The sequence below is a fragment of the Roseibium sediminis genome (genome assembly GCF_008711325.1).
GTDB lineage: Bacteria > Pseudomonadota > Alphaproteobacteria > Rhizobiales > Stappiaceae > Roseibium > Roseibium sediminis.
In genome coordinates this window covers 1-226,878 of record NZ_VXDB01000007.1, presented here as the reverse complement: position 1 = coordinate 226,878, position 226,878 = coordinate 1, and the positions used below count along the sequence as shown (strand labels likewise).

223 protein-coding genes and 2 tRNA genes (1 of these 225 only partly in view) are annotated in these 226,878 nt (G+C 57.8%); 118 read left to right on the top strand and 107 right to left on the bottom strand.

Annotated elements, in window-relative coordinates; all coding sequences use genetic code 11:
- The 9 genes from F0155_RS09475 to F0155_RS09435 form a co-directional block, all read left to right on the top strand.
- On the top strand, positions 1–825 hold the 3' portion of the coding sequence (locus F0155_RS09475) for an ankyrin repeat domain-containing protein (RefSeq protein ID WP_150524244.1). The gene continues 417 nt to the left of window position 1, outside the view; the window shows 825 of its 1,242 coding nt (coding positions 418–1,242); its start codon lies beyond the left edge, outside the window; it ends in the stop codon at positions 823–825.
- A gap of 144 nt (positions 826–969) precedes the next feature.
- Positions 970–1,182, top strand: coding sequence for an antitoxin Xre/MbcA/ParS toxin-binding domain-containing protein (locus F0155_RS09470; RefSeq protein ID WP_150524243.1), 213 nt, complete (start codon positions 970–972; stop codon positions 1,180–1,182).
- Between the two features lie 17 nt (positions 1,183–1,199).
- Complete coding sequence (locus tag F0155_RS09465) at positions 1,200–1,625, top strand: hypothetical protein (RefSeq protein ID WP_150524242.1); 426 nt, start codon at positions 1,200–1,202, stop codon at positions 1,623–1,625.
- Between the two features lie 71 nt (positions 1,626–1,696).
- Entirely contained in the window at positions 1,697–1,891 is a 195-nt protein-coding gene (locus F0155_RS09460) for a hypothetical protein (protein ID WP_150524241.1), read from the top strand.
- Between the two features lie 10 nt (positions 1,892–1,901).
- Positions 1,902–2,123 (top strand): hypothetical protein, encoded by a 222-nt coding sequence (locus tag F0155_RS09455; protein WP_150524240.1) that lies wholly within the window; start codon positions 1,902–1,904, stop codon positions 2,121–2,123.
- Entirely contained in the window at positions 2,107–2,622 is a 516-nt protein-coding gene (locus F0155_RS09450) for a hypothetical protein (protein WP_150524239.1), read from the top strand. The genes F0155_RS09455 and F0155_RS09450 overlap by 17 nt, the downstream gene beginning before the upstream one ends.
- Before the next feature lie 11 nt (positions 2,623–2,633).
- Positions 2,634–3,191 (top strand): cupredoxin domain-containing protein, encoded by a 558-nt coding sequence (locus F0155_RS09445; RefSeq protein ID WP_150524238.1) that lies wholly within the window; start codon positions 2,634–2,636, stop codon positions 3,189–3,191.
- Between the two features lie 35 nt (positions 3,192–3,226).
- On the top strand, positions 3,227–3,472 hold the full coding sequence (locus F0155_RS09440) for a hypothetical protein (protein ID WP_150524237.1): 246 nt from the start codon (positions 3,227–3,229) through the stop codon (positions 3,470–3,472).
- Positions 3,473–3,497: 25 nt separating this feature from the next.
- On the top strand, positions 3,498–3,959 hold the full coding sequence (locus F0155_RS09435) for an immunity 22 family protein (protein ID WP_150524236.1): 462 nt from the start codon (positions 3,498–3,500) through the stop codon (positions 3,957–3,959).
- 382 nt (positions 3,960–4,341) lie between these two features.
- Here F0155_RS09435 and F0155_RS09430 read toward each other — a convergent pair whose 3' ends face one another.
- Positions 4,342–4,572 carry a hypothetical protein gene (locus F0155_RS09430; protein WP_150524235.1) on the bottom strand — a complete coding sequence of 77 codons (231 nt, stop codon included), beginning with the start codon at positions 4,570–4,572 and terminating at the stop codon, positions 4,342–4,344.
- Positions 4,573–5,073: 501 nt separating this feature from the next.
- On the opposite strand from F0155_RS09430, the gene F0155_RS09425 reads away from it, so the two are divergent.
- From F0155_RS09425 to F0155_RS09405, 5 genes are read left to right on the top strand one after another with little or no spacing between them, the layout of a single operon-like run.
- Complete coding sequence (locus tag F0155_RS09425) at positions 5,074–7,371, top strand: putative bifunctional diguanylate cyclase/phosphodiesterase (RefSeq protein ID WP_150524234.1); 2,298 nt, start codon at positions 5,074–5,076, stop codon at positions 7,369–7,371.
- A gap of 51 nt (positions 7,372–7,422) precedes the next feature.
- Positions 7,423–8,001, top strand: coding sequence for a YqaA family protein (locus tag F0155_RS09420; RefSeq protein WP_150524233.1), 579 nt, complete (start codon positions 7,423–7,425; stop codon positions 7,999–8,001).
- A gap of 16 nt (positions 8,002–8,017) precedes the next feature.
- A complete protein-coding gene (locus F0155_RS09415; RefSeq protein ID WP_150524232.1) occupies positions 8,018–8,548 on the top strand; it encodes a disulfide bond formation protein B in 531 nt (176 codons plus the stop codon).
- A complete protein-coding gene (locus F0155_RS09410) occupies positions 8,545–8,799 on the top strand; it encodes a hypothetical protein (RefSeq protein WP_150524231.1) in 255 nt (84 codons plus the stop codon). The genes F0155_RS09415 and F0155_RS09410 overlap by 4 nt, the downstream gene beginning before the upstream one ends.
- Positions 8,800–8,845: 46 nt before the next feature.
- Complete coding sequence (locus tag F0155_RS09405; protein ID WP_150524230.1) at positions 8,846–9,286, top strand: metallopeptidase family protein; 441 nt, start codon at positions 8,846–8,848, stop codon at positions 9,284–9,286.
- Positions 9,287–9,366: 80 nt separating this feature from the next.
- Here F0155_RS09405 and ppa read toward each other — a convergent pair whose 3' ends face one another.
- The gene (ppa, locus tag F0155_RS09400; RefSeq protein WP_150524229.1) at positions 9,367–9,906 is read right to left on the bottom strand and encodes an inorganic diphosphatase; all 540 of its coding nucleotides are present in this window, start codon (positions 9,904–9,906) and stop codon (positions 9,367–9,369) included.
- Positions 9,907–10,038: 132 nt separating this feature from the next.
- Between ppa and F0155_RS09395 the strand changes: the two genes are divergently transcribed.
- Positions 10,039–10,620 (top strand): hypothetical protein, encoded by a 582-nt coding sequence (locus F0155_RS09395; protein ID WP_150524228.1) that lies wholly within the window; start codon positions 10,039–10,041, stop codon positions 10,618–10,620.
- A 15-nt stretch (positions 10,621–10,635) separates the two neighbouring features.
- Here the strand turns inward: F0155_RS09395 and F0155_RS09390 are convergent, their stop codons facing one another.
- Positions 10,636–11,148 carry a GNAT family N-acetyltransferase gene (locus tag F0155_RS09390; protein WP_150524227.1) on the bottom strand — a complete coding sequence of 171 codons (513 nt, stop codon included), beginning with the start codon at positions 11,146–11,148 and terminating at the stop codon, positions 10,636–10,638.
- 452 nt (positions 11,149–11,600) lie between these two features.
- Between F0155_RS09390 and F0155_RS09385 the strand changes: the two genes are divergently transcribed.
- The gene (locus F0155_RS09385) at positions 11,601–11,993 is read left to right on the top strand and encodes a DUF2794 domain-containing protein (protein WP_150524226.1); all 393 of its coding nucleotides are present in this window, start codon (positions 11,601–11,603) and stop codon (positions 11,991–11,993) included.
- A 176-nt stretch (positions 11,994–12,169) separates the two neighbouring features.
- Here the strand turns inward: F0155_RS09385 and F0155_RS09380 are convergent, their stop codons facing one another.
- The 3 genes from F0155_RS09380 to F0155_RS09370 all read right to left on the bottom strand — a co-directional run bounded on the left by F0155_RS09380 (position 12,170) and on the right by F0155_RS09370 (position 16,431).
- The gene (locus F0155_RS09380) at positions 12,170–12,952 is read right to left on the bottom strand and encodes a Bax inhibitor-1/YccA family protein (protein WP_150524225.1); all 783 of its coding nucleotides are present in this window, start codon (positions 12,950–12,952) and stop codon (positions 12,170–12,172) included.
- 180 nt (positions 12,953–13,132) lie between these two features.
- Positions 13,133–15,718 carry an ABC transporter permease gene (locus tag F0155_RS09375; protein ID WP_150524224.1) on the bottom strand — a complete coding sequence of 862 codons (2,586 nt, stop codon included), beginning with the start codon at positions 15,716–15,718 and terminating at the stop codon, positions 13,133–13,135.
- A complete protein-coding gene (locus tag F0155_RS09370; protein WP_150524223.1) occupies positions 15,715–16,431 on the bottom strand; it encodes an ABC transporter ATP-binding protein in 717 nt (238 codons plus the stop codon). The genes F0155_RS09375 and F0155_RS09370 overlap by 4 nt, the downstream gene beginning before the upstream one ends.
- A 97-nt stretch (positions 16,432–16,528) precedes the next feature.
- Here F0155_RS09370 and F0155_RS09365 point away from each other — a divergent pair, with 97 nt between their 5' ends.
- The 4 genes from F0155_RS09365 to F0155_RS09350 all read left to right on the top strand — a co-directional run bounded on the left by F0155_RS09365 (position 16,529) and on the right by F0155_RS09350 (position 21,320).
- Positions 16,529–17,170, top strand: a complete 642-nt coding sequence (locus tag F0155_RS09365; RefSeq protein ID WP_150524222.1) for an arylesterase — start codon at positions 16,529–16,531, stop codon at positions 17,168–17,170.
- Positions 17,171–17,226: 56 nt separating this feature from the next.
- Positions 17,227–18,279 (top strand): aldo/keto reductase, encoded by a 1,053-nt coding sequence (locus F0155_RS09360; protein ID WP_150524221.1) that lies wholly within the window; start codon positions 17,227–17,229, stop codon positions 18,277–18,279.
- Positions 18,280–18,473: 194 nt separating this feature from the next.
- On the top strand, positions 18,474–19,010 hold the full coding sequence (gene thpR / locus F0155_RS09355) for an RNA 2',3'-cyclic phosphodiesterase (protein ID WP_150524220.1): 537 nt from the start codon (positions 18,474–18,476) through the stop codon (positions 19,008–19,010).
- Positions 19,011–19,346: 336 nt separating this feature from the next.
- The gene (locus F0155_RS09350; RefSeq protein WP_150524219.1) at positions 19,347–21,320 is read left to right on the top strand and encodes a methyl-accepting chemotaxis protein; all 1,974 of its coding nucleotides are present in this window, start codon (positions 19,347–19,349) and stop codon (positions 21,318–21,320) included.
- Between the two features lie 3 nt (positions 21,321–21,323).
- Here F0155_RS09350 and F0155_RS09345 read toward each other — a convergent pair whose 3' ends face one another.
- Positions 21,324–22,541, bottom strand: a complete 1,218-nt coding sequence (locus F0155_RS09345; RefSeq protein ID WP_204934420.1) for a glycosyltransferase family 4 protein — start codon at positions 22,539–22,541, stop codon at positions 21,324–21,326.
- Between the two features lie 80 nt (positions 22,542–22,621).
- Here F0155_RS09345 and F0155_RS09340 point away from each other — a divergent pair, with 80 nt between their 5' ends.
- A complete protein-coding gene (locus tag F0155_RS09340; protein ID WP_150524218.1) occupies positions 22,622–23,404 on the top strand; it encodes an alpha/beta hydrolase in 783 nt (260 codons plus the stop codon).
- Here the strand turns inward: F0155_RS09340 and F0155_RS09335 are convergent.
- Complete coding sequence (locus F0155_RS09335; protein ID WP_150524217.1) at positions 23,401–24,042, bottom strand: DNA-3-methyladenine glycosylase family protein; 642 nt, start codon at positions 24,040–24,042, stop codon at positions 23,401–23,403. The genes F0155_RS09340 and F0155_RS09335 overlap by 4 nt on opposite strands.
- 71 nt (positions 24,043–24,113) lie before the next feature.
- Between F0155_RS09335 and gluQRS the strand changes: the two genes are divergently transcribed.
- Entirely contained in the window at positions 24,114–25,010 is an 897-nt protein-coding gene (gene gluQRS, locus F0155_RS09330) for a tRNA glutamyl-Q(34) synthetase GluQRS (RefSeq protein WP_150524216.1), read from the top strand.
- Between the two features lie 13 nt (positions 25,011–25,023).
- Here the strand turns inward: gluQRS and F0155_RS09325 are convergent, their stop codons facing one another.
- Entirely contained in the window at positions 25,024–25,992 is a 969-nt protein-coding gene (locus F0155_RS09325; RefSeq protein ID WP_150524215.1) for an AEC family transporter, read from the bottom strand.
- Between the two features lie 199 nt (positions 25,993–26,191).
- Here F0155_RS09325 and F0155_RS09320 point away from each other — a divergent pair, with 199 nt between their 5' ends.
- Positions 26,192–27,346, top strand: coding sequence for an ATP-binding response regulator (locus F0155_RS09320; RefSeq protein ID WP_150524214.1), 1,155 nt, complete (start codon positions 26,192–26,194; stop codon positions 27,344–27,346).
- Between the two features lie 49 nt (positions 27,347–27,395).
- On the top strand, positions 27,396–28,244 hold the full coding sequence (locus F0155_RS09315; protein ID WP_150524213.1) for a phosphatase PAP2 family protein: 849 nt from the start codon (positions 27,396–27,398) through the stop codon (positions 28,242–28,244).
- Positions 28,245–28,256: 12 nt separating this feature from the next.
- Here the strand turns inward: F0155_RS09315 and F0155_RS09310 are convergent, their stop codons facing one another.
- Positions 28,257–28,706, bottom strand: a complete 450-nt coding sequence (locus tag F0155_RS09310; protein ID WP_244303494.1) for a low molecular weight protein-tyrosine-phosphatase — start codon at positions 28,704–28,706, stop codon at positions 28,257–28,259.
- Between the two features lie 109 nt (positions 28,707–28,815).
- On the opposite strand from F0155_RS09310, the gene F0155_RS09305 reads away from it, so the two are divergent.
- Positions 28,816–29,118 carry a 4a-hydroxytetrahydrobiopterin dehydratase gene (locus tag F0155_RS09305; protein WP_150524211.1) on the top strand — a complete coding sequence of 101 codons (303 nt, stop codon included), beginning with the start codon at positions 28,816–28,818 and terminating at the stop codon, positions 29,116–29,118.
- A gap of 5 nt (positions 29,119–29,123) precedes the next feature.
- On the opposite strand, the gene F0155_RS23910 is transcribed toward F0155_RS09305, so the two are convergent.
- Complete coding sequence (locus F0155_RS23910) at positions 29,124–29,357, bottom strand: sulfurtransferase TusA family protein (protein WP_244303493.1); 234 nt, start codon at positions 29,355–29,357, stop codon at positions 29,124–29,126.
- A 95-nt stretch (positions 29,358–29,452) separates the two neighbouring features.
- On the opposite strand from F0155_RS23910, the gene F0155_RS09295 reads away from it, so the two are divergent.
- The 5 genes from F0155_RS09295 (at position 29,453) to F0155_RS09275 (ending at position 34,841) form a co-directional block, all read left to right on the top strand.
- Positions 29,453–30,004 carry a DUF924 family protein gene (locus F0155_RS09295; RefSeq protein ID WP_150524209.1) on the top strand — a complete coding sequence of 184 codons (552 nt, stop codon included), beginning with the start codon at positions 29,453–29,455 and terminating at the stop codon, positions 30,002–30,004.
- Positions 30,005–30,290: 286 nt separating this feature from the next.
- Positions 30,291–30,629 carry a P-II family nitrogen regulator gene (locus F0155_RS09290; protein ID WP_192913792.1) on the top strand — a complete coding sequence of 113 codons (339 nt, stop codon included), beginning with the start codon at positions 30,291–30,293 and terminating at the stop codon, positions 30,627–30,629.
- Between the two features lie 19 nt (positions 30,630–30,648).
- On the top strand, positions 30,649–31,971 hold the full coding sequence (locus F0155_RS09285) for an ammonium transporter (RefSeq protein ID WP_150524207.1): 1,323 nt from the start codon (positions 30,649–30,651) through the stop codon (positions 31,969–31,971).
- Between the two features lie 364 nt (positions 31,972–32,335).
- A complete protein-coding gene (locus tag F0155_RS09280) occupies positions 32,336–33,559 on the top strand; it encodes an ammonium transporter (RefSeq protein ID WP_150524206.1) in 1,224 nt (407 codons plus the stop codon).
- A 247-nt stretch (positions 33,560–33,806) separates the two neighbouring features.
- On the top strand, positions 33,807–34,841 hold the full coding sequence (locus F0155_RS09275; protein WP_150524205.1) for a fatty acid desaturase: 1,035 nt from the start codon (positions 33,807–33,809) through the stop codon (positions 34,839–34,841).
- A gap of 84 nt (positions 34,842–34,925) precedes the next feature.
- Here the strand turns inward: F0155_RS09275 and F0155_RS09270 are convergent, their stop codons facing one another.
- The 9 genes from F0155_RS09270 to ccmA form a co-directional block, all read right to left on the bottom strand.
- Complete coding sequence (locus tag F0155_RS09270) at positions 34,926–35,609, bottom strand: HAD family hydrolase (protein WP_150524204.1); 684 nt, start codon at positions 35,607–35,609, stop codon at positions 34,926–34,928.
- Positions 35,596–36,414: a carbohydrate ABC transporter permease gene (locus F0155_RS09265; RefSeq protein WP_208999205.1), complete on the bottom strand. Its 819-nt coding sequence runs from the start codon at positions 36,412–36,414 to the stop codon at positions 35,596–35,598. Before F0155_RS09265 ends, F0155_RS09270 begins: the two co-directional genes overlap by 14 nt.
- Positions 36,415–36,425: 11 nt before the next feature.
- Positions 36,426–37,313, bottom strand: coding sequence for a cation diffusion facilitator family transporter (locus tag F0155_RS09260; protein WP_150524202.1), 888 nt, complete (start codon positions 37,311–37,313; stop codon positions 36,426–36,428).
- 103 nt (positions 37,314–37,416) lie between these two features.
- Positions 37,417–38,187 carry a DUF1223 domain-containing protein gene (locus tag F0155_RS09255; protein WP_150524201.1) on the bottom strand — a complete coding sequence of 257 codons (771 nt, stop codon included), beginning with the start codon at positions 38,185–38,187 and terminating at the stop codon, positions 37,417–37,419.
- A gap of 124 nt (positions 38,188–38,311) precedes the next feature.
- Positions 38,312–38,929, bottom strand: a complete 618-nt coding sequence (locus tag F0155_RS09250) for a DsbE family thiol:disulfide interchange protein (RefSeq protein WP_150524200.1) — start codon at positions 38,927–38,929, stop codon at positions 38,312–38,314.
- Complete coding sequence (gene ccmD / locus F0155_RS09245) at positions 38,926–39,108, bottom strand: heme exporter protein CcmD (protein WP_150524199.1); 183 nt, start codon at positions 39,106–39,108, stop codon at positions 38,926–38,928. Before ccmD ends, F0155_RS09250 begins: the two co-directional genes overlap by 4 nt.
- Before the next feature lie 3 nt (positions 39,109–39,111).
- Positions 39,112–39,879, bottom strand: coding sequence for a heme ABC transporter permease (locus F0155_RS09240; RefSeq protein ID WP_150524198.1), 768 nt, complete (start codon positions 39,877–39,879; stop codon positions 39,112–39,114).
- Positions 39,880–39,983: 104 nt separating this feature from the next.
- Entirely contained in the window at positions 39,984–40,643 is a 660-nt protein-coding gene (gene ccmB, locus F0155_RS09235) for a heme exporter protein CcmB (RefSeq protein ID WP_208999212.1), read from the bottom strand.
- A gap of 8 nt (positions 40,644–40,651) precedes the next feature.
- Complete coding sequence (gene ccmA, locus F0155_RS09230; protein ID WP_150524196.1) at positions 40,652–41,302, bottom strand: heme ABC exporter ATP-binding protein CcmA; 651 nt, start codon at positions 41,300–41,302, stop codon at positions 40,652–40,654.
- 225 nt (positions 41,303–41,527) lie between these two features.
- Between ccmA and queC the strand changes: the two genes are divergently transcribed.
- The 4 genes from queC to queF are packed head-to-tail and all read left to right on the top strand — an operon-like array spanning position 41,528 to position 43,791.
- Positions 41,528–42,217 (top strand): 7-cyano-7-deazaguanine synthase QueC, encoded by a 690-nt coding sequence (gene queC / locus F0155_RS09225; protein ID WP_192913791.1) that lies wholly within the window; start codon positions 41,528–41,530, stop codon positions 42,215–42,217.
- Complete coding sequence (locus F0155_RS09220) at positions 42,210–42,584, top strand: 6-pyruvoyl trahydropterin synthase family protein (RefSeq protein WP_150524195.1); 375 nt, start codon at positions 42,210–42,212, stop codon at positions 42,582–42,584. The genes queC and F0155_RS09220 overlap by 8 nt, the downstream gene beginning before the upstream one ends.
- Positions 42,577–43,320, top strand: coding sequence for a 7-carboxy-7-deazaguanine synthase QueE (gene queE, locus F0155_RS09215; protein WP_150524194.1), 744 nt, complete (start codon positions 42,577–42,579; stop codon positions 43,318–43,320). Before F0155_RS09220 ends, queE begins: the two co-directional genes overlap by 8 nt.
- Before the next feature lie 3 nt (positions 43,321–43,323).
- A complete protein-coding gene (gene queF, locus F0155_RS09210) occupies positions 43,324–43,791 on the top strand; it encodes a preQ(1) synthase (protein WP_150524193.1) in 468 nt (155 codons plus the stop codon).
- Between the two features lie 841 nt (positions 43,792–44,632).
- Here queF and F0155_RS09205 read toward each other — a convergent pair.
- From F0155_RS09205 to acnA, 3 genes are all read right to left on the bottom strand, one after another.
- A complete protein-coding gene (locus tag F0155_RS09205; protein WP_150524192.1) occupies positions 44,633–44,920 on the bottom strand; it encodes a GIY-YIG nuclease family protein in 288 nt (95 codons plus the stop codon).
- Between the two features lie 517 nt (positions 44,921–45,437).
- Positions 45,438–47,429, bottom strand: a complete 1,992-nt coding sequence (locus tag F0155_RS09200) for an autotransporter domain-containing protein (RefSeq protein WP_161599783.1) — start codon at positions 47,427–47,429, stop codon at positions 45,438–45,440.
- Positions 47,430–47,725: 296 nt separating this feature from the next.
- A complete protein-coding gene (gene acnA / locus F0155_RS09195) occupies positions 47,726–50,401 on the bottom strand; it encodes an aconitate hydratase AcnA (protein ID WP_150524190.1) in 2,676 nt (891 codons plus the stop codon).
- 480 nt (positions 50,402–50,881) lie between these two features.
- Here acnA and F0155_RS09190 point away from each other — a divergent pair, with 480 nt between their 5' ends.
- Together F0155_RS09190 and F0155_RS09185 are read left to right on the top strand one after the other, a co-directional pair.
- Positions 50,882–53,674 (top strand): bifunctional aconitate hydratase 2/2-methylisocitrate dehydratase, encoded by a 2,793-nt coding sequence (locus F0155_RS09190; protein ID WP_150524189.1) that lies wholly within the window; start codon positions 50,882–50,884, stop codon positions 53,672–53,674.
- A gap of 219 nt (positions 53,675–53,893) precedes the next feature.
- Positions 53,894–55,549, top strand: a complete 1,656-nt coding sequence (locus F0155_RS09185) for an AMP-binding protein (RefSeq protein ID WP_425299918.1) — start codon at positions 53,894–53,896, stop codon at positions 55,547–55,549.
- A gap of 97 nt (positions 55,550–55,646) precedes the next feature.
- On the opposite strand, the gene F0155_RS09180 is transcribed toward F0155_RS09185, so the two are convergent.
- A complete protein-coding gene (locus tag F0155_RS09180) occupies positions 55,647–56,789 on the bottom strand; it encodes a GNAT family N-acetyltransferase (RefSeq protein WP_150524188.1) in 1,143 nt (380 codons plus the stop codon).
- Positions 56,786–58,201 carry a lipopolysaccharide biosynthesis protein gene (locus F0155_RS09175; RefSeq protein ID WP_150524187.1) on the bottom strand — a complete coding sequence of 472 codons (1,416 nt, stop codon included), beginning with the start codon at positions 58,199–58,201 and terminating at the stop codon, positions 56,786–56,788. Before F0155_RS09175 ends, F0155_RS09180 begins: the two co-directional genes overlap by 4 nt.
- A 245-nt stretch (positions 58,202–58,446) precedes the next feature.
- Here F0155_RS09175 and F0155_RS09170 point away from each other — a divergent pair, with 245 nt between their 5' ends.
- From F0155_RS09170 to F0155_RS09160, 3 genes are read left to right on the top strand one after another with little or no spacing between them, the layout of a single operon-like run.
- Positions 58,447–59,379, top strand: a complete 933-nt coding sequence (locus F0155_RS09170; protein ID WP_150524186.1) for an ImuA family protein — start codon at positions 58,447–58,449, stop codon at positions 59,377–59,379.
- Positions 59,339–60,949 (top strand): Y-family DNA polymerase, encoded by a 1,611-nt coding sequence (locus F0155_RS09165; RefSeq protein ID WP_150524269.1) that lies wholly within the window; start codon positions 59,339–59,341, stop codon positions 60,947–60,949. Before F0155_RS09170 ends, F0155_RS09165 begins: the two co-directional genes overlap by 41 nt.
- On the top strand, positions 60,946–64,311 hold the full coding sequence (locus F0155_RS09160; protein ID WP_192913790.1) for an error-prone DNA polymerase: 3,366 nt from the start codon (positions 60,946–60,948) through the stop codon (positions 64,309–64,311). Before F0155_RS09165 ends, F0155_RS09160 begins: the two co-directional genes overlap by 4 nt.
- A 52-nt stretch (positions 64,312–64,363) precedes the next feature.
- On the opposite strand, the gene F0155_RS09155 is transcribed toward F0155_RS09160, so the two are convergent.
- Both F0155_RS09155 and F0155_RS09150 read right to left on the bottom strand, forming a co-directional pair.
- Positions 64,364–64,765, bottom strand: a complete 402-nt coding sequence (locus F0155_RS09155; protein WP_150524185.1) for a YchJ family protein — start codon at positions 64,763–64,765, stop codon at positions 64,364–64,366.
- A gap of 82 nt (positions 64,766–64,847) precedes the next feature.
- Positions 64,848–65,180: a c-type cytochrome gene (locus F0155_RS09150; protein WP_244303491.1), complete on the bottom strand. Its 333-nt coding sequence runs from the start codon at positions 65,178–65,180 to the stop codon at positions 64,848–64,850.
- Positions 65,181–65,392: 212 nt separating this feature from the next.
- Here F0155_RS09150 and ggt point away from each other — a divergent pair, with 212 nt between their 5' ends.
- Complete coding sequence (gene ggt, locus F0155_RS09145; protein WP_150524184.1) at positions 65,393–67,135, top strand: gamma-glutamyltransferase; 1,743 nt, start codon at positions 65,393–65,395, stop codon at positions 67,133–67,135.
- A gap of 19 nt (positions 67,136–67,154) precedes the next feature.
- Here the strand turns inward: ggt and F0155_RS09140 are convergent, their stop codons facing one another.
- Complete coding sequence (locus tag F0155_RS09140) at positions 67,155–67,718, bottom strand: TetR/AcrR family transcriptional regulator (protein ID WP_150524183.1); 564 nt, start codon at positions 67,716–67,718, stop codon at positions 67,155–67,157.
- 1 nt (position 67,719) lies between these two features.
- Positions 67,720–68,091, bottom strand: a complete 372-nt coding sequence (locus F0155_RS09135) for a hypothetical protein (protein WP_150524182.1) — start codon at positions 68,089–68,091, stop codon at positions 67,720–67,722.
- Between the two features lie 260 nt (positions 68,092–68,351).
- Here F0155_RS09135 and F0155_RS09130 point away from each other — a divergent pair, with 260 nt between their 5' ends.
- Together F0155_RS09130 and F0155_RS09125 are read left to right on the top strand one after the other, a co-directional pair.
- Positions 68,352–69,137, top strand: a complete 786-nt coding sequence (locus F0155_RS09130; RefSeq protein ID WP_150524181.1) for a ThuA domain-containing protein — start codon at positions 68,352–68,354, stop codon at positions 69,135–69,137.
- A gap of 59 nt (positions 69,138–69,196) precedes the next feature.
- On the top strand, positions 69,197–70,267 hold the full coding sequence (locus F0155_RS09125; protein WP_150524180.1) for a Gfo/Idh/MocA family protein: 1,071 nt from the start codon (positions 69,197–69,199) through the stop codon (positions 70,265–70,267).
- A 232-nt stretch (positions 70,268–70,499) separates the two neighbouring features.
- Here F0155_RS09125 and F0155_RS09120 read toward each other — a convergent pair.
- Positions 70,500–70,574 (bottom strand) — tRNA-Gly (locus F0155_RS09120).
- Between the two features lie 251 nt (positions 70,575–70,825).
- On the opposite strand from F0155_RS09120, the gene F0155_RS09115 reads away from it, so the two are divergent.
- The 4 genes from F0155_RS09115 to F0155_RS09100 all read left to right on the top strand — a co-directional run bounded on the left by F0155_RS09115 (position 70,826) and on the right by F0155_RS09100 (position 73,446).
- Positions 70,826–71,359, top strand: a complete 534-nt coding sequence (locus F0155_RS09115; RefSeq protein WP_150524179.1) for a prolyl-tRNA synthetase associated domain-containing protein — start codon at positions 70,826–70,828, stop codon at positions 71,357–71,359.
- A 101-nt stretch (positions 71,360–71,460) separates the two neighbouring features.
- Positions 71,461–72,444: a thioredoxin gene (trxA, locus tag F0155_RS09110; protein ID WP_150524178.1), complete on the top strand. Its 984-nt coding sequence runs from the start codon at positions 71,461–71,463 to the stop codon at positions 72,442–72,444.
- Positions 72,445–72,542: 98 nt separating this feature from the next.
- Positions 72,543–73,223: an LON peptidase substrate-binding domain-containing protein gene (locus F0155_RS09105; RefSeq protein ID WP_150524177.1), complete on the top strand. Its 681-nt coding sequence runs from the start codon at positions 72,543–72,545 to the stop codon at positions 73,221–73,223.
- Positions 73,224–73,236: 13 nt separating this feature from the next.
- On the top strand, positions 73,237–73,446 hold the full coding sequence (locus F0155_RS09100; protein ID WP_150524176.1) for a Trm112 family protein: 210 nt from the start codon (positions 73,237–73,239) through the stop codon (positions 73,444–73,446).
- Between the two features lie 45 nt (positions 73,447–73,491).
- Here the strand turns inward: F0155_RS09100 and F0155_RS09095 are convergent, their stop codons facing one another.
- Positions 73,492–73,782, bottom strand: coding sequence for a YggT family protein (locus F0155_RS09095; protein WP_150524175.1), 291 nt, complete (start codon positions 73,780–73,782; stop codon positions 73,492–73,494).
- A 247-nt stretch (positions 73,783–74,029) separates the two neighbouring features.
- Here F0155_RS09095 and F0155_RS09090 point away from each other — a divergent pair, with 247 nt between their 5' ends.
- A complete protein-coding gene (locus F0155_RS09090; protein ID WP_208999203.1) occupies positions 74,030–74,821 on the top strand; it encodes a MipA/OmpV family protein in 792 nt (263 codons plus the stop codon).
- Between the two features lie 72 nt (positions 74,822–74,893).
- Here F0155_RS09090 and F0155_RS09085 read toward each other — a convergent pair whose 3' ends face one another.
- From F0155_RS09085 to F0155_RS09070, 4 genes are all read right to left on the bottom strand, one after another.
- The gene (locus tag F0155_RS09085; RefSeq protein WP_208999202.1) at positions 74,894–75,721 is read right to left on the bottom strand and encodes a pentapeptide repeat-containing protein; all 828 of its coding nucleotides are present in this window, start codon (positions 75,719–75,721) and stop codon (positions 74,894–74,896) included.
- Positions 75,722–76,097: 376 nt separating this feature from the next.
- A complete protein-coding gene (locus F0155_RS09080; protein ID WP_150524172.1) occupies positions 76,098–77,114 on the bottom strand; it encodes a patatin-like phospholipase family protein in 1,017 nt (338 codons plus the stop codon).
- A 45-nt stretch (positions 77,115–77,159) separates the two neighbouring features.
- Positions 77,160–77,942 (bottom strand): 3-hydroxybutyrate dehydrogenase, encoded by a 783-nt coding sequence (locus F0155_RS09075; protein WP_150524171.1) that lies wholly within the window; start codon positions 77,940–77,942, stop codon positions 77,160–77,162.
- 103 nt (positions 77,943–78,045) lie between these two features.
- A complete protein-coding gene (locus F0155_RS09070; RefSeq protein ID WP_150524170.1) occupies positions 78,046–78,933 on the bottom strand; it encodes a 4-hydroxy-3-methylbut-2-en-1-yl diphosphate synthase in 888 nt (295 codons plus the stop codon).
- Positions 78,934–79,154: 221 nt separating this feature from the next.
- Here F0155_RS09070 and ispG point away from each other — a divergent pair, with 221 nt between their 5' ends.
- The 4 genes from ispG to F0155_RS09050 are packed head-to-tail and all read left to right on the top strand — an operon-like array spanning position 79,155 to position 82,808.
- Positions 79,155–80,417, top strand: coding sequence for a flavodoxin-dependent (E)-4-hydroxy-3-methylbut-2-enyl-diphosphate synthase (gene ispG, locus F0155_RS09065; protein ID WP_150524169.1), 1,263 nt, complete (start codon positions 79,155–79,157; stop codon positions 80,415–80,417).
- A gap of 11 nt (positions 80,418–80,428) precedes the next feature.
- Entirely contained in the window at positions 80,429–81,313 is an 885-nt protein-coding gene (gene pdxY, locus F0155_RS09060) for a pyridoxal kinase (protein ID WP_150524168.1), read from the top strand.
- Positions 81,306–82,055 (top strand): DUF429 domain-containing protein, encoded by a 750-nt coding sequence (locus F0155_RS09055; RefSeq protein WP_150524167.1) that lies wholly within the window; start codon positions 81,306–81,308, stop codon positions 82,053–82,055. The genes pdxY and F0155_RS09055 overlap by 8 nt, the downstream gene beginning before the upstream one ends.
- A 6-nt stretch (positions 82,056–82,061) precedes the next feature.
- Positions 82,062–82,808, top strand: a complete 747-nt coding sequence (locus F0155_RS09050) for a hypothetical protein (protein ID WP_150524166.1) — start codon at positions 82,062–82,064, stop codon at positions 82,806–82,808.
- Between the two features lie 6 nt (positions 82,809–82,814).
- Here F0155_RS09050 and xerD read toward each other — a convergent pair whose 3' ends face one another.
- Entirely contained in the window at positions 82,815–83,738 is a 924-nt protein-coding gene (gene xerD, locus F0155_RS09045) for a site-specific tyrosine recombinase XerD (RefSeq protein WP_150524165.1), read from the bottom strand.
- A 21-nt stretch (positions 83,739–83,759) separates the two neighbouring features.
- Complete coding sequence (locus F0155_RS23585; RefSeq protein WP_192913788.1) at positions 83,760–83,903, bottom strand: hypothetical protein; 144 nt, start codon at positions 83,901–83,903, stop codon at positions 83,760–83,762.
- 135 nt (positions 83,904–84,038) lie between these two features.
- On the opposite strand from F0155_RS23585, the gene F0155_RS09040 reads away from it, so the two are divergent.
- The 3 genes from F0155_RS09040 to F0155_RS09030 are packed head-to-tail and all read left to right on the top strand — an operon-like array spanning position 84,039 to position 87,156.
- Positions 84,039–84,653: a shikimate kinase gene (locus tag F0155_RS09040; protein WP_150524164.1), complete on the top strand. Its 615-nt coding sequence runs from the start codon at positions 84,039–84,041 to the stop codon at positions 84,651–84,653.
- A gap of 23 nt (positions 84,654–84,676) precedes the next feature.
- Positions 84,677–85,825 (top strand): 3-dehydroquinate synthase, encoded by a 1,149-nt coding sequence (gene aroB, locus F0155_RS09035; protein WP_244303490.1) that lies wholly within the window; start codon positions 84,677–84,679, stop codon positions 85,823–85,825.
- Positions 85,822–87,156, top strand: a complete 1,335-nt coding sequence (locus F0155_RS09030) for an HlyC/CorC family transporter (protein WP_204934418.1) — start codon at positions 85,822–85,824, stop codon at positions 87,154–87,156. The genes aroB and F0155_RS09030 overlap by 4 nt, the downstream gene beginning before the upstream one ends.
- A gap of 12 nt (positions 87,157–87,168) precedes the next feature.
- Here F0155_RS09030 and F0155_RS09025 read toward each other — a convergent pair whose 3' ends face one another.
- Positions 87,169–87,465: a BolA family protein gene (locus F0155_RS09025; RefSeq protein ID WP_150524163.1), complete on the bottom strand. Its 297-nt coding sequence runs from the start codon at positions 87,463–87,465 to the stop codon at positions 87,169–87,171.
- A gap of 186 nt (positions 87,466–87,651) precedes the next feature.
- Between F0155_RS09025 and F0155_RS09020 the strand changes: the two genes are divergently transcribed.
- The 5 genes from F0155_RS09020 (at position 87,652) to F0155_RS09000 (ending at position 92,916) form a co-directional block, all read left to right on the top strand.
- Positions 87,652–88,242, top strand: coding sequence for a J domain-containing protein (locus tag F0155_RS09020; RefSeq protein WP_150524162.1), 591 nt, complete (start codon positions 87,652–87,654; stop codon positions 88,240–88,242).
- Positions 88,243–88,311: 69 nt separating this feature from the next.
- Positions 88,312–89,298, top strand: coding sequence for a cobaltochelatase subunit CobS (gene cobS, locus F0155_RS09015; protein WP_150524161.1), 987 nt, complete (start codon positions 88,312–88,314; stop codon positions 89,296–89,298).
- A gap of 7 nt (positions 89,299–89,305) precedes the next feature.
- A complete protein-coding gene (gene cobT / locus F0155_RS09010; RefSeq protein WP_150524160.1) occupies positions 89,306–91,219 on the top strand; it encodes a cobaltochelatase subunit CobT in 1,914 nt (637 codons plus the stop codon).
- A gap of 2 nt (positions 91,220–91,221) precedes the next feature.
- Complete coding sequence (locus F0155_RS09005) at positions 91,222–92,256, top strand: esterase-like activity of phytase family protein (protein ID WP_208999201.1); 1,035 nt, start codon at positions 91,222–91,224, stop codon at positions 92,254–92,256.
- A 30-nt stretch (positions 92,257–92,286) separates the two neighbouring features.
- Positions 92,287–92,916, top strand: a complete 630-nt coding sequence (locus F0155_RS09000) for a LysE family translocator (protein WP_150524159.1) — start codon at positions 92,287–92,289, stop codon at positions 92,914–92,916.
- Between the two features lie 62 nt (positions 92,917–92,978).
- On the opposite strand, the gene F0155_RS08995 is transcribed toward F0155_RS09000, so the two are convergent.
- Complete coding sequence (locus F0155_RS08995; protein ID WP_150524158.1) at positions 92,979–93,638, bottom strand: VUT family protein; 660 nt, start codon at positions 93,636–93,638, stop codon at positions 92,979–92,981.
- A gap of 18 nt (positions 93,639–93,656) precedes the next feature.
- On the bottom strand, positions 93,657–93,953 hold the full coding sequence (gene rpmB / locus F0155_RS08990; RefSeq protein WP_150524157.1) for a 50S ribosomal protein L28: 297 nt from the start codon (positions 93,951–93,953) through the stop codon (positions 93,657–93,659).
- Positions 93,954–94,285: 332 nt separating this feature from the next.
- Here rpmB and F0155_RS08985 point away from each other — a divergent pair, with 332 nt between their 5' ends.
- From F0155_RS08985 to F0155_RS08975, 3 genes are all read left to right on the top strand, one after another.
- Positions 94,286–95,119, top strand: coding sequence for a DUF3108 domain-containing protein (locus F0155_RS08985; protein ID WP_208999200.1), 834 nt, complete (start codon positions 94,286–94,288; stop codon positions 95,117–95,119).
- 229 nt (positions 95,120–95,348) lie between these two features.
- Entirely contained in the window at positions 95,349–96,305 is a 957-nt protein-coding gene (locus F0155_RS08980; RefSeq protein ID WP_150524156.1) for an acetyl-CoA carboxylase carboxyltransferase subunit alpha, read from the top strand.
- Positions 96,306–96,584: 279 nt separating this feature from the next.
- Positions 96,585–97,811, top strand: a complete 1,227-nt coding sequence (locus F0155_RS08975) for a L,D-transpeptidase family protein (RefSeq protein ID WP_208999199.1) — start codon at positions 96,585–96,587, stop codon at positions 97,809–97,811.
- A 27-nt stretch (positions 97,812–97,838) separates the two neighbouring features.
- On the opposite strand, the gene F0155_RS08970 is transcribed toward F0155_RS08975, so the two are convergent.
- From F0155_RS08970 to F0155_RS08950, 5 genes are all read right to left on the bottom strand, one after another.
- Positions 97,839–98,444 (bottom strand): HD domain-containing protein, encoded by a 606-nt coding sequence (locus tag F0155_RS08970; protein ID WP_192913787.1) that lies wholly within the window; start codon positions 98,442–98,444, stop codon positions 97,839–97,841.
- A 110-nt stretch (positions 98,445–98,554) separates the two neighbouring features.
- Positions 98,555–100,006 carry an indoleacetamide hydrolase gene (gene iaaH, locus F0155_RS08965; RefSeq protein WP_192913786.1) on the bottom strand — a complete coding sequence of 484 codons (1,452 nt, stop codon included), beginning with the start codon at positions 100,004–100,006 and terminating at the stop codon, positions 98,555–98,557.
- A 99-nt stretch (positions 100,007–100,105) separates the two neighbouring features.
- Positions 100,106–100,879, bottom strand: a complete 774-nt coding sequence (locus F0155_RS08960) for a helix-turn-helix transcriptional regulator (RefSeq protein WP_150524154.1) — start codon at positions 100,877–100,879, stop codon at positions 100,106–100,108.
- Between the two features lie 79 nt (positions 100,880–100,958).
- On the bottom strand, positions 100,959–102,011 hold the full coding sequence (locus F0155_RS08955) for a MaoC family dehydratase (protein ID WP_150524153.1): 1,053 nt from the start codon (positions 102,009–102,011) through the stop codon (positions 100,959–100,961).
- Between the two features lie 99 nt (positions 102,012–102,110).
- The gene (locus F0155_RS08950) at positions 102,111–103,430 is read right to left on the bottom strand and encodes a serine hydroxymethyltransferase (RefSeq protein ID WP_150524152.1); all 1,320 of its coding nucleotides are present in this window, start codon (positions 103,428–103,430) and stop codon (positions 102,111–102,113) included.
- A gap of 101 nt (positions 103,431–103,531) precedes the next feature.
- Between F0155_RS08950 and F0155_RS08945 the strand changes: the two genes are divergently transcribed.
- Positions 103,532–104,431: a LysR family transcriptional regulator gene (locus F0155_RS08945; protein ID WP_150524151.1), complete on the top strand. Its 900-nt coding sequence runs from the start codon at positions 103,532–103,534 to the stop codon at positions 104,429–104,431.
- Here F0155_RS08945 and F0155_RS08940 read toward each other — a convergent pair whose 3' ends face one another.
- Positions 104,432–106,423, bottom strand: coding sequence for a protein meaA (locus F0155_RS08940; protein WP_150524150.1), 1,992 nt, complete (start codon positions 106,421–106,423; stop codon positions 104,432–104,434). It lies immediately after the preceding gene.
- Between the two features lie 303 nt (positions 106,424–106,726).
- Between F0155_RS08940 and ccrA the strand changes: the two genes are divergently transcribed.
- The 3 genes from ccrA (at position 106,727) to F0155_RS08925 (ending at position 109,279) form a co-directional block, all read left to right on the top strand.
- Entirely contained in the window at positions 106,727–108,022 is a 1,296-nt protein-coding gene (gene ccrA, locus F0155_RS08935; protein ID WP_150524149.1) for a crotonyl-CoA carboxylase/reductase, read from the top strand.
- Between the two features lie 171 nt (positions 108,023–108,193).
- On the top strand, positions 108,194–108,727 hold the full coding sequence (locus F0155_RS08930) for a CAP domain-containing protein (protein WP_244303489.1): 534 nt from the start codon (positions 108,194–108,196) through the stop codon (positions 108,725–108,727).
- A gap of 78 nt (positions 108,728–108,805) precedes the next feature.
- Entirely contained in the window at positions 108,806–109,279 is a 474-nt protein-coding gene (locus tag F0155_RS08925; RefSeq protein WP_192913785.1) for a hypothetical protein, read from the top strand.
- Positions 109,280–109,456: 177 nt separating this feature from the next.
- Here the strand turns inward: F0155_RS08925 and F0155_RS08920 are convergent, their stop codons facing one another.
- The gene (locus F0155_RS08920) at positions 109,457–110,179 is read right to left on the bottom strand and encodes a glycoside hydrolase family 25 protein (RefSeq protein ID WP_150524259.1); all 723 of its coding nucleotides are present in this window, start codon (positions 110,177–110,179) and stop codon (positions 109,457–109,459) included.
- 220 nt (positions 110,180–110,399) lie between these two features.
- Between F0155_RS08920 and xth the strand changes: the two genes are divergently transcribed.
- Positions 110,400–111,209, top strand: a complete 810-nt coding sequence (gene xth, locus F0155_RS08915; RefSeq protein ID WP_150524148.1) for an exodeoxyribonuclease III — start codon at positions 110,400–110,402, stop codon at positions 111,207–111,209.
- A gap of 45 nt (positions 111,210–111,254) precedes the next feature.
- On the opposite strand, the gene F0155_RS08910 is transcribed toward xth, so the two are convergent.
- Entirely contained in the window at positions 111,255–112,229 is a 975-nt protein-coding gene (locus F0155_RS08910; RefSeq protein WP_150524147.1) for an NADPH:quinone oxidoreductase family protein, read from the bottom strand.
- 147 nt (positions 112,230–112,376) lie between these two features.
- Here F0155_RS08910 and F0155_RS08905 point away from each other — a divergent pair, with 147 nt between their 5' ends.
- Positions 112,377–112,922, top strand: coding sequence for an RNA methyltransferase (locus F0155_RS08905; protein ID WP_150524146.1), 546 nt, complete (start codon positions 112,377–112,379; stop codon positions 112,920–112,922).
- 21 nt (positions 112,923–112,943) lie between these two features.
- Here the strand turns inward: F0155_RS08905 and F0155_RS08900 are convergent, their stop codons facing one another.
- Entirely contained in the window at positions 112,944–113,510 is a 567-nt protein-coding gene (locus tag F0155_RS08900; protein WP_150524145.1) for a sigma-70 family RNA polymerase sigma factor, read from the bottom strand.
- A 271-nt stretch (positions 113,511–113,781) separates the two neighbouring features.
- Here F0155_RS08900 and F0155_RS08895 point away from each other — a divergent pair, with 271 nt between their 5' ends.
- Both F0155_RS08895 and rlmN read left to right on the top strand, forming a co-directional pair.
- Positions 113,782–114,288 (top strand): invasion associated locus B family protein, encoded by a 507-nt coding sequence (locus tag F0155_RS08895; RefSeq protein ID WP_204934424.1) that lies wholly within the window; start codon positions 113,782–113,784, stop codon positions 114,286–114,288.
- A 240-nt stretch (positions 114,289–114,528) separates the two neighbouring features.
- The gene (gene rlmN, locus F0155_RS08890; protein ID WP_150524144.1) at positions 114,529–115,755 is read left to right on the top strand and encodes a dual-specificity RNA methyltransferase RlmN; all 1,227 of its coding nucleotides are present in this window, start codon (positions 114,529–114,531) and stop codon (positions 115,753–115,755) included.
- Positions 115,756–115,834: 79 nt separating this feature from the next.
- Here rlmN and F0155_RS08885 read toward each other — a convergent pair whose 3' ends face one another.
- The 3 genes from F0155_RS08885 to F0155_RS08875 form a co-directional block, all read right to left on the bottom strand.
- Positions 115,835–117,976 carry a methyl-accepting chemotaxis protein gene (locus F0155_RS08885; protein ID WP_150524143.1) on the bottom strand — a complete coding sequence of 714 codons (2,142 nt, stop codon included), beginning with the start codon at positions 117,974–117,976 and terminating at the stop codon, positions 115,835–115,837.
- Positions 117,977–118,203: 227 nt separating this feature from the next.
- Entirely contained in the window at positions 118,204–120,390 is a 2,187-nt protein-coding gene (locus F0155_RS08880) for a xanthine dehydrogenase family protein molybdopterin-binding subunit (protein ID WP_150524142.1), read from the bottom strand.
- 4 nt (positions 120,391–120,394) lie between these two features.
- Positions 120,395–120,856 carry a (2Fe-2S)-binding protein gene (locus tag F0155_RS08875; protein ID WP_150524141.1) on the bottom strand — a complete coding sequence of 154 codons (462 nt, stop codon included), beginning with the start codon at positions 120,854–120,856 and terminating at the stop codon, positions 120,395–120,397.
- 149 nt (positions 120,857–121,005) lie between these two features.
- On the opposite strand from F0155_RS08875, the gene F0155_RS08870 reads away from it, so the two are divergent.
- The 5 genes from F0155_RS08870 to F0155_RS08850 all read left to right on the top strand — a co-directional run bounded on the left by F0155_RS08870 (position 121,006) and on the right by F0155_RS08850 (position 124,883).
- A complete protein-coding gene (locus F0155_RS08870) occupies positions 121,006–121,596 on the top strand; it encodes a TetR/AcrR family transcriptional regulator (protein WP_150524140.1) in 591 nt (196 codons plus the stop codon).
- 18 nt (positions 121,597–121,614) lie between these two features.
- Positions 121,615–122,289, top strand: a complete 675-nt coding sequence (locus F0155_RS08865; RefSeq protein ID WP_150524139.1) for a hypothetical protein — start codon at positions 121,615–121,617, stop codon at positions 122,287–122,289.
- Positions 122,290–122,484: 195 nt separating this feature from the next.
- The gene (locus F0155_RS08860; protein ID WP_150524138.1) at positions 122,485–123,705 is read left to right on the top strand and encodes an argininosuccinate synthase; all 1,221 of its coding nucleotides are present in this window, start codon (positions 122,485–122,487) and stop codon (positions 123,703–123,705) included.
- Between the two features lie 5 nt (positions 123,706–123,710).
- Entirely contained in the window at positions 123,711–124,409 is a 699-nt protein-coding gene (locus F0155_RS08855; RefSeq protein ID WP_150524137.1) for a hypothetical protein, read from the top strand.
- Positions 124,410–124,421: 12 nt separating this feature from the next.
- Entirely contained in the window at positions 124,422–124,883 is a 462-nt protein-coding gene (locus F0155_RS08850; RefSeq protein ID WP_150524136.1) for a TspO/MBR family protein, read from the top strand.
- 12 nt (positions 124,884–124,895) lie between these two features.
- Here the strand turns inward: F0155_RS08850 and F0155_RS08845 are convergent, their stop codons facing one another.
- From F0155_RS08845 to folP, 3 genes are all read right to left on the bottom strand, one after another.
- Entirely contained in the window at positions 124,896–126,128 is a 1,233-nt protein-coding gene (locus F0155_RS08845; protein WP_150524135.1) for a glycosyltransferase family 87 protein, read from the bottom strand.
- A 111-nt stretch (positions 126,129–126,239) separates the two neighbouring features.
- Positions 126,240–126,749, bottom strand: a complete 510-nt coding sequence (folK, locus tag F0155_RS08840) for a 2-amino-4-hydroxy-6-hydroxymethyldihydropteridine diphosphokinase (protein WP_208999197.1) — start codon at positions 126,747–126,749, stop codon at positions 126,240–126,242.
- A 6-nt stretch (positions 126,750–126,755) separates the two neighbouring features.
- Positions 126,756–127,604, bottom strand: coding sequence for a dihydropteroate synthase (gene folP / locus F0155_RS08835; protein ID WP_208999196.1), 849 nt, complete (start codon positions 127,602–127,604; stop codon positions 126,756–126,758).
- A 169-nt stretch (positions 127,605–127,773) separates the two neighbouring features.
- On the opposite strand from folP, the gene F0155_RS08830 reads away from it, so the two are divergent.
- Complete coding sequence (locus F0155_RS08830; RefSeq protein WP_150524132.1) at positions 127,774–129,348, top strand: alkaline phosphatase D family protein; 1,575 nt, start codon at positions 127,774–127,776, stop codon at positions 129,346–129,348.
- A gap of 73 nt (positions 129,349–129,421) precedes the next feature.
- Here the strand turns inward: F0155_RS08830 and F0155_RS08825 are convergent, their stop codons facing one another.
- Complete coding sequence (locus F0155_RS08825; RefSeq protein WP_150524131.1) at positions 129,422–130,636, bottom strand: multidrug effflux MFS transporter; 1,215 nt, start codon at positions 130,634–130,636, stop codon at positions 129,422–129,424.
- Positions 130,637–130,885: 249 nt separating this feature from the next.
- On the opposite strand from F0155_RS08825, the gene F0155_RS08820 reads away from it, so the two are divergent.
- The 8 genes from F0155_RS08820 to F0155_RS08785 all read left to right on the top strand — a co-directional run bounded on the left by F0155_RS08820 (position 130,886) and on the right by F0155_RS08785 (position 138,861).
- On the top strand, positions 130,886–132,142 hold the full coding sequence (locus F0155_RS08820) for a hypothetical protein (RefSeq protein WP_150524130.1): 1,257 nt from the start codon (positions 130,886–130,888) through the stop codon (positions 132,140–132,142).
- Positions 132,143–132,410: 268 nt separating this feature from the next.
- On the top strand, positions 132,411–134,237 hold the full coding sequence (typA, locus tag F0155_RS08815) for a translational GTPase TypA (RefSeq protein WP_150524129.1): 1,827 nt from the start codon (positions 132,411–132,413) through the stop codon (positions 134,235–134,237).
- Between the two features lie 486 nt (positions 134,238–134,723).
- A complete protein-coding gene (locus F0155_RS08810; RefSeq protein WP_150524128.1) occupies positions 134,724–135,116 on the top strand; it encodes a hypothetical protein in 393 nt (130 codons plus the stop codon).
- 179 nt (positions 135,117–135,295) lie between these two features.
- Positions 135,296–136,285, top strand: coding sequence for a sodium-dependent bicarbonate transport family permease (locus tag F0155_RS08805; protein WP_244303488.1), 990 nt, complete (start codon positions 135,296–135,298; stop codon positions 136,283–136,285).
- 4 nt (positions 136,286–136,289) lie between these two features.
- The gene (locus F0155_RS08800; protein ID WP_150524127.1) at positions 136,290–136,601 is read left to right on the top strand and encodes a DUF3240 family protein; all 312 of its coding nucleotides are present in this window, start codon (positions 136,290–136,292) and stop codon (positions 136,599–136,601) included.
- Between the two features lie 121 nt (positions 136,602–136,722).
- A complete protein-coding gene (locus F0155_RS08795; protein WP_150524126.1) occupies positions 136,723–137,382 on the top strand; it encodes a carbonic anhydrase in 660 nt (219 codons plus the stop codon).
- A gap of 68 nt (positions 137,383–137,450) precedes the next feature.
- The gene (locus F0155_RS08790; RefSeq protein WP_150524125.1) at positions 137,451–137,960 is read left to right on the top strand and encodes a DinB family protein; all 510 of its coding nucleotides are present in this window, start codon (positions 137,451–137,453) and stop codon (positions 137,958–137,960) included.
- Positions 137,961–138,069: 109 nt separating this feature from the next.
- Positions 138,070–138,861, top strand: coding sequence for a TSUP family transporter (locus F0155_RS08785; RefSeq protein WP_204934416.1), 792 nt, complete (start codon positions 138,070–138,072; stop codon positions 138,859–138,861).
- A gap of 9 nt (positions 138,862–138,870) precedes the next feature.
- Here F0155_RS08785 and F0155_RS08780 read toward each other — a convergent pair whose 3' ends face one another.
- From F0155_RS08780 to tsaD, 17 genes are all read right to left on the bottom strand, one after another.
- Positions 138,871–139,764, bottom strand: a complete 894-nt coding sequence (locus F0155_RS08780; RefSeq protein WP_150524123.1) for a DMT family transporter — start codon at positions 139,762–139,764, stop codon at positions 138,871–138,873.
- A 220-nt stretch (positions 139,765–139,984) separates the two neighbouring features.
- Entirely contained in the window at positions 139,985–141,019 is a 1,035-nt protein-coding gene (locus F0155_RS08775) for an aspartate-semialdehyde dehydrogenase (protein WP_150524122.1), read from the bottom strand.
- Positions 141,020–141,127: 108 nt separating this feature from the next.
- Positions 141,128–141,271: a hypothetical protein gene (locus F0155_RS23400; protein WP_161599782.1), complete on the bottom strand. Its 144-nt coding sequence runs from the start codon at positions 141,269–141,271 to the stop codon at positions 141,128–141,130.
- A gap of 128 nt (positions 141,272–141,399) precedes the next feature.
- Entirely contained in the window at positions 141,400–142,143 is a 744-nt protein-coding gene (locus tag F0155_RS08770) for a maleate cis-trans isomerase family protein (RefSeq protein ID WP_150524121.1), read from the bottom strand.
- 42 nt (positions 142,144–142,185) lie between these two features.
- Positions 142,186–143,322 carry a M24 family metallopeptidase gene (locus F0155_RS08765; protein ID WP_150524120.1) on the bottom strand — a complete coding sequence of 379 codons (1,137 nt, stop codon included), beginning with the start codon at positions 143,320–143,322 and terminating at the stop codon, positions 142,186–142,188.
- A complete protein-coding gene (locus F0155_RS08760) occupies positions 143,315–144,397 on the bottom strand; it encodes a pyridoxal-phosphate dependent enzyme (RefSeq protein ID WP_150524119.1) in 1,083 nt (360 codons plus the stop codon). Before F0155_RS08760 ends, F0155_RS08765 begins: the two co-directional genes overlap by 8 nt.
- Before the next feature lie 365 nt (positions 144,398–144,762).
- Positions 144,763–145,158, bottom strand: a complete 396-nt coding sequence (locus F0155_RS08755; protein WP_150524118.1) for a VOC family protein — start codon at positions 145,156–145,158, stop codon at positions 144,763–144,765.
- Between the two features lie 3 nt (positions 145,159–145,161).
- Positions 145,162–145,578 (bottom strand): hypothetical protein, encoded by a 417-nt coding sequence (locus F0155_RS08750; RefSeq protein ID WP_150524117.1) that lies wholly within the window; start codon positions 145,576–145,578, stop codon positions 145,162–145,164.
- A gap of 73 nt (positions 145,579–145,651) precedes the next feature.
- Positions 145,652–146,764 (bottom strand): 3-isopropylmalate dehydrogenase, encoded by a 1,113-nt coding sequence (gene leuB, locus F0155_RS08745; RefSeq protein WP_150524116.1) that lies wholly within the window; start codon positions 146,762–146,764, stop codon positions 145,652–145,654.
- Between the two features lie 138 nt (positions 146,765–146,902).
- On the bottom strand, positions 146,903–147,658 hold the full coding sequence (locus tag F0155_RS08740; protein WP_150524115.1) for a sulfite exporter TauE/SafE family protein: 756 nt from the start codon (positions 147,656–147,658) through the stop codon (positions 146,903–146,905).
- Positions 147,659–147,708: 50 nt separating this feature from the next.
- Positions 147,709–148,881, bottom strand: a complete 1,173-nt coding sequence (locus F0155_RS08735) for a M20 aminoacylase family protein (RefSeq protein ID WP_150524114.1) — start codon at positions 148,879–148,881, stop codon at positions 147,709–147,711.
- 109 nt (positions 148,882–148,990) lie between these two features.
- On the bottom strand, positions 148,991–149,659 hold the full coding sequence (locus tag F0155_RS08730) for a class I SAM-dependent methyltransferase (RefSeq protein WP_150524113.1): 669 nt from the start codon (positions 149,657–149,659) through the stop codon (positions 148,991–148,993).
- A 6-nt stretch (positions 149,660–149,665) separates the two neighbouring features.
- Positions 149,666–150,091, bottom strand: a complete 426-nt coding sequence (locus F0155_RS08725) for an EVE domain-containing protein (RefSeq protein ID WP_150524112.1) — start codon at positions 150,089–150,091, stop codon at positions 149,666–149,668.
- The gene (locus tag F0155_RS08720; RefSeq protein ID WP_150524111.1) at positions 150,092–150,382 is read right to left on the bottom strand and encodes a YciI-like protein; all 291 of its coding nucleotides are present in this window, start codon (positions 150,380–150,382) and stop codon (positions 150,092–150,094) included.
- A gap of 33 nt (positions 150,383–150,415) precedes the next feature.
- Entirely contained in the window at positions 150,416–151,411 is a 996-nt protein-coding gene (locus tag F0155_RS08715; protein WP_150524110.1) for an NAD(P)H-dependent glycerol-3-phosphate dehydrogenase, read from the bottom strand.
- Entirely contained in the window at positions 151,411–151,893 is a 483-nt protein-coding gene (locus F0155_RS08710; protein WP_150524109.1) for an NUDIX hydrolase, read from the bottom strand. The genes F0155_RS08715 and F0155_RS08710 overlap by 1 nt, the downstream gene beginning before the upstream one ends.
- 75 nt (positions 151,894–151,968) lie before the next feature.
- Positions 151,969–153,072, bottom strand: a complete 1,104-nt coding sequence (tsaD, locus tag F0155_RS08705) for a tRNA (adenosine(37)-N6)-threonylcarbamoyltransferase complex transferase subunit TsaD (protein ID WP_150524108.1) — start codon at positions 153,070–153,072, stop codon at positions 151,969–151,971.
- Positions 153,073–153,181: 109 nt separating this feature from the next.
- On the opposite strand from tsaD, the gene hemC reads away from it, so the two are divergent.
- The 5 genes from hemC to F0155_RS08680 all read left to right on the top strand — a co-directional run bounded on the left by hemC (position 153,182) and on the right by F0155_RS08680 (position 159,022).
- Positions 153,182–154,105, top strand: a complete 924-nt coding sequence (gene hemC, locus F0155_RS08700) for a hydroxymethylbilane synthase (RefSeq protein WP_150524107.1) — start codon at positions 153,182–153,184, stop codon at positions 154,103–154,105.
- An 8-nt stretch (positions 154,106–154,113) separates the two neighbouring features.
- A complete protein-coding gene (locus tag F0155_RS08695; RefSeq protein ID WP_161599781.1) occupies positions 154,114–154,821 on the top strand; it encodes a uroporphyrinogen-III synthase in 708 nt (235 codons plus the stop codon).
- 113 nt (positions 154,822–154,934) lie between these two features.
- Positions 154,935–156,785: a hypothetical protein gene (locus tag F0155_RS08690; RefSeq protein ID WP_208999195.1), complete on the top strand. Its 1,851-nt coding sequence runs from the start codon at positions 154,935–154,937 to the stop codon at positions 156,783–156,785.
- Between the two features lie 91 nt (positions 156,786–156,876).
- Positions 156,877–158,781, top strand: coding sequence for a heme biosynthesis protein HemY (locus F0155_RS08685; RefSeq protein ID WP_150524105.1), 1,905 nt, complete (start codon positions 156,877–156,879; stop codon positions 158,779–158,781).
- A 165-nt stretch (positions 158,782–158,946) separates the two neighbouring features.
- Positions 158,947–159,022: transfer RNA gene (locus F0155_RS08680), tRNA-Thr, on the top strand.
- Between the two features lie 158 nt (positions 159,023–159,180).
- Here F0155_RS08680 and F0155_RS08675 read toward each other — a convergent pair.
- Entirely contained in the window at positions 159,181–160,182 is a 1,002-nt protein-coding gene (locus F0155_RS08675; protein ID WP_150524104.1) for a PQQ-dependent catabolism-associated beta-propeller protein, read from the bottom strand.
- A 9-nt stretch (positions 160,183–160,191) separates the two neighbouring features.
- Positions 160,192–161,412: an ABC transporter substrate-binding protein gene (locus F0155_RS08670; RefSeq protein ID WP_150524103.1), complete on the bottom strand. Its 1,221-nt coding sequence runs from the start codon at positions 161,410–161,412 to the stop codon at positions 160,192–160,194.
- A gap of 113 nt (positions 161,413–161,525) precedes the next feature.
- Between F0155_RS08670 and F0155_RS08665 the strand changes: the two genes are divergently transcribed.
- The 4 genes from F0155_RS08665 to F0155_RS08650 are packed head-to-tail and all read left to right on the top strand — an operon-like array spanning position 161,526 to position 164,358.
- On the top strand, positions 161,526–162,032 hold the full coding sequence (locus F0155_RS08665; RefSeq protein ID WP_150524102.1) for a DUF3280 domain-containing protein: 507 nt from the start codon (positions 161,526–161,528) through the stop codon (positions 162,030–162,032).
- Between the two features lies 1 nt (position 162,033).
- A complete protein-coding gene (locus F0155_RS08660; RefSeq protein ID WP_150524101.1) occupies positions 162,034–162,579 on the top strand; it encodes an SRPBCC family protein in 546 nt (181 codons plus the stop codon).
- Positions 162,548–163,543, top strand: coding sequence for a YncE family protein (locus tag F0155_RS08655; protein ID WP_150524100.1), 996 nt, complete (start codon positions 162,548–162,550; stop codon positions 163,541–163,543). The genes F0155_RS08660 and F0155_RS08655 overlap by 32 nt, the downstream gene beginning before the upstream one ends.
- Positions 163,528–164,358 carry a quinoprotein dehydrogenase-associated SoxYZ-like carrier gene (locus tag F0155_RS08650; protein ID WP_208999194.1) on the top strand — a complete coding sequence of 277 codons (831 nt, stop codon included), beginning with the start codon at positions 163,528–163,530 and terminating at the stop codon, positions 164,356–164,358. Before F0155_RS08655 ends, F0155_RS08650 begins: the two co-directional genes overlap by 16 nt.
- A gap of 3 nt (positions 164,359–164,361) precedes the next feature.
- On the opposite strand, the gene F0155_RS08645 is transcribed toward F0155_RS08650, so the two are convergent.
- The 6 genes from F0155_RS08645 to F0155_RS08620 all read right to left on the bottom strand — a co-directional run bounded on the left by F0155_RS08645 (position 164,362) and on the right by F0155_RS08620 (position 170,402).
- Positions 164,362–164,943: a PQQ-dependent catabolism-associated CXXCW motif protein gene (locus tag F0155_RS08645; RefSeq protein WP_150524099.1), complete on the bottom strand. Its 582-nt coding sequence runs from the start codon at positions 164,941–164,943 to the stop codon at positions 164,362–164,364.
- Between the two features lie 4 nt (positions 164,944–164,947).
- A complete protein-coding gene (locus tag F0155_RS08640; RefSeq protein ID WP_244303497.1) occupies positions 164,948–165,775 on the bottom strand; it encodes a substrate-binding domain-containing protein in 828 nt (275 codons plus the stop codon).
- A 16-nt stretch (positions 165,776–165,791) separates the two neighbouring features.
- Positions 165,792–166,325 carry a c-type cytochrome, methanol metabolism-related gene (locus tag F0155_RS08635; protein WP_150524098.1) on the bottom strand — a complete coding sequence of 178 codons (534 nt, stop codon included), beginning with the start codon at positions 166,323–166,325 and terminating at the stop codon, positions 165,792–165,794.
- Positions 166,326–166,423: 98 nt separating this feature from the next.
- The gene (xoxF5, locus tag F0155_RS08630; protein WP_150524097.1) at positions 166,424–168,223 is read right to left on the bottom strand and encodes a lanthanide-dependent methanol dehydrogenase XoxF5; all 1,800 of its coding nucleotides are present in this window, start codon (positions 168,221–168,223) and stop codon (positions 166,424–166,426) included.
- 197 nt (positions 168,224–168,420) lie between these two features.
- Positions 168,421–169,278, bottom strand: coding sequence for an S-formylglutathione hydrolase (fghA, locus tag F0155_RS08625; RefSeq protein WP_150524096.1), 858 nt, complete (start codon positions 169,276–169,278; stop codon positions 168,421–168,423).
- Positions 169,279–169,289: 11 nt separating this feature from the next.
- Positions 169,290–170,402: an S-(hydroxymethyl)glutathione dehydrogenase/class III alcohol dehydrogenase gene (locus F0155_RS08620; protein ID WP_150524095.1), complete on the bottom strand. Its 1,113-nt coding sequence runs from the start codon at positions 170,400–170,402 to the stop codon at positions 169,290–169,292.
- Positions 170,403–170,573: 171 nt separating this feature from the next.
- Here F0155_RS08620 and F0155_RS08615 point away from each other — a divergent pair, with 171 nt between their 5' ends.
- Positions 170,574–171,209 (top strand): hypothetical protein, encoded by a 636-nt coding sequence (locus tag F0155_RS08615; RefSeq protein WP_150524094.1) that lies wholly within the window; start codon positions 170,574–170,576, stop codon positions 171,207–171,209.
- A gap of 1 nt (position 171,210) precedes the next feature.
- On the opposite strand, the gene F0155_RS08610 is transcribed toward F0155_RS08615, so the two are convergent.
- Positions 171,211–172,254 carry a quinoprotein relay system zinc metallohydrolase 2 gene (locus F0155_RS08610; protein WP_150524093.1) on the bottom strand — a complete coding sequence of 348 codons (1,044 nt, stop codon included), beginning with the start codon at positions 172,252–172,254 and terminating at the stop codon, positions 171,211–171,213.
- A 379-nt stretch (positions 172,255–172,633) separates the two neighbouring features.
- Here F0155_RS08610 and F0155_RS08605 point away from each other — a divergent pair, with 379 nt between their 5' ends.
- Positions 172,634–173,410, top strand: a complete 777-nt coding sequence (locus tag F0155_RS08605) for a quinoprotein dehydrogenase-associated SoxYZ-like carrier (RefSeq protein WP_150524092.1) — start codon at positions 172,634–172,636, stop codon at positions 173,408–173,410.
- 113 nt (positions 173,411–173,523) lie between these two features.
- Here F0155_RS08605 and F0155_RS08600 read toward each other — a convergent pair whose 3' ends face one another.
- Both F0155_RS08600 and F0155_RS08595 read right to left on the bottom strand, forming a co-directional pair.
- Positions 173,524–173,910 (bottom strand): hypothetical protein, encoded by a 387-nt coding sequence (locus tag F0155_RS08600; protein WP_244303486.1) that lies wholly within the window; start codon positions 173,908–173,910, stop codon positions 173,524–173,526.
- Positions 173,911–174,576 (bottom strand): hypothetical protein, encoded by a 666-nt coding sequence (locus tag F0155_RS08595; RefSeq protein ID WP_208999192.1) that lies wholly within the window; start codon positions 174,574–174,576, stop codon positions 173,911–173,913.
- Between the two features lie 299 nt (positions 174,577–174,875).
- Here F0155_RS08595 and F0155_RS08590 point away from each other — a divergent pair, with 299 nt between their 5' ends.
- Positions 174,876–175,676: a hypothetical protein gene (locus tag F0155_RS08590; protein ID WP_192913783.1), complete on the top strand. Its 801-nt coding sequence runs from the start codon at positions 174,876–174,878 to the stop codon at positions 175,674–175,676.
- Positions 175,677–175,688: 12 nt separating this feature from the next.
- Here F0155_RS08590 and F0155_RS08585 read toward each other — a convergent pair whose 3' ends face one another.
- The 7 genes from F0155_RS08585 to F0155_RS08555 are packed head-to-tail and all read right to left on the bottom strand — an operon-like array spanning position 175,689 to position 183,624.
- Complete coding sequence (locus F0155_RS08585) at positions 175,689–176,474, bottom strand: crotonase/enoyl-CoA hydratase family protein (protein ID WP_150524091.1); 786 nt, start codon at positions 176,472–176,474, stop codon at positions 175,689–175,691.
- Positions 176,471–177,331: a hydroxymethylglutaryl-CoA lyase gene (locus F0155_RS08580; RefSeq protein ID WP_150524090.1), complete on the bottom strand. Its 861-nt coding sequence runs from the start codon at positions 177,329–177,331 to the stop codon at positions 176,471–176,473. The genes F0155_RS08585 and F0155_RS08580 overlap by 4 nt, the downstream gene beginning before the upstream one ends.
- A gap of 2 nt (positions 177,332–177,333) precedes the next feature.
- Positions 177,334–178,977 (bottom strand): acyl-CoA synthetase, encoded by a 1,644-nt coding sequence (locus F0155_RS08575; RefSeq protein WP_204934414.1) that lies wholly within the window; start codon positions 178,975–178,977, stop codon positions 177,334–177,336.
- A complete protein-coding gene (locus F0155_RS08570; protein WP_150524089.1) occupies positions 178,961–180,955 on the bottom strand; it encodes an acetyl-CoA carboxylase biotin carboxylase subunit in 1,995 nt (664 codons plus the stop codon). The genes F0155_RS08575 and F0155_RS08570 overlap by 17 nt, the downstream gene beginning before the upstream one ends.
- The gene (locus tag F0155_RS08565; RefSeq protein ID WP_150524088.1) at positions 180,955–181,377 is read right to left on the bottom strand and encodes an ASCH domain-containing protein; all 423 of its coding nucleotides are present in this window, start codon (positions 181,375–181,377) and stop codon (positions 180,955–180,957) included. The genes F0155_RS08570 and F0155_RS08565 overlap by 1 nt, the downstream gene beginning before the upstream one ends.
- Positions 181,378–181,381: 4 nt before the next feature.
- Complete coding sequence (locus tag F0155_RS08560; RefSeq protein WP_150524087.1) at positions 181,382–182,989, bottom strand: carboxyl transferase domain-containing protein; 1,608 nt, start codon at positions 182,987–182,989, stop codon at positions 181,382–181,384.
- Positions 182,986–183,624 (bottom strand): TetR/AcrR family transcriptional regulator, encoded by a 639-nt coding sequence (locus F0155_RS08555; RefSeq protein ID WP_150524086.1) that lies wholly within the window; start codon positions 183,622–183,624, stop codon positions 182,986–182,988. The genes F0155_RS08560 and F0155_RS08555 overlap by 4 nt, the downstream gene beginning before the upstream one ends.
- A 179-nt stretch (positions 183,625–183,803) precedes the next feature.
- On the opposite strand from F0155_RS08555, the gene ppk2 reads away from it, so the two are divergent.
- A complete protein-coding gene (ppk2, locus tag F0155_RS08550; protein ID WP_150524085.1) occupies positions 183,804–184,712 on the top strand; it encodes a polyphosphate kinase 2 in 909 nt (302 codons plus the stop codon).
- Between the two features lie 43 nt (positions 184,713–184,755).
- A complete protein-coding gene (locus tag F0155_RS08545; RefSeq protein ID WP_150524084.1) occupies positions 184,756–185,763 on the top strand; it encodes a Gfo/Idh/MocA family protein in 1,008 nt (335 codons plus the stop codon).
- Positions 185,764–185,815: 52 nt separating this feature from the next.
- Here F0155_RS08545 and infC read toward each other — a convergent pair whose 3' ends face one another.
- Complete coding sequence (infC, locus tag F0155_RS08540) at positions 185,816–186,355, bottom strand: translation initiation factor IF-3 (RefSeq protein ID WP_150524083.1); 540 nt, start codon at positions 186,353–186,355, stop codon at positions 185,816–185,818.
- 302 nt (positions 186,356–186,657) lie between these two features.
- Between infC and F0155_RS08535 the strand changes: the two genes are divergently transcribed.
- Complete coding sequence (locus tag F0155_RS08535) at positions 186,658–187,149, top strand: translation initiation factor IF-3 (RefSeq protein WP_150524082.1); 492 nt, start codon at positions 186,658–186,660, stop codon at positions 187,147–187,149.
- Here the strand turns inward: F0155_RS08535 and F0155_RS08530 are convergent.
- Together F0155_RS08530 and F0155_RS08525 are read right to left on the bottom strand one after the other, a co-directional pair.
- Complete coding sequence (locus F0155_RS08530) at positions 187,146–187,538, bottom strand: YkvA family protein (protein ID WP_150524081.1); 393 nt, start codon at positions 187,536–187,538, stop codon at positions 187,146–187,148. The two genes, F0155_RS08535 and F0155_RS08530, sit on opposite strands and share 4 nt — an antisense overlap.
- Positions 187,539–187,785: 247 nt before the next feature.
- Entirely contained in the window at positions 187,786–189,474 is a 1,689-nt protein-coding gene (locus F0155_RS08525; protein WP_192913782.1) for an acyl-CoA dehydrogenase family protein, read from the bottom strand.
- A gap of 166 nt (positions 189,475–189,640) precedes the next feature.
- Here F0155_RS08525 and F0155_RS08520 point away from each other — a divergent pair, with 166 nt between their 5' ends.
- Complete coding sequence (locus F0155_RS08520) at positions 189,641–190,492, top strand: YihY/virulence factor BrkB family protein (protein WP_150524080.1); 852 nt, start codon at positions 189,641–189,643, stop codon at positions 190,490–190,492.
- A gap of 13 nt (positions 190,493–190,505) precedes the next feature.
- Here the strand turns inward: F0155_RS08520 and F0155_RS08515 are convergent, their stop codons facing one another.
- Positions 190,506–191,372 (bottom strand): DMT family transporter, encoded by an 867-nt coding sequence (locus F0155_RS08515; protein WP_208999191.1) that lies wholly within the window; start codon positions 191,370–191,372, stop codon positions 190,506–190,508.
- A gap of 51 nt (positions 191,373–191,423) precedes the next feature.
- On the opposite strand from F0155_RS08515, the gene F0155_RS08510 reads away from it, so the two are divergent.
- Positions 191,424–193,532, top strand: a complete 2,109-nt coding sequence (locus F0155_RS08510; RefSeq protein ID WP_208999190.1) for a methyl-accepting chemotaxis protein — start codon at positions 191,424–191,426, stop codon at positions 193,530–193,532.
- Positions 193,533–193,685: 153 nt separating this feature from the next.
- Entirely contained in the window at positions 193,686–194,870 is a 1,185-nt protein-coding gene (locus F0155_RS08505; RefSeq protein WP_150524079.1) for an NAD(P)/FAD-dependent oxidoreductase, read from the top strand.
- A 61-nt stretch (positions 194,871–194,931) separates the two neighbouring features.
- On the opposite strand, the gene F0155_RS08500 is transcribed toward F0155_RS08505, so the two are convergent.
- Together F0155_RS08500 and F0155_RS08495 are read right to left on the bottom strand one after the other, a co-directional pair.
- Positions 194,932–196,347, bottom strand: a complete 1,416-nt coding sequence (locus F0155_RS08500; protein WP_150524078.1) for a uracil-xanthine permease family protein — start codon at positions 196,345–196,347, stop codon at positions 194,932–194,934.
- 170 nt (positions 196,348–196,517) lie between these two features.
- The gene (locus F0155_RS08495) at positions 196,518–197,315 is read right to left on the bottom strand and encodes an alpha/beta fold hydrolase (RefSeq protein ID WP_150524077.1); all 798 of its coding nucleotides are present in this window, start codon (positions 197,313–197,315) and stop codon (positions 196,518–196,520) included.
- A 217-nt stretch (positions 197,316–197,532) separates the two neighbouring features.
- On the opposite strand from F0155_RS08495, the gene F0155_RS08490 reads away from it, so the two are divergent.
- A complete protein-coding gene (locus tag F0155_RS08490) occupies positions 197,533–198,135 on the top strand; it encodes a L,D-transpeptidase (protein ID WP_150524076.1) in 603 nt (200 codons plus the stop codon).
- A 2-nt stretch (positions 198,136–198,137) separates the two neighbouring features.
- Here the strand turns inward: F0155_RS08490 and F0155_RS08485 are convergent, their stop codons facing one another.
- The 5 genes from F0155_RS08485 to secA form a co-directional block, all read right to left on the bottom strand.
- Positions 198,138–199,325: an adenylate/guanylate cyclase domain-containing protein gene (locus F0155_RS08485; RefSeq protein WP_150524075.1), complete on the bottom strand. Its 1,188-nt coding sequence runs from the start codon at positions 199,323–199,325 to the stop codon at positions 198,138–198,140.
- Between the two features lie 40 nt (positions 199,326–199,365).
- A complete protein-coding gene (locus F0155_RS08480) occupies positions 199,366–200,883 on the bottom strand; it encodes a glycosyltransferase family 39 protein (RefSeq protein ID WP_150524074.1) in 1,518 nt (505 codons plus the stop codon).
- Positions 200,884–200,890: 7 nt separating this feature from the next.
- Positions 200,891–201,331, bottom strand: coding sequence for a GtrA family protein (locus F0155_RS08475; protein WP_150524073.1), 441 nt, complete (start codon positions 201,329–201,331; stop codon positions 200,891–200,893).
- Entirely contained in the window at positions 201,324–202,346 is a 1,023-nt protein-coding gene (locus F0155_RS08470; protein ID WP_150524072.1) for a glycosyltransferase family 2 protein, read from the bottom strand. The genes F0155_RS08475 and F0155_RS08470 overlap by 8 nt, the downstream gene beginning before the upstream one ends.
- 105 nt (positions 202,347–202,451) lie before the next feature.
- The gene (gene secA / locus F0155_RS08465) at positions 202,452–205,199 is read right to left on the bottom strand and encodes a preprotein translocase subunit SecA (protein ID WP_150524071.1); all 2,748 of its coding nucleotides are present in this window, start codon (positions 205,197–205,199) and stop codon (positions 202,452–202,454) included.
- A gap of 260 nt (positions 205,200–205,459) precedes the next feature.
- Between secA and F0155_RS08460 the strand changes: the two genes are divergently transcribed.
- The 5 genes from F0155_RS08460 to F0155_RS08440 all read left to right on the top strand — a co-directional run bounded on the left by F0155_RS08460 (position 205,460) and on the right by F0155_RS08440 (position 208,878).
- The gene (locus F0155_RS08460) at positions 205,460–206,320 is read left to right on the top strand and encodes a peptidylprolyl isomerase (RefSeq protein WP_150524070.1); all 861 of its coding nucleotides are present in this window, start codon (positions 205,460–205,462) and stop codon (positions 206,318–206,320) included.
- Between the two features lie 175 nt (positions 206,321–206,495).
- On the top strand, positions 206,496–207,734 hold the full coding sequence (gene argJ, locus F0155_RS08455; protein ID WP_150524069.1) for a bifunctional glutamate N-acetyltransferase/amino-acid acetyltransferase ArgJ: 1,239 nt from the start codon (positions 206,496–206,498) through the stop codon (positions 207,732–207,734).
- Positions 207,735–207,789: 55 nt separating this feature from the next.
- Complete coding sequence (locus F0155_RS08450; protein ID WP_150524068.1) at positions 207,790–208,191, top strand: (deoxy)nucleoside triphosphate pyrophosphohydrolase; 402 nt, start codon at positions 207,790–207,792, stop codon at positions 208,189–208,191.
- 65 nt (positions 208,192–208,256) lie between these two features.
- Positions 208,257–208,427, top strand: a complete 171-nt coding sequence (locus F0155_RS08445) for a Flp family type IVb pilin (RefSeq protein ID WP_150524067.1) — start codon at positions 208,257–208,259, stop codon at positions 208,425–208,427.
- 229 nt (positions 208,428–208,656) lie between these two features.
- Positions 208,657–208,878 (top strand): Flp family type IVb pilin, encoded by a 222-nt coding sequence (locus F0155_RS08440; protein ID WP_150524066.1) that lies wholly within the window; start codon positions 208,657–208,659, stop codon positions 208,876–208,878.
- Positions 208,879–208,881: 3 nt separating this feature from the next.
- Here the strand turns inward: F0155_RS08440 and F0155_RS08435 are convergent, their stop codons facing one another.
- A complete protein-coding gene (locus tag F0155_RS08435; RefSeq protein WP_150524065.1) occupies positions 208,882–209,763 on the bottom strand; it encodes a class I SAM-dependent methyltransferase in 882 nt (293 codons plus the stop codon).
- 104 nt (positions 209,764–209,867) lie between these two features.
- On the opposite strand from F0155_RS08435, the gene F0155_RS08430 reads away from it, so the two are divergent.
- From F0155_RS08430 to F0155_RS08415, 4 genes are all read left to right on the top strand, one after another.
- Entirely contained in the window at positions 209,868–210,659 is a 792-nt protein-coding gene (locus F0155_RS08430; RefSeq protein ID WP_425299917.1) for a ComF family protein, read from the top strand.
- Between the two features lie 106 nt (positions 210,660–210,765).
- A complete protein-coding gene (gene grxC / locus F0155_RS08425) occupies positions 210,766–211,023 on the top strand; it encodes a glutaredoxin 3 (protein WP_150524063.1) in 258 nt (85 codons plus the stop codon).
- Positions 211,024–211,064: 41 nt separating this feature from the next.
- The gene (locus tag F0155_RS08420; RefSeq protein WP_150524248.1) at positions 211,065–211,922 is read left to right on the top strand and encodes a carbon-nitrogen hydrolase family protein; all 858 of its coding nucleotides are present in this window, start codon (positions 211,065–211,067) and stop codon (positions 211,920–211,922) included.
- Positions 211,923–211,924: 2 nt separating this feature from the next.
- Positions 211,925–212,455, top strand: coding sequence for a DUF1178 family protein (locus tag F0155_RS08415; protein ID WP_150524062.1), 531 nt, complete (start codon positions 211,925–211,927; stop codon positions 212,453–212,455).
- A 79-nt stretch (positions 212,456–212,534) separates the two neighbouring features.
- On the opposite strand, the gene F0155_RS08410 is transcribed toward F0155_RS08415, so the two are convergent.
- The 3 genes from F0155_RS08410 to ubiG form a co-directional block, all read right to left on the bottom strand.
- Positions 212,535–212,957 carry a phasin family protein gene (locus tag F0155_RS08410; protein ID WP_161599780.1) on the bottom strand — a complete coding sequence of 141 codons (423 nt, stop codon included), beginning with the start codon at positions 212,955–212,957 and terminating at the stop codon, positions 212,535–212,537.
- A 113-nt stretch (positions 212,958–213,070) separates the two neighbouring features.
- A complete protein-coding gene (locus F0155_RS08405) occupies positions 213,071–213,763 on the bottom strand; it encodes an alpha/beta fold hydrolase (protein ID WP_150524060.1) in 693 nt (230 codons plus the stop codon).
- An 8-nt stretch (positions 213,764–213,771) separates the two neighbouring features.
- Positions 213,772–214,530, bottom strand: coding sequence for a bifunctional 2-polyprenyl-6-hydroxyphenol methylase/3-demethylubiquinol 3-O-methyltransferase UbiG (gene ubiG / locus F0155_RS08400; RefSeq protein ID WP_150524059.1), 759 nt, complete (start codon positions 214,528–214,530; stop codon positions 213,772–213,774).
- Between the two features lie 192 nt (positions 214,531–214,722).
- On the opposite strand from ubiG, the gene F0155_RS08395 reads away from it, so the two are divergent.
- The 6 genes from F0155_RS08395 (at position 214,723) to clpB (ending at position 224,196) form a co-directional block, all read left to right on the top strand.
- On the top strand, positions 214,723–215,973 hold the full coding sequence (locus tag F0155_RS08395) for an aspartate kinase (protein ID WP_150524058.1): 1,251 nt from the start codon (positions 214,723–214,725) through the stop codon (positions 215,971–215,973).
- A gap of 73 nt (positions 215,974–216,046) precedes the next feature.
- Positions 216,047–218,314, top strand: coding sequence for a phosphoenolpyruvate--protein phosphotransferase (gene ptsP, locus F0155_RS08390; protein ID WP_150524057.1), 2,268 nt, complete (start codon positions 216,047–216,049; stop codon positions 218,312–218,314).
- A gap of 47 nt (positions 218,315–218,361) precedes the next feature.
- Complete coding sequence (gene prfA / locus F0155_RS08385; RefSeq protein ID WP_150524056.1) at positions 218,362–219,441, top strand: peptide chain release factor 1; 1,080 nt, start codon at positions 218,362–218,364, stop codon at positions 219,439–219,441.
- A complete protein-coding gene (prmC, locus tag F0155_RS08380) occupies positions 219,438–220,280 on the top strand; it encodes a peptide chain release factor N(5)-glutamine methyltransferase (protein WP_150524055.1) in 843 nt (280 codons plus the stop codon). The genes prfA and prmC overlap by 4 nt, the downstream gene beginning before the upstream one ends.
- A 392-nt stretch (positions 220,281–220,672) precedes the next feature.
- The gene (locus tag F0155_RS08375) at positions 220,673–221,350 is read left to right on the top strand and encodes a DUF4167 domain-containing protein (protein ID WP_204934413.1); all 678 of its coding nucleotides are present in this window, start codon (positions 220,673–220,675) and stop codon (positions 221,348–221,350) included.
- Between the two features lie 248 nt (positions 221,351–221,598).
- Positions 221,599–224,196, top strand: a complete 2,598-nt coding sequence (clpB, locus tag F0155_RS08370; RefSeq protein ID WP_150524053.1) for an ATP-dependent chaperone ClpB — start codon at positions 221,599–221,601, stop codon at positions 224,194–224,196.
- 55 nt (positions 224,197–224,251) lie between these two features.
- Here clpB and F0155_RS08365 read toward each other — a convergent pair whose 3' ends face one another.
- Complete coding sequence (locus F0155_RS08365) at positions 224,252–226,234, bottom strand: M23 family metallopeptidase (protein WP_208999189.1); 1,983 nt, start codon at positions 226,232–226,234, stop codon at positions 224,252–224,254.
- Between the last annotated feature and the right edge of the window lie 644 nt (positions 226,235–226,878).

The following is a 226,878-nucleotide window of genomic DNA, read 5'->3' as shown; positions in this document are numbered from 1 at the left end:
GATGGGTTCACTGCCTTGCTGGCGGTGATGGATGGCAAGCAATCAATCGGCGTTGTGAATGCCCTGTTAGTCGCGGGGGCAGATCCCAACATCAAATTTGGGGCAAATGCATTCACGCCTCTATCCTATGCCATCATTTACGACAACGTAGAGGTTGCGTCGGCCCTGATCCGAGCGGGGGCAGATGTGAACATGCGTGGAAGTTATGGAGAACCACTACTCTCATTGGCAATAGGCAATGCTGGGCTGAAGTTGATCTCAATGCTAGTAGAGGCTGGTGCAGATCTGGAAGCCAAAGAGCCCGACAGAAAAGAAACCGCGCTCTTTGAAGCGGCTTTTGCCGACCGAGGGGATATCATTTCTTTGCTATTGAAGGCAGGAGCTGAGGTGAATGCCCTAAACGACTTCAATGCAACCCCGCTGATGCAAGCCGCGTCTTGGTCGTCGACTGCGACCCTTTCGATTCTGCTCGAAGCTGGCGCAAAACTCGAAGTCAGAGACGGCAATGGTCTCACCGCAATGGCTCATGCGGCATTCGACGGTAAAACTAAAAACGTTGAACGCCTTGCTCAAGCGGGAGCCAAACTTGATCCCAGGGACGAGTTTGGCCGCACGCCCTTCTATCTCGCAGCAACAATGGGGTATCTCGAAACCGCGATCTTGCTACGCGATTTAGGCGCCGATGTTACGGCCCGTAATAATGATGGCAAAAATTCCCTCGAAGCAGCAATCGCGCTTGGAAACGACGATTATGTAGACGCGTTCGATCTAGGGGATTCTGAGGCGCTACAAACGCTTCGAGAAATTGTTGAGAGCAATCAATGATGGTCTGTAATTCATAGGGAGCGCCGGGAATGTGTGACTGCAAGAACGGAGGTTAATTGATGCCTTGATGCGACAAGCCTTTATCGAAGGTGCGGTTTGGGCAGTTGATGTCATAAATGAAAATTGAAATTAGGGGAGCGGATCATGCAGGAAAAACCTACTGAAAGCTTCTGGAAGGACGTGCGGGAAGTAGATGCTCGGCTAGAGCCATACTACTCCACCGCAGAGCGTTTCCGCTGGCTGTCTTCTCCGCATCCTCAGCTTGAAGGCGCGACTGCCTGCGATGCTTTGCTTGATGGCAGCAGAGACAAGGTTCATGCGATCATCGACCGACTCGATGCAGATGGTTACGTGTGACTCGAAAGGAGCGGAACTTGGATATTTTGAGGGTGGTTGCCGGGTTCCTATTAACATGCTGCTTCGTTGCCGCGTATATGATGTTATATGCCTTAGTTATTGCCCGTTCAGGGTTAAATTTCGAGATAAGCTCGAGCGGTATTATGTATATGTTTATTCTCTCAATAATAATTATGGGATTTTCGATTGTTCCCGCAATTTTTGTTTTAGCATTGTCCGAAGCTAAGGGAATTAGAAGTGTTTATTATTATTCGGCATCAGGGCTTTTGGTCAGTCTGGTGGTTCTTGAAATTGTAAGTGACCTTGCAACAACGGACGGCTCCACATTGCTCTACTTTGTAACGTCCGGTGTGTTCGGCGGAGTATTTTATTGGCTGATTGCCGGTAAACATGCGGGTAGTGCAAAACAGAGAGCTAGCAAATTCAGTGGTCCGCGAGGATAAGGCATTGCCGAAGGATTGGGTTTCCCGGTCGCCACTGTCTCAAAGTAAACTGTGACTCGATAGGAGCGGGCATGCACACCATGACGCCAGAGGAAAAAGCTTGTGCGGACCACGCTCTTGACGTGTGGGATAGATCGCAGAGCCGCAAAGACTTGACGGACCGTGACAGGGTGCTCGGCGCTTTACAGGCATACCAGCGCAAGGCTACTGCCATCGAAATGGCGAAGGAGCGCGGGTTGTCGTTGGATATGTTTTTGGCGGAATAGGGGAGCGGATATGACCGAAGCTGACCGCATAGCCAAAGCTGCTGAGTGGCGTAAAGCCGCTGCCGCTCGACGTGACTTTGCTCAATCCGCATTGGACGCGGAGCCGAATGATAAGCCGGAAGCTTGGTGGGATGCCCAACAATCAACAATCGATAGCTGCTGGGATCGGATACACCTCATTGATGCGCTATTCCCTGAGCTGGGTGGCGTTGTTGATGGAAAGCACACGTAAAATAGGGGAGCGTGCATTGGTTGACGACACAATTCTGACTGTTACCAAGGACCGTTGTGGCAACGAAAAATTGTTGAGAGAGCTCGAGCGAAAAGGGCTTTTAAAGCTCTATGTGTCCGATATGGAGCTCCCGGCGACCGGATCGAAGATCAAAGGTCGTAACTCTTTGCCATTAACACTTGTGTGCGCTGATCCTGATTGCCGGTGTAAAAAAGAAGGAGCTGGAGGGTTTGGAAATGGCTCAGATGAGGCCCCGCACTCCTACTTAATGACAGATGAGCACAAAGCGCTTTTCAGTAAAATTTTGTCTGTGGCGGGTGATTGTGGTCGTGCAGATTGTAAGCAGTTGTTTCACCACCTCATCAACAAGCGAGATATATTCTCTACGGAAGATAAAAAAATTTTGAATTTCGCTGAAAAGCTTGCATCTAAGTTAGGAATTCGCGTGGTTCATCCAGAAGAATTGTACAAACAACTTCAGTCACAGATTGAAAACTGAGGAGCGGGTAGATGACAACAGTAGATTTGGGTAGAAAGTTGGTCATCGCTACCTATGCCTTTTGCATTGTGGCGACTTCGACAGAATTGGTTTCGGCGGGCGATCAAGAAACAAAAAAAGACTTCGTTTCGGAGACGTCACCCGTGGGATCAGCCTCAGATCTCTTAAGTATTGTCGACCAGATTTCGCAATCAATACCCGGAAGCAACGCTGCGTTGGAACTATTGAAATCTCCTGTAATAACAGAAAGAGCCGATATTCAGGTCCGGGGACATGTTAAAAAGGGTATTTGGAACATCGCCGTTGGTGGTAATCCACCCACTGCCATGTCCGAGATCATTCTCCCAGTTGGAAATACCGTAGAATTCATTATGACGTCAGATGACGATATCTATGAGGTTGAAGCTCCCGAGCTCGGCTTGTCCTTTGATCTTATACCGGGGCGCATCACTAGTCATTTTGTCACATTTCTTCGCGAAGGCCGCTTCCCTTTGAGTTGTCGTAAAACATGTGTGCCGGAGAGCGCAAAAATCGCTTTCGTTATTCAACACCCCCCAGAGCCTGAATGACACAAGGCTGTGTAGACGAATTTTAGGAGCGGATGATGGTCGACATGCCAAAGGGTACAGGTAAAATCCGACAAGGGTGGCCCGAAAATGTTCAAATAATATCTTTAGAACAAATGGATTTGATAGGCATCGATCCGAAAACCCGCGAGCTTTATTGGGATGGCCAAAAACTCAAAATAGCATCCAAGCTGGCTTGGCCAGAGCGGATGTTGGCGGCAATCGCAACAGCGTCAAGTTTCATCATAGCGTTGATGGCCATTCTGAATTTCGTTTACAAGTGACCTGATTAGGTAGGAGCGGCTTTGAATGTCATTTTCAGGGAACGGCAAAAAGACGATTATTGCCCAATTTTGGGTTGGTAAGTTTTCTGATGAAGCGCTTTTCCATGACTTTACAGGAGAGGACCCTGAACACTACGCCATCGAAAACGAAGATGGGGACTATCCACTATCTAAGTTTGCAGCCTCACAAGGCGAGACATTCTATGATCACGACTTCATGGAAGTGGCGTTTTCGGATGTGGCGGTACATTCTGGCAAAGAGTTCATGGCGTCGTGGTCCGACAAATGGGCTGATGAGTTGGATCGTCGGATCAACGAGCTTGATGTTTCCGATTTGAACGTCCTCGTGATGATGGTGGTCGAGCAGCATTCGAGCGGTAAACTGTATCGTCAGATTAGCAATCCTGTTTCCGCTTCCGGTGAGGGATTTAACCTGACCTATTTGGGTGAAATAGAGTTTGACGACTACTCGAAGGAAAAAGCCTGATTTGTGATCAAATAGGAGCGGTTTCAGCGCGCCGCACGGGCACTGCCCAAGCGGATAACCGAAAGGGAAAGGTCTTCGACGTGAAGGCTCGCGCTGTACTCATTTACAAGGGCAATATGCAGAAAATGCATAGTGCTAAACAGGGGAGCGGGCAGTGAGCTTAAAACAGGCTTGGTATAACATCAGGGACTTCGAAGAGCACGAGATGCCTTGGCCGATCATGTTTCTTGTATTTCTGATCGTCGCAATGGCGACCCTGTCTGCTGCAGCGTGATCAAATAGGAGCCTTGCATGGAACCTGTGCCGCTTGCTGACATTGTTCCAAAGGTGATGACCGAAGACGAACTGCGGAAGTTAGCCGTCATTTCGCCGGACGTCCGGTTCAAGTTCCCTGTGCCTGCGGATAGCGCGGGCGGGTCTGTATCTCGGTTGAGCCGCAACGCGGGCAGCGGTAAGTCCGGCTCTTAGGCAGGTCGGGGATCGTTTCGCTGTCCCCATACCCATCAAACCCCACAATCTCCATGTAGGCGCATTTCATGCAGTGGATCTCGATTCCGGTGCAGTGATCTTTTGCCCAGGTGATTGTGACCGGTTCGTATTTCTGTGGCTGCATTTGTCTTGCGTTCCATTCCAATCGGTTCCCTTTACGTTCCCGTACAAAGATTGACGGAACGTGTCCAGAACGCGGCTTGCTGTTAAAGTCTGATGGCACTAAGTTGTGCTTGGTTGGGTGCGTATCTTGCCGTACATATTGCCGTACATATTGCCGTACATTTGCATAGTTGAATTCATATAAGTAATTGAAATAACAATACATAAGCTTTCGCATGGGTCCGGCGGGGGGCACCACTTTCTTGTTGCCGAGGTCGTTGAACGGCGGGACGCGACAGCTGGCGCAGATATTTCACCTCCCCCATTTCATGATTTTATGCGCAATCCGAAGGGGTCTTCCTTTGGTTCAGGTTGACCGTCGAGTGTCTGCTTGGTGTTTCCGCAGGGTATTTGTTAACCAGGCATTTACCGAATGGCGAAAGTTTTTATTTTCCAAGATGCAACTATAAGTATTGCTTAGATCTTTTGTGCGACCTCTACGGCAAGTAGGTAGGTGGAACGCATGCTGAGTATTCAAGGCAAGCTCACATTCATTCTTGTATCCTTGATCGCGCCGCTCGTCGTGGTTTCGGTTCTCAGTGTCGAGATGATCGACGCTGAGCGTGAGCGTGTTATGTCGGCTCTTCAAGGGGCAGAGTTCATCTCCAAGGTCTGGAACGCCGGTCTGGATGAGGGGGCTGCGAAACAGGCCCTTGCGCTTCAGGAAGACTTGCAGCCGGATTTTCGTGCACTTGTCGGGGATCTTTCCAAACCGCTGACCACAATCTCGGATCCCGATGCACCACGGCATATGCGCCTCCGGGCGGCTTATGACATCACAGTGGATGTGGCCGGGAAGTCCAAGCTGATCAATCTTCTGTCGGAGGAAACGCCGACCCTTGCTGCGGTCCTGTTCGACAAGGCGCCCGAACTTGCGTTTCGGGTTGAATACCTTTTGTCGATCGTCAAGAAACTTCAGACCAAGGACGAATTCAACCGCTACGACGCGATGTCGATCCAGATTGCGGCCGGTCAGTTCAAGACACTGGCCGACAGCGTCAGCATGATTTCGAACGCAGTTCCGTTACAGCTGGACGGCGAGGCCAAGGGCTGGCTGACGGATTTGGGCGCAAGTTATCGAGCAGACAATAGCAAGCTGCAGTCGGAAATGGCGAAAATCGTTCTTGGCTCAGGCGATTATGTTCGTGGCAGCGACATCAAAATCGACACGCTGTTGCCGGTCGGTGATGCGTTCGGAGCCCGCCTGCTTGCCTTCTGGAAAGGAGGCATGACGGTCGCCACTCGCCGGATCAACGAAGAACGGGAACGGCTCAATCTGCTCTATGCCTTTGAAGTTGGCAGCCTCGGTGTGCTTGTTGTTTTTGGCGTTGGCGCATCGGTTTTGATGCGGCGCTCGATCATTCAGCAAACCCGGAAGCTGCAGGAAGCCTACAGCAAGGCTGACCAACAGAACCGGGCGCTTGAGGAAATGCGTCAGCATGCCGAACACGAATCCATGCATGACGCATTGACCGGGCTGGCCAATCGCCGGTTCATGGAACGGGAAATCCGAAAGTGCCTCAAGACGGCGAAGGAAAAGAATATCGGATTGGCGGTCCTTCACATTGATCTGGACCGGTTCAAGCAGATCAATGACACGCTTGGTCATGCTGCTGGCGACCATGTGCTTCAGCATGTGGCGAAGGTGCTGAACAGGGAGACAAGGGAAGACGATGTCGTTGCACGCGTCGGTGGCGATGAATTTCTGGTGCTCAGTTTCTCCAATGGGCAGCAGGAGCCATTGGGGAAGATGGCCAAGCGGATCATCGATAGCCTGTCGCGCCCCATTCACTATATGGACAATCTGTGTCAGTTCGGCGCGAGCGTCGGAATCAACATCGTCTTTGGCGATGATCTGAATGAATTTGACTCCGACCTCTTCCTGTCGAATGCAGATATTGCGCTCTACCGGGCCAAGGAAACTGGCCGGGGCCGGTTTGTGTTCTTCAGCCACGCGCTCCGCTCCGAAGTCGAAATCAGTAAATCTCTGTCTGATGATCTGATCCTCGGTCTGCAGAAACGGGAGTTTTTTCCTGTCTATCAGCCTCAGGTCGACGCTCGCACGGGCGAATGTATCGGGGTAGAGGCGCTTGCCCGGTGGAACCATCCACACAAGGGATCTCTCAGCCCGGCCGTTTTCATTCCCATGGCGCGCAGGCTCGGGCTGTTGGGCAAGCTTGACGAATGCATCATGGAGCAGGCGCTGGTGGACCTGCGCAGCTGGGATTCCATCGGGCTTCATGTTCCTCGCCTGTCACTCAACCTGTCAGAGCACCGATTGGCGGATTCCGAGTTCCTGACCTGGTTGGAAACGCATGATCTGCCGGATGGCAGACTGTCATTCGAAGTGCTGGAAACGGTTTTCTCCGATGACTTTGATGATGTGCGCAGATATGCGGTCGACCGGCTTCAGGAGTTGAATATCGGTCTGGAAATGGATGATTTCGGCACGGGCCATGCCTCGCTTGCCGGTCTTCTGTCCTTTTCACCTTGCCGGTTGAAGATCGCGCGCGAGATTGCAGGGCCTGTCGATACCTCCGCGCGGCATGCAAAACTGGTGTCCGGCATCATCGATGTGGCCGAGGCGCTTGATATCGAGGTGCTGGCTGAAGGGGTCGAACGGGAGAAGCAGGCGCAAATCCTGCGTGATCTTGGATGTGATGCGCTGCAAGGGTATCTCTTCGCAGTGCCGATGCCTGCCAGCGAGCTTCCCAAATGGTGGCATCTGCATTCGGCCACGGGGCAACGAAAGAGCGGATAGGTCACCCGATTTAAGGTGACATTGGCCCGCCCTGCTTGTATTGACCCGGTCATGTTGCGCCGACTTTACGACTGGACCTTGTCCCTTGCTGCCGGACCGCGTGCGCCTGCCGCGCTCGGAAGCGTATCCTTTGTTGAGAGTTCTTTCTTTCCGATCCCGCCGGACATCCTGCTTATCCCGATGGTGATTGCCAAGCGGGAGAAGGCCTGGTGGTACGCTGCGCTTTGCACGGTGACCTCGGTCCTCGGCGGAGTGCTTGGCTATCTGATCGGCATGTTCTTGTTCCAGCAGGTCGCGGAACCGATCCTGAGCTTTTATGGCAAGATGGATTACTTCAATGAATTCAGTGCCATCTTTCACGAATGGGGTTGGTGGTTCGTCTTCATAGCCGGGGTTACGCCCTTCCCGTACAAGGTCATCACAATCGCGTCCGGGGCTGCGGGCCTCAGCCTGCCAATCTTCATTCTGGCGAGCATAGTGTCGCGGGGGCTGCGCTTCTTCATCGTTGCTGCGCTGCTCTACTTCTTCGGGCCGCCGATCCGCGACTTTATCGAAAAGCGGCTGGGTCTCATGTTCACCATATTCGTGGTGCTTTTGGTTGGTGGATTTGCCATTTTGAAATTTGTCTAGGCCGGAGACCCTTAACATGCTGACTTCCCGAACGATTGCCCGTGACACCGTGCTGCTGCTGCTTGTCGGCGGGCTAGCCGTGATCGGGGCCGCATGGGGATTTCAGCTGATCGGCGGCTATATTCCGTGCAAGCTGTGTCTTGAGCAGCGCGTTCCCTACTATGTTGGGTTGCCACTGGCTCTTGTCGCTCTCTTTCTCATGCAGATGAGGCGCCATGGTCTGGCTGCGGGTCTCCTGTGCATTGTTGCCATCGTCTTTGCTTATGGGGCGGGTCTCGGTGCCTATCAGGCAGGGGCGGAGTGGGCCTTCTGGGACGGTCCCAATGATTGTGGCGGAGGGGCATCGACGCCAACCTCTGCTGCGGACATGCTGTCCGCCTTGCAAAGCGTGAAGGTGGTCAGCTGCACCGAGGCAAGCTGGCGCATGTTTGGCCTGTCCTTTGCCGGCTGGAATGCCGTTGCTTCATCCGGCCTGACACTCCTCGCTGCTTTGGCCGCATTTCTTTCCCTTCGTTCTGTCCGCAAGCAGGAGGCGAGCCACGCATGAACAAGAAGCTGGAAGAGCAGGAAAAAAAGCAGCAGGAAGCCCTGCGGGCGATTGACCGTGTTCAGGCGGAAAGCGAAACGATTGTTGGCTCGACCTTTGTGCGAATGGCCGACCGGGCGCAGAAACACATGTCTGCGGCCGACAAGAATTCCGACGATCCCGTGGAAATCTGGGGCACCCGTATCGGCCGTGCCGCCGGACTGATTTTTGCAGTCGGGCTCGTTATTTACCTTTTCAAGTCATATCTATAGCGAAAGTACCGGGAGTTTGCCCGGGTTAGGGCAGAGGGACTTCCGGTTGGCTACGCAACATCCATATCGCAGAAGCAGCTGGGCGCACGCCAAGGCGCCGGATCTGGACGCGTTCGAGGCTCTGGCAAGCGAAACGCTCGCCCAGTTGCCGAACGAGATCCTTGCCCTGTGCGGACATGTGCAGATCAGCCTTGCCGACTACGCCGAAGATGACATCCTGAACGCCATGGGGATCGAAGATCCGCATGAATTGCTCGGGCTGTTTGAGGGTGTCGGACTGGCGCAAGTTGGCGACGAACCGTTTACCGGGCAAATGCCGAACCGCATCTGGCTCTATCGGCGCGCCATTCTGGATTATTGGGCCTCTGGCGATGAGACACTCGGCGACATCGTCTCGCATGTCCTCATCCACGAAATCGGGCATCATTTCGGGCTGTCCGACGAGGATATGGAGCGGATTGAAGAAGCTGCTGACCTGACAATGTGACAGGGTGTTCCGCGAAAAAAAGGCGCTGCAGAGAAAGTCTGCAGCGCCTTTTTTGTGGATCGGAATGATCGGCTGTCCGCTTATTCAGCGGCCTGCTTGGTGGCACGCTCAATGGATTCAACGATCAGGCGCTTGGCGGTTTCGACACCTTCAATGCCGGTAACCTTGACCCACTTGCCCGGTTCCAGATCCTTGTAATGCTCGAAGAAGTGCTTGACCTGAGCCACGGTGATTTGCGGCAGATCGGACACATCGTTGATGTTGTCATAGCGCTTGGAGAGCTTGTGGGTCGGAACGGCGAGGATCTTTTCGTCGATGCCGGACTCGTCTTCCATGATCAGAACGCCGATCGGGCGGCAGTTCATGATGGCGCCGGGAACGATCGGGCGCTGGTTGACGACAATAACGTCGATCGGATCACCGTCACCACACAGGGTGTGCGGCACGAAACCGTAGTTGCCCGGATACCGCATCGGAGTGTAGAGGAAGCGGTCGACGTACATGGCGCCTGCTTCCTTGTCCATTTCGTATTTGATCGGCTCGCCGCCAACGGACACTTCAATGATCACATTGATGTCTTCCGGCGGGTTCTTGCCAATCGGCACGGCGTCGATACGCATTTTATGGCTCCTGTTGAACTGTTGCGCCGTCTATCGCAATCCCTCGCCCCAAGTTCAAGCCCCTTCATGCTGCATTGCGTCTAATTGATGAAGCTGGTTGACTGATGCGTGTTCAAACGATGGAGATTTTGGATGATCCGGACCAGATTTTTGGTGCATGCCCTGTCACTTCTTGCCGGTATCGGCTTATTCGCGACAGGCTCGACAAGCGAGGCGGCGTCCATCACCAGCGTCTACACCAAGATCAATCTGGAAACCTGTCCGGTGCTGGAAGGGCCCTCGGATGAGAGTACATTTGGCGGGTCATGGCTCTGCCGGGGTTATGAGGGCATTCCGGTCTATGTTGCTGAAGGGGATCTGAGGATGTTCGTGTCGTTCGGGCCTGCCGCCGCGAACGAACCGGCAGCGCGTCAGACCCTGCCGCAGTTCAACACGATCAACGAGACGCTGGAATGGCGATTGCGTGATGGAAAGCCCTTTGCGACGATCCTGCGCTGGTTCCCGAGCAATGCGGACGGAAACGGCTCAGGGAGCGTGCTGATTGTCAGCCAGTATCTGCCCGGCGGCGGGACCTGCCAGATTGCGCGGATCGATGCAAAGGCCAACAAGAACGCGAATGTGATGGCGCGGCAGGCAGCCGATACATTGGCAGGTCGTGTGAGCTGTGAAGACGATCCTCAGGTCATCGGCAAGCCGGGAATTTTGAGCTGGTAGGATCGTGCCGGAAAGTCAGACCGCTGACCACGTGAAGACAGAGAGCCCGAGAGGCCTTCCGCCGTTGTGATAGGTTGAGGTTTCAGTCAGTTGTCCACCAAGCGCAGTGTAAAAGCCGACCGCAGGCTCGTTGTCGGTCAGCACTTGAACGGCTAGACCTTGCAGGCAATGCGCGTTCAGGTCCGCTCGCACGGCCTCGAACAGTTGTCGGCCAAACCCGAGACCCTGATATTCCGGCCTGAGGTAAAGCTCGTAGATCTCACCTTCACTGGGCACTGAACGCAAGCGGGAGGTTCCATAGGTGGCATATCCAGCGGGCGTATCGGAAATCTCCAGCAGCTTGATCTGGACGCCACGTTGAAGGGCACCCTTCCACCAGGCCGGGTTTCGTCTGGCAATCAGGCGCTGCAATTCAATCCCGTCAAGCAGTCCGCGATAGGCCCCAAGCCATGCTTCGCCATGAATGGCGGCAAGCGCGTCGCAGTCCGGGAGGGTTGCAGCCCTGAGGTCGATCATCCGGGTGGCCATGGGCGGAGTCTACATCAGCCGGAGTGATAAGAAAGCTGGAAAATCAACGAGGGGAGCGGGATATCGGCGGCTTTGCCAATGAAAAGGGCCGGTTAAAACCGGCCCTTCAGTTGCCCTGATGTTTGATACTTAACTCTGGCACTTCACGGTCAAGCAGCGGGGGGCTGGGGGGCTAATGCGGTCCGCTGTTCGTCCATGTCGTACCCATCAGGGTATGATCTTAATATGGTGGGTCATTTGGACATGCCAAGGGCCGGAATGAGGCAAAACAGTGATTTTTTAGGCTCAAAATTTGGACCTTCATCACATTGAATTCATGAAGCTTTTCTTGACGATATTGGTTATTCGTCGTGCTTTTTTAACCGCTTACTCTTGCCATGCCCCAAGGGGAGGGCGCATGATCTTCAAATAGCGCGAACGTAGCCACGCATCACCTGACCCAAGGAGGCGGAATGAGCGACACCGAAGACAGCGCAGGGCAGCAGGCAGCCGGGGCCACTGCGGGATTGGCCTACGGCAATGCGAATACCCAACGATCTTCTGTAATTTCCTTCCACCGACGAGAACTGGATACGATCCTCCGCCTGTATGGCAGGATGGTTGCCGATGGAGAATGGCGCGACTATGCCATTGATCTCCTGAAAGACAGGGCGGTGTTTTCCGTCTTTCGCCGCAGTTCCGAAATGCCACTTTTCCGTATTGAAAAGGACCCGAAACTTGCCCGGCGGCAAGGGACTTATTCCGTCGTTGCGGCCGGTGGCATGATTCTGAAACGCGGGCATGACCTGTCGCAGGTCCTGAAAGTTCTGGAGAAGAAGCGGCACTTGCGGTTGGTAGACGCCTAGAGCCTTTCCAGGCGAAGTGGATACCGGTTCGCCGTCCGGAAATGCACCAAATCAAATGCTTAGAGCACGTCGCGTGATTCAGTGAATGCGAGACGTGCTCTGAAAATCAGCTCTACGAGCGCAACAAAAAAGCCCGGCAGTTTGCCGGGCTTTCTTGTTTGTGTCTGAGCTGCCGCTTATTCGCGGTTGCCGAAGAGCTGCAACAGCATCAGGAACATGTTGATGAAGTCGAGGTAGAGGCGCAGCGCACCCATTACGGACTTCTTCATGGCTGCTTCGTCGCCGTCGCCTTCGTAGTACATTTCCTTGATCTGCTGCGTGTCATACGCGGTCAGGCCGGCAAACACGAGAACACCGATCACGGAAATCGCGAACTGCAGGGCAGAGGATTCCATGAAAATGTTCACGATCGAGGCAATGATGATGCCGATCAGGCCCATGAACAGGAACGAGCCCCACGCGGACAGGTCCTTCTTGGTGGTGTAGCCGAAGAGGCTAAGCGCACCGAAAGCTGCAGAGGTGATGAAGAACACGCGAGCAATCGAGCCACCGGTATAGACCAGGAAGATCGAGGACAGCGACACACCCATGACGGCTGCATAGGCCAGGAACATGGTCCGGGCTGCGGAAGCACTCATGGACTGGACGCGGAAGGAAAGCCACATCACCATTCCAAGCGGGGCCAGCATGACCACCCACTTCAGCGGGCTGCCGTAAAGGGTTGCGCCGAGCTGGGTCAGCATCTTGCCGTTCCCCAATTGGGCGACAGCCATGCTCGGGTCGGATGTTGTTGCCAGCATCGCGGTACCCAGCGCAAACAGGCCAGTCAGCGCCAGACCAAAGGTCATGTAATTGTAGACGCCCAGCATATAGGCGCGGAGGCCCTGATCGATGCCGGCCTCGGCATGGCTGCCGGCAACCGAATACGGAGCCTGTGTGTTCCGGTCGAAGGTCGACATATTCTGTGTTTTCCCCTTGTTCACGTTGCAAAAGCCAAGTCGGCTCTTGATGGATTTATACGACAATATGGGACTTGTCGGCGGCCACAACAAGCGCAAAAGGTGAAAAAAATCATTACAGAAATTTCATGTTGCACGCGGTGCGCGTGCAAACTTTTCATTTACCAATTCCGGCCGCCTTCAGAGGTTCCTGAGAACGGGAGCCGGTTTTTTGCCCAAGACCTTCCATGTGCCCACCAGTCCGAAGCCGACGGTAAGAACAAGGGCAGCAAATGCTGCTGCTGCGGCTGTGCCGGGAAGAAGAGTGAATTCCCCTCCCATGATCCGCGAGATCACGAACCAGGCTGCCAGTCCTCCGGCCACGAGGGCAAAGATCGCCGTCGAGATCCCGAGGATCGCATATTCCAGCCCGTAGGCGAGGATCAGGCGTCTCCGCGTGGCCCCGATGGTTTTCAGGATCACCGCGTCATAGATGCGGCTGCGGTGTCCGGCCGCAAGGGCTCCGGCGAGAACCAGAATGCTCGAGATCAGCGTCACCGACGAGGCCCCGCGCATGGCCCATGCCAATTGCTCGATCAGGTTATTGACCTGCGTGATCGCGTCTTTCACGCGAATGGTGGTCACGGTCGGGAAGGCATTGGCGACGGAGCGCATGACGTCCAGTTCACGGTCAAGTCCGGGATCCTTCTCCCAGCCAAGGGTCATGAGGTGGGAATGCGGGGCGCCTGCGAAGGTGTTCGGCGAAAAAACCAGCACGAAATTGATCGACATGGACTGCCATTCGATGTTGCGCGTGTTGGCGATTTCCGCCGTGATCTCGCGGCCCAGAACATTGACGGTCACTTCATCACCAAGCGCAAGACCCAGCTCCCGAAAGGCTTCGTCTTCGATGGAGACAAGCGGTTTGCCGCTATAGTTTTCCGGCCACCATTCACCCTGAATGATCTTGGAGTTTTCCGGCGGTGTTGCCTGATAGGTGATGCCGCGGTCGCCGCGCAGGACCCAGCCTGATCCGCCCGATGTATCGTAGTCCTCAGAGGCAATGCCTTTCAGGCGGGTGACACGCCCGCGCAGCATAGGCACGCTTTCGATGGTTCCGCCCGCAGCTTCTTTCGCAAGATGCGTCTGGAAAGCTTCGCGTTCATGGTTCTGGATGTCGAGGAAGAAGAAGCTTGGCGCTTCACCTGCAACGTTGGAACTCAGTTCACGGCGCAGGTTTCCATCGATCAGGGCCAGCGCCACGAGTAGGGAAAGCCCGAGGCCTAGAGACAGCACCACGGATGTTGTGAGGGCTCCGGGGCGATGAATGTTCGCAATTGCCAGACGCAGTTCAGTCGAGCGCACCTGTGGTGCCCGCCGGGCGAGGAACATGATTGCACGGGCAACCAGCGTCAGCAGCAGGAACGCACCGGCCGAGGCTGTGATATAGACCCAGGCGATGTTGCGATCATGGGAGAGCAACAGCGCGATCGATCCAAGTGCAACAATCATTGCAGCAGTTGCAACCAGATAGCGTTTGCGAGGCCGGGTGCGCTGACCGGACACTTGATCGCGGAAAAGCGCGGTTGGCGGGATGTCGTGAGCGCGGCCCAATGGCCATAGCGCGAAGGCAAGAGCCGTCAGAATTCCATAAAGAAGGCCAAGGAGAAGTTCTGTCGGGTAAATGCCAACAGCCAGTTCCACCGGCAGGACCCCGGAAAGGATGGTGCCAGCGACGAATGGAATGAGGGCGCCAAGGACCAGTCCGATAGTGATGCCAATGGACGCCAGAAGCATCATCTGTACGAGATAGACCTGAAACACGAAGCCGCCAGTGGCGCCAAGGCATTTGAAACTCGCGATCACTTCCCGTTTCGTTTCAAGATAGGCGCGTATGGCATTGGCAACCCCCACGCCACCAACGACCAGCGCAGTCAGGCCGACAAGAGTGAGAAACTGGGCGAACCGGGAAATGTTGCGTTGAAGGCCGGGGGACGCATTGGCGCGGGATTGTACGCGCCAACCGGACGTGGATTCCGTCTTTTCCGCCTCTTTCGCAATTTCCTCGAATTGTGAGACGCTGGTGCCGTCCGGCAATTTGATGCGATAGTGCCAGCGGACGAGGCTCCCCGGCTGGATCAGTCCGGTTGCATCAAGGGCGGCATCCGACACCATGAAGCGCGGGCCGAATTCCAGACCGCTTGCAAGTTTGTCGGGTTCATTGTCAATCACACCGGTGATCTTGAAGTCACCCTTGCCGAGCTTGATCATGTCGCCGACTGAGATGTTCAGCCGCGCAAGCAATGCGACATCGACGACAGCGCCCCACACCGCATCCTTTCGGGAAAGGGCATCTGCAAGATTGGCATCGCCCTGCAATGTCAATGTGCCGTAGAGCGGGTAGGCCTGATCCACCGCCTTCAGTTCCACAAGGGCCTGATCCACGCCATTGGGCAAGCGCGCCATGGCCCGAAGACTGGCAATCCGGGATATGTCCCCGAGGCTCTCCAGATAGGAAAGTTCAGCCTCATCTGCCTGTCTGTGAACCAGGGAAACGGACAGATCGCCGCCCAGAATAGATTGGCCTTCCGCCGAAATGCCCTCGGTGAGGGATCGCGACAGGGACGTGACCCCGGATATGGCCGCAACGCCAAGTGCGATGCAGGCAATGAAAATGTAGAAACCGCGCAGGCCGCCGCGGAGTTCGCGAAGAGCAAAGCGTGCGGCAAGGCGGAAACCGGTAGCCGAAGTGTTTTGGGGTTCTGCCCTTCGGACAAGACCGGTCATGCGCTCAGGCTCTCTTTTACCTGCAGATCGCCAGAGCCTTCTTCCTCAATTTCGCCCGATCGTACCCGGATCACACGATCACATTTTTCGGCAAGGGCCGGGTCATGTGTCACCAGAACGAGGGTCGTCTTGCGGTCCCGCTGGACGGAGAACATCAGGTCGACAATCTGAGCGCCGGTGGCTTCATCGAGATTTCCGGTCGGTTCATCGGCTATGAGGATTGCCGGTTCCACCACCAGAGCGCGCGCCACCGCCACTCGCTGTTGTTCGCCACCGGACATTTGCGCCGGATAATGATGCAGCCGGTGACCAAGCCCTACAGCCTCCAGTTCGGCGCGTGCCTTGTCGAAAGCGTCCTTTCGTCCCGCCAGTTCCAGCGGTACGGCCACATTTTCGAGGGCCGTCATATTCGGGATGAGATGGAAGGACTGGAAGATGATGCCGACATTTTGGCCCCGAAAGCGGGCAAGGGCATCTTCGGAAAGCGGGCCAAGGTTTTCGCCGGCCACTTCAACCGAGCCACTGTCGGAGCGTTCCAGACCGGCCATCACCATCAGCAAGGTTGACTTGCCTGAGCCCGATGGGCCAACAAGGCCAACAGACTGCCCCGCCGCGATATCGAGTGTGATGCCCTTGAGAATGTGGACCCGGCCAGCGCCGTCTCCGAGTGTCAAGTGCACATCCTTGAGCGCAATCGCTGGTCCGTCTGCCATATTCCAACCTATATAATTCCGAAAGGTGTTGCCGTGAGCCTGTGCTGGCCCCAATTGTCAGCATATGGTGTCATGATCGAGGCTTTCCAGACGGAAGATGAGCAATAAAGTGTATCGTTTTGTAATTATGGGCTTTGCATTGTTTCTTTCTGCCGCATTTGGCGCCGCGAAAGCCGAGACCATTCAACTCGTTGTCCTGGGCGACAGTTTGTCAGCCGGCTATCAGCTGGCTCCGGGCGAAGCCTTTCCCGCCCAGCTGGAAAAGGCGTTGAAGGAACGGGGGCATGACGTAACCGTGGTCAATGCGGGTGTGTCCGGGGACACCAGCTCCGGCGGACTTTCAAGGCTTGACTGGTCCGCAGGTCCTGAGACCGACGCGGTCATTCTGGAGCTCGGTGCCAATGACGCCTTGCGCGGTATTGCGCCTCAAGTCACGCGCAAGAACATCGAAGAGATGGTTCGGCGCCTGCGCGAGCGTGACGTGGAAGTCCTCGTTGCCGGGATGCTGGCTCCGCGCAATCTGGGTGAAGAATATGCCGCCGGGTTCGATCCGATTTACGCAGAAGTGGCTGCCGAGCACGGCGCGCTTCATTATCCGTTCTTTCTGGAAGGCGTTGCGCTGAACCCGGAGCTGAACCTTGCGGACGGAATGCATCCCAATGGACAGGGTGTCTCGGTGATTGTCTCGAATATCATGCCCCATGTCGAAGAGCTTCTGGCGCGTGTCGCCAACAAATGATTGAGGGCCTTGCCCGACTTCTCCTGACCCTAGCAAAACTCTCCGAGGATTGATCGATGGACTACCGACGGCTGGGCCGAACCGAACTTGATGTGAGTGCTGTCTGTCTGGGCACCATGACTTATGGGGAACAGAATACCGAGCGCGAAGGTCATGCGCAGATGGACGTTGCGCTGGAACATGGCGTCAATTTTTTCGATACGGCCGAGCTTTATCCGATCCCGCCCAATCGCGAGACGCAAGGCCGGACGGAACGCATCATCGGGACCTGGTTCAAGGCAAGGCGGACCCGCGATAAGGTTATTCTCGCCACCAAGGTGGTGGGTCGCACGGACATGGACTGGTTTCGCAAGGACGGCTCCCTCGGGCGTTTGACACGGCAGCAGATCGAGGAAGCCGTCAATCGAAGCCTGAAGAACCTGCAGACCGATTACATCGACCTGTATCAGGTGCACTGGTCTGACCGGAACATTTCCGGTTTTGGCGGCAATCCCACACGTTGGGTCGACGTCGAGCCGGTCGAGGATGAAAACTCGATCGAGAGCACGCTGGAAGTGATGCAGGATCTTGTGAAGGCGGGCAAGATCCGACATGTGGGCATTTCCAACGAAAGCTCCTGGGGCACGATGCGCTACATCACGGCGGCCGAGCGATATGGCTTGCCACGGGTTGCCTCCATCCAGAATGCGTATTCGCTGATCAACCGAACCTTTGAAGTGAACCTTGCCGAAGTGGCGCTGCGCGAGAATGTCGGTCTTCTGGCCTATTCGTCACTCGCCCAAGGCTATCTGACCGGAAAGTACCAAAATGGCGCGCTTCCTGCCGGAGCGCGCAAGACCCTGTTTAACCGGCTCCAGCGCTACGAAAAGCCTGGTGCTGCAGAAGCGGTTGCAGATTACGTGAAGGTGGCTGCAGATGCCGGGCTGGATCCTGCGCAGATGGCCATTGCCTTCGCGTTGTCGCGCAGCTTCATGACATCGGTGATCATCGGGGCGACGACCCTGCAACAGCTTGCCAACAATCTGGCGGCGGCTGATGTTCAGCTTGGCAAGGAGGTTCTGGACGCGATCGACGCTGTTCATCAGTTGCGTGGCAATACCTCACCTTGATCGCCGTGTTCAGTGCAAGGGTGCCGGGAATCATTCTTTCCTGATAGGGCAGTCTGATTGACATTTCTCCCACAGGTCGGTGGATCTGCTGGGGGAAAATGTCCATTTGAATGAACTTGTTACGTTTTTGGGTTGCGCTTTGGGCGCTCTTGTTTCCTGATGAATGTATCAGCGACAGGCAGAGGGGGTGTCCCATGCCGAGATTGTTCACAGGTCTTGAGATCCCGGCGCAAACCGGTCTCATGCTTTCCATGCTCCGGGGCGGTCTCAGGGGCGCTCGCTGGATTGATCCTGAATACTATCACATCACCTTGCGCTTCATTGGCGACATAGATGATCGCACGGCCGATGAAGTGGCCGAAGCGCTCGACAAGATCCGGCGATCCGCTATCACCATTCATCTCGATGGGCTCGGTTCTTTCGGAAACGGAAAGCCGCATGCGGTCTGGGCGCGGGTCGAGCCGAATGCCGAGCTCAGGGAACTTCAGGCGGAGCAGGAACGCATCTTCCAGCGCCTGCACTTGCCGCCGGATCGCCGAAAGTACATCCCGCATGTCACCCTTGCCCGCTGTCGAACGTCGACCAATGAGGATGTGGCCAAATGGCTGGCGGAGCGCGGCGGCTTCGAAGCAGCCCCGTTCGTGGCGGGACGTTTTGTCCTCTTTTCGGCGAAAGCAAGTGTCGGCGGTGGCCCATATCTCGTAGAGGAAGCCTACCCGCTTGCTGCGTGAAGCTCAGAGAATTGTTTCTTTTTGCAAACTGCCGTTCCTGTGAGGCTGGTCAACTTACCGACATGCTTTTCGTCGCGCGTTGAATTTGTCGGCCCGTCCAATCATTTTGCTTGAAAATATGTATAAGAGAGCTTCAACTACTATATATTCAATTATATATTGTAATTATTAAATTGTTTTCTATCTAAGGTTGTATTTTTTATTTGTTGCTTTCGAATTGTTAGAAGTAACAATCCCTGAAATCGATGTATCTATTAATTTTAAATTATCGAATTTCTTTCAGTTTTACGGGAAATATTCTTGTTCTCCCTCTCGCGGGGCAAATCGGAGGCACTCATGGCGCTAAGCAAGATCTTTTCCAGTTCGCCAATTTCCGTCCGGGTTGGGGCCATCTCGGTACTCTCTCTGTTGGCCATTCTTATTCTGGGTGGCACGTACTACTACAATTCGCGCGCTATCGATCATGAAATGGCTCGTCAGACCATCTACACCACAATCAACGAGCAGGTCGCAGACATACATGCGCACGCGCTGGAAATGCGTCGCACGAGCAAGGCCTTCCTGCTTACGAGCGACATGGATATCGCGGCCGCCTACGACCAGCACTATGCAGGTGCTCTGGACAAGCTGGAAAAACTGGCTACCTCGTCCGATGTGGCTGCAATCGAAACAGAAATTACCGAAGTCCGTGCAGGTTTGAAGGCTCACATGGCGGCCTTTTCTGTCCTTCGTGATCTCAATATCAAGATGGGTGTAACCGAGAAGGTAGGCCTTCGCGGCGACTTGCGGGCCGCAGTTCACGCAGTTGAGGAACAGTTGAAACTGGCGGATCTCGATGAGCTGACCATCAAAATGTTAATGATGCGCCGGCATGAGAAGGACTTCATGTTGCGCGGCGATGTGAAATACGTCGCTCGCATCGATGACCGTCGCAAGGAGTTCGATGCCCTGCTTGCCGAGGTGTCTCTTGCCGATAGCGAAAAGCGTGCAATCACGGAGCTCATGGACAAGTATCGGTCTGACTTCCATGCCTTTGCTGCTGCCTCAACAGACATTGCGGCGGAAATTACAGTCCTCAACGAGAAATTCCAGATCATCGAGCCGAGCTTTCAACGGATGAGCGATGTAGCGTTTGCCGGTAAGCGGAGAGCTCAAAAGAATGTAGAGGACACGCAGGAATTTGCCGGTACTGTATTCTTTGCGGTCGCTCTTGTAGCTGCGGTGATTTCCCTCCTGTCGGCCTGGCTTATCGGTCGAAGCATCACGCGCCCGGTCCGATCCCTTACGAATACCATGGGCGATCTAACAAGCGGAACGCTGGACATCACCGTGCCCTATACGGACAACACCAGTGAGATCGGCGATATCGCCCGTGCAATCGAGATCTTCCAGCAAAATGCCGTGCGCACGCGCCAACTGGAAGAAGAGCAGAAGCTTCAGGAAGAGCGGTCTGCGACTGAGAAACGGGAAATGATGGCACGGATTGCCAGCCAGTTCGAGGAAAGCGTCGGGGCCATTGTTGCCAATGTTTCCGGATCGACTGCCAAGCTGTCCGAAAGCGCCCGGTCCATGGCGTCTGCAACGGATATCACCACGCAGCGAGCTGAAACCGCATCCGTTGCCTCTGTATCGACCAGCGACAATGTTCAGCTCTTGGCTGCTGCTGCCGAAGAGATGAGCGCATCGATCAACCAGATCGGAGAGCAGGTCGGGCGGGCTTCAACGTCCTCCAAACAGGTTGCCGAAGAGGTGAATGTTGCCGACCAGCAGATGCAGAGCCTTGCGGAAATCGTCGATACGATCGGTGAGGTGGTCTCGATGATCTCGGATATTGCAGAACAGACCAACCTTCTGGCCCTGAATGCGACGATTGAATCGGCGCGCGCGGGCGAGGCGGGCAAGGGGTTTGCGGTCGTTGCCGCCGAAGTGAAGGCTCTGGCGAGCGAAACAGCCAAGGCGACCGAGAATATATCCGGCCTCATCAACCAGATTCAGGCGGAAACAAAGCTAGCGGTTGGCTCCATCGACAAGATCGGAAAGGTTGTTAGTGACCTTGAGGTGACCTCCAACGTGATCGCGGACCAGATGCGGGAGCAGGAGGAAACCACCCGCTCTGTTGCCCGCAATGTGGTTGAAGCCGCAGACGGGACAAAGAGCCTCTCTGACAGCGTCAGCGATGTGCAGTCGGCGACCCATGAGGCCCGCTCGGCGTCCGACGAAGTCATGGCCACAGCGGAAGAGCTCTCCCGTCAGTCCGCGCTGATGAAAGAGGAAGTCAATCGGTTCCTCGAACAGATCAAGGCCGCCTGATGATCAGTCGGTTGTGCCGGGCGTCTGGTTGAAGGCTTTGCCGGGGAGGAGGCGCTCGTAGATATCGAGCGTTGCCCCGGTCATGGCCTCAACCGAGAAAATTTTCTGAACATGGGAAAGGGCGCGAGCGGTCAAAGCTTCGCGCTCTTGTCCATTAAGGCTCAGCACGCTTTCAATGGCAGAGGCCAGCGCTTTCGCATCTCCCGGTGGGACATGCCAGCCGGTGCGGTCTGCGTCTGGCACGACCGGCGGGGCAAGAACGGTCTCGGGAACGGCTCCAAGTTTCGAGACGATGACCGGAACGCCGGCTGCTTGCGCTTCAACCGCAGCCCGGCCAAAGGCCTCCGGCTCGGTTGAGGCAATGACCGACAAGGTGCCAAGGGCGAGCGCTGCAGGAACATCCGAGCAGTGACCGACAATACGAACCTGATCTGCGAGATCCAGCTGGGCAATTTGGCTCTTCAGGCTTGCAAGATAGTCATTTCGCCCTTGTGCATCTCCGGCCAAAACGGCAACCGGTGCGGTCAATCCCTTGGCCTTTAGTTCTCCCATTGCCTCGATCAATACCCTTTGACCCTTCCAGCCGGTGAGCCGTGCAAGGTTGATGATAAGCGGACGATCCCTCGGCAAGTCCCATTGCGCGCGCAAAGCCTCTCTCCGGTCCTCGCTGACCGACGTGGGGTGGAGTTCGCGCATGTCGGAGCCTCTATAGACGGTGACAATGCGCCCCTTTGCGACGGGGTGACGGGCCTCGATCAGGTCAGCCGTGTATCGGGAGTTGGCGATGACGACGTCTCCGCGTGCCATCACTGAATTATAAAATGCCTTTGGTGCAGATTTCTGTCCGTAGATGCCGTGATAGGTTGTGACGAAGGGAATGCGGGCCTTGCGCGCGGCCCAGAGGGAGGACCATGCCGGGGCGCGGCTTCTGGCATGGATAAGGTCGACGCGATTGTCATCAATCACCTGTCGCAGACGTGCCGCGTTCCGCCATATCGTCCATGGGTTCTTGGACTTGACCGGTAGCACGATATGCCGCGCACCAAGGGTCTCCAGTTCGCTGACCATCCGCCCGCCCTGGCTGACGACAAGGGCTGTTCCTCCGCGCTCGATCACAGCTTTTGCCACATCAACTGTGGTGCGTTCCGCACCGCCGGTTTCCAGGTCCGGAATGACCTGAAGGATGACGGGAGCTGGTCCGGGTTTTGGTGATGAGGTCAAATCGAGGCTTCTTTTTCAAACTGGGCTGTGCCATTCGGAGAGCAGGGTAGAAGAGGCCTGCAGCTCCAAAGAGGCATAATATGATGCAAGAGGAACCGCAATTCCTGACTGTCGGAAACGGCGCGAGAGCGCGCGAGATTGCCTATCTGCACGAACCGGCAAGGGCGCGCGGCCCGGCAGAGGCTGGCGTGATGTGGTTGTCCGGATTCAAGTCCGACATGGCCGGTTCCAAGGCGGTTGCTGTTGCAGAATGGGCCGCGGAGAGGGGTGTTTCCTGCACGCGCCATGATTATTCGGGGCACGGTCGCAGCGCTGGCGACTTTGAAGATGCGTGTTTGTCCGACTGGCTTGAGGAAACCCTTGCTGTCTTCGATGCATGTTGCAAGGGGCCGACGATCATTATCGGATCTTCCATGGGGGGCTGGCTGGCCATGCTCTTGACCCTTGCCCGCCGCGAAACCGGATTGATCAAGGGACTTGTCCTGATTGCTCCTGCGGCCGACTTCACCGAAGAGCTGATGTGGAAGCATCGGTTCAGCGATGACATCCGGCAAACGATCATGGAAACCGGACGTTTCGAGCAACCGTCAGCCTATTCCGAAGATCCCTATGTCATCACACGCAAGCTGATCGAGGATGGCCGCAAGCATCTCATCTTGGACCGCCAGTTGAAGACAGGCTGCCCGGTCGCGATCCTTCAAGGAGTTCAGGACCCCGACGTTCCCTGGCAGCACGCCCAGCGACTGGCTGAAGCTCTGCCGCTGGATGATGTTTCTCTGACCCTGATCCCGGATGGCGACCACCGTCTGTCCCGCCCGCAGGACATTGAGCTGCTGTTGAAGACAGTTGAGGGGCTTATCTAGAGAGGAGTGGTTTCGCGGCCCTGTTTTTGTACCCGGTACCAGGCCCATAAGAGGCGTGCTGCAATGGAGCGCCATGGGGCCCATTTCTCCGCAATGGCATCAAGGTCGCGGATTTCAGGCCGGTCCGGCAGATTGAGTGCGGTTTGGGTTGCGACCCGTAACGCAAGGTCTCCGCTTGGAAAAATGTCGGTGTGACCGGCACAAAACACGAGGAACACGTCAGCTGACCAGCGACCGATCCCCTTGATCTTGCAAAGCGACTTGTGGGCTTCGCTTGCCGGGGCTAACGCCAGTTGTTCCAGATTGAGGCCCTTAGCAGTCGCCTCTGCGACTGCGCGCAAGGTGGCGACCTTGGCGCGCGATAGTCCCGCCTTTAAGAGGTCACTCTCGTCAGTCCGCAACAGCGTCTCCGCATCAAGCGGCTGAACGGTTTCCTCAAGTCTTTTGAAAATCGCGGCCGCGGCTGAGGTGGAAAGAAGCTGTCCGGTCACGATATGCGCAAGGCTGGCAAAATTGGCGGGATGACGCCGTAGTGGAACGTCATCGACGGCGTCAATAATCCGCGCAAGGCGATCATCCAGCTCGGCAAGAGCGGTCAATCCATCCGAGACATCCTGCAGGGAATTGATGATTTGCATGAGGGCTCGCCCGCCTGGATCTTCAGCCCCTGCAGTTGCAGAAAGCCACGTTCTTGCGTATCCGGTTTCAGATGAGCTCGACATCCCACCGCGTTTTCCGGTTTGCCCCCTCTCCTAACGGCCATCTGCATTTGGGTCACGCGCTTTCTGCGCTGTTGAACGTGGAGGCCGCCGAGCGGTTGGGTGGCACCGCGTTTTTGCGGGTGGAAAATATCGACGAAGCCAGATGCACGGCAAATCTGGAGCAGGACCTGTATGAGGACCTTGAGTGGATCGGCTATCCGCTTGTGGCGCCGATCTTGCGCCAGTCGGAAAGGTTCGAGGCTTACCGGTCAGCCTTGGTGCGGCTGGAAGAGATGGGGCTGGTCTATCGCGCCTACCTGACGCGAGCCGAAATCAAGCGCGCTGTCGGTGAGGCGGAAGCAAGGGGAATTGTGTGGCCGCGAGACCCGGATGGTGCGCCGCTCTATCCGAGGGACACAGCCGTCCTGACAGACGAGGAAATCCGCCGTCGCCGAGACAAGGATGCCCCTTATGCCTTGCGGTTGGACATGGCTGGGGCAGTCGCGCGGGCGGGTGCTGACCTGTCGTGGCAGGAGGCGGGTTCGGAAGGAACTGCTTTGGAAGATGCGCCGGAACGGATTATGGCAGAGCCCGCTCAATGGGGCGATGTCATTCTGGCTCGCAAGGACACGCCCACCAGCTATCACTTATCCGTTGTCGTGGATGATGCGGAGCAGGGCATTACCGATGTGCTTCGCGGCACGGACCTTTATGCTGCGACTTCCGTGCATCGTCTGTTACAGCGGCTTCTCGACCTTCCAGAACCCATTTACAGGCACCATCGGCTTATTCTTGGAGAGGATGGACGCAAACTCTCCAAATCTGCCCGGGACACGAGCCTCAGGATGTTGCGCGCCGAAGGCGTCTGTGTGTCCGATATCCGACGGTTGGTCGGTCTTGGCTGAAACAACTGGCAAGTCAGAGACCGGCGCGCCAGAATTCCACCAGATAGACCCAGATACCACAGGTCAGGACAGCTGCCGCCGTTGTCACCGTGATTGCGTTGGTTGACATCGCATGGCCCGTGCCGAAGCGGTTGGCGAAGATATAGGCATTGACTCCTGTCGGACAGGCGGCAGTCAAGGTTGCAACGCAGGTCCAAAGCGGCGGTAGGTGGATGACATAGGCGCCCATGACGAAGACCACCGCTGGCATCAGCAACATCTTGATCAGGCTGAGGGACAGGCCGGGAAGAATGTTTCCGCGCAGACCATAAAGCACCATGCTCATGCCGAGCGAAAGCAGCGCCACAGGTAGGGCTGTTGCCGCAATCCTGTTCAGCACGTCTTCCATAATGCCGGTCACAGGAAATCCGGTTGACCGCCACACAAGCGAACAGACAATCGCGATTGCGATCGGATTGGTGGCAAGGCTTTTGCCGATCTTCTTGAGCTGTGCAGCGATCGGTGCGGGTTTGCTCTGGTTGTCAATGGCTGCTGCCCGCTCCATCAGAACTGATGCAATGATGGTCATCATCGGTAGGTGGATGGAAATGATCACGAGGATGGCAATGAGGCCGTCGTCCCCATAGACCTGAGTGACAAGCGGAATGCCGACCATGACGGTGTTGGCAAAACCTGCGGAGATGCCGCCGATGACACCGGCACGTGCCTCGCGGCCAAAGCCATGGCGAATGACAAGTGTCCCGGCGGTCCAGGCCACCAGAATGCCGGAGAAATAGGTTGCCCACAGCGCCCAGGGTGACTGGCCGCCCAGATCCACGCCAGAGAGAGTGCGGAAAATCAGCACCGGAATTGCAATCACGTAGACATATTGTCCGAGTGCTTCGCCCACTTGTTCCGATAGCAGTTTGAAACGGGCCGTCAGGTACCCGACGCCTATCAGTACAAATACCGGTAGTGTTATGGACAAAATGGAGTTCAACATGGGACCGGTTGGCTGGAGGGGGCGAAATGCGTGGAATTAGGAGAAGTTAGCGCCCAAATCACCTTAGCAGAATTGTTTTTTTCGTTACGGTATGAGGAGATGAACTCAACCGGTTTGACCTTGCTGGCAGAAGGGAGGCCAAAAGCGTTGTCTTTTGGCGGGCCTTTGACCGGCATCTTGGAACGGATGCTTGCGCCTCATGTCTGATCTCAGGGATATCGATCAAAAACTTGCCCTGCTTGCGCATGACTTGCGCACACCGCTGTCTGCCATGCGCCTGACGGCGGATCTGATCGGTATTGGGACACTTTCTGACGACCAGCGGGATTATCTGCGCGTGCTCGTGAGTTCCATTGACAGTCTTTCCGTTATGACCACCGAGCTGGTGAATGCGGCTTCGAAGGCGAGTCATGAGGCCGCAGCAACTCGCGTGGAGGTGTTGCGTATTCTCAAGGATCAGACGGATCTTTTTCGCGTTTCCGCCGAGCAGAAGGGTCTCGAGCTGGCAGTGGATCTTGATCCGGCCTGTGTTGGCTGGAGTGTGGACCGGTCCGGTAACCTGACACGTGCGGTCGCCGCTCTTCTGCACAATGCAATCAAATATACTGAAAGCGGCAGGATTGTTCTGCGGGCATCTCCCTGTGTCAGTGGCTCGAATGTCAGCCACACACTCTTGCAGATTTCTGTCGAGGATTCCGGCCCCGGACTTGAGGCAGGGGAAGCCGAGCGCCTCTTTCGTCCCTTTGTCCGTGGCAGCGCCGGGCAGGACGATACGCCCGGTACCGGGCTGGGCCTATGGGGCGCATCGGAGTTGCTGAAGGAACTTGGCGGCGAATTACAGGTGTTTCCCGGCAAGGAACGCGGCAGCCGTTTTGTCATCACCTTGCCTGCGCGTCGTGATCTTGAGATTGACGAAGACCCGATGGACGAGGATTTCCAGCCTGAGCGACCCGCGCCGGAGGGGCCGCTTGATGCACGAATTCTGGTCGTTGATGATAACTCCACCAATCGGCGCCTGCTTCTGGCGTTGCTGGAATCCTTTGGGGCTGAATGTGTTGATGTGGCCAGTGGTGCGGAGGCCCGTGAAGCGCTTTCAAGGGAGCGGTTTGATCTGATCCTTCTTGATCTGAACATGCCGGGAATGAGCGGTCAGGAATGCGCCCGCGCCTGGGTGGCGGAGTTTGGCGATAGCCTTGCGCCCATCATTGCCGTAACGGCTGCAGTTGAGACAAATGACCTTGCAAGCCTTAGGGCTGACGGCATCCGTCAACTTGTTTCCAAGCCAATCTCCCCAGCGAGCTTCTACCGGGTGTTGGCTGATGCCTTGTCGGGAGCCAATGACCTTGTCGTATAGGGCATTGTTTCGCATGGCATCGGTTGATCCTTTGCGCTAAACAGCGCCCATGGCAGATACATCCAACCCAACCGGCAAGTTGCGCGGAACATTCAGCGTTCTCTGGAAAGCAGCGCGCGCGCATCCGTTTCTTGCCCTTTGCATCTACATTGCCGTCGTCTCGGCCTTCTTTCTGGTTTTCCCGAAAGTTGACCTTTGGGGCAGCGGACTTTTCTATGTCGATGGTGCGGGATTTGTCGCCGAGCAGAACGCCTTCCTTCAAAAGGTGCGCCACCTTGGTCCCTATCTGGTGAAGTGGGTGGCAATTGGTGCAGTGGGCGTACTGCTGCTCAAGCTCCTCTTGCCAAGTCGGCCAGCCATCCTGCCGCTGCGCATACCCACATTTCTCGTGACCACGCTGATCCTTGGGCCGGGCGTTCTGGTGAACTCGATCCTGAAGGACAATTGGGGACGGCCACGGCCTCGTTCTGTGGAGGAATTTGGCGGTGACCTGCCGCATCAGCTGGTCTGGATACCGACCGATTATTGCGACAGTAACTGCTCGTTTGTTTCCGGTGAGGCATCGGCTGCGATCTGGCTGGTTGGAATTGCCCTCATTGTGCCTGTTGCATGGCGCTTGGCCGTGCTGGCCTTTACCCTGCCGCTTTGCCTGATCCTGTCGGTCAACCGGGTCGCCTTCGGCGGGCACTTCCTGTCAGATACGCTCTTGTCCTGGGGTGTGACGCTCTTGCTGATGCTGAGTGTTAACTGGTTGCTTTACAAGGCGCCTTTCCACCCGACTGACAAGGGTATGGACACCGCCATGACACGCATGGGCGAAAAGCTGCATGACTGGGCTGGTCGTCTGTGGCGTGCCGGTCGACGCAAATTTGCCTCGGCTCGTGGATCGGACGGATAAGGTTCGAACGGGTCAGGGATAGTGTCGCAGAAGGTCCGTGCAGCCTTCCAGGACGAGCTGGTACACAAGCTCAAAACCGTCGGGGCCACCATAATAGGGGTCGGGCACGTTTCTCTGCGGGGATTCCAGCAGCATCCGCAATTTGGCCTTTGCGTCGGACGGTTTTTGTCCCCGCAAGGTGCGCAGGTTGTCTGCGTCCATGGCGACCATCAGGTCAAACGTGTCAAAGTCTGAGGCACGGATCTGACGCGCTCGCTGGGCGGAAATGTCTATTCCATGCTTGCGTGCAATGTCGATCGACCGCGGATCGGGAGGGTCTCCCTGATGCCAGCCGCCGGTCCCTGCAGACTCGATGACAAAGTCCGCCTCTCTTCCGGCAGCCTGGACCACATGGCGAAAAATGCCCTCCGCCAAGGGTGAGCGGCAGATGTTGCCAAGGCAGACGAATAATACTGAGGGCACGGATCCGATCCCCTTCCCAATCCAGCCGCTTGAATAGACCGTTTCCCCTAGGTCAGAATAACAGCGATACCCTATAATAATGGAATTGCAGAGGCAGGAGGCAAGGATCATGGACCAATTGATGAGGCAGGAAGCCGCAGCCCGTCTCGAAGAACTTCCGGGCTGGGCACTCGCTGACAACCGCGATGCGCTTGTCCGGCGATTTGTTTTTGCCGACTTCGTTCAAGCCTTTGCCTTCATGAGCCGTGTTGCGGAGGTTGCCGAAGCACTGAACCATCACCCGGAATGGACCAATGTCTATCGCATGGTGGATGTGGCCCTGACCACGCATGACGTGGGCGGTCTGAGCGAGCTTGATTTCAGACTTGCTGCACGCATGAGCGAGATCGAGGCTCAGACCAGGGCCGGTTAGGCACTTTAATCCGTGCCCTTGCGAATAAGGAAGCTGCCGCTCTCGCCGTCTGTTTGCTTGTCTTCGAGGGTGTGGCCAGCTTCGTTGCAGAAATGCGGAATGTCGATGGCTGCCATCGGGTCTGTGGTCAGGACCATTAACCGGTCTCCGGGCTTCAGGCTGGCCAGAGCCTTTCTGGTCTTCAGAACCGGGAGCGGGCATTTGAGGCCCTTCAAGTCGAGAGAAGTGGGTTCGCTCACGGCGGTTTTGCCCCTGTTGCAATTGATGTTGGCCAAAGAAGTCCTTACCTCATTGGGACATTTGATTGTTCCCTCCAATAGGTCAAGGTCCGGATATGGCTCATTCACTTTCTTCTGCGGTTGATGTTCTCGAGTTCTGGTGGGATGCGGGGCCATCCAAGTGGTTTGCCAAGAACGACAAGTTTGATCACGAGTGCAAGACGCGCTTTGTGCATCTGATCGAAGCGGGTCAGGAGGGGGAGCTTGACCACTGGGCGGAGACACCAGTTGGCATGCTGGCGCTGATCATCGTCCTCGATCAATTCTCCCGAAATGTGTTCCGCGCCTCGCCAAGGGCCTTTGAAAGTGATGCAAAGGCTCTGGAGCTTGCCCGGCAAGCCGTTGCCAAAGGTTATGACAAGGCTTTTCCAAAGGACGTGCGCTCGTTTTTCTATCTGCCGTTTGAGCACGCGGAAGATATGGATGCGCAAGAGACTTCGGTTGATCTGTTCCGGGTGCTGGGAAATCAGGAGGCCTATCTTTATGCCTTGATCCACATGGATGTGATCCGGCGGTTTGGGCGCTTTCCGCATCGAAACAAGGTGCTTGGCCGGGAGTCCACGCAAGCGGAGAGGGACTATATGGAAAATGGCGGTTTTTCCGCCTGATCCGGAACCAAGTGTCATGATTAAAAAGTAATCATCATATAATTTGTGATCGAAAATTAGGCAAAGCGCGCATCCGTCTTGGCTGCTGTGCGCCTGTATTTCCCGCATCGAAAAGAAGAAAACCCGCGGATTTCCGCGGGTTTTTTCGTTCCTCTCTGCAATTGGCACAGTGTTTGAAAAGAGAAGCCTGAGCCGGACCGCTTGTTCAAGTGCGTTCGGGCCCCTCACGGGGATGAAAGCGGGTTCGGCCCAACGGGCTGGTCTTTGGAAAGGAATGGAACGAGCAATGAAAATCGTGATGGCAATCATAAAGCCGTTCAAGCTCGACGAAGTGCGGGATGCCTTGACCGGCATCGGCGTCCAGGGCCTGACAGTTACAGAAGTGAAAGGGTACGGTCGCCAGAAAGGCCATACCGAGATTTATCGCGGGACCGAATATGCGGTCAGCTTTCTTCCCAAACTGAAAATCGAAGTCGTCGTGGCTGCAGATGTTGCCGACAAGGTCGTCGAGGTCATCTCGGGCGCCGCCAAGACCGGCCAGATCGGCGACGGCAAGATCTTCGTTCACTCCATTGATCAGGTTGTCCGGATCCGTACCGGCGAAACCGACGCTGAAGCCCTCTAGAAAAGCGGGAACTACCCTCATGTACACACGTGTCTCAAAAGGTGCAGCGTTGCTCACCGCTCTCTTCATCGGTGCTACGCCGGCATTTGCTCAGGATGCTGCGCCCGCCGTGTCACCTGAAGTCCAGTATATCTTCAACACCCTGTTGTTCCTGATCGGTGGCTTTCTGGTCATGTGGATGGCGGCAGGTTTTGCCATGCTGGAGGCCGGTCTCGTACGCACCAAGAACGTTTCCATGCAGTGCCTGAAGAACATTGCGCTCTATTCCATCGCAGGCCTGATGTTCTGGATCACCGGTTACAACCTCATGTATACCGGCGTTGACGGTGGCTTTATCGGCTCCTTCGGGCCCTACAGCTTCGACCCGGTTGGCGGCAATGCGCTGGATACCGGCTATTCCACGGCATCCGACTGGTTCTTCCAGATGGTGTTCTGTGCAACGACTGCGTCCATCGTGTCCGGCACGCTTGCCGAGCGCATCAAGCTGTGGCCGTTCCTCATCTTCACGGTGGTCCTGACCGGCTTCATCTATCCGATCGCAGGGTCCTGGCAGTGGGGTGCCGGCTGGTTGTCCGAAATGGGCTTTGCTGACTTTGCCGGATCCACACTGGTTCACTCTGTCGGTGGCTGGGCGGCTCTCTCCGGTGCGCTGATTCTCGGTGCGCGGACCGGAAAGTACGGAGCAAATGGTCAGGTGACACCGCTGCCGGGTTCCTCCATGCCGCTCGCGACGCTCGGAACCTTCATCCTCTGGCTCGGTTGGTTCGGCTTCAACGGCGCTTCCCAGCTTGCCATGGGAACAATCGGTGATGTGTCCGACATTTCCCGCATCTTTGCGAACACCAACATGGCAGCAGCTGCCGGTGTGGTCGTGACCATTGTCCTGACCCAGATCATGTACAAGAAGGTCGACGTGACGATGGCGCTCAATGGCGCATTGGCTGGCCTTGTCTCCATTACGGCAGAGCCGCTTGCCCCAAGCGTCTTCCAGGCTGTCCTTATCGGTGGTGTTGGTGGTGCAATCGTCGTCTTCGTGGTGCCGCTTCTCGACAAACTCAAGATCGATGATGTTGTCGGTGCCATCCCGGTCCACCTTGTCGCCGGTGTCTGGGGAACCCTCATCGTGCCGCTGTCCAACTCGGATGCGTCCTATGGCACCCAGCTGACCGGCATCGTTGCCTATGGTGCCTTCACCCTGGCAGCCAGCACGGCCTTCTGGTTCCTTCTCAAGGCGACCATGGGCATCCGTGTCACCAAGGAAGAAGAGGCCCTCGGTTTGGACAAGGTCGAAATCGGTATCGAGGCTTACCCGGAATTCGGGACCGGTTCGCAGCGGTTCTAAGCTGCGATCCTTGCCAAGACTCTCGGTGTCAAGGAGCCGACACCGCACCTCACGCCCAGGGCGCTTGCCCTGGGTATTTTTTAGGCATTTGTCCATGTGGTTGAAAAATAGAGGCTATTGCTGGTTTGAAGGTTGCTGTCAGGCAGTCTTTTATCGGAAATAGGCCTGTCTGATCATTTCATAGGCAGTTTTGACAGGCAAATGCGTCAAAAACCGCCTTTTTCTTCGCATCTACATGTTCTCCACTTTGTCGTTCTCGGAAAAGCCTTTTGCAAACAATGCTCTGCCGATTTGGCATGCAGTTTGATTAGTGGCGTCCCACGGGTGCCCGAAAATCGGGCAGAGTGCGTAGGGAGAGGTGCAAATGTCTGACGCTTCGGTGGGCGGCGACGTCTTTTTTGTCCTGATGGGCGCCATTTTGGTTTTTGCCATGCATGGAGGATTTGCGTTTCTGGAGGTGGGAACGGTCCGGCAAAAGAACCAGGTCAATGCGCTGGTCAAGATCCTCGTGGACTTCGCCCTTTCTACTGTGGCGTATTTCTTCGTTGGTTATGCGGTGGCCTATGGCACGACGTTCTTCGTCAATGCAGCGACCTTGTCCGGTGGCGGTGAGGGCTTCGAGTTGCAGGGCCTCACGCTTGTGAAGTTCTTCTTCCTGACGACCTTTGCAGCGGCCATTCCGGCCATCATTTCCGGCGGGATTGCCGAACGCATGAAGTTCTTGCCGCAATGTCTTGCCACTGTGGTTCTGGTGGGGATTGCCTATCCGCTCTTTGAAGGAATGATCTGGAACGGCAATTTCGGTTTTCAGGCAGCACTTGAGGCGACGTTCGGGGCGGCCTTCCACGATTTTGCGGGATCTGTGGTTGTCCACGCCGTCGGTGGCTGGATTGCGCTGGGGGCTGTTCTTCTGCTCGGTGCGCGCAAGGGACGGTACACGAAGCAAGGGCAGCCGATCGGCATTCCGCCGTCGTCCCTGCCGTGGCTCGCGATGGGCTCCTGGATGCTGTGCGTCGGCTGGTTTGGCTTCAATGTCATGACGGCAGGTTCGCTGAACGCGGCCTCCGGTCTTGTTGCCATCAATTCGCTCATGGCGATGGTGGGCGGCATTTTGACAAGTCTGATCGTCGGTCGAAATGATCCGGGCTTCGTCCACAATGGCGCACTTGCCGGGCTCGTTGCCGTGTGCGCCGGATCGGACCTGATGCACCCGATCGGCAGCCTGATCGTCGGGGGCGTTGCCGGTGCTGTCTTTGTGAAAGGCTTTGAAATCTGCCAGAACAAGCTGAAGATCGATGACGTTCTCGGCGTCTGGCCGCTTCACGGCATTTGTGGTGCCTGGGGCGGCATTGCTGCCGGTATCTTCGGGCTGGAGGCTCTTGGGGGGCTTGGCGGGGTTTCGCTCATGTCGCAGATCGTCGGCACTGTCATCGGTGCAGCCTACGCGTTCGGGGTTGGATATGTGGTCTACGGTGTCCTCAAGAGCGTGATGGGCCTTCGGCTTTCCGAAGAAGAAGAGTACATGGGCGCGGATCTGGCCATCCACAAGATCGGCTCCCATCCGGAGCAGGACCTCGTCGGCCGATAGTCATTCGATCGCCCGTGCCCCATTTCTGGTCACGGGCGATCCTGCACAATTTTTCGTCAATAGTTACGCTTGGTAAGTTATATGCGATCAATTTTGCTGTATCGACGCGAAAAACGGCGGATTAAGCACATTTGTTACGTGCGGCATCCGGAAGCATTTGCTAAATCATTTCTAACGGGTATGCGTTAGAGACTGCGGCGTGAGCATTTTATATGCAAGGTCCGCTGATGAATGGCGGTGCATCAAGATGCTGAATCTTCCTGAAACGACCAAAATCGAGCGAGAGACACGCGATGCGCGTGACTGGGTGAGAGTCCTGGCCGCCTATCGCGAGCCGAGTTCCTGGCGCAGTTCCTTTGAACTGGCCGTTACAATAGGCCCCTTCCTTGCTCTTTGGATTTTGGCCTGGTGGTCGCTTGGTGTCAGTTATTGGCTGACATTCGGCATTTCCCTTGTGAACGGCGCTTTCCTGCTGCGCCTTTTTGCGATCCAGCATGATTGCGGGCACGGTGCGTTCTTCAAGAACAAGAATGTCAGTGATTGGCTTGGCCGGGTGATCGGTATTCTTACCCTGACACCTTATGACGTCTGGCGGCGTGCCCACGCAATCCACCACGGGTCAGCCGGAAATCTCGGGCGGCGCGGGCTGGGAGATATCAATACCCTCACTGTGGAGGAATATCGCGCGCTCAAGCCGCTGAACCGAATTCTCTATCGGCTTTATCGCAATCCGATCGTGTTGTTTGGCCTTGGTCCGGGGTACATGTTCCTACTGGAATACAGGTTGCCGCTGGGCCTGACCGAGCATGCGCGCTACTGGATCAGCGCAATGGCCACAAATGCGGGCATCTTCCTCGCATTGGGCACGATTTTCTATTTTGGCGGGCTGATGCCAATCCTGCTGATTTTCCTGCCATCCACGCTGCTGGCTGCTACGGCCGGTGTGTGGCTATTCTACGTCCAGCACCAGTTCGAAACAACGCAATGGGAGCAGGAAGAGGACTGGCAGCTGCATGATGCCGCGTTGCATGGCAGTTCATACTACGTTCTGCCTCCGGTGCTGCAGTGGCTGACGGCGAATATCGGCATCCACCATGTGCATCATCTTTACAGCCGAATACCGTTCTATCGACTGCCGGAAGTCCTGCGCGACCATTGCGAGTTGGCGAAAATCAACCGCATGACGATCATAGAAAGCCTCAAGACCGTACGCTTGAGTCTATGGGATGCAAAGGCCCGGCGGCTCATTGCCTTCTCGGATCTGAAGGCTTTGCCTACCTGATACGCGTTGGTTTCACGACTTGCTGAAACGGGGGCTTTGAGCCCCCGTTTTTCGTTTGATCTAGTTGCTGTGCGCCGAACCGGTTCAGGCCAAAGCCGCTGCCATGGCGTGGTGACTGTCAAACACGCGGCTGGCTCCGGCAGCCTTCAGGTGATGGCCAAGGGCCTCGTCAGCATGGCCACCTCCGGTAAAGCCCCAGACGTCCATTCCTGCGGCAATACCGGCGAGAACACCGTTCACGCTGTCCTCGATCACGAGGCATCCGGCGGGGGCAACGCCGAGTTTTTCAGCAGAATAGAGAAACAGGTCAGGAGCCGGTTTGCCGTTTTCGACAAAGTCACCGGAATAGACGTGCCCGCCGAAATAGGAAGTGAGGTTTGTCAGCTCCAGTTTTCTGAACAGGCGCGGCGCGCTGGAAGAGGACGCGACCGCCTTGGGGCTGTCCGGTAGTCTGTCCAGCAGGGCATGTATTCCGTCAATGGCTTGAAGGTCGGCTTCTATACGGGCGTAAGCTTCGCTTGCCAGATCCGGTCCGAAGTTTTCCGGAAGGGGACCCTTGCCAAGTTTTTCATATGCCGTGGCCACTTCAATAATGAAATCCTGCGGGCGCAGACCGTTGAAAGTTTGCTGATACTCATGCCTGGAAAAATGCAGCCCGATCTCGGCAAGATGGTGCATCTCGACTTCAAGATAGATCCGTTCAGAATCCACCATTACGCCGTCGCAGTCAAAAATTACGGCGGAAAATGGAGGGTTAGTGGCTACCATCAAAAAGACCTTTCATAACCTGTCGCTGGAACAGGAGAACCAACAGAGCGGGAGGCAGAATGGATAAACAGGCGAGCATCTTGCCGGTGAGGCTGGCTTGTCCGAAATATTGCAGGCCACGCACAAGGGTGTAGCTGCTCTCATCCGAGGCCACGAGCACGGGCCACAAATACTGGTTCCAGCCGTTCACGAACATGACGATGAACAGGGCGCTTATCATCGGAACGGACATGGGCAGCAGGATGTCGACCAGGAATTTGACCGGCCCTGCACCATCAATCCGCGCGGCCTCTATGAGCGTGTCCGGGACGGATTTCAGATACTGGATGAAAAAGAAGGTGCCGATCCCGGTTGCCGCCAGAGGCACAATCATTCCCGCAGGACTGTTGACCCAGCCGAGGCTCGCGACAATGTCATAGGTCGGCAGGAAACGGGATTCCAACGGCAGCATGATCGAGAGAAGCAACAGGCTGAAGATCGGTGTGGCAAAGGGAATTCTGAAATAGGTGAGCGCGTAGGCGGCAAGCAGCGAGCACGTGACCTTGAGAACGGCGAAACCTGTGCCGAGAATGAAGGAATTGAACGCCAACACCATGATTGTCGCGTCACCGCTTGCACCGAGCGAAGCGTTCATCAACTGCCCATAGTTGGTCAGGGCCTCAAGACCGGGAACAAACGTCAGACCACTTGGGGGCAGGCTGCCGGGCGCATGGGTGGTCGAGATTGCAAGGGCAGCGAGCGGGGCGCACATGAACACGGCGCCGGTTATCAGGATCAGGTGATCGACGAGGCTCCGGACGGTCAACGTGCGCCTCGTCACAATACGACAATCCCTGAAAGCTTGGCCTTGTGATCCGGCTCCACATGGATCGTGATCCGTGCGCCGGGAATATCTTCGCGAATGGCCGCTTCAATGCGGTCGCATATGTCATGGGCCTGATCGACGGTGAGATCACCCGGCACGACCAGGTGAAATTCGACAAAGGTCAGACGGCCGGCGATCCGCGTCTTGAGGTCATGTGCTTCCAGGGCCCCTTCACCGTGTTCGGAAATGAGGCCCCGGATTGTTTCAAGGACGTCTGAGGAGGCCGATTCATCCATCAAGCCGCTGACAGATTCCTTTGTCAGTTCCCAGCCCGACCACAGGACTGCCAGTCCGACGCAGGCCGCCAAGATGGAATCAAGCATTTGCCATCCGGTCAGGATCACGAGAATCACGCCTGCCAACACGCCAAGCGATGTCACAACGTCGGTGAAGAGATGCTTGCCATCCGCCACAAGGGCAGGTGACTGGTGGCTTTTGCCATAGTTTATCAGGAACCGGGCCCAGGCCCCGTTGACCAAGGCGGCAAATGCGTTGACGCCCACCCCTACGGGTGACCAGACAACTTCCTTTTGCTCGACAAAGCCGTGCCATGCGGCAACGAAGATCGACAGGGCTGCGAGCACAATCATCACGCCGACAAGAACGGCGGCAAAATACTCCGCCTTGTCATGGCCGTAGGGATGGTTGGAATCTGCCGGTTTGGCTGCAAACCAGACCGCAAAGACGGTCGCGACCGAGGAGGCCACATTGACGATGGTTTCAAAGGCATCGGAATAAAGCGCGACAGAGCCGGTCAGCCAATAGGCGGTGAACTTGAGACCCAGCACCAGCAAACCGACGCCAATACTGGCAAGGGCGATCCGCAGTCTGACTGTCATCAAGCGTGCTCCGTGCGTCGGCGTTCCGATATGCGCACAGGCCTAGCAGGTTTGGCGATGCAGGCAAAGGCCTGCACGCAGAAAGCGATAAGGTTTCAGCAGCTCAATTGCTTGCCATTGAAACGCTCATGATATTGGCGCCGATGATGTTGCCCGGACCGTTCGGATCGTCAACCTGCACCAGAATGGCGCACAGGTTGTTCTTGTCCTTGGTCATCTCCGATTTCGGCATTTTGAAAACCGTCTTTTCGCCGGTCCACACGCCGATGGGCTGAATGCTTTTCACCACATTGTGGTAGGTGACTTCCCGGCCCGCATTCTCTCCGCGCTGAATGGAAACCGTTTCGTGATCGCTGACCCGCAGGAGATAAATCGTTGCGCTTTCCGCACGTGACGGGAGAGTGCCGTCAACGGTCACTTCAAGGGCCATGTCGGAGTAGGTCATGTCGACATTTGCTGAAAAGCGATCCGCCTGTTTCAGCGCCCGGTCAACATCTTTCCGGCGACTTCCAACGACGTGCGTTTCCCCGTTCACGACGAGTTGCGGCGTGTAGACAGATCGATCTCCCCGCTTTGCGGCATAGGCCCGCTGGCGGTCTGAGTGTGTGCGGCTTCCAAGCGTGTCCTTCCAGCCCAGATAGTCCCAATAGTCGACGGAAAGCGTCAACGGGAGGACCGAGCTGTCCTTTGACAGCTCCTGCAGGATGCGGTCTGCCGGTGGACAGGAGGAACACCCCTGACTGGTGAAAAGTTCAGCTACGACTTTCGGGTTGGCCGCGGCGGAAACGGGGGAACCGACCACAAGGCCGAATGCCACTACACTTGTCAGCAGGGCGCCGATCAGCGTTTCGTATTTGAAAGATGTCGTGCTCATTGCTTCATATAGTCCCGAGTTTCTGTCATCAAACTGTAGTTAACGGGGACTTCAATAGCGAGTCACGAGCAGGTGAAACGGGGCCGATCACCAACTCGTAATCGAGCCTGTTCGCATGCACGGCCTAGTCTCCGTTTGGAGACGCCAGCACCTTGTCGAGCTGGGGAAGGAATTCTTCTTCATACGATTTGGGAGACAGCGGGCCGATATATTTGTACCGGATCGTTCCGGTTGCATCGACGATGAAGGTCTCGGGAATACCGTAGACGCCCCATTCGATTGCGGCACGGCCCTTCGGGTCGGAGCCGACCCGGTTATATGGGTTGCCAAGTGTGCCGAGAAATCGTCGGGCGTTTTCCGGCTTGTCCTTGTAGTTGACGCCGAACATCTGGAAGCCGTCGCGTTTGGCAAGGTCTTCCAGAAGCGGGTGCTCCTGACGGCAGGGCGCGCACCAGGATGCGAAGACGTTGACGATGGTGACCTTGCCCATCATGTCCGCCTTGCTGAAGCCGGGCAGCTGGGTTCCGTCCTGGACAAGATCCTCGACAGGCGGCAGCGTGGTATCCGGGGCAGGGCGACCGATCAGGGCAGAGGGGATCTTGCTCGGATCATTGCCCATGGTCAGCTGAAACAGGAACAGGGCCGCCAGCGCGGCGAATATGATTACCGGAAGCAGGACGAGAACCGGAATACGGCGCTTTGGTTCAGCTGCCTGTGCGGGAGTAGGTGCCTGATCGCTCATGATGCGTTCTGTTTGTTGCTTGCGCGGGTAATGCCCTGATCCTCAAGTTCCTTGAGGGCTGCATTCAGCTGGGCACGGTCGATCAGGACCCAGCCGATCACGGCAGCCACCACGGAAAAGGTGATGATGTAACAGGCTACGATGAAACCGGCATGCGGTCCGAGGTCAAAGGGATCCATGAATTACTCCGCAGCCTGCGTCGATGCTGTTGCGGCTGCCGGGCGGGCACTTGCCGCAGCCTTCTGGCGCATGGACCGCACACGCCTGCGCAGGATTTCATTGCGCATGGCCATCAGGTGAAGGGTGAAGAACAGAAGCGTGAAAGCCAGCGCCATCACCAGCAGCGGGATCAGCATGTCCGGATGGATTGTCGGGCCATCGAGCCGCATCACGCTGGCAGGCTGATGCAGCGTGTTCCACCAGTCGACGGAGAATTTGATGATCGGCAGGTTGAGCGCGCCAACCAGTGTCAGCACGGCTGCTGCCTTTCCTGCCTTGATCGGGTCTTCCATCGTGCGCCAGAGCGCCATCAGGCCCAGATACATGATGAAGAGCACCAGAACAGAGGTCAGTCTGGCGTCCCACACCCAGTAGGTGCCCCACATGGGCTTGCCCCAGAGCGATCCGGTGATCAGCGAGATGAAGGTGAAGGCGGCACCCAGCGGGGCGGCAGACTTGGCGGAGACATCTGCCAGCGGATGTTTCCAGACCAGAGTACCGATCGACGACAGGGTCATGACCGAATAGCACATCATCGCAAGCCAGGCCGCCGGAACATGGATGAACATGATCCGGACCGTATCGCCCTGCTGATAGTCCTCGGGGGCCATGAAGAAGCTCTTGTAGAGCCCGATTGCAAACGCGATTGCGCACGCGCCGATGAGCCACGGCAAAACGCGGTCGGTCAGGCGCATGAAGCGCGTCGGATTAGCGAAGTCCCAAAATGCCATAGAACCGTTCTAAGCTAGCGGAGAGTTTCATTCAATGGACACGGCGCCGCATCCTTTTCATTGCGCCTAATCAATCGCTAAACACGATCACTTGCAATTCACAATCAATCGCTTGCAAAGCGCAGGGCCGTTGCGGATGCGAAGGGACCGATGACTGCAGCGATCAGCGACAGGGCGCAGAGGATCAGGAACGGGGTCAGGAACGGGACCGGATCATGGATGGCGGCATCCGCCGAGCTCACGCCGAAAATCAGCACCGGGATCGCGAGGGGTATGACCAGAACTGCCATCAGCAATCCGCCACGCCTGAGCGTGACCGTCAAGGATGCCCCGATTGCGCCGATCAGGGTGAGCGCAGGCGTGCCGACCAGCAGGGTCAGGGTGACCGCGCCGATGGCAACCGGATCAAGGTTCAGGAAGATGGCAAACACGGGCGCGGCCAGCACAAGAGGCAAGCCGGTTGCCATCCAGTGGGCGAGGCATTTCACCAGAACCACCAGTTCCATTGAGCGGCCGGACATCAGGATGAGGTCCAGAGCGCCATCATCTCGGTCGGCCTGAAACAGCCGGTCCAACCCGAGAAGCGTGGCGAGCAGCGCGCCGATCCACAAGATGGCCGGGCCGATGCGGGCCAAAAGGTTCAGGTCCGGACCAACGCCAAAGGGGATGACAGTGACCACGGCAAGGAAGAACAGGACGCCGACGACGCCGCTGCCGCCCACGCGGACGGCCAAACGGAGTTCCCGGAGAAAGAGTGCTGACACCCACCCGTTCATGCTGTTTCCTCCGGCTCTGAGGGGGCCGTATCCAGATGCAGCTTTTGCATCGGCGTCAGGGCGAGGGGGGTGTGTGTTGCTGTCACGATCATGCCGCCATGGGCAAGATGCGAGTTCATCAGTCCCAACAAGGTGGCTTCCGACTTGGTGTCGAGAGCGGAGGTCGGTTCATCCATCAGCCATATGGGGCGCGGCGTCACCAACAGGCGGGCCAGTGAAAGGCGGCGTTTTTGTCCTGCCGAAAGATAAGCGGCGGGCAAGCGGGCTGTGTGACCAATGCCCAACAAATCCAGTGCTTCCAATGGCCGAATGGTTCCGGCTGCAAAGCTCTCCGGTGTCGCTGGTGCAGAAAAATCACGCCAGAAGGCAAGGTTTTCCTGAACGGAGAGGGCCGGTTTGACCGCATCCTGATGGCCGAAATAGTGGGTGTGTTCGAAGGGTGTCAGATCGGTCTCACCGCCCTCCAGACGCAAGGTGCCTTCCATCAACGAGACGAGGCCTGCCAGCGTGCGCAGGAGAGAGGATTTTCCAACCCCGTTTGGTCCGGTCACCACAAGCGCGGTACCACCGGACAAGGTGAAGGACAGTCCTTCAAAGACCCTACGGTCCCCGCGATCGACGGCCAAATTTTCAGCGATGAGTTCCAGAACAGCCCCCGGGCACTTGTATGGTTCAGCCTTGTTAGTTCGTGAAGCGCTTGATTGGCAAGGGGCTATTCACCTGCCTTGATGCGGGGGGCGTTCAACTTTGCCTGTTCATCATGGACAGTGTTTGCAATTGCATTTTGGTCCCTGATCGCTAAAAAGGCCCGTCCGCATCTGCGGAAGCCGGTCGCAGCCTACCCGGTTCTAGCGAAAACAAGGGTCAAAAACTTGAAAACACTCGTTGTCTGTTCCGGCGGAATGGATTCCGTCACCCTTGCGCACAAGGTGCACAAGGAAAATGAGCTCCTTGCGCTCCTCTCCTTTGACTATGGCCAACGCCACCGGAAGGAACTGGACTGCGCAAAACACTGCGCTGACGGTCTCGGCGTTGAACATATCCTCATCGATATTTCCGGCATTGGCGCCAAGCTGACAGGATCGGCCCTGACCGATGATGTTGCAGTGCCTGACGGGCATTATGCCGAGGAGACCATGAAGATCACGGTGGTTCCCAATCGCAACGCCATCATGCTGACGATTGCGTTTGGCATTGCGGCGGCTCGTGGTGCCGATGCAGTTGCCGCTGCGGTTCATGGCGGGGATCACTTCATCTATCCCGATTGCCGCCCCGGCTTTGTCGAGGCTTTCGAGACCATGCAGCGCCATGCGCTGGAGGGCATGAACGACATTCGGCTCTATACGCCGTTCGTTGGCTCCTCCAAGGGAGACATCGCTGCGGAAAGTGCTCGCCTTGGTGTCGATCACTCCCGGAGCTGGTCCTGCTACAAGGGCGGCGAGATCCATTGCGGACGTTGCGGTACCTGCGTGGAGCGGCGCGAGGCCTTTCATCTGGCTGGTGCGCCCGACCCGACCGAATACGCGGATCCGGATTTCTGGAAGGCGGCCTGCAATGTTTAGGATCTGGAAGGAGTTTCACTTCTCCGCCTCCCATCAGCTCTTTGGCCTTGCCGAAGATCACCCATGTGCTCGCCTGCACGGTCATAACTATGTTGTCGAGGTGGAGCTTGCATCCGAAGAGCTCGACAATGTCGGCTTCGTGCGGGACTACCGCGAGCTTGGGGCCTTCAAGACATATATCGACGACACGTTGGACCATCGTCACCTGAACGACATTCTCGGCGATGATGGCGTGACCGCAGAGCGCATGGCCAAGCATTTTCACGACTGGTGCAAGGCGCGCTGGCCGGAAGTTGTGGCTGTTCGTGTGCGCGAAACCCCGAAGACCTGTGCGGAATATCGTCCGAGACGGTGCCGCCATGGCTGACTCTTCCGTTCTGGAGCGTGCAATCCGCATCAGCGAGATCTTTGGGCCGACCATTCAGGGTGAAGGGGCTCTGGTCGGCAAGCCGACCGTCTTTGTTCGCACGGGCGGCTGCGACTACCGCTGCTCCTGGTGCGATACGCTGCATGCCGTCGACACCGAATATCGCCATGACTGGAAGCCGATGACGGCTGCCGAGATTTTTGCGCAAGTTGAAGAGCTGTCCAGGGGAGTGCCACTGACCATCTCCCTGTCCGGCGGCAATCCGGCCATTCAGCCGCTCGGGGGCCTGATCGCGCTTGGCAAGGCGAAGGGCTATGAATTCGCGCTGGAAACGCAGGGTAGCGTGGTCAAGGACTGGTTTGCCGAGCTGGATGTTTTGACCCTTAGCCCCAAGCCGCCGTCGAGCGCCATGGAGACCGATCTTGCGCTTCTGGATGCGTGCGTTGCGGCGGCTGGTCCTTCCACCCGAACGGCCTTGAAGTTTCCTGTCATGGACGAGGCGGACTATGCCTTTGCACGGGAGATTTCTGCCCGCTATCCGCAGCTTCCGGTCTATCTGCAGCCGGTCAACCACACACCGCCGCCGCCCGATGCGGAAGATGCGGCGATCGATCTTTCCGGCATCATGGACCGCATGCGCTGGCTGATTGACCGCGCCATGTCCGATCGCTGGTATTCTGCAACCATTCTGCCCCAGCTGCATGTGCTGATCTGGGGCAACTTGAGGGGAGTTTGACCCGTGAGTGATCAATCGATCTATCAGAACCTGACCCAGCTGGGCGCATCCACCGAGTTGCCGCAGCGCCCGGAAGATGCGGTGCTGGAGAAGGTGCCGAACCCGCAGGCCGGAACCGGTTACATGGTGCGCTTCGTTGCGCCGGAATTTACCTCGCTGTGCCCGATCACCGGTGCGCCGGATTTTGCGCATCTGGTGATTGACTATGTTCCGCGCGACTTTCTGGTGGAGAGTAAGTCGCTGAAGCTGTTTCTCGGGTCTTTCCGCAATCACGGGGCCTTTCACGAGGACTGCACGGTCTCCATCGGCAAGCGGCTGGTGGAACTCCTCGATCCCCAGTGGTTTCGCATCGGCGGTTACTGGTATCCGCGCGGCGGCATTCCGATCGATGTCTTCTACCAGACCGGCCCGGCCCCGGAAGGCGTCTGGATCCCCGAACAGGGTGTTGCGCCTTATCGCGGGCGCGGGTGATTTTTCTTTTGGGCAAACACACGTAGCGCCGCGAGGAAATCCTGCGGCGGTACGACATTTGGCCCCTTGAAAAGCCAAGGGAGTGGCAAGACGCGAAGGCGTTGCCCGCGCGTTGTGTCAAAAACAATTTTCGGCTCGGCCTTCACGCCTTGCCCGGGTTATTTCTCATGGTACCCTGACCCGATCCATTGAACAGACATTTGGGTTTTGTCCAAACCCCCGCAACATGCCCTTCATGGTCGCGCTCGCCACGCGAGACTGCGGTTCCCGCGATAAGCACCAGCGGACCTGCCAGAAGAGCTTCGTTACCTCTCTTCCCCAGCCCCACCCGTCCTGCCCCGCCTCAACGGTCGGTCCTTCAAGTGCCCTTGCGAGCAGGCACGCCCCTCATATGGGACTGAATTCCTATCTGCGCATAAGTTTATTTGTGGTGCGGAAAGATGATTGTTTTCAGGAGGATAGGAAAGTGTGGTGGAGGATAAGGAGGGGAGCGGGGGTGGGAACCATGGCTCTTGATCGATTTGGAATAATGGCAACATCTCGCCACACGCTCTTTCGGTCACCCCGGCCCCCGAGCCGGGGTCTATTGAAACCGCTGAACGTGGGATGGGGGAGGTCGCTTGCCGCGGGACAGGTGACTGACCGGGCGCTTGTGCCATGCGGACGGCCATATTGGATCCCCGCTCGCAGGCGGGGATGACGGTTTGAACTTGTCGCAAAAATTTAACTGAAACCTGCTCTATCGAGTGTCCGAGCACGTTCTTTCGGTACACTCAAATTGTCATCCCCGACTTGGTCGGGGATCCATTGAATTCCAGAGACCTTACGACCCAAATACGATCTATCTGTTCAGGTCTTCGTAGAGGTCTTCCCAGTCCGGATTGAATGCTTCAATGGCCTGTATTTTCCAGGCGCGGTTCCAGCGTTTCAGACGTTTCTCGCGCGCAATGGCCTCTTCAGGACTGCCGAATGTTTCGTAATAAACAAGCCTCGTTACGCCATGTTGTCGAGTGAAGCCGTCAGCCTGCTTCTCTCGATGCTCGTGCACACGCCGCGCCAGATCATTGGTCACGCCGACATACAGCGTACCACGCTGGCGGCTGGCGAGAATGTAAATGTAATACGCCATAATTCCACTGTTAGTGGCAATGGATCCCCGGTCAAGCCGGGGATGACAAGCAGAGCAAGTGGTCGGTGGTACGCTTTGTCCGGAAACGAAGTGGAGCACTGCCTTGCCGCTCCCCCATACCGTCACCCCGGCCTCCGAGCCGGGGTCCATTGAAACCGTTCGGCGTGAGGTGGGGCACGGAGTTTGCCGCCGGGATGTCTATTCAGGCGCTTGTGCCATGCGGACGGGCATATTGGATCCCCGGTCAAGCCGGGGATGACGCTCAGTGCGTGTGGTTGGTGGTGTGCTTTGTCCGGGAATTGAAGTGGAGCACTGCCTTCCCACTCCCCCATACAGTCACCCCGGCCCCCGAGCCGGGGTCTATTGAAAACGTTAAGCTTGGGATAGGGCAGGGAGTGTGCCGCCGGCTTTTATGTATTCCAGTTCGACCTCGGTATCGGTGCGGCAGAGGCATTTGATGGTTTTGCTCGAGCCGTCCGCAAGGGTCGGCGATAAGCCGACCCTTCTGGGTACTTCTTCAGAACGGCAGCTTGAACGAGGCTTCGGCGGCGATGCCTTCAAAGCCGTTGCTGTTGATCGTGGTGTTGGCCGCCAGCGAGAGGATGCCCTTGCCGGTTGTGCGGGACGCGGAAAGGCCCAGTGTGCCCCAGGTCTGGATCGGGCGTTCCACTTCCCAGATGCCAAGGCTGCTGGCCGATGAGCCGAGGCCGATTTCCAGATCATCCGTGTTGAAGTCATGCTCCAGCGTCGCCGAGGCGAGGAAGGACCAATCCGGCAGCGACTTTGGCGCGAATGCGACGCCAAATCCGGCGCTGATGCGATTGGACGTGTAGTCTGTGTCGCCAAAGGCAAGGCTCGCCGCACCGGTCTTTTCCGCATAACCTTCAACCGTCAGCTGTTCCGTGGTGAACGCCAGCGACGGCAGAACGGAAATTTCGGTGGTCACAGGCACATTCGCGCCAATGCCAGCCCGGAAGAAATAGCCATAGCCTTCCGTGCTGCCGGTGAATTTCTCGGCCCGGGGGCCAAGATTGAACTCGCGGGTGATTTCCCGATAATCGGTCAGGTTCGCGCCGCCGGCAACCGACAGGTAGATCGTGTCGGTCAGAGACTGGACGCCATAAACTGCGCCGGAGAAGGTCCAGCTGTCGAACTCGCCATGGCCGCTATCGAATTCCTTCTGGCTGCCGCCGGAGCCGACCGACGCCCCAACCAGCGTGCTGTTGGTCAGCATGACATCGACACCGGCCTGAACTTCTTCGGACGGACCGGTGACATCAGGCGCCAGATTATCGGACGAATAGTTTTGGTAGCTCAGCCGGGTTGTTCCATAGACCCGGTAAGAGCCTTCCTGACGACGTTCCAGCGCGCCTTCGCTGTTTTGCTCGAAGAACGCAGTGCTGTTCAGCCGGTTTTCCATGAAGCTGCGGTGCTGGCGGATGGTTGCCTGCGTCGAAAGGGCCATAGCAGCATTTTGATAGGCAGCCGTGATCGTGCCCATCAGCGCCTGCGAGAGGATCTGGTGAGCGGTGGCTGTTGGGTGGATGTCGTCGGCAAAGATGTACTGGCTGGTATCGCCGACCGTGTTGACGCCTTGAAGGCAGGTCAGGCTGGACCCGGTGCAGGCCTTGGCGGTCGCCGCGTTCGGGGCATTGAAGCCATAGGCGGTCGGGTTGGCGATGATTGCCCCGAGAAGGCGGGAGGAATCGAACACAATCGCCCGGCTGGATGACAATCCGCTGGAGAGCGTGGTGTTGAAGGCTGACTGCAGGGAGCGCAGCAGCAGGCCTGCGGAAGAGCTGGCGCCACCAAGCGAGGCGCCATAGGGCGTTGCCGTCACATCGGGAATGGTCAGCACGATGATGTTCTTTGCGCCAGCTGCTGTCAGGCGATCAATCCCCGCCTTCAGCTGGGTGGCTGCGGTTGCCATGTTTGCTGCTGCTGCGTCCGGGGTAATCGTCCCGCCGCTGACCAGCGTTGCCTGGGTCAGGAGGTCGTTTGCCCCGCCCCAGAGCATGACCAGATCATTTTCTGCAAACGAGCTGGTGCTGGCCAGCATCCGGTCGATCTGGGTCAGGATCGGCGTGGTGGTGATGCCGTTGGTGGGATTATAGGTCGCGCCGAGTTCGGCCACCCGTGAACCGCCTTCGGCATAATTCGTTCCGCCAAGAATTTGCTGTGGCAGTCCGGGAACCGAGTAGGCGTTGTTGGAGATGGTGAAGCCGAAGGACTTGGCCAGATATTCCGCATAGGTCAGCGCGGAGCCGTCGGCGGCATTGGCGGTGAAGCGATAATTCGTGGTAGAGGGAAATACCCCTCCGGATGCGGCAATGGCAGCCTGTGTGTAGGTGCCGCCGTCACTCAGGCTATCCCCGACCACAAAGATCCGGCCAACGGCCTGTTCTGCCTGTGCCGCGGTTCCGCCTGCTGCTGCCAATACTGTTCCGGCCAGCAAGACAGCCTTCTGCAGTCGCCCGAACCGACGACCTGCTCCCAACTTTTTACGCATTCCACCCCATCCCGTTGAACTTTTGTTCTTCTTGTCCGCCATGCCCGTAATCCCTTCGTGGGCGTGACCTTTACGTAAGAAGGAGGTTGGTCCGTAAACTGACGTAGAGTCAATAAGCCCGGACGTGTGGTCGCATTTTCGCTTTTTGGCGTCTGCATTCGGGGCTGAAATGGGAGCATTGCGGGGGATTCCCGATCAAGTCGGGAATGGCGTGCGGAGCGAGTGATTTGCCGAACGAACAAAAAACGGGCGCCTTTCGGCACCCGCTCTTGTTCTTCCGAAACTTTCAGAAAACCTCACCCGGCCACGAGGTTCCTGAGAACATAGTGCAGGATGCCGCCGGCTTTGATGTATTCCAGTTCGTCTTCGGTATCGACGCGGCAGAGGCATTCGATGACCTTGGTTGAACCGTCCGCATAGGTGACCTCGACATTCATCATCTGGCGCGGCTGGATGTCGGCAATGCCCTTGATGGTGACGCGTTCGGTGCCCTCGATGCCGTGGGACTGCCAGCTTTCGCCGTCCTTGAAGGTGAGCGGGATGACGCCCATACCGACGAGGTTGGAGCGGTGGATGCGTTCAAAGGACTGGGCGATGACGGCACGCACGCCCAGAAGCTTCGTGCCCTTGGCCGCCCAGTCGCGCGAGGAACCGGTGCCGTATTCCTTGCCGGCAAAGACGACCAGCGGCGTGCCTGCGGCCTGATACTCCATGCAGGCGTCATGGATCCATTTCTTTTCGCCGTCCTTCATGGTGACGCCGCCTTCAACGCCCGGAACCATCTGGTTTTTGATGCGGATATTGGCGAAGGTGCCGCGCATCATGACCTGATGGTTGCCGCGCCGCGCGCCGTAGGAGTTGAAGTCCTTTTGCGCCACCTGATGTTCGGCAAGATAGGTGCCAGCCGGACTGTCGGCCTTGATGTTGCCTGCCGGGGAAATGTGGTCGGTGGTGATGCTGTCCAGAAACAGGCCCATGACCGCAGCATTTTCAATGTCGGTGAGCGGTTTCGGCTCCATGGTCATGCCCTCGAAATAGGGCGGGTTCTGAACGTAAGTTGACGAGACCGGCCAATTGTAGGTCAGGCCGCCTTCAACCTTGATCTGTTGCCATTTTTCGTCGCCCTTGAAGACGTCGCCATAACGCGAGCGGAACATTTCCTCTGTGATGGAGGAACGGATGAGGCCGGTTATTTCTTCAGTGGTTGGCCAGATGTCTTTCAGATAGACGGGATTGCCATCCCTGTCCGTTCCAAGTGCGTCCTTGGCAATGTTGATGTTGAGGTTTCCGGCGAGCGCATAGGCGACGACCAGCGGCGGAGAGGCGAGGTAATTGGCGCGCACGTCCGGATTGACGCGGCCCTCGAAATTCCGGTTGCCTGACAGGACAGAGCAGGCGATCAGATCGTTGTCGTTGATCGCTTTTGAAATTGCCGGGTCGAGCGGACCGGAATTGCCGATGCAGGTGGTGCAGCCATAGCCTGCCAACGTGAAGCCGAGCGCGTCGAGATCGTCCTGAACGCCCGCCTTTTTCAGATAATCGGTGACGACCTGCGAGCCTGGAGCCAGTGAGGTTTTGACCCACGGCTTGACGGACAGGCCCTTGGCCAGCGCGTTGCGGGCAAGAAGGCCTGCACCGATCAGAACCGACGGGTTGGAGGTGTTGGTGCAGGAGGTAATCGCGGCAATCACCACATCGCCATTGCCCAGATCATGGTCCTTGCCGTCAACAGAGACCCGCTTTGCAAGTTCACCCGCCTTCTTGAACTCGGTTTCCATGGTCTTGGCGAAACCTGTGGCCGCATCGGCCAGATTGATGCGGTCTTGCGGGCGCTTGGGGCCGGAAATGGACGGAACGACGGTGGAGATGTCGAGTTCCAGCGTGTCGGTAAATTCCGGTTCCTCGCCACCTGCGCGGTACATGCCCTGCGCCTTGGCATAGGCTTCGACAAGGGCAACACGAGCCGTGTCACGGCCGGTGGCCTGCAGATATTTCAATGTGTCGCTGTCAACGGGGAAGAAGCCGCAGGTCGCGCCATATTCGGGGGCCATGTTGGCGATGGTGGCTGCGTCTTCAAGGCTGAGATTGTCGAGGCCGGGTCCGTAGAACTCGACGAACTTTCCAACAACACCCTTCTTGCGCAGCATTTCAACAACGCGCAGCACAAGGTCGGTCGCGGTAATGCCTTCGTTCAGTTTGCCCGTCAGCTTGAAGCCGATGACTTCGGGGATCAGCATGGAGATCGGCTGGCCGAGCATGGCGGCTTCCGCCTCGATGCCGCCCACGCCCCAGCCCAGAACCGCAAGGCCGTTGACCATGGTGGTGTGACTGTCGGTGCCGACCAGCGTGTCCGGATAGGCAACGGTTTCGCCGTTTTCGTCCTTCGTCCACACTGTCTGGGCGAGGTATTCGAGGTTCACCTGATGGCAGATGCCTGTGCCCGGTGGCACGGCGCGGAAATTGTCAAAAGCCGATTGGCCCCAGCGCAGGAACTCGTAACGCTCCTGATTGCGCTCGTACTCCAGATCAACGTTCTTCTTGAACGCGTCCTGCGTGCCGAAATAGTCGATCATCACCGAGTGGTCGATGACGAGGTCGACAGGAACCAACGGGTTCACCTTTTTCGGATCACCGCCGAGTTTCACGGCTGCATCGCGCATCGCGGCCAGATCGACAACAGCGGGAACGCCGGTGAAGTCCTGCATCAACACGCGGGCAGGACGATAGGCGATCTCGTGAGTTGAGGTCCGTGTCTTCAGCCACTCGGCGCAGGCAACGATGTCTTCGCGTTTAACTGTGCGCCCGTCTTCAAAACGCAGCAGGTTTTCCAGCACGACTTTCAGTGAAAACGGGAGTTTGGAGACGCCCTCAAGACCGTTCTTCTCAGCTTCCGGAATGGAGAAATAGGTATAGGTCTTGTCACCGACGGTGAGAGTTTTCTTGCACTTGAAGCTGTCGAGAGACTGGGTCACGGGGGTGATCTCCTGCGGGTTCCTTGGGGGTCGGCATCTTGCAATGCCGATTGCCTGGGTCTTCAAAATCTCTGGTGCACCGGGGAAGGTGCAAAAACATGCGGCGCTGCGTTTGAACAGTTGGCTCTTGTGTGCCAGGCAACGCTTTAATGCTGCCTCGATGGTCATACAGCAGTTCGGTCCATGCCTCTAGGTAGGGAGTGGGCGGTGCGGGGTCAATTTCCCGTAATGCTTTTCCCTGTTTGTGGCTGTGGGTGTGACGGTTTATTCATCTATTTGGGTTTGTTTTCCCAAGGGCAGGCGGGGTACAACCCCTGTGAGCGGCCATCGGCGAAAAACGCCGATCAAAATGGTCACAGAGATATTGCATACAGTTGTATACTGTTCTAAAACGCGCGCAGCCAGCTGACTTCCGGCCCGCCAGACCCTGACAGCGATCCGGACGTCACGCCCAACCCAACATCAGGACGCCAGATCATCATGAGCTTGTACACTGACTATCTGAAAGAGATCGAGACTCGCAAAGGCGAGGGCCTGCATCCGAAGCCGATCGATGATGCTGCCCTGCTGGCGGAGATCATTGCCCAGATCAAGGACGCCGGGAACGAGCACCGCGCCGACTCCCTGAAGTTCTTCATCTACAACACCCTGCCGGGCACAACGAGCGCGGCTGGTGAAAAGGCGAAGTTCCTGAAAGAGATCATCCTCGGTCAGTCTGTTGTCGCGGAAATCACCCCGGATTTTGCCTTCGAACTGCTGTCCCATATGAAGGGTGGCCCGTCCATCGAGGTTCTGCTGGATCTTGCCCTTGGCGAAGATGCCGCGATTGCCATGCAGGCCGGTGACGTGCTCAAGACCCAGGTGTTCCTCTATGAGGCAGACACCGATCGCCTCAAGGCCGCTTTTGCAGCTGGCAATGCAGTGGCTCGGGATGTCCTGGAAAGCTACGCGAAGGCCGAATTCTTCACAAAGCTCCCGCAGATCGAGGAAGAGATCAAGGTCGTCAGCTATGTGGCTGCCGAAGGCGACATTTCCACCGACCTGTTGTCGCCGGGCAACCAGGCGCACTCACGGTCCGACCGTGAACTGCATGGCAAGTGCATGATTTCCGAAGCGGCACAGAAGGAAATCGAGGCCCTGAAGCTGCAGCATCCGGACAAGCGCGTGATGCTGGTTGCCGAAAAGGGCACGATGGGCGTTGGGTCCTCGCGCATGTCCGGCGTCAACAACGTGGCGCTTTGGACCGGCAAGAAGGCCAGCCCCTATGTGCCGTTCGTCAACATCGCCCCGGTTGTTGCGGGCACCAACGGCATTTCGCCGATCTTTCTGACCACCGTTGGCGTGACCGGCGGCATTGGCATTGACCTGAAGAACTGGGTCAAGAAGCTGGATGCGGATGGCAAGCCGATCCTGAACAATGATGACAGCCCGGTTCTGGAGCAGAAATACTCCGTCGAAACCGGAACGGTCTTCAAGGTAAACACCAAGACCAAGAAGCTGCTCAGCGAAGACGGCAGCGAAGAGCTTGCCGATGTGGCTTCGTCCTTCACACCGCAGAAGGTCGAGTTCATGCGCGCCGGTGGCTCCTATGCCATCGTCTTCGGCAAGAAGCTGCAGACATTTGCCGCTGAAACCCTCGGCGTCGACATGCCGGTCGTGTTTGCCCCGTCCAAGGTTGTTTCCCATCCGGGGCAGGGCCTGACTGCCGTTGAAAAGATCTTCAACCGCAATGCGGCAGGCGTTGCCAAGGGCACTGTTCTTCATGCCGGTTCCGATGTGCGCGTGAAGGTCAACATCGTCGGGTCGCAGGACACGACAGGTCTGATGACCGCGCAGGAACTGGAAGCGATGGCAGCCACCGTCATTTCCCCAACGGTTGACGGGGCCTACCAGTCCGGCTGTCACACGGCATCGGTCTGGGACCTGAAGGCACAGGCCAACATCCCGAAGCTCATGAGCTTCATGAACAAGTTCGGCCTGATCACCGCGCGTGACCCGAAGAACGTCTATCACTCCATGACGGACGTCATTCACAAGGTGCTGAACGACATCACCGTGGATGACTGGGACATCATCATTGGTGGTGACAGTCACACCCGTATGTCGAAGGGCGTTGCCTTTGGTGCGGACTCCGGTACCGTGGCGCTGGCATTGGCCACCGGTGAAGCCACCATGCCGATCCCGGAATCCGTCAAGGTCACCTTCAAGGGTGCCATGAAGGACTACATGGATTTCCGCGACGTGGTTCATGCCACGCAGGCGCAGATGCTCAAGCAGCATGGCGACAACGTCTTCCAGGGCCGCGTGATCGAGGTTCACATCGGCACGTTGCTGGCCGATCAGGCCTTCACCTTCACCGACTGGACGGCGGAAATGAAGGCCAAGGCGTCGATCTGCATTTCCAATGACGAGACCCTGATCGGCTCGCTGGAATTGGCCAAGGGCCGTATCCAGGTGATGATCGACAAGGGCATGGACAATGCCAACAAGGTTCTTCAGGGCCTGATCGACAAGGCTGACAAGCGCATTGCCGAAATCCGCTCCGGCGAGAAGCCGGCCCTGACCCCGGACGAAAACGCCAAGTATTTCGCCGAGGTCGTTGTGGATCTCGACGAGATCGACGAGCCGATGATCGCTGATCCGGACGTCAACAACGCCGATGTCTCCAAGCGCTACACCCACGACACCATCCGCCCGGTTTCGTTCTATCGCGGCGAGAAAAAGGTGGATCTGGGCTTCGTCGGATCGTGCATGGTGCACAAGGGCGACATGAAAATCGTTGCCCAGATGTTGAAGAACCTGGAAAAGACCAACGGCAAGGTGGAGTTCAAGGCTCCTCTGGTCGTTGCCGCTCCGACCTACAACATCATCGACGAGCTGAAGGCCGAGGGTGACTGGGACGTTCTGCAGAAATACTCCGGCTTTGAGTTCGACGACAACGCGCCGAAGAGCAAGGCCCGTACCGAGTACGAGAACATTCTCTATCTGGAGCGTCCGGGCTGTAACCTTTGCATGGGCAACCAGGAAAAGGCCGCCAAGGGCGATACGGTTCTGGCAACCTCCACACGCCTGTTCCAGGGCCGCGTGGTGGAAGATTCAGCCGAGAAGAAGGGCGAATCCCTGTTGGCCTCGACCCCGGTCGTGGTTCTCTCTGCGATCCTCGGCCGCACGCCGAATATCGACGAGTACAAGCAGGCGGTTGAAGGCATCGACCTGACCAAGTTCGCCCCGCCGCGCGACAAGCTGGCTTCCGGCCGGTCGGTTCACTTCTAGGAACCTGCGCATTCAAGACTGTTGACGACGGCCGCTCCTATCCATCCTAACCGGGATGGATAGGGGTGGCCGTTGGCATTTTTGAGCGCATATATATATAAGGTCGGAATGCGCCTTGAGGATGCGAACTTCCAACAGTGCCCATTCGTTCTATTGCGCTGCAGCAATCCGGGCGCTAGGGTCTCCGCGGTTTAAGCGTTGGAGATCGCAGTCTTGAAACTGCAGCTTGCTGATAACATTGCGGAAATCCGGTCCGGATTTTCCTGGAACCTGCCTGTGCGTTACAACATGGCGGACAGTGTCAGTGACCGCTGGGCGGTGGAAGATCCGCAGCGTCTGGCGATCCGCCACGTTCGTGAAGATGGTACTCTCGAAGATTGGTCCCACCTTGCGCTGAACCGGGCAGCGAACCGCTTTGCCAATGTTCTGGTGGCGCACGGCGTTGTTCGTGGTGACCGGGTGGCGCTCTTGCTGCCGCAGGGTCCCAAGGTCGCGATTTCCCATGTCGGAATTTACAAGTGCGGCGGCGTTGCTGTGCCTCTCGCCAGCCTGTTTGGTCTGGAGGCCCTGAAATATCGCCTGTCGAATGCCGGTGTGAAGGTGCTGGTCACCGACGAAGCGGGGCTGGAAAAGCTGGCCGTGATCCGGGATGAACTGCCGGGTCTTGAGATCGTGATCTCGGTCGATGGGGTTACCGATCAGGCAATGGGCTTCGATGACCTGATGGGCGCTGCCTCCGACAGGTTTGAAACGGCTGGCTCCACACCTGATGATCCGGCGCTGATGATCTATACGTCGGGAACGACCGGCCAGCCCAAGGGAGTGCTGCATGGGCACCGGGTGCTGTTGGGGCACCTGCCGGGCATCCAGTTGTCCCAGAATTTTCTCGGGCAGGACGGTGATCGTCTGTGGACCCCGGCTGACTGGGCATGGGCGGGAGGGCTTTTGAATGCCCTTTTCCCGGCGCTTCATTTCGGTGTGCCGGTGGTGTCTTTTGCCTTCCGCAAATTTGATCCGGAGCGGGCCTTCCGGTTGATGGAAGCACAAGGCGTGCGCAATGCCTTCATTCCTCCAACGGCCCTGAAGATGTTGCGTTCCGTTGCCTCGCCCGCCTCGCGATTTGACCTTGCCCTTCGCTCTGTCGGGTCGGCCGGAGAGTCTCTCGGGCGGGAGACCTATGACTGGTTTGCTGACGAATTCGGCTTTGCGGTCAACGAGTTTTACGGCCAGACGGAGTGTAACGCGGTGCTGGGGTCCTGTGCTGCAGCTGGCGTGTCACGCTCGGGGGCCATCGGGCAGGCAATCCCCGGGCACGAGGTCGCCATTGTCGATGAAAAGGGAAATGTGCTGCCGCCCGAAACACAGGGGCAGATTGCCATCCGTCGCCCGGACCCTGTGATGTTCCTTGAATATTGGGGACGGCCCGAAGCGACGGCGGAGAAATTTGTCGGTGACTGGATGATGACCGGCGATCAGGGTGTTCAGGACGAGGACGGCTATGTGTTCTTCGTTGGTCGGGATGATGACATCATCACCTCCGCCAGCTACCGGATCGGCCCCGGCGAAATCGAGGATTGTCTGTTGATGCATCCGGCGGTGGCCTTGTCGGCGGCGATCGGCAAGCCCGATCCCTTGAGAACGGAGATCGTGAAGGCCTATGTGGTTCTTAAAGAGGGGCATCAGCCGGGAGACGAACTGGAAGCCGATATCCGTGATTTCGTGAAGGGGCGTTTGTCTGCACACGAATATCCGCGCGAGATCGAGTTTGTGGACGAGTTGCCGATGACGACAACCGGCAAGGTGATCCGCCGTCAGCTGCGCGAAAAGGCGCGTGAGGAAGTCCGGCTGGCCAAAGGCGCCATAGTTTCACTCTAGAGCGTCTCGCATTCACTGAATCACTCGACGTGCTCTAAATATTTGATTTGGCGCATTTCCTGACGGCGAACCGGTATCCACTTCGCCTGTAAATGCTTTAACGGCTTTTGCGGAAGAGCTTTCGGGCGATGGATTTTGCCGTTTGTTCAAGATCCGTATCCGCCTGTCCCGCCGACATGAGCAGGCGGCCTGTCGAGGACTTTGCCAGGAGCAGCGTGGCGATACGCAGCTTGCCGCGCCACAGCGGCTCGATCATGGCGTGCCCTGGAATGGCAAGGGAATCCGCGCTCCAGATGTCCGGGTTCTTCAGGTTTTCTTCCATCGCATAAAGGGCGATCTGACTGCCCGGTGAGTAGCGCGCATAGGCTTCGTCATAGGCGATTTTCCAGGAATAGACCTGATGGCCCTCCTGCAGGAGCACCAGCATGGCAAGCGGCTTGCCGCCCACGCTGAGGCTGTCGATGCGCACGCCGTTGGATGCGGAACGGCGGGCGACCATCTCCCTTGAAAAGGCCAGTGTCCGCGGATTGGACTTCAGGGCCGTGCCGGACTTTCCCTTCCAGCCGCGTGTTTCCAGCTCCAGAAACGTATCGAAGGCTGCCACAGCCGCTTCGCCGGTGACGCTGGTGAACTCCACGTCGCCTTCCTCTGCAAGGCGTCGGATCAGGCGTTTGAACTCCTTGCGCCGCTTGCCGGTATAGGCTTCGGAGAACTGGATTTCACCCTTGGCACCGTGTGCATGTGCGGCTCGTTCCGCTTCATGAGCCAGCTTCCATGACCAGTCGGATCCAAGTGTCAATAACTGCGCTGCAATGGCGGTGTCGAGCGGGAGATAGGGTATTGCGGCAAGGGGAGTGCCGGTTTCCCGCGTCATGGTGTCCAGAAACAGCCCCACTGCCTCCTTCGGCGTGCAGCCGGTCATCAAGGGCGTGCCAAGCGGAGCGTATTCGGTGCTCCAGACGGTTGCGGCGGGAACGGCCAGTCCCAGTCGGCGCTTGCCAACCGGGGCGGCAATCAGCCATTCGCCGTTTTGTCCATGGCGCACGACAATGAGCCTTACCTGTCCGCTGTCCATGTTTTTCAGGAAGGGGATCAGAAAGTCGGGTCCGAAGAACGGGTTCGGGTCGCTGGCCTTTTCGGCAAGGCGTTGCCAGGCCGCAAGATCTATGTCCGGCGACAGGGGGTCCAGCGCGAAGGCCTCAATTGGCGGGCTGGTCGGTTTTTGGGTTTCCCCGATCATGTTTTCCGTCTTCCGGACAGGAGAATGGGTAAAATGAATGTATGCACTTTAAACCGTTGATGGACTGAAATGGCCAGATAGGTTGCTTCAAAAGAAATTGCCAGACTTGTGGCAAGCGCTGCGCCAGCGAGGCCCATTTGCGGGATCAGGATAATATTCAGGCAGATATTCAAGATGAAGGTGGTGCCGTAGATCAAGGCAGACCTTTTCTGGTAGCCGGACATGCTGAGGAGGGCATCTGCAGGTCCAACTGAGGCTCTGGCGAGAACCCCGAGCGATAGCAGGGCAATGAGGCTGTACCCGTCGCTGAAACCGGGGCCGAACAATGACAGCACGAAGGGGGCGATCAGCAACAGGCCGCAGGCCGCTGCAACGGACGGCCAGAAGGTCCACATGGTCGCCTGTCTGATATAGGCGGACAGGCCTTCCGTGTCTCCTGAGTGAACGAAGCCGGAGAAGCGATGCGCCGAGGCGGCCCGTACGGCAAAATAGACAAAATGCACCAGTGCCAGCGTCTTGGAGGCGGCGAAATAGACAGCCACTTCATCAGGAGTGTGCCAGAAGCTGACCATGATGGTATCGGCGCTGGTGATGAGCTGGATGAACCCTTCAACCAGCAGCATGGGCATGGACACCAGCACCCAGGTTGGCAGGTCTGTTTCCCGCGCTCCGGCAGGGACGACGGATTTGAGCCTGCCTGCAAGTTTCAGATACTGGGCAAGGGCGATCACGGTCGTGGCAACAAGCGCAGTGATCACGGCAGTCTGGGCCGTGACGGTCTCGCCAAGCAGGATCAGGGCGGCCAGCAGAAGGAGAATGGTCAAGGGGCGCCAGATATAGGTCGGCTGCATCGCCAACATGGTCCAGTCGTAGCTGCGGGCAATTCCGTCCTGCACGGCGCCGACGGCAAACATCGGGATCGCCAGCAGGACGATCAGCATCGGCTGGACGTAATAGCTTTCAAGTGCGCCCTGAAAGGTCAGCACTCCGCTGATGCCAACAGCGGTGACGAGGCTGGCAAGGAGAAAGGCGACCAGGCGGCTGGTGGTCAGGAAGCCGCGCAGATGAGCCCAGTCCTCCGATTGGCGATATTGGGGGATGAACCGGCTGGCGGAGGTCGCAAACCCGCCGCAGGCCATGACGCCCAGCATGATGACCCAGGTCCAGGCGAGGGAGAAGATGCCGTATTCATGCGCGCCCATCCAGCGGGCGAGAAGGATCTGCGAGGCAAAGGCGAGGCCCGCGCCGGCAATGCGAATCAGGAAGGTCTTCACGGCCATGCGTCCGGCGGCGGACGCTTCCCGGTCCTGACCGCCCAATAGCCGTTTTGCCCCTTTCACGAAGGGGGCAAGCAGGGGGGCTGCCAGCACATTCTGGAGGCGCTGAGCCCAAAAGCCGTCAATTGAACGCACGCGAGGTTCCTGAAACCTTTGTTTTTCACTGCGTATTTATGACACGGCTCTCTTAAGATTTTACCTGTGCGTGTCTTTTTCGGAGCTTGCGTGATCAAAGCTGTGTGAAGGCTAAGGAGGTGCTGGCGAAATCAAACGCGGGGAGCAAGCATTTGAAACACGGGATCAGAAGGCGCTTGACTCGCAGGCAAAGTTCCGGAATCAATTAGAACAAATAGAGAACATTTGTGCTGACTGGAACTGACGTGCACCAGGGTTTCCAAAAACGGGCAGATCAGCGCGACCGCCTTTGTGAACTGCGCCGCCGCATTGCGGATCTGGAGGGTCGCCTCCCCTCCGAGGCGCGGTTTGATCCGGCCCCTGTCTCCGCCGCCATGAAGCAGGGGCCGGTCTTTTCTCAAGGGGCAGATGCGGAAGCCTTGCGTCTCAGGTTTGGCATCGAGGCCCTTGATGCGGTGTTTCGCGACTATGCCCTGCGCCTTGACACGCTGCATGAGGTGGTGGGCGAACAGAGTCGGGATTGCGGGGCTGTCTCCGGCTTTGCCCTTGCGCTTCTGGCAAGGATCATGCGGCAGCGAAAAGGCATGGTCCTTTGGGTTGCTGGCCCCGAGGTTCTTCGCGAGGAAGGACGGTTTCACGGTCCGGGGCTTCTGCAGTTCGGACTCGATCCGCGCCGCGTTGTGGCCGTGTTTCCACGCCGGATGGAGGATGTCCTCTGGGGGCTGGAGGAAGGGGCGCGATGTTCGTCGCTGGCCGCCGTTCTGGGCGAGGTGCAGGGCATGAACCGGATCCTTGATCTCACAGCAACCCGCCGTTTGCTGTTGCGGGCGCAGACCAGCAACGTGCCGGTGCTGTTGCTGCGCCACGGGGTTGCGCAGGAGCCGACAGCAGCCCTGACGCGCTGGTGCATCTCGCCGCGCGCGTCGCAGGGACCAGATCTCTTGCGGCATGGCCCGCATGAGGCGGTCGGCAGGCCGGGGTGGATGGTGAGTTTGACACGCAATCGGGAAGGCCGATCCGGTAACTTAGATCTGGAGTGGAACCATGAGACGGGACAATTTGCTGCGCCAGCGCGTGCTCTCGCTCTGGTTTCCGGACCTGCCGGTCAACAGGATCCTGAGACGCCTCAATTCGGCGATGCGGCCTCCGGCCGGGCAGGCTTCGGCGGAAGCGGTTGAGCCACCCTTTGCCGTTGCCGACAAGACTGGCAACGTTCAGCGCCTCGTCTCCGTCAACCGCATGGCGCGGGCGCTGGGCCTGAAACCGGGCGAGAATCTCGCCGATGCGCGCGCGCGCGTTCCCCATCTGCTTGTCGAACCGGCCGCACCCGAGCAGGACCGGATGCTGCTGGAGCGGCTGGCCGACTGGTGTGATCGCTACACGCCGCTTGTGGCGCTGGATGGCGAGGATGGCCTCATTCTGGACATTACCGGTTGCGCGCATCTCTTTGACGGGGAAGAGGCGCTTCTTGCTGACGTGCAGGATCGTCTGACCCGTCAGGGTTTTGCAGTTTGCGGGGCCGTTGCGGACACACCGGGGGCAGCCTGGGCGATAACCCGGTTCGGCATGGGAGGCTGTGTTCCTTCGGGAGAAGAGCGTGCTGCCCTTGTAAACCTGCCGGTTCGCGCGCTGCGCATTGCCGAGGCAGCAGCGGAAGGGTTGGAACGGGTCGGACTTGCAACAATCGGGGCAATCTGCGACCGGCCGCGTGCGCCCCTTGCAAACCGGTTCGGGCTGGAGCTCGTGCAGCGTCTGGATCAGGCTTTGGGTCGGGAGAAACAACCGATCTCACCGCGGTTCGCCGCGCCCTTTGTGGTGGCGGAACGGCGTTTTTTCGAACCGATTGGCCGCATGGAAGATGTGCAGGCGGTGCTCTTGTCCCTTGCGGGTCAGGTGGCCGGGGCGCTGGAGCGGCGCTGCGAGGGCGGACGGGTGTTCGAGCTGGCGCTCTTTCGGGTGGACGGCGCCGTACAGCGTGTCGTGGTCGGCACCAGCCGCCCCTTGCGTGATCCCAGGCGCGTTCTCGCCCTTTTTGCCGAAAAACTCAAAACGGACGAGAGCGTGCTCGATGCCGGCTATGGTTATGACCTGATCCGGCTCGCCATTATCGAGGCCGAGACGGCAAGTGCTGAACAGTTGACCCTGTCGACAGGCAGCGAGCAGGGCAGCGAGGCAGACCTTGCCGGTCTGATTGATCGCCTTGGGGCGCGGCTTGGCATCGACCGGGTGACCCGGTTCCTGCCCGTGAACCGTCATTTGCCGGAAAGCCAGACAGGTTTTGTTCCCGCAGCCCTTGCGCGTGAGGACGCCTTGTCCTGGGTAGGGTTTGGCGGGGATGATTTCGGCCTTGGCAAGGAAGGGACGGAAAACCTTGTTTCCGGTGCTGACCCGGTTGTCGAGGCGCATTGGCAGGAATTGCCGCTGGAGCTTCCCCTTGAGAGGCCCTTGCGCCTGATCGACCCTGCCGAACCTGTCGAAGCGGTGGCGATGGTGCCGGAAGGCCCTCCCTTGCGGTTTCGCTGGCGGCGGGTGCTCTACAAGGTGGTGCGGTCCGAGGGGCCGGAGCGCATTGCTCCGCCCTGGTGGATGGGTGCGCCGGATGCGCCTGACCCGCAGCGACAGGCGGTCACGCGAGACTATTTCCGGATCGAGGATGAGGACGGTCGGCGCTTCTGGCTCTACCGCGAAGGGCTTTATGCCCGCGAGACGACGGCGCCGTGCTGGTATCTTCAGGGGATCTTCGCATGATCGGGGAGACCCGCTTTGCCGAACTGTGCACGGCCAGCAATTTCTCCTTCCTGCATGGGGCCTCCCACCCCGAAGAGCTGGCGATGACGGCATCTGCCCTCGGGCTGGAAGCACTTGGCCTGTGCGACCGAAACTCCATGGCCGGGGTGGTGCGGGCCCATATGGCGGCCAAGGAGGTTGGCCTTGCCTTTGTGCCCGGCTGCCGCCTTGCCTTTCTGGACGGGACACCGGACCTTCTGGTCTGGCCGAAACACAGGGAGGGGTACGGTCGGCTGACCCGCCTTTTGACCGTTGGCAACCGGCGAGCGGAAAAGGGCAGCTGCCATCTCGTGCAGGAGGATCTGGAGCTGCTGGGCAAGGGCTGTGCCGCTGCCCTCGTCCTGCCTGCAGGTCTGCCCCGACCTGACACGGTCAAGGCCATGTTGTTGTCCTTGAAAGACCGGTTGGGGTCTGATCTGCGCCTTGCCGTTTCCCTGCCGCGTGGCGGCGCTGACCGGCGGCGACTGGATCTGGCACGTATGCTTGCCGGGAAGGCGGGCGTGCCGCTGCTGGCTACCAATGATGTTCTTTATCATGTTGCCGAACGTCGCCCCTTGCAGGATGTCCTGACCTGTATTCGTCTGCATGAGCGACTGGAAACGGCGGGACGCAGCCTTGAAGCCAATGCGGAGCGCTATCTGAAGGGGGCGGAGGAAATGGACCGCCTGTTCGATTGCCTCCCCCAAGCCTTGCGGGAAAGCCTGACCCTGCTGGAGGAGCTTCGGTTTTCCCTTGATGACCTGGCCTATGAATATCCCGAGGAACCCTGTGGGGAGAGCGCGACACCACAGGCGGAACTGGAACGGTTGACAGCGGAAGGCGTGCGCCAGCGTTATCCGGGCGGGGCGCCGGACAAGGTGAAAAAGGCCATTGCGCACGAGCTTCACCTTGTCGCAGAGCTTGAGTACGCGCCGTATTTCCTGACCGTTTATGACATTGTCCGCTTTGCCCGCAGCCGGGGTATCCTGTGTCAGGGACGGGGATCGGCGGCCAATTCCGCCGTCTGTTTCTGTCTCGGCATCACGGAGGTCGATCCGGAGAGGGCCGACCTTCTTTTCGAGCGCTTCATCTCGCCGGAACGACGCGAACCTCCTGATATCGATGTTGATTTCGAACATGAGCGGCGGGAGGAGGTGATCCAGTACATCTACGAGAAATATGGCCGGGAACGGGCAGGGCTTGCGGCCACCGTGATTACCTACCGGACCCGCTCGGCCCTGCGGGAGGTCGGCAAGGTTTTTGGTCTGTCGGAGGATGCCATCGGGGCTTTGTCCGGCACCGTCTGGGGGCACTCCAGTTCCGCCGCCAGTGACGCTCAGGTGCGCGAGGCCGGGCTTGATCCGTCAGATCCCATGCTGGTGCAGATGATGGATCTGGTCAAAACCCTGATCGGGTTTCCCCGGCACCTCTCCCAGCATGTCGGCGGCTTTGTGATTACCAAAGGGCGGCTCGATGAAGTGGTGCCGATCCAGAATGCGGCCATGGAAGACCGGACGGTCATCGAATGGGACAAGGATGACCTTGATTCCCTTGGAATTTTGAAGATCGACGTGCTGGCCCTCGGCATGTTGTCGGCCATCCGCAAGGCGCTCGACATGCTGTCGGTCGACTATGGGCTGGATTTGACGGTCTCCAGCATCCCGGCCGAGGAGGAGGCTGTATACGACATGATTTGCAGGGCGGATACGGTTGGCGTCTTTCAGATCGAAAGCCGGGCCCAGATGACCATGCTGCCGCGCCTGAGGCCGCGCGCGTTCTATGACCTTGTGATCGAGGTGGCGATTGTGCGCCCCGGCCCCATTCAGGGCGACATGGTGCATCCCTATCTGCGCCGCAGGCAGGGGTTGGAGAAGGTCACCTATCCAAGCCGCGAGCTGGAAGAGGTTCTCGGCAAGACCATGGGGGTGCCGCTCTTTCAGGAGCAGGCGATGAAGATCGCCATCGTGGCAGCGGGTTTCACGCCCGGCGAGGCAGACCGGTTGCGGCGGGCCATGGCCACCTTCCGGCGGGTGGGCACCATCGGCACCTTCCAGACCAAGATGATCGAGGGTATGGCGAAAAACGGCTATGACCGGGACTTTGCCGAGCGGTGCTTTCGCCAGATCGAGGGCTTCGGCGAATATGGCTTTCCCGAAAGCCACGCGGCAAGCTTTGCGCTTCTGGTCTATGCCTCGTCCTGGATCAAGGCGCGCTACCCGGATGTCTTTTGTGCTGCGCTTTTGAACTCCCAGCCCATGGGGTTTTATGCCCCTGCCCAGCTGGTGCGCGATGCGCGCGAGCATGGGGTGGATGTGCGCGAGGTGGATATCAACCTGTCGGGCTGGGATGCGATCCTTGAACCGGGAAGCCCGGCGGCGGGTCGTCTGCATCCAAGACATTGCGACATGCGGCACACCATCCGTTCCGACAAGGCAGTGCGCCTTGGTTTCCGCTCCATCAAGGGCGTGCGGCAGGACGACATGGAACAGTTGGTCGCCCTTCGGGGAAGGGGGTATGATTCTGTTCGTGATCTCTGGCTGCGCACGGGGCTTGGGCGTCCGGTGATCCTGAAACTGGCGGAAGCGGACGCCTTTCGATCGCTCGGGCTGGACCGACGGGCTGCAGTCTGGGCAGCGCAGGGGCTGGAGCGTGGCAAGCTTCAGGATCGCCTTCCCCTGTTCGATACGGCTGAGGCGGGTGACTTGCGGCCCGAGCCGGACGCAGATCTGCCGGCCATGCCTCCGGGCGCGCATGTCATGGCGGATTACCAGACGCTCAGCCTCTCCCTGAAGGCGCATCCGGTTGCCTTTGTGCGGCCTGGCCTTCGCCAGCAGGGGGTTCTGCCTTGCCTGCAGCTGGACCGGGTGCCATCGGGACGGATCGTCACCGTTGCCGGGCTTGTGCTGGTGCGCCAGCGGCCCGGCTCAGCCAAGGGCGTGATCTTTGTCACTTTGGAAGATGAAGGCGGTATCGCCAATGTGATTGTCTGGCCAAAGGTTTTTGAAAGATACCGCCCGCTGGTGCTTGGCTGCCGCTTCCTGAAGGTGCGGGGCCGCCTGCAATCGGAAGCCGGGGTCATTCATGTGGTTGCCGATCATGTGGAGGATGCCACCCCGCTCATGGCCAATCTGTCGGATATGTCGCTTGCCGCAGCCGGGATGCCTCAGGCGGGACTTGCCCATGCTGACGAGGTCAGGCGCCCGGTGATCGAACTGTCTGAAAAGATCAAGCCGGCCAGTCGTCTGGCGCAGCTGGTGCGCGAGGTGCCGGAACTGCGTCAGGACGTTGCCCGGTTAAAGCCGGAGAAGCTCAAGGCCTTGCCCGGCGGGCGGAACTTTCATTGATGCAAGACAGGTAGGGATGCCAGACAGGTTGGGCCGTCACGCGGGGCGGAGTTCAGGCCTCCGGAAGCGCCTCGACATAGTACCAGCGACCGGATTTCCGGCGAAACCGGCTAAGCTCCCGATGGGTCTTGAGAGTGCCGCCTGTCAGGTATTTCGCCTCAAAAAGGACCGTTCCCTCACGATCCCCGGCATCACCCTTTTCCACCCTGAGAATATCCAGCCCGGACCAGTGGTTTTCCGCCGCCCAGTTGGCGGTTGCCGCAAAGTCGAACTCGGGCTGGTATTTCGGCCAGAGTGTTTCCTTCAGATAGGAAATCTTGCCCGTTGCAAAGGCGCTATAGCGCGAGCGCATCAGCTGCTGGGCCGTATCCGGCAGCCGCTCTGCTTCCAGAAACGGCGAGCAGCACTCGGCAAAAGGGCGACCGGATTTGCAGGGACACGAGGGTATCGTCATTGCGGGAAAAACCTTCCTTTGCCGACCCGTTATCACGTCCGACGCAAGTGATCCATCCTCGAATATTCTCAAGAGCTGAGGCTCAATCTTCCTTCAGGGAGAGGATGTAGCGGGCGAGATCGGCGATTTCGAAATTGGTCAGCGCCATGTCGGGCATCTTTGGATGCGGGTCGGCCAGAAAGGTCTTGAGGCTTTCTTCGGTGTAAGCACCGCCATTGGCAACATCGAAGAAGCTTGGCAGGCTGGCGCCGGAGACGATGTCCTGATCCTCGGCAACCACATGGCAGGCCGCGCACCATTTGAGGGCAAGCGCCTTGCCGTTGGCTTCATCTGCGGCGTGCGCGGGAAGGGAAAGGCCGGTGCCCATCAAACAGAGAGCTGCCCCGATGGTCAGGACTGATCGGACCTTGTTCATGTCATCTCTCCCAGATGCGGCGTCGATTCGCGATTTGCCAATGATGTACTGAACCAGCTTATCGACTGGTTGTGCCAAGGGAAATCCGCAATTCAACAGATAAACGACATGGGTTCGATTGCCATCTGCATATTGTAACAGGCTGCCGCATGGGCCACATTGGACCTGCACCATTTTTACAATGCCAATTCATCACAAGAACCGGGGAAGCCATGTATACAAGGCGCAGTTTTTCTCTTCGCGCGATGTGTCTTGCCGGGGCCCTGACAATTGCCCTGCCTGTCACGACATTTGCCCAGACCGCCATCATATCCGGAGCGGACAGGTTTCACCCGGTTGTCGCCGAAAACGGAATGGTGGCAAGTCAGGAAGCGCTGGCGACCGAAGTCGGTGTCGAAATCCTGAAAAAGGGCGGTAATGCCATTGATGCGGCCATTGCGACCGGGTTTGCCCTTGCAGTGACCCTGCCACGTGCCGGAAACCTCGGCGGCGGCGGTTTCATGATGATCCATCGCAGTGAAAGCAATGAAACCGAAGCTCTCGATTACCGCGAGAAGGCCCCGGCTGCTGCGTTCCGCGACATGTTCCTTGGCGCTGACGGCAATGCAGACAAGGAAAAGTCACGCTATTCGGGTCTCGCCGTTGGCGTTCCGGGAACGGTTGCCGGTTTTGAGGCGGCTTTCAAGAAACATGGCAGCGGCAAGGTCAGCTGGGCGGACCTGGTGGAACCGGCCATCCGGCTGGCTGAGGACGGGATCGTCTTGACGCCGGACCTTGCCTCCTCCCTTGTTGCCCGTCTGGAAAGGCTGGGGCAGGACGAGGCGACGGCCAAAATCTTCTACAAACCTGGGCTTGTGCCCTATCAGGCGGGGGAAGTCCTGAAACAACCCGATCTTGCCGCCACCTTGCGCAAGATTGCGGAAAACGGAGCCGACGGTTTCTACAAGGGGGATGTTGCGGAAAAGATTGCTGCCAAGGTTCAGGCGACCGGCGGTGGCATGACGAGTGAAGACCTTGCTTCCTACAACGCTATCTGGCGGAAACCGGTCACGGGGTCCTATCGCGGGCACGAAGTTGCCTCCATGCCGCCTCCCTCTTCTGGCGGCACGCATATCGTGCAGATCCTCAATATTCTGGAAGGGTTTCCCATCCGCGAAACCGGCGCAAATTCCGCCGACACGATCCACGTGATGGCCGAGGCCATGCGCCGGGCCTATGCTGACCGGTCCGAGTATCTGGGAGATCCTGATTTTGTGGACGTTCCGGTCGCCGGTCTGACCAGCAAGGCCTATGCAGACACCTTGCGGGAGCTGATTTCGCTCGACAAGGCAACGCCGTCTGAAGAGGTACGGCCCGCCGATCCCCTGCCCTATGAGAGCAATCAGACGACACACTATTCCGTCGTCGACAAGGATGGCAACGCGGTCTCCAACACCTATACGCTGAACTTCTCCTATGGCGTCGGCATGACGGCCGATGGGACAGGTGTCTTGCTGAACAACGAGCTGGACGACTTTTCGGCCAAGCCCGGCGTGCCGAATGCCTACGGCCTGATCGGCGGGGACGCCAATGCGGTGGAGCCAAACAAGCGGCCGCTGTCCTCCATGAGCCCGACCCTTGTCTTCAAGGACGGCAAGGTTCTGATGGTCACCGGATCACCGGGCGGTAGCCGGATCATCACCACGACACTGCAGGTCATCATGAACGTGATCGATCACGAGATGAATATTGCCGAGGCGACCAACGCCCCTCGCATTCATCATCAATGGTTCCCGGATGAAATCCGCGTCGAGGAGGGGCTTTCGCCGGATACGATCCGTCTGCTCGAAGAGCGGGGTCACAAGGTGGCGCTGAAGAACGTCATGGGATCAACCCAGTCGATCATGAAGGTGGACGGTGTGCTGGCGGGGGCGTCCGATCCGCGCCGGGAAGGGGCCTTGACCCTCGGATACTGATCCCACGCACTGTTGCCAGTCAGGAAATCGGGCTGTCGCCCTTGGCGGCAGCCAGTTCAACCATCTTGTTGAACCGGCGAACCAACCTCAATATCTCCTGCTGTGACAAGTCCGGCCACACAAGTTGTGTTCCGACAAAAGCGGCATATTCAATCCGCGCAATGTCGATTGCAGAGGCGGGGTCATACCCCTGAGCCTTGTAAATTCGGGCGATGAACCCTGTTCTGAGCTCATCCACCTCCCGCAAAACCTTCCGGGCGGTTTCATTGGATTGGGCAAACTGGCGGACCGCTCGTTCCAGATCCTGATCCAGCGCGGTGGCCAGAACGGTGAGCCGCTCTCCTTGATCTTCGGGTGGTTCCTTGAGGGCAGAGTCTGCGACTTCCAGCGTGTTCTTTCGTTTCCACTCTTCCATGAGGTCGAGGATGAAGGCCGAGTGGTCGGGAAAGTGGTGGTAAAACGACCCCCGCGTTTTCCCCGAGGCCTCGCACAGGGCTTCAAGGCTAAGGCCCCGGCTTCCAATGGCGGCCAGCTGTTTCAAGCCAAGGGCCAGCCAGTCCGCTTTTCCAAACCGTTTGCTCACCTCAAGAAAAACCTCCGGCAATTCCAAGCACGACGATGGGCAGGAACAGCCAGCCCTGCGGCATATGCTTGTAGCTCTGGCGATGCCAGATGGGCAAGACAAGCCCGAACAGGCAGAACGTGCCCGTCAGAAGTGTAGCGATCCAGGCAACATCTAGGCTTTCCGCACGCAGGGTTGCCAGAAGGAACATCCCGGAGATGACCGCCAGCACGATGGTGACAAGGTGCCAGCAGTAATAGGTGGTTAGTTTCGGAACCTGATGTAGGTCCTTCGCTTTCATTAAGGGTGTGGCGATTGCACGTCCACCTGCAAAGGTGTGGACCAGAAAGACCACAAAGGACAGGAATGCAGCTGCTGCAAAATAGGTGTTCATCAAACTCTCCAAACATACCAAACAGTATGGTTTGTATTCCTGATGTGTAGCTCAGGAAAGGCGACATTTGAGCGCAGCGCATTTGCAAATTGTCGGGCGTGAGGAGGCAGATGCTGAGACTTCCAGCGCTCCAAAGGTAATCCGGACCACTTTCCCCTTGGTCATTGACAGCTGTAAAAATCGCATGATAGCGCTATTCAAAGCGCTTTGAATTTCGGGTGCAGAGCGTGTGTGTATTTAGCTATTCCGTGGGAGCCATCATGCCAATCAGAGCAGTCGTCTGGGGCGAAAACGTCCATGAACAGAAGAACAGGGTCGTTGCAGATCTTTATCCGAAAGGCATGCACCAGTGCATCGCCGATGCCTTGAATCTGGATCAGGGCATTCAGGCGACGACGGCTACCCTTCAGGAACCCGAGCACGGATTGAGCGAAGCGCGTCTTGCCGAAACGGATGTGCTCTTGTGGTGGGGACACGCGGCCCACGGGCATGTCAGCGATGAGGTTGTCGAGCGCGTATGCAATGCGGTCTGGTCGGGCATGGGCATGGTCTTTTTGCATTCAGCCCATTTTGCAAAACCCTTCAAGCGCCTGATGGGGGCACCGTGCAATCTCACATGGCGCGAAGCTGGCGAAAAGGAACGGCTGTGGGTGACCAGCCGAAATCACCCGATCACGGCTGGCCTGCCGGACAGTTTTGAACTCGAGATGGAGGAAATGTATGGCGAGCCTTTCGGCGTGCCGGAGCCTCTGGAAACTGTTTTCATCAGCTGGTTCGAAGGCGGGGAGGTATTCCGCTCCGGTCTTACTTACAAGCGAGGCGCTGGCAACATCTTCTATTTTCGACCCGGCCACGAAACCTACCCGACCTACCACAACAAGGACGTTCAGACCGTGATCCGCAATGGTGTCAAATGGGCTTTCAATCCCATGGCCAGGATCGCAGATCCGAATGCCGCACCGAATGTCCCGGTTGATCAGGCGCCGGAGAAAATCGTCGAAAAAGGGCCGAAACTGCATGCCGAAGGCGAAGACGGATACCGCTAGGCGGTATCCGCACCCGGTGTGTTCCCGCTCCAAGATTGATCGTTTTCAAGGAAACCAAGATGGCATCGTCCGCTCAACCTGTTCGCATTTTGATTCTGGGCACCGGAAACATGGCCAAGGCCCATGCCGAGGCGTATCGCAAGATCCCCGGTGTGGAGCTCGTGGCTGCTGTCGACCAGCGTCCGGCCGTTCTGGAAGCCTTTTGCGACGACTTCGCCATCGCCAATCGATTCGCCTCGCTGGAGGAAGCCATCGCCTGGGAGGGGTTTGATGCTGCCTCCAATGTGACACCGGATGGCGCGCACCATCCAACGACCCTGCCATTGCTTGCGGCTGGCAAGCATGTCCTGTGCGAAAAGCCGCTGGCGACGAATGCTCGTGATGCCAGGGACATGGCTGAGGCTGCGCGCAAGAGCGGGAAGGTCGCGATGGTGAACCTGAGCTACCGCAATGTTGCGGTACTGCAAAAGGCGGCCGAACTGGTTGCTGATGGAGCAATCGGATCCCTTCGGCATTTTGAGGCCTCCTATCTCCAGAGCTGGCTGACCCAACCTGCCTGGGGTGACTGGAAGAGCGAAAGCCAATGGCTGTGGCGCTTGTCGACCCGCCATGGCTCCAAGGGGGTTCTTGGCGATGTCGGTATCCACATTCTGGACTTTGCGACATTTGCTGCAGGGTCTGCGGTCGATAGCCTTTCCTGCCGCCTGAAAACCTTCGACAAGGCTCCGGGTGGGCAGATCGGAGACTATGTCCTTGATGCCAATGACAGTTTCACCTTGCAGGCAGAGCTTGAAAACGGGGCGCTCGGAACTATCTCGGCCAGCCGCTTTGCTTCCGGCCATCTCAACGACCTGCGCCTGCGCCTTTACGGTGACAAGGGCGGTCTGGAGGTGCTGTTTGAAAAGGGCGTTGAGTCCTTGCGCATTTGCAAGGAGGGGGATTTGAGCTCAGGGAGCTGGGCAACAATTGAGGTGTCACCAGTCCCGACAGTCTATCAGCGCTTTATTGCCGCCATTCGCGGTGAAGTCGCACCGGAGCCCGATTTTGATCATGGCGCCAGGCTTCAGGTTGCCCTTGATCTGGCGGAGCAATCGAATGCAGAGGGCGGGCGCTTTCTGGCTGTTTGCTAGAGCAGGTCTCGCATTCACTGCATCACTCGACGTGCACTGAATATTTGATTTGGCGCATTTCCTGACGGCCAACCGGTATCCACTTCGCCTAGACTGCTCTAACGCCGCATGACGCATTTGCAAGGGCCGGGCTCGTCGCTCGGCCTTTTGTTTTGCAAGGGTCAAATCAGGGGCCAAAAACCAAAAAACCGACGATCTTTCGATCGTCGGTCTGAGGCTCTTTCGAGCGAATTGGAGCGGGCGATGGGATTCGAACCCACGACCCCAACCTTGGCAAGGTTGTGCTCTACCCCTGAGCTACACCCGCATAATGTTCCGGGGAGTTGGTTTGTGACCGCCTCCGTCGGTGAGGTGGGCAGTATATGCACCGAGCCGAAAAATTTTGCAACAGGCAAAATGCAAGATTTTGATTATGCCTAATTTTGGGGATTCCCTGTGGATGAACTGGCCCTTCCCTTGTTCTGTTTTTGGCCGCTAAAGCCTGAAAATTCCTTGAGAAATCGACCCCGCTTACGGTACAGCTCTTTTGACGGAAAAGCGAATTTTGGAGAGAAGCGCATGCCTGCGAACCGTGCAGACTTGATGAAATTTCTTGAGGCGCAGGGGATCGAGGTTTCCACGATAGACCATGAACCGGTCTTCACTGTGGCTGAGTCCAGCGCTCTTCATGAGCAGATTCCGGGCGGGCATACCAAGAACCTCTTCGTGAAAGACAAGAAGGGGCGACTGTTTCTGATCGTCGCCCTGCATGATGCGACGATCGATCTCAAAAAGGCGCATCAGGTCATTGGCGGACAGGGGCGGGTTTCGTTTGGCAATGGAGATCTTCTGATGGAAGTGCTCGGCGTGACGCCAGGCTCTGTCACCCCGTTCTCCCTGATCAATGACCGCGAGGCGCAGCGCGTCACGCCGATCTTCGACGCGGCCATGATGCAGCATGACATCCTGAACTTTCATCCCCTGCTCAATGACGCCTCCACCGCAATCAAGGCTGGAGATCTACTGAAATTTGCAAAAGCCTGTGGCCACGAGCCTCAAGTTCTGGCAGTCAGCGAAGAGGCAAGAGAGCAGGTTGAAACGGCGGATTTGTAAAATCCGCTTCACAACTCCATGTTAGGGGCAACGGTCGGCCAGAGTGCATGAGGCATGTGGCCGAACAGATGTCTTCAGCCCGATATGACGAGGCAATGAGAATGAGCGCAGGCAACTTTTCCATGGGCGGCCAGATTGGCGGCGGATTCGGTGGCGGTTTCGGCGGTGGCGACGGCTACGGCGGAGGCGGCTCATCCGGCGGGGCAGGTGGAGACAGCGACCTGATCTTCGACGTCACGACCCAGTCTTTCCTCAAAGACGTCATGGAAGCGTCCCGCGACCAGCCGATCCTCGTGGATTTCTGGGCGCCATGGTGCGGCCCGTGCAAGCAGCTCACCCCGATCATCGAGGGCGCGGTGAAGGCGGCAGGCGGGGCGGTGAAGCTTGCAAAGATGAATATTGACGAGAACCCGGAAATCGCCGGTCAACTCGGCATTCAGTCCATTCCGGCGGTAATTGCCTTCAAGAACGGGCAGCCGGTGGACGGGTTCATGGGCGCGCAGCCGGAGAGCCAAGTCAAGGCTTTCATTGAAAAGCTGGGCGGGGTGCCGGCTGTCAGTCAGGCAGACCAGTTCATCGAGCAGGGCGAGGAGCTTCTGGCCGCCGAGAACTATCAGGAAGCTGCCCAGTTGTTCGGCGCTGCCATGCAGATGGAGCCGGACAACGTGAAGGCGCTATCCGGACTGGCCCAGTGCATGCTCGGGGTTGGCGAGACCGATCGTGCCAAGCAGGTTTTGGCGATGGTGCCGGAAGACAAGCACTCCGATCCGGCCTACGTTGCCGCCAAGACAGCGCTTGATCTCGTCGAACAGGCTGCAGATCTCGGGGATCTGGCAGAGTTTCAGGACCGTGTCGAGAAGGATCCGATGGATCATCAGGCCCGGCTCGATCTGGCCATCGGTCTCAATGCACGCGGTGACAAGGAAGGGGCTGTCGACCAGCTCATCGAAATCGTCCGCCGGGATCGCGAGTGGAACGAGGACGGCGGGCGCAAGCAGCTTCTGCAGTTCTTCGAAGCCTGGGGCTTCAAGGATCCGGCCAGTGCCTATGGTCGCCGCAAACTGTCTTCTGTGCTGTTTTCTTGACCCGGCTCTTTCCCGCCACAGATAGTTGGACGGTATCGGAAACGCGGTGATGGTGTAGACTGACCGTCCGACAGGTGATTTGTGGGAGTTGCGCTGACATGCAGGCTGGAAACGCAATCTATGAAACCATCGCGGATTTGCCGCCTCTCATACCTGTGTTTCCCCTATCCGGCGCACTCCTGTTGCCTCGGACCCAGCTGCCGCTGAATATCTTCGAACCACGCTATATCGACATGATCGATCATGCGCTGGCGGGAAACAGGCTTATCGGCATGGTGCAGCCATCCCCCGATCTGGAACGCAATGATCCGGACCTGCCCGTTCTGGCGAATGTCGGCTGTGTCGGGCGACTGATCTCGTTTCAGGAAAGCGGCGATGGCCGCTACCTGATCACGTTGCAGGGTGTTTCCCGATTCGCGGTTGGGCGTGAACTCGATACATTCACGGCCTTTCGGCAGGTGGAATGCGATTTTGCGCCCTTTGCCTCCGACCTGCGCTCAGGCACAGGCGAAGAGGATGTTGACCGGGACGGGCTTCTGAGAACCTTGCGGGCCTATCTTGATGCAAACGACCTTGAAGCGGATTGGGAGAGCGTTTCCGAGGCCGAGACAGAAGTTCTGGTCAATGCGCTGTGCATGATGAGCCCCTATGGTCCGGCGGAAAAGCAGGCGCTTCTGGAAGCGCGTGACCTTCGCATTCGGGCGGAAACCTTGATTGCGATCACGGAAATGGATATTGCCCGCTCTCATCATGGCGAGGGTGGAACCACTCTCCAGTAATCAGGAGCAGAACATGACATCTTCCGACACGCAGCCTGTTGCGGAGCCCAGAAAGCTCGACCGCAAGCTGCTTGAGCTGCTTGTGTGTCCGGTGACCAAGACCACCCTGGAATATGACGCTGAGGGGCAGGAGCTGATCTCGCGCGCGGCCAAGCTGGCCTACCCGATTCGCAACGGCATTCCGATCATGCTCCCCGAGGAAGCAAGGCTTCTGGACGAATAACCGCGAATGCTCGCGCTGACGGGATCGGCGCGGCTTTCTTCAGCCTTAAAACACGTTCGGATAGACGTAACGGACGATGACGTTCTGAAGGAAGAAAATGCCGAGCAGCAATGCAATCGGCGAGAGGTCAATGCCCCCGAAATTCGGCAGGATACGGCGGATCGGTCGCAAGGCGGGCTCTGTCAGATTGTAGAGCATCTGCCCGATCGTGGCGATGATCTGGTTGCTGGAGTTCACGATGTTGAACGCATAAAGCCACGAGAAAATGGCACTTGCGATGATTACGTAAACATAGAGGTTGAGCGCCAGCATGATGACGTCAAGAAGAGCAAGCATGGAGCATCATCCGATTCAGTAGGACCCGATACCTTTTGATGTAGCGATCCTGTGCCGCCGCCGCAAGGTGGAGATTGCGTATGGTGCCGGTTGAACCCGGGGTTTCCCCACATGTGGCAGTGCGCAAATACAACAGTTCACCAATTTGTGCCGCTCTGGCACGGCGTTAACACAACTTTTCACATGGTCATGTGCTAGGGTCCGCCAAATTCGATTGTTCGAAAGCGAGTCTGTGATGAAGTTGACCGTGAAAAAAGCAGTGCTGGGTATCGCATTGTGCGGTTTTGCCGGAAGTGCGCTTGCGCAGGAAGCAGCCCTTGAGCCGCCGACCTCCACGCGCCAGTTCGACATTGAGGTCGGTATCGGTGGCTCCTTGCAGTCCCGCTACCCGGGATCTGACGAATATCTGTTTTCGCCCTTTCCGATCTTCAGTGTTGGCCGGTTCTATGTTCCAGGTCTTGGACAGGTTCTGGACGGTCGCCGCAAGAACGGTATCTTCTTTTTCCCGTCTCTGGATTTTCACGGCGAGCGCAAGGCGTCCGATGACAAGGACCTGACGGGTACCCGCGACGTCGACTGGGCGTTTGAAGCTGGTCTCGGTGCGGGGTACCGAACAGAGCATTGGCGCGCTTTCGTCGAAATTCGTCAGGGTTTCAACGGTCATACCGGTCAGGTAGGTCAGCTTGGAGCTGATGCGATCCTGTATCCGACGGACAAGCTCGAGTTCAACATTGGTCCGCGTCTCGGCTTTGGCTTCGGCGACTACATGGACACCTATTATGGTGTTACGGATGCAGAATCTGCTGCAAGCGGCGGACGCCTTCGCCAGTATGACCCGGATTCCGGTTTTACCAGCGTCGGTCTTGCTGCGCGCGCCAGCTACAGCCTCAATGACAAGACCCGCCTGCATTTGGCCGCCGGTTATGACCGCCTGATCGGCGATGCAGCGAACAGCCCGATTGCCGATGTTGGCAGCAAGGACCAGTTCCGCATCTCCACCGGCATCAGCTACCGCTTCTCTTTCGATCTGTTCGACTGAGGCGGAAACGTCATATGTGAAATCGAAAAACGCGGCTCCGGGCCGCGTTTTTTATGTCTGGAGCTTTTTGGATTACTCGCCGGAACAGGGCTTGAGAGTGATGCCGCGCGGGAGCTTGGTGTTTTCATCGCCACACGCTCCCATGATCCGCTCCATGGACATACCGTTTGCTCCCGAAAGATCTGCACCGGCAAGCCGTGTATGACGAAGCAGAGCCCCTTCCAGGTTCGCGCCTTTCAGGTTTGCCCCTGTCAGGTCTGCGCTGGAAAAACGAACACCGGTCAGGTCAGCGCTTTCGAAACTGGCGCCTTTGGCTGAGACACGGTCGAAATCCGAGTATTTCAGCCGCGCATTGTCAAAGTTTGCGCCATTGAGAACCACGCGCTCAAAATCGGTTTGATCCATCTTCGAGTTCTTGAAGATGACATTCTTTGCAATCGCCCGAATGAAGGAAGAGTTGCGGACGTCGCTGCCGCTGAAATCGGCGTCATTCAACTGTGTGTCGTTGAGGTCGGCGTCACGCAGGTCCGCTTTCACGAATTTGGCTCCATCAAGCCGGGCCTTTTCCATGTCGACGGCACGCATGGAAGCGCTCGAGAAATCGCTTCCGGTCAGATCCGACTTTTCCAGTTCGGTACGCCTGAGGTCTGCGCCGCGAAAATCCGAATTCGTGAGTTCGACTTCCTTCATGTCGGCTTCGCGAAGGACCGTATCGCTGAAATTGCCGCCATCAATCTTCAGACCGCGCAACTCCATCAGGCGCAGGTCGCAATCCGGGCAACCACCATCCTTGTTGATGGACGCAACGTCAGCGGAAAAGGCCGAAGTGCTGGTTGAAAGGGCCACAACAAAAACCGCCGTACGGCAGCGCGATGCCAAGGGAGAATTCAAATCAATCACCTGCGTCATCCGGAATCGAAACTCTATTCTCCAATAGGTAATGGCAAAATGCCGTCACTTAAAGGGCAAGCATCAGAAACGTTATCGGGGAGACGGCTGTCAGATGCAGTGTGCGGAGGGGGGAGACAAGCGGGGTCGCAGATGCTTGCCTCTCCCGTCCACGATCGCTGACGACGCACAACCTTACAATCAGCGTGCGAAGTAGATGGCAAAAGGCTTGCCAATTCGTTTTCGCGATGAAATTTCTACTTGTTGTGTTTCTTTGCTGATCCGGACACAACATATTGGAAGCGTTAAGGTTTTGTTTGAATGTCGCGCCTTGCAATTTGCAAGGCGGAGTGCAAACAGGGTTAACAGCTTATGACTGCTATCGTCTTCAGGAGAATTCGCTGCGCAAATCAAGGGTGGAGCGGACGCCGATGGAGTCGTAATTCGTCTCGATCCAGTTTCTGGCAGCGCGCCGTCCGATATCCTTTAATTCCTGCAGGAACGACCATTCCGCGTTGACCTTGGACGAAGCTTGTAAGGGAACGAGTTCTTCCGCGGAAATGCGGTGCATTTTCACCCCCATATAGTCTTCCGTCGACAGCTTGCCTTCCTCGATCAGGCGGCTGACAAAGTCGATGGCACGCAATTCGCGCAACAGGCTGGAGTTGAAGGTGATCTCGTTGATCCGGTTGAGGATTTCGCGCGCCGTGCGTGGGGTTTCCCGCCGTTCAACCGGATTGATCTGGACCAGTACCACATCCGGTGTTTGTGTGTTGTAGAACAGGGGGTAGAGCGGCGGATTGCCCATGTATCCGCCGTCCCAGTAAGGTTCGCCCTCAATCTCCACGGCTTGAAACATGTTCGGCAGGCAGGCAGAGGCCATGACCGCGTCCAAGGTGACTTCGCGGCCTTCGAAGACCCTGATCTTGCCTGAGTAGACATTCGTTGCGGCCACGAACAGGTTCAGGCAGTCGCAGGCATGGACGAGATCAAAATCGACGATCTCCTCAACCACGTCCCGAAGCGGGTTGATGTTGAGCGGGTTGAACTCGTAAGGCGAGGCAAAGCGGGAAACGATGTCAAAGGCAAGGTAGCTTGGAGAGAAATCCAGGCTCCATTGGCCAAGGGCGATATCAATCGGCGTGCGCTTTATCGGGCTGAAGAAAGATGTTCGGCTGACGGCATGCCAGAAGTCTTCCAGCGCCTTGCGCGCGCCGTCGGCACCGCCTTTTTGAAGGCCGCTTGCCAGGACAACGGCGTTCATGGCACCCGCGGATGTGCCGCTGATGCCATCGATTTCAAAGCGGTCGTCCTCCAACAGCCAGTCAAGGACACCCCATGTGTAGGCGCCATGCGCACCGCCACCCTGCAGGGCGAGGTTTATCCGCTTGGGGCTCTTGCCCATCCGATATCTCCCTTGGTCTGCGAATGGAAGCGCGCGTGTGCCGGTCTACTGTGCGGTCCAGCCGCCATCGATCGGCAGGATGCTGCCGGTGATGGAAGACGCCGTGTCGGAACACAGGAAGACGGCATAACCGGCGACCTGTTCGATGGAGACGAATTTCTTGGTCGGCTGGGCCTTGAGCAGGACGTCCCGCTTGACCTCTTCCTCGGTCATGTTGCGCGCCTTCATCGTGTCCGGGATCTGGGCTTCGACAAGCGGCGTCCAGACATAACCCGGGCAAATGGCGTTGACGGTGATGCCGCTTTCGGCAACTTCCAGTGCGACGGTCTTGGTGAGGCCTGCGATGCCATGCTTGGCAGCCACATAGGCGGATTTGTAAGGCGAGGCGACAAGGGCGTGGGCAGAGGCGGTGTTGATGATCCGGCCCCAGCCGCGCTTCTTCATGCCCGGCACGGCTGCGCGAATGGCATGGAAGGCGGAGGACAGGTTGATCGCGATGATCGCGTCCCACTTGTTGATGGGGAAATCTTCAACGGGAGAGACGTGCTGGATGCCGGCGTTGTTGACCAGAATGTCGACAGACCCCAGTTCCTTTTCCGCCATCTCGATCATGCCGGCGATTTCTTCGCCGTTCAGCATGTTGGCCGGTGAATAGATACAGCGAACGCCGAAGTCGGTTTCGATCGCAGCGCGGGTTGCCTCGATCTCGCCAGCGTCGCCGAGGCCATTGATAACGACATTGACCCCTTCAGCGGCAAATGCGCGGGCGCAGCCCAGACCAATGCCGGAGGTGGATCCGGTGACGACAGCTGTCTTGCCTTTCAGCATCGAAGAACTCCCATGGTGACTTATCGGTAGCCGCACATTTCACCGAAATTCGCCGCACTGCAACATGGGAAGGAGCAAAATCGAAAATAAAGGCGGTGAGAGCCTATTTGCGGCCAAGATTGCGAACAGAACCAAGCGCCCGGTTGGCGCGTTCGCGGGTGCGGTCGCGTTCCATTTCCGCCTTTTCGTAGTCATCGCGGGCAAGGCCCAGCTGCTTTGCATATCTCTCGCGCACAAGGCCGTAGCAGGTCGCATTGAGGCTGGCGAAACACCAGACAAGAACCAGCATGGTTCCCATCGGGAAGGCTGTGGAGCGCATGTGCTGCCAAAGGGGATCTGCCGGGACCAGACTTCCAAGTCCCCATAAAAGCAGCGCCCAGCCCCCAATAAGGGCCGCTGCCAGAAGGCTTGTCACCATGCCGGCGATGGCCATGGAGGTGCCAAGGCCGGTCGTGGTCTTCCAGCTTTCGCGCAAGGACAGACTGTCATCAATGGCAGCGGCGGGCAGCACGATGGACAGTCGCTGGACCACCATCAGCGCCAGAAAGGGTGCGAGAAGCAGCAAAAAGAGCCCTAGCCCGCCGGTGACAAGACCGAGCAATCCGGCGGCCATCATCAAGGGGATCAAAGAGACAAAGCCGATCAGTGTGAGCAGGACCTGCAGATAGATGACCTTGATATTGCGCGTACCGAACTGGAGCGGGAAGTCCTTGGCGTCAATCAGGATCTTGCGCACATAGGCGACGGCGATGGAAAAGCCGATCACGATGTTTGCCAGCGCGCCGAGAAATCGCAAGCCGCCCTCATCCGGCGTATCCAGCGGTTCGGTCATGTAGGAGACGGTTGTGAAAGCACCGGAGGGATTCAGGGTCGATCCGATGGCAAAATTCACGGCCAGAAGCAGGAGGATATAGGCCCAGCCCGTTCTGAAAAGGGTGCTGACATGATGCTGGCCCAGAGCCAGCGACCGTTCCAGAACCGTGAAAAACATTTGGGACGTCTCCTGCTGCTTTCCCTGCATATAAGAGGTCGGACACAAAAGCGCATCCTCATTGAGACAGATTTGCCATGATTGCATGCCATAGAGCGACATCATGACCGGTGGTTTGCGCTTGCAATTGCCAGACCTGATTATTGCCCTTTTGCATTCGCCGCACTAATCAAGGGCTGAGAAAAAGAAATGCTCCTCCCGCGCGAGATGGCAGTGACGTGATGATTGATGAATTCGCCAGCCCCAAAGCCCGCCGTGTCTCCGTTCCTGTCAAGGTCGGGTCTGTAACCGTTGGCGGGGACGCACCGATTGTCGTGCAGTCCATGACCAACACGGATACGGCTGATGCAGACAGTACCGTTGCGCAAGTTGCCGCGCTTGCAAAGGCGGGGTCCGAGATTGTCCGCATCACGGTCGACCGTCCGGAGGCGGCTGCACAGGTGCCGCGTATTCGCGAGCGGCTGGACCGGCTCGGCATCAACGTGCCGCTGGTGGGCGACTTCCACTATATCGGCCACAAGCTCCTGACCGATTATCCCGATTGTGCCGCTGCGCTGGAGAAGTACCGGATCAATCCGGGCAATGTCGGCTTCAAGGCCAAGCGTGACACGCAGTTTTCGCAGATCATCGACATTGCCCTGAAACACGACAAGCCGGTGCGGATCGGCGTCAACTGGGGATCGCTTGATCAGGAGCTTCTGACCAAGCTGATGGACGAGAATGCGGCCAGCGACAAACCGGTTTCCGCATCCGCCGTCATGCGCGAGGCGATCATCCAGTCCGGGCTTTTGTCGGCGCAACGCGCGGAAGATCTGGGCATGGGCCGCGACAAGATCATCCTGTCGGCCAAGGTCTCGCAGGTTCAGGACCTGATTGCCGTTTACGCGGATCTGGCGCGGCGCTGCGACTATGCGCTGCATCTGGGTCTTACCGAGGCCGGCATGGGCACCAAGGGCATCGTTTCTTCAGCTGCGTCCATGGGCATCCTGCTGCAGCAGGGGATCGGTGACACGATCCGTGTTTCGCTGACGCCAGAACCGGGCGGCGACCGCACCCGCGAAGTGCAGGTGGCGCAGGAACTGCTGCAGGTCATGGGCTTTCGCGCCTTCGTGCCGGTGGTTGCTGCCTGTCCGGGCTGCGGGCGCACCACATCAACGGTGTTTCAGGAACTGGCGCAGGACATTGAAGGGCATATCCGCGAGTCCATGCCGATCTGGCGCGAACAATATCCCGGCGTTGAAAGCCTCAACGTTGCCGTGATGGGGTGCATCGTGAATGGTCCGGGCGAATCCAAGCACGCCGATATCGGCATTTCGCTGCCCGGAACAGGCGAAACCCCGTCGGCTCCCGTCTTCATTGACGGCGAAAAGGTCACAACCTTGCGCGGTGCAGGCATTGCGGATGAGTTCAAGCAGATGGTACTGGATTATATCGAACAACGTTTCGGCACCTCCAAGTCACCTGCGTCAACCGACGCGGCCTGAAAGGCATTTGAATGTCCCAGCAGCCGGGCCCTCCCGCTGAAAAGAAACCCATTCTTGTGATCACCTCGCAGGTGGTCCGTGGCGGGATCAGCGGGCGTGGCATTGTCTTTGCGCTGCAACGGCTGGGTCATCCGGTCTGGTTCCTGCCAACAATTGTCCTGCCCTGGCATCCGGGGCAGGGGCTTGCCACCCGCATCACGCCGCCGGACGATGCCTTTTCGGCCATGGCGGAAGACCTGATCCGCTCTGACAGGCTGGCGGAGGTCGGCGCGGTTCTGACCGGCTATCTCGGGTCTGCAGAACAGGCAAAACCGGCAGCTCGTCTGGTCGATGCGGTCAAGGCACATAATCCGTCTGCACTCTATCTCTGCGATCCGGTGATCGGGGATGAAGGCGGTCTTTACGTGCCAGAGGCAACGGCAACTGCAATGCGCGGCACTCTCGTCCCGCTTGCCGATATCGCGACGCCGAACCGGTTCGAGCTTTCCTGGTTGTCCGGATTTTCTGCCGACACCGAGGCGGAGGCGCTGGCCGCTGCCCGCTCGCTGGGTGTGGACCGTGTCATCGTGACCTCCGCTCCGGCCCTTCGTCGCAACGCCATTTCCAATCTTCTGGCCGCGCCGGGCAAGGCGCTGGCAGCGGAACACGCCGCAATTCCCAATCCACCCAAGGGAACGGGAGACATTCTTTCCGCCCTGTTCCTGTCGCGTTTCATGGGCGGCATGGGCGACGAGGAAGCGCTGGTGCGTGCGGCAGGCTCAACCTTCGAGCTGGTCGCCAGAAGCGTGAAGAAGGGCGGCGACGAGCTGCTGATTGCCGAAGAACAAGACGTTCTGGTGCGCCCGATGGCCCTGATCTCCCAGCGCCGGGTCATGGAAAGCACGGCCCGTGCCTAAGGGCATCAGATTACACGATCACGTTTGGGTCGCCGGGGTGGACGGCTGCAAGGCGGGCTGGATTGCCTGTTTGCGGCAAATCGGTCGTTCCGGCAGCGAGAAAATCCAGGTCTTTTCCAGCTTTGCCGACCTTCTGAGCCATTCACCGAAACTGGCGATCATCGCTGTCGATATGCCTATCGGCTTGCCCGATCATATCGGACCTGACGGTCGCGGAGCGGAAAAAGCTGCCCGCAAGCATCTGGGCATGCGCCAGTCGTCGGTCTTTTCGGTTCCCTCCCGCGCTGCCGTTTATTGCGATGACTATCTTCAGGCCTGTGACCGGTCGCTGGAAACCTCCACCCCGCCGCGAAAAGTCTCCAAGCAGTGCTTTTATCTCTTCCCCAAGATCCGGGAAATTGACGCCCTTATGTCACCGGAGCTTGAGACTTGTGTTTATGAGGTCCATCCGGAGCTTGCCTTCTGGCGTTTGAATGGCGAGCGCGAGATGAGCCTTCCGAAAAAGGTGAAAAGCCGGGCAAATCCGGAGGGGCTGGATCAGCGGCGCGATCTTCTCGTGCGCTGTGGCCTTTCCCCCAGTGTGCTTGATCAAAAGCCGCCGAAAGGTGCAGGCCGGGACGACCTGCTGGACGCGGCGGTCAATTCCCTGATCGCCGAGCGCATCTGGCGGGGCGAAGCTGTTCCGTTTCCAAGTGACTTCCAACGCGACAGCAAGGGCCTTCGAGCCGCGATCTGGGCGTGAGAAGCGATGGCAAGGTTTGCTCTCCACAGCGCGGTCTTTGTCGTTCTCACAATACTGACCCAAATTGGCGGCATCGCCTGGCTTGGTGCGTTGCTGTTTCGTCGCAGGTGGCTTGCCTTCGCGGTGATCTATTTGGGTTTGCTGGTGTCCGCGACGCTTTTGGCTCCCTATTTTGGGCGGGTTCAGCTGTCCTGTGGAGGGAACAGCGTGCTCAAGGTCCAGTCTTGGATCTATTGCCTCACAAACCGAACCTACGTTCGTCCGGAGCTAAAAGAAGTTCTCGGTGAGCTGGCCAATGCGGTGGATGCCCGGTACCCGGGAACTCAAACTCTGGTTCTCGATGCCGGATTTCCCTTTTTCAATGGCATCCCGCTCTTGCCTCACCTGTCTCACGATGACGGGAAGAAGGTTGACATCGCTTTTTATTATCAAAGGGATGGTGCTTATGAGCGCGGTGCGGTTCGCTCTCCGATCGGCTATTTTGCCTTCGAGCAGGGGTCTTCAAACTGCCAGCCGACGTTTCCGACCTTGCGTTGGAATTTCGATATGCTGCAGCCACTGTGGGGACAACTTGAATTGGAACCGGGCAGAACGGCTGCCGCAGTCCATTGGCTGGCCGACGACGGGCGAGTCGAGAAGATTTTTCTGGAGCCGCATTTGCAAGACCGGCTCGGTCTCAGGCTGTCCAAGGTTCGGTTTCAGGGATGTTTTGCGGCGCGCCACGACGACCATATTCACATCCAGATCAGATAAGGGAAGTCACCGCTTCGCAAGCGGGTGGGCGCTTTCGACCAGTTGGCTGAGGCGTTCGTCGAGAACGTGGGTGTAGATCTGGGTCGTTGAAATGTCGGCATGGCCCAAAAGCTGCTGGACCACTCTGAGATCCGCGCCGTTTTGCAGAAGATGCGAGGCAAAGGCGTGGCGGAGAACGTGCGGGGAGACTTTCTCTGCATCAAGTCCGATTGAAACGGCAAGATCCTTCAGGTCCCGGCCAAAGGCCTGACGTGTGAAATGACCGCTTTTTCCGTGTGAGGGAAACAGCCACGGACTTTTGGCGTAAGCCCCGCTCTCGGCCCTGAGGCTTACATAACTGCGCATGGCCCGTTGCGCGGCTGGCGACAGGGGCACAAGACGTTCCTTGTTGCCCTTGCCGATGATCTCGATCAGCCTCTGGTCGCGCTGGGCGGCGGTGACGGGCAGGGCGACCAGCTCAGACACACGAAGGCCGGTGGCATAGAGCACTTCCAGCAGCGTGTAGAGCCGCAGGGCACGCAGGCGCGAGGCGTCGCTCTTGTGGTCGCCGTTGCTGGCTGTCTCCGCAGCGCCAATCAGCTTGTCGACTTCATCAATGGCGAGGACCTTTGGCAGGGATTGGCGTTTTTTCGGCGCGGACAGGGTTCTGGTGGGGTCGTCCGTCCTGACGCCGTCCGCATAGAGAAACTTGAAATACTGCTTGAGCGCGGACAGGCGGCGCGCCTGCGAGGTTTCCGCAAAACCCCTGAGCGACAGGTCGCGCAGATAAGCTGCGATCTTGTCCGTGTCGACACCTGACGGCTTTTGGGGGGCTGTGAAATCGGCGAAGTCGTCAAGGTCGCGGCGATAGCTTTGCAGCGTATTTTCGGCCGCGCCGCGCTCGGCGCTCAGCATCTCCAGAAAGCTCTCGATCGTGTAGTCGGTTGCCACGCTGATCCTCAGGTTAGGGGCCTAGCGCCCGAAGCCTTCCTTTTGTACGCGAACCGTGATCTCCCGTTCCCTCGGCTCGACGAAATTCGCCAGCGCGTAAAGGGTGCCATATCCAAGCCCCCCCAATATCAGGAGCGCGATCAAGAGGCGTGTCAGTGTCGGCAAGGTCGTCTGGTTTCCCGTTCGATTCGGAGCGCAAGTTTTCCCCGTTCCGCGTTGGTGCGCAAGTTTTTGCCGGGAGAAGGGGCCTTCGTCTACATCTCGCGGTGCGTTTTTTTGCGAATGTGCTAAAACCGCCGCATGAAGCACATACGCAACGATGCAAATGACGAAGCTGAAGAGCTGGACGTGTCATTGGAGAAGGCGATTGTCGAGGCCCTGAACGGTCGGACCATCGTTCTGGTCGGTATCATGGGCTGCGGAAAGTCCACGGTTGGCCGCCGCTTGGCGCAGCGGCTTGGCCTGAACTTTCTGGATGCGGATTCCGAAATCGAACGGGCCGCGAATAAGACCATCACCGAGATCTTTGCCGAACATGGCGAGCCTTACTTCCGCAGCGGAGAAGAGCGCGTGATTGCGCGTCTTCTTCAGGAAGGGCCGCAGGTTCTGGCAACCGGTGGCGGCGCGTTCATGAGTGAAGCGACCCGGAACGAAATCGCCGCCCATGGGGTGTCCATCTGGCTGAAGGCCGAGTTTGACACGGTGATGGCTCGCGTGCGCCGCCGCTCTACGAGGCCGCTTTTGCAAAACCCGGACCCGGAAGGCACCATGCGGGCCTTGATGGAAAAACGCCATCCGGTTTATGCCCTTGCGGAGCTGACGGTTTTGTCGCGGGAAGTGCCGCATGAAACCGTGGTTGACGACATCATGGAAGCCCTGCGCCAACACCTTCTGGCACCTGGCGCTGCCAGCTGACATTTCAGGACTGAAGAATACCCATGACTGACCTTCTTGATCAGGACGCTGCGAACATGGCCGAGCACAAGTCGGTCCAGGTTGAGCTTGGCGAGCGCAGCTACAAGATCGATATCGGGCGCGGCCTGCTCGCCGGTGCCGGACAGCAGATTGCCGCCATGCTTCCGAAGGCGCGCGTCGCCATCGTGACCGATGAAGCAGTTGCCCGGCTTCATCTGGGTGCCTTGCAGGACAGTCTGGATGCCGCCGGTGTCGGCTATACGTCGGTCGCCATTCCAAGTGGGGAAAGCAGCAAGAGCTACAAGCAGTTCGAGCGGGTCTGCGACGCAATTCTTGAAGCGCGGCTTGAGCGCGGGGATGCCATCATCGCGCTGGGCGGCGGCGTTGTCGGCGACCTTTCCGGGTTTGTGGCCGCCTCTGTTCGCCGGGGCATGACCTTCATCCAGATCCCGACAACACTTCTGGCGCAGGTCGACAGTTCTGTTGGCGGCAAGACCGCAATCAATTCCAGGTTCGGCAAGAACCTGATCGGCGCGTTCTACCAGCCCGTCTGGGTTCTGGCCGACACCGCTGTTCTGGACACATTGCCGGATCGCGACTTCCGGGCCGGATATGCAGAAGTTGCCAAATACGGGCTTCTGGGGGACGAGCCTTTCTTTGCATGGCTGGAGAAAAACTGGCGTGCTGTCTTTGCCGGCGGACCGGAGCGGGACGAGGCCGTTGCCCGTTCCTGTCAGGCGAAGGCCGATGTTGTTGCGGCTGACGAACGCGAATCCGGCCGCAGGGCGCTACTCAATCTGGGGCACACGTTCGGCCACGCGCTGGAAGCCGCCGTCGAGTTTGAAACCATCCGCCTCGTCCATGGCGAGGGTGTGTCCATCGGCATGGTGCTGGCGCACGAGTTCTCAAATCGTCTGGGTCTCATTTCGGATCTGGACGTGGAGCGGGCGACGCACCATCTAAGGGAAGTCGGTTTGCCTACCCGCCTGTCGGACATTCCCGGACAATTGCCTCCGGTCGATACGCTGATGGACAGTATTGCGCAGGACAAGAAAGTGTCGCGCGGCGAACTGACATTCATTCTTACCCGCGGGATTGGGCAAGCCTTTGTCGAGAAGGGCGTCGATCCGGCGGAAGTACGTGCCTTTTTGGATGAGAAACTGACACCATGACCGATACGACCCTTTGGCTATCAGGCATTGCCGTTTTGATTCTGCTGTTTCTGTCGGGCTTTTTCTCGGGCTCGGAAACAGCGCTGACGGCTGCTTCGCGTGCGCGAATTCACCAGGTTGAAAAGACCGGAGACAAGCGGGCGCGGATCGTTAGCGAGTTGATCGCGTCCCGGGAGCGCCTTATCGGTGCCCTGCTGCTTGGCAACAACCTGGTCAACATTCTGGCCTCGGCGCTGGCAACGACGGTGTTTCTGACGCTGTTCGGTGAAGCCGGTGTTGCCATTGCGACGCTTGTCATGACCGCTCTGGTTCTCGTTTTTGCAGAAGTCATGCCGAAGACCTGGGCGATCTCTGCACCGGAAAAATTCGCGCTGGCCGTCTCGCCGATCGTGCGGGTGGTGGTGGCGGTGTTTGGCCCGATCGTGATCGGGGTCGAAGCCATCGTCAAACTGCTGCTTCGCGGTCTTGGCGTTGAAGTGGGTGAAGGCTCATCCATCCTTTCTGCGCATGAAGAGCTCCGCGGTGCCGTGGACCTGCAGCACAAGGAAGGCGGCCTTGAAAAGGGTGAGCGCGACCGTCTTGGCGGTCTTCTGGATCTCGCGGATCTGGAAGTTTCCGACGTGATGGTGCACCGGACCAACATGGTTGCCCTCAATGCTGACGAGGAACCGCAGAAGCTGATCGATGCGGCGCTCAGCTCGCCTTACACCCGCCTGCCCCTGTGGCGCGGCGAATCCGACAATTTTGTCGGCGTCCTGCATGCCAAGGACCTGCTTCGGGCCTTGAACCGGGCTGGCGGAAAGGCGGATGGCATTGATATTCTTCAGATCGCGACCCCGGCGCGCTTCGTGCCGGACACAACATCCCTGCAGGACCAGCTGAACGTGTTCCTCAAGCACAAGTCCCACTTTGCCCTCGTCGTGGACGAGTATGGTGAGGTGATGGGTCTGGTGACGCTGGAAGATATTCTGGAGGAGATTGTCGGCGAGATTGCCGATGAGCACGATGTGGAACTGGAAGGCGTACGCCCGCAGGCCGATGGCTCGGTGATTGTCGATGGCTCTGTGCCGATCCGCGATCTCAACCGTGCAACCGACTGGTCCCTACCCGATGACGAGGCGACCACGATTGCGGGGCTGGTGATTCACGAGGCGCGGATGATCCCCGAGGAACGCCAGATCTTCACGTTCCATGGCTTCCGCTTCACCGTCATGCGGCGCGAGAAGAACAGGGTCACCCGCCTGCGGATCATGCCGCTGACGCAATCCGGCGCACTCAAGACGCCGGTTGTTCCTGCGCCTGCCGTTCCAAAGCAGGCCGTGGCGCAATAAACGTCCGGTCGATCAGTCCGCTATGCGGGCCGCACGGGGATCGGGTTCTTCGGGAGCCCGGGCCTCGATCGCGAGCGCATGAACGCCGCCTGCCAGTTCGGCAGCCAGAAGTTCGTTGATGGCCCGGTGGCGCGCAACCCGGTTCTGGCCGGAGAAGCTGGGGGAGACGATTCGCACGCGAAAATGCGTTTCGCCGCCCTCGCGCCAACCGCCGTGGCCCTTGTGCTTGTCGGATTCGTCGATGACGTCGAGCTGAACCGGTGCCAGCGCACCGGTGAGCTTGGAAATGATTGTCTGTTTGATGCTCATGAGAGTGTTGTGGTCCCGCCTGCGTCGTCCGTCAAGATCGGCTTGCATAGAATGCTGCCCGCTGCCGTCTGAGGATTGCATGCCAGCTGTCGCTTGCAACCGTCAGCAAAAATTTGCGCGGAAGAACAGCAAATTGCCAATAAACGCGGCTTGTTCCCAAAGGCGCATCTCACCATAATCACGCCAATGAAACTGGATTCAAAAATCTTCGATAGCATCCGGGTGAAGCCGGACAAGGACCGGGTTGAGCAAGGCCGCCATCCCGTGTGCGAGCATTCGGGCTGCCAGCGGCCCGGTACGCACAAGGCCCCCAAGGGGCGGGACATGGAAGGCCAGTATTTTCATTTCTGCGTCGACCATGTGCGCGAATACAACAAGTCCTACAATTATTTTTCCGGCATGCATGACGATGATGTGCGCACCTACCAGAAGGACAGCCTGACAGGCCACCGTCCGACTTGGAAAATGGGCGTCAACAAACAGGCTGCCGATGGTCCTGACGGCTATGATCCGCGTGAAAACATGCGCTCGAATGCCAGCCGCCGGGCGTCAGAAGCGCGCAGGCCGCGACAAAGAAAGTTACTAGCGCTTGAAAAACGGTCGCTTGATGTGCTCAATCTGCCGCAGACAGCACGTGGCGACGAAATCAAAGCGCGCTATAAGGAACTAGTGAAACTCAACCACCCGGATGCCAATGGCGGTGACCGCTCCTGCGAAGACCGCTTGCGGGAGATCATTCAGGCCTATCAGGTTTTGAAAAAGTCCGGATTCTGTTAGGCCTGCATTTCCTGTAGTCCTTTTCTCAAAAATACCCCACCCGGGCCGAACCGGGGCAGCGGAGGACCGATGACTGAAACGACGACCGTGGCCATGAGCTTGCCCGATACCGAGATTTCCGTTGAAGAGGTGTTTGGCTTCAAGTCCGATTTGAAGGTCCCGGCATTTTCGACCCCGTCCGAGCATGTGCCGGAACGTGACGAAGACTACCTGTTCGACCGCGCAACCACGCTGGCCATTCTCGCAGGCTTTGCGCACAACCGCCGCGTGATGGTCACCGGCTATCACGGCACCGGCAAGTCGACCCATATCGAGCAGGTCGCCTCGCGCCTGAACTGGCCGTGTATCCGAGTCAACCTCGACAGCCACATCTCGCGTATCGATCTTGTCGGCAAGGACGCGATTGTCATCAAGGACGGTTTGCAGATCACCGAGTTCCGCGATGGCATTCTGCCCTGGGCCTACCAGCACAATGTTGCGCTCGTCTTCGACGAATATGACGCAGGTCGCCCGGACGTGATGTTCGTGATCCAGCGCATTCTGGAATCCTCCGGCCGTTTGACGCTGCTCGACCAGAGCCGCGTTATCCGCCCGCATGCGGCCTTCCGCCTGTTTGCAACGGCAAACACGGTTGGTCTCGGCGACACGTCCGGCCTCTACCATGGCACGCAGCAGATCAACCAGGCGCAGATGGACCGCTGGTCGATCGTCACCACGCTGAACTACCTGCCGCATGACAATGAAGTCGACATCGTCCTGTCCAAGGCCAAGCACTACCAGAACGAGGCGGGCCGCAGCATCGTCTCCAAGATGGTTCGCTTGGCGGACATGACCCGTAATGCCTTCATCGCCGGCGATCTCTCGACGGTCATGAGCCCGCGTACGGTCATCACCTGGGCGGAAAACGCGAACATCTTTGCCGATGTGGGGTTTGCCTTCCGTGTGACCTTCCTGAACAAGTGTGACGACATGGAACAGGCGCTGGTCGCCGAGTTCTATCAGCGCTGCTTCGGCGAGGAATTGCCGGAATCCGCAGTCAACGTCGTCATGAGCTGAGGACAAGATGGCACCACGGCCCGGAAGCAACTCCGTCCCAGGAAACAAGCCTGCACCTGATCCCGAACCGTTCAAGCAGTCGGTGGCCGGGTGCATGCGCGCGATTTCCGGCGATCCGGAGCTGGAAGTCGTCTTCTCGGGAGATCGGCCGGGGATTTCGGGCAAGACCGCCCGGCTTCCCGATCCCTCGCGCAAGGTGAATGCGCGGGAGATTGCGATCACGCGCGGGTTGTCCGATTCCATGGCGCTGAAGCTGGCCTGCCATGATGCCAAGGTTCATGCCCGGCACATGCCGGTGGGACCTGATGCCAGAGCCATTTTCGAGGCGGTTGAACAGGCCCGTTGCGAAGCTGTTGGCGCGCGGAGGATGGAAGGCGTTGCCTCCAACCTGTCTGCCATGCTGGAAGATCGCTATCTGAAGTCTGCTTCGCCGGATATTTCGAGCCGCGAAGAGGCGCCGCTGCAGGATGCGTTGTCTTTGCTTGTTCGCGAACGGTTGACCGGCGCACCGCCTCCGCAGGCTGCGGCCAAGCTGGTCGACATGTGGCGCGACTGGATCGAGCAGAAGGCCGGTGCTGAGCTGGACGGCCTGATCGAGACTGTCGACAACCAGGACACGTTTGCGCAGAGCTTCCGGGAGGTTCTGAAATCGCTCGACATGGCCGACGAGCTGGGCGGCGAGGATCAGGAAAACGATCCGGAGCAGAACGAGGATCAGGGCAACAACGAGGAAGCGGAATCTGGCGGCGAGGAGGACGAAGACTCCGGTGATCAGGAGGCCTCTCCTCAGGAAATGGAAATGTCCGGCGAAGAGCAGGATTCCGGTGAAACGGAAGCGTCTGACGCGGACATGGACAACCTTGCCGAAGAGGATATGGCCGACGCGGCCGAAGAGCCGGGCGAGAGCGAACGTCAGGAACTTCCGTTCTCCAACAAGCCGCCGCTCTCCGACTACAAGGTCTTCACCGAGCAGTTTGACGAGACCATTCGTGCTGAAGATCTGTGCGACACGGCGGAACTGGACCGCTTGCGTGGGTTCCTCGACAAGCAGTTGACCCATCTGCAAGGCGCTGTTGGCAGACTTGCTAACCGCTTGCAGCGCAAGTTGATGGCGCAGCAGAACCGGTCCTGGAATTTTGATCTGGAAGAAGGGTTGTTGGACACGGCACGTTTGACGCGTGCGGTGACAGACCCGATGAGCCCGCTTGCCTTCAAGCAGGAGAGCGACACGAATTTCCGCGATACTGTGGTGACGCTGCTTCTCGACAATTCTGGTTCCATGCGTGGTCGGCCCATCACGGTGGCGGCCACATGCGCCGACATTTTGGCCCGCACGCTGGAGCGGTGCGGCGTGAAGGTGGAAATTCTCGGCTTTACGACCAAGGCCTGGAAAGGCGGTCAGTCGCGCGAAGCGTGGATCGGTGCCGGTAAACCGCCGTCTCCGGGGCGCCTCAACGACCTGCGCCACATCATCTACAAGTCGGCGGATGCGCCGTGGCGACGGGCTCGCCGCAATCTTGGCCTTATGATGCGCGAAGGGCTCCTCAAGGAGAACATCGACGGCGAGGCGCTGACATGGGCGCACGAGCGCTTGCTTGCGCGGTCTGAGCAGCGCCGCATCCTGATGATGATCTCCGATGGCGCGCCGGTGGATGACTGCACGTTGTCGGTCAATCCGGGCAATTATCTGGAGCGTCATCTGCGCTACGTGATCGAGGAGATCGAATCCCGGTCGCCGGTTGAGCTTATTGCCATCGGGATTGGGCATGACGTCACGCGGTACTACCGCCGTGCCGTGACAATCGTCGATGCAGAAGAGCTGGCTGGTGCCATGACTGACCAGCTGGCGAATCTTTTTGACGATCAGGCACAGCAGGCCGAATCGCGACGCGGTCGGCGGCGGGCTGGCAAAGGCCGTTAGTCGTGCAGATCCGCTTCCAACGTCTTTTGAATGCTGCCGTGGTCTTCACGGCAGCATTTCTTTTGGGTAGCCCTGTCTCGGCCATGGACCTCTTGTCGGCGGGAGAGACGGTCACGATCAAGACGAAGCCGATCCGCGAATTCGAGATTAGCCGCACCGACAACGTGTTTGGTCGGCTGACCTTTCTGGGTGGTCTGGAAGTCCTGACGTCCAATCGGGAGATTGGCGGCTTGTCTGGTGTGTTGTCGGTGGGAGAGGGGACGCAAATCCTTGCTGTGACCGACAATGGGCACTGGGTAAGTGCGGATGTCGATCAGGAGGCCGACGGTACGCCGCTGGCGCTCGGCAACGTGCGCTATGCACCCATGCGGCGCAAGAACGGCGAAACCCTTCGCCGGATCTGGGGGCATGACACGGAAGGGCTGTCGCTTGATGGCGATACGCTGCTGGTCTCCGCCGAGCGGGCCAACACGATCTACCGGTTCCCGTGGCCCTTGCCGACGGGCAATGAGCGCATGCTGAAGGAAGTAAAGGTTCCGCAAGGCGTGAAGGAACTCCGGGGCTCCAAGGGACTGGAAGCGATCGCAATTGGCCCGAAAGGGTCTTCCCTCGACGGAGTGATTGTTGCGGTAGGCGAACGCGGAAAGAGCGAAAGCCATGATCTGCCGGGGTTTTTGATCGGCGGCGGCAAGGATGGAACTTTTACGATCGCCCGATCAGATCGCTATGACGCGACTGATGCGGTGTTCCTGCCGAATGGCGATTTTCTGCTTCTGGAACGGCGGTTCAACCTGCGTGATCTTGTGGGGATGCGGCTTCGCCGGTTTGACCAGAGCGAAATCCGCCCCGGCGCGCGTCTCGTCGGCGAGATACTTCTGGAGGCGGGATACACATTCCAGATCGACAACATGGAAGCGATTGCGGTTCATCAAACGGCAGCTGGAGACACGATCCTGACGCTTTTGTCCGACAACAATCGCTCCATCCTGCAGCGAACGCTGTTGTTGCGCTTCAAACTGGGAGCGGCAGCAGGCTAACACTGTGTGGACGGGGAGGGTTCACAAAAGATGCTTGAGACGATCAATCTGCCCCTGATCATGGCCGCGGCCCTGATCGCCGTTGCCAGCCCCGGCCCGGCCACTCTCGCCATCGCGAGCACGTCCATGACCGCGGGACGAAAGAACGGCTTCGCCCTTGCCATGGGTGTGTCGACCGGATCGCTCGTCTGGTCTGTCTCCGCGGCCATGGGGTTGGGCGCGCTGATGCTGGCCAATGCGTGGATGCTCGAGGGGATCAAGTATCTCGGTGCGCTCTATCTGATCTATCTCGCCTATAAATCCGCCCGCGCGGCAATGGCGTCTTCAGGACCTGCGGCAAAGGTTGCCCCGGTGAAGGGGGATGCGTTTCGCGCCTATCGCAGCGGTTTCCTGCTGCACATGACGAACCCCAAGGCAATCTTCTTTTTCGGTTCGCTTTATTCGATCGGTGTTCCGGCCCATACGCCGATCCGGGAGCTGGCGATCCTGATTATCGCGCTCTGGATCCAGAGCCTTGCCGTGAATATCGGCTATTCCCTGCTCTTCTCCAATCCGGCCATGGTCAAGGGCTATCAGCGTATGTACCGCGCATTCAACGCGGCTTTCTCGCTGGCTTTTGGGATAGCAGGTCTCAAGATCCTGACAACGCGGCTAGGATAAGAAAAAAGGCACCCGGTTTACCCCGGATGCCTTCTGAATTCTGGCAAATTGCGCGGTTCGCTTCAGGCTGTTGTGCCGTTTGGGGTTGCCCGGAAGAGGCTGAGGATCACGCGATAGGGCGCGAGCATGGCAATAGCCACCAGCACTTTCACGATAAAGTCGCCAGCCGCCAGAGAAACCCAAAGAGGGACGTCGGATCCGACGCTCAGGAACGGGACCGGAAAGGCAAGCGAGCTGTCTTCCAGACCAAATGTGCTGTCGATAAAGGCAAATCGCGCGGCAAAGGCGATGCCGAAAAACAGCAGCGTGTCGACCACTGAACCGATCATGGAGGAGACGAAAGGGGCCTTCCACCAGCTCGCACGGCGAAGCCGGTCAAAAATTGTCACGTCCAGAAGCTGGGCGACAAGAAAGGCTGTGCCGGAGGCAATCGCGATGCGTGGCGTTGCCAGCCAGATGGACAAGCCAACGGCAATGGCAAAACCGATCAGCACGACGCTGCGTGCAGCCTGTGGGCCGAAACGCCGGTTGGTGAGATCGGTCACCAGAAAGGCAGCCGGATAGGTGAAGGCGCCCCAGGTCAGAAGATCGGCAAGATTGATGCTGCCGAGCGTGCCCTGAACGGGGAACTGTACCAGAAAATTCGAGGCCACAACGACAATCGCCATCGCGGTGATCGCGATGGCGAAGTTGGCCACGGAGAAACTCCGGGTATCTGTCATGCCTTGACCCTTTTGGGGTTAAGCAGCAGCGGCTTCCGCCTGCTTGCGCTTGATGGCAACCTTGATCTGACGTGCCTTGTCGGACAGGTCAGTGTCGGAAGCCTTCAAGAGATAGTTGTCGAGACCGCCACGGTGCTCAACGGAGCGCAGCGCATGGGCGCTGATGCGCAGCTTGACGGATTCGCCAAGTGTGTCGCTCAGAAGAGAAACGTTGCACAGGTTCGGAAGGAACCGGCGGCGGGTCTTGTTGTTTGCGTGAGAAACGTTATTGCCCGTCATCACGTCTTTGCCGGAGAGTTCGCAACGGCGTGCCATGAGTTCACCTTTATATTTTCGCGGCCGGTCCGTCGTTGGTCCCGGCTGGTTCAACCGGAAAGGCGCGGACGCGAAGGTCTCGCAACGGCATCTCCGGCTTGTCTCGGAAAAAGTTGTCCCGCTATAATGGGACCGGCGACGAAGGTCAAGACATCAGTTTCGATTCGGCGCAGCAGAATGATTTTCTTTCATCGCACAGGATTTCGTTAACCTTAATGTTACCATGAAAGCGAACAATTCGGGATTATTCGTTTCTGCAGATTCCCTTGGTGCGAAACCCATGCAGGCGAAGGTTTGACTGTCTTGCCGCGTTCGGCATTTCGGAGGTTCAGGTGTTTGCATTCTCCTCGGTTGGGCGACTTTTCGCTCTGTCACTTGCCGCAGCAACTGTCATTGTCTCTGCTCCAGCAGAAGCAAAACGCAGCAGTGTCGGTGGACGATATGACATTTCCATTGCGGGCCTGACCGTTGGTGAAGGCACGCTGTCACTCGTGCTTCAGGGAAATGCCTATTCAGCCAAGGTGGGCATGAAGCCGGCTGGCATTGGCACCTTGTTCTCCACCGGCAAGGGTGGGGCGGAAGCCTCCGGCTGGGTGGTCGGCTCGAAGGTCGTGCCGTCCAAATACCAGATGGCCTCCCACGCTGCGAACCGGGACTTCTTTGTCGGGCTCAATCAGGGCTCGGGTCATATCCGTTCTGCGGATGTGTCGCCCCAGTTCAAGCCGAACAAGGAGCGCATCGAGGTACGCCAGAAACACAAGCAGAATGCCGTCGATCCGCTCAGTGCGGCCCTTATGCCGATTGCAACATCCGGCAAGGCGCTCGGGCCTGAAGCCTGTGACCGCAAGCTGCCGATCTTTGATGGCTGGACCCGTTTCGACATCAAGCTCAGCTACCGCGAGATCAAGAATGTCTCCGGCAAGGGCTATGACGGACCTGTTGTCGTATGCAATGCCAAGTGGATTCCCGTTGCAGGTCATCGTCCGTCCAAGGATTCGGTCAAATACATGGCCAAGGCGCCGATGGAAGTCTGGCTGGCGCCGATGGGTGATGAAAACGTGCTGATCCCCTATCGCATGTCCATCGACACCAAGACCGGACGTCTGGTCGTCGAGGCGACAGCCCTTCAGATCAAGGGCGGCCTGCGCGACAGCGCCGAGCGATAAGCCAAAAACAGCCAGTGGGAGGCTTAAAGCCTTCCCGGCGATGCTGACTCCTTGAAATGCTTGCCATTTTGGACCTGTAGCCGAATTCGGCTGTTGCATTTGCGCCTTTGGGGACATACCTCAGGGCGCAACGTGCTCTTGCGTGGCGGCCCATGTCTTGTTAGAGCCCAAGCAATATCCGTTTTTATGCCTGCCTTATGCAGGCCAGATGGCCCAGGTACCTTAGTCCATGCACAGCTATTTGGAATTCGAAAAGCCGGTTGCCGATATCGAAGGCAAGATCCAGGAGCTTCGCGCTCTGGCTGCCGATGGTGAGGCGGTCAATGTCGAAGATGAGATCGACCGGTTGAAGAGCAAGTCCGCTGGCACGCTCAAGGACCTCTATGCAAAGCTGACGCCCTGGCAGAAGACGCTGGTGGCCCGCCACCCTGATCGCCCGCATGCAGCCAACTATGTGGCCGGACTAATCGAGGACTTTACGCCGCTGGCTGGAGACCGCAATTTTGCCGAAGACCATGCGATTATCGCCGGTCTCGGTCGCTTCCGCGGACAGTCGGTCGCCATTCTGGCGCAGGAAAAAGGCTCCGACACCCAGTCGCGGTTGAAGCACAATTTTGGCATGGCCCGCCCGGAAGGCTATCGCAAGGCCGTGCGTATCATGGACATGGCTGATCGGTTCGGCATTCCGGTCGTTTCTTTCGTGGACACGGCGGGTGCTTATCCGGGGATCGGCGCGGAAGAGCGCGGTCAGGCGGAAGCCATCGCCCGTTCCACAGACAAGGGACTTGGGCTTGGTGTTCCTTCCGTGTCTCTGGTCATTGGTGAAGGTGGGTCTGGTGGTGCGATTGCGGTTGCCACGTCCAGCCGTGTGCTGATGCTGGAACATGCGATCTATTCGGTTATTTCTCCCGAAGGAGCGGCCTCGATCCTCTGGCGCGACAGCGCCCGGGCGCAGGATGCTGCCACGGCCATGAAAATCACCGCGCAGGATCTCCTGCAGCTCGGCGTGATCGACAGCATTGTCAAGGAACCGGTAGGCGGTGCACATCGGGCGCCGGAAACGGTGATCAACAATGCGGGCTCGGCCATCGAAAAGGCATTGATGGAGCTGTCAGGTCTGACGCCGGATAAAATCCGCAAGCAGCGCCGCGAGAAGTTCATCTCCATCGGCCGCACGCTGTCCTGACAACAAACAGGCTGTTCGTTCTTTCTGCTGACCCGAAATTGCTCGGGTCAGTGTGTCTTGCCGTGCTTTTGTCGAAATTGCCCGTCATGGTGGCGATCGTCGGCGAATGACGTGAATGTTAGCGAAATTCGTCTGCCAAATTGCTTGTTTTAAGGTAACTTGCTGTCAACCATAACCCCGTAACGTACCCAATTGGCTAACCGGGTCAGGCTTTGCAATAAAGCCATCATTCCGGGTCGCTTTTGGTTTTCCGTTGCTGTGTTGAGTTCGGGAATGCGCATGACCGCCTGGCAAAATTCTTTAGGCACCTCCCTCCTTGAGCGCCTGTCCAGTGCCCGCAAGGTGGGCATCGTGGTAATGGCAGCTGCATTTTTGGCCGGGTGCCAGGCCGACGAATTGGGCTATGGTCCCAAAGCGCAACGCCCTGTCAGCGCGGAAGTGAAGCGCAAGATGACAGAGCTCAACATGAGCTCGACGTCGCCGATCATGGTGCGCATTTTCAAGCAGGAAAACGAACTGGAAGTCTGGAAACAGGCGCGCAACGGGCGGTACCAGTTGCTCGAAAAGTTCGAGATCTGCAAATGGTCCGGGGAGCTCGGCCCGAAATTCAAGGAAGGCGACCGTCAGGCCCCGGAAGGGTTCTACGAGATCACGCCCGGCCTGATGAACCCGAATTCCAATTATCACCTTGCCTTCAATCTTGGATATCCGAACCAGTTTGACCGCGCCCATGGTCGAACTGGTACGCATCTGATGGTTCATGGCGCATGTTCCTCGCGCGGTTGCTATGCGATGACCGATGCGCAGGTGCAGGACATCTACGCGTTGGCCCGCGACAGCTTCAAGGGTGGTCAACGCTCGTTTCAGGTTCAGGCCTTTCCGTTCCACATGACGCCGGAAAACATGGCCAAGTACCATGACAGCGAACACATGGACTTCTGGCGCATGCTCAAGGTCGGCTACGATCATTTCGAGCTGACCAAGGTTCCGCCGAAAGTGGATGTTTGCGAGAAGAAATACGTCTTCGACGCAACGCCGCTGGTGGAAGGGATTCCGTTCCGCGCAACCGCCAAATGCCCGGAATACAAGGTGCCGGACCGTGTTGCCCTGCTGATCGATCACAAGCAGCGCGAAGACGAGAAGAAATTCGAGACGATTGTCGCCAAGCTGGAAGCGCGCGAAGAGCGCCAGAAGCGCTGGGACGAGCGGCAGAAAGCGATCGCTGGTGTTCTGGGTGGTGGTCAGGCGCCTTCGGTTGATGTCGCCGGGTCTGCGCCTGCAAGCGAGCAGGTGGAACCTGTTGTAGCTGACGTAGCTGCGGCAACGGCTGCGCCCAAGGCACGGCCTGAGGGCGAAGTTGCAACCGCCTATGCGCCGTCTGACCAGTCAGGCGGAACGCCTGGGAACTTCCTGAAGCGCTGGTTGCCCTTTGGCGAAAAGACGACTGATGACACGACAACGGTCGGCCCTATAGAGACAAGCGCTGCTCCGGCTCCCAAGCCGTAACATCGGTTGGCCCCGGAATGTCCGGGGTCAGGCCGAAAGCGTCGGCAGTCCCTTCACAACACCTTCCTGAATGACGTCCGGGTCGTAGGCCTTGCGGGCGAAGACTTCGCGAACCATTGGCTCGAAGGTTTCAACCGGCTCGGTCGGATAGTCCGGGTCGAAGGATGACTGGTCCCACCGTTCGCAAAAATCCGCGCAGCTTTGGAAGCACGGATGATCCTTGAAGCGGTCGCGTGCGTTTTCGTCCCAGCCATAATGATGGGCGTAGTAGATCATCTGGAAGATGCCGTGATGCTCCACCACCCAGGCGACTTCGTCGCGAACGAAGGGTCGGATGACTTCTGCCGAAAATCGGTCGTGGTTCTGGGGGGCGAGGCCGTCGCCGATATCGTGCAGCAGAGCACCGACCACCCAATCGATATCCGCGCCTTCCCGCAGCGCTCTGGTGGCAGCCTGCAAACCGTGATCCATGCGGGTAATCTGATAGCCTGACAGGGAATCCTCTCCCTGTTTGCGAAGTTCGGCCAGAATGCGGTCAGCGGTGAGGGCGTGGTAGGGCCGTTCGGCTTCTGCCAGCAGGTCATAGTCGGCCTTGGTGCCATCCTTCATCCGGGTAAATGATACGCGGTCCATCTGCATCCCCCCATGCCTCATCGGTCTGCTCTAAGAGTGTTGCAGTCCACCTGACAAAGGGAAAGCCCCGAAACCGGGGCTTTCTGGCCAGAAACCGTCGCGATCACGTATCAGGGGGCAGGTGTTGGTGGGAGCAGCGCCTCTACCGCAAGCCCGAGAGCCAGCAGATGCCTGTCCGAAAAGGCCGGGCCATCAAGCTCCAGCCCGACGGGCAGACCGTCGCTTGTCAGTCCGACGGGGATCGAGAGACCGGGGAGGCCGGCGTTGGATCCGGGGTCCGTATTCCGGATGAATGTCTGGAAGGTCGGGACCTTGGTGCCCTGCAACTTGACTTCCAGATCGGAGCCTGAGATGGGCTGCGCAGGAAGGGGGGTTGTCGGGAAGACAAGGGCATCCAGACGGTGGGCTGCAAATACTTCGGCATATCGCGCCTGCAGTTTGGGGCGAAGGTCGTCAATCACACTGCGATAGGCTGCTTCCGGCACGGCCTGATCTCCGAGAATCAGATTGTCGAAGACAAATTTCACGTCCGGGCTGGCGATCCCGGCGGCCAGTTGGTCGATCGTGAGGCCCGTCCCGTTTTCTTGAAGGAATTTTGCAATATCGTGTTTGGCTTCAAACAGGGCAATCGGGAAACCGATCTGGCTATTGAGGTCCTGAATGTCCGCAAGATCGAGCGGAACCAGGGTTGCGCCTGCCGCTTCCAGCTTTTCAAGCGCCGCTTTCATGAGGCGATCCGTCTCGCTATCCACATGGCCATTGAAGGCTGACGGGAGTCCAAGGCGAACCCCGGACAGATCGAGGGCTTTTAGGTCGGTTTCGCCATTCGTGATGATGCCGTCCATCAAGGCGATATCCTTCATGGTGCGGGCAAGCGGTCCGGCGGTGTCGCGCGTGTGGGAAATTGGAACAATCCCTGCCTGCGGATATCTGCCGACGGAAGGACGGAACCCATAGACGCCATTGAGCGCTGCAGGAATGCGAACCGACCCACCGGTATCTGTCCCCAATCCGACAGGTGCAAACCGGGCCCCGACGGCTGCACCGGTTCCACCGCTTGATCCGCCTGCGAAGCGATCTGATGCGTAGGCATTGGCAACTGGGCCATGGGCGGCGTTGTTGGATGTGATGCCAAAGGCCAGTTCATGCAGGTTGGTCTTGCCGAGAATGATCGCGCCTGCCTTGCGCAGCCGCTCCACCACTGGGGCATCCTTTGCGGGATGCCAATTGGCGAGAGCGGGCGTTCCGGCGGTGGTCGGCAGACCCTGAACGGCGATGTTGTCCTTCACGACGATGGGCACCCCGAACAAGGGGCCCTTTTCTGACGGCTCCTTCAGCGCTGCAGACTTGGCGCCATCTGCGTCCAGCGTGATGAACGCGTTGCCCGGATCATCGCCGATCCGCTCAAGCAGGGCGTCAACATATGTTTGCGGTGACAGTGTGCCGGATGCGATCTGCGCTGCGGCTTCGCTGGCGGTCAGGTCCTTCAGATTGTCGCCCGCGAGTGCTGGCAGGCTGCCAAGTGCCATTGCTCCAAGGGTCAAGATACTGCGAACTCCCATGATCATTCCTCCCGTCAAGATCGGAAGAGCATTGGAGCGAAGAATGCGCTGCAACGCGTCCTCATTTTTGAGGATGCGGGCGCGGATACCAGCCGTCGGTTAGTTGGGACGCGCGGCCATCAGCCTGGTTACCAGTGCGGTTCGATTGTTGACCCCGGCCTTTTGAAACAGCCGCTGGATATGGGTTCGCACGGTGGTGACCGAGACGCCAAGATGATCGGCAATGTCCTGATCTCGTCCGAAACGGGTCATGCAGGACAGAATTTCTGTCTCGCGAGGGGTCAATGACCATCCTTGGGCGACGCTCTCCAGCGTTTGAAGTGGATCGAGCTGACGGAGATTTTCCTCAAAGCGACGATGCTGGATCACGGCATTGGAGAAGGCGGTTCCTACCGCCTGAAGGATGTCCACGTCGCGTCGGTCGAAAGTGTCCTTGGCGCGGGAGCGCCAGACCCTCAGGTCTCCGACATGCACGGCGCCGTCATGGGCATGATAGTTCATGCCATGATGCAGACCGTCGCGCTGCAGGAAGTCGTTGTAGAACTCGGTTCTTTCAAGGTCAGACTGGTCGATGACCTCGTTGACATGGACGGCGTGCCGCCGCCTTGCCAGCTTTTGCGTGATCGGGTCGCGGTGCTGGAAATACGCTTCGTAGAGATCGAGATTGGCCGGGGTCATGTTGACCGAGGCCCGGTTTCCATAGCCGTGCCCGGGTGGGCCTGCGACGAAGGAGGCGAAGAAGTCCGCATTCAGCAGGCCGAGCAGACGTTCGCCCACGCGCTGTCTGAGCTCGTGGCTGTTCGAGAGCCTCGTCAGATCCTGCATGATACCGATAAGTTCGGACGTCTCACGTGCCGACAGGGTCGTCAGCATGTTCCCCTCCCAAGGATTTCTGCCGATCGGTCAAGTCTGACGCAGTTTCGGCAGAATTCCAAGCGGGCAATGAGAAGGGTTATTTTGCGATCAGCGCCCAGTAGTCGAAGTCGAGAATGACCCCGTCTTCATAGGTCTTTTCGTCTGCCTTGTAGGGGAAGTCCGCGCAGGGCCGGTCCTTGGTGGCGACAAGGCGAAGACGCAGCGCGCCAACATCCTCGCGGCCTTCGATTTCGGCTGTGTCGAGCACTTCGGACCAGGCGTAAATGGTGTCGCCTGCAAAAGCCGGGGCAACGTGGCGCCCGCCATTGATGCCGGCCATGTGAAAAGCATTGCCAAGACCGTTGAAGGAGAGGGCACGGGCCATGCTGATAATGTGCCCGCCATAGATCAGGCGACGGCCATGGCGACCGGAATTGGCGGAGAACTGGTCGAAATGCACCTTGGCCGTGTTCTGGTAGAGCCTGGTGGCCATCTGGTGTTCGGCCTCTTCCAGCGTCATTCCGTCGACATGGTCGATTTTCTCGCCGACCTGATAATCCTTGAAGCGGAAGGGCGAACCGGCAAGCTTGTCGTCCCAATGTTCCATGTCGAGCAGGGGAACGGCATTGCCGAGAGCGTTCGGGTCAATGGCGGCGGGAAGTTCGGGAACGACAGGTTTGCAAGCCGGATTGCTGGCATCAGCCTTGTTCACCATCACCCAGCGGACATAGTCCAGCACTTCGGTGCCATCGGACTTGTAGCCGGTGGAGCGGACATAGACGACGCCGGTCTTGCCGTTGGAATTTTCCTTCTTGCCGATGACTTCCGAAATAGCGGACAGGGTGTCGCCCGGATAGACCGGGGCAAGGAAACGCCCGCCTGCATATCCAAGATTGGCAACCGCATTCAGCGAGATGTCGGGGACAGTCTTGCCGAAGACGATGTGAAAGGTCAGCAGATCATCAATGGGGGCCTGTTCGTACCCCAGCGACCATGAGAAGGCGTCGGAGGACTGAACGGCAAAGCGGGAACCATAAAGGGCGGTGTAGAGGGCAACGTCACCATGGGTGACCGTCCGCGGTGTCGCGTGACGGATCACCTGTCCGATTTCAAAGTCCTCGAAATAGTTTCCCGGATTGGTCTTGGCCACGTGCTCACTCCCCGTCCACATGCATTTGACGGATTGATAATGCTTATCGCACTGCACAAAGCAAGTTCGTCCTTCGTCCGACCAGTCCGGAACCGGCAGTTAATCGAGAACGTAGTGCACCTTGTTGAAACGCTTGCGCAAGGTAGCTGTCTCTTCCGTAAGGTTTTCCGGGGTATCCCCGGTCAGGGCTCTGGCTAGAATGTCCGCGATCTGCGGAATATCTTCAACGCTCACGCCCCAGCGCACCATTTCCGGAGTGCCGATCCTGAGGCCGTTGAGGTCGCCATTGACCGGTGCAATCGGCAGGCCTATGCCGCAGGCAAGGAAACCGGCTTTTGCTATTTTCTTTGCCGCTGTCTGGCCGCCGCCAAAGCTGGCTGCCTCGATCGCAAACTGGTGGGAGAGGGTGTATCCGCGCGCCTTCGCGAAGATCGGGATGCCCGCTCTATCAAGCTGTCCGGCAAAGGCCTGAGATGTGGCCTGCATGGCCTTGGCATAGGCGTGGCCGAATTCGCGCCAGTCGAGCATCGTATAGGCGAGCGCTGCTGTCTTGCCCGGATCGAAATTTGCTGTCATGCCGGGAAAGGCGATCCGGTCGATCTTTTCGGCAAGATCTGCGTCATTCGTCACGATCAGGCCGCCAGCCGGGCCGCCAAGGCTCTTGTAGGTGCTCATGGTCATGATGTCGGCGCCGTTTTCCAGCGGGTTTGACCACAGGCTTCCGGCGATCATGCCGCATTGGTGCGCGGCATCAAACAGCACCCTTGCGCCAACCTCGTCGGCAATCGCCCTGATTTCCTTCACAGGATGTTCAAAGAGATTGAGGCTGCCGCCAATGGTGATCAGCTTCGGGTTTTCCTGTTTCGCCAGCGCCCGAAGGCCGTCGAGATCAACAGTGTAACCGTCGGCAGATACCGGTGCATGCTTGATGTTCAGGCCGTAAAGACCGGCACATCCCGCATCGTGATGGGTCACATGGCCGCCGATCGAGGCGGGCGGGGCGATAATGGTGTCACCGGGTTTGCAGATCGCCATGAAGGCAAAGAGATTGGCAATCGCACCCGATGGAACGCGAACTTCTGCGAAACGGGCGCGAAAGATCTCGGCGCTCAGTTCTGCTGCCAGAACCTCGATTTCCTCGATGGCTTCCAGACCCATCTCGTATTTGTCGCCGGGATAGCCGAGCGAGGCGCGCGACCCGAGGCCTTTTGCCTGAGCGGCTTCCGCCTTGGGGTTCATGACGTTGGAGGCAGGGTTCAAATTGAAGCAGCGTTCCTCATGAATGCGGCGGTTTTCCTCCACCAGGTCGTCCAGTCGGGCGCTGATGTCGCGCGACGGCTTCGTGGATTGTTGGGCAAGCGCCAGAATGTGGGTTTCACAATCAACAGGAACCCAGGGGCGGGGGTAGAGAGCATTCATGGGTGGTATCCTCCAACATTTGTGCTGAGCTAACCGGCAATTTCTCCTTGCTGCAAATCAGATTTACTGAATACTAGCCCTAGAAAAACTAGGTCTTTGCCATGGCTGTTGCTCCTCCCCGTCCCAAGGGACCACCGCTCAACGCGCTTAGGGCCTTTGAAGCTGCTGCCCGGCTCGGCAGTTTCACCTCGGCGGCGCAGGAGATGAATGTGTCAGCCGGGGCGATTGCCCAACACGTAAAGGCCGTGGAGGCCTGGGCGGGCGCTGCCCTCTTTGACCGTCACCCGCAAGGGGTCCGGCTGAACCGCTTGGGGCAACGTGTGCTTCCAGATTTTACCGAGGCCTTTGATCTTCTGGGAGAAGCTTCGCGAAAGCTGCGACTGGCGGCAGCTCCGGACAAGATCCGGATTGCGGCTCTCCCGAGCATTGCCCAGCTCTGGCTCTCTCCGCGCTTGCCGAAGATCCGCAAAGCGGTTCCCAGCGCTTCGATTTCTGTTTCCGCTCTGGAGCAGCCGCCAAATGTGGCGAGGGACCACTATGATATCTGCCTGTTCTATCTGGAGGCCGAGGAAGTCCTGGAAGATGGGGTGGTGCGGCTCTCTGACGATGTAATCTATCCCGTTGCAGCCCCGGAAGTGGCGCGCGAGATCGACAGTCTGGAAAAGCTTGCTGAAATTGCCTGCCTTGAGGACGCGACGTGGAACACGGATTGGGGTATCTGGCTTGCGTCAGCCGGGGCCGACAACTTCCCGATCCTCAAAGGGCCGGCATTTTCGCTCTATGCACTGGCCGTGGAGGAAACCCGAAACGGCGCAGGTGTCTTGATCGGCCACCATGACCTTATTACTGCAGATCTTGAGGCTGGCCGTCTGGTGCGGCTTTTTGAAACACGCGCCGACACCGGGCGTGTTCTGGGGTTGAAGGCTGCCCCCGGCGGGGACAGCCCGTATCTTCGGCAGGTCACCGACCTTCTGGTCGCCGAAATGACGCCTGAAAAATGATCAGGCGGCCTTTTCGGCGTGGGAGGAGACGATCCTCACAACGTCGGCCATGATTTCCGTCAGCTGGAAGTCCTTCGGCGTATAGACGGCAGCAACACCCATGGCCTTCAAAACGGCAGCATCCTCGTCGGGAATGATGCCGCCGACGATCACGGGAATATCGTCCGCCCCGGCAATGCGCAGGCGATCCATCACGTCGCGAACCAGCGCAAGGTGCGATCCGGAAAGAATAGACAGTCCAATGACATGCACATCTTCTTCCACAGCTGCATTCACAATTTGTGCAGGGGTGAGGCGGATGCCCTCATAGACCACTTCCATGCCGCAGTCTCGGGCGCGCACGGCGATCTGTTCAGCGCCGTTGGAATGGCCGTCGAGACCGGGTTTGCCGACAAGAAACTTCAGGCGGCGGCCAAGCTTGGCGGACGCCAGATCGACATCCTTGCGTACGGCTTCAAGGTCTCCGGCATCTTCGCGGGCAGCCTGCCCGACGCCCGTGGGTGCGCGATATTCGCCAAAGATGTCCCGCAGAACCTTACCCCACTCGCCTGTCGTGGCTCCGGCCTTGGCTGCGGCAATGGAGGGCTCCATGATGTTGCGGCCTTCCTGAGCAGCGGACCGCAGGTCTGCAAGCGCTGCATCGACAGCAGCCTGGTCGCGGCTGTCGCGCCAAGCTTTCACCTTTTCCACGGCTTCGGCTTCAACATGCTCTGGCACTGTCAAAATGCCGCCGTCTTCGCCGCCAGCCAGCGGTGAGGGCTCGCTTTCGGTCCACTTGTTCACGCCGACAACAATCTGTTCGCCAGCTTCAATCCCGGCAAGGCGAGCAGAGTTTGCTTCCACCAGCTTGCGCTTCATGTAGGAGGATTCGACGGCGGCAACCGCGCCGCCCATTTCATCTATCCGGGCCAGCTCTTCGCGTGCCTCGGCCTTCAGGGCCTCAACCTTGCGGGTGATTTCCGATGAGCCGTCGAAAATGTCTCCATATTCAAGAAGATCGGTTTCATAGGCGACGATCTGTTGCATGCGCAGGGACCATTGCTGGTCGAAGGGACGGGGCAGGCCGAGCGCTTCATTCCAGGCTGGCAGCTGTACGGCGCGTGCGCGGGCATTCTTGGACAGAACCACGGCCAGCATCTCGATCAGGATGCGGTAAACGTTGTTTTCCGGCTGCGGTTCGGTCAGTCCGAGGGAGTTCACCTGAACGCCATAGCGGAAGCGGCGGAACCGTTCGTCCTCGATGCCGTAGCGCTCACGGCAGATTTCGTCCCAAAGCTCGGTAAACGCGCGCATCTTGCATAGCTCGGTGACAAAGCGCATGCCAGCGTTGACGAAGAAGGAGATACGACCAACGGCCTTGGGGAAGTCCTCTGCCGGAATGGTGCCGCTGGCCTTCAGCGTATCCAGGATGGTGACAGCGGTCGCAAGGGCAAAGGAGAGTTCCTGAACCGGCGTCGCTCCAGCTTCCTGCAAATGGTAGGAACACACGTTCATCGGGTTCCATTTTGGCATGTTGGAATAGGTCCAGCCGATGATGTCGTTGGTCAGCTTCAGGGATTGTGCGGGCGGGAACACATAGGTGCCGCGCGACAGATATTCCTTGATGATGTCGTTCTGGGTTGTTCCCGACAGGAGCGAACGATCGGCGCCTTGCTCGTCGGCAGCTGCCACATAAAGGGCCAGAAGCCAGGGAGCCGTCGCGTTGATCGTCATCGACGTGTTCATGCGCTCAAGGGGGATTTCATTGAAAAGCGCCCGCATGTCGCCGAGATGGGAGACGGGAACTCCGACCTTGCCCACTTCGCCGCGCGCAAGCAGATCATCGGGATCATACCCGGTCTGGGTCGGCAGATCGAAGGCGACGGAGAGACCGGTTTGCCCCTTGGACAGGTTGGTCCGGTACAGTTTGTTGGATTCCTCGGCTGTGGAGTGTCCGGCATAAGTGCGGAAAATCCACGGACGATCGCGTTCACTTTTTTCCCGGTTCGTCATTCTCTCTCCTCCGTGGGCAATGCCGCCTATTCTGCTGCCTCGCCCAGAATTCCCCAGTCGGGTTCCAGTGCTATTCCTCGGGGTCAATTCTTGCCGGTTTGACGCCGACCTGAAAAGACCTTTTTATATGCAATGCAAAAATAAGCTTGGCGCGGAACGCAAGTTGAGCAATAGTCTAATATAAAGATGTGCAATTTTGAACAATAGTTGCGCAAAATCGGGTTTTCACTCAGATTGGCTTTGTGCACATGCGAAGCTGGCAGGGTGAAGGAAGCACACACGCTGGTCCATGAGGAGGCATTTATGACGGCTGCAGCCGAAGCAAATGATAACCAGACGCGGGGAGACGCTCCGGTGAAAGATTTGTACGAGATTGGCGAAATTCCGCCCCTCGGCCACGTGCCGAAAAACATGTACGCCTGGGCGATCCGCCGCGAGCGTCATGGGGCGCCGGAAGAGGCAATGCAGCTCGAGGTCGTTCCGACCTGGGAGCTGGACAGCAATGAAGTGCTGGTTCTCGTGATGGCTGCTGGTGTCAATTACAATGGCATCTGGGCTGGCCTCGGCGAACCAATCAGCCCGTTCGACGTTCACAAGGCCCCTTATCACATTGCTGGTTCGGATGCGTCAGGCATCGTCTGGGCTGTCGGTGACAAGGTGAAGCGCTGGAAGGTTGGTGACGAGGTTGTCATCCACTGTAACCAGGATGACGGGGACGACGAGGACTGCAACGGCGGTGACCCGATGTTCTCTCCCACCCAGCGTATCTGGGGCTATGAGACCCATGACGGTTCCTTTGCCCAGTTCACCCGCGTTCAGGCACAGCAGCTGATGCCGCGGCCGCAGCATCTGACCTGGGAAGAAAGCGCCTGCTACACACTGACACTGGCAACCGCCTACCGCATGCTCTTCGGCCATCATCCGCACGAGTTGAAGCCGGGTCAGAACGTGCTGGTCTGGGGTGCCTCCGGTGGCCTCGGGTCCTATGCGATCCAGCTGATCAATGCGGCAGGCGCAAATGCCATCGGCGTCATTTCCGATGAAGACAAGCGCGATTTTGTCATGGGGTTGGGCGCCAAGGGCGTAATCAACCGCAAGGACTTCAATTGCTGGGGCCAGCTGCCGAAGGTCAATTCTCCTGAATACAAGGAGTGGTTCAACGAGGTTCGCAAGTTCGGCAAGGCGATCTGGGAATTCACCGGCAAGGGCAACAATGTCGATATCGTGTTCGAGCATCCCGGCGAGGCAACTTTCCCGGTGTCCACCTTCGTCTGCAAGAAGGGCGGCATGGTCGTGATCTGTGCTGGCACGTCCGGCTTCAACTGCACCTTCGACGTTCGCTACATGTGGATGCACCAGAAGCGACTGCAGGGGTCTCACTTTGCCCATCTCAAGCAGGCATCGGCTGCCAACAAGCTGATGATCGAGCGGCGAATCGATCCCTATATGTCGGAAGTCTTTCCGTGGGACCAGATCCCGAAGGCGCATACCAAGATGTGGAAGAACCAGCATGCACCGGGCAACATGTCCGTGCTGGTCAGTGCGCCGACCACGGGTCTTCGGACGCTTGAGGATGTTCTGGAAGCGTCAAAGCGCTGAAAGACAGAGTTTTCTCCCCGAGGCTAGGCCTCACGTAGCCTGACTTGAAGACCCGCTTCGGCGGGTCTTTTTTTCTTCTTCTCTTTGGGGGACCATCTCGAAATAGGATTTTCCAAACGCTCGCCCTCCAGATAGTGTGCGCCAAAATCAGCACTCATGTGAGGGTGAATCGTGGTCAAGTTCTCTGGCCGGGCAGCAGCTCGGTACGCGGTGGTTCTGTGCGGGGCCCTCGGGCTTGCCGGGTGTGTGTCCGAACCGGTCCAGACGCCGACTTTCTATCAGAACATGGCCCAGACGGGCGCCGTGGTGGATGCGCAGACGGCCGCGCAGATGATCTCGCAATATCGCCGGAACAACGGGCTTGGCCCGGTCGTGGCCGATGCCAACCTGACCCGTATCGCCAATGTTCAGGCTGTTTCCATGGCAAGTGCCGGCAACGTGAAAGCGTCGCTGAAAAAGGAAAACGCCCTTGCCACGCGTATGGCCTCCATTGGCGAGGACGGGGTTTCGGCAGTCGAAAACGTCAGCGGCGGATACCGGACACTGGCAGAAGCCTTCTCCGGCTGGCGGGAATCCCCGAACCATAACGCAGTGCTGCTTGATCCGAATGCGACACGGCTTGGAATTTCCACGGCCTATTCGCCGTCTGCCAAGCACAAGGTGTTCTGGTCGCTTGTCATGGCAGGCCCACAGAAAACGAATTGACATATTCGTGAGGCCGTTGCCTTCCCGCAGCCGGACGGTCATGTTCGGCTGAATTCTTCAATTGTCGGGGAGGCATATATGACAATTGGCCGTCTGGTTCTGTTCGCGTGTCTAAGCTTGCTGCCACTTGCCGCGCAAGCGACAGACCTTCATGCCGGATACTATTATCCAACGCCGCAGACACAGGAAGTCTATGTGTCGGAGATCGACATGGCGCCGGACGCTACGGAAGCATCCCGCGCCGCGTTTGTTGTCGGGCTTGCAGCCCAGCAGCTCGATCAGAATCACGACGCGGGCTATCACCTCTTTGCAAAGGGTGGCCAGCTTCAGAAGCTGATCATCGTGGGCACAACAGCTGGCCGGTATGACACGCTGTATCGTTTGCGTGCCCTCCTTGCCAGCCTGACCTCCCGTGCTCGCGCCACCCCGCTTTTTGCGCAGGTCGACCGGCCTCAGGACCTGAATTTCCTCGATTTCTGCAAGCTCATGGGGTTCACCCAAGTCACGGTCAGCGACGGTGACAAGATCGCACATCAGATCAAGGTGCGTTGATCCAACGGGTCGCAAGTCTGGAAATGAGTCGGGGCCCATGAGGGCCCCGTTCAACCTGCAAATTCCTGAAAGCGTTGGAGCATTTCCAGGCGAAGTGGATACCGGTTCGCCGTCAGGAAATGCGCCAAATCAAATATTTAGAGCACGTCGAGTGATTCAGTGAATGGGAGACGTGCTCTAACGTTTCAGTTCGCCATTCAGCCACTGCTGGAACTGGGAGCGCGTGCCGAAGAAGGCATTTCGATCAACGTCCCCATCCACACCGTCTACAGTTCCTGTGGCCGTGTACTGCCAGAACACCCAGTCTTCGCGCATCTCATAAACCCGGTTCGGGTGGGCCGCCACGGAGCGCAGCCAGAAGTGTTCATCCTTGAAAGCGCCGACCAGTCGGTCTCGGTGGAAGTCCACGGACGAATAGATCACAGGGCGCTTGCCGTAGTGCTTTTCGGTTTCGTCGAGGAAATATTTCATGTCCCGCAGGATCTGTTCGCGCGGCGGGCGATCACGGCAGGTCTTGGAATGGGCATTCCATTCCATGTCAAGCACAAGCGGGATGGCCGTGGGATCGACCGGAATGACCTCCTTGACCCAGGCCACCTGTTCTTCCACCGGACGGCAGAAATAATAGAAGTGATAGGCCCCGCGCCGGACACCGGCGGCCTTGGCTGCCGTCCAGTTGTCGAAGAACCTCGGATCAAAGTGGTCGCCGCCTTCCGTTGCCTTGATCCAGGCGAACTCGGTGCCGGCCCGCTTGACGGCATGCCAATCGATATCGCCCTGCCAGCGTGAGACATCGATCCCGTGGATGGCGTAGTCTTCAGGCGTCGGGTCGGGAAAATCGTATCCCGAACAGGCTGCGAGGGCGAAAGCGCTGAGGATGGCGCAGATTATATCGATCATGGGGCGCAAGGGGATTCGTCCGTGTTTATGATTCGCGAATGACATCGTTAAAATGTGGCAGTTTTCCTAATGGAATATGGACGGCGGTCATTTGGGAGCGAATTTGATCGTTTCAAGTGGCCTGTCAGGAGAATTTCAGCAGGCTTGGTGTTAGGCCTTTGCGCCGTCAGCCTCAGGCTCTATGACTGTCTCCGTCAAAAATGCGGAGATACGGGACGTCATGACAAACCGCCTGAAACTTGTGACCTGGAACATCAACTCGGTTCGTCTGCGCATGCCGATTGTCGAGCGGCTTCTGGCCGAGGTTCAACCGGATGTGCTGTGCCTTCAGGAAACCAAGTGTCCGGATGCCAACTTCCCGGAAAAGGCATTCAAGGCAGCCGGGTACGATCATATCGCCATCAACGGGCAGAAGGGATATCACGGCATTGCCACTGTCTCGCGTCTGCCCTTGAGCAATGTCGAAAAGCGCGAATTCTGCAATATGGGTGATTCCCGTCATCTTGCCGTCGACGTCCCTTTCAACGGATCGAGCGTCAGGGTGCATAATTTCTATGTTCCGGCAGGCGGCGATGAGCCGGATCCGGCAATCAACGACAAGTTCGATCACAAGCTGAAATTCATGGCGGAGATGAAAGACTGGCTTCAGGGCGCGGAAACAGCCCGTCCCGCCGTGCTGGTCGGCGATCTCAATGTCGCTCCCTATGAGCACGACGTGTGGTCTCACAAGCAGCTATTGAAAGTCGTCTCGCACACGCCGGTTGAAACCGACCTCTTTGAAGAAGTGCGCGAAACCGGGAAATGGCTGGATGCTATGCGCCAGTTCACGCCCATGGACGAGAAGATCTACACGTGGTGGAGCTACCGGGCAAAGGACTGGTCAAAGGCCGACAAGGGCCGGCGCCTTGATCATGTATGGGTGTCTGATCCGCTGAAAGGTGCGATCAGGTCGACAAGCGTGCTGCGTGAGGCCCGAGGCTGGGAAAAGCCCTCGGACCACGCACCTGTGATTGCCGAATTTGAAGCCTGATCAAGCCGGGCGGACCGTGATCCGTCCGCCCGTCTCTTGTCGGCTTCAGGGGTGAACGATCACCTTGCCCAACACTCTGCGGGCGGCGATTTCTTCCAGCGCCTCTGAAATCCGGTCCATGGAGTAGGTGGCATGGATGTGCGGCTTGAGCTTGCCGTCCTTCACCCATTCCAGAAGCTGCGCCATGTTGGCGCGGTGACCGTCCGGGTCGCGTTCGACAGCCGCACCCCAGAAGACACCCCGAATGTCACAGCCTTTCAGGAGTGGCAGATTGAGCGGGATTTTGGGGATGTCGCCCGCTGCAAAGCCGATGACCAGAAACCGGCCTTCCCACGCCGTGGCGCGAATTGCCTGTTCGGCAAGGTCTCCGCCCACCGGATCATAGACCACATCAACGCCCTTGCCTTCGGTCAGTTCCTTCAGGCTGTCCTTCAGCGACTGGCTGGAATAGTCGATCGTCCTGCGGGCGCCGAGGCTTCTGGCAAATTCCAGTTTTTCCTGTGACGAGGCGCAGGCGATGACGTCCGCGCCCATGATGGTGGCAATCTCGACTGCAGCCTGTCCAACGCCGCCCGATGCCCCAAGTACGGCAACGGTTTCGCCGGGTTTCAGGTCCGCGCGGTCCTTGAAGGCGTGGAGTGTGGTGCCATAGGTTACCGAGAGACCGGCTGCGACATCGAAAGGAACTTCATCGGGGATGGGCACCAACAGGTTTTGCGGCACGATGATTTTTTCGCGTGCAGCGCCCCAGCAGATATAGGCCATCACCCGGTCCCCGGGGCGAAAGCCCTCCACGCCTTCGCCAACGGAGTCCACGACACCTGCGCCTTCAGCGCTGGGGGAGAACGGCAGCTCCGGCTTGTACTGGTAGCGGCCGCGAATGATCAGCGTGTCGAAAAAGTTCAGCGCACAGGCTTTCACATTGACCACGACTTCGCCCGGCCCTGCCACCGGGTCGGGCAAATCGGCGATTTCAAGTATCGATCCGGCGTCGAGCGATGTGCACAGGCAAGCTTTCAAGACAGTCTCCCAATTCCTTTTGCATTGCCATTCTTACCCATAGCCAGCCGGAACACATCTGGAAAATGGGATAGTGCGTTGCCCGTTTTCTTCTCGTGGGCTTATAAGGCTCGCACAGGACCGAGATGAGAGAAGGTGAAATTGGCGATGCGAGGCTATTTTGCAGTGGGGGCGGAAGGGCTTTCCAAGCGGATGAACCTGGGAACCCTGATGAGGTCTGCCCATGCCTTTGGCGCAAATTTCTTCTTCACGGTCGATGCCGAAGCAAAGATCCGCAAGGCACCGCCGACTGATACGTCAAAAAGCCCCGGGCATCTGCCAGTCTTTTCGTGGGACAGCGTGGAGACGATGGATCTCCCGAAAGGTTGTCAGCTCGTGGGCGTGGAACTGACGGACGACGCTATCGACCTGCCGAGCTTCGGGCATCCGCTGCAGGCAGCCTATATCCTTGGCCCGGAGCGGGGATCCCTGTCACCACAGATGCTGGAACGCTGTGATCATGTGATCAAGATCCCGACCAAGTTCTGCATCAATGTGGCGATGGCTGGCGCAATCGTGATGTATGACCGGCATCGGGCACTCGGGCGCTATGCCGAAAGGTCACTAACAGCAGGCGGTCCGAAGATTGAGCGACCGGAGCACGTTTTTGGCGGACCAATCATGCGGCGCGGTCGAAAGGTTCCCGGCACCTGATGGGCGCGCTGTGGACTATCGTTAGTCGACATCAACGGCCGCATCGGCCTCAATGGCTTGCCTGAGGCGGCCAAACGCAAGGCGAATGCGGGATTTTACGGTGCCAAGCGGCAATCCGGTCTGGTCGGATATCTCGCTGTGCGAAAGGCCTGAGAAAAAGGCGAGGTCGACGACCTGTCTTTGCTCTTCGGGCAGTGTTGAAAGGGCGATGCGGACCCGTTCCTCACGAAGACGTGCATCCATGTCCTCGGCGACGTCAACCGGCTCACTTGGATGCAGGGACGGGTCTTCCGGGTCCAGCTCCGCGCTCTTGCGGCGGCGCAGCTGGTCGATCCTCCGATTCCTTGCAATCCGGAAAAGCCAGGTGCTGGCGGACGATTTCTTCGGGTCAAACAGGTCGGCCTTGCGCCAAAGCGTGACCATCACGTCCTGCGCAATTTCTTCTGCGGCGCTGTCGTCAGCGCCCTGCTGCATCAGGAAACCCTTCAGTCTCGGCGCAAAGTGATCGAACAGCTCCGCAAATGCGGACCTGTCACGGTTGACGGCAACCTTCACCACAAGATCTGAGAAATACTGCAGCTGATCCAACGGCCTAACCACTCCTTGCCATGGTCTCCTGTGTAGCAGGTTCCGCTCAATTAGTAAGGGGGGCGGGGGTGCAATGTCACACTGTTGCCGAATTATCCGGTCAGGTAATGAGAATGATGAGCAGGGGGCGAAATATTCAGGAGCTGAAACTTCCCGACAATTTCAACCCTTTCGTAACTCGCTTTAAGTTATCATTAAAGTGGAGTTTATAAACAAAGTGGCATTTGAAAAGAATGTGACAGAAGTTTCACAAGCCAATGGTGTGGAGATGATGAAAGCTAAATCGCTGGGATTGGCCATCGTGGGTCTTGTTGTAAGTAGTGCAGCGGCTTTCGCACAGTCCCCGACCCTGCTGAAGCAGCACAACGACTGGGCGGCCTATTCCCTCTCGGGTGGAAGTGGCAAAGTTTGCTACGCACTCACAAAACCGACACAAATGCTTCCGGGCGACAGGAACCATGGTGATGTGTTCTTCTTCATCACGTCCCGTCCGGCGGAAGGTGTGTCTTCGGAGCCGAGCCTGCTGGTCGGGTATCCGCTGAAAGACAAGTCGACAGTGGTTGCCGACGTGGATGGTAACCGGTTCTCCATGTTCACCAACAACGACGGTGCATGGGTTGACAATGCTGCGTCCGAAACGCAGCTGGTCAATGCCATGAGAGCCGGTCGTGAGTTGACGGTTCATGCCGAATCCAGCCGCGGGACCAAGACCTCCTACAAGTTCTCGCTTTCGGGCGTGACTGCTGCGATCAACTCGGCGCAGGCTGCCTGCCGCTAAAGGTTGATGTTGCCGGTCGCATGCGCTGCATGGGGCCAGCAGGGGTCAAAGCGTTTTTCTTGATTTTCGGGGCGATATTCTGTATTCGTCCGTTGAGATTTGCCCGGCTCTGCCGGGCAATTCGCTTTTGGCTCCCGGTCATCCGCCGAGGTTCTGCAGCGTTTCTGCCTGCGGGGTCGTTCCGGATTTGCGGAGCAGGCGATCAAATGCGGCACCGGCCGACATTGGATGGATCAGGACATGGCGACCAGTTTGAATATCGCTCGGGACAACCCGAATGCGGCTCCTGTTGTTGCAGACAAGACGGCGGTGCTGCCGTCGCCTGCTGAGGAAAAGCCCTCCTTGATCGGCTTGAGCCGGGAACAGCTGGCTGAAGCGCTCGGGGGCATCGGCATTGCGCCAAAGCAGCAGCGCATGCGTGTGGCCCAGCTGTGGCACTGGCTCTATGTGCGGGGTGTTTCCGATTTCTCGGCAATGACGAATATCGCCAAGGACCTTCGGGCATTGCTTGCCGAGCATTTCACAATCGCGAGGCCGGAAATTGTCGATGAGCAGATCTCGGTCGACGGGACACGCAAGTGGCTGTTCCGCTTCCCTGCCCGTGGCGCAGGACGCCCGGTAGAGGTCGAAACCGTCTATATCCCGGAAGAAGGACGCGGGACACTTTGTGTGTCCTCTCAGGTTGGCTGCACGCTGACCTGTACCTTCTGTCACACGGGAACCCAGAAGCTCGTTCGCAATCTGACATCAGAGGAAATTCTCTCCCAGATCCTGATGGCGCGCGATCGCCTTGGAGACTTCCCGGAAGCACAAACGCCGCAAGGGGCGGTTGTTCCCTCGGAAGGGCGCCTTGTGTCCAACATCGTGATGATGGGAATGGGCGAGCCGCTCTACAATTTCGAGAATGTGAAGACCGCCCTTTTGATCGCGTCCGATGGCGACGGCCTGTCCTTGTCCAAGCGTCGGATCACCCTGTCTACCTCAGGTGTTGTTCCCGAGATTGCCCGCACGGGTGACGAAATCGGCTGCATGCTGGCCATCTCCCTGCATGCGGTTCGCGATGACCTGCGCAATGTACTCGTGCCGATCAACAAGAAGTGGGCGATCAAGGACTTGCTGGATGCCTGCCGTGCGTATCCGGGCCTGTCAAATGCCAAGCGCATCACCTTTGAATATGTGATGCTGAAAGGCGTGAATGACAGCAATCAGGACGCCAAGGAACTGGTTCGGCTGCTCAAGGGCATTCCTGCCAAGATCAACCTGATCCCGTTCAATCCGTGGCCGGGCTCCGAATACGAGTGCTCCGATTGGGAGCGAATCGAGGAATTCGCCGATATCGTCAATCGGGCGGGGTATGCCTCACCGATCCGCACACCGCGCGGGCGTGACATCTTTGCTGCCTGTGGGCAGTTGAAATCTGCGTCCGAACGCATGCGCAAGAAGGACCGCGAAGCAATCGCATCCTGATTTTCGAGATTGTCTGAACATGTAAAAAACCCGGCGTCCTTCTGGGCGCCGGGTTTTTGCTGGCCGATCGTGTTCTGGATCAGGCAGCAGCGACTTTCTGAAGGAAGGTCATGACCGTGGTGTTGAGCTCACGAAGCCTGTCGGCAGCCATCTCGGTCGCGGTTTCCACTTCGCTTGCGGAATGCGCCGTGTTGGCAACAACTTCCGAAACAGCACCCATGTTGCCAGCTGTCGAACGGGTTCCTTCCGACGCATCTGCGGCACTGCGGCTGATTTCTGCTGTTGCTGCATCCTGCTCCTGAACAGCGGCGGCAATAGAAGAAGCGTTGTCATTTGCCTGAGCCATGATGGCGACGATGCCCTCGATCGATTTCACAGCTTCGGCGGTTGCGGCCTGGATCTCGGAGATCTGGTTCGAGATTTCCTCGGTCGCCTTCGACGTCTGTGTGGCCAGGTCCTTCACTTCTGCGGCGACCACCGCAAAGCCCTTGCCGGCTTCACCTGCACGTGCAGCTTCAATCGTGGCATTGAGGGCAAGAAGGTTGGTCTGTTCGGCAATTGCCTGAATGAGGCTGACCACTTCGCCAATTCGCGCTGACCCGGTTTCAAGCAACTTCATTTTCTCGTTGCTTTGCTGAGACCGGTTTGTGGCGTCCTGAATGACGCGGGAGGTTTCTTCCACACGTTGTCCGATTTCGGAAACGGAGGCCGACAGTTCCTCTGTGGCGGCGGCAACGACCTGAACATTGTTGGAGGCATGTTCGGTCGCGCCAGTTGCCTCTGAGGTCTGTTCCTGGGCCTGAGCTGCGGCAGAGCGCATTTCATGGGCATTGGATTGCACCTGCGCCATGGAGTTCTGGACAGATTCCAGCAGCTCTGCGGAGTGGGACCGGAACTCGCTGATGAGGGTTTCGACCTGCTTCTGGCGCTCCTCACGCTTGGCATCTTCAATTTTCTGTTGCCGGGCAAGTTCCGCCTGATTCTGAACCGTGTCCCGGAATCCCGCGATGGCTGACGCTATGTCCCCTATCTCATCCGGTCGCGAGGCTTCGTCGAAAGTGACGGAAACGTCACCACTGGCAAGGCGTTTTGCGTCTTCAACGAGGCCACTGATCGGCTTGACCAATCCCTGGGCGGCAAACCAGCCAATGGCGGCAATCACTACCACGATGCCGACGAAGATCATCAGGATGTTGTTCCTCAGATCTACGAGCGGCTTGAGAATCTCCCGGTCGGCCAACGTTGCAAGAACGGTATATTTTACCCCGTGAAATTCGAAATTCTTGGAAGCAGCGTGATAACCTTCTCCCCTGAAGTCAGGCAAGAGACCGGTAGCGGCCTCATTTGCAAAGGCTTCCTTGACAAAGTCGCCCTCAACAGTTGCAGACAAGATATCATTTACATCGGGAGTCTTGGTTGAATCATTTCGGAACAATCCGTCTTCACCGAGAAGAACAAATTCCCCGGATTGTCCCAGACCTTTGTTGTTGCTGATAATTTCGTTGATCTTGTCGACAGGCATCTGGAAGACCAGAACCCCGACCCGCTTGCCTTCATAGAAGACCGGGCTCGAAATGAAGCTGGCTGGCGCATCCGCGCTCGGTGCATAGGGCTGGAAGTCGAAGAAGCTTACATTGCCTTCATTTGCGGTGAGCGCAGTACGATAGGCGTTCCCCAAATCGGTGTCTTTCCATTCACCGTCCAGAAGGTTCGTGGCGTAGTCGAGTTCCTTGAACACGGTGTAAACGAGCGACCCATCGAGCCCAAACAGGAAGATGTCGTAGTAGCCCCGTGTTTTCAGCTTCTTGCGGTAGAACGGATGATAATAGGCATGTTTCTCGTCATAGACGCTGTTTCCAGCTGTAACCAGTTCATCCTTTTGTCCGAGCGGATGCGGGTTGTCTTCGATGTAAGCCTTCTGCAGGATCTCTTGCTGGTTTCCCGGAAGTTGGGACCAGGCTTCCTGCATGACCTTGATGGCGCGCCCGGTTGCGGGATTGGCCGCGGTTACGATCAGATCCTCGGTCACTGAATCGAGATAGTGGTGAAGGTCATTGGCCCTGGCGTCTGCCAATCCGCGCAGTCTTTCATCTGTCAGGCGTTCGATACTCGCCGAGCTGACCATGTAGGCCAGCGCCCCAATGACAACAGCGGTAACTGCAGAGCATCCGACAATAATTGCCGGAAGCTTTCCGCTTATTCTGGAAAAATTGAGGCGCATGTTCGCTCCGACTTGCAAGAGTAGTTAAGCGAACTCTGGGTTAGTTTCGTTTATTTGCAGTAAACGTCTGCGTTAATTGAGGGTGAAATAATAAAAAACAATCATAAATTGTGAAGTAAATAACGATGGTTTGAAATATTGCTTTCGAGGCGTTTGCAGAGTGTGTCGCCCTAGAATATTTGCAGTCTGGACGCGGGCCTGACGTATGATCAGGCCCGCGCGTTGGCTTATACCAATCCGTGTTTTGACAGCGGCAGGCTGGTTACCCAGTCGCCCTTTGCCGCGGCAATGGCATTTGCAACGGCAGGACCGATCGGGGGCGTGCCGGGTTCGCCGATGCCGGTCGGCGCCTCGGTTGACGGAATGATGTGAACCTCGATCTCCGGCACGTCGGACATGCGGATCGGCTCATAGGTGTCGAAGTTTGTCTGGTCGACCACACCGTCCGTCAGGGTGATTTCGTTGCGCAGGATCGCTCCAAGGCCATAGCCGAGGCCGCCTTCGATCTGGGCAACGATGTTGTCCGGATTGACCGGAATACCGCAATCAACCGCGCACACAACCTTCTCGACCTTGAAGGTGCCGTCTTCTCGCATAGAGACTTCGGCCACTTCTGCCACGTAGGACCCGAAGGACTTGTGAACCGCAACGCCGCGATAGCGGCCTTCCGGCAGATCGGAACCCCAACCGGCCTTTTCCGCAGCCAGCTTGAGAACCGCTACCTTGCGTGGATCGTCCTTGATCATCTTCAGGCGATAGGCGACCGGGTCTTCTCCGGCCTCTTTGGCCAAGCGATCGATCATGGTTTCCATGACATAGCCTGAGTGGGTGTGCCCCACGGACCGCCACCAGAGAACCGGAACAGGCGTTTCCGCAAAATGCTGGTCCATTTCCATGGCCGGGAACGCATAGGTCGTATCATGAGCGCCTTCGGTCATGTTGTGGTCGATCCCGTTTGGCATGACCATGGGTTCGAAAGCGGTTCCCTTCATGATCGATTTCGCGGCCATGCGATGCGACCAGGCGACGACGTTGCCGCTTGCATCAAGGCCGACCTTGACCTTGTGGGCGGACATGGGGCGGTAATATCCGCCGGTCATGTCGTCCTCGCGGGTCCAGACAATCTTGATCGGGACGCCGGAGGTGCCCTTCTCATGGAGCGCCCTGGCCAGAATGGCAGCTTCGGCATAGGCATGGGCATCGGGTGTTGCCCGACGGCCAAAGGATCCACCCGCCCAGAGCGTGTTGATTTTCACCTGCGGGAACGGGATGCCGAGAACGGCAGCCGTCACATTGTGGTCGATGGTCTGGATCTGGGAGCCGGCCCAAACTTCTGCAGCGGAGCCGTCAAAGCTGATGACGACGTCGAGCGGTTCCATCGTGCCATGGGCTAGGAACGGGAATTCGTAGTCGACCTCGATGACTTTTGCCGCCGAGGCGAGCGCAGCTTCAGCGCCTCCGTCCTTGCGCACGCTGATGCCCGGAGTGGAAGCCATTGCCGCCAGTTCCTGCATCATGACATCGGTTGATCGGGTTTCGGCTGCGCTGTCATCCCATTCTGCAGAAATCAGCTCGCGGGCCTTGATCGCCGGCCATGTCGATTTTGCGACAACCGCAACGCCTGCCGGAAGCGTGATCACATCCACCATGCCGGGAACGGCTTTTGCCTCTTCGGCATCAAAAGATTTCAGCTTGCCGCCAAACCGCGGAGAGCGGGCAACAACGGCAACCAGCATGTCGTCGCGCTGGAAATCCATCGTGTAGGTACCAGGTGCACCGACAGTCTTGTTGCGTGTGTCAACGCGCGGGAACGACTTGCCGATATAGACCCATTGATCCGGCGTCTTTAGCGTCGGCTCTGCTGGAACTTCCTGAGCAGCTGCAGCGCCGACAAGCTCGCCAAATGTCGCCGATTTGCCGGAAGCGTGCGAAACAACGCCGCCGGAGATGCTGATTTCGCCGGCCGGAACTTCCCAGTTCTTTGCGGCTGCAGCAATGATCATCGCCTTTGCGGCAGCGCCAGCCTGGCGATACTGCTGGAAGGAGTTGGCAATCGCGGTAGAGCCGCCCGTGCCTTGCACGCCGAACAGGAAGTTCTTGTAAACTTCCGGATTGGATGGCGCGAATTCTGTCGAAACCTGCTCGATGGAGGCGTCAAGTTCATCGGCCACCAGGGTGGCGAGGCCTGTGGCTGCGCCTTGGCCCTTGTCGAGGTGTTTGACGATGACAACAACGGAATTGTCGGGGCGAATGTGAACGAACGGCTGGACGAGTTCATCAGCGCCAGCTGCTTCGGCAATGTTCGGCAGTTTGGCGGCGATGATCAGGCCACCGACGGTCCCTGCCGACATCTTGAGGAAGGTTCGGCGGGACGGCTTGGCAGCTTCCAGCGGCTTTTGAAGAAGATGCAGCATGGGGTCAGCCCTCCATCTTGTCGGCGGCAAGGTGGATTGCCTTGCGAATACGGGCGTAGGTGGCGCAGCGGCAGACATTGCCGTCCATTGCGGCATCAATATCTTCGTCTGTCGGCTTGGGTGTTTCGGCAAGAAGTGCGGTTGCCGCGAGGATCTGGCCGGACTGGCAATAGCCACATTGGGGAACATCCAGTTCCTGCCAGGCCGCTTGCACAGCCTCTGCCGCCTTGCCGTTCACGCCTTCAATGGTCGTGATGTTTGCGCCTTCAAGGTCGCCGATAAATGTTTGGCAGGAGCGGATCGGTTCGCCGTCCTGATGAACCGTGCAGGCCCCGCAGGAGGCAATGCCGCAACCGAACTTTGTGCCGGTCATCTGCAGGTCGTCTCTGAGAACCCAGAGCAGCGGCGTATCCGGTTCTGCGTCGACGGTTCGGGTTTCGCCATTTATTTTCAAGGTAATGGACATTTTGTCCGTGCCTCCCTGGCTGGAAATCACTGGCTGGAGGGGTAAACTATACTGTGTAGTGTAATTGACGGGCGGGAGTGTGTAAACTCCCAAGTTTACATAGGGAGCGAAATTTGAGATGTAAGGGGGCGGCACAATCGGAAAGTGAAATGCAGGTAGCGGACCAGAAGAAAACCCAGATAATCGAGGCGGCAATCGCGGAATTCCAGGACCGGGGTTTCGTTGGCGCCAGCATGGACCGCATTTCAGAGCGCGCCAACGTTTCAAAGCGCACTGTCTACAATCACTTCGAGAACAAGGAATGCCTGTTTCAGGCCATTGCGGAAAGTCTCGTCGATCAGCTCAACGCTGCCCTTGAAATTCCTTATGACCCGAATCTGCCGATCCGTGACAGCCTGATCCGCCTCGGATGGGCGGAAGGTGAACTTCTGACCAACCCGTGTTTCATGCGCCTCATTCGCATGATCATGGGCGAGATCATCCGTGATCCGAAACTTGCCGCCGATCTGACCTCGAAGATGAACAAGTTGATCGTTTTTGAGGACTTCATGGCAAGGGCGACCCGCGAAGGCAAGCTCAAGGCTGACAATCCCAAGCGGGCTGGCGAACAGTTTCTCGGACTGATCAAGGCGCAAGCCTTCCTGCCGAACCTCTTTGCCGGAGCCGTGGTCTCCAAAGACGAGATGCAGACCATCATCGAGGAAAGCGCCGACATGATCATCGCACGGTATGGGATTTAATGTTTTGCGAGTTGTGAAGTGTTTTCGATAAATGAGCTGGATGCCAGCCAAACCTTGATACTGAAGCCCGATCCTTACAAAGCACGGCTTATCGTTTTTTTCGCTGTAGCTGCGGGCGCAGTAGCAGGTTTCATCTGTTCCAAGGCTTTTCTTCCCGGTTTGGAGGGATCGCTCCTTGTTCCCGCTCTTGTCTCTGCATTGGTTGCGGCTGGTGTATACTTCGGTTGGGCGCAACGATTTCTGATTGAGCAGATCATACTCTCGTCGACTGGTTTCACATATCGTCTGGGCGGCAAGGATGAGTTTTATTCTTGGAAGCAAGTGTCTCGCTTTACCCTTATTGAGTATTTTCGTCAGGACCGATACGGCAGACGAGCCGACATAGGGGCTGTGTACTTGGCCTTTCGCAAGGTGGACCAGACTGTTTCGGATGACGAGAGAGAGGACGAGACAAACGAATTTTCCTCTGATCGAGAGATCGCGATAGGGCAGTTCGTCGCGCAGCACAAATACAGTTCAAGAAATCCTGTCGAAGAGTTTGCTGCATCATCTGCAGAAACATTCGTCGAAATCGTAAATTTGTGGCGCGATACAGCATTGAAGCGGGAGCCCCGTTCAACGCCCTATGTTGTGGTTGAAGATAACGGAATTGCAGCAAAATGGTTCAGGCTCTATCGATGGGCCTTCGGTTAGGAGTACTCGACGTAGTTTGGGCACATTTTCCAGTCCTGAAATGTGGCAGCCCAACTATCATGAGGAATTTTTCTCCTCAAACCTCACTCCTGCACGGGTGTATCCCCTTGCGCCGCAGCGTTTACTGGCTAAATTGCGCAGGATTTTAGGTCGGAGCGGGGTGATCCTGCTCCAAACAGGCAGGCAAGTACGCATATGGCGCATGGTGAAATCAAGAAGGTCGTTCTGGCCTATTCCGGCGGTCTCGACACGTCCATCATTTTGAAGTGGCTGCAGACCGAATATGGCTGCGAAGTGGTGACCTTCACCGCGGATCTCGGACAGGGCGAAGAGCTGGAGCCGGCGCGCAAGAAGGCCGAGATGCTGGGCATCAAGGAAATCTACATTGATGACCTTCGCGAGGAATTCATCAAGGATTTCGTTTTCCCGATGTTCCGCGCCAATGCGGTCTATGAGGGCGTTTACCTGCTGGGCACGTCCATCGCCCGCCCGCTGATTTCCAAGCGCCTTATCGAGATCGCCGAGGAAACCGGTGCCGATGCCATTGCTCACGGCGCAACCGGTAAGGGCAATGACCAGGTGCGTTTCGAATTGTCCGCCTATGCGCTGAACCCGGACATCAAGGTGATTGCGCCGTGGCGTGACTGGACTTTCAAGTCCCGTACCGACCTCATCGATTTTGCCGAAAAACATCAGATTCCGGTTGCCAAGGACAAGCGCGGTGAGTCGCCGTTCTCCGTCGATGCGAACATGCTGCACTCGTCCTCTGAAGGTAAGGTTCTGGAAGACCCGAACGAGGAAGCGCCGGATTATGTGTTCCAGCGCACGGTCGATCCGACGACCGCACCGGACGTTGTCACCGAGATCGAGATCGGTTTTGAAAAGGGCGACATGGTCTCGCTCAATGGCGCAAAACTGTCTCCGGCCACGCTGTTTGCCAAGTTGAATGACCTTGGCCGCGACAATGGCATCGGGCGTCTTGATCTGGTTGAGAACCGGTTCGTTGGCATGAAGAGCCGCGGCATCTACGAAACGCCGGGTGGCACGATCCTTTTGACCGCGCACCGGGCGATGGAATCCATCACTGTTGACCGCGGTGCGGGTCACCTGAAGGACGAGTTGATGCCGCGCTATGCGGAACTTATCTACAACGGGTTCTGGTTCTCGCCGGAGCGCGAGATGCTGCAGGCCCTGATCGACAAGAGCCAGGAGTTTGTCACCGGTACGGTTCGCCTGAAGCTCTACAAGGGCAATGTCATGGTCGTTGGTCGTGCATCTCCCTATTCACTCTATGCGGAAGAACTGGTCACCTTCGAAGATGACCACGGTGCTTACGACCAGAAGGATGCGGCCGGCTTCATCAAGCTGAACGCCCTGCGCCTTCGCACCCTCGCCAAACGCGACCGGCTGGGCTGAGTGTCATGACACTGGCAGCTGAAATCGAGCGAGAGGTTTCAGCTGCCGGATTTCACCCGGTCGGGACGATTGTATCCGATAGGGATGAAGCCGGTTCTTCTGTCGTGAGGCATGACAATCCGTGCCAGCTGCTTCTCGTCGGAAGTCTGGGATCCGATTTCTGGACGGTATTCAGTGCCTCCACCGAAGCAGCCGACGGCCTGCCGGATGCCATGGACCGGTTTACCCGTCGGGTTCTTGGCGGGCTTGCCGAGACGTTCGGCGTGGAAGTTCTTTTTCCTTTCGACGGCCCTCCCTATTATCCGTTCCAGCGCTGGGCCAAGGCGTACGGTGGCTTCTCGCAAAGCCCGCTCGGCGTGTTGGCGCATGAAAGTTATGGTCCCTGGCTCGGATTGCGCGGCGCTTTTGTGCTTCCGGGAGTGGGAGAGGGCGAGCGTGAACCACACATTCTGGCCGATGGGCGATGTGGGAATGGACCATGTGGGGCATGTGTCGACAAACCCTGCCTGAATGTTTGTCCCGTCAACGCGATTTCCTCGTCGCAAGGTTATGACTACATGACCTGCAGGGCTTATTTGTCCAGGACGCAAGACGCGGCCTGTTGGCACGGATGTCTTGCCCGCAGGGCCTGCCCCTTTGGGCAAGAGCATGCTCATGTTTCCGAGCAGGCCCGGTTTCACATGATGAGCTTTGTTGGTTCCTGAACGGTACGGGACATGAGACTCAAAAAGTGGTTGTCACTGGTCTTGTTTGTCGGCGGGGTGATCGGCATCGGTGTCCTGATCGGAATGACGACGCCGCCCGGCGACTGGTATGCGGCCTTGCAAAAACCGCCATTGACGCCGCCAAACTGGTTGTTTCCTCCGGTTTGGACGGTGCTTTACCTGCTGATCGCCATCGCCGGATGGCAGGTTTGGCAGCAGCAAGGGCTCTCGTCGCTTTTTTCCATCTGGCTGTTGCAGATGGGGCTGAACTTTGCCTGGAGCCCGACCGTCTTTGCAGCCCATCAGCTCGGGATTGGGCTGGCGATCATGATGCTGCTCTTGACGTGCCTTGTGCTGTTTATCCAGCGCGCCTGGCGGAGCGAACGCTTGTCAGCCTTGTTCTTTGCGCCTTATGCCCTTTGGGGCGCTTTTGCCACCTATCTGAACGCGATGCTCTATGTGATCAATCGCTAGAAGACAGATGGATTACACAGAACGGGTCCGTATGGGCGCGCGGGAACTGTCTTCAAAATAGGTCAATACAATCAACACAAGGACAAATACGGGTACGAATGCGCTCAGGTAGTAGCTTGCTATCGGACTTTTTGACCAGAGGTAGGAAAGGACGATCGGCAGGGACCAAACAATTGCTGCTGCGATTTGGTATCTGATGGAAAAGCGTGAAATGCCCGCGGCAATTAGGAAAATCGCTGCGCAGATGTGAGGCCAATCGTACAGCATGAAGGAGGGGGCGGCGAGGATCGTCGTCAGCAACACCAACCCGATTGCTACATATTCATTTGCCTTCAACACATGAAGATAAACGGCAGCAAGGCTGAACAGGGCAGACAGTCCTGCAATCGCGAAGGCGACGTTGCCCGAGATTCCGAGCTTTCCGAGTGAACTGGAGACAGTCACCATCAGTGGGTAGTTCATGCCGATATGCTGCGAATGGACGCCGGAAACGGTCTCAAAGAATATTCGCCAACTGTCTGAACCAAACAGGAGAGCCGAGCAGAGGATCAGGACACCTGTTCCAATGGTGGCCACAGCGAAAGTCAGCCAGGATCTGTGAAGAAGCAAGAATACCGGGACCAGTAAGCCGTATTGCGGTTTCACCGTCGCAATGGCGAGCAAAACTCCTGACAAGACAGGAGAGTTTCGGTGGTTGAGCAATGCAAAAACCAGAAACAATGTAATGAATGGGGACAGCTGAAAATAGTAGATATTATAGAGCAGCGGCGGCCCCAAAACGAAGACCCAGAAAGCCAAAGGCCCTTGCTCAAGTTTCATGCACTGCACAATGAGGCACAGCGCCGCTACCGAGGCTATCAAGAACAATAGCTTTGCTACGCCATAAGGCAGCAAGGCCATTGGCGCAGCAAAAAGCTGAAAATGAGGAGGATTGAGGTAAAGCAGGGATTTTCGTTCTTCGCTGAAATTTGCGATGAACTTCTCTGCGTCATAGGCCTGAGAGGCTTCCCCGGCCAAGGCCATCTCTCCTGCTCGGTAAAAGGCAGCGAAATCGCCGACTTTTTCGTCGGCCAAGGTTGCTGGCAGCAGGTGCGCGTTCAGCCAATGTTCCTTAAGGGCATCTATTGTCACTACCGAGCTTACAATGGCAACAAAGAGCAGCAGTGCGCCCAAAAAGGCCGTAAATTCTTCAGTTCGCAGAAATTGGAGAGTTAATTGCCTTAAATGGAGAAAATCTTTGGTCAAGCTGTAACCTCAGCGTCATTCGTCAAAATTTGCGTTTAAGGCAATGCAGCATTTCGCCATTCTAGGTGGTTTGGTTATGTTTATTACTAATAGCAAATAACGAAGGGAATTCTAAAGTTCAACCACGTCATCGATGTCAGTGCAGGACTTGAGTGCGTCCTTTGCTGTCAGGCCATCGGCGACGGGGGCGTCTGGCCAGATTTCGGCAAGCGGAACAAGCACAAAGGCGCGTTCGGCCATGCGGGGATGGGGCAGGGTCAGGTCCGGCTCGTTTATTGCGGTGTCGCCATAGAGAAGAACATCGATATCGATCAGTCGCGGGCCCCAACGCTCTTCGCGAATGCGGCCCATCCTTTGTTCGGCCTCCAGGCAAACGGCCAGCAGGTTCTGTGGGGAAAGCGATGTCTCAATCAAAATGCAGGCGTTTCGAAAATCATCCTGTGGGATCGGGCCCCAGGGAGGGGTGCGGTAGTGTGATGATCGCGTTGTGACACGGATGTCATCCCGTTCCTCCAGCAAGGAAATGGCTGTTTCGAGCGCCGCTTTCGTGTCGCCCATGTTGGAACCGAGACCTAATGCGGCGCGTGTCCAATGCGAAGGGGAGGTTCCGGTTTCAGCCACGATTGTTCAATCCTGATCGATTTCGGCCGTTTCACGCCGGGTTGCAGCCAACATTCGAACCGCATCGGCATGCGGACACACATCGTGGACCCGCACCATCTCGGCGCCTTTCTGCAGCGCAATCAGGTGAACTGCAAGGGAACCGAACATCCGTTCATCCGTTTCCACATTCAAGACAGCTCCGATCATGCGTTTGCGCGAGGCACCTGCAAGAACGGGTAGCCCATGCTTCTTGAGCGTCTCGAACCGGTTCAGGATCTGGAAGTTCTGGTCAATTGTCTTGCCGAAGCCAAAACCCGGATCGAGCATTTGTTTGTCCCGGGGTATCCCGGCGCGGTCGGCCAGTTTCATCGACTGTTCGAACCACCGGTCGATATCTGAAAGGATGTCGATGCCAGGATCTGCAGCAAGCCGATTGTGCATCATGATGACATGGGCGCCGGTTTCAGCCGCAACCTCCGGCATGGCGGGGTCTTTCTGCAGACCCCAAACGTCATTGATGATGGTGGCTCCGGCTGCGCAGGCGCGCTTGGCAATCTCCGCCTTGTAGGTGTCGATGGAAACGGGGCGGCCCATGTCGCACACAGGCGCGAGAACCGGCTCAAGGCGAGCCCATTCATCTTCCACAGAAACAGGCGCCGAGCCCGGACGAGTGCTTTCCGCACCAATGTCCAGTATGTCGGCGCCTTCACCGATCATGCACCGCGCCTGTGCAAGGGCGTCTTCTACTGCATTGAAGCGTCCACCATCGGAAAAGGAGTCCGGTGTCACATTCAAAATGCCCATGACCTGCGGGCGTTCCATCTTGCCGAGATCGGGAAAGGCGTAGCTGGTCATGAAATCAACCTTCGTCATATCGATCAGCGGTTTCGCCCGTCGCCGTCGCAGGGTCAAGCCCACAAGCGACATGTGTCATCGAAAATTCCTAAAGCTGTCGTCTGACTGAGATCGAACTGACAAACAGATCGGGCATTGAATGCCGGTTGCCAAGGGATTTCCCCTTCCCCCAGCCATGGAGTGTTTCATGCCTTCTCCGGTATCCCGACGTTCTTTTTTGAAATCGTCCGCTGCGACCGGCCTTGTCCTTTCCGCCGGTCTTGCCATGCCTGCCCTGTCCCGCGCGTCCTCCCGACCTGTCATCACCCACGGACTGCAGTCGGGGGATGTCAATGCCAATTCGGGAATGATCTGGGCTCGTGCCGACCGCCCCTCCCGCATGCTTGTCGAGTTCGATACCAACGGATCCTTTGAAAACCCGACGCGCCTTGCGCCCCTGAACGCGCTGCCGGACAGCGATTTTGCGGCCAAGCGTTTGCTGGAGAACCTCCCGTCCGATCAGGACATTTTCTATCGGGTGGCCTTTACCGATCTTGGGGATGTCAATGCGATCTCCGAGCCGATGACCGGGCGGTTCCGTACCGCGCCGGGCTCACGTCGGTCGGTCAAGTTTGTCTGGTCCGGTGACACCGCGGGGCAGGGTTGGGGCATCGACAAGGCTCGAGGCGGCATGAAAACCTACGCCACGATGCAAAGGCACCAGCCTGACTTCTTCATTCATTCCGGCGATACGATCTATGCGGATGGCCCGATGAAGGAAACTGTCGAACTGAAGGATGGCACGATCTGGAAGAATGAGCTGATCGAGGAAAAGACCAAGGTCGCCGAGACGCTGGACGAGTATCGCGGCCAGTGGAAGTACAACCTGATGGATGACAATCTCCGGGCTTTCAATGCGGAAGTTCCGACCTTCTTCCAGTGGGATGACCATGAAGTCGTCAACAACTGGTCCGCTTCCAAGGATCTGACTGTGGACGATCGCTATAGCGAAAAGAATGTACAGCTTCTGGCTGCCCGTGCCGCTCGTGCTTTTCATGAGCTTACGCCGATCCGCTACACACCGTCCGAGCCGGGCCGGGTCTATCGCAAGATTGCTTATGGCCCGATGTTGGATGTGTTCTTCCTTGATCTTCGCTCCTATCGTGGTCCGAACGGGGCTTCGCTGGAAGAGGACATGAACCCCGCCTCACGTGTTCTCGGCGAACAACAGGTCGCCTGGCTGAAGCGGGAACTCGCCAGCTCCAACGCCACCTGGAAAGTGATCGCATCCGACATGCCGCTCGGCTTGATCGTGTGGGACAACTGGAAGGAAAAGGCGGGTGCAGAAGCCATTGCCAATGGCGACCATGGCGCGCCAAAGGGCCGTGAACTGGAGTTCGCAGATCTGCTCCGATACATCAATGTTGCGGACATCGACAACATCGTCTTTCTGACGGCGGATGTACATTATACGGCAGCGCATTATTACAATCCGGACAAGGCCCAGTTTCAGGACTTCAAGCCGTTCTGGGAGTTTGTGTCGGGGCCTATCCATGCAGGCACCTTTGGGCCGAACGATCTCGACATGACCTTTGGCCCGGAAGTCAGATATGTGAAGGCACCGACCGCCGAGCAGGGAGCCAATTTGCCGCCGTCGATGGGGCTGCAGTTCTTTGGTATTGTCGAGATTGATGGGGCAACGGAACAGTTTACCGTCCGCCTGATGGATCGGGATGACGTGGAGCTCTATTCGGTCACACTGGATCCGGTTCGCAAAGCCTAGGCTTTGCAACCTGTAGCCGAAGTTTGAATCGATGAAGAAAGGGCCGGGTTTCCGGCTCTTTCGCGTTAGGGCCTTACTCTGCCCTTCCGGCGTCATCGGACCTGTTTGGTCTCAGCAACACCCACAGCAACACACCGGTTACCGGCATGGCGGCGATGATGGTGCCCATCCCGAGTACGGGATTTCCAAGTGCGGCCACCAGCAGGCTGCCTACTATGCCGCCGCCGAATTGCAGGAAGCCCATGACCGAGGAGGCGGCCCCTGCAATATGCGGGAAATCCTGCATGGCGCTCGTCAGGCTGGAGGGCAGGATGAAGGCCAGGGAGAATGCAAACAGCATCACGGGCGCCATGACTGTTACCAGCGATGGCGTCAGGAGCAGCATCGACACACACATGGCTGCAGAGGAGAGGCACAGTCCGATCATGCCCGGGATGAGCAATTCACTGGCTTCCCGGCTCTTCATCAGGCGTCCTGTTATGACCGTGCCTGTAATGAAGGAGCCGGACTGCAACATCATGGTCATGCCAAAGGCGGTCGGTGTCAGGCCGACTTCGTAGATCAGGACGAAGGGCAGAGCCGAACTCAAGGCATAGAGGTTGCCGAGACTGAAGCCCACCAGCAGGCTCGGCCGCATGAAAGCCGGTGTCCTCAGCAGACTGAGGTAATTCTTCGCCAGTCTTGCAGGGTTCAGGTGAGCGAGACCTGTGTGTGAATTCGTTTCGCGTTGGAAGAAAAGCACGGCCAGCAAGAGGCCAAGCCCGTAGACGATCATGCACCAGAAAACCTCTCTCCAGCCGAAGGCTTCCAGAACGATCCCGCCGATGGTGGGGGAAATCGCAGGGCCGAGTGCGAGCATCATGGCGATTGTGTTCATGATCCGGGCGGAGGTCTGTCCGGTGAATTGATCCCTGACCATGGCTCGCGACACGGCAACGCCGACTGCCGAGCCAATGCCTTGAAGGGTTCTGGCAATCAGCATCCAGGTGATGTCGGGAGCATAAGTCGCGAGAACCGCGGAGCCCAGATAGAGCCCCAGAAAAGCAAGCGTTACCGGCTTTCGCCCAAATGCGTCCGTCAATGGGCCAACGATCAGCTGCGTGACTGCAAACCCCAGGAAGTAGGACGTCAGGGTTAGCTTGATCATGGAGTCGGTCGTTGAAAACACCTCGGCCAGAGTCGGCATGGAGGGTGTGTAGAGCGCCATCGAAATGGGGCCAATAGCAACAAGCCCGGCTCCGAGAAGGGCTGTCCGTCTTTCGCTCATGACGGATGCGGCGTTGGTCATACGTCAGGATCCTGGCGAAAGAGCTGCGGCGGGAAGAAATCGATGTGTATACGCGGTCCTTGTAGGGGGTGGAGCCGTAGCGGCACAAGCTGGAAAATAGGCTGACAGGCCACTCTTCTATCATCGGAAAGCAATTCGCAGGGCATGTACGTACTACGTAAAGTACACCCGGCATCAACCCGCATATCAATTGCCACTGAATAGTTTCATAGTTTGTTTACGAATTCAGAAGTCCGACAGGGGGTTCAGGTGACTTTCATTCACAATAAGGCGCATGCGTGCGGCAAGAAACACAATGCTGGTCAGGCAGGAAATGCAGCCCAGTTCCAGAATGCGCTGCAAGGCGGCAACAACGGCCGGGCCGCTGCAGGTCGCAACGCTGCGCTCGCAGGTGCTGGCGCTCCGGTTAACAATGGTGCTCAGGTCAACAACGGCGGACAGGTGAACAACGCCGGCCCGAACCCGAACACAAATGCTGGACTGAACCAGCTGGCCAACATCATCAACCAGGCAACAGGCGGCAAGATCAAGCTCGTTCAGGCTGGTGGTATCGATACACGTGAAGCCGGAAGCCGCATCTACGTTCAGAACGGCAAGATCCAGAGCGTTCAGATCATGGGAAATCCGGGCCTCTCACAGGCTCTGACCCAGAAGCTGCAGGGCGCGACCATTTATGACGGCAACAACATCCCGCAGGATGATACGCCGCTTGGCATGGTCCACAATGCAGGCTTTGGCAACTATGGTGCTGTCGGCGTAGTCGGAAACAACGCAAATGGCGGTGGCTGGGGCAAGCCGGTTCCGCTTCCGGGCAAGCCGACTGTCTGCCCGATGCCGCGTCCGATGCCAATGCCCATGCCGAATGCTGGTGGTGGCATGCAGATGGGCGGCGCAGGTAATGGCGCGCATGTTCATGCAAACGGCGGTGCTCATGTCCATGCCAATGGCGGTGCGCATGTCCACGCTGGTGGCGGCGTACAGGGTGCTGGCCAGGTTCAGGGCGGGGCTCAGGTGCAGGCTGGCTACAACGTTCAGGCCCAGCACGCTCAGCATGGCAAGCAGGACAACGGTAACGTTGGCGGCCTCCTCGGTGGCATTCTCGGCCTGAAAGCCGGTCTTCTTGGCGGTGTTGCAAACCTCTTCTCCAAGAACAACGGCCTCCTTGGCGCAATCGGCGGCATTGCTGCTCCGGTTCTCGGCATCTTCTCCAAGCTGGTTGGCCATGACGGCGCTCACAAGGCAGCTATGAACGGGGATCTTGGTGGCTGGTTGGTCAACACCTTTGACCATACTAGTCATTCCCACGCATTGGGTGGAAATGCAGGCCAGGGCAATGATGGTCTTCTGGGTGGTCTTCTTGGGATCACCAACATTGCCGGTACACTTGGTCAGGAAGCGGGCTATATGGTCGGTCTCGACAAGGTGTTCGGTGACGCGGCCAAGTACGATGCCGAAAACGGCACAAACTACGCTGCCGGTGGTGGTGAGCCGAAGCACTGGTTCTGATCGAGCCCTGCTCACTGATTGCTAAATGAAAGGCGATGCCGACCAAGGTTGGCAGCGTCTTTTTTGCGTCAATCGGGCTTCAGGTGCCCGAAAACCGGATTTGCGTTGCATATTCGGCGCAACTGTCAGGTTTGCCGCGTTGCACAAGGCTGACGTTACCGGTATACAGTGCGCAAAATCGCCAGCTTTGGCAGCAATCCGGACAATCTAGATCCAGGGCTTTCCCTTCTCTGATACCAGACGAGGGCAGGTCTTGCGGAGCCACTACATGAATTTGCGTAACATCGCCATCATCGCGCACGTCGACCATGGCAAGACAACCCTGATCGACGTTCTGCTCAAGAAATCGGGCGCCTTCCGCGAAAACCAGCGGACAGAAGAGCGCATGATGGACTCCAACGACATCGAGCGTGAGCGCGGCATCACCATTCTTGCCAAGGTCACCTCGCTTGAGTGGAAGAACACGCGCATCAACATCGTGGACACACCGGGCCACGCCGACTTCGGCGGCGAGGTGGAGCGTATCCTGCACATGGTCGACGGCGTGATCCTTCTGGTGGACGCTGCCGAAGGCCCGATGCCGCAGACCAAGTTCGTGCTGGGCAAGGCCCTGAAGCTGGGTCTCAAGCCGATCGTCGCCATCAACAAGATCGACAAGCCGGAACAGCGCGCCGACGAAGTTCTGGACGAAGTGTTCGACCTTTTCGCCTCGCTTGACGCCAATGAAGACCAGCTCGACTTCCCGGTTCTCTACGGTTCTGCCAAGCAGGAGTGGATGGCGCTGGAGCCGGAAGGTCCGAAGGACAGCATGGATGCGCTGTTCGACATGGTGCTGGACAAGATCAGCCCGCCGCAGTCCGAGCCGGGCTCGTTCAAGCTGCTGGCCACAACCATCCAGTCCGACCCGTTCCTGGGCCGCATCCTGACCGGCCGCATTGTCTCCGGCACGGCTGTCCCGAACATGGCCGTCAAGGCCTTGTCGCGCGACGGCAAGCAGATCGAGGCAGGACGCATTTCCAAGGTTCTCGCTTTCCGCGGTCTTGAGCGTCAGCCGATCGAGCAGGGCGAAGCAGGCGACATCGTTTCCATCGCCGGTCTGACCAAGGCAACCGTTGCCGACACGATCTGCGCACCGGATGTTGCGGAAGCCCTGCAGGCGCAGCCGATCGATCCGCCGACGCTGTCCATGACTTTCCGCGTCAATGACAGCCCGCTGGCTGGCACGGAAGGGTCCAAGGTTCAGTCCCGCGTCATTCGCGAGCGGCTGATGAAGGAAGCTGAAGGCAACGTTGCGCTGAAAGTGGAAGACACGGACGAGCCGGATGCGTTCATCGTGTCGGGTCGCGGTGAATTGCTGCTGGCCATCCTGATCGAGAACATGCGCCGCGAAGGCTTTGAACTTGGTGTTGGCCGTCCGCGCGTCGTGTATCAGTTCGATCAGGACGGCAAGCGTCTTGAGCCGATCGAGGAAGTCATCATCGACGTTGATGAAGAATATTCCGGTGCGGTCGTGCAGAAGCTGCAGGAGCGCAAGGCCGACCTTCTGGAAATGAAACCGTCCGGCGGCGGGCGTACACGTCTCGTGTTCCACGCCCCGACCCGTGGCCTCATCGGTTATCAGGCCGAGCTCATGTCCGATACGCGCGGCTCGGCGATCTTCAACCGCCTGTTCCACGCCTATGAGCCGTACAAGGGCCCGATCCAGGGGCGTCACACCGGGGTTCTCCTGTCCAACGGGTCTGGCGAGGCCGTTGCCTACGCGCTGTTCAACCTGGAAGACCGTGGCCCGATGATGATCGATCCGGGCACGAAGGTGTATCCGGGCATGATCATCGGCGAGCACACCCGTGGCAACGATCTGGAAGTGAACGTCCTGAAGGGCAAGCAGCTGACCAACGTGCGTGCCGCGGGCAAGGACGATGCGGTCAAGCTCACCACGCCAATCCGCCTCACGCTGGAAGCAGCTCTTTCCTACATTTCGGATGATGAGCTGGTGGAAGTCACCCCAAGCTCCATCCGCCTGCGCAAGGCCGAGCTCGACCCGCATGAGCGCAAGCGTGCCGAACGCGCTGCAAAGAAGGAAAGTGCCGCCTAAGCGTTGGCTTTCCAGAGCTTGGAAATTGAAAAACCCGGGTCATTGGCCCGGGTTTTTTGCTGTCTATGTTTTCGAGGAGACGCACGCCCGGCTTCCGTTGGTGTGGAGCCATCTCGGTATGGATCCCCGATCAAGTCGGGGATGACGGTGTGAGAGTGCGCCTTGCTCTGCAGGTCATGCCATGACTTGATCATGGCATCCATTCCGTTCTTTTTCAGCGCCCGCTCAACGGCGCGGGTGCATCACGGTATGGATCACCAGATCAAGTCTGGTGATGACGACCGATAGCGCTGTTCATCTTGCAGAAGATGGCGGTGATGTGCGGTGACGAGCCGAACTCGCGTGGAGACCTGTTGATCTCTCGTCCTGCACCCGACTCCCAATCGTTAAATTTGTGCAAAGATATGTTAACCTTTGTTTGTAAATCTTGGGTTGTGGGTGCCAGAAGGCTCCCCGCAGCTGACTGAAACCGGCCAGGAGGCCACAATGCCATCGACAGTTGAACGGCCACCTGCGGCCAATGTCGTTGGGCACGCTACCGAATACCCGTCCGACCGCGAGCGGCGCGAACGGGAGCACAAAGATCGGCATGGTATTGAGTCCTCGGTGCAGCGCCCAGACGACCAGCCAGACGACAGGATTGAGGAGCAAGATACTCCCGCTGTCGTGATCGAACCTCATCACCTTCGAGACCATACGCTTGACGGCGTGGCGGCCTACAGGGCCACTGCCAAGACGCTCCTTGTGCCGGGTTACACGCCGGGCGAGCGCCATCCGCTCTATCAGGAGCCGGGGCGGACCAGTGCGGAAACCGTCCGTCATGCCTATGAGGACCACAAGGATGATGAAGATCACCACGCGGTCAATGTTGCGACCTGACACAATCTGCAATTGACGAAAGTCCCCAAGCGTAGGAAAACCTGCGCCAATTCGCGGTGCAGCATCTTGTCGACTGCGTCTTGTCTACCTATACGGGGTAGTACGTATATCCGAATGGGTGCGCAGGTGGCTTGAAACGTGCTGTGCTGCCCTTCCAGACGTTACAGGGGACGATCCGAATGCTGGACACCATCATCGGCCTTGCCGGCGATAACCTTCTCTCGCCCATTATCCTGTTCTTCGTTCTGGGGCTTGTCGCGGCCTTCCTGCGATCGGATCTCTCCATTCCCGAGGCGGTGGCCAAGGGCATGTCGATCTATCTGCTCTTTGCCATCGGATATAAGGGCGGGGTGAGCGTCAGCGATCACGGCATTGACCAGAGCCTTTTGACAACGCTGGCGGCGGGCATCGTGCTGTCCTTCATGATCCCGATTGTCGCCTTCGGCCTGCTTCAGGTCATGACCAATCTCAGCCGCACGGATGCAGCTGCCGTTGCCGGCCATTATGGTTCGATCTCGATTGTCACCTTCGTTGCCGCGACTTCGGTGTTGCAGAGCCAGGGGATTGCGAGCGAGGGCTATATGGTGGCCATTGCCGCCGCGATGGAGGCTCCGGCGATCCTGTCGGCCCTGTGGCTGGTGTCGCGCGGGGCAAAGCCGACGGAAGAGGAGGCTCAGGAGCGGGAAGGTCTGCTGCGGGAGATCCTGTTGAATGGCTCCATCGTTCTGCTGGTTGGCTCGTTCCTGATCGGTTTCATCACGGGCAAGGACGGATTGGCGGAAATCGAGAGCTTTATCATCTCGCCGTTCAAGGGGGTGCTTTGCCTGTTCCTGCTTGATATGGGGCTGGTGGCCGGGCGCGGGCTGCGCAACAGCCGCGGTGTTCTGACAGTTGGCCTGATTTCCTTCGGGGTCTTGATGCCGGTCATCGGCAGCATCTTCGGGCTTCTTGTCTCAATGTTGATTGGTCTGTCATTGGGTGGGACCGTGTTGATGATGACGCTCTCGGCCTCTGCCTCCTACATTGCGGTGCCCGCGGCCATGCGTGTGGCCTTGCCCGAGGCGAACCCTTCCATATATCTAACCATGTCCCTTGGCGTCACATTCCCCTTCAACCTGACGCTTGGCATACCGCTTTATCTGACGCTCGCAACGCTGGTCGGGAATTGATCTCATGGAAACGAACAAGGCAAAACGGGTTGAGATCATCATCGAAGCCCCGATGGAGGAGCGCCTGACCGGAGCTCTGGAGGCGGCGGGTGTGACCGGCTTTACGGTTCTCCCGGTTCTGGGCGGCAGCGGCCGCTCGGGTCGCTGGAGCCGCGAAGGACAGGTTTCGCGCGCAGGCGGCATGGTCGCCGTCATCTGCATCATTCGCGAAGAGCGGCTCGACACGCTGCTGGAAGCGGCCTTCAAGGTGGTGAAGCGGCATATCGGCGTGGTCACAGTAACCGACTGTGAAGTGCTGCGCGCGGAGCGTTTCTGACGCTTGGGATGGCGCGTAGAGGTACCTGTACGTAATCTTACGTATCTATGCGGCAGGTGCGGCAATCTCCTATAGGTTCTGTCGGAATTTACAATGTCCGGACGTACAGGAGATGCGCGGTTTGACTTTTCCTCACGCACTGCTCGATGGCTATGGCCGCTATCTGCAAAAAGGGTTTGCCCGTCACAAGGAAACCCATGAGCATCTGGCGATCTATGGTCAGAAGCCGGACGTGATGGTGATCTCTTGCTGCGACAGTCGGGTGACGCCGGAAGGCATCTTCAATGTCGGGCCGGGCGAGTTGTTCGTGCTGCGAAACGTCGCCAATCTGGTGCCGCCGTTTGAAACGGATGCCGGGCATCACGGCACCAGTGCCGCAATCGAATATGCCGTCACAGCGCTGAATGTGAAGCATGTGGTTGTTATGGGCCATGCCAAATGCGGTGGGGTTCATGCGTTTCGCGAAAATGCCAATGCTCCGACCCTCAAGGGCGACTTCATCGGGCGCTGGCTGAAGCTTCTGGAACCGGCGGCGATTTCTCTGGCTTGCATGCCGGTGGACCGGATCGACGATCCGCAGCTGGCCATGGAATATGCCGGGGTGCGGCAGTCTCTGAAGAACCTTCTGACCTTCCCGTTTGTGGAGCAGGCCGTTGCGGACGGGGTGCTGGACCTGCACGGTGCGTGGTTTGATATCGGTTCGGGTGAACTGCGCGTGATGGACCCGGAAACGGAAGCCTTCGGAGAAGCGCAGCCCGAAGTGCTGAAAGCGGCCGAATAAATCCGCTGGAGTATCGGGCGTTGTGTTAGAAACGCCCGCTGATCAAGCCATCCGACAGGAGTTTGCCGATGGATCCGGTGCTGTATCAGAAACTTGCCGTCTACAATCTCTGGATGACCGAGAAGGCCTATCTTGCGACTGACAAGATGAGTGATGCCGAGCGCAAGGAAGATCGTGGCGCGTTCTTCAAGTCGGTTCACTCCACGCTGAACCACATCCTGTTTGCGGACCGGGCCTGGATACGACGCTTCACCGGCACACCCTACGAAATCAAGGGCATGGGCGTTGATCTTTTCGATGACTACGAAGAGCTCAAGGCCGCGCATCTTGCCATGTGTCAGGACATCATTGCCTTTGCAAACGGCCTGACATCCGAGTGGCTTCTGGCCGACCTGACCTGGACGAGCATCGACGGCACGAAGACGAACACGCGGCCGCAATGGCTGCTGCTCAGTCACCTCTTCAATCACCAGACACATCACCGCGGTCAGCTTTCCACACTGCTGTCCCAGGCGGGTATCGATATCGGTGTAACGGATTTGCCGTGGATGCCGGATGCGGTTGCGGACGTCGGGTAAGGCGCTGGATTTCCTGCGAAAAGAGGCGTAAGGAGAGACACCCCTCCGGCAAGATCTTGCGACCTCAGACGCAGGTCTTGCCTGTCTCCGATCTGAACGGTCTCACATCTTGCCTGAATTCGATCTCGCCTTTCACCTTCTGGCGTTTCTCTTTGTCGTGGCCTTTGTTGCCGGGTTTGTCGACTCCATTGCCGGCGGCGGCGGACTGATTGCCATTCCGGCGCTCTTGATGACCGGCCTGCCACCACTCGACGTGCTTGGAACGTCCAAGCTGCAGGCCCTGTTCGGGTCCGGGTCCGCGACGATTGCCTATGCGCGAAAGGGACATGTGGACCTGAGGATGATCTGGCCGATGGCGCTGGTCTCCTTTGTGGGCGCCGTGCTCGGGGCGATGGTGGCAACGTATCTGCCCATCGAGATCCTGCGCGGGGGGCTGCCGATTATCCTGATTGCCATCGCGATCTATTTTGCCCTGAAGCCGGATATCGGCAGCATCGAGCGCCACCCGCGTATCAGCCTCTTTGTCTTCTCGCTGACGGCGGTTCCGCTGATCGGTCTTTATGATGGTCTGTTTGGACCCGGCACCGGGTCCTTTTTCATGTTCGCCTTTGTCAGTCTCGCCGGGTTCGGCATCCTGAAAGCAACGGCGCATACGAAGGTTCTCAATTTTGCGTCCAACCTTGGAGGCTTCGCCGTCTTCTTCATCAATGGGGCGGTTCTCTGGAAGATTGGCCTCTTGATGGGTCTGGCCCAGTTCATCGGCGCGCAGGTTGGCTCGCGCGTTGCCATGAAGAACGGCTCCAGGGTCATCCGCCCGCTTCTGGTGCTCTCCTGCATTGCCATGGCAACCAAGCTTATTCTGGAAGCAGATTTTCCGCTGCGGGTGTGGCTGGGACTTTGAACGGCCTTCTCAGGTCGTAAAGAGCAGCGCACAGCCGCAGACGACAAGGGCAGCTCCGGCCCATGCACCGAGCGCGGGCATTTCGCCGGTGCGCCACCACAGGAGCGGGAGCAGGATTACCGGTGTTGTTGCTGACAGCGTTGCGATGATGCCGACTTCGCCGCCCGAAAGCGCAAAGAGCACCAAGGTCATCCCAAGCCCCATGCCCAAAAGGCCTGAAAAGGCTACGATGCCGGCGATTTTCAGGGTTACGGGTCCGGCAGGTTTCAAGCGCTTGAACGGCAACAGCATCATGAGCGACAGGCAAAGCGCGGCTATGCCAACGCGGATTGTGGATGCCGCGACAGGGTCCACGCCGGTTGCCATCACCGGACGCGCAATGAGCGAGCCGACGGACTGCGACAGCGCCGCCAGCAGGCCAAGACAGATGCCCACCCAGAGCGGTCCTCGAATTTCCTCCCACTTGTGAAGCTGTGACTTGCGCTTGCCGAAGCGAATGGCGAGCAGCACGCCCAGAAAGGTGAGGGCAATGCCAAGCAGCTGCCATGGTCCGAGACGTTCGCCAAGAAACAGAAAGCCGAGAATGGCAGACATCGGCGCATTCAGCGAAAACACCATGGCCGTCCGGCGTGGGCCGAGGCGGTTGAGTGTCAGGAACAGGGCGGTGTCGCCCATGTAAATGCCGATGAAGCCGGACGCGGCAAGAAGGAGGGCGGATGTTTCGTTAATCGAGCCCCAGCCCGTTGTGACGGCGACATAGGCAGTCAACATCACGAAGACCAGCGCCATGCGCAGCCGGTTGAAGGCAATTGCCCCGAGAGCCTGCGATGGTCCGGCGGAAATGATGCCGGTCAGTGCCCAGCAGGTGGCAGCGGCAAGAGCCGCGAGCTCGTAGACCAACATGAGCCTGTCCCCTCCCGGACATTGTCATCAAGGGCTGTTGTCGAGTGCGTTGAGGCCGCATAGTCACACGCAAAATGCGGGTGAGGTCGGCAAATGGAAAGGGCTGTAGACGGGTTCACGTCCGGCAGACTTGCCGGATCATGTGGACCAAAGGACAGGAAAATCAATAAGAAAGGCACCACGCGCTGAAAAATCAGGCGCGTGGTGCGAGATCGTCAGATCAGGCAGCCTGTGCCTTCGGCTTGATCAGGCCACGGTTGACCAGAACCTCGGCGATCTGAACGGCGTTAAGCGCTGCGCCCTTGCGCAGGTTGTCGGAAACAACCCACATGTTGAGGCCGTTTTCGACCGTCGCATCTTCGCGGATACGGGAGATGTAGGTCGCGTCTTCGCCAGCGCTCTCGTAAGGCGTGATATAGCCGCCGTCTTCATGCTTGTCGATGACAAGGCAACCCGGAGCCTCGCGCAGGATGTCGCGCGCCTGGTCTGCAGTGATCGGGTTTTCGAACTCGATGTTGACGCTTTCGGAGTGGCCGACAAAGACCGGAACACGCACGGCGGTGCAGGTGACCTTGATCTTCGGGTCGAGCATCTTCTTGGTCTCGGCAAGAACCTTCCACTCTTCCTTCGTGTAGCCGTCTTCCATGAAGCTGTCGATATGCGGAATGACGTTGAAGGCGATCCGCTTGGTGAACTTCTGCGGTTCGATCGGATCGTTCACGAAGACGGCGCGGGTCTGGTTGAACAGTTCTTCCATCGCATCCTTGCCACCGCCGGAAACGGACTGGTAGGTGGAAACGACAACGCGCTTGATCTTGGCGACATCATGGAGCGGCTTCAGGGCCACAACCAGCTGCGCAGTGGAGCAATTCGGGTTGGCGATGATGTTCTTCTTGGAGAAGCCGGCAACCGCATCCGCGTTCACTTCCGGAACGATCAACGGCACGTCAGAGTCGTAACGCCACGCAGAGGAGTTGTCGATGACAACGCACCCCTTGGCACCGATCTTCGGGGACCATTCCTTGGAGACAGCACCACCGGCAGACATGAGGCAGATGTCGGTGTCGGAGAAATCATAGTTCTCCATAGCCTTTACCTTCAGCGTCTTGTCGCCGAAGGAAACTTCGGTGCCCTGGGAGCGGCGGGAAGCCAGTGCCACGACCTCATCTGCCGGAAAACCGCGTTCAGCCAGAATATCGAGCATTTCGCGCCCGACATTTCCCGTCGCGCCGGCAATTGCAATCTTGTAACCCATTTCGTCTGATCCTCGTCCGTCTCCCCGCTCCGCCCGCTGCTGTATTGAATGCGCAGCCGGGCCTCTCGGCACCCCCCATCCCCGGGGAGTGCGGGACGAGCGGTACCGTCAAGCGGTGGTCTTGGTGGTTTTCGTGAAGCGTTTGGTCGAAGTGACCTTGCGAGTGCGCGCACGGGTGCTCACCGGCGCAAAGGTTGCGCTGCGGATGGCCATTTTCATGACGGTCAGGATGTCTGCACCGAGCCGGTTCATGGTGTGTCGCATTCTTCAGAAACTGTAAGACGGCGTCTTTTTGCGCGGAAATGGCCGGAAGTCAACACGCAATAAGTACTTAACGCCTTGAGCTTTCGTCGCCCCTCGTGAATTTTGGCTCAACCGGTTCAGCTGGCAAAGAGTTTGCCGGGGCAGGCCTCGCGGGTTGAAAGACCGGCAAGGCGGCGCATGTGCCATGCAAGCGCAAGATTTGAACTCAGCACAGGCTTGCCGATCCGCGCCTCACAGGCCGGAATGACAGATAAAGTCCGCAGGTTCGTACAGGAGGCAAAAACCGCTTCTACCTCATCGGACGCCCCGATTTGGCAGACGGCTTCCTCGACCGAATGAAGGGCAATGCGCGCGACTACCGCTTCCTCTGCCTGTTCGAATGAACCAACCATTGGCGTCTCGATGCCGTTTTCCGCCAGAAGGGCGCACAATGCATCCGAGACCTCTGCAACATACGGAGAGACAAGGCCGATACGCCTGACACCCAGATGATGGCAGGCGGCAATGATCGCTTCTGCCGGATTGGTCACCTTGGCTGAGGGAAAGGCCTTTTGAATTTGCCGCTCCACTTCCCGGCTGCCTATGACGGTGGCGCCGGATGTGCAGGCATAGGCGATCACGTCCATCGGACGTTCGGCGGGAAAGAGAGCTGACGTTTCGGCCAGCCGTTCTTTCATCTGGAGAAGGGTTTCAGGCGTGACTTCCGGTGCGCTTTCGATACGGGCATGGAACAGGGTGACGCCGTCATCCCGAAACAGGGGAGCAAGTTCCCGCTCGATGGTCTCGTCTGCCTTCAGCACGATCAGGCCGAGCGCGGCTTTCGCCGAGGATCCGTCGTCACAGTCGAATGCCAGTTTCATTGTCCTGCTCCTTCACGGATGCGCCGGTTTCGCTCGCTTTTGTCAGATCACGGGTATCTCTGAATGGACCGGCGTGCTGAGAAACTCGGCTTCGCCGTCGCGAATGACAATGTTTTCCTCATGCACCATCATCTTGCCGTTGGCGAGTTGAATGCTGGGTTCGAGCGTGAGCACCATACGCTCCTGCAAGACCGTTGTATCAAAACCGGTTATTGAGGGCGTCTCGGTGAGTTGCATGCCAAGACCATGGCCCATGCGCCCGACATCCCCATCGCTCTGGCCGAGCACGTCCGCCATCGTGGTGAAGAGATCAGCGCAGGTCTTTCCCGGTCTTGCAATCGCTGCAGCTTCGAGAACGGCAGCCACCAGTTTTCGATGGGCCTGACGAACCTCTTCTGTTGCCGGGCCAATCGCGAAATTGCGATCGAAGTCGCAGAAATATCCGTTTTTCGTCGCGCCTGTATCGAGCATCAGAACGTCGCCGCGTTCCAGCGGACGGCAGGTCGGAGGCGAGATCACATCCTCATAGCCCCCCCTCCCGGCGCCTCCAACGAGATAGGGCACATCATCAGCCCCGCGCCGTAGCAGCTCGATCTTGAAGGTGCGGAAGACATCTGACAGGGACTGGCCTGCATGAAAGAGGTTCGGCGCATTTTGAAAGCTTCGCGAGGCAATGCCGCAGATTTCCTTCAAGGTTGCAATCTCCGCCTCTGACTTGATGTGGCGGAGTGCCTGAACAAGCTGGGTCGCGTTGACGAACTCGACATGTGGCAGGCCAGAGCGAAGGTTCTCGAAGTCGGCGAGCGGCATGCGCAACGTGCTTTCGCGTCCCATCGGCATGCCGATCCGAGCGTATCCGGCCAGCACGTCTCGAAGCAGCGAGATGCCTTCGTCTTCCGGGTGGGGAGCGCTGAAGGTGCGGATGTCGTCCAGCCAGGTCGATGCCATCAAATGCGCGCCGATGGTCGGAATGACGGCGATCGGCTTCCCCTTTGCGGGGACGATCAGGAACCATGGCCGGGCCGGGCTTTGCCAGAACAGGGTTCTAAAGCCCGAGAAATAGCGAACTTCCGCCTCTGTGGTGAACAAAAGCGCGTCCAGCCCTTCAGCGGCCATTGCCTTTTGCGCCCGTTCGGTTCTGGCAGAGAACTCGGCTTCCGGGAAATCAGGCTCAACCATCTTCAGGACCTTCGGACAGGTAACACAGGATACGGGATGTGGGGGCTAACCCGACATCGCTGGAGACGGCGGCGAGACACTTCAGACCGGCAATTCCGGCTCCTCCGGATGGCGTGGTCGCCAGTTCTTTGCCCGCAAGCCAATCGACGCAGCCTGCAGCATCGGCGTCGGTTATCGTCACGAACCAGTCCGCTTCTCTTGCCAGCAGTTTCAGCGCCAGATGTGAGGGTTCCTTGCAGTCCAGCCGACCCATATTGGAAACTGGCCCTGTTGTCGTGACAGGCCCACCGGCCTCTATGCTGGCCTGAAGCGCAGGTGCTGCCTCCGGCTCTATGACGATGATGGTGACATCATCCCCCCATTTTGCCCGCGCGCTGATTGCTCCGGCGGCGGCAAGCCCCCCGACACCGGCCTGCAGGAAGACATGGGTAGGCGCTTGCGGGATCTGGTTTGCGATTTCCTCGCCCATCACCAGATATCCCTCCATCACCGCTTTGCCCGCTGCGGTTTGGCCAAGCCACGTGCCGTCGGGAAGGAAATGCCAGCTGTTGTCTACAGACATCTTTTCTGCGGCGGCAATGCTGTCCTCGTAAGTGGCTCCGGCTCGCACAACGTCGGCGCCTTTTGCTCGCAGGCGTTCCGCGAAGGCCTCCGGCACCGTTTCGGCAATGAAGACGACGGCCTTGGCGCCGAAGACAGGTGCGCCTGCAGCAAGGGAGAGGCCGTGATTTCCGGCACTAGCACAGGCAAATGTCTGGCCGATCAGTGCGCTCTCATGGGTTTTCGCCCTGCCGTCGCGCACACGGGCGTCCGCTTCCCGGGCAATCGCATAGGCCGCGCCAAGCGCCTTGAAGCTGCCAAGCCCCATGCGAGCGCGTTCGTCCTTGATGTGAAGCGTTGCAACACCGAGCTCGCCTGCAATGTCAGGGCGTTCGACCAATGGCGTTGTCATTGTCCGAGGGCAAGCCGCAAACAGTGTGAATGCAGAATTGGCAGAGGTTGAGATCTCCTCCGGCGCCAAGCCTTCTTGCGCCGGAAGGCCGATACCTCGCCAGCGGTTCTTCACGACCTTCATGCGTCCTCCCGTTTTGTCGGGAAGCAGCATTGTCATACTTGTGGCTTATGACAAGGGCAAAACCGGCGTGTCATTGCCGGAAAAGGCTACAATCACCTAAAGTATCATTAAAATGGTACTCTGGATCATGCTTGTCTCTACATGTCTGTGGTTTCTGATGTCGTAGTGTAGAGCTATTTGGGCCAAGGACAGTTTTTGCCCAATTTTGTTCATGCCCGGAGTTTTTAAGGTTCAACCACTTGGGGGTGCCGATCTCTTCGCATCCTGGCAGGAAGAAAACGATGGCTGGGAGAGTAGCTGCCCTAAAGTTTGTGGCGGACTATTTGGGTTTGCCTGCCATGTCTTGGTACGCTCGCAGAACGGGCTCAGGCTGGCTGGATGAGATCCCACTTGTTGCCAAATGGGTCCTGAAAAACGGCGACTGTCCCATAGGCTTCGGTGCGGGGCTCTTCGAGGAAATTGATGCCCTTGCCAAGCATTGTCACATGATCGCGGGCAAAGTTATCCGTCTGAAGAAACAGGAACACCCTGCCACCCGTCTGGTTGCCAATTGCGGCCCTTTGCTCCGACCCGTCTGCACGCGCCAACAACAAACGGCATTCGGTACTGCCGGGTGGCGCGACAAGAACCCAGCGCTTTTCGTCAGACAGCCGGGTGTCTTCAATCAGTTCGAATCCGAGCGTACCAACGTAGAAGGCCAAGGCCTGATCGTAGTCTGGCACGATGACCGAAACTGCAGAAAGAAACTGCCGCGCTGCCATCGGTTATTGTGCGCGCTTGTAGACAGAAATATTCGTGAAGGACGCGACGTCGACGAGGTGGACGGTCTGCGTGACGGTCAGCGTTATGCCATCATCCGAAAGCTCCCGTTCCGCCTTCATGATCGTCAGCGGCCCGCGGCGGGCTTCTGAAACAAGCTTGCGATCCCCGTCGAATACAAGACGCATGGCGTCCACCAGACCGCTCTTGCTCAGCTTGACTTCCGGGCCATCGGGGAGGGCCTCAAAATCGTCATTGGTGATTTCACCGTCCTGGCTGACCTGGTTCATCGAGAACCGCGCCATGCCGAAATTGTCCTCGATTTTCATCGTGGCGCTTTTGGGCGGCTCGCCCTGCTCGAAATGGCTTTCTTCCGTATCCAGTATCCAGGTGCCGAGAAAAGGGCCGAGAAGGTCGCTCATATGATGTCCGGTTCGAAACGAAAAGGCTGCCACCGGGATACCCGGTGACAGCCCTGATTGCAATTGAGACTGATCAGGCGCTCAGCGCGGTCAGTTCGGCAACGATGGCATCGCCCATTTCGGTGGTGCTGATCACCTTGTCATCTTCGCTGGCGATGTCCTTGGTGCGCAGGCCCTTGTCGAGAGCATTGGCGATTGCCTTGTCCAGCTTGTCGGCTGCGTCAATCAGCTCGAAGGAATAGCGAAGCGCCATGCCGAAGGAAGCGATCATCGCGATCGGGTTTGCAGCGCCCGTGCCTGCAATGTCCGGCGCAGAGCCGTGGACCGGCTCGTAGAGCGCCTTGCGCTTGCCTGTTGTTGCATCCGGAGCGCCGAGCGACGCAGACGGCAGCATGCCAAGCGAGCCGGTCAGCATGGCGGCAACGTCGGAGAGCATGTCGCCGAAGAGGTTGTCGGTGACGATCACGTCGAACTGCTTGGGCCAACGAACCAGCTGCATACCGCCTGCATCGGCCAGCATGTGCTCCAGTTCAACGTCCTTGTAGCCGTTGCCATGGGTCTGGGTCACGACCTCGTTCCATAGAACGCCAGACTTCATGACATTGCGCTTTTCCATGGAACAGACCTTGTTGTTCCGGGTCCGCGCCAACTCAAACGCAACCTTCGAGATGCGCTCGATTTCGTAGGTTTCGTAAACCTGAGTGTCGACACCGCGCTTCTGGCCGTTGCCGAGATCGGTGATTTCCTTCGGCTCGCCGAAATAAACGCCGCCGGTCAGCTCACGCACGATCAGGATGTCGAGGCCTTCGATCACATGCTTCTTCAGGGAAGATGCGTCGGCCAGAGCCGGATAGCAAATCGCCGGGCGCAGGTTTGCAAAAAGCTGCATGTCCTTGCGCAGACGCAGGAGACCGGCTTCCGGGCGTACCTCGTAAGGAACGCTGTCCCACTTCGGACCGCCGACGGCGCCAAAGATCACAGCGTCTGCAGCCATGGCCTTGGCCATGTCTTCTTCGGAGATCGCCTGACCATGCGCGTCATAGGCAGATCCGCCGACGAGGCCATCGTCAGTGACAAAGTTGGTTCCGCCATTGGCGTTGAACCACGCGATTACCTTTTTGACCTCTTCCATGATTTCCGGCCCGATACCGTCGCCCGGAAGAAGAAGCAGCTTCTGCTCAGCCATGAACGTCCATCCCGTCTTGCAAAGAAAATTCCGTGCGCTTGGGTTAGCGGTTTGTCATGGCGCTGACAAGCTCAAGCAACTTGCGAAGAGTTCAACTGGCCTTCGCAGAAAGTTCAAGTCGGGTTCTTTCCTCGCCGATCAGATGAATGCGCGCCAGATGAGGTTGAGTGCAAGAAGGGTCATCACGATCCTGAAGCCCTTCTTGAAGGTGGCTTCGTTCATTTTGCCCAGCAGGCGGGAACCGGCCAGTGTGCCAAGAAAGCCGGTGGCCACCATGCCGACAATCAAGGGGATCCATGGTGCGAAGGCGAAACCGAGAACGCCGAAGGCAAATACCTTGAAGATGTGCATCATCAGGGCTGTGACAGCCTGATTGGCCACAAACTGATGGCGGGAGAGGCCGAGGGTTGCCAGAACTGCGCCGCCAATTGGGCCTGCAGCGCCAAAAAACATCGACAGAAACGTGGAGACGAAACCCGCAACGCCCATGGCCTTGCGTGCGGCGTTCTGAAGTGTCGGGACTTTGCCCCAAACGGTCCAGAGAACGAAGAATCCGATACCTGCCTTTAGCCATGGCGCTGGCAGCTGGATGGCGAGCGCGCCGCCAAGAAATGCGCCTGCCACGGCGCCTGCGGCAAACCACGCGGCGATCATCCAGTCTACGTGGCGGATCTGCACAAGCGCGCGCCCGCCATTGGAGCCGATCTGCACCACCCCATGCACGGGAACGAGCGCAGCCGTCGGCATCACCATCGCCATGATGGCGAGAAGAGTGACACCGCCACCAAGACCAACAGCTGCCGTGATGGCCGATGTCATGAAGCTGGAAGCCAGCAACACCACGGCAGACAGGGAGGACAGGTCGGTCGGCAGAAACGAGGCGAGAAGGTCCATTATTGGTCCCAAACAGCAAGAAGGCCGACTTGCGCCGGCCTTCTGATGGATCAGGCTGCTGTCGGCAGCGCCGTTTCAACCAGACGCACCCAGTAGGAGCATCCGACCGGAATCAGGTCATCGTTGAAATCATATTCGGGGTGATGCAGTCCGGCGCTGTCGCCGTTCCCTGCAAAAATGAAGGCGCCCGGACGTTCTTCCAGCATGTAGGAGAAATCTTCGCCGCCCATCATCGGGGCAATGTCGGTGATGACCTTGCCTTTGCCAGCGATTTCCTCCGCGATGCCAGCCGCAAAATCCGTCTGGTCGTCATGGTTGGCTGTGACCGGGTAGCCACGGCGGAAGAAGACGTCCGCCTTGGCGCCAAAGCTCTCGGTAATCGTCGTGGCAATCGCCTTCAGGCGCTTTTCTGCCATATCGCGGATTTCCGGATCGAGCGAGCGAACCGTGCCGCGAAGGACGGCTTCCTGCGGGATGACGTTGAAGGCGTTGCCTGCGTTGAAGGTGGTTACGGACACAACGACAGACTTGAGCGGGTCGGCATTGCGACTTGCAATCGTCTGAAGAGCGGAAACAACCTGGCTGCCAATCACCACCGGGTCGATGGTTTCGTGCGGCTTGGCGGCATGGCCGCCACGTCCTGTGATGGTGATGCGGAACTCGTCGGTCGCTGCCATGATCGCGCCCTTGCGGATCGCAAATTCGCCAACCGGCAGGCCGGGGAAATTGTGCATGCCGTAGACTTCGTCAATCGGCCAACGGGTCATCAGGCCATCATCGATCATCGCCTTTGCGCCAGCACCGCCTTCTTCCGCAGGCTGGAAGATCACGACAACCGTGCCGTCGAAATTGCGGGTCTCGGCGAGATATTTGGCCGCGCCCAGAAGCATCGCGGTGTGGCCGTCATGGCCGCAGGCGTGCATCTTGCCCGGGATCTTGGAGGCGTAAGGCTTGCCCGTTGCTTCCTCGATTGGCAGCGCGTCCATGTCAGCGCGCAGGCCGATTGTGCGGCCAGCACCGCCATTGCGGCCCTTGATCACACCCACGACACCGGTCTTGCCAATGCCCGGTGTCACTTCATCAAGGCCGAAGCTCTCAAGCAGTTCGGCAACTTTCTGACCCGTGCGGACAGTTTCGTAGAGAATTTCCGGATTTTCATGAAAGTCCCGGCGCCACGCTGTAATTTCATCGCTCATATCCGCGAGGCGGTTGACAATGGGCATAGTCTGCTCCCTGGGCAAAACGTCTTTATTTGATGCGAGAACGGGACCAAATTCCCGTTTCGAGAAGAAGAAGGCGTCACAATCTTCAAATCGGCGGGGGTTTGCAAGCCTATTCAGGGTCCGAAGTGGCGCGTAGTCGATAGACGGACGAACGTTTCACGTCCATGTCTTCAAGTGCCCCAACGACAGGAACTTCGTAGGTGGCAAGGTGGTCCAGCCGATGTTTCGGCAAATAGGACCGTCCCGGATCGCCGACAAGGACATCGGTGCCGCTTTCAAGGGCAAGATCCAGAAAAGCGAGGATTTTGGTTGCCATCGGCCGGTCGTAGAACACGTCGCCGCAGAACAGCACATCCGTCTGCGGAGGAGCTCCGGCGGTCAGGTCGTCGCGGGTCGTGGCGACGGTGACCTCGTTGAGGGCGGCATTCAGCCGCGTCGCCTCAATGGCGAAGTCATCAATGTCAACGCAGGTGCAACTCCGCCCGCCCGCCATCATCGCAGCGATGCCGACAAGGCCGGAGCCGCAGGCAAAATCGAGAACCGTCTTGCCATTGACGAGTGTAGGGGTGTCGAGAATATAGCGGGCAAGGGCTTGCCCGCCCGCCCAGGCAAAGGCCCAAAAGGGCGGCGGCAGGCTGATTTCGCCCAACTCGTCCTCGGTCTTTTGCCACAGCGCCATGGCTTCGTCAGCAAGATGCAGCCGAAGCTCAGGTACGTGCGGTACCGACTTCACCAGCGTTTCACGAATGATAAAGCCAGCCTTGTCCGCTATGGCCATCTGGTATCAGACCGGTTCGCCAAATCCTGCCATCTGGCAGACGAGGTCCCATTCTTCCTTTTTGACAGGCTGGACTGACAGGCGCATGGATGTGACCAGCGACATGTCGGCAAGGCGTGGCTCCGCCTTCACATCGGCGAGGGTAACCGGCTTGGGTACGTCGCAGACGGCCTTGAAGTCCACACATTCCCAACGCGGGTCGTCGATTGTCGTATCCGGATGGATCTCGCTGCAGACCTCAACGATCCCGACGATCTCCTTGCCGATATTGGAGTGGTAGAAGAACGCCTTGTCGCCGATTTCCATGGCGCGCATGTTGTTGCGGGCCTGATAGTTGCGAATACCGTCCCACTGTTCACCGGCGTCACCGCGCGCCTTTTGCTGTTCCCAGGACCATTTGTCGGGTTCGGACTTGATGAGCCAGTATTGCACTTAGTTCGCCTCCGGGTTCTTCACGACCCACTTCCATGGGCGAATGTCGACGCTTTCGAAAAGGCCAGCCTTTGCATAAGGGTCGTTCGCGGCGATTTCTGCGGCGTCTTCCTTGCTGGCGGCTTCAACGATCACCAGCGATCCTGCCGGATCGCCCGCATCATTCAGAAACGGGCCTGCGCCCTTCAGTCGGTCGCCAAAGCTGTTGAGATAGTCCAGATGTGCCGGACGGTTGTCCAGACGGATTTGCAGGGCACCTTGCTTGTCGGTGCAGATCAGAGCGTAGAGCAAGAAATCGTCTCCCCGGTGAAGTTGAATGTCATGTTATTCGGAGCGCAGCGGACGGGCCATCAGCTCCGAAAGGGCCTCGTCCACCGATACATCCTTGTCGATCATTGCTGCAACGGTTTTGCAAATCGGCAGGTCAAGGCCAAGGCGCTCGCCGAGCTCAACAGCGATCCGGGCCGAATAGGCCCCTTCTGCAAGTTTTGTTCCGCTGGCGATCAGGTCCCGCGCCTGTGTGCCCTGCCCGAGCTTGATGCCGAAACTGAAGTTTCGCGATTGCGGGCTGGAGCAGGTCAGCACCAGATCGCCAAGGCCGGACAGGCCGGTCATGGTTTCCCGCCGCCCGCCCATAGCCGCGCCAAGGCGGGTCAGCTCCGCAAACCCTCTGGCGGTCAGCGCGGCCAGTGCGCTCGCACCAAGCTTTCGGCCAACTACGGCACCGCAGGCAATTGCAAGGACGTTCTTGAGAGCGCCGCCTACCTGAACCCCGATAAGGTCGTCAGACGCGTAGGGGCGGAAGGAGGGGGAGGCCATGGCTTCGCTGAAATGCGCGGCCGTTTCCAGATCTTCAGCGCCGATGGTGACGGCTGTCGGCAGCCCGCGCGCAACATCATCTGCAAAGCTCGGGCCGGACAACATGCCCACTGTCGCGCCAGGGAGAAGTTCGGACACTGTCTGGGATGGCAGTTTGCCGGTGGACCGCTCGATGCCCTTTGCACACAAAAGCAGGGACTTCTGACCGAATTTGTGATCGCCGAGAAGGGTGCACATGGCACGTGTCGTCTGGGCCGGAGTGACAAGCAGCACCAGATCTGAGCTAAGGGCGCGAGCAATGTCGGTGGTTGCTTCCAGATCTTCGTCAAAGGTGATGCTGGGCAGATAGCGGGAGTTTACGCGCCGCGAGCGCATTTCGGCGATAGCCGTTGCATCGCGGCCCCACAGGACAACACTGTTGCCGGCGCGCGCCGCTGTCAGGGCGAGGGCGGTTCCCCACGCGCCAGCGCCAAGAACGCCGATGCTCTTGATGTCCGTCATCACAGGATCTCCGAGACGCGTTTGCGCAATGTCGCAAGTGGCACGTCAAAATCGACGTGGAAGGCTCCCGGTTCTTGGCATTGCTCCGAGAAAAGATCAATCCAGAACAGGCGGAAGCGGATCGGATCCCCACCAATACTGGGTGTCATTTCGAAATGCTCCCATTCTTCCCTTGGGATTGCGGAGAGCGTGGCATGGAACATCTGGCGGCGGTGGCACCCGGCCAGCTGGCCGTTGCTGCCTTCCAGATCGACTTCGCCGTTTGTGAAGAAATCCTGTTCGAAGAAAGGTGTGAAAGCGACATCAAGGTCGAGGCCGGTTTCTTCGCGAAACTCCCGTTTGGCGCCGATGAGAAAGCTCTCTCCGGGGTCCAGTGTGCCACCTGGAACCTGAAGGCCAACATCAGGATGATCCGGCTCGTCAAAGACAAGCAACTTGCTCCCGCAGGTCAGGTAAACGTAAGCCTTGAAGATAATCTGCACCTGAAAAGTCCTGAGAATCGAAGTGTCGAATTGGGGCTGGATCAAGTCATGCCGATGTGGCGACGGCGTGGCGGATCAGACCTTTGCACCCTTTTTGCCAGACCCCAGAACTCCGCTGTTCTCGCTGTCCAGTGGCCAGCGTGGCCGGGGAGAGAGCTGCATGTCATCGACCGGCCCAAGTGCAAGGTTTTCTATACCGGCCCAGGCGATCATTGCGGCATTGTCCGTACAAAGGGACATGGGCGGAGCAACAAAACGGGCCCCCGCTTCTTCTGCTGCGGCAAGGAGCGACGAGCGAATTTGCTGATTTGCGGCAACACCGCCCGCGACGACGATTACTGGCGGACAGTCCGGGTGCCGCTCGCGAAAGAGTGCGAGGGCCGAGCGCGTTCGGGCGGCCAGAACATCGGAGACGGCCAGCTGAAACCCGGCGCAAAGGTCGGCAACCGTCTGGTCGTCCACCGGCTCCAGTTTCTTGGCCTGTGTACGAACGGCAGTTTTCAGCCCGGCAAAGGACATGTCGAGGTTGGGGCGGTCCAGCAGCGGGCGCGGCAGGGGAAAGCGCGCCGCATCACCGGATTTCGCCAGCCGCTCGACATTCGGTCCTCCCGGATAGGGAAGGCCGAGCAGTTTTGCGGTCTTGTCGAATGCCTCGCCAATGGCGTCGTCAATGGTGGTGCCGAGACGTTCATAGTCGCCCACGCCGCGCACAAGCAGGAACTGGCTGTGGCCCCCGGAGACCAGAAGCAACAGGAACGGGAATTCCACATCGTCGGTCAGGCGCGCGGTTAGCGCGTGTCCTTCCAGATGATTGACGCCGATAATCGGCTTGCCAGCAGCCATGGCGATGGCTTTTGCGGTCATGAAGCCGACAATCACCCCGCCGATCAGGCCCGGCCCGGCTGTTGCGGCAACGGCGTCAATGTCGTCCCAGCCGCACCCGGCACTTTCCATGGCTTCGCGGACAATATGGTCCAGTATTTCGATATGGGCACGGGCAGCGATTTCCGGGACAACGCCACCGAACTCGCTGTGTTCGTCGATCTGTGAGCGAATGACGTTGGACAGGACTTGTCTGTCTGTCGGTCCGGTCACCACAGCGGAGGCAGTTTCGTCGCAGCTGGTTTCGATGCCCAGAACGGTGAGCGTTTTTCCTGTGTCCGGATTGACTGATGTCATGGGCTTCGCTGCGCTGTCCTTTAGATGTATGAACGGCATTTTGTTTGCCGGAAGCAGATGAACTGGTTAGACATGCCACAAACGGGACGTAGCATCGGGATCAGATACCTTGCAATCAACTCTTTTGCGAATCGGAACACGTGGCAGCCAGCTTGCATTAGCGCAGGCTCACGAAACCAGAGCCCGGCTGATGGCGGCTCACGGCCTGCCAGAGGACGCTTTCGAGATTCTCGTGATCAAGACGTCCGGGGATCAGATCCAGGATCGTCCTCTGTCGGAAGTGGGTGGCAAGGGGCTTTTCACCAAGGAAATCGAGGACGCACTTCTTGGCGGGGCCATTGATCTGGCTGTGCATTCGTCAAAGGACATGCCGACCGTTTTGCCGGAAGGGCTTGGGATCACGGCCTTCCTGCCGCGCGAGGATGTGCGGGATGCTTTCATATCACCCAAGGCGAAAACCTTGCAGGATCTACCGCATGGTGCGGTTGTAGGCTCCAGCTCGCTGCGTCGTCAGGCCATGATCAAACGCTTGCGCCCCGATCTGGAAGTGGTGATGTATCGCGGGAACCTGCAGACCCGGTTGCGCAAGCTGGAAGAAGGTCAGGTCGATGCCACGCTGTTGGCTCACGCCGGGTTGAAGCGTCTTGGCCTTGGCGACGTTGTGACAAGCGTCATTGAGACGTCCGACTTCATTCCCGCTGTTGGTCAGGGGGCGATTTGCATTGAGAGTCGACTGGATGATGATGCGACCATGAAACTGCTGAGCGCCATAGATGATCGCGAGACAAAACTGCGTCTGGACGCTGAACGCGCATTTTTGGGAGTCCTGGATGGGTCCTGCCGCACGCCAATCGGTGGTCTTGCCACGCTCGATGGTGAGACGATAACGTTCAGGGGCATTATCCTGAAACCGGATGGGTCCGTGTTCCACGAAATCGAGCGCTCCGGTCCTGCCTCGGACGCCGAATCGCTGGGTCGGTCGGCAGGTGAAGAGTTGAAAGAGACAGCCGGTCCGAATTTCCTCGACGCATAGGGGCAAACTTGCGCTTTCTGGTCACACGCCCTCAGCCTGATTGTCACCGAACTGCGGAAAGGATCCGCAAGCTCGGACATGAAGCGATTGAGGAGCCGATGCTTGTCGTGCGTGAGACCTTGGGAAATGCCCTTCCGGAGGGGCTGTTCGCCGGGTTGGTGGTTACAAGTGGTCGAGTGGCAGAACTTCTCAAAAACCACCCGCAGTCTGCTCCGTTGAAATCCCTGCCGGTCTATGCGGTCGGAAATCGCAGTGCGGAGCTGATGCGTGTAGCGGGATGGGAGGATGTCAGGTCGGCAAACGGCAGTTCTCGAGATCTTGTTGATTTAATTCTTGCAGCTTCCCCGTCAGCTCCGCTGCTCTATCCGGCTGCGCGCGACCGCGCCGTCGATCTGGAATCGTCTTTGCAGGAGCGTGGGATTTCGTGCGTATTGGTTGAGGCCTACGCGATGGAGCAGGTCGCTGCTCTGTCTGAAAGCGCAGCAGGAAATTTGGCGGCCGGGTATTATGATGGCGTCCTGATTTATTCCCGGCGGACGGCTGAGGCCTTTTTGCACGCGTTACAGGTTCTTGATCCGGAGGGTGCATTGCCGCTTCATAAAGTGTTTGCAATCTCAAAACTGGCCGGAAAACCGCTGGAAAATCGGGCTTGTGTTTACGCAGCGGCGTACCCAACTGAAGAAGCGTTGCTCAATCTCGCCTTAAATCGGGTTTAACCGATGGAGGCGGGTCTTCTTGCCGCAGCGCATAAAAGAATTTGCAACAACAGTTTCGCTTGGTAAGCGGATGTATATAGTGGCCCTTGGCGGTTCTGCTCGGAGGAATAAAGGTGACATCGGATAAAGACACTTCGAAAAAACCGGGATCATCCACGGGATCGGAGTCAAACAAGCCCTCAGGCTCTGAAAAAGAGACTGTTTCTGCGGCTAACCCGACGTCTGTGACAGGCAGTGGCAGCAAGAAGCGGCCGGTTACGATTGATTTGAAACCGGAGAAGGTTGAGGCGAAGGAGCCGGAGACGAAAACCGGTGCGGGGGCCACGGCGTCTGCGAGCGATGCCAAGGCCGTCGACGGAAAGGGTTCCTACATCAAGGCCGCCGAGACGAAAGCGGCAGCCTCCTCCTCTGCAAGTTCTGCTGCATCTGCAAGCGCAACGACCGCCAAGGCTGAAGATGCCAAAGCCGATGCATCAAAGGCGGAAGAGAAAAAGCCGGAGCCTGCAAAGGCAGATGCGTCCAAGCAAGACCCGGCAAAGACCGCACCTTCCAAAACTGAACCGGCGACCAATTTTTCCGGAAAGCCGGAGATACAGCGCTCGGGCGCCGGTATCGGCGGATTGCTGGCTGCAGCTGTTGTCGGCGGATGCGTTTCGCTCGGCGGGGCTTATCTCCTGATCTCCAATGGCATGCTGCCGCTTCAGGCTGGCGCTGCGCAGGAAGAGGCTGAAGGTCCGGGCGAGGCGGAAAAACTGATCGCGGATCTTCAGGCGCAGGTGGACGAGTTGTCCCAGACCGTTCGTGACAGCGACCCTTCGCTCCTGGTTTCCGGGCTGAACAAGCGCCTCGCCGAGCTGGAAACGGCAGCCAAGGATACCGTTCAACAGACGGCAGAAGGTTTTGGTCCGGCACTGGATGAGGTTCGCTCCTCGCTTGAAGCCTTGCAAAAGGAAGTGAAAGAGCGCGGTGCGGTTGTTGTCGACAATGCCGGAAACGCCATCGACACGACGATCCTCCAGCCGCTGGAAGAACAACTCAAATCCTTGTCTGGCACCGTTGACGAGCTGCTCGGCAAGTCGGAAGAAACATCAGGCAGCGCGGGAGAGCTGAAGGTCGAGATTGGTACGGTCAGCGAGAGCCTTGCTGCGTTGAAATCCGATCTTGATGGCGTTGGCACCAAGATTGCCGACCTCACCAGCCGCCTGCAGAATGCCGAAGCCACCGCCAAGGCAGCGCAAACGGCGGTGTCTACGTCCGATGTTTCCCTGAAAACCTTGTCCGATACACAGGCCCGCGCCAGCGAAGCCTTGAGTGGCCTGTCAGCCGATATCAATCGACTGAGCGCAGCCGATGAGGCGGTTCAGGAGGAATTGAAGGCGGAACTCGCCACATTGTCCTCCCGCCTTGCTGCAGTTGAAGCGACAATGGGGGATGCGACGGCTCGCGAACTGGCCGCCCGTGCGCTTTCAGTTTCCGCTCTCAAGTCCGCCGTTGATTCCGGCCGTCCCTATGTGACCGAACTGGCTGCCGTGAAGGCGGGTCTTTCCGAAGACACGGACCTTGCGGCCCTCGAAGCACATGCAAGTTCCGGCGTGGCGCCTGTTTCCGTCCTGATTGCCGAATTCCCGGCGGTCGCCCGCGAAATTCATGGAACCTTCGCAAAGGCCAACCCGTCTGACGACGTTGTCGACAGCCTTTTGTCGAGCGCCTTGTCCATCGTGTCGGTGCGGGGGCCGGGGGATGCAGATGGAACTGGCCCGGATGCCGTCCTTCGCCGCATGGAAAATGCTGTTGCCAAGGGTAACCTTTCCGATGCGATTGCTGCTTATCCTGACTTGCCGGAAGCCGCCAAGGCGGCAGGTGAGGCCTGGATCGAGCGCGCAAAGGCCCGCGTGCAGATCGAGGAGTTGACCGACAAGGCATCACAGGATGTTCTGGCGGGGCTGGCTCGCAAGGGCAGCTGAACGGCAGCAGAACACTGGCCCGGGTTCGCCCGGGCCATGGGGATACCACAAGACCGGCAATAGGCCGGCATGATTTGGGGGAGCGACTGGCATGATCCGCGTCCTAGTATTTTTTGCCCTCCTGTTTGCGGTGGCACTTGGGGCTGCCTGGATGGCAGACTTGCCGGGGGTCATCTCCATCAGCTGGCAGGGCTATGTCTGGGAGAAGCCTCCGGTGGTTGTCGCCGTTGTGCTAGGCATTCTTCTGGTCGCCTTCCTGTTCGTGGTCTGGTTGATCCGGGCTATTTTGAACTCTCCGAAGATTGCCACCCGCTTCTTCCGTCAGCGCCGCAAGGACAAGGGGTATCAGGCCCTCTCGCAAGGCTTGATCGCGCTTGGAACTGGCAATGCAAAGCTGGCCCGCCGTCATGGTCTTGATGCCGAAAAGCTGTTGAAGGATGAGCCGGCGGCAAAGCTGCTTCTGGCCCAGACCGCCCAGCTTGCAGGCCGTGATGACGAGGCCCGTCAGCGGTTCGAAGACATGCTCTCCGATCCCCAGACCAAGGCACTTGGCTTGCATGGCCTGTTTGTGGAAGCGGAAAAGCAGGGTGAGCCCGTGGCTGCGCGGCATTATGCCGAGGAAGCTGCGAACCTCGTTCCCGGACTGGAATGGGCCGGAAAGGCTGTACTCGGTTATCAGGCCGTTGCAAGCGATTGGGAAAAGGCGCTGCAGTCGCTTGAGCGGAACTATTCCGCCAAGATGATCGACAAGAAGACCTATCGACGCCAGCGGGCCGTGCTCCTCACCGCACTGGCAGAGGATCTGGAGGATCGCGATCCCGAAAAGGCCTTTGTGTCGGCCAAGGACGCACATGGTCTGGCTCAGGATCTTGTTCCGGCGTCAATTATTGCAGCGCGCCTTGCAACACGGCGCGGCGATATTCGCAAGGCCTCCAAGGTTCTGGAAACCACCTGGCGTCTTGCACCGCATCCGGATCTGGCAGACGCCTATGCCCATGTGCGGTCCGGTGATTCTGCCGTTGATCGCCTGAAGCGCGTGAAGGCGCTGGCTGGTCAGCGGACCAATACAGCTGTTGGCGCTCTGGCCATTGCCCGCGCAGCGATGGAGGCGCGCGAGTTTGAGGAAGCACGCGAGCAGATGAAAAAGGTTCTGCGGTCGGACCCGACCCGTGGCGCCTTCATGATGATGGCTGAGTTGGAAGAGCTGGAACATGGTGACCGTGGTCGCATGCGCGAATGGCTGTCCAAGGCCGTTAACGCGCCGCTCGACAAGGCATGGATCGCCGACGGGGTCGTCTCCAATGACTGGATGGCCGTTTCCCCGGTCAGCGGACGTCTCGATGCCTTTGAATGGGCAACGCCGAACGGTATCGAGCGCGAAGCACAGGTGATCGAGGACAGTCTGTTCGAAGCCCCGCAAGTGGCAGGACCCGTCACTCCTTTGGCAGATGTGGATGGTGACGATATCATCGATATCGAACCAAATACGACGCCCGAACCGGCTGGAGGCCCGTCGGCCACGGCGACTCCTGTTGCCGAAAAGCCCGAAGCAAAGGCCTTCGGACAGGCTGAAAAACCTGCTGCGCCCATGAAGGCTGAAAAACCATCCAAGCCTGCCGCTCCGATTCCAGCGGCACGCACGGGTGTTGAAGGAACCACTGACGACGCAGCCATTTCTCCCGCGTTGAGGGATTTGCCGGACACGCCGGATCAGGCCGCCAAAGCAGAAAAGGTAGCAGAGGCACCTCCCGCCAAACCCGAAGCCAAGCCTGCGGAGAAAGCTCCTGCTGAAGCGCCACCTTCTGCGGCAAAACCGGCAAGTGAATCTGCTGCATCGCCTGCAGAGAAGGTCGAAAAGCCGGAGTCCAAGGCTGCAGACGGCAAGGATCTGAAGAAGCCGATCGAGTTTGCTTTCAACCGGATGCCGGATGATCCGGGCCCGGATGAGGATGACGAGGAACCGGCCAAGGGCCCAAGGCCGCGCTTCTTCAATTGAGGGTGTGTCGCCTCATCACAAGTCAAATGCAGGTGCGTTGGAAACTCGGTTGAAAACGCACTTGCACTTTTTAGGGCGCTCCGTTATCAAGCGCCTGTTCCGTGATCCGGTTGATCCGCTCACGGGTTCCCGCGCGCAAGCCGCACGGGATGGGCGATGTCCCAAGCCGCTGTAGCTCAGATGGTAGAGCACGTCATTCGTAATGATGGGGTCGTAGGTTCGAGTCCTATCAGCGGCACCATTTCTTTGCGCTATCGGCCTTCGACCTACTTGAGCGCGGTTCTGGTCCTGGCTACCTTCTTTCACCTGCACCCTACTTCCGCAGATTTTCGTGTTCTGACAGCTCCGACTCCCTGAGCTACAAGCCTTTGCGTTGGGCCTTCAGAATGCGCGGCAGCCTCAATCCGGTGTAACCACAACGCCCCAGGGCTGTTGACCGACCTGGATTGACTTGATGGCTTCCTGGGCGGCGACGTCGATGACGGTAATGTCGTTGGAATTGCCGTTGGTGGTGAGCAGGTACTTTTCGTCCGGGGTGAATTCCAGCTGCCAGACGCGCTGGCCGACGAGGATGTATTTCTCCACTTCCCGGTTTGGAATGTTGATCACCGCGACGCGGTTTGCGGGGCCGAGCGCCACGAAAAGCCACTGGTTGTCCGAGGTGATGCGCATGCCGACCGGCTGGAGCCATTCCGCCTGAACGCCGGGAACCTCGAAACTGATCTTGCCTTCCAGAACCGGCCCGGTCTCGCCGCCGGCATTGATCACCGAAACCGTGCCGCCGATCTCTGAGCTGACGAAGAGGGTCTGCCCGTCATTGGTGTAGCGGGCATAGCGGGGGCGCTGGTCGACAAGGATGTTATGCTCGATCTTGTAGGTGTCGGTGCGGATGAAATGCGCCATGTTCGTCGTTTCGGACGTGTTGATGACGTATTTCTGGTCCGGGCTGACGGCCATGCCTTCTGGCTCAACGCCCACCGGAACCTCGGCGATGATGGTCTTTTTCAGGGTATCGACGACGGTGACAAGGTTGTCGTCTTCATTGGAGACGTAGAGCGTGTGCCCGTCGGGGCTGAGTACAAAAAGCTCCGGGTCGGGTCCGGAGGGCAGGGACCAAAGAAACTCATAGGTCGTCGTGTCGAACACCTTGATGCTGTCATCGTCAGAGGCGCAGACGTAAAGGTGTTTTCCGTCGGGGCTGACGCCTATGCCGCGCGGGCGGTTTCCGGCTTCAAACTCGGCAAGGGCTTCCCAGGTTTCGGTATCGACGACGGTCACCGTGTTGCCGCGCTCGTTGCTGACAAAGGCCTTGTTGGCAAGGGCAGGGCTGGTTGTTGCTAGACAGGTTGCGAGCAAAAGGCTGGTAGAGAACGTGCGCAGCTTTGCTGTTGGAAGACCCATGTCAGTCCCTCACTTGGTAAAGGCGGTGCATCCGGATTCCGGTTCGTCCAGACCCATGGAATCAAGCGGTGATCGGTGATGCAGGAAACCCTCCTGCGGGGAAACAGCGATGGTGATCTTGTTGTCGGTCAAAAGGATCGGCTGGCGCAGTTGTCCGTTCCAGCTCCGGAATGTCACCTTCTGACCCTTGAATGCGGCAAGTTCGAAGGCGTCGCTCAGGATATAGGCTTCCACTGTCTTTGCGTCCGCGGTTCCGGTGCGTGTCACGCCTTCACCAATCACCCGAACGGCCAGCCAGGCATTGTAGTCTTCAGCGCGAATGGGGCGACCGGACAGCTTTTCGAAGCGTCGCTGGAATTGGGTTGCGCCCCAGGCTTCGTGGGCTGCGTGAAAGGTAAGCGGTTGCAGGCCTGCAGATCCCGCCACGGGCCGCGCGTCCCATGTGTGATAGGGAAGGTAGAGGGCAAAGACATCGCTCTCGTCAGCGGCGATGACGACGTCATGTTCAGCTGCGTTCTGGGTAAAGATCGGCATCTGGCGTTGCACGAGAACATGGCCGCTGTCTGCCCGCCGCGAACCGCCAGTATCTTCATAGACGCGCTCTTCCACGATGCGTGCGCCAAACTTCTGGGCGGCCCGGCGGTAGGCCTCTGCCAGCTTTTGGTCGTCAGGATTGGAGCCTTCGATCAGAAACCAGCGTGTCCATTTCTTCCAGACAAGGTATTGAGCGATTGCATCGGCAAGCATGGCCCGGCTCGGCGCGATGTGAATAAGGTTGGCCCGGCATGCGGTCTGGCGAAGGTCGTTGTCGGGGGCGGCCGCATTGAAAACCAATGTGTCCGGTCCGACCGCATCCACGATCTTCAGCAAATCCTCCGCACGAGCCAGCACCACGAGAAACCGGATGCCTTCCTGAACCATGGCGCGGCCGGCTTCGACGGCCCCGTCGGGCGTGGTGGATTGTGTTTTGAGAGAATACTGGTGCCCCAGAAACGCGCCCGTCGTCAGATTGTCCTCGTTGCCGAGCGTTCCGCCAGCAAATCCGAGGTCATCAAAAAAACGATCGTAGCGTGAGATCGGGGCGATGGTGGTGTAATCAACCCGCAATATGCCTGTCTGAACATCCGCCGCCTGCACCGTGAGCGAACCATTTGCCAGCAGAAACAGCGATGCCAGGACAAGCAGAAGTGATTTTAATACTTCGCAAGCGCATCCCGCACCAGATTTCATCGCATGTTCCCTTACCAGATGCGTCCATATGATTTCATAGGACTTCTCTTGATAATAAAACCGATACTTTAGGATCCGTTGCGGTCAAGGGCAGGGCAAATAGGATTGCCTGCATGAGACTTCTTGCGTTCCTGTTTGCAATGATCGTCCTGCCTTCACTCGGCGGAGCGGCGGAGTTTGGGCCGGGCAGCAAGGTCGCCTATCTCGGACTGACTTTCCTCGATACATCGACGGAAGGTGCCTATAATGGCGCAAGGGCTGATGAAGCGGCTCGCCTCGACATGCTGGAGGCCCTCGTTGCCGAACGGTTCGTGAAGGAGGGAATAGTCCTTCTGGATCTGGGTCCGATTTCCCAAAAGCTGGAGAATACGGTCAATCCGGCCAATTGCTATGGCTGCGACGTTCGCATGGCCAAGGAATTGAACGCCGAGTTCGTCGTGGTCGGCATCGTTCAGAAAGTCTCGAACCTCATCCTCTCCATGAATCTGGTCATGCGTGATGTCGAAACGGGTGCGTTCGTTCTGGGGCGCTCCGTCGATATTCGCTCCAACACGGATGATTCATGGGCACGAGGCATGAACTACATCCTCAAAACCACGTTCTTCACGAAAGCGAACTGACATGGTGTTCAGAGTTCTTGTTTTTCTCGCGCTTCTTGGGCTGCCGCTCGTTTCGGCAACCAGTTCGCAAGCCCATGGGCCAACCCGGCAGAAAGTTACGGTGACGCGGGAAGTTGCTGCGAGCCCGGCGGATGTCTGGGCTGTTGTCGGTAATTTTCAGGACATGAGCTGGCATCCGGCAGTTTATTCGTCTACCGGCGAGGGCGGCAATGCGATTGACGCGACCAGAGTGCTCACACTCGGTGCTGAAGGCGGGTCGACGATTTCCGAGGTGCTCTACAAGTTCAGCGACGAGAAGATGAGCTATTCCTACCGCATCACAGAGGTGGATGTGGAGGTGCTGCCTGTCACGAACTACTCGTCTCACCTGACGGTAAAGCCGGGTGCAAACGGCGGCTCACTGGTGGAGTGGAAAGGGGCGTTTTACCGCGGCTTTCCTAACAATGACCCACCTGAACATCTCAATGACGAGGCTGCCGTGAAAGCGGTGACCGGCGTCTATGAAGCGGGGCTTGATGCTCTTGCGACCAAGTTTTCAGGCAACTAGTTTTGGTGCCATTCTTTCCGCACTGGTTCTGGTCGGCACACCTTGTGCGGCCGGAACATTTGCGTTTGTGACCAACCAGAACAGCTCCGACCTGAGTGTTCTGGATCTGGACAAGAGAACCGAACTCAAGCGCATCGATGTTCCCGGAAAACCGGCTGGCATTCATGTGAGCCCATTGCTGGATAGCTTTTATACGGTGAGCCCGGACAACATGACGGTTCGCAGGTTCTCGCTATCGAGTTGCAAGGTGCAGGCGGAAGCTGTCATGCCGGGCGGACCGACCGGAGTTGTCCTTGCGCAGACCACAGGTCAGCTTTTTGTGTCTGACTGGTACAATTCCAGGGTCTTTGTCCTGGATGCCGAAACCCTGAACTGGGTTGGTGAACTGGAGACGGGTGCCGCACCTGCGGGGCTTGCTGTTGCGGGTGACGACGAGTTTCTTGTTTCTGCAGATCGCGATGCAGATCAGGTTTCCGTCTTCTCTCTACCTGATCTCAAGCTGCTGCACCGGATCGACGTTGGCACTCGACCTTTCGGGGTTGCTGCAGGCCCGGACGGGTTTGTTCACGTCGCCAATGTGGGATCAGATGATGTCTATGTCGTCGATCCTGCGAGAGGTGTAGTCATCGCGATCATCGCCGTGGGCGCGCGGCCCTACGGGATTGGATTTGCCGCAGGGCAGGCGTTCACAACAGATCAGTATGCTGACACCGTAACCGTCTACACCCTGTCCGATTACCGGAAAATCGATACGGTCGATGTCGGTGAATACCCGGAAGGCATTGCCGGCGATCCGGATGGCAAGATGGTGGTTTCAACCAATTGGTTTTCCAACAGCATCAGCCTCATCGACCCTATCAGCCATGATGTTCTTGCAGAAGTGCCGACCGGAGACGGTCCGCGCGCTTTTGGCCAGTTTCTCTATTCGACAGTCGGGGATGTTCAGCCATGCCACGTTCAATGATGTTCATTTTTGCTGGCCTTTTGGGCGCATCGGGCTTTTTTCTGCCGAACGGTGGTCAAGCCGCTGAAAGCAGCTGGCCTGATCTTCGGTCCGAGCTTTATGGACAGCAGTATATCGGCGCTTCTCAGAAGGTGGTTTCGATCGACGCGCCTTACAGAACCGAGAACGATGCAAGGACGAAAATCTCGGTTGATGTTCGTGCTCCAGAGGGCCAGCAGCTGAAAAGGGTATCCCTGATTTTGGATGAGAACCCGATGCCGGTGTCGGCGCAGTTCGAGTTCGTTGAACCGGTGCCCGCGTTCAGCTTTGCCTCTACGATGCGGATCAATGGCCCGACTGGTGTTCATGCGGTTGCCGAAATGGAAAACGGCCAGCTCTTCATGGCGGAGGGATTTGTTAAGACGTCGGGGTTAGGTGCGTGTTCCGCCCCTCCCGGAACGGATCCGGAGGAGGCTCTTGCGACACTGGGTCAGATGGAAATGACACTGCGCCGCCTCGTTGACGTGAAGACTTTGCAACACTCTGCCGAAGCATCAGGCTCCGATACGGAGATCGATGTCGACATCAGTCATCCCAGCCATTCCGGAATGCAGATGGATCAGATCAGCCTGCTCTACATCCCTGCACGCTATGTCGATACGCTGGATATCGAGCTTAACGGCGCTCCCTATGCCAAGGTAACGGGAAGCATTTCCTTGAGCGAAAATCCGACGATTTCGTTTGCTGTTCCGGGCACAACGCGGCGCGCTAAGGCAAGACTTCAGGATACGGATGGAACCGTGTCTGAAGTCGAACGCCAGTTCGCGGATTATTGATCCTCAGTAGGGTTCCGGTTCAGGCTTCACCTCTTCGAGCGGATAGTCGTAGAATGTCCAGCCGTCGGTGCCTTCCGGATACCAGTAGACCGTCGTGTAGCCGTATTCGAGCGCGCGTTTGGCGGCATTCCAGGACATCCAGCATTCCTCGAGACAGAAGAAAAGGACCGGATGCTCCTTGTCATCGCCTGTTGCCTTTTTCAGTCCGTCCTTGAAGTATCCAGCCGTGATTTCTGCAATCTGCCCGTACCCGACATTTGGCAGCCAGAGGCTTCCGGGAATGGAGTGGCGCGGCTTTTCTCGCCAGATCGTGCCCTTGGGCAGGTTCTTCGGCTTTGGCGGTCGCGGCAACACGTCGATAAAGGCAGTCTTGCCTTCGCTCCAGAGCGCGTTTGCCTCTTCGCTGGAAACAACCGTGCCGCCCTTCAGGGTTTGTGGAACTTCACCCCGGTAAGGGTCTTCCCGATAGCCATCCGGCTCTGGGACCTGCGCCTTGAGCGAGTTGCCCCCAATACATGTGGCGGCGACCACAAAAAGGGTAACGAGAAACGGGGCGGACTTTGGATGAGTGCATGCCTTGGACATGATGTCAGCCGCCCGGTTGATACAGGGCGTCACCGGTATCATTCAGGAGCGGAACGCCTGCATCAATGAGAATGGCGTCGATCTCATCTTTATTTCGGCGGATGAGCGAGTTGAGCTTCCGTTTCCACGTGTTTTCTCCCTGCCTGACCCCCATGGTGATCCGGTAGAACAGGCGCGGCGGGAGCGTTTCCTTCAAGAGGGGAATGACCTTGAAATCCGGATAGTCCGCCTTTGCCAGCGGGCCGCCCAGGGGGCCCCACAGGATGGCGGCGTCGATTTCACCGGCTTTCAGATCTTTCAGCATGTCGACTGCCGGAGATTCAAAGCGGCGATCAACGACAAGGTGATAGGGCTTGGCCTTTCCGATCAGTCCATTGCGGGCCATGTGGGTTGCCGGCGGGGAGCCAGCAATGATCCCGATATGCTTGCCTTTCAGCTGCTGGTCCGACAAGGCCGTTACATCGGCAAGGTCTCCATCCTTCGGCACGATGATCGTGTAGCCGGAGGTCATGTAGTGATTGGTGTTGAGGACCAGTTCGTGACCTTGGGCGTATCCCATCACGATGTCGCACTTGTTGGCCTTCAGCGTGTTGCGGATGAAGCCGGTTGCCATGGGATACCAGGTGTAGCTGACCGGCAGGTCCAGTTTCGATGCAACAAGGTTCGCGAGCTTGTTCTCGTATCCGGCGCCGTCCATGGCGGACATCGGAAGATTGGCCGGATCTGCGCATACCCTCAGGGCGTTTTTCGAGACGAGGTCTGAGGTCTGGGCCTGCACGTTTGTGCCATACATGCCTAGAACGAAAGTCAGGGCCATAGCGGCCCAGACCATAACCTGCCGCAACAGGCTAGTTTGTGCCAAGGCAAGCATTTTCTTCTTCCCGGATGGCGTCAGTCTTCGCCTCCTTCTTGCGCGGACGACCGCGCGGGACTGCGTCTGTGCCACGTGCCTTCACGTAGACATAGATGTCGTTGAGGTAGCACATGACATTCGGGTTGTCGCCGAAGGCCGGCATGACGGAATTTTCTGCTGCGTTGATGCGCGTGCGTCCGTTGGTCACTACATCAATGAAGTCGTAGTAGTCCATTGTAAGCGCCGATTTCTTGAGCGCAGGGGCATAGGTGGACCCTTCGCCTTCCGGGCCATGACAGACGTGGCATTCGGAGTGATAGCGGCGGAAGCCGGAATAGGATGGCCAATCGATCGTGCCGTCTTCCTGTACCTTGTAGGTGGGAATGTCGTCGGCCGTAAAGTATTTGCCGTTTTCGGAATAAGCAGCTTCGATCAATGCAGGATCAACGGTGGATTCTGCGCCAGCCTGGCTGATATGGATGCCGCTCGTCACGAGGAATGCCGCGCAGAGTACTTTGAAATTACGCATTGTTTCTCCCTGGGAAGTTGCTTCGTCGGTCATTGTTCTTGCCGATCGTTTGGATGAACCGGCGCGCAGGCGCGCCGGTTCCTGTGAAGCAAACAGCCTTAGTTCGGCAGGCTGAAGACAGTCAGCTGACCACCGAGTGCGGTGTAGTCGCTGAGGGCGGCGTAACCACCCACGGCACCCAGACCGTCGTTCGGGTTTGTCAGGCCAGCTGCCAGACCGATACCGGCCCAACCGCCAACGCCCGAGAGCACTGCGACATACTGCTTGCCGCCATGAGCGTAGGTCATCACGTTGCCGATGATGCCGGACGGGGTCTTGAACTTGTAGAGTTCTTCACCCGTCGCCATGTTGACGGCCTTCAGGTAGCCTTCAAGCGTGCCGTAGAAGACGATGTCGCCAGCAGTTGCCAGAGCACCGGACCATACGGAGAACTGCTCCGGAATGGACCAGACGATTTCGCCCTTGATGTTGTCCCAGGCAATGAAGTTACCCATGCCGCCATGGCTGTTCGGAGCCGGGTACATGGACAGGGTCGCACCTACATAAGGCTGACCAGCCGTGTAGCTGACGCGGAACGGTTCGTAGTCCATGCAAACGTGGTTTGTCGGGACATAGAACAGGCCGGTTGTCGGCGAGTAGGCTGCAGGCTGCTGGTCCTTGGAACCAAGAGCCGCCGGGCAGATGCCGGTCGAGTTCACGTCTTCACCGTTATGTTCGGTGGAGTATTGTGCCACGACCTGCGGACGTCCGTACTGGTCGGAGTTCTTGTCCATTTCGACATGAGTTGCCCAGTTAACCGTCGGGTCATACTTTTCCGCGGTGATCAGCTCGCCAGATACGCGGTCTAGCGTGTAGCCGAAGCCGTTACGGTCGAAGTGGGTCAGGAGCTTGCGGGTCTTGCCGTCAATTTCCTGCTCCGTCAGGATCATTTCGTTGATCCCGTCGTAGTCCCATTCGTCGTGCGGGGTCATCTGGTAGAACCAGCGAGCCATGCCTGTGTCGGCATCACGGGCCATCACGGTCATGGACCAACGGTTGTCACCAGGACGCTGTGCCGGGTTCCATGTGGAAGGGTTGCCTGTTCCGTAATAGATCAGGTTTTCTTCCGCGTCATAGGAATACCAGCCCCAGGTGGTGCCGCCGCCGATCTTCCACTGGTCGCCTTCCCAGGTGTTGGTGCCTGAGTCAACGCCAACCGGCTTGCCGAGATGGGTGGTCTTTTCCGGGTCAACGAGGATGTCGCTGTCCGGACCCATGGAATAGGCACGCCATGCCTGAGAACCATCCTTGATGTTGTAGGCGGTTACCGAACCGCGAACACCGAACTCACCACCGGAGATACCGACAATGACCTTGTCGCCAACCGGCATGACGGTCGCCGTGTTGGTTTCGCCAATGCCCGGATCGCCATTCGTAACGCTCCAGACTTCAGCCCCGGTCTTTGCATCAAGTGCAACGACCTTGGTGTCTGCCTGGTGCAGCAAGATCTTGCCATCAGCATAGGCCACACCGCGGTTGACGGTGTCACAGCACATCACCGGAATGACGTTCGGGTCCTGCTTGGGCTCGTACTTCCAGATGATCTTGCCGTCGTTGTTCAGGTCGAGGGCATAAACGATGTTCGGGAACGGCGTGTGCACATACATCACGTCGCCCACCACCAGCGGAGACCCTTCGTGACCACGCAGAACACCGGTCGAGAAAGTCCAGGCTACCTGGAGGTTCTTCACGTTGTCCTTGTTGATCTGGTCAAGCTTGGAATAGCGCTGGTTCTTGTAGTCCCCAGTCTGGATAACCCACTGATTGGCGTCATCCATCATTGATTGCAGATTGGCATCGGCGTGCGCCAGGCCGGCGGTCAACGCGAAGGCCGAAGCTGCGATTAACAGTCTTCTCATGCTCTCCTCCTTAGCATGTTGCGACTAAGACAAACCTGGTCAGGTGTTTGTCCCCGAGCCTCCTCGCTCCGGGGTTCCCGGTCAGGTCACTAGCTTGAAGTTTTCTTCCTCCCCTTGGCTCCTTTGCTTTCTTGCTCGGGGCGGCAAACCCTTGGCCGCTCCCTGTGTGCGGGAGTGTTGCCACTTCCGCGCGCGGGTTAACCCGCGCTGTTTTCCGTTTCGCCGTAGTGGGCGTAGAGACGCTCTGCGTGCCATGCGACATGGTCACGGGCGAATGTGGAAACGAAGTAGTATGAGTGGTCGTAGCCCTTCTGCATGCGGAAGTCGCAGGCAGTGCGGGTTTCAGCCAGAGCGCTGGCCAAAGCTTCCGGTTTCAGCAGATCCAGAAACTGGTCGCTTCCACCCTGATCGATGAGGATGTCCCGCTTCCAGCCGCGTTCACGCAGCAGGATTGTGGAATCATGAGCTGCCCATGCAGCCTCGTCGTCCCCCAGATAGGCCCCAAGCTGCTTGCGCCCCCAGTCGCTTGCACTCGGGTTTGCAATCGGTGCAAAGGCCGACACCGAATGATAGCGGTCGGGATTGGACAGGGCGATCGTCAATGCGCCGTGTCCGCCCATGGAATGGCCGGTGATCCCGTGCTGTCCGGACAGAGGCAGGCGTTCGACCAGCAGGCCCCGAAGTTCGGTGACAACATAGTCATACATCCGAAAATGCGGTGCCCATGGAGACTTGGTTGAATTGACGTAGAAGCCCGCACCTTGCCCAAGGTCGTAGGCTTCGTCATTGGCAACGTTCTCGCCCCGCGGGCTGGTATCGGGAAACACCACTGCGAGACCAAACTCGGCGGCGTGGGCCTGAAGTCCGGCCTTCGTCATGGCGTTTTCGTGGGTGCAGGTCAGGCCCGACAGGTACCACAGGCACGGGACCGGCCCGTCTTCTGCCTGCGGCGGCATATAGACCGCAAAGGTCATGTCGCACGAACAGGCTTCCGACTTGTGGCGATAGACGGATTGCACGCCTTCAAAACACCGGTTTTCGGACAGGAGCTCCATCTCGCCCGTCCTCAATAAATGACGACGGATCGGATGGATTCGCCCGAATGCATGAGATCAAAAGCCTTGTTGATGTCCTCAAGAGGCATGGTGTGGGTGATCATCGGATCGATTTCGATCTTGCCCTGCATGTACCAGTCGACGATTTTCGGAACATCGGTTCGCCCACGCGCGCCGCCAAAGGCGGTGCCGCGCCAGGAGCGGCCGGTGACCAACTGGAACGGACGGGTCGAGATTTCAGCGCCCGCCGGAGCAACGCCGATGATGATGCTCTCGCCCCAGCCCTTGTGGGCTGCTTCAAGGGCGGTCCGCATGACATTCACATTGCCGGTCGCGTCGAACGTGTAGTCTGCGCCGCCCTTGGTCAGGTTCACCAGATGGGCAACGAGGTCGCCCTCAACCTCTTTCGGATTGACGAAGTCGGTCATGCCGAAGCGGGTCGCCATCTCCACCTTGGCCGGGTTCAGGTCAACGCCGACAATCTGGTCAGCGCCAGCAAGACGAAGGCCCTGAATGACGTTCAGGCCAATGCCGCCGAGTCCGAAAACAATGGCCCTTGAACCGATTTCGACCTTGGCCGTGTTGATCACGGCGCCAATGCCGGTGGTGACGCCGCAGCCGATGTAGCAAACCTTGTCGAACGGTGCGTCAGGGTTGATCTTGGCAAGGGCGATTTCCGGCACAACCGTGTGGTTGGCGAAGGTGGAGCAGCCCATATAGTGCAGGATCGGGTCACCATCGAGCGTGGTGAACCGGGACGAGCCGTCCGGCATCAGGCCCTGACCCTGTGTGGCGCGGATGCGCTGGCACAGGTTGGTCTTCGGATTGAGGCAGTATTCGCAGGTGCGGCACTCGGGCGTATAGAGCGGAATAACGTGATCGCCCGGCTTCAGTGTCGTAACACCGGGTCCCACTTCGACAACCACGCCGGCACCTTCATGGCCGAGAATGGCGGGGAACAATCCTTCCGGGTCAGCGCCGGAGAGCGTGAATTCGTCAGTGTGGCAGATGCCGGTAGCCTTCATTTCGACCAGCACTTCGAATGCCTTTGGGCCTTCAAGATTAACCTCCATGACTTCAAGAGGTTTTCCAGCTCCAACTGCTACTGCCGCTCTCGTACGCATAAAATACCTTCCCGTATTTCCCGATGCGAGTAATGCACCTCAGGTTCTTCTTGTGGCTTATACCGAACTATAAATTCAGGTCATACCCGAACAATCGAGACCTTAGTTTGTGTTTTTTGACGTGGACAAAACTGGCCTTATGATTACCCTTCCCCTAGGGAGGATAAGGTCATGAAGTCTCGTCATTTTTCGGCTCTGCTTGGTGTCGCAGCCATGGTTGGTGCGGCGGTTGGAGGAACTCCTGCGTTTGCGGCGGTTTTCAATGACCCGACTTGGCCTTGCGTGCAGAGGAAGGTGGAGAGCCTGTCTCTGGGTCTGATGTGGAGCAGCCCGGTTGAAAATGGTGGGTCAAAGGGTGTTGAACTTGGCCCGGAGACAGAAGGCCTTATTGAGCAACTTGCCTTGCGCCGACTGTCGCTGGAAGACGTAGAAGGTCTCGTTGCCGGGTTTGCAGCAGAGCATCCAGATTTAACCGAGGCCGTCTATGAACAGGTGTTCGAACGGATCTTCAACGAACTGGGCGCCAAGCGACACAAGATCATCAAGGGCATCGAACGATATTCCCTGAAGCAGATTGCCCTGGCAGAAAAGATCGATGGTATTCGCGCGGAAATGGACAAGCTCCTTTCCGACAGCGCGCCCGACTATGACAAGATCGACAAGCTGGAAGAACAGTTGGACTGGGAAGAGCGCATCTATCAGGAGCGGTCCCGGTCCTTGACGTATGTCTGCGAAACCCCGGTGCTCATTGAAAAGCGGCTCTACGGGATTGCCCAGATCCTGATGAAGGCAGGCGTACAGAAATAGCCTATTCCCATTCCAGTTCGGTATAGGCGACCGTGGCGTTTCGGGTGTTGAACAGCTCAAACAGGGCCCACTTGTCGGCCTCGGATCGCCCGATGTGTTCGACGGCGTCACCGATCCGCTCGCCGTGTTTCAGCGCTGTGCGTGTGTCCGTCTCAAGGACCTCCAGATAGTGCTGCAACGGATTGGTTCCCTCTGAAACGCTCAGCACCGGACCTCCGTGTCCGGGAACCAGATTTTGAATATTTGCGGTTTTTTGAATGTTGGCGAGGACGGTCTGCCAACCCTTGAGCGAGCCGTCGAGCGCAGGGGCATGGTCATGGAAGACGAGGTCACCGCTGAAAAACGTTGAGGACTTTTCGTCGAAGACGGTGACATCTGTCGCCGTATGAGCATTCGGCCAGAAAGTGAGGGTAAGCCTCCGGCCTCCAAGATCGATGACCGGCTCTGCCGATTCTATGGATGGTATGCTGGTCCCGATGAAGCCGGGGTTTCCGATAAGATCTGAAAACCCTGCCAGATAGGCTTCCTGCCTGTCCTGCAGGGCTCGCTGCAGATTGGGGTGTCCGACGATCCGGGCGCCGCTTTCTGCAAAAACACTGGCACCGAAAACGTGATCAGGGTGCATGTGGGTCAGGATGACGTGGCTGACCGGAAGGGGACTGAGCGACGTTACGGCCCGGTAAAGGTCCTCACCAATGGCCCGGGAGCCACCACTGTCTATGACTGCGATCGAAGTCTCTCCAATGACGACGCCAATGTTGGAAACGTTTCCTTTATTGCTGGCAGAGGGTTCTTCAATCAGGCCTTTGGCGACAAAGACTCCGTCAGAGACCTTTGAAAGCGCGAGGCCAGGCCCTGCTGATCTGCAAAACGGGGCTTGCGGGGCGATCAGACGTTTTTCTGCGAGGGTGCCCTGTAACAGGGCCGCGCCCTTCAAGGCCGCTTCGCAGAGAGCCTTGCTTTGATGCTGCTCGCCTGCCAGCAACTGAACCCGGCACGTGTCGGGCGAGTTGAGCAGGCACAGGGTTACAACGATTTCAAACATCTGTCGCGGTTAGCTTTTCTGTCAGTGATGAAGAGAGAATATTCGATTTCATTCAAATAGTTCTCCGACCTGGGTGGAGAAGCAATCGCTACCATTGGATCCATTGTTATAAATATCGTAACGGAATATTTATTTCTCTCAAATCAAGGCGTCGTGTAGTTTGTTGTTTGAACAACAAAGCTTGCCTGAATACGAAGCGTCACAGTTGCTGCAGAAGTATATGCTGCAGTGCGGTGGCGTGAGGCCATTTTTATACATGGTCGGCGCGATTGGAGGGGAAATGATGTTTCAAAACAGCAGGTTCAGATCCGGTTTATCAGGCCTTGCGACCTGCACGGCCGTTGCTCTTTTCAGCGCAGTAGCAGCAGGAGGCTTTGTGATGCCGGAGCCCGTAAGGGCCGCTGACACGCGCCCCAATCCCCTGATTGACGAGGGAAGCTGGAGTGATCTTCGCACTGACATCATTGGTGACGTCACGCCCGCGGACGGTGAAGGTATCATCGACATTGATGCGCCATACCGGGCGCATGATGCTGCGACAGTCCCGATCACAATCCGCCAACCCGCCACGGGCGCACCCTTTGTAAAACATGCGAAGCTGGTGATTGACGAGAACCCGGCTCCTCTTGCGGCCGAAATGACATTTGGCTCGTCCATGTATCCGCTCGATATGGAGGTGCGGGTCCGCGTCAACCAGTATTCGAATGTCCGCTTGATCGCCGATACGGATACTGGAGCGGTCATGAGCGGACGCTATGTAAAGGCGTCTGGCGGGTGTTCTGCGCCTGCCACCAAGGACCCCGAGCTTGCCTTGTCGACCATGGGGCAGATCCGTGCGAAGACATTGACCCCGAGAACGGAAGGGGTGAGCCAGAGGCGCGAGGCGCAGGTCATGATCCGCCACCCCAACTATTCCGGCCTGCAGCGGGATCAGGTGACTCAGCTTTTCATTGCTGCCCATTTTGTCAGCCACATCGAGGTCAAGCAGGGGGATGAAACCCTGTTCACGGTCGATGGTGGCATTTCGCTGTCTGAAAATCCGGTATTCCGGTTTGCCTATAATGATGATGGTTCCGAGACCTTCACCATCATTGCCGAAGATACGGACGGCAATGTCTGGCAAGAGGTGATCCCGAAAGACAGTTCTGCCAGTTGAGGTCAGCTCAGGCGGATCGTCCAGGCGATCCAGGTCAGGTCCAGACATGAGCGAGAAGGCGCGGTCAAGCAGGCTGCGCCTTTTGGTTTTCTGGCAACCTTCATGATTTTAAATCAGAAACAGAGAATGTCGGCTTCCGCCTGTGCGCGGCGCAAGTCTGCCACGATGGATTTTGTCGTTGCAGCGGTTCTGAAGATGGACATGCGCTCACCGCCCACCAGCTGAAGCGAGAGAACCGTCTCTGCCTCAACGTATTTGTCATAGGGGATGATTGAAGCGATCACGTCAATTGAGCAGGAGCAGCGGCGCAGCACATCCCGGCTTTGTCCGTTGGATACCATGCAGCCGAATACATAGTCGGCGCGCGCTTCTGTTGGATAGTCGTTATAGGCAGGCTTCAGGTCTTCGGCAGATGCGCCGGAAAGGCCAAGCGCGCAGAAGGCGGCAAGAAGCGTGGCTCGCAGAAAGGTGCTGTTTCGCCCATTGATGTCAGCATGCATCTACTTCGTTCCCTCAAAAGGCTGAAGGACAATTTCGTTGGAATACACGTCATTGCCCGTCCCGGCCTTGAGCGAATGATACCATCCGGGGATCTGATCCGACATGGTGATTGTCAGAGCAAGATTTTCAAAACCGCGCATCTTGGCCCGATTGGGGTCATCCCGGAAGGGGGACAGCGTGACAGACTTTGCCTGGACCTGTTTGCCCTGATACTCGACTTCGACATCTTCGACCGGGGCGTCTTCAATCAGGGAGGCTTTCACCCTATTGCGTATGTAGAACGGACTTCCTCCCGCGGTCCCGGCCATGTCCCGGACCACTGTTTCCACGAAATACATGATCATGGGGTTGCCGACATTGGCCGGAAACTCTCCGATCTTGCGATGTTTTTCCTTCTGCAGAAACTCCAGATGGGCCATGTCATTTTCGGCAAAGCTGAGATTGATGGTTCCCGTGCTGGTGTCGGCAAGTTCCTGGTTCTGCGGTGCGACGGTGGTGCGTTGATAGGCCAACACCGAATTTCGGGAAATTCCATCGAGTGTCCCGGTCTTGAAGATCAGGTCATAGGGCTGGTCTGCTTGACCGGGTGAGGCAAGAAAAACGCACAACACACCAAGCAGCGCCAGGTTCAGCAGGCCGACCGTCAATGTCTGAAGTTGCTTCATCTTTTCCTCTTGATCCATATGTCCCGGGGTATTGCCCCTTCGGGAAAACTGCTGCCATCAAACGTATTGAAGCCGTGCAATGAGAGTCACTGCAGACTTTTGTCGATGTTTTGGCAGTGAACGACTGACGAACCCACTTGGGAAGTCAAGAATGCGTGTATTATCCAGCCGCTCTGCTTGACCCTCACTCTGTTCCCACGCTCAAATACGATAAGGGGCGATTCAATCGTCTGCGGGAACAAAAAGCCAGGTTCGGTACTTTGGGCAAGGTTGCGAAAATCGAACTGTTGAGACGGCTGGTGCCGCTGTTTCTCGCGGTGCTGGGGCTTGTCGGTCTCATCACCTTCATGACACCTTTCACCTCTCTGGTTTGTCTGGCGACGGCAATCGGTGTCTATGCCGCAACACCGCAGCCCAAACCTCCAGCAGGTGTAATCCAACCCGAAGCAAGTCCACCCGTGTGGATGACCGACCTGATCGGTTATACGGTTGGCATTCCACTCTTCACGATGGCCCTTGTCGGTCTGACCTATGGCGACCGCATGATCGGTGCCTGGACCGGACTTCTGGCCTTTCCGGCTTGTTTTTGTCTGCCGATCTTTCTGATTGCCATTCGCCAGAAGACCAGCTGGGTCCGGTTCTTCGGCAACGGGTTTGAGTTTGCCGAGATGGGGTTGAAAACCCGCGTTCGTTATGTGGATCTGGAAAGCGCAGTGGTGCGCGAATGGCAAACGGGCAACGCCTTTGTTCGTGCGCTGGGGTCGCTAGGCTTCATGTCGCGTCAGAAGGTTGCCTTGTTGTCCGGTTCAGACCACAGCCGCACGCTTGTGTTTACCCGGAAAGACGGAACCCAGTTAGCGGTCTCTTCCGAAGTGATACCGGACCTTCAACGAGTACTCATCGGCATGGACAGGGCCGGGGTGGAACTGCCGCACGGGTTTGGCGAGCGCGAGCGTGTGAAGATCCGCAAGAAGCGGGAGCGGATGTATCGCCAGAGCGAAGTCCCGCAAGAGGCCCTGAGCCCGAGGGAACAGGCCAAGAAGATTGCAGCGCTTCTTGACCAGTCCAAGTTTGGTCACCTCAAGGGCGAAGGCAGCTGAGGCTACGTTTCGTCACTTCACCCAGTTCGGTTTGCGCTTGTCGAAGAACGCCGAAATGCCTTCCCGGGCCTCCGGTGTTTCCCATGTGTCGGCCAGCCGCCGGATCGTGTCGTCGATCACTGCGTCCGAGATCGTCGGGCCCAGGGAACGCGCCAGGGCCTTGGAAGCTGCAACTGCGGCAGGCGCCGCGCCGAGATAGGGCTTGATTTCCCGCTCGATGGCTTCGTCAAGCTCTGTTGCTGAAACAACCTTTGCCACCAGATCAAGTTCCCGCGCTTCTTCTGCGCCGAAAATCCGCGCCGACATGAAGACGCGCCGTGCCTTGCCTTCGCCCATGCGGGCCAGAACATAAGGGCTGATGGTCGCCGGAATGAGCCCAAGGCGCACTTCCGTCAGGCCGAATTTCGCCGCATCGACTGCGACCACTGTATCGCAAACGCTCATCATGCCAATGCCGCCGCCAAAGGCCTGACCCTGCACCCGGCCGATCAGCGGCTTTTCAAGCTCATTGAGTGCGCGAAGCATCATCGCCAACTTGCGAGCTTCCGACATGCGGGTTTCGCGATCCGCGTGGAACTGTTCGCGCATCCAGCCAAGGTCTCCCCCAGCGCAAAAGCTCTCGCCGGTTCCGGTCAGCACCACCGCGCGGATGGTTGTGTCGGCATTGATTTGTCCCGCCGCAACCGTCAGCTCATTGATCATCCGAGCGGAGAGGGAGTTGTGTTTTTCGGGCCGGTTGAGCGACAAGAGCGCAACGCCGCGGTCGTCCGTGGTCAACGTGATCGTTTCAAAGCTCATGCGCTGTCACTCCGCAAGGACCGCGCAAAGGCGGCGACACTTGTCAGTTTCTCCAGGTCAATGCCGGTTTCAAACCCTTTTGAGGTCAAAAGGCCGGCAACGGCTTCCGTTGCTACATTGCCCTTGGCGCCCGGTGCATACGGGCACCCTCCAAGGCCGCCGACCGCGGCATCAAAGGTTCTGAGCCCCTTTTCGAGGCTGACCTCGATATTCTCCAGCGCGCGGCCCTTGGTGTCGTGATAGTGACCGGCCAGCTTGTCTGCCGGAACTTCATTCAGGACAGCATCCAGCATACGGGCAATGGTTTCCGGCGTTCCTGCCCCAATCGTGTCACCGAGCGAGATTTCGTAACAGCCGAGCCGATACATGATCCCTGCCACGCGGGCGACTTCCGCCGGGTCGGTGGGGCCGTCATAGGGACAGTCCGTGACACAGGACACATAGCCGCGCACGGCAAGCTCGTCGTGGCGCGCCTTGTCGATCAAGGGCTTGAATCGCTCAATGCTCTCGTCGATCGAGCAATTGATGTTCTTCTTCGAAAACCCTTCTGAGGCAGAGCCAAAGACAGCCACTTCGTCCGCTGACACCTTGCGGGCAGCGGTGTAACCCTTCACGTTCGGGGTCAGGACCGCATAGCAAATTGCGGGGTGGCGGTAGATGCCTTCCATGACCTCGGTCGCGTCGGCCATCTGGGGCACCCATTTCGGGCTTACGAAACTGGTCACCTCGATCTTGCGAAAGCCGCAGTCCGACAGTCGATCCACCAATCTGATCTTGTCTTCGGTCGGAACGAAAACCTTCTCGTTCTGCAGGCCGTCGCGCGGACCCATCTCAAAAATCGTGACAAAATCGGACATGGTTAGTCGGCTTTCTTTTCTTCAGCAGCACGGGCGCGCAGTTCGCGGCGGATCACCTTGCCAGTCGTGGTCATGGGAAGGGCATCAACGAATGCAACTTCGCGCGGGTATTCGTGGGCGGCGAGCCGCGTTTTCACAAACTCGGCAATTTCCCGCTCCAGGGGTTCGCTCGCCTCATGCCCCTGTTTCAAGACGACATAGGCTTTCACGATTTCCGTGCGCTGGGGATCAGGCTTGCCCACCACGCCCGCCATGGCGACGGCAGGGTGTTTCAGGAGGCAGTCTTCGATTTCCCCCGGACCGATGCGATAACCGGAGGACGTGATGACATCGTCATCGCGCCCGACAAAGCGGATCCAACCGTCATCGTCCATCACACCGGTATCACCGGTCAAAAGCCAGTCGCCCGCGAATTTCCTCGCCGTTGCGTCCTCGTTGTTCCAATAGCCAAGGAACATAACCGGGTCGGGGCGTTTGACGGCGATGTTTCCTTGTTCGCCTCTGGGCAGTTCGACACCCTTGTCGTCGACGATTGCAAGCGTATGTCCGGGAGCAGCGCGGCCCATGATGCCGGGCCGACCCTCCATGATCTTCGCGCAGCTGGAAACGATCATGTTGCACTCGGTCTGGCCATAGAACTCATTGATTGTCAGGCCGAAGGTCTTGCGGCCCCAACTGATCAGCTCTGCGCCAAGGGTCTCGCCGCCAGAAGCAACGGACCGCAGGTCCAGCGACCAGCGCTCTTGCGGATTGTCCACTTGCCGCATCATTTTCAGCGCGGTTGGCGGCAGGAACGTGTTGCGGATCTTCTGATCCTGCAGCAGCTGGAAAGCCGCTTCCGCGGTAAATTTTTTGAATCGGCAGGCGACGACAGGAACACCGAGATAAAGCGCTGGCATCAAGACATCCAGCAAGCCGCCGATCCAGGCCCAATCCGCCGGGGTCCAGATACGATCACCGGGTTGGCCGAGAAAGTCGTGGCTCATCTCGACGCCGGGAAGGTGGCCCAGCAGAACCCGGTGAGCGTGCAGCGCCCCCTTCGGCTGGCCGGTTGTCCCGGATGTGTAGATGATGATTGCGGGATCATCCGCGCGCGTTTCGACCGGTGTGAACTCTACCGGCGCGTTACTCATGGCCACGTGGAGGTCTTCCGCGCTGTCGCGGGCGCCGTCAGCGCACAACACGACTTTGAGGTCCGGCAACTCGCCGCGCAGGGCAGCGATTTTCCGGGCGCCTGCTGCGTCCGTGACAACGGCCTTGGCGCTGGAGTTCTGCAGGCGATAAAGCAACGCCTCTTCGCCAAACAGGGTGAAGAGCGGGATGGTAATCGCGCCCATCTTGAGGGCCGCAATGTGTGTAAAGGCGGTTTCGGGACGCTGGGGCATCAAGACGCCAACCCGGTCGCCCGGCGCAATGCCCCGACTTGCCAGAAGATTGGCAAGTCGGTTCGATTTTTCTTTCAGATCGCCATAAGTCAGCCTTGTGACGGGGCCGTCTTCTTCGGCGTAAATGAGGGCTTCCCGGTCAGGATCCCGCTCTGCCCAGTCATCACAAATGGCTGTCCCGATGTTGAACTTCTCGGGAAAAGTCCATTTGAACTGTCCGATCAGCTCGCCATAAGTGCCCGCGTCAGGAAGCAGTCTCATTCTCGGTCTCCAGGGCAAGCAGAACCGTTCCGTCCAGAACCTGTTCACCCGCATTTGCCATGACTTCCGCGATGATGCCGTCACGCGGGGCCTTCAGGGTATGCTCCATCTTCATCGCTTCCAGAATGACAAGTGGTTGGTCCTTCTTGACCGCTTCACCTGCCTTCGCGCTCAACACCTTCACGAGGCCGGGCATTGGCGCAATAATCTGGTCGCCCGCTTCGCAGCCGTCATCGTCGGCCGTCATGATATCGGGCAAGGTGGCGGTAAAGGCGTGTCCATTGAGGAAGACTGTGAGCTCCGATCCGGTCTGGACAACCACTGCCGATGTGCGGCCACCCTCACGCTCGAAGGTGATTTTCGGGCCTTCAATGGCGATCAGGCTGTAGGTTGCGGGTTGTTCTCCCACATGAACTGAGAACCGCTTCTCGCCCAGCACCTGCACCTCGACATCGCGGCGCTCGCCGCCGATCTCCAGAAGGGCGAATTGCCGGGACGCGCTCCAGATCCGCCATCCGGCGAGCGTGTCGAACGGGTCGTCGCTCTTGGCCGGATGCGTCAGTCCGAGCGCTGTCAGGGCAGCAAGGGCAAGTGCATCTTCCGGCATGTCCGGTTCGCTGATCAGGCTTTGCAGGTCGCGGTCAATCAGTCCGGTATCAACATCACCGGCTGCAAAGCCCTCATGTCTGCAAAGGGCGGCAAGGAAGCCCGCATTGGTGACACAACCGGCCACTTCCGTTGCCTCAAGGCTTGCCAGCAATTTTCCAAGGGCGGCCTCACGGGTTTGGCCATGGACGATCACCTTGGCGATCATCGGGTCGTAGTAGGGGCTGATTTCGTCGCCGGGGCGGACTCCGCTGTCAACGCGTGCCAGAGTTTCCGGCAGGTTCAAATGCGTGAGTGTGCCGATGGCGGGCAGGAAGCCCTTCGGGGCATCTTCTGCATAAAGGCGGGCTTCAAACGCATGGCCTGAGAAGGTGATCTCGTCCTGCATTTTGGGCAAGGGCTTGCCGCTGGCAACGAGCAGCTGCCACTCGACAAGGTCCTCGCCGGTGATCATTTCCGTAACCGGGTGCTCCACCTGAAGTCGGGTGTTCATTTCCATGAAATAGAACCGGTCCGCACGCAGGCCTTCCGAAACGTCGACAATGAACTCGATCGTGCCAGCCCCTGCATAGTCGATGGCCTGCGCCGCCTTCACGGCAGCCTCACCCATCGCCTTGCGCATGTCTTCGGGCATGCCGGGGGCTGGGGCTTCCTCGATTACCTTCTGGTGGCGACGTTGCAAGGAGCAGTCGCGTTCAAACAGGTGAACCGCATTGCCATGCTTGTCGCCGAAGACCTGAATCTCGATATGGCGGGGCTTTGCGACGTATTTTTCGATTAGGACACGGCCATCACCGAAACTTGCTTCCCCTTCGCGCTGGGCAGAGGAGAGCGCGCTCATGAACTCGTCTGGATGATCGACACGGCGCATACCCTTGCCGCCGCCTCCCGCACGGGCCTTGATGAGGACCGGATAACCGATCTTGCCGGCCTGGATCTTCAGGAAGCCTGCATCCTGCGTTTCCCGATGATAGCCGGGAACCACCGGAACTCCGGCCTTTTCCATCAGCGCCTTGGCGGCATCCTTCAGACCCATCGCCCGAATGGAGTTTGCGCTCGGTCCGATAAAGGTGATCCCTGCACGGTCGAGAGCATCGACGAAATTCGGGTTTTCGGACAGGAAGCCGTACCCGGGATGAACCGCTTCGGCGCCGCTCTTCTGGCAAATCTCGATGATTTTGTCGATCTTCAGATAGCTTTCGGCAACAGGCGCCGGACCGATGCGGTAGGCTTCGTCCGCCATGGCGACATGTTTTGACCCGGCATCGGCGTCCGAATAAACAGCCACGGTCTTGATGCCGAGGCGTTTGGCGGTTTCCATGACCCGACAGGCAATTTCGCCGCGGTTTGCAATCAGGATCTTCTTGAACATTATGCTGCTCCCTGCTGCAGGTCTTCAATCAGTTTGAACCGCTCGCAAATCAGTTCCATGTCTTCGCTGAAGCCACCATTGCGCTCGAAATAGGCCCGATGACCGGCCTGCCACGCTTCGAGGGTTTCGTTTTCCCCTTCGGCCAGCGCGAAGTCTGCATCCACCTCGCAAAAGCGGCGAATAGTCACCTCGACGGTCTCCATCACGAAGGCTGGTGTGCCGTCCCAGTTGAGGGAAATGTCCCGTCGCCCGACTATGGGCATCGGTGTGTCGGTCGAGGTGAATTCCTGCAAGGCGCCGCAGCTGGCCGTCTTTTTTCCGGAGCGAACGAGGGAGACAAGCTCGTCGCAAAGCTCTTTGCTATCACCAAAGGTGAAGGTCTGGGCGCCCGGATATTTGGCCTTGATGTCGTCTATCGTCATTGCATTACATCCGGAACAGGCCGAAGCGGGTGTCTTGGATCGGAGCGTTGAGGGCGGCGGAAAGCGAGAGGCCCAGAATGTCACGGGTTTTGCGCGGGTCGATGATGCCGTCATCCCAAAGGCGGGCCGTTGCGTAGAGCGGGTGACCCTGCTCCTCGAACTGGTCGATGATCGGCTGCTTGAAGGCGGTTTCCTCCTCCTTCGACCAGCTGCCACCCTTGCGCTCGATACCATCGCGGCGAACGGTGGCGAGAACGCCGGCGGCCTGTTCGCCGCCCATGACCGAAATGCGGGAGTTCGGCCAGGTCCACAGGAAGCGCGGATTGTAGGCGCGGCCGCACATGCCATAGTTGCCTGCCCCGAAGGAACCGCCGACCAACATGGTGATCTTCGGCACAGACGTGGTTGCAACGGCGGTCACCAGCTTGGCGCCATCCTTGGCAATGCCGCCGCTTTCATAGGTCCGTCCGACCATGAAGCCGGTGATGTTCTGCAGGAAGACCAGCGGGATCTTGCGCTGGGAGCAAAGCTCCACGAAATGCGCGCCCTTGACGGCACTTTCAGAGAAGAGAACGCCGTTATTGGCAACGATCCCGACCGGCATGCCATGGATATGGGCAAAGCCACAGACCAGTGTGGTGCCATAGCGCGCCTTGAATTCGTCAAAGCGGGACCCGTCCACGACACGGGCGATCACCTCGCGAATGTCATAAGGTGTTTTCAAATCTGCCGGAACAACGCCAAGGATTTCTTCCGGATCATAAAGCGGGTCTTCCGGGGTCTGCAGGGCGACATCGGGAAATTTTTCGCGATTGAGGTTGGCGACAGCCCGACGGGCAAGGGCGAGGGCATGGGCGTCGTCCTTGGCAAGGTGATCGGCAACACCCGAAAGGCGTGTGTGTACGTCGCCGCCGCCAAGATCCTCGGCGGTCACTTCTTCCCCGGTTGCCGCCTTCACGAGCGGAGGGCCGGCCAGAAAGATCGTGCCCTGGTTCTTGACGATGATGGTCTCATCGGACATCGCTGGAACATAGGCGCCACCTGCCGTGCAGGAGCCCATGACGACCGCGATCTGGGCGATGCCCTTGGCTGACATGTTGGCCTGATTGTAGAAAATCCGCCCGAAATGATCCTTGTCCGGAAAGACCTCGTCCTGATTGGGCAGGTTCGCGCCACCGGAATCGACCAGATAGATACAGGGAAGGTTGTTCTTCTCGGCGATTTCCTGCGCCCGAAGGTGTTTTTTCACCGAAAGCGGATAGTAGGTGCCGCCCTTTACGGTCGCGTCATTGGCGAGGATCATCACTTCCTGACCTTCGACACGTCCGATCCCTGCAATCATGCCGGCAGCAGGGGCCGCACCGTCATACATGCCGTGGGCTGCCATCATGCCGACTTCCAGAAACGGCGAGCCGGGATCGAGCAAGCGGGAGACACGTTCGCGCGGCAGGATCTTGCCACGGGAGACATGGCGCTCGCGGGCAACCTCGCCGCCGCCATTGAGGGCGGCTTGAGCAGCAGACTTGATTTCCGCCATCGCAGCTTCATGGGCTGCCTTGTTGGCGGTGAAGGCTTCACTGCGCGGGGACAGGCTGGATTTCAGGATGCTCATGACACCCGCTCTCCTATCGTCTTTGTGGAAGTGGTGTTGCCGACCGACCGCTGAACGAGGGCGGCATAAAGATCTTCGATTTCTCTCGGCCCCAGGGGGCCTCCGGGCTGATACCAGCTGGGAATGCCGGTCAGCATGGCAATGACTGCACGGGTGGCGACCTTGGCATCTTCGACCATGTACTGGTCGCTTGCGGCTCCCTGGTCCAGAATTTCTGTCAGTATCGCCTCATATCTACGCCGTTCTGCGCCCACGAGCTGGTAGTTTTCCGGCTCCAGATTGCGCAGCTCCATATAGGAGACGAAAACCTCATCCCGCTTTTCCATGTGATAGCGGATGTGGAAGCGCACAAAGGCATCTAGAGGATCGGTCTTCGCCGGAATTCTGGCCCGTTCTGCATCCCAGGACGAGATCAGGTCGTCCATATGCGCCAGCATGAGGTCCTTCAGGATGTCCTGTTTGGTGGGGAAGTGGTTGTAGAGCGCGCCGGGCTGAACCCCGACTTCCTGGGCGATTTGTCGGATGGAAACGGCAGCGTAGCCGTGCCGGGCAAACAGCTTGAGGGCCGCAGCGCGTACCCGGGCCGCGGTTTGGCTTCCCTTTGGCGTTTGTTGCCGTGCTGCTTCCAATGACATGCCCTCCGAAGTTGGGAGTAAAATAAATGAACGATCATTCATTTTCAATCACGAAATTCTCACCCACAGATTCGATTTGGCAGATGCGCACAGGGACGGCGGATTGTTAAAAAGATGTCACAATGTCAGGGTTCACAGGAAGCAGCTGGTGATTTGGCATTCCGGGAGGCGGGAACAGCATGGCGGACGACAGTGCACGCAGTTGGGTCGAGGCAGAATGGGAAGACAGCCTCGACGAAGAACTGGAAATGGAGATTGACGATTTTCTGGTCGCACGGGAACTCGCCTTCATTTCGGAGAAAAAGCACAGTTCCACGCTCGACCGGAAAGTTTATTTCTATGAGCTGCTGAGGCTGCAGGCCGAGCTGGTCAAGCTGCAGGACTGGGTCAAGCACACGAAGGAAAAGATCGTCATTGTCTTTGAGGGCCGCGACGCTGCGGGCAAGGGTGGTGTGATCAAGCGGATCATGCAGCGCATGGACCCGCGTGTGTGCCGCGTGGTCGCCCTGCCTGCGCCCACCGACCGAGAGAAATCGCAATGGTATTTCCAGCGTTACGTGCCACACCTGCCAGCGGGCGGTGAAATCGTGCTGTTTGATCGGTCCTGGTACAACCGGTCGGGCGTTGAACGGGTCATGGGTTTTGCGAACGAGGGGCAGGTAGAGGAATTCTTCCACGACGTGCCGGAGTTTGAGCGCATGCTCGTTCGCTCGGGAATTCGGCTTATCAAATACTGGTTCTCGATCACGGACGAGGAACAGCAGTTGCGCTTTCTCGTACGGGTGCATGACCCCTTGAAGCAGTGGAAGCTCTCGCCCATGGATCTTCAGTCCCGCGTTCGGTGGGAAGACTATACAAAGGCGAAGGAAGAAACGTTCGAGCGGACGAATATCCCGGAAGCGCCCTGGTTCATTGTGGAAGGCAACGACAAGAAGCGGGCCCGCCTCAACTGCATCGATCATTTCCTGTCGCTCATTCCCTATCACGAAATCCCGCATGATCACGTGACCCTGCCGGACCGGGTGTTCAATCCGGCCTATGAGCGCAAGGTGCTGCCGGAACATCTTTATGTTCCGCAGAAATATTGAGTGCCTCGATCATCCTACAGGTTTTCCGAAAGGCGTTGAAACCATGACGAAACAAATCCGATGGGGCATCCTGTCGACGGCGAAAATTGGGCGCCAGAAGGTCATCCCGGGTATTCGGCGGTCTCTAACGGGGATGGTTTCGGCCATCGCCTCGCGAAGCCCGGAGACGGCTGCCAAGGCGGCTGCAGAACTTGGCATCGACAAGGCTTTTGGCTCCTATGAGGAGCTGCTGGCCGATCCGGATATTGATGCGATCTACAATCCCTTGCCGAACCACATGCATGTGCCGTTGACCCTTCAGGCGGTCGCAGCCGGCAAGCATGTCCTTTGCGAAAAGCCGATTGCGCTGAACGCCGACGAAGCGCGGCAACTGCTGGCCTTGCCGAAGGGCCGGTTGGTGGCCGAGGGCTTCATGGTGCGCCATCATCCGCAATGGCTGCGGGCGCGCGAGATTGTTCGCTCTGGCGCGCTGGGCGACTTGCGGGTGATCCAGGGCTTTTTCAGCTACTTCAATGCAGACGCGGGCAATATTCGCAACAAGGCAGATATCGGCGGTGGGGCACTGCTGGATATCGGGTGCTACCCGATGGTTGCGGGGCGCTATTTCTTTGAAGACGAGCCCGTGCGGGTCATGTCGCTGATTGATCGGGATCCGGAGTTTGGAACGGATCGTCTTTCCAGTGCTCTTATGGATTTTGGCAAGGGGCGACGACTGGAGTTCACCGTTTCGACGCAGCTGGTTCCCTATCAGCGGGTAAACCTTCTGGGCACCAAGGGTCGGTTGGAGATCGTTGTGCCGTTCAATGCAGAGCAGCAGGGTGAGACGATCCTTCGCGTCGATAGTGGTGCGTCCCTCGGCGATGCATCTGTTGTGGAAGAGGTGATCGCGGCATCGGATCAATATGCAGAGCTGGTGGACAGTTTTGGCCGCGCCATTCTCGGGCAGGAGCCGCACTCCTATGGCCCTGAGGACGCCGTCCAGAACATGCGGATACTGGATGCGCTGTTTGCATCCGAAGCAACAGGCGGCTGGGTCAACCTATCCAGCTGAAACAAAAAACCCCGCCGTTGGCGGGGTTTTTCAAATGCATTTGAAAAATGCCTTATTTGATTGGCGCGAGGACCATCACCATCTGACGGCCTTCGAGCTTTGGAGCAGATTCCACCTTTGCAATTTCGGTGGTTTCTTCACGCACCTTGTTCAGCAACTTCATGCCGAGATCCTGGTGGGCCATTTCGCGTCCACGAAAACGAAGGGTTACCTTCACCTTGTCGCCGTCATTGAAGAACCGCAGCATGCTCTTCATCTTCACCTCATAATCATGGGTGTCGATGTTCGGACGCATCTTGATCTCCTTGATCTCGACGGTCTTCTGCTTCTTGCGAGTCTCTGCGGCTTTCTTTTGAGCTTGGTACTTGTACCGGCCGTAGTCCAGAATCTTGCAGACAGGCGGTTGAGCGTTCGGTTGAATCTCGACGAGGTCCAGACCAGCGCCCATGGCGATGTCCATAGCTTCCTCTGTCGAAACGATCCCGCGGTTTGCACCTTCGTGATCGATCAATTGCACTTCGCGAACGCGAATCTCTTGGTTTGTGCGCGGACCTTCCTTTACCGGAGGCGGGGCGCGGAACGGACGACGAATGGTCGGTATCTCCTCTATGGTTCAAATGCGTGGTCACGTCATATCTATTCGGAATGCACAAAAACCCTCGTGCGCAAGCGCCGAGGCGTTTATGTGACCTTGAGCTGAGTGGCCATATCTAAAAATCAAGCTTATGCGGGCAAAAGTCAACTGGTAATAGCCTTGGTTCGCGCCGCAATCGTGCTGGAACTCGTCGATTTTCGGTGCCTTCGGGATGCCGGGGTGCATTTGCTGTCCTCGGGCTTTACCTGTGAGGCTATCGTTGTTAGGCAGGATGAGCCTAACCCTTGGGAGCCTTGACAATGACGAACAATTCACCGGTCGGGGCCCCTGCATTCTCCTTTTCCGGGCTGCGGCTGTTCTTCCAGCTTTTGCGTGTGGCGGCAGGATTTGTCTGTGCCGTCCTGACTTTCGGCTTTTTTCTGGCTTGGGGCTATTTCGGCAAGATTGGGCCTGATACGGATCCGGTCGAGATTGCCGCTTTGGTGTCCACCGGTGCCTTTGCAGCCAGTGCGATTGGCGGGATGGCCTTTTTTCCAGCTCTTGTCGCCATCGGTGTAGCGGAAGTGCTGCGTCTGAAGGGCATGCTCATGCATGTAGGTGTTGCGGGCATGCTTGCCTTTGCCATCTGGACTGTGGGTCATTCCATGACCGCAGATGTCGGTCTGCGCCCCGGGACGACAGTTGTTCTGGCAGGCGGTTTCATGGCCGGTTTTATCTACTGGATGATTGCCGGGAGGCTGTCCGGGTGCTGGATCGTGAATCCCCCGACGCAAGAGAGGCCAGAAAGCTAGTCGTTTTGCGGATCTGACAGGACATCTTCCTTCAGGGTCTCGCGCGCCAGATCGATATGTTCCGGGCGAATATGTCCCCGGATCATGGCAATGGTTGCCATCAAGACCGTGGCGTCGTCCCCAAATCCAAGGCCTAGGATGAAATCGGGCACAACGTCCAGCGGCAGAACGAAATAGGCAAGCGCCGCGAGAATGGTGCCACGCACCTTGGCCGGGGTCGAAGGGTCTAGAGCACAGTAATATCCTGCCACAACATCTTCCATGAAGGGGATTTGACGTGCGGCCCTTCGGGCTGTTCCCAGAAGTTTCTGGCGAACAGATTTTTTCTGATCTTCTTCCTTGCCGAGGATTTCCGGATCAAAGCCAATCTTGTCAAAGGGTGATGTCATGGTGCCCCAGGGTTTGTTGCTTCTAGAGCACGTCTCGCATTTACTGAATCACTCGACGTGCTCTGAATCTTTGCTTTGGCGCATTTCCTGACGGCGAACCGGTATCCACTTCGCCTGGAAATGCTCTAGAAAAGATAGGAACACCCTGGGTCAAATACAATTGGTTGTTCTTTCAGGCCCTGAATTGAAGAAGGCCAGCCGGTGATCGGCTGGCCCTTGATTTTGGCTTTCTGGGTTGTCTTCTCGATCAATCCAGCGCGCGGGTTTCCAGAATGCGTCGGGCGATGACCTGTGCCTGTATTTCCGCGGCGCCTTCAAAGATGTTCAGAATGCGGGCATCGCAAAGAACGCGCGACACCGCATATTCCAGAGCAAAGCCGTTGCCGCCGTGAATTTGCAGCGCGTTGTCGGCTGCAGCCCATGCGACGCGTGCACCCAGAAGCTTGGCCATACCGGCTTCCAGATCGCAGCGGCGGCCGGAATCCTTTTCCCATGCGGAGAAATAGGTCAACTGGCGGGCAATCATGACTTCCGTAGCCATCATGGCCAGCTTGTCGGCGACACGCGGAAACTCGATCAACGGCTTGGCAAACTGGATGCGGTCCTCTGCATAACGCAGGCCAAGGTCCAGTGCGGATTGTGCAACGCCAAGGGCACGGGCAGCAGTCTGAATGCGTGCGCCTTCAAAGGTCTGCATCAGCTGCTTGAAGCCCTGACCTTCCACGCCGCCAAGGAGGTTCTCGTCCTTCACCTCGAAATTGTCGAAGGCGATTTCGTATTCCTTCATGCCGCGATAGCCGAGGACCTCGATTTCTCCGCCGCTCATGCCTTCTGCCGGGAACGGGGTCTCGTCATCGCCGCGCGGTTTCTCCGCGATGAACATCGAAAGGCCCTTGTAACCGGGCTCATCCGGGTTCGTGCGGGTCAAGAGCGTCATGATGTCGGCGCGGACCGGGTGGGTGATCCAGGTCTTGTTGCCGGAGACCTTCCAGACATCGCCGTCCTTGACCGCACGGGTCTTAAGGGACGCAAGGTCAGACCCTGTGTTCGGTTCGGTGAAAACGGCAGTCGGCAGAACTTCGCCTGATGCAATCAGTGGCAACCACTTTTGCTTTTGCTCTTCGGTGCCCCCGCACAGGATCAGTTCTGCCGCGATTTCCGAGCGGGTTCCAAGTGAGCCGACACCGATATAGGCGCGGGACAGTTCCTCGGAGACAACGCACATGGCTTCCTTGCCGAGCCCCAGACCGCCATATTCCTCCGGGATCGTGAGGCCGAACACACCCAGTTCCGACATCTGGCTGATGACGTCGAGGGGGATATATTCATTTTTCAAATGCCACTCATGGGCATTCGGCGTCACCATTTCCTCGGCAAATCGACGCATCTCGTTGCGGATCTGCTCCATGGTTTCGTCGAGGCCAGTCGCGCCGAAGGTGGATTCGCCTGCCTTGTGGCGGATCAATTCGGCAATACGACCCCGGATCGCCGGGGTATTGCCTGCGGCGATCAGTTCCTCGATTGCCGCCGTTCGGGCTGAAGCCTGATCCGCTGCCGGGACGCCGAGATCTGACAGGCGGACAAACTCGCCCTGGTTCATCGGAATGCCGCCGAAGATCTGGGCGAGATACTCGGCAAACCCGAGGCGCACCAGGAGATCTTCCAGTTCCCCATAGGCGTCCTGCTCGGCAAGACGGTCGGCATAGGCATGCATCTGGCGAAGGGATTCGACATAGGTCGCGAGCCACGCCAGGCCGTGTGTCGCCCGCTGTTCACGCTCCATTGCCGAAGAGGAGAGGCGGCCATCGACCGTCACCATGGCCCGAACTTGCCGCGTTGCGGTATCAAGCAGGGCCTCGATGCTCACCAATGCGCTGGCGGTCAGGTCTTGCAAGGTTTCCCCGGTCTTCGGAGCCGTTGCAGCGGCAGTGGACATGAGGCGTCTCCGTTTTCATTTGTTTCGCGCAAGGCGTCTTTTCGGCAGGTATGTTGCGTTGCAGCAGGTCGTTTGTCGAGCCCCCATTTGTACTTCTTTTGGATGAAGTGCCGTTGGCGGAGGTGTAGAACTTGACCTTTGCGTCCTAACGTTTTCACATCACGACATGATTTGGAGACAGACACTGACCCCCGCCTACTTGGTCCTGAAGGATGCGCTTGGCCATTTCGTCAATGATGACGGCTATGCGATGGCGAGCCATGTGGCCCTGTCGGCCTTGCTTGCGGTTTTCCCGCTTCTGATCTTCATCGCCGCACTGGCCGGGTTCATGGGCTTCAATGATGCGGCGGACCGCGCGTCCAATCTGGTCTTCGATGCATGGCCGGAAAATGTCGCCAAGCCGCTCGTCGATGAGATCCATCGTGTTCTCACCGTGCCGCGAGGCGATCTATTGACTTTTGGTGCGGTGGCGGCGCTGTGGTTTGCGTCCAATGGGGTGGAAGCGATGCGGGCTGCGCTGAACCGGGCCTATCGCCAGCAGGAACGGCGGTCTTTCATCATCCTGAGACTGCAATCCCTCGGGCTTGTGATACTCGGCTCTGTCGTTCTGATTGCCTACACGTTCCTGGTTGTCCTTGCGCCGCTGGCGATCAATGCTCTTGTGAGCTGGATGCCTGCGGTCGAGGACTTTCTTGTGACGATTGATGTGGCGCGCTACTCGATCGCCGGATCGCTATTGACCTTTGGCCTTGTATTTACCCATTGGATCCTGCCGTCCGGGGACCGCAGGTTTCGTGATCTTCTTCCCGGTGTTGTGGCGACGCTGGTCATGTGGATGGTCGCAGGGGCCGTCTTTGGCGCCTATCTGGCAAAGTTTGCCAACTATGTGACCACATATGGTGGCCTCGCCGGGGTCATGTCGGCGGTGGTGTTTCTCTATATCTGCGCGCTGGTCTTTATTCTCGGCGGAGAGCTGAATGCCTCGCTGATCCGGCTTCGCAAGATTGCGTCGAACTGACTGACTTTTGCCGTTACGCCGGTGTTCGGCGAAAGCGGATCCTGATCAATAGAACAGCTGCTACAACAAGTGCCATGCCTGCAAGCTGCATGATGGACAGGGTTTCTCCAAACAGGAAATAGCTCTCGATCGATGTGGCGACGGGCACAAGATAGAAAAGCGACGCGACCTGTGAGACGGCACCCTGTCGGATAAGGAACATCAGCAGCAGGATTGCGCCGATGGACAAGACCAGCACCAACCATGCGATTGCGAAAATGAACTGACCGCTCCAGATCACTTGCCAGCTTTCGAACAGGCTCAGGGGCAAGGTGACTGCAATCGCGCCAATGTATTGCCAGAAGGTCGCTGCCAGCAAATCGGTATTTGGCACAAATCGTTTCTGATAGACGGTCCCGATGCTGATCGCCAGAACGGCGATAAAGACTGCCAGAACGGTTACGGGGTTGATGCCCGAGCCGGTGACCGCAATCTTCGGGCCCAGAACAAGGAAAAGTCCAAACCCGCCGATTGCCAGTCCGATCCAGTGTTTGAACTCGATCCGCTCCTTGAGGAGAAAGGCCGCGGTGACTGCGCTGAGGACCGGTTGAAGCCCAACGACAATAGCGCTTGCGCCTGCGGGCATGCCTTCATCAATCGCCCAGAAAACACCTCCAAGATAAATGCCGTGCACCAGTGAACCAATGAAGATGCAGTGCAGGATCTGCGAGGTTTCTCTTGGCCATTTGACATCTACCCACCAGCAGATCGCAGCCAGAATCGGCAACACGGCCATGAAGCGGATGGAGAGGAAAACCATCGGGTCGGCATAGGGCGCTCCCAGCTTCGAGCCTATGAAACCGGTGGACCAAAGAATGACAAAGAGTGCCGGCGCAAGCATTGCTAGATTTTTCAATATTCTACTACTCTTGCTGATGCGAGTTCATCATTCATGTCGAATTTGGTTCGTTTGTTAATAAAAATTTCGATATTTATGCGGAACTATTGTCTTAGTCGAAGCATCCAACATTCGAATAGGCAAGGGCTACGGAACATGTTTAACACATTAAAATCGCCTTTTCGTATTATTTCCGACTTTTCTGTAAAAGTTAGAATTCTTACATTGAGTTTTGTCACGGTATTCGGTTTATTGGCAATTGGCGGTGTGTTTTTCTGGAGTCAATCTCAGCTTAACTCTGCGTTTTTGCGAATGGACGAGAGCTCGGAAATTGCAGATGCAGTCTCTGAACTCTTGGCGGCCGCAACGTCTCTTCAACAAACCGAACGAGATTACCTAGTTACACCTTCGGCAGGCTCTGTCCAGGATTTTGAGCAGCGTCTCGGTCAGGTGCGTGAGAAGTTGGCTCATCTTGCCAAAAGGGACGCGGCTGTCCGCTACAAAGACGAGATTTCCGGACTTGCAAATATGCTGGCCAGCGTCGAAGAGACGTTTGGCAGTCTGGACGCCGTCCAACAAGAAATTGGTTACACCAAGGCTGAAGGACTGCGTCTGGTGCTGGCGGAAACCGCAGGCGCAGTGAAATCTCGTCTCTATGATGAAATGAAATTTGGTGGAGGACCGGATTTCGAAAAGTTGGCGCGGGCCATTCTCGTTGTCCAACTGGCAGAAAAGGAATTCATGCTAAACCGCACCGCGGGGGCCATCGAACAGTTCAACATCGAGTTTGCCGCGTTCGAAAAACTCCTCAAGAAGGTTTATATTTCGGACAAGATCAAGGATGAACTGCGCACCAACATGGTGACTTACAAGGCAACATTCGAAACATATACGACTTCTGCTGCAATCTCCGCCTCTCATACCGAGGAACTGACAACGCTGTTCGAAAATGTTCCGCCGCGCATCGCGATCCTCAATGGCGCGGCAACGAGCCTTCAATCAGATACAGCATCAAACCTCGAGCAAATGCGCAACATCGCGGCCTTTGCCATTGGTGGAGCCATTCTTGCCTTGCTGTGCCTTCTTCCTGCCATTGCCTTGATGATCGGTCGATCAATTGCCCGTCCGCTTGGCAGACTGCAGGAAGCGATGGAGAAATTGGCGGCAGGAAATACCGAGATCGATGTGCCCATTCTGTCTGGAAAGTCGGAACTTGCGGCCATTAGCCGGACGGTTCAAGTGTTCAAGGAAAATGCTATTGAGCGCATGCGTCTTGCCCAATCTCAATCCGAAGAAAACGAGCAAAGGTCGCAGCGTGTAGCGAGGCTGGAGGATTTGATAGCCGGTTTCGAGACAACTGTTTTCAATGCGCTGGACAATCTTGATCGGTCAAATGACGAACTGCGCCAGACATCTCAGTCGATGGAGCAGTCGGCCGACGATGTTGCCGACCAATCCATGAATGCAGAAGATGCAATGCGGACCGCAGCCGAGAATGTTCTGGCAGCTTCGCGCTCGGCAGAAGACCTCTCCCAATCGATTTCTGATATCACTGGTCAAACGCGCAAATCGACCGTGGTGGCACAACAGGCGGCCCAGAGCGCGTCTACGACCGTGAATACAATGCGGGAGCTTTCCGGCGCTGCTGAGCGGATAGGGGAGGTCATGGGCCTGATCCGGGATATTGCCAATCAGACCAATCTCCTCGCCTTGAATGCCACGATTGAGGCTGCTCGGGCAGGGGAAGCCGGCAAGGGGTTTGCAGTGGTGGCTGCGGAGGTCAAGCAGCTGGCCGATCAGACGTCTCGTGCAACGGAGGATATCGCCCAGCAGATTGAGGCGATCCAGGGCTCGTCCACACAGGCAGTTGGAGCCATCGAAGAAGTCAGCCGGATTATCGAGGAAATGGAAACACTTGCATCTGCTGTTGCCTCTGCGGTTGAGCAGCAGGATCTCGCTGTTCAGGCCATTAATGAAAATGTGACAACTGCCGCAAATCGCTCAGATGAAGGAGCTTCCAGAATGGGCACGATCGGTTCTGCCGCAAACCTTGCGAGACAAAATGGCGCCGAGGTGGACACACTGGCCGGTACGTTAAGCGAGCAGGGTGTCTTGATCCGTCAAGAGGTGTCAACTTTCCTTCAAGGGGTCAGGAGCGCCTGATTTCTCCGACAGAGCCATGTCAACTTTTAAAAGATAAGAACCCATCTTTTGAGGTTGGTATAGCGTTCATCAGGCAGATGACATTTCGTCATCTGGCCTGATGTTGTTCTTCGTGCTACCCACTGACTGTTGAGCACGAAGAAAGCAGATTTCATGCATGATAGCGTTGTTATCGTGGGCGCAGGACAGGCTGGCGCTCAGGTCGCACAATCCCTGCGTCAGGGTGGTTTTGAAGGTGCAATCCGGCTGATTGGCAATGAACCGCATCTGCCTTACCAGCGCCCGCCGCTTTCAAAGAAATTTCTGTCCGGCGATATCGGCGCGGACGGCCTCTGGTTGCGCCCACCTGCCTTTTATGAAACCCAGAACATCGATTTCATTCCGAATACGAACGTGGTCCGGATCGAACCTGCCAGCCGCCGCCTTGAATTGGCCAATGGAGATACGCTGGACTATGGCAAGCTGGTTCTGGCAACAGGAACAAGGGCACGCCAGATCCCGCTGAAAGGCGCAGAGCTGCCGGGTGTGCTGACCTTGCGCGGGATCGGCGATGTGGACCGCATCCGCCCGATGCTTCAGGACGGCCAGAACCTTGTGATCATTGGTGCCGGGTATATCGGCCTTGAGGTTGCAGCCGTTGCCCGAACCCTTGGCAAGACCGTGACCGTTGTCGAGGCGCAAGACCGTCCGTTGAAGCGGGTGGTTTCTCCCGAGATTTCCAGCTTCTTTTCCCAGCTTCATACGGCGCGCGGCGTTCAGCTGTTGCTGGATACCGGTGTCGACAGCCTGATTGGTGAGGACAAGGTGCGAAGCGTCAAACTGTCCTCGGGCAAGGAAATCCCTGCTGATGTCGTTTTGGTGGCTGTTGGCGCCGAGCCTAACGATACGCTTGCGCAGGCTGCCGGGCTTGATGTCGACAACGGCATTCTCGTCGATGGCGGCGGGGTAACCAGCGACCCGAACATTCTTGCTGCCGGCGATTGCACGCGGTTTTTCTCCGGCAGGTATGGGCGCTCTGTGCGCATGGAAAGCGTTCAGAATGCGATTGATCAGGCCAAGGTGGTTGCGCAGTCGATCCTCGGCGAGGAAGGTGATTATGACCCGCTGCCATGGTTCTGGTCGGACCAGTATGACATCAAGCTGCAGATCGCGGGGCTATCGGAAGGCTATGATCGGACGGTCCTGTCTGGCTCGATCGAGGACAACAAGTTCTTTGTCGCCTATTTGAAGGAAGATCGTCTCATCGCCGTTGACAGCGTCAATTCTCCGCGTTCGCACATGATGGCCCGCCGCGTGATCGGAGAAGTCTGGCGCGACGATCTTCTGCCAGCTGCCTAAATCGGATCTGAAAAGACACCTGAAAAAGAAACCCCGCCAGCAGTGGCGGGGTTTTGTTTTTTCAGCTCTTCTTTGTGCTGGCGTGACCGCCGGAGATTTCCTCCGTCTGATCTTCCCCCACATCTTCGGGAAGGATCAGGTTCAGCACGATGGCAAGGAAGGCGGCTGGCAGAAGGCCGGACGACAGCAGCACCTTCGCCGTACCCGGCAGATGCTGAAGCGCGCCGGGCTCCAGCTGAAGCCCGAGGCCGATGGAGAGCGAGACGGCGAAGATCACCATGTTGCGCCGGGTCCAGTTTACATCCGACAGCATGGACACACCGGCTGCGACGACCATGCCGAACATGACGATCACGCCACCGCCCAGAACCTCGATCGGAACGGTGGAGATGATGGCGCCGACTTTCGGAACCATGCCGGCAACAATCAGGAAAAGCGCCCCGATGGTGACGACGTGACGGCTCATGACGCCGGTCATGGCAATCAGGCCCACATTCTGGCTGAAGGATGTGTTTGGAAGCGCTCCGAACAGACCGGCTGCTGCGGTTCCCAATCCGTCTGCGAAAGTGGCACCGGAGATTTCCTTGTCGGTGGCTTCACGGCCAGCTCCACCCTTGGTGATGCCGGAGACGTCGCCAACGGTTTCAATCGCCGAAATGATCCCCATGAGACAGAAGCCGATGATGGCAGCAAATGAGAACTCGATGCCGAAATGCAGCGGGTTCGGAAGTGCGAACGATGCGGCGCGACCGACATTTGTAAAGCTGACCATGCCCATTGCAAACGCCACGACGTAGCCAACCAGCAGTCCGATCAGGACCGCTGATACTGACAGCATGCCACGGGCAAAGAATTTCAGCGCCAGCGTCACCACGATGACGACGATTGCGACAAACCAGTTCTGCAGGCTGCCATATTCTTCGGTGCCAATGGCGGGAACACCTCCCGCTGCATACTGGATGCCGACCTTGACCAGGGCCAGACCGATCATCGTGACGACGAGACCGGTGACAAGCGGCGGCAAGGCAAAACGGATCTTGCCGATGAACGGGGCAAGGCTGGCATGAAAGAGCCCGCCCACGACCACGCCGCCCATGAGGACGGCCATTGCATCAACGCCCTTGCCGGCAACGAGCGGTATCATGATGGGGATGAAGGCAAAGCTGGTGCCCTGCACGATGGGCAGACGGGCACCAACAGGCCCCGCGCCTATTGTCTGGAAGAGGGTAGCGATCCCGGCAAACAGCATCGACATCTGGATCATGTAGATGAGGTTCGGAAAGTCCGGTGAGTTGGACCCGAAACCAAAGCCTGCAGCTCCTGCAACAATGATTGCCGGCGTCACGTTGCTGACAAACATTGCAAGCACGTGCTGAATGCCAAGCGGGATTGCCTTTGCCAATGGCGGTGTATAGTTCGGATCCCGAAGCTGGGCAGCTGTGCCCAGTCCTGTATTCCCGTCACTTGTATTCGTCATATTGCCCCCCAAATCATCCGCACGATCCGACCCCCTATGTCGCATCAAGTTTTACGGATGTGAATTCTGACATTAGGCCAGCATTTTTAGTGTGAGCACAATGATCAAAGGGTAATTACCTTGGCGGTATGGGAAGAAACACTTTTAGGCAATTCTGTATAATGCCACGATTATTCAGTCGCGGCATTTTGCAGGATCAATCTTGCAACTTCATTCGGGACCTCCAGATGCGGCATGTGGCCGACCCGGTCGAATACGTGAGTTGCGATTGTTCCGGGGAGCTTGTGGGCCTGTCTGGTCGGAAGAACGCGGTCCTGTGTTCCCCAGATAACCTTTATCGGCATCGGCAGGTTGGCAATGTCGTTGACTGGCAGTGTTTTCTGCACGGAACCGTCCAGCAGTTCCTCGACAATGGCCTCAAGCGTTGCATTTGCACCAGGACGCAGACGTTCTTCTGCAGCTGTCTTGGCGAGGAACTTAGGCAACCTGAATTCCCAACCGAAAAACTGTTCCAGCAGGATTTCCATCAGGTCGGCATCGCTGACAGAGGCGTAGCGGCGAAGAAGCTTGTGATTTATTTCCGGCCCAAAGCCGCCCGGAGCAAGGAGCGTGAGGCTCGCAATACGCTCGGGCTGCTGGAGGGCAGCAACAGCCGCCGCCGCCCCGCCCATTGAATGGCCGACGAGGTGGATCCGTTCCAACTGAAGGGCCTCAAGCGATTGCAGGGCGGCCTTTGCCGCAACACCTGCATTGCCGACCACAGGCCAGTCCAGCGCCTTGCCATGACCGGGAAGGTCAAAGGCAAGCGAGCGCTTCTTCGCAGAAAGCGCGGTCTGAATATGCGTGAAACCCTGATGATCCCCTCCAAACCCATGCAGAAGAACGACCGGTGCACCCGAATCCGCCTGCTGGCTGGCTTGTTCGCGAAAGGGCAGGATCGTTTTGGGGTTTGGGCGAAGGTCGGTCATTGGTTTCCTGAACATGGTATGAGTTGGAACAAGACTTATTTTTCCGGCGCTTGATCTGCAACTGTTGTCTGAACGATTTGTGACGATCACCGCCATTGCGGTCAGTTTCAGTGCCGCACTGTTCAAATCTTCCCGTTCCGTTATATGCAATGGCACCGCTGCCGGTTGATCCGCGCAGTGATTCCAGCAACCGATCTGATACCGAAGGGCTTTCCTGATGGTTCGTTCACTTTCGTGGTTTCTTTGTCTGATTGTCGCGCTGACCCTTGCTGTTCCATCCAGCGCGCAGTCAGGCTTTTTCGATCCCAATACCCGGCAATGGGTCGAGTACAAGTTGACGCCGGAAGCGGCTGGCAAGATTGCCCGCCAGAAATACCAGCGCAAGCTGGTGAGTTATCGCACGGACGCCGAACCCGGCACGATCATCGTCGATACGAAGAAGCGCTGGCTCTATCACGTCCAGCCGGGCGGCAAGGCGATGCGGTACGGCATTGGCGTCGGCAAGGATGGGTTTACCTGGAAAGGGACCGAGCGCATTACGGCCAAGAAAAAGTGGCCGGGCTGGACGCCGCCTCCGGAAATGATCGTTCGTGAGCGCAAGAAAGGCCGGAACCTGCCGTCCCATATGCCGGGTGGGCCCAAGAACCCGCTGGGCGCCAGGGCGCTCTATCTGGGCAACACGATCTACCGCATTCACGGCACCAATGAGGACTGGTCGATCGGGCGCGCCGTTTCCTCCGGCTGCATCCGTATGCTCAACGAGGATGTCGAACACCTCTATGAGAATGTGAAGATCGGCACTTCCGTGAAAGTGCTCTGACTTCAGATCGTATAAAGCGGCTGTTCGGTTGAGAAACCGGACAGCGCGAATTTACCCACAAACCGGCTCCGTTCCATGGCCAGCCGTGCAATGTCCTCGGTGACGAGAATGTCTGTGCCCGTAGTCTTGTTAAGCGCCTCGATCCGGGCTGCTGCATGAACTGTCTGACCAATCACCGAGAAGGTCAGCCGGTCGGGAATGCCAATATTTCCGAACATCACATCTCCAACGGACAAGGCAATTCCCGCCCTGAGTTCGGGCTGATCCCCGCGTTCGGAATTGATGGCGGCGAGCTTGTGTCTTGCCTCGTCGGTCGCTGCAATCGCCTTTCGCACCGCTGCATCAAGCCCGTGCTCGCTGATGGGAAAAACGGCCAGAACAGCGTCGCCGATAAAGTCGAGGATCTCGCCGCCCTGGTGCAGCACGGCTCCGGCTGTCGCGTCGAAATAGATATTTAGCCAGCGCAGATAGTCCTTTGGCCCCAGAGCTTCGGCAATTGACGTTGAATTGCGGATATCGCTGAAAAATATCACTGCGGAAATGTTTTCGCCGTCCCCATGGCGGATCTGTCCTGACAGGACCTTTCGGCTGGCGATGCAGCCAAGATATGTGTCGGCAATCGTCTGGGCGATTTCGGCCTGCAAAGTGGCTCTGGCGGCCAGAGCGAAACGCTTCTGGAGGTATTGGATCGCAAACAGTTCCTCATCCGAGAACCCTTCCTCGGCTATTGTGGCCCAGCTAACGAGAATTCCCGTTTTCCCACGCATGTCCTGAAGGGCGGGAAGGTCAAATCCGGTCGCCAGAACCACGTAGTCCGCGTAGCCATCTTTGGATAGCTGTTCGCAGAGCGGATAATCATGGACCGAATTGGCGCCTCTCAACTTGCGGCGAAGCATATCTTCGCCGCTGTGCAGCACCGCGCGCATCGGGCTGTTGATCCAGTCCTCGCCTTCATCCTCTCTGTGCGTGTAACGCTCATGAACGGCACCGTTCCCGGCGGTCCAGTAGACCATTTCGGCCTCTATCAGCGGATGAAGCGTGGACCAGCCCAAAGTTGCCCGATCCACCTGCACGCCGCACTCGTTCAGCCGCTCACACATGCTGGCAAAGATGTCTGGCAGGCTGACCGTCTGTAATGCTTGGCCAATCAACCAATCCTCGATGCCATCGATTTCCTTCATATCAATCATGAAGGTTTTTCCCGTCACGTTCGTTGGTGGCCGAAACCCTTCAGGGTTGGCGAGGTGTCGAAACTACAACTTCATATGGCCGTATGATGGTCCAGTTTACAATGGCTGGCGGCATCTTGGCCGCAAGGGTGTATGGCAGAACCAGAGAACCTTGCCGCTTTGCCTTGGGATACAGGTTGGACATTGGGGCGGGCGGCGTGTCGCTTTCGCCTCTCCAGACCAACAGCACGCCGTTTTCTCTGAGATCCGCCTGATCCACCCAGGGAGAAGCTGCTGCGTCGTGGTCGAGATACATCGTCGGCCGATCTTCGGAAAAGAGCGTCACATGGGCTGCTGTCCACATGTCACCTGCTACAAAACGCAGAGGCGTTTTCATTTCCTCGCGCCAGATGGTGGTGAGGAGTTCCGCGCTCTCCTGACCCGGATAGTGGATGCGGCTTTGTTTGGTTTTCCAAAGCGGTTCAAGAAGGGCCTGTCCGACAATCACACCAAGAAAGATCGTCTGAATGAGGACAGCGCCGATGAGCGCAGGTCTCTCCAGTGTAACTTTGCCGGATGGCAGAAGAAACCTGACCGCGAGGATACCGGAAAGCACAAAGAGGGGCGTCCCCCACATATGCTTGAACTCATTTCCGGTGACTGCGGACATCAACAAAATGACGGCTAGAGGCAGGAACGCGAACCAAAGAAGGAAACGGTCATCGGGACAAGGACTGGAGGTGCCGTCAGCCGCTGCCTTTCCAGCCAATAGACCCCTTACGCCGCTCAAGCCGAGCAGAAGCGCGGCAATGATGAACAGTCCGGCATGGTTCGCGATCTGGGCGAGGAAGAAATTAACCGGGTTCCAAAGATGATCCATCAGGCCCTCAGGCCCCCTGCTTCGGCTGCCGGCATATTCCAGTGTCACGAAATTCGTGTCCACGAGCCAAAGCACGTGCGGCAGAAACAGAACGCCGCAGACGAGCCCTGCAATCCACGGTCCGGGTGTGGCAAGGCTGCGCCGTGCATCTGAAAACACCAACGCATAGAGGCCGATCGCGCCAATCAGGAGAGCGACGAAATACTTCGTGTAGAGGCCAAAGGCAGCAACAGCTCCCAGCAAAATCCAATCAAGGAGCCGCCCCTTCTCCAACGCCCTGTGGAACAGGAGGATCATCGCAGCCCAAACCGGGATCTGCAGGATGTTCGGGTTGAACTCGGGCAAGGGAAGCGTGAAGTAGAACGTCACGCTGGTCATCACCAGAGCCCAAAAGGCCTTCCAGTCATCGAGCCCAAGCCTGTGGGCCAGTTGCCAGATGCAGAGATAACCGACCGCAACACTCAGCGAGCTCAGCCAATAGGCTCCGAACGCATGCCCGCCAGTCAGGTGATAACTCAGTTCCAGAAGCCATGCCTGCATCGGCGGGTGCTTCGTGTAGCCAAGCGCCATTTCGCGCCCCCAGGCAAATCCTTCGACCACGTCCAGTGGAGGATTTGGGAAGAGGAGTGAAGGGATAAGGGCCCACAGAAGCAGGGTGAGGGAGCAATACCAGAAAGCTGCCCGGGATGCCGACATCATGCGTCTTTCACGTATCTGAAGAAGGGGTTGGATCAGAAAAGGCCCAGAAACGGGAGCCGAGGAAACTCAGGCCTGGAACAATCGCAATCGAAAAGATGAGACCGACGGAGTCCGGCCAATTCGTGAACTGGAGCCAGGCTGTCAGGACAACGTTGTTGGCAAGAAAGCCCAAAACCGCAATCACGAGGAAACGTGCCATTCTGCGGCCTGCGGTTCCGTGATGTCCCTGCGCTTTGAAGCTCCAGAAATGATGACCTGCGAAGGACACGACAAATGCAATGACAAAGCCGAGAATGTTCGATCCATAAGCTCCGAACAGGCTGCTCTGCAAGGCGACAAGCGCGACAACACTATGGGTCAGGGTGGCCGCTATACCAACGAGCGCAAACCGGCTTGCTGTCGCAGCCTCGGCGCGAACGCGGCTGGTGCGGACATCCTGTTCAGTCATCGTGTGCCTTGCTGTCGGTCTTTGCGTCGACCCCGGTTATGACATCCTGAACCAGATAGACGGGGCGCTGCTTTGCCTCACCAAACAGGCGTGCAATGTATTCACCAACCATGCCGATTGAGAGGAGCTGAATCCCCGAAAAGAACAGGACTGCGACCATGAGAGATGCGTAGCCCGGAACATCGACACCATAGATCAGGACCTTGATGACCGTATAGAGGGCGTAGACAAGTGCCAATCCGGCAATCCCGACCCCGCCGTAAAGCCAGACGCGAAGCGGAAGCGTGGTGAAGGCCGTCAGGCCGTCAATGGCAAAGTTCCAGAGTTTCCAATAGTTCCATTTGCCTTCACCCGCGCGCCGTGCCGGGCGCTCGTAGGGAATGGCCATGGACGGAAAGCCGACCCATGCAAACAGTCCCTTCATGAAGCGATTGCGTTCGGGGAGCTTGTGCAGTGCTTCAATGACAGCGCGGTCGATCAGGCGGAAGTCGCCTGCATTGGCTGGCATGTTGATATGGGCGAGGCGGTTGAACAGCTTGTAGAACAGGCCGGCCGTGGAGCGCTTCAAGAACGTGTCGGACGAGCGGTCAACGCGCATGCCGTAGACCACATCGTATCCTGAACGCCAGCCCTCAACCATCTGGGGGATCAATGAGGGAGGGTCCTGAAGGTCCGCATCCAGAACGATGGCAACATCGCCACTGACATGGGAGAGACCTGCTGTGAGCGCGGCTTCCTTGCCGAAGTTTCTGGACAGGCCGATCAGCTTTCCCGGAAGGCCATCTTTCAGCTTTTGCGCAATCACATCCGCTGTTGTGTCGTGGCTGCCGTCGTCGACAAAAATGTATTCGAATGGCAGGCTGAGGGCTGAGAGGACTTTGTCGGTTTCCTCGAGAAAATGCGGAATGACTTCGGCTTCGTTGAAGACCGGAACAATCAGGCTGATCAGGGGCGTTTCCGGGCGCGTTTGCGACCGCCGTTCGAAATAGACCTTAGCCTGAGTTCGTGTTGCCATGTCCGGGGTTCCGGTTTTTTCGAGGCCGCGGTGCGGTCCTGATGTCATGAATCAAAAAGGCCGGACCTTTTCGAGGTCCGGCCCCTTTTTACCAATGTCGGCAAATCACACAAGCGCGCCGTGGCAGTGCTTGAACTTCTTGCCGGATCCGCATGGGCATTGTTCGTTGCGTCCGACCTTGCCCCAGCTTTCCGGATTGGCCGGGTCCAGCTCGGCGGTTTCGAACTCGTTTTCACCTGTGAGCGGATTGATATGCTGAGGATGCATTTCCGGCAGCGGTGCTGGTTCGGGGAAGTCCGGTTCCTGCACCAGTTCCACCCGCATGAGCTGGGTGGTTGTCACCTGACGCAGCTGGGTCAGCATCGTCTCGAACAAGGTGAAGGATTCGGTCTTGTATTCCTGCAGCGGATCGCGCTGGGCATAGCCGCGGAAGCCGACGACCGAGCGAAGGTGATCCAGATTTGCCAGATGCTCGCGCCACAGAGTGTCGAGCGTCTGCAGGAGGAACATTTTCTCCACCTGGCGCATGATGGCCGGTGTGTATTTTGCGGCCTTCTGCGCCATGATTTCGTCTGCAGCCCGCTTCAAGCGCGCCGTGACTTCCTCTTCCGCAATGCCTTCCTCGTTCGCCCAGTCTTTCACCGGCAGATCGAGATTGAGAACGTTGCGAACTTCTTCCTGTAGCCCGTCCGTATCCCATTGTTCTGGATAGGCGCGCTCGGGAATGTGACGGGAAACAAGGTCGTCGATCACGTCGTGGCGCATGTCCGCAACGGTTTCCTGCAGAGCCTCGCCATCCATCAGCTCGATACGCTGTTCGAAGACCACCTTGCGCTGGTCGTTCATCACGTCGTCGAACTTGAGCAGGTTCTTGCGGATGTCGAAGTTGCGGGATTCAACCTTCTGCTGGGCTTTCGCCAGAGCGCGGTTGATCCAGGGATGGGTGATGGCTTCGCCTTCTTCCAGCCCGAGTTTCTGCAGCATCGTGTCCATGCGCTCGGATCCGAAGATGCGCATAAGATCGTCCTGAAGCGACAGGAAGAACTTCGAATGACCCGGGTCGCCCTGACGGCCTGAACGACCGCGCAGCTGGTTGTCGATGCGGCGGCTTTCGTGGCGTTCGGTGCCGATCACATAGAGACCGCCAGCCTGAAGCGCCTTCTGCTTGAGCTCTTCCACTTCCGCGCGGATGGCCGCTTCCCTTGCCTTGCGCTCTTCGCCTTCCGGCATTTCTGCCAGTTCGCCTTCGACACGCTGCTCCGGGTTGCCCCCAAGCTGAATGTCCGTACCGCGGCCAGCCATGTTGGTCGCGATCGTCACTGCGCCCGGCAAGCCGGCCTCGCTGATGATCATCGCTTCCTGCTCATGGTAGCGGGCATTGAGGACCGCAAATACCTTGGACTTTGCCCCGCCCTGCTTCTGGGCTTCGGCAAATGCCTTCGGGTTGGTCACGTCGATCTGCTTGTAGCCGTGCTTCTTCAGACGCTCGGCCAGATATTCGGATTTCTCGATCGAGGTCGTGCCGACGAGAACCGGCTGGCCTCGTTCCTTGCAGTCGTCAATCAGGGTGACGATCGCGGAGTATTTTTCCTCGACGGTCCGATAGACCTCGTCGTCTTCATCCACACGCAGAACCTGCACGTTTGTCGGAATTTCAACGACTTCCAGGCCGTAGATGTCGGCAAATTCGTCTGCTTCCGTCAAAGCCGTACCGGTCATGCCGGCCAGCTTGTCATACATGCGGAAGTAGTTCTGGAACGTGATGGAGGCCAGCGTCTGGTTTTCTGGCTGGATGCGAACCTTTTCGCGAGCTTCCAGAGCCTGGTGCAGGCCTTCGGAGAAACGGCGCCCCGGCATCATGCGCCCGGTGAACTCGTCGATGATGACGACTTCGTTGTTGCGGACAATGTAGTCCTTGTCGCGCTGGAACAGCTTGTGTGCCTTCAGAGCCTGCTGCAGGTGGTGGACGATGGAGACGTTTTCAACGTCATAGAGCGAGTCGCCCTTCATCAGCCCGGCCTCACGCAGGAGGCCTTCCAGTTTTTCGTTGCCGGCTTCGGTAAAGGTTGCCGAGCGCTGCTTTTCGTCGAGTTCGAAATCTTCTTCGGTCAGCGCCGGAATGAAGGCGTCCACCGTGTTGTAGAATTCGGAGCGATCTTCAAGCGGGCCGGAAATGATCAGCGGCGTACGTGCTTCGTCGATCAGGATGGAGTCCACCTCATCGACGATTGCAAAGTTGTGGCCGCGTTGAACCATCGACTCGCGGTCGTGCTTCATATTGTCGCGGAGGTAGTCGAAGCCGAACTCGTTGTTCGTGCCGTAGGTCACATCCGACGCATAGGCGGCGCGGCGCTGTTCGTCGGAAAGACCGTGAACAATGCAGCCGACTGTCAGGCCGAGGAACTTGTAGACGCGCCCCATCCACTCGCTGTCGCGCTGCGCCAGATAGTCGTTGACGGTGACCACATGGACGCCGCGGCCGGTCAGGGCATTGAGGTAAACCGGAGCCGTTGCGACAAGTGTCTTGCCCTCACCGGTTCGCATTTCTGCGATCTGACCGGAGTCCAGAACCATGCCGCCGATGAGCTGAACATCATAGTGACGCTGCCCAAGGGCGCGGCGCGCTGCCTCTCGAACGGTGGCGAAAGCAGGAATAAGCAGGTCTTCCAGCGATTTGCCGTTAGCGAGTTCCTGCCGAAATTCGCCCGTGCGCGCCCGCAGCTCTTCATCCGTGAGGGCCTTTAGGCTCTCTTCCAATGCGTTGACCTGCTGGACCTTTGCCCTGAATGCCTTGACCTTGCGGTCATTTGCAGATCCGAAAATTTTACGTGCCAGTGCGCCAAGGCCAGCCATGTGGCGGTCCTTCCCTAAAGGGCGGCGCAAGCGACAGGCGCCAGCCCATGAAATCGTCTCAATTGCTGTCCATGACCGTGGGTGTGCCGATTGTGCGCATCCAGATCACGGCGAAAGTCTCGTTCATCCTCCTCAGAACGAACGACCGACAGATAAGAGTGGGTCGGAAGCTTGTCAACGCCGCTGGTTTGAGCAAAGTAGGCGCACACCAAATCGGGAGGCATCGCCTTCCTGTGTTTTGACAATAAAAAGGGCACCTGATGTTCCGCACAAATTTTCTCCGGCCGTTGCGCATGGTCATGATCCCGGCCGTGGCCGTTACGCTCGGGGTATCTTCCGTTTCAGCAGCGGAGCCGGGCGATGTGATCGCCAAGGTGGGCGAGACTGAAATCACCGAGGCGGATATCGCATTCGCAGCCCAGGATCTGGGGCAGGAACTCCAGCGATTCCCGCCGTCGCAATGGCGCGGCATTCTTCTGGACGTGATCGTCGACATGCAGCTTTTGGCGCAGGCCGCACGTGAAGCCGAGATCGAAAAGGACCCCGATTTTCAAAAGCAGCTGGAGTTCCTGAAGCTCCGGGCTCTTCGCAACGCATATATCGCCCAGAAGATCGAAGGCGGTGTGACCGAAGACGACGTCAAGGCTGCCTATGAGAAGGAATTTGCCGACTTTGAAGGTGACGAGGAGATTAATGCCCGTCACATCCTTGTGAAGGAAAAGGCAGAGGCAGAAGCCATCATCAAGGAACTGGAAGGCGGAGCCGATTTCATCGAGCTGGCCAAGGAAAAATCCACGGGCCCGTCCGGTCCGAACGGCGGTGACCTGGGCTTCTTTGTTCGCGGCCAGATGGTGAAGCCGTTTGAAGATGCGGTTTTTGCTCTTGAGCCCGGTGCGATCACCAAGGAGCCGGTTGAAACGCAGTTCGGCTGGCATGTCATCAAGCTGGAAGAACGCCGTCGTCAACCGAAGCCAAGCCTTGAAGATGTGGCTCAGGGGCTGCGTCAACAGCTGGCGCGCGACCAGTACACAAAGATCATGGACGATCTGAAGTCCCGCGTGACGGTCGAAATCCTCGATGAAGACCTGAAGAAGCCGGAAGGCGAAGCTCCGGCGCAATAAGCCAGAAACGCGCTGACGAAATAAAAATGCCCGGCTTTTCGAAGGGGAAGGCCGGGCATTTTGTTTGCTCATCACAAAATAGATGTTCGGACCACCTGTTTGACCAAACAAGCGCTTGCGAACGGGGGCTGCATGGGGCAAGCCTCCTGTGAACGACACTTTTGGATACACTGCCATGTCTACGACTGTTTCCCCTCTTGCTCCGACTTCCTATGTGGACATGCCCCGCATTGAGGGCGTTCGCTTTGCTACCGGCATGGCCGGTATCAAATATCGCGGGCGCACGGACGTCCTTCTGGCGTCTCTTCGCGAGGGAACCACGGTTGCCGGCGTCTTTACCCGGTCCAAGTGCCCGTCGGCTCCGGTCGACTGGTGCCGGTCCGTTCTTCCGAAAGGTCTGGCGCGCGGCCTGATGGTGAATTCGGGAAATGCGAACGCATTTACCGGGAAAAAGGGCAAGGCGGCTGTCGAGCTTTCGGCGCAGATCGCCAGCAAGGCGCTTGGCTGTGATTTGGGGGAAGTGTTTCTGGCTTCCACCGGCGTGATCGGCGAGCCACTTCCGGCGGAGAAATTCGAAGGGGTGATTGAGGGTCTTGTGTCCGGTGAGGAGACCACCTGGCTGGAAGCTGCCAAGGCGATCATGACCACCGACACCTATCCGAAGGTTGCGACGCAGAGCGCCGACATGGGTGGGGCGACGGTTCACATCAACGGAATTGCCAAGGGGGCGGGCATGATCGCGCCGGACATGGCGACCATGTTGTCCTTCATCTTCACCGACGCTCCGGTCTCCGCAGCTGTTCTGCAGCAGGCCCTGTCCGGTGAGACCGATGGCAGCTTCAATTCAATTACGGTCGACAGTGACACCTCGACATCCGATACGGTTCTGCTGTTTGCAACGGGCGCTGCCGCCGAGCGTGGTGTGGCGCCGCTTGAGAGCGCATCTGACCCACGTTATGCAGCTTTCTGCATTTCCCTGCGTGCTGTGATGCAGAACCTTTCTCAACAAATCGTGCGTGATGGTGAAGGGGCGACCAAGTTCGTTGAAGTTCAGGTCACCGGTGCCGAGAGCGATGCATCCGCACGCCGGATTGCACTTTCGATTGCCAATTCCCCGCTCGTCAAGACAGCTGTTGCCGGTGAGGATGCCAACTGGGGCCGCGTCGTGATGGCGGTGGGCAAGGCCGGGGAACCCGCCGACCGTGACCGGCTTGCAATCTGGTTTGGCGATGTGCGTGTTGCCGTTGAAGGCGAGCGTGATCCAAACTATTCCGAGGAGGCTGCATCGGCGGTGATGCGCCAGCAGGAAATTGTCATCAAGGTTGATCTCGGGTTGGGTGGCGGAAAGGCCGCTGTCTGGACCTGTGACCTGACGAAGGAATATGTTGCCATCAACGGCGACTATCGGAGCTGACCTGTTCGATGGCGGCCAAAGTGCCGCCGTCCTCATGGCTTGATCAGGAAAGTCTATGAAGTTCGTTCTTGTTGTTGCCTGTGCCCTTGTTGATGCTGATCGACGTGTGCTGCTTGCGCGCCGTCCCGAAGGAAAGAGCATGGCTGGGCTGTGGGAATTTCCCGGTGGCAAGGTTGAGGCCGGAGAACGACCGGAACAGTCCCTGATTCGGGAGTTGCGGGAAGAGCTGGGCATAGATGTCGAAGAGCCCTGCCTTGCTCCTCTGACATTTGCCAGCCACGGCTATGATGATTTTCACCTGCTGATGCCGCTCTATATCTGTCGACGCTGGAACGGTACTGTTTCCGGCAAGGAAGGGCAGGAGCTCGCCTGGGTCAGGCCTGTCCGGCTGCGGGATTACCCCATGCCCGAGGCGGATATCCCTTTGATTCCACACCTTATGGATGTGTTGTCATGATGCATTAAGGTCTTGCGTGTATTTTGTGCGCATTGACCGCTGTGTTGAATGGAAAGCATCCGGGTATGTTGTTTCAGGTCCTGATCAGGCTCTGCCGCGACCAGAGGGGCGTTACCTCCTCCGAGTACGGTGTGCTGTTCGGACTGATTTCCCTTGCAACTCTCGCAACGTTTGCCGCCACTATTGGCGAGTTGGACGATGTATTTGCCTTGGTGCGCGGCATGTTTGGTGCCTGATTGTGATGTCACCTCCAAAAGTCGCTCACAGACTATCTCCCCGCAACTGACATTCTCCGATTGATCTGTCCTAGCGTTGCCGTCCGTTCGCCCTGGTGTATCGCCGCCCTTCGTTTGCACGACTCCTCTAGGGTTGTGCTTTTGTGCCTCCTGCACTTACGGATCGTTAATATGTCTCTGTTCTTCTGAGTAGGGTTACGTAGCGTCAAAAATATTTCGGCGGACAATCATGATCAGGCGACTTTTTCGCACTCTGAGGGACGACGAGCGTGGGTTCTCCACGATCGAATATGGCATGCTTGCCGGAATCGTTTCCCTTGGTCTGCTCGGGGCCGCCATGACCGTTGGTGACGGCGTCGGTAATTCGCTCAGGGAACTGCAATCGACGATGAGCAAGTTCACCGTGATCGTTGTGGATGACGAGGAACAGCAAACCCACAAGCGGAAATAACTCTCAGGACTTGCTTGTATCTTTCAGGACTTCTGCGAGGCTGACTTTTCCGGAACCCGGTTTCAACGGTTTTTGTTGGCTTTCATGAGGTTTCCAACCACTGATGGTGACCAGTGAAAAGGTCGCCCTGATCCGCCCGTCCGGGTCCGAATAGTCAGTGGCATAGAGTTCTGCAGCTCTCAGCAGCACATCGCGGCGCAAAGGCGTTCTTGGGCGATCTGTCAAAACCGAAGTCGCGCCCATGACCCGCAGATCCTTCAAGAGCCCGAACAGATTGTCATAGCGCACGGTCATCCGGTCCACATCGGCAACGGGAAGGGCAAAACCTGCTCTCTGCAGCAAGCCGCCAAGATCCCGTGTGTCGGCAAACGGAGACACTCTGGGAGAAACACCTCCTGCCACATCGATTTCTGCTCGCATCAGCACATCGCGCAATTCGTTCAACGTGTCTGCACCGGGCAGTGTGGCCAGAAGCAGCCCGTCTGGTCGAAGAGCCCGATTGAGCTGGATCAGGGTGCCGGGCAGATCATTCACAAGGTGCAGGTGCAGCGCCGATACGATCAGATCGACGCTTTCGTCTTTCAGGGGGGGCTGAGCGTCGTCGATGACACAGGCAGGTGAAGTGCCCTTGTTCGTCGGACACAGGATATCCATTCGAAATACCGTTCCCACGTTGGGGGCTCGGCCAAGCGCCTCTTCGACCAGCGATGAATGCCCGCCGACATCAAGGGCGACCGGGAAATCCCGCTTGATGGTCGCCAGACGGTCCTCGATATCCTCGGCGACAAGCCGCATGAGGAAGTCAGCACCATTGCCAACATTCTTCAGCGCGCGCTGCCACCGCAGTTTCAAGGCGTGCCTGTCAAATATGTCCGGCTGTCCCATGGGCCTGATCCGATACTCGCGTCACTGTTTTCCTGTTGTGCTTCACATAGGGCATTGCTTCACAACTGGTCAAAGGCTCATATGGTGAAACCTGTTTGCAGAGGGTGCTTTTGCGGTTGGAGACGATCGGCATTTCCGGTGCTGTAAAACGTCTGGCGTCTTGGACGAAACCGGTCGGTCGGGTGGTCCTAGATATTCTGCTTCCTCCAAGATGTGCCGCTTGCCCGCAGGAGATCGCCGAAGACGCTGGCTTATGTCCTGCTTGTTGGGCGACCATGCCATTTATCGAGCACCCGGTCTGCCATCGTTTTGGAACTCCGTTCACGCACGAGATTGGCGTTGCGGCCCTGAGCCCGCGTGCCATCGCCGAACCGCCGGAATTTGACCGCTGCCGCTCCGCCTGCCTCTATCAGGGGCCTGCGAAGGACCTTGTGCATGCGCTGAAGTTTTCACGGCGACGGGAGTTGGCCGATCCGATGGGCCGCTGGATGGCGCGTGCGGGCCGAGAACTTCTCGGCGAAGCCGCTCTTCTTGTTCCGGTGCCGCTTCACCGTGTGCGGCTGATCAAAAGGCAGTTCAACCAATCTGCGGATCTTGCGCGGGCAATTGCGCGCCATGGAGGGGGAGAGTATCAGCCCGAGGTTTTGCGAAGGGTCAAGAACACGCGGCCCCAGGTAGGACTGACAGCAAAGCAGAGGCAAAAGAACATTCGCGGCGCGTTTGTCGTACCACCGGAACAGCGCGGGCTGATTGCTGGACGGCGGGTGGTGCTCGTTGACGACGTCTTCACAACTGGTTCAACGGTTGAGGCCTGCGCGCGGGTTCTTTTGCGGCAAGGGGCTGTTTGCGTTGATGTTTTGACATTTGCTGTCGCAAGTGACTGGCTTGAAACCTGAGCTGTGCGCAGGAAGGCGCAGTTGATGTGCCCTTGTGGGGCGTCATCGGCATCACATATAAGCTGCCTTGCAACAACGTGATGCTTCAGGAAGGCCAAGGCTTCTCATGACCGATGTGGTTATCTACACCCGCCAATTGTGCGGCTTCTGCACCGCTGCCAAGCGGCTCCTCGACAAGAAAAACGTCGCTTATACCGAACATGATGCCACCTTCGATCCGGAGCTTCGCAAGGCGATGATCCAGAAGGCAAATGGCCGCTCAACCTTTCCGCAGATCTTCATTGGCAAAACCCATGTCGGTGGCTGCGATGATCTGCATGACCTTGAGCGGAGCGGCAAGCTGGATCAGTTGCTGTCGAAGTAGAAAATTGACTTCGCAGCGGCCAGACCGGGATGGAAAGCATGATGGATGAGTTCGTAGCTGCCTGCATCCAGTTGAGAAGCAGCCGGGATGTGTCCGCAAATCTGGAAACAACGATCGCCCTGATCCGCGAAGCGGTGCGGGACAGTGGTGCGAACTTTGTCCAAACCCCCGAGATGACCAACTTGTTGGTCCGCAGCAGGGACGAGTTGTTCGAAAAAATCCGTCCGGAAGAAGATGATCCGTTTGTTCAGGCCTTGAGCAAGCTCGCGGGCGAACTGAAAATCGTCCTGCACGTCGGATCGCTCGCTGTTCTCGCGGCAAGGGATGTTGCAGCCAACCGCGGATACATGATTGGTCCTAACGGCAGCATTGCTGCGCGTTACGACAAGATCCACATGTTCGACGTGGATTTGCCCAACGGTGAGAGCTGGCGGGAATCTTCGACCTACCAGCCGGGAACACAGGCACGCGTTGTTGACTTGCCGGTGGGCCGTGTCGGCATGGGCATCTGCTATGATGTTCGCTTTCCGGACCTCTTTCGCAGACAGGCGCGGGCTGGTGCAACGGTTCTGACAGCTCCGGCAGCCTTTACCCGTCAAACGGGGCAGGCGCACTGGCATGTGCTGCAGAGGTCGCGGGCGATTGAAAACGGGGCCTTCGTGATTTCGGCGGCCCAGACCGGACATCATGAAGACGGTCGGGAAACCTTCGGGCATAGTGTCATCGTGGACCCTTGGGGCAAGGTGCTTAGTGAGCAGGCTGATGACCAGCCGGGCTATGGCGCAGCAACAATCCGCTTGAAAGATGCGGAAAATGCGCGCAAAAGCGTCCCCGTCTTGAAGAACGAGAGAGAATTCGATCTGGAAGAAGTGAGTTTCCAGGTGGTCAAGGAGACGTAACGGTGATCCGCTACAACCTGATTTGCGAGTTGGACCATACCTTTGAGGGCTGGTTTCGAAATTCGGAAGACTACGAAGTGCAGAATGCTGCAAATCAGGTGGAATGCCCGGTCTGTACCTCTACCGACATCTCCAAGGTGTTGATGGCCCCGGCCGTTTCCACGTCGCGCAAGCGGGAAGCGCGCGTGATCCCTGCGTCCGACCAGGTTCCGATGCCCGCGAACAGTGGGGATCAGATGGCTGCTGCGGTTCCAGCCGGAGGGGCTCTGCCACAAGTTCGGGAAGCTGCCCTTCTGCCGCAGGATCTACGCCAGAAGGAGATTGTTGCCGCGTTGCGCCAGCTTCGGTCCAAGATGCTGGAAAATTCCGAGAATGTCGGCGACAAGTTCGCCGAGGAAGCTCGGAAGATCCATTATGGAGATGCGGAAGAGCGCGCCATTCACGGTCAGACCAGCCCCCAGGATGTGGCTGATCTGGTGGATGAGGGCATATCCATCCTGCCACTACCGGTTCTGCCAGAAGACAATAACTGAGCTCAGCCAGCCTCTTTATCGCTGCGATACACGAGCCGCTCAGAGCCGCTGATTTCAGGTGTGAGCGGGTGAGCCGGGTTTATTCGCCGCGCTTGATGTCGCGATAATTGCTTGCCGTAATCTGACCAAGCCGCTGCACAGCCGCAACACTCGTGCCGAACTGATCCTGCAGTGCTTCGTATTGTCCGCTTGAGTGGACCGTGTAGTCCTCCGCCATGTCAGTGAAGAACTGTTCGGTTTGCGCCAGGACATCGGTTGGGTCACTGCAAGTTCCAAGGCGCTGAAGATATTCCAGATCCTTTTGCAGGCGGGACGCCACGAAGCGGAGTTGCGCTCCAATGACAGTCTCGGCCTGCTGCCACAGGCAGCCCTGATAGTCTTCAAGACACCTGCAGTCGGAAGGGCAGAAGCGGGACTTTCCGGTTTCCGGATCGTTCCGACGACAACTCACGCTGTCCAGATCATGAGCCTCTGCGGATTCGGGAATGCTATGCTTTGTCACGACTGACCTCCCATGCCTTTGGCCGGAAAATACAGCGCCATCATTACAATGATGCGAAACTCCACGTTGATTTAAATCAAGGATACAATCAAAAATTCACTTTTTGGGCGAGGTCAGGACTTCATCCATGCAAGGAGCTCGGCTGTCACCTTGGCGGGTTCTTCAAGCGTACTGAGATGCCCGCTGCCCTCTATGACTGCAAGGCGGCTTCCCGGGATCAAGTCATGGATTTCCCTTGCCAGATCAGGCGGGGTCAGGCGGTCTCCATCGCCGACAAGAACCAAGGTCGGACACGCGATGTTGCCAAGTCCGGGCCGGGAATCAATCCGGTTGATGAGAGCTGTCTGCTGCCGGATAAATGCTTCTTCTCCGGTCTCCATCGCCATTTCGACCACGGTTTCCAGAAGCCCCTGATCATTCTCGCGGCTTTCATGAACGAAACCCGGATATAGAAGGTGCGGAACTTTCCTGAAGTCCTTCTTGCGCGCAAGTTCGATCAGAAAGCGCCGCCGTTCGCTTTGTTCTGCCGTGTCGGGTCTGGCATTCGTATCAAGCAATGCAAGCCGTGAAACGCGCTCGGGGGCTTTACGAAGAATCTCCATGGCGACATAGCCGCCCATGGAGAGGCCGGCGAGTGCAAAGCGGTCAGGGGCGGCGTTCAAAATGCTTGCGGCGATATCCGCAATGCTCTCGTGGCTCCGGTGATCGGCGACAAGGATCGGATGGTCCGAGAAGGCCGCGATTTGTGGCGCCCACAGGATTTCCGTGCACAGGAGACCGGGAATGAAGACGATTGGTTCCTTCATTGTGCCTCTCAGCTCTTCGGACGTTCTGCAAGCATCATGTAGTTGACGTCGAGATCCTTCGAGCGGTGCCAGCTGTCTGTCAGCGGGTTGAAGGTCACGCCGCTCTTTTCCATGACCTGAAGCCCGGCGGTTCTCAATGGTCCCTCGATTTCTTCAGGGCGGACAAGTTTGTCGAAGGTGTGGGTGCCTCTTGGCAGCCAGCGCAGCACGTATTCGGCGCCGACGATGGCCAGTGCATAGGCTTTCAGGGTCCGGTTGATCGTGGCAACAAACATCAGCCCACCCGGGCGAACCATCGCCGATGTGGCCGACAGGAACAACGGCACGTCAGCAACATGCTCGACGACTTCCATGTTCAATACGACGTCGAATGTCTCGCCATTTGCAGCGAGGTTTTCGGCCGTATCGGCGCGGTAGTCGATGTTAAGGCCGGACCGCTCCATATGAACTCTCGCGACCTCGATATTCGTCGCTGAGGCGTCTGCCCCCACAACCTCGGCTCCAAGCCGGGCCATGGGTTCGCTCAAGAGCCCGCCGCCGCATCCGATATCCAGAAAGCGAAGGCCCTTGAAGGCATCGGTCGACTTGGCATCGCGGCCGAAGTGCTTGCAGACGGTCTCCTTGATGTAGGAGAGGCGGACCGGATTAAACTTGTGAAGCGGTCGAAACTTGCCTGTCGGGTCCCACCACTGGTCGGCCAACGCGGAAAATCTGGCGACCTCTGCGTCGTCGATCGTGCTCTTCGTCGATGTGCTTTCGGTGTTCATCCGGTTTCCCTTCACCCGTTGCCGCAGCCTTGCTCACACAAATGTGCGGAATGTCCATCTGTGTCGATCTAAGGTCTTGCTCAAATTGTCAAGCGCTGCAGTTGCAGGACGCGGTCTTGGGCTGTATGTGTGACGCCCGATCTCAAAGGTGCTTCCGGCACCTGACCACAAGAAACAAAGACGACGATCGAAATGGCGCGATTGGTACTGAAGTTTGGCGGCACATCCGTGGCCGACCTGGACCGGATCCGAAATGTGGCCCGCCACGTCAAACGCGAGGTGGATACTGGCCACGAAGTGGCCGTGGTTGTGTCGGCGATGGCAGGCCAGACTAACAAGTTGGTCGACCTGTGTCGGCAGGCCTCTGCGTTGCATGACGCCCGCGAATATGACGCGGTGGTGGCCTCCGGCGAGCAGGTGACATCGGGTCTTCTGGCCATTGTCCTTCAGGATATGGGTGTGAATGCCCGTTCCTGGCAGGGTTGGCAGGTGCCGATCAAGACCGACGAAGCCCATGGAGCTGCTCGTATTCGCGAGATCGATGCCGATTTTCTGATCGAGCGGATCAGTCAGGGGCAGGTGGCCGTTCTGGCCGGTTTCCAGGGCATTTCCCCGGACAACCGGATTTCGACACTCGGTCGCGGTGGCTCTGATACCAGTGCGGTTGCGATCGCGGCTGCGGTGAAGGCAGATCGCTGCGATATCTATACCGACGTGGACGGCGTCTACACGACTGATCCGCGCATCGTGCCAAAGGCGCGCCGTCTCAACCGCATTGCCTTTGAGGAAATGCTGGAGATGGCTTCCCTGGGTGCCAAGGTGCTTCAGGTGCGCTCTGTCGAAATGGCCATGGTGCATGGCGTGCGGACCTTTGTGCGCTCCAGTTTTGATGATCCGGATGCCCCGCAACTCGGCGAAGGCAACCTTCCCCCAGGAACTCTAATCTGCGACGAGGATGAACTCGTGGAACAGCAAGTTGTGACCGGCATTGCGTTTGCCAAGGATGAAGCCCAGATTTCGCTCCGCGATGTTGCGGACAAGCCGGGTGTTGCACAATCGGTCTTTGGCCCGCTGGCGGATGCCCACATCAACGTGGACATGATCGTCCAGAACATTTCCCCGGACGGAAAAACGACGGACATCACCTTCACGGTTCCGGAAACCGACTACATTCGGGCCAAGAAGGTACTTGAAGAGAATCGGGCGGCCATCGGTTTCCAGAATCTGGAAGGCGCGACAGATGTCGTGAAGGTTTCAGTCATCGGAATCGGCATGCGCTCGCATGCAGGTGTTGCGGCCCAATGTTTCCGCGGTCTGGCGGAAAAGGGGATCAATATTCGCGCAATCACCACTTCGGAGATCAAAATTTCCGTTCTGATCGATTCCGCCTATACGGAACTTGCGGTTCGGACTCTGCATTCGCTATACGGGTTGGACGGGTAATACCAACTGCCATGCGTGTGCTGGGCAGGGCGCACGCTGAACACGCGGATCAGAACGCTAGTGAGGTATAGCCATGCGCGGCAATCTGGCCGGCCCGCGTCTTTTGCTCCGCCGCCTTCGGGAGGTCATGGCGGAGCCAATCAAGGCGCAGGAACGGCTCGACAAGATTGTGGTCTTGATCGCATCGAATGTGGTTGCCGAAGTGTGTTCGGTCTACATTCTGCGGGCCGATGGCGTTCTTGAACTTTATGCAACCGAAGGCTTGAAGCGGGAGGCTGTTCACCAGGCTTCCTTGCGTGTTGGTCAAGGCCTTGTCGGTCTGATCGCTGCTGAAGCCCGTCCGCTCAATCTGCCCAACGCTCGCGCACATCCGGGCTTTACCTACCTGCCGGAAACGGGTGAAGAGGCCTTCAATTCCTTCCTTGGTGTTCCCATCCTGCGGGCCGGACGAACGCTCGGCGTTCTCGTGGTGCAGAACAAGTCCCACCGGACCTATCTGGAAGACGAGGTCGAGGCTCTCCAAACCACGGCAATGGTCATTGCGGAAATGGTGGCTGCCGGGGAACTGGAAGCCATTGCCCAGAAGAACACCGGGCTTGACCTGTCCCGTCCGATTCACGCCACGGGCGTTGGCCTTGCCGAGGGTGTTGGCCTTGGGCATGTGGTGCTTCATGAACCGCGCGTTGTCATCACCAATCTCATTGCCGAGGATGTGGATGCCGAACGGGTTCGGCTTGAAGGGGCTATCGGGCGGTTGCGCCTGTCTATCGATGATCTTCTGTCCAGCGGCGACATTGCAGCCAGCGGCGAGCACCGCGAGGTTCTGGAAGCCTTCCGGATGTTTGCCCATGACCGGGGCTGGATCCGGAAGATCGAGGAAGCGATTCGCAACGGCCTGACTGCAGAAGCTGCGGTTGAAAAGGTTCAAAGCGACACCCGTGCGCGCATGTTGCGCCAGACCGACCCCTATCTTCGGGAGCGTCTGCACGATCTGGACGACCTTGCCCATCGCCTTATTCGGGAGTTGATGGGGCGCCAGCACGGTCCACTGTCGGCAGAATTGCCTCAGGACGCCATCATCGTTGCCCGCAACATGGGGGCAGCCGAACTTCTTGATTATGGGCGGGATCGGATTCGCGGTCTTGTTCTGGAAGAAGGCGGCCCGACAAGCCACATCACCATTGTTGCTCGGGCCCTCGGCGTGCCTTTGGTTGGCCAGCTGCATGACATCGTCAGCCTTGCAGATGCGGGCGACGGGATCATCGTGGATGGCGATGCCGGAGAAGTGCATCTTCGCCCGACGTCGGAAGTCGAAAGTGCCTATGCGGAGAAGGTTCGATTCCGGGCGCGGCGGCAGGCGCAGTATCGCCGGTTGCGAACCAAGCCTTCGGTCACGCGCGACGGGGTCGACATCACGCTGCAGATGAATGCAGGCCTTCTGGTGGACCTTCCGCATCTGGTTGAAGCGGGCGCTGCCGGTGTTGGTCTGTTCAGGACCGAATTGCAGTTCATGGTGGCGTCGTCCTTTCCCAGGATGAGTGACCAGCAGGCACAGTACCGCCAGGTTCTGGAAGCTGCGGGTGGTCGTCCGGTCACATTCCGCTCGCTTGATATTGGCGGTGACAAGGTTCTTCCGTATCTGCGCTCCATTCAGGAAGAAAACCCTGCCATGGGCTGGCGCGCGCTGCGCCTTGGTCTGGATCGTCCCGGCCTTCTGCGAACCCAGATCCGGGCGTTGCTGATGGCGGCAGCCGGGCGGGAACTGAAACTGATGTTCCCGATGGTTGCCGAGGTAAGCGAATTCATCGCCGCCCGCACCCTGGTGGAAAAGGAAGTCCAGCATCTTCGCAAACATGGACACGATTTGCCGGAAACCACGCGCCTCGGTGTGATGGTGGAAGTGCCATCGCTGCTCTATCAGTTGGATGAGCTCTTTGCCGAGGTGGATTTCATTTCGGTTGGTTCGAATGATCTCTTCCAGTTCTTCTGCGCGGCTGACCGCGGAAACACCCGGGTTGCCGATCGTTTCGACACGTTGGGTCTGGGTTTCCTTCGCGCCCTGAAGTCGATTGTCGACGGAGCGAGTGCCGCGCATGTGCCTGTCACCTTGTGCGGTGAGTTGGCTGGCCGCCCCCTGCAGGCGATGGCCCTGCTTGGACTCGGGTTCCGGGACCTGTCCATGTCGCCGGCGAGCCTGGGGCCGATCAAGGCCATGCTTCGTTCGCTCGATGTGGGGCGTTTGTCGGCCCGGCTTTTGCCACCGCTTGAACCGGGGCATCCGGAAAACGACATTCGCGATTTCCTGCAGCGATTTGCCGACGAAACCAACGTCGAACTGTAGCCTTTTCAATCACTCGGTGATGCGAGACATCAAGGAGATCTGCGCTCATGCTGGCGCGTCAGAAGCTGAATACATTGCTGGATCGGTTTGCCGAGCTTGAACACCAGATGTCGGCAAATCCCGATCCGACGACATATGTGAAGCTGTCGCGGGAATATTCGTCGCTGGAAACACTCGTCGGAAAGATCCGGGCGCTTCAAAAGGCCGAGAAGGATCTGGCCGAGGCCGAAGAATTGCTGAAGGACTCAGGTACGGACCGCGAGATGCGCGAGCTTGCCGAGTTGGAAAGAGATGAGCTTCTGGAGAAGGTTGAGGACCTGACGCAGGACGTTCGCATCGGCCTTCTGCCCAAGGATTCTGCGGACGCCAATGACGCGATCCTTGAAGTGCGGGCCGGAACGGGCGGCGATGAAGCCGCGCTTTTTGCCGGCGATCTTTTCCGCATGTACCAGCGATTTGCCGAACTGCGCGGCTGGAAGGTGGAGGTTCTTTCGGCCAGTCAGGGTGAAGTTGGTGGTTACAAGGAAATCATCGCATCCGTTTCGGGAGAGAACGTCTTTGCCCGGCTGAAATTCGAATCCGGTGTTCACCGGGTTCAGCGGGTTCCTGCCACGGAGTCCGGCGGACGCATTCACACCTCGGCAGCTACGGTTGCGGTTCTGCCTCAGGCGGAGGAAGTCGATGTCGAGATCAACGAAAGTGATCTGAGGATCGATACGTTCCGAGCCTCGGGAGCAGGTGGCCAGCACGTCAATACGACAGATTCGGCGGTTCGCATCACGCATGAACCGACCGGGATTGTTGTTGCGGTTCAGGATGAGCGCTCCCAGCACAAGAACAAGGCACGCGCGATGCAGCTGTTGCGCGCCCGTATCTATGACGAAGAGCGTGCGAGGGCTGCAAACGAGCGCACGGAAGCCCGACGCCTTCAGGTAGGCTCGGGAGATCGTTCCGAGCGCATTCGCACCTACAATTTCCCGCAAGGGCGGGTAACGGATCACCGGATCGGTCTTACCCTCTACAAGCTTGAGCAGATTGTTGCCGGCGAAGCGCTCGAGGAAGTCATCGAAGCCCTGACCGTCGACTATCAGGCAACCCTGCTTGCCGCCGAAGAAGGTGCAGCTTGAAACTTGGATCGCTCTATCGCGCGGTTCGAGACAGGTTCCGCGCCGAGGGGATCGAGACGGCGGATCTTGATGCTCGGCTCCTTGTCAGCGGGATTTTGAAACTCAGCCCCGGCGATCTGATCATCCGGGAAGCCGATGAAATCGGTGCAGAAAATGCCAACCTAGTCGAGGCTGGCACGTTGCAGCGCCTTTCCGGAATGCCGGTTGGACGGATCCTTGGTACACGCGAGTTTTTCGGCCTGGAGTTTCGGCTGAACAGCGACACCCTTGAGCCGCGACCGGATACCGAGATTCTGGTCGAAACCGTTCTTGATGATGTGAAGGACCGGCCGCATTGGACGTTCCTTGATCTGGGGACAGGATCGGGAGCGATTGCCGTGGCGTTGGCGGCAAACAGTCCAGGCGCATTCGGGATAGCTGCGGATATTTCATTGAATGCCCTGGAGGCGGCGCGCGCCAATGCAGAAGCCAATGGCGTTGGCGGGCAACTGGCGTTTGCACAGGCCAATTATGCGGCCCCGTTTGCGGGGAGCTTTGACTGGATTGTCAGCAATCCACCCTATATCGCAAGCCGGATAATCGAAGAGCTTGATGCCGGCGTGCGGGAACATGATCCAATGCGCGCGCTTGACGGCGGGGAGGATGGACTGGACGCTTACAGGGTTCTGATTCCACAAGCGAAGCCCCTTTTGTCCCCGAAGGGAAGGGTCGCGCTTGAAATCGGGTTTGACCAAGGGGGTTCCGTCAGCAATCTTCTCGATGTCCACGGTTATCGTAACATTGAAATCATTGCGGATTTGAGCGGTATGGATCGAGTTGTCGTAGCTGCCATAGGATAACCTTCGGTCTTTTGAACCTATGGCGAAAAAACGCTTGGAAATGCTCGCGGAAACGGTTAGTTTCGGCTTACCGAGACCGGAAAAGTGAAAGGCGTCAAGCAGCTGTTCCTTTGGGGTTCCGCAGGGAAGACGCAGAAATCACTTCTCAGACCGTCTCTTTTGACGGGATGTTCGGATTTTCGGATTGTCAGGAAACTACTCATCAGCCTGCTGCCATTCTGTGGCGAGCTTAACCGCTTTTGGTGTGTTTTTGGCGAGTGCCGTTCTCCGCTGGGGGTTCGGTTAATGTTCGGATCGGTATTTTGCAATTCCGATGTTGGTCGGCACTAGCCGACCGCCGTTACTTAAGAGAAAACGGCAGGATGAGACCAGGAAATCAAAGCAATAAGCGCATGCGCGGTCGTGGTCGTAAGGGCCCCAATCCGCTAACTCGGACCTTCGAATCGAACGGTCCTGATGTGAAAATCCGTGGTACGGCTCAGCATATCGCTGAAAAATACCAACAGCTTGCCCGCGACGCCCAGGCGTCGGGTGATCGCGTGATGGGTGAGAACTATCTGCAACATGCAGAGCATTACCTGCGCATCATTGCTGCCGCGCAACCGCAACCGGCTCCACACTCACGGCATGATGCCGAAGAGGGTGCTGAGGGGCCTGTCAGCGGGGCAGGCATGAATGGCGAGCGTCAGCGTCCCGATCGTCAGGGCGGTGGCAATTCGGAATATGTCGAGGAAGACAGTCCGCAACCGTTCATTGAGAGCATGCCGACGATTGATGCGTCCGGACAGGTCAATCGGTCTGCCGAACGTGACGACGACGACAGTGGCGACGATGCTGGTGAGGACGATGCGGAAAAACCGCGCCGTCGTGCTCGGGTTGCCCGCGGGCGCCCGAGGAAAGCCCCTGCTGACGCAGACGAAGTCGCAGAAGCTGGTGAAGCGGCAGAAGCAACTTCTGATGCGGGCGACGAGGATGCTCCAAAGGCTCGCGCTCGGCGCACGCCGCGGCCACGCAGACCCAAGAAGGCGGATGATGCACTCGAGACAGAAGGCGTTCCTGCCGGCGAGTGAAGATTGCCTTGTGGTTGCGTTTGATTAACGCACTGCCGGCCATACGAGTTGAACGATTACAAACGGCGCCCTTTTGGGCGCCGTTTTTATTTTGGGCATAAAAATCAACCCGCTGCCTCTTTTGTGATTTAATTGCAACACCTATATGATGGGAGCGGCAGGACTGCCGTGCGAGTGCCCGTCTCAGGGGCTCGTATCCCAAGTCGTCAGCCATGCTTCGGGTGGTATGACGGATCAGGAGGAATGCGATGAGTTTTGAAAAATACACCGAGCGGTCGCGCGGCTTTATTCAGTCGGCGCAGACCTTTGCCCTTGGTCAGGGGCATCAGCAATTTACGCCCGAACACATCCTGAAAGTGCTGCTGGATGATGCCGAAGGCATGTCTGCTGGCCTGGTGGCCCGGGCGGGCGGCGATGTGAAAATACTGCAGGCCGGCGTTGAAAAAGCCCTTTCGAAACTGCCGAAGGTTTCCGGCGGTGCCGGACAATTGTACCTGTCGTCAGCCACTGCACGTCTTTTTGAAGAAGCAGAGAAAATCGCGGACAAGGCTGGCGACAGCTTTGTGACCGTCGAGCGTCTGCTTCTGGCTCTGGCCATGGACGGCGAAAGCGAGGCAGGTAAACTGCTGAAGCAGGCTGGCGTTACGGCCAAGTCCCTCAATGAAGCGATCAACACGCTGCGGCAGGGCCGCACTGCCGATAGTGCGACCGCTGAGAACCAGTATGACGCCTTGAAGAAATATGCCCGCGATCTCACCGAGGTTGCCCGGGACGGCAAGCTTGATCCTGTGATCGGACGAGACGAGGAAATTCGTCGCACGATCCAGGTCCTGTCGCGCCGCACCAAGAACAATCCGGTTTTGATCGGTGAACCCGGTGTCGGTAAAACGGCAATTGCCGAAGGTCTGGCCTTGCGCATCGTCAATGGCGATGTGCCTGAATCGCTCAAGGACAAGCAACTGCTTTCCCTCGACATGGGCGCGCTGATCGCCGGTGCGAAGTATCGCGGAGAATTCGAAGAGCGTTTGAAGGCTGTGCTTTCCGAAGTGCAGGCTGCTGCAGGCGGTATCATCCTGTTCATTGACGAGATGCATACACTTGTCGGCGCCGGGAAGGCCGAGGGGGCAATGGATGCTTCCAACCTTCTGAAACCTGCCCTGGCTCGTGGAGAGCTCCACTGCGTGGGGGCTACGACGCTGGATGAATACCGCAAGCACGTTGAAAAAGATGCGGCTCTTGCCCGCCGGTTCCAGCCGGTTTTTGTCAGCGAGCCGACAGTTGAGGACACCATCTCGATCCTGCGAGGAATCAAGGAAAAGTACGAGCTGCACCATGGCGTTCGGATTACCGACTCCGCCATCGTGTCCGCAGCGACCTTGTCCAATCGCTACATCACCGACCGGTTCTTGCCGGACAAGGCGATTGACTTGGTCGACGAGGCTGCCAGCCGCCTGCGCATGCAGGTGGATTCCAAGCCGGAAGAGCTGGACGAGCTGGACCGCCGCATCATTCAGCTCAAGATCGAGCGCGAGGCCTTGAAGGCAGAAAATGATGCTGCGACCAAGGACCGGCTGGTGAAGCTGGAAAAAGAGCTGTCGGAGCTTGAGGAGCAGTCCAATGCCCTGACCGCCCGCTGGCAGAGTGAAAAGGAAAAGCTGAACCTTGAGCAGAAGATCAAGGAGCAGCTGGACCAGGCTCGGATAGATCTGGAAATTGCACAGCGGCAGGGCGATTTGGCGCGTGCCGGAGAGCTGGCCTATGGTCGCATTCCGGAACTGGAGCGCCAGCTTGACGATGTCGTGGCCAAGGAACAGGTCGATGCCATGGTCGACGAGGCGGTCACGACTTCGCATGTGGCTCAGGTCGTGTCGAAATGGACCGGCATTCCGGTTGACAAGATGCTGGAAGGCGAGCGTGACAAGCTTCTGAGAATGGAAGACGTGCTTGCCGAGCGTGTTGTCGGACAGGCCGAGGCTATTCGCGCCGTTTCGACAGCTGTGCGCCGGGCTCGTGCAGGCTTGCAGGATCCTAATCGTCCAATCGGGTCCTTCATGTTCCTTGGGCCAACCGGTGTTGGCAAGACAGAGCTGACCAAGGCCTTGGCCCGGTTCCTCTTTGATGATGACACCGCCATGGTTCGGGTCGATATGTCCGAATACATGGAGAAGCACTCTGTCGCGCGTCTAATCGGAGCTCCTCCCGGTTATGTCGGCTATGACGAAGGCGGGGCTCTTACGGAGGCTGTGCGCCGCAGGCCCTATCAGGTCGTCTTGTTCGACGAGATCGAAAAGGCTCACTCGGATGTCTTCAACGTGCTGCTTCAGGTGCTCGATGACGGACGGTTGACCGATGGTCAGGGCCGGACGGTTGATTTCCGGAACACGCTGATCATCATGACCTCGAACCTCGGGGCCGAGTATCTGGTCAATCAGCCGGATGGAGAGGACAGCGATGCGGTCCGCGATCAGGTGATGGCGAGTGTGAGGGGTCATTTCCGGCCGGAGTTCCTCAACCGGCTTGACGAGATCGTTCTCTTCCATCGCCTGCAACGCTCGCAGATGGGTGACATCGTCAAGATCCAGCTTGCTCGCCTGCGGGCACTTCTGGCGGACCGGAAGATTGAGCTGTCGCTGGACGATGCTGCGCTCGGGTGGTTGGCCCAGAAGGGGTATGATCCGGCCTATGGTGCGCGTCCACTGAAGCGCGTCATTCAGAAGGAGGTGCAGGATCCGTTAGCCGAAAAGCTGCTCTCGGGGGCAATTCTTGACGGACAATCCGTCGTGGTGACTGCTGCCGGAGATCGTCTTCTCTTCGAGGTTGACGGAGAAAGCAGCGCCGCTGCCTGATCAACCTGCTGCTCGAAAATGGAAAACCCGGCCAATTGGCCGGGTTTTTTGTTGCTCAGTTGACCGAGGCAAATCGTGACGGGCGCTTGCCCTTGTCGAGGAGGGCATCAACCCTTTGACGCTCCCGATTGAATTCTGCAAGCATGTCACCTTCAAGCACGCGGCCGCGGGGCAGACGGATGCGCATCGGATCAACGAAGTTGCCATTGACCTTCACCTCGTAGTGGAGGTGGGGTCCGGTGGACAGACCCGTGGAGCCGACATAGCCGATGATCTGGCCCTGGCTGACGCGGGCGCCCTCGCGAATGCCCGAGGTAAAGCCGTTCAGGTGGTTATAGGTCGTCATGTATCCGTTGGTATGGCGAACTTCGATGCGCCGACCATATCCCGAACTCCAGCCAGCCTTGACCACGGTTCCGTTGCCGGCAGACATGATAGGCGTGCCGCGCGGAGCAGACCAGTCGACACCAGTATGCATGCGGCGGTATTTCAGGATGGGATGACGCCGCATGCCGAAGCCCGAGCGGAAGTGACCGCCGGACAGAGGCTTGCGCATCAGGAATTTCTTCGCGCTCTGGCCGTTGGAATCATAATAGTCGACAACACCGTCATCCGGCGTTCTGAAACGGTAGAATTTTCTGGATGTCGCGCCGGTGGTGAGCGCCGCGTAGAGGATTTCCGGTGTTGCGTTTTCCGTGCCGTTTGTATCTGCGAAAAACAGCTCCAGCGTATCTCCCGGCTGAACCCGTGCGTTGTAGTCCACATCGAAGGAGAAAATCCGGATCAGCTCGTTGATGACGTCATCCGGGAGTTCTTGCTCAAGCGCTGTCTGGTAAAGGCTGTCATAGATCGCTGGCGTCGGTCCGCCATAGGAAATCCGGTCTGCTTCGGCAAAAGCGCTCGCAAGGAAGGTTGTCGGTGCCTTCGCCTTTACATAGGTACCGTTGTCGGAGCGTGCGACGGTCGCCTTGTGTTCCGTTTCTACATAAAGGCTGACGCGTTCAGGCCTGAACCCGTTCCCATCCGGCGACGGCGCAAAAGCAATCCGCAACCTGTGACCGGTGGTCAGCGTGTCGAGCTGATAGTTCTCGACAAAGGCTGCCTGAATGAGGTCGGCATCTTCGGGTTGGATATCCTGCCCGCCAAGAGCGTCCACAATCTCGATCTCTTCGGTGATCGGGACGATCTTTTCGTCCATCCCCGTATAGCTTGTGTCTTCGTCTGTCTTAGAGACAAAGGAAACGTTTTCCGGCGTGATGCGAACCGAATAGCGCGCAAGATCCGGCTGCCGCGCGAGATTGAAGTCAAACCGACCGGGATCTACCAGCGCGGTGACTGCGTCATCGAATGACTGTCCCGGCGCGGACAAGAAACGGGCGGACCTGCGAACCTGAAGCTCTACTTCCTTTTCGTCCGGACGGAACCCGTTCCTGATCGCCGGGTTGTCGGCGGGAAAAGCAGCAAGGGCAATACTGATCTCGCCTTCAACGCGAGCCCCATAAATGCTTTCCGACAATACCGGTGCCGCATCTGAGGACGAATCTTGAGAATTGGCGAGATTGTCGGAAAACAGCGTCAACGGGTTATAGGGTGGGATTTCCTGCGCATAGTCTGCATCCTTGCGGGTCGCAAGGGTGGAGGTCATGAAGGCATAGGGCTTCATCTTGATGAACTCCTTGTCACCTTCTCGGGTGACAACGTTCACGTCGATGATCTGTTTGTTGGCATATTCCGTCGCGGCCTTGGATATCCTATCGCTCTTGCCGCCCTTTGCCAGATCGCGGGACGACACTTGGTCCAGTGCATTGACGCCGCCGGTGGCTGCAGAAACCGAATACTGCCCGTCAATCGCCGTCATCAGGGCGCCACCCATCAGCGCGACCGAAGTCAGACCGGTCAATACGGTGCCTGAGAGCCAGCGAACGGATACCTGTCTTTTATCACGCAGCACATGTTGGTCGCCCTGCATGACGAGAGGTGGGTGGTCCCCGAGGTCTACCTTGATATTCTGCTGAGACTGAAAACTGCCAAACTTCATGCGTGTCTGTTCGATTACCTGTCTTGAGGCCCGGATGTTGGATAGGCGCAAGCGCCATATACAAGGGGGCCGGAGCAACTCGTCAGAGCCATGATCCGGCAATAAGGGGCAAAAATGCCGGTATTGCGGCAGTACGTCAATGAATTAGCTCATGCCCCCCATATATGTGTCTTGCAGGGTGCCGTTTGGGCATGTCGGCACTGCGGGTTTCTTATGAGGGTATTTTGCGTGCCAGAGACGATATTGTGCACATGCTAACAAGTCGTTATCATATTGATATATTTGTGTTTATTCTAGAATTGATGGAATTTGGGCCGACTGTCGTGAGCTTGTGTGAATCTTTTTTGACAAAGGTTGTTGACTCACAAATGAGGCCTGCGTATAAACCGCTCCATCGACGGCGGCGCTGCGGCAACGCGGTGCGGTCCTGAGGGATCTACCACACAATTCAGTCGGTCAAAGCCCAATCGGGTGGCGGTCGTCTGTTGTGGTCTCGTCGAAAACCCTAGTGGGTTTGTTCATTGACAATTTGATATTTGAAGGAAGGGAAGCGTAGGCGGCGTAGGTCTTGCGGTTCTGGCTTAGGCTGGGACGTTTTAAGAGTTACGCAGGTACGCTGATCTTTCAGACAAGGAAGCCGATTG

What these genes read in the sequence shown, in the direction of transcription:
- F0155_RS09135 (WP_150524182.1), bottom strand. Translation starts at nt 68,091, where the DNA reads ATGAACACCTATTTTGCAGCAGCTGCATTCCTGTCCTTTGTGGTCTTT.
- F0155_RS08775 (WP_150524122.1), bottom strand. Translation starts at nt 141,019, where the DNA reads ATGGGTTACAAGATTGCAATTGCCGGCGCGACGGGAAATGTCGGGCGC.
- F0155_RS08980 (WP_150524156.1), top strand. Translation starts at nt 95,349, where the DNA reads ATGCACAGCTATTTGGAATTCGAAAAGCCGGTTGCCGATATCGAAGGC.
- F0155_RS09455 (WP_150524240.1), top strand. Translation starts at nt 1,902, where the DNA reads ATGACCGAAGCTGACCGCATAGCCAAAGCTGCTGAGTGGCGTAAAGCC.
- F0155_RS08545 (WP_150524084.1), top strand. Translation starts at nt 184,756, where the DNA reads ATGACGAAACAAATCCGATGGGGCATCCTGTCGACGGCGAAAATTGGG.
- F0155_RS09130 (WP_150524181.1), top strand. Translation starts at nt 68,352, where the DNA reads ATGCCAATCAGAGCAGTCGTCTGGGGCGAAAACGTCCATGAACAGAAG.
- F0155_RS08485 (WP_150524075.1), bottom strand. Translation starts at nt 199,325, where the DNA reads ATGATTGATATGAAGGAAATCGATGGCATCGAGGATTGGTTGATTGGC.
- F0155_RS08375 (WP_204934413.1), top strand. Translation starts at nt 220,673, where the DNA reads ATGCGCGGTCGTGGTCGTAAGGGCCCCAATCCGCTAACTCGGACCTTC.
- F0155_RS08640 (WP_244303497.1), bottom strand. Translation starts at nt 165,775, where the DNA reads ATGGTCTGGGCCGCTATGGCCCTGACTTTCGTTCTAGGCATGTATGGC.
- F0155_RS09315 (WP_150524213.1), top strand. Translation starts at nt 27,396, where the DNA reads ATGGCAGATACATCCAACCCAACCGGCAAGTTGCGCGGAACATTCAGC.
- F0155_RS09070 (WP_150524170.1), bottom strand. Translation starts at nt 78,933, where the DNA reads ATGTTTTTCACGGTTCTGGAACGGTCGCTGGCTCTGGGCCAGCATCAT.
- F0155_RS09385 (WP_150524226.1), top strand. Translation starts at nt 11,601, where the DNA reads ATGAGCGACACCGAAGACAGCGCAGGGCAGCAGGCAGCCGGGGCCACT.
- F0155_RS09415 (WP_150524232.1), top strand. Translation starts at nt 8,018, where the DNA reads ATGCTGACTTCCCGAACGATTGCCCGTGACACCGTGCTGCTGCTGCTT.
- F0155_RS08750 (WP_150524117.1), bottom strand. Translation starts at nt 145,578, where the DNA reads ATGAGCGACCTTCTCGGCCCTTTTCTCGGCACCTGGATACTGGATACG.
- ubiG (WP_150524059.1), bottom strand. Translation starts at nt 214,530, where the DNA reads ATGAACACCGAAAGCACATCGACGAAGAGCACGATCGACGACGCAGAG.
- F0155_RS08560 (WP_150524087.1), bottom strand. Translation starts at nt 182,989, where the DNA reads ATGAGCATCCTGAAATCCAGCCTGTCCCCGCGCAGTGAAGCCTTCACC.
- F0155_RS08500 (WP_150524078.1), bottom strand. Translation starts at nt 196,347, where the DNA reads ATGACGAATACAAGTGACGGGAATACAGGACTGGGCACAGCTGCCCAG.
- F0155_RS08505 (WP_150524079.1), top strand. Translation starts at nt 193,686, where the DNA reads ATGCATGATAGCGTTGTTATCGTGGGCGCAGGACAGGCTGGCGCTCAG.
- F0155_RS09295 (WP_150524209.1), top strand. Translation starts at nt 29,453, where the DNA reads ATGGCTCATTCACTTTCTTCTGCGGTTGATGTTCTCGAGTTCTGGTGG.
- F0155_RS09095 (WP_150524175.1), bottom strand. Translation starts at nt 73,782, where the DNA reads ATGCTTGCTCTTCTTGACGTCATCATGCTGGCGCTCAACCTCTATGTT.
- F0155_RS08555 (WP_150524086.1), bottom strand. Translation starts at nt 183,624, where the DNA reads ATGTCATTGGAAGCAGCACGGCAACAAACGCCAAAGGGAAGCCAAACC.
- F0155_RS09105 (WP_150524177.1), top strand. Translation starts at nt 72,543, where the DNA reads ATGCAGGCTGGAAACGCAATCTATGAAACCATCGCGGATTTGCCGCCT.
- F0155_RS09445 (WP_150524238.1), top strand. Translation starts at nt 2,634, where the DNA reads ATGACAACAGTAGATTTGGGTAGAAAGTTGGTCATCGCTACCTATGCC.
- F0155_RS08445 (WP_150524067.1), top strand. Translation starts at nt 208,257, where the DNA reads ATGTTGTTTCAGGTCCTGATCAGGCTCTGCCGCGACCAGAGGGGCGTT.
- F0155_RS08895 (WP_204934424.1), top strand. Translation starts at nt 113,782, where the DNA reads ATGAAAGCTAAATCGCTGGGATTGGCCATCGTGGGTCTTGTTGTAAGT.
- grxC (WP_150524063.1), top strand. Translation starts at nt 210,766, where the DNA reads ATGACCGATGTGGTTATCTACACCCGCCAATTGTGCGGCTTCTGCACC.
- F0155_RS08565 (WP_150524088.1), bottom strand. Translation starts at nt 181,377, where the DNA reads ATGACGATAGACGACATCAAGGCCAAATATCCGGGCGCCCAGACCTTC.
- F0155_RS08460 (WP_150524070.1), top strand. Translation starts at nt 205,460, where the DNA reads ATGTTCCGCACAAATTTTCTCCGGCCGTTGCGCATGGTCATGATCCCG.
- F0155_RS08770 (WP_150524121.1), bottom strand. Translation starts at nt 142,143, where the DNA reads ATGAAACTGGCATTCGACTGTGACGACGGATCCTCGGCGAAAGCCGCG.
- F0155_RS09020 (WP_150524162.1), top strand. Translation starts at nt 87,652, where the DNA reads ATGAAACTGGATTCAAAAATCTTCGATAGCATCCGGGTGAAGCCGGAC.
- F0155_RS09000 (WP_150524159.1), top strand. Translation starts at nt 92,287, where the DNA reads ATGCTTGAGACGATCAATCTGCCCCTGATCATGGCCGCGGCCCTGATC.
- F0155_RS08480 (WP_150524074.1), bottom strand. Translation starts at nt 200,883, where the DNA reads ATGATGTCGGCATCCCGGGCAGCTTTCTGGTATTGCTCCCTCACCCTG.
- F0155_RS09435 (WP_150524236.1), top strand. Translation starts at nt 3,498, where the DNA reads ATGTCATTTTCAGGGAACGGCAAAAAGACGATTATTGCCCAATTTTGG.
- F0155_RS09025 (WP_150524163.1), bottom strand. Translation starts at nt 87,465, where the DNA reads ATGAGCATCAAACAGACAATCATTTCCAAGCTCACCGGTGCGCTGGCA.
- F0155_RS09285 (WP_150524207.1), top strand. Translation starts at nt 30,649, where the DNA reads ATGTACACACGTGTCTCAAAAGGTGCAGCGTTGCTCACCGCTCTCTTC.
- pdxY (WP_150524168.1), top strand. Translation starts at nt 80,429, where the DNA reads ATGTCCCAGCAGCCGGGCCCTCCCGCTGAAAAGAAACCCATTCTTGTG.
- F0155_RS09375 (WP_150524224.1), bottom strand. Translation starts at nt 15,718, where the DNA reads ATGACCGGTCTTGTCCGAAGGGCAGAACCCCAAAACACTTCGGCTACC.
- F0155_RS08880 (WP_150524142.1), bottom strand. Translation starts at nt 120,390, where the DNA reads ATGCTGCATCTTCTTCAAAAGCCGCTGGAAGCTGCCAAGCCGTCCCGC.
- F0155_RS23400 (WP_161599782.1), bottom strand. Translation starts at nt 141,271, where the DNA reads ATGAACCGGCTCGGTGCAGACATCCTGACCGTCATGAAAATGGCCATC.
- F0155_RS09075 (WP_150524171.1), bottom strand. Translation starts at nt 77,942, where the DNA reads ATGCTGAAAGGCAAGACAGCTGTCGTCACCGGATCCACCTCCGGCATT.
- F0155_RS09030 (WP_204934418.1), top strand. Translation starts at nt 85,822, where the DNA reads ATGACCGATACGACCCTTTGGCTATCAGGCATTGCCGTTTTGATTCTG.
- F0155_RS09180 (WP_150524188.1), bottom strand. Translation starts at nt 56,789, where the DNA reads ATGATCGGGGAAACCCAAAAACCGACCAGCCCGCCAATTGAGGCCTTC.
- F0155_RS08580 (WP_150524090.1), bottom strand. Translation starts at nt 177,331, where the DNA reads ATGTCCGATTTTGTCACGATTTTTGAGATGGGTCCGCGCGACGGCCTG.
- F0155_RS08675 (WP_150524104.1), bottom strand. Translation starts at nt 160,182, where the DNA reads ATGGGTCTTCCAACAGCAAAGCTGCGCACGTTCTCTACCAGCCTTTTG.
- F0155_RS09350 (WP_150524219.1), top strand. Translation starts at nt 19,347, where the DNA reads ATGGCGCTAAGCAAGATCTTTTCCAGTTCGCCAATTTCCGTCCGGGTT.
- F0155_RS08830 (WP_150524132.1), top strand. Translation starts at nt 127,774, where the DNA reads ATGCCTTCTCCGGTATCCCGACGTTCTTTTTTGAAATCGTCCGCTGCG.
- ispG (WP_150524169.1), top strand. Translation starts at nt 79,155, where the DNA reads ATGATTGATGAATTCGCCAGCCCCAAAGCCCGCCGTGTCTCCGTTCCT.
- F0155_RS09250 (WP_150524200.1), bottom strand. Translation starts at nt 38,929, where the DNA reads ATGAGCGATCAGGCACCTACTCCCGCACAGGCAGCTGAACCAAAGCGC.
- F0155_RS09205 (WP_150524192.1), bottom strand. Translation starts at nt 44,920, where the DNA reads ATGGCGTATTACATTTACATTCTCGCCAGCCGCCAGCGTGGTACGCTG.
- F0155_RS08470 (WP_150524072.1), bottom strand. Translation starts at nt 202,346, where the DNA reads ATGGCAACACGAACTCAGGCTAAGGTCTATTTCGAACGGCGGTCGCAA.
- F0155_RS08940 (WP_150524150.1), bottom strand. Translation starts at nt 106,423, where the DNA reads ATGACGAACCGGGAAAAAAGTGAACGCGATCGTCCGTGGATTTTCCGC.
- xoxF5 (WP_150524097.1), bottom strand. Translation starts at nt 168,223, where the DNA reads ATGAGAAGACTGTTAATCGCAGCTTCGGCCTTCGCGTTGACCGCCGGC.
- F0155_RS08405 (WP_150524060.1), bottom strand. Translation starts at nt 213,763, where the DNA reads ATGAAGGAACCAATCGTCTTCATTCCCGGTCTCCTGTGCACGGAAATC.
- F0155_RS08740 (WP_150524115.1), bottom strand. Translation starts at nt 147,658, where the DNA reads ATGGACCTTCTCGCCTCGTTTCTGCCGACCGACCTGTCCTCCCTGTCT.
- F0155_RS08490 (WP_150524076.1), top strand. Translation starts at nt 197,533, where the DNA reads ATGGTTCGTTCACTTTCGTGGTTTCTTTGTCTGATTGTCGCGCTGACC.
- F0155_RS09470 (WP_150524243.1), top strand. Translation starts at nt 970, where the DNA reads ATGCAGGAAAAACCTACTGAAAGCTTCTGGAAGGACGTGCGGGAAGTA.
- ppk2 (WP_150524085.1), top strand. Translation starts at nt 183,804, where the DNA reads ATGGCGGACGACAGTGCACGCAGTTGGGTCGAGGCAGAATGGGAAGAC.
- F0155_RS09260 (WP_150524202.1), bottom strand. Translation starts at nt 37,313, where the DNA reads ATGACAGTCAGACTGCGGATCGCCCTTGCCAGTATTGGCGTCGGTTTG.
- typA (WP_150524129.1), top strand. Translation starts at nt 132,411, where the DNA reads ATGAATTTGCGTAACATCGCCATCATCGCGCACGTCGACCATGGCAAG.
- F0155_RS08825 (WP_150524131.1), bottom strand. Translation starts at nt 130,636, where the DNA reads ATGACCAACGCCGCATCCGTCATGAGCGAAAGACGGACAGCCCTTCTC.
- F0155_RS08440 (WP_150524066.1), top strand. Translation starts at nt 208,657, where the DNA reads ATGATCAGGCGACTTTTTCGCACTCTGAGGGACGACGAGCGTGGGTTC.
- F0155_RS09125 (WP_150524180.1), top strand. Translation starts at nt 69,197, where the DNA reads ATGGCATCGTCCGCTCAACCTGTTCGCATTTTGATTCTGGGCACCGGA.
- F0155_RS09165 (WP_150524269.1), top strand. Translation starts at nt 59,339, where the DNA reads ATGCGGCCTCCGGCCGGGCAGGCTTCGGCGGAAGCGGTTGAGCCACCC.
- F0155_RS09305 (WP_150524211.1), top strand. Translation starts at nt 28,816, where the DNA reads ATGGACCAATTGATGAGGCAGGAAGCCGCAGCCCGTCTCGAAGAACTT.
- F0155_RS09290 (WP_192913792.1), top strand. Translation starts at nt 30,291, where the DNA reads ATGAAAATCGTGATGGCAATCATAAAGCCGTTCAAGCTCGACGAAGTG.
- F0155_RS08395 (WP_150524058.1), top strand. Translation starts at nt 214,723, where the DNA reads ATGGCGCGATTGGTACTGAAGTTTGGCGGCACATCCGTGGCCGACCTG.
- F0155_RS08855 (WP_150524137.1), top strand. Translation starts at nt 123,711, where the DNA reads ATGACACTGGCAGCTGAAATCGAGCGAGAGGTTTCAGCTGCCGGATTT.
- fghA (WP_150524096.1), bottom strand. Translation starts at nt 169,278, where the DNA reads ATGGAGCTCCTGTCCGAAAACCGGTGTTTTGAAGGCGTGCAATCCGTC.
- F0155_RS08435 (WP_150524065.1), bottom strand. Translation starts at nt 209,763, where the DNA reads ATGGGACAGCCGGACATATTTGACAGGCACGCCTTGAAACTGCGGTGG.
- F0155_RS08765 (WP_150524120.1), bottom strand. Translation starts at nt 143,322, where the DNA reads ATGGTTGAGCCTGATTTCCCGGAAGCCGAGTTCTCTGCCAGAACCGAA.
- F0155_RS09080 (WP_150524172.1), bottom strand. Translation starts at nt 77,114, where the DNA reads ATGGGCAAGAGCCCCAAGCGGATAAACCTCGCCCTGCAGGGTGGCGGT.
- F0155_RS08530 (WP_150524081.1), bottom strand. Translation starts at nt 187,538, where the DNA reads ATGACATCACCCTTTGACAAGATTGGCTTTGATCCGGAAATCCTCGGC.
- F0155_RS08885 (WP_150524143.1), bottom strand. Translation starts at nt 117,976, where the DNA reads ATGCGCCTCAATTTTTCCAGAATAAGCGGAAAGCTTCCGGCAATTATT.
- F0155_RS08615 (WP_150524094.1), top strand. Translation starts at nt 170,574, where the DNA reads ATGAAGTCTCGTCATTTTTCGGCTCTGCTTGGTGTCGCAGCCATGGTT.
- F0155_RS08570 (WP_150524089.1), bottom strand. Translation starts at nt 180,955, where the DNA reads ATGTTCAAGAAGATCCTGATTGCAAACCGCGGCGAAATTGCCTGTCGG.
- F0155_RS08780 (WP_150524123.1), bottom strand. Translation starts at nt 139,764, where the DNA reads ATGTTGGTCTACGAGCTCGCGGCTCTTGCCGCTGCCACCTGCTGGGCA.
- prfA (WP_150524056.1), top strand. Translation starts at nt 218,362, where the DNA reads ATGCTGGCGCGTCAGAAGCTGAATACATTGCTGGATCGGTTTGCCGAG.
- F0155_RS09115 (WP_150524179.1), top strand. Translation starts at nt 70,826, where the DNA reads ATGCCTGCGAACCGTGCAGACTTGATGAAATTTCTTGAGGCGCAGGGG.
- F0155_RS09100 (WP_150524176.1), top strand. Translation starts at nt 73,237, where the DNA reads ATGACATCTTCCGACACGCAGCCTGTTGCGGAGCCCAGAAAGCTCGAC.
- xth (WP_150524148.1), top strand. Translation starts at nt 110,400, where the DNA reads ATGACAAACCGCCTGAAACTTGTGACCTGGAACATCAACTCGGTTCGT.
- F0155_RS09460 (WP_150524241.1), top strand. Translation starts at nt 1,697, where the DNA reads ATGCACACCATGACGCCAGAGGAAAAAGCTTGTGCGGACCACGCTCTT.
- ptsP (WP_150524057.1), top strand. Translation starts at nt 216,047, where the DNA reads ATGCGCGGCAATCTGGCCGGCCCGCGTCTTTTGCTCCGCCGCCTTCGG.
- F0155_RS09270 (WP_150524204.1), bottom strand. Translation starts at nt 35,609, where the DNA reads ATGGTAGCCACTAACCCTCCATTTTCCGCCGTAATTTTTGACTGCGAC.
- F0155_RS09410 (WP_150524231.1), top strand. Translation starts at nt 8,545, where the DNA reads ATGAACAAGAAGCTGGAAGAGCAGGAAAAAAAGCAGCAGGAAGCCCTG.
- F0155_RS08850 (WP_150524136.1), top strand. Translation starts at nt 124,422, where the DNA reads ATGAGACTCAAAAAGTGGTTGTCACTGGTCTTGTTTGTCGGCGGGGTG.
- F0155_RS08665 (WP_150524102.1), top strand. Translation starts at nt 161,526, where the DNA reads ATGAGACTTCTTGCGTTCCTGTTTGCAATGATCGTCCTGCCTTCACTC.
- F0155_RS08515 (WP_208999191.1), bottom strand. Translation starts at nt 191,372, where the DNA reads ATGCTTGCGCCGGCACTCTTTGTCATTCTTTGGTCCACCGGTTTCATA.
- F0155_RS08575 (WP_204934414.1), bottom strand. Translation starts at nt 178,977, where the DNA reads ATGAGACTGCTTCCTGACGCGGGCACTTATGGCGAGCTGATCGGACAG.
- F0155_RS08715 (WP_150524110.1), bottom strand. Translation starts at nt 151,411, where the DNA reads ATGACGGACATCAAGAGCATCGGCGTTCTTGGCGCTGGCGCGTGGGGA.
- F0155_RS09155 (WP_150524185.1), bottom strand. Translation starts at nt 64,765, where the DNA reads ATGACGATACCCTCGTGTCCCTGCAAATCCGGTCGCCCTTTTGCCGAG.
- F0155_RS08585 (WP_150524091.1), bottom strand. Translation starts at nt 176,474, where the DNA reads ATGAGCTTTGAAACGATCACGTTGACCACGGACGACCGCGGCGTTGCG.
- F0155_RS09190 (WP_150524189.1), top strand. Translation starts at nt 50,882, where the DNA reads ATGAGCTTGTACACTGACTATCTGAAAGAGATCGAGACTCGCAAAGGC.
- ggt (WP_150524184.1), top strand. Translation starts at nt 65,393, where the DNA reads ATGTATACAAGGCGCAGTTTTTCTCTTCGCGCGATGTGTCTTGCCGGG.
- argJ (WP_150524069.1), top strand. Translation starts at nt 206,496, where the DNA reads ATGTCTACGACTGTTTCCCCTCTTGCTCCGACTTCCTATGTGGACATG.
- F0155_RS08670 (WP_150524103.1), bottom strand. Translation starts at nt 161,412, where the DNA reads ATGAAATCTGGTGCGGGATGCGCTTGCGAAGTATTAAAATCACTTCTG.
- ppa (WP_150524229.1), bottom strand. Translation starts at nt 9,906, where the DNA reads ATGCGTATCGACGCCGTGCCGATTGGCAAGAACCCGCCGGAAGACATC.
- F0155_RS08755 (WP_150524118.1), bottom strand. Translation starts at nt 145,158, where the DNA reads ATGGCAGCGCGGCAGTTTCTTTCTGCAGTTTCGGTCATCGTGCCAGAC.
- F0155_RS09440 (WP_150524237.1), top strand. Translation starts at nt 3,227, where the DNA reads ATGGTCGACATGCCAAAGGGTACAGGTAAAATCCGACAAGGGTGGCCC.
- trxA (WP_150524178.1), top strand. Translation starts at nt 71,461, where the DNA reads ATGAGCGCAGGCAACTTTTCCATGGGCGGCCAGATTGGCGGCGGATTC.
- secA (WP_150524071.1), bottom strand. Translation starts at nt 205,199, where the DNA reads ATGGCTGGCCTTGGCGCACTGGCACGTAAAATTTTCGGATCTGCAAAT.
- F0155_RS09390 (WP_150524227.1), bottom strand. Translation starts at nt 11,148, where the DNA reads ATGGCCACCCGGATGATCGACCTCAGGGCTGCAACCCTCCCGGACTGC.
- rlmN (WP_150524144.1), top strand. Translation starts at nt 114,529, where the DNA reads ATGGCGACCAGTTTGAATATCGCTCGGGACAACCCGAATGCGGCTCCT.
- F0155_RS08870 (WP_150524140.1), top strand. Translation starts at nt 121,006, where the DNA reads ATGCAGGTAGCGGACCAGAAGAAAACCCAGATAATCGAGGCGGCAATC.
- F0155_RS09280 (WP_150524206.1), top strand. Translation starts at nt 32,336, where the DNA reads ATGTCTGACGCTTCGGTGGGCGGCGACGTCTTTTTTGTCCTGATGGGC.
- F0155_RS08685 (WP_150524105.1), top strand. Translation starts at nt 156,877, where the DNA reads ATGATCCGCGTCCTAGTATTTTTTGCCCTCCTGTTTGCGGTGGCACTT.
- clpB (WP_150524053.1), top strand. Translation starts at nt 221,599, where the DNA reads ATGAGTTTTGAAAAATACACCGAGCGGTCGCGCGGCTTTATTCAGTCG.
- F0155_RS08920 (WP_150524259.1), bottom strand. Translation starts at nt 110,179, where the DNA reads ATGATCGATATAATCTGCGCCATCCTCAGCGCTTTCGCCCTCGCAGCC.
- ccmD (WP_150524199.1), bottom strand. Translation starts at nt 39,108, where the DNA reads ATGGATCCCTTTGACCTCGGACCGCATGCCGGTTTCATCGTAGCCTGT.
- F0155_RS09430 (WP_150524235.1), bottom strand. Translation starts at nt 4,572, where the DNA reads ATGCAGCCACAGAAATACGAACCGGTCACAATCACCTGGGCAAAAGAT.
- F0155_RS08925 (WP_192913785.1), top strand. Translation starts at nt 108,806, where the DNA reads ATGACAATTGGCCGTCTGGTTCTGTTCGCGTGTCTAAGCTTGCTGCCA.
- F0155_RS09450 (WP_150524239.1), top strand. Translation starts at nt 2,107, where the DNA reads ATGGAAAGCACACGTAAAATAGGGGAGCGTGCATTGGTTGACGACACA.
- F0155_RS09275 (WP_150524205.1), top strand. Translation starts at nt 33,807, where the DNA reads ATGCTGAATCTTCCTGAAACGACCAAAATCGAGCGAGAGACACGCGAT.
- F0155_RS09335 (WP_150524217.1), bottom strand. Translation starts at nt 24,042, where the DNA reads ATGCAAATCATCAATTCCCTGCAGGATGTCTCGGATGGATTGACCGCT.
- F0155_RS09150 (WP_244303491.1), bottom strand. Translation starts at nt 65,180, where the DNA reads ATGAACAAGGTCCGATCAGTCCTGACCATCGGGGCAGCTCTCTGTTTG.
- tsaD (WP_150524108.1), bottom strand. Translation starts at nt 153,072, where the DNA reads ATGACATCAGTCAATCCGGACACAGGAAAAACGCTCACCGTTCTGGGC.
- F0155_RS08635 (WP_150524098.1), bottom strand. Translation starts at nt 166,325, where the DNA reads ATGCGTAATTTCAAAGTACTCTGCGCGGCATTCCTCGTGACGAGCGGC.
- F0155_RS08950 (WP_150524152.1), bottom strand. Translation starts at nt 103,430, where the DNA reads ATGAATGCTCTCTACCCCCGCCCCTGGGTTCCTGTTGATTGTGAAACC.
- F0155_RS08995 (WP_150524158.1), bottom strand. Translation starts at nt 93,638, where the DNA reads ATGACAGATACCCGGAGTTTCTCCGTGGCCAACTTCGCCATCGCGATC.
- F0155_RS08760 (WP_150524119.1), bottom strand. Translation starts at nt 144,397, where the DNA reads ATGAAGGTCGTGAAGAACCGCTGGCGAGGTATCGGCCTTCCGGCGCAA.
- F0155_RS08810 (WP_150524128.1), top strand. Translation starts at nt 134,724, where the DNA reads ATGCCATCGACAGTTGAACGGCCACCTGCGGCCAATGTCGTTGGGCAC.
- F0155_RS08970 (WP_192913787.1), bottom strand. Translation starts at nt 98,444, where the DNA reads ATGGACCGCGTATCATTTACCCGGATGAAGGATGGCACCAAGGCCGAC.
- rpmB (WP_150524157.1), bottom strand. Translation starts at nt 93,953, where the DNA reads ATGGCACGCCGTTGCGAACTCTCCGGCAAAGACGTGATGACGGGCAAT.
- F0155_RS09320 (WP_150524214.1), top strand. Translation starts at nt 26,192, where the DNA reads ATGTCTGATCTCAGGGATATCGATCAAAAACTTGCCCTGCTTGCGCAT.
- F0155_RS08875 (WP_150524141.1), bottom strand. Translation starts at nt 120,856, where the DNA reads ATGTCCATTACCTTGAAAATAAATGGCGAAACCCGAACCGTCGACGCA.
- F0155_RS08475 (WP_150524073.1), bottom strand. Translation starts at nt 201,331, where the DNA reads ATGACTGAACAGGATGTCCGCACCAGCCGCGTTCGCGCCGAGGCTGCG.
- F0155_RS09220 (WP_150524195.1), top strand. Translation starts at nt 42,210, where the DNA reads ATGTTTAGGATCTGGAAGGAGTTTCACTTCTCCGCCTCCCATCAGCTC.
- F0155_RS08535 (WP_150524082.1), top strand. Translation starts at nt 186,658, where the DNA reads ATGACGAACAATTCACCGGTCGGGGCCCCTGCATTCTCCTTTTCCGGG.
- F0155_RS09395 (WP_150524228.1), top strand. Translation starts at nt 10,039, where the DNA reads ATGATCCGGACCAGATTTTTGGTGCATGCCCTGTCACTTCTTGCCGGT.
- ccrA (WP_150524149.1), top strand. Translation starts at nt 106,727, where the DNA reads ATGACGGCTGCAGCCGAAGCAAATGATAACCAGACGCGGGGAGACGCT.
- queE (WP_150524194.1), top strand. Translation starts at nt 42,577, where the DNA reads ATGGCTGACTCTTCCGTTCTGGAGCGTGCAATCCGCATCAGCGAGATC.
- F0155_RS09160 (WP_192913790.1), top strand. Translation starts at nt 60,946, where the DNA reads ATGATCGGGGAGACCCGCTTTGCCGAACTGTGCACGGCCAGCAATTTC.
- F0155_RS08365 (WP_208999189.1), bottom strand. Translation starts at nt 226,234, where the DNA reads ATGAAGTTTGGCAGTTTTCAGTCTCAGCAGAATATCAAGGTAGACCTC.
- folP (WP_208999196.1), bottom strand. Translation starts at nt 127,604, where the DNA reads ATGACGAAGGTTGATTTCATGACCAGCTACGCCTTTCCCGATCTCGGC.
- F0155_RS08525 (WP_192913782.1), bottom strand. Translation starts at nt 189,474, where the DNA reads ATGTCCACTGCCGCTGCAACGGCTCCGAAGACCGGGGAAACCTTGCAA.
- gluQRS (WP_150524216.1), top strand. Translation starts at nt 24,114, where the DNA reads ATGAGCTCGACATCCCACCGCGTTTTCCGGTTTGCCCCCTCTCCTAAC.
- F0155_RS09425 (WP_150524234.1), top strand. Translation starts at nt 5,074, where the DNA reads ATGCTGAGTATTCAAGGCAAGCTCACATTCATTCTTGTATCCTTGATC.
- F0155_RS09325 (WP_150524215.1), bottom strand. Translation starts at nt 25,992, where the DNA reads ATGTTGAACTCCATTTTGTCCATAACACTACCGGTATTTGTACTGATA.
- F0155_RS08610 (WP_150524093.1), bottom strand. Translation starts at nt 172,254, where the DNA reads ATGTTTGAAATCGTTGTAACCCTGTGCCTGCTCAACTCGCCCGACACG.
- F0155_RS09255 (WP_150524201.1), bottom strand. Translation starts at nt 38,187, where the DNA reads ATGAGCACGACATCTTTCAAATACGAAACGCTGATCGGCGCCCTGCTG.
- thpR (WP_150524220.1), top strand. Translation starts at nt 18,474, where the DNA reads ATGCCGAGATTGTTCACAGGTCTTGAGATCCCGGCGCAAACCGGTCTC.
- F0155_RS08655 (WP_150524100.1), top strand. Translation starts at nt 162,548, where the DNA reads ATGCTCTTGCGACCAAGTTTTCAGGCAACTAGTTTTGGTGCCATTCTT.
- F0155_RS08420 (WP_150524248.1), top strand. Translation starts at nt 211,065, where the DNA reads ATGGATGAGTTCGTAGCTGCCTGCATCCAGTTGAGAAGCAGCCGGGAT.
- F0155_RS09380 (WP_150524225.1), bottom strand. Translation starts at nt 12,952, where the DNA reads ATGTCGACCTTCGACCGGAACACACAGGCTCCGTATTCGGTTGCCGGC.
- F0155_RS08790 (WP_150524125.1), top strand. Translation starts at nt 137,451, where the DNA reads ATGGATCCGGTGCTGTATCAGAAACTTGCCGTCTACAATCTCTGGATG.
- F0155_RS08960 (WP_150524154.1), bottom strand. Translation starts at nt 100,879, where the DNA reads ATGCTGACGACCCTGTCGGCACGTGAGACGTCCGAACTTATCGGTATC.
- F0155_RS08730 (WP_150524113.1), bottom strand. Translation starts at nt 149,659, where the DNA reads ATGGCCATAGCGGACAAGGCTGGCTTTATCATTCGTGAAACGCTGGTG.
- aroB (WP_244303490.1), top strand. Translation starts at nt 84,677, where the DNA reads ATGACTGACCTTCTTGATCAGGACGCTGCGAACATGGCCGAGCACAAG.
- F0155_RS09200 (WP_161599783.1), bottom strand. Translation starts at nt 47,429, where the DNA reads ATGCGTAAAAAGTTGGGAGCAGGTCGTCGGTTCGGGCGACTGCAGAAG.
- F0155_RS09360 (WP_150524221.1), top strand. Translation starts at nt 17,227, where the DNA reads ATGGACTACCGACGGCTGGGCCGAACCGAACTTGATGTGAGTGCTGTC.
- iaaH (WP_192913786.1), bottom strand. Translation starts at nt 100,006, where the DNA reads ATGGGAGTTCGCAGTATCTTGACCCTTGGAGCAATGGCACTTGGCAGC.
- F0155_RS08735 (WP_150524114.1), bottom strand. Translation starts at nt 148,881, where the DNA reads ATGCCCATTGTCAACCGCCTCGCGGATATGAGCGATGAAATTACAGCG.
- F0155_RS08805 (WP_244303488.1), top strand. Translation starts at nt 135,296, where the DNA reads ATGCTGGACACCATCATCGGCCTTGCCGGCGATAACCTTCTCTCGCCC.
- F0155_RS08510 (WP_208999190.1), top strand. Translation starts at nt 191,424, where the DNA reads ATGTCGAATTTGGTTCGTTTGTTAATAAAAATTTCGATATTTATGCGG.
- F0155_RS08600 (WP_244303486.1), bottom strand. Translation starts at nt 173,910, where the DNA reads ATGCATGCTGACATCAATGGGCGAAACAGCACCTTTCTGCGAGCCACG.
- leuB (WP_150524116.1), bottom strand. Translation starts at nt 146,764, where the DNA reads ATGGCTGAGCAGAAGCTGCTTCTTCTTCCGGGCGACGGTATCGGGCCG.
- F0155_RS09050 (WP_150524166.1), top strand. Translation starts at nt 82,062, where the DNA reads ATGGCAAGGTTTGCTCTCCACAGCGCGGTCTTTGTCGTTCTCACAATA.
- F0155_RS08620 (WP_150524095.1), bottom strand. Translation starts at nt 170,402, where the DNA reads ATGCGTACGAGAGCGGCAGTAGCAGTTGGAGCTGGAAAACCTCTTGAA.
- F0155_RS08660 (WP_150524101.1), top strand. Translation starts at nt 162,034, where the DNA reads ATGGTGTTCAGAGTTCTTGTTTTTCTCGCGCTTCTTGGGCTGCCGCTC.
- F0155_RS08975 (WP_208999199.1), top strand. Translation starts at nt 96,585, where the DNA reads ATGACCGCCTGGCAAAATTCTTTAGGCACCTCCCTCCTTGAGCGCCTG.
- F0155_RS08450 (WP_150524068.1), top strand. Translation starts at nt 207,790, where the DNA reads ATGAAGTTCGTTCTTGTTGTTGCCTGTGCCCTTGTTGATGCTGATCGA.
- F0155_RS08495 (WP_150524077.1), bottom strand. Translation starts at nt 197,315, where the DNA reads ATGACCGACCTTCGCCCAAACCCCAAAACGATCCTGCCCTTTCGCGAA.
- F0155_RS08945 (WP_150524151.1), top strand. Translation starts at nt 103,532, where the DNA reads ATGGCTGTTGCTCCTCCCCGTCCCAAGGGACCACCGCTCAACGCGCTT.
- F0155_RS08905 (WP_150524146.1), top strand. Translation starts at nt 112,377, where the DNA reads ATGCGAGGCTATTTTGCAGTGGGGGCGGAAGGGCTTTCCAAGCGGATG.
- F0155_RS08645 (WP_150524099.1), bottom strand. Translation starts at nt 164,943, where the DNA reads ATGTCCAAGGCATGCACTCATCCAAAGTCCGCCCCGTTTCTCGTTACC.
- F0155_RS09365 (WP_150524222.1), top strand. Translation starts at nt 16,529, where the DNA reads ATGAGCAATAAAGTGTATCGTTTTGTAATTATGGGCTTTGCATTGTTT.
- cobS (WP_150524161.1), top strand. Translation starts at nt 88,312, where the DNA reads ATGACTGAAACGACGACCGTGGCCATGAGCTTGCCCGATACCGAGATT.
- F0155_RS08595 (WP_208999192.1), bottom strand. Translation starts at nt 174,576, where the DNA reads ATGAAGCAACTTCAGACATTGACGGTCGGCCTGCTGAACCTGGCGCTG.
- F0155_RS09040 (WP_150524164.1), top strand. Translation starts at nt 84,039, where the DNA reads ATGAAGCACATACGCAACGATGCAAATGACGAAGCTGAAGAGCTGGAC.
- F0155_RS08520 (WP_150524080.1), top strand. Translation starts at nt 189,641, where the DNA reads ATGATTTGGAGACAGACACTGACCCCCGCCTACTTGGTCCTGAAGGAT.
- F0155_RS09370 (WP_150524223.1), bottom strand. Translation starts at nt 16,431, where the DNA reads ATGGCAGACGGACCAGCGATTGCGCTCAAGGATGTGCACTTGACACTC.
- F0155_RS08650 (WP_208999194.1), top strand. Translation starts at nt 163,528, where the DNA reads ATGCCACGTTCAATGATGTTCATTTTTGCTGGCCTTTTGGGCGCATCG.
- F0155_RS08605 (WP_150524092.1), top strand. Translation starts at nt 172,634, where the DNA reads ATGCCGGAGCCCGTAAGGGCCGCTGACACGCGCCCCAATCCCCTGATT.
- F0155_RS09240 (WP_150524198.1), bottom strand. Translation starts at nt 39,879, where the DNA reads ATGGCATTTTGGGACTTCGCTAATCCGACGCGCTTCATGCGCCTGACC.
- F0155_RS08860 (WP_150524138.1), top strand. Translation starts at nt 122,485, where the DNA reads ATGGCGCATGGTGAAATCAAGAAGGTCGTTCTGGCCTATTCCGGCGGT.
- F0155_RS08800 (WP_150524127.1), top strand. Translation starts at nt 136,290, where the DNA reads ATGGAAACGAACAAGGCAAAACGGGTTGAGATCATCATCGAAGCCCCG.
- cobT (WP_150524160.1), top strand. Translation starts at nt 89,306, where the DNA reads ATGGCACCACGGCCCGGAAGCAACTCCGTCCCAGGAAACAAGCCTGCA.
- F0155_RS09340 (WP_150524218.1), top strand. Translation starts at nt 22,622, where the DNA reads ATGATGCAAGAGGAACCGCAATTCCTGACTGTCGGAAACGGCGCGAGA.
- F0155_RS09420 (WP_150524233.1), top strand. Translation starts at nt 7,423, where the DNA reads ATGTTGCGCCGACTTTACGACTGGACCTTGTCCCTTGCTGCCGGACCG.